We start from the raw sequence: 230686 nt of genomic DNA, 5'->3' as shown, positions 1-230686 counted from the left end.
GTATTTGTAAATACAGTCATAAACATACTTTCGCCTGTAACGAGACGTTTACCAGCGCCCATTAATTTTCCGAATAAACCTCCAGATGGGCCAGAACCATCACCGAAGATTGTTTCCATTTCTATGTAATCTTCCATCATCATCATTGCGCCAGCTTCTGCGATCACGCTCTCTTCTGGATCTAACTCAATTTCAACAAACTGCATATCATCGCCATATAACTTATACTCAATTTCGTGTGCTCTCATTTTTTTCACCTCGTATGTAATAGATACTTATATTGTACAGAATTTAATAGGATTAGAATACTTTAGTTTTGTTAATTTTCAAATAAAGTGGAACCAGCCAAAACTGATTATCAGCTCCCGCCAATCAAGCTGTCCACAAATGGCGGGATAATATATGAATATGGAAATTCAACATTATATTAAAATTATAAAAAAATGGTGGAATGAAAGTGTTCTCATTTGACGTTTTGGATATAGCGTGATATAGTGAAATCACTATTGAGCTACATAATGTGGTACGGAAATAAAGCACGTTGAATTAAAGGCTGTAAGCTTGTTATACATTCATGTCCTTTATATCCACCTTTTCATGTGGATTCATAGTTTCATTTTTATTTAGGAGGTACATGACATGCAAACAGGTAAAGTTAAATGGTTCAACAGCGAAAAAGGTTTCGGTTTCATCGAAGTTGAAGGTGGAGACGATGTATTCGTTCACTTCTCAGCTATCCAAGGTGACGGATTCAAAACTTTAGAAGAAGGTCAAGAAGTTTCTTTCGAAATCGTTGAAGGTAACCGTGGACCACAAGCTGCTAACGTTACAAAAAACTAATTAGCTAGCGATAAAAAGCATTCCGATTTTCGGAATGCTTTTTTTTATTCTTTGGAACTAGATTCATTTGAAGATAATTCACCTTTGAAGGTACGTTCTTCAAAATCATCAAGCATTTGTTCATATTCTTCATGCTCTTCTGTAGCGAAAACTTGTGGGTTTTTCCCGTACATATCCGTACCGATAAAGTTTTCAAAATCCTCCACGTAGCCTACGTTTTCTTCACTATTTACATACATGCCATTATAGTTTTTTGAATCTTGTCTTTCTAAATCAGACGGCGTTTCAGATGTTCCGTAATTTGCGACATCTTGCCACGCATCTTCCGCATCGTACTCAACAGAATTGTCCTCATCATGCTTGTGGAAAGAAGGAGACAACACTTCTTCTTCAACTGGTCGTGTATTCATATTTAACTTATTTGTCGCGTGCTGGATGCATGTTGTAGCAGTCGGCATTGCTTCCAATCTTTCAAATGGAATCTCTTCGCCAGACACTTCGCAAATGCCGTACGTACCCGCTTCTATTTTTTGCAAGGCATGTTTCGTGTCCTCAAGCTGTTTATGCCAAAGTTCAATAAGCCCGAAGTCTTTTTCCCGTTCATATAGCTCTGTAGCCATATCACCTGGATGGTTGTCATAGCTAGACAGTTCTCCTACTGAGTCACGTTCAGAAGCACGATCTGTATTTTCATGAGTTTGTATCGTTTGCTCTAGTTCTTGTTTTTGTTTTTCTAAAATGGATTTAAATTGACCTACTTGTTGTGGAGTTAACATAGTCGTCCACCTTCCTACAATTCAGTTTCTTTACATAGTATGAGCGTTGAGAGTAGGAATTATGAGATGAATTTTAGATATGAAAAAGGAGCCGCATAAGCAGCTCCTTTTATAGAAAGTATCCAAGTAATAATCCGATTCCCATTAGGAAACCGAAGATTGTATTTGTTTTTGCTGTTGCAATCATCGCAGGTACCATTTCCATCGGAATGCTTTTGCCGATAAAGCCTTTCGTCGCTTTAAATGCTTTCGGCGCACTTAAAAATACGATAAGCATCCATGGTGATACGATGCCCACGATAATTAAAGCAATTGTCCAAATGTAGGAAACAATGAACATCGAAGCAAGTACACCAACCGCTCGCTCGCGTCCAACGAGAATTGCTAACGTTTTACGACCGTTTTCTTTATCGCCATCCAAGTCACGAATATTATTGGCTAGTAAAATGGCACCAATTAAAATGGAGCTTGGAATAGATAGTAAAATGACTTCTGATGTTACAGTTCCAGTTTGAATAAAGAATGAAATCCCAATAATAATGACACCCATAAATAATCCGGCTGTCAACTCTCCAAATGGTGTATATGCAATTGGAAGTGGGCCACCTGTATAAAGGTAAGCAACGGCCATACAAACAAGACCGATTGCAGCAAGCCACCAGCTAGAATTTATACAAATATAAACACCTAATAGTATTGCGATGCCGAAAAATCCAAATGCTAAGTTAAGCACTGTTTTTGGCTGAATGCCATCGCGAACGATAGCGCCGCCGATACCAACTGAACCTTCGTGATCGAGTCCTCTTTTATAATCAAAGTATTCATTAAACATGTTTGTTGCTGCTTGAATGAGAAGACAAGCAAGAAGCATCATAAGGAAAAGAGGAAGATGTATTTGATTTATACCTCCGACCTGCATCGAATATGCTGTTCCGATGAAAACAGGTACGAAAGCGGCTGTTAATGTATGGGGACGTAGTAAACTCCACCAGATGCGCCAGCCGGTTTGCTTACTTGGCTTTGGCGCCGTAGGAGAGGAATTCGTTTTGACGTTCATTTCCATGTTGAATCCTCCTTTGGTCACATATTGTACACAACTAAGTGTAGAAAAAGCATCATTTAGTGTCAACGTTTATTTTCTAGGAAGAGAAGGTGAATTTCTCAGAAATGCTAAACGTTGACAGGCCTTTCGTTTGAGGTGTATCTTAAAATCAAGCGTAATTATGACTATTTTTCGCCCATAGGGGGGAGACAATTGTGATTCAAACGAAACAAAAAGGCTTGCAAGAAGTTCTTATTGCAGCTATCAAGCGTGCAACTAACGAAAAAACATTGGTTAGTTTTGTAAAACAAATAGACTGGGTGGATCCGCTTCTGTTCTATGCAGCAGGAAAAAGGATTTCATTCGAAAATAGATGTTATTTTGCAGACCCGGCTCAGCATGTAATATTTGCAGGAATTGGCTCTGTTTTCACTATAGCAAATTCTTCTCATAAGCGCTTTCAAACCGCTCGCGAGGAGTGGGAGAAAGTAAAAGAGAATGCATTTGTCCAAAGAGATGAATATGAATTTGGAACGGGTCCGCTTTTATTTGGTGGTTTTTCCTTTGATCCAGAAAAAGAGAAAACGGACCTATGGAAAGAGTTTAAAGATACGACATTTTCACTACCAGCATTTTTATTAACTGTAAAAAATGAAAAAGCATGGTTAACGATGAATACATTTGTTTCAGCAACAGATTGTGCAGAAACTCTTTCTAACGAAATGATTTCTTTAGAAGAGAAGATTTTGGGAGAGAGTAAATGTGCGCTAAACGGATCAAAATTAGCTGTTATTTCTAAAGTAGAAGTGGATCCGAAAGGCTGGATGAAAGCAATTGAAAAAGTACAAGATGAGATGAAGCAGGGTAACGTGCAGAAGGTTGTATTGGCGAGGGAACTAAAAGTAGAGATGAATCAGTCGATTGATTCTGCTCTTGTTTTAGAAGCACTTCGCATTGGTCAACCGGATTGTTACGTATTTTCTTTTGATTATAAAGGAGCATGCTTCTTAGGAGCGACGCCTGAGAGATTAATTCGCAAAGAAGATGAGAAATTTACATCGATGTGTCTTGCGGGTTCAATCGGTCATGGTCATTCTATAGAAGAAAGTAAGCGAAATAGTAATGCGCTTCTTCATGATGAAAAGAATTTAGCTGAACATGGGTATGTTGTTAACATGATCCGCTCGGTACTAAATGAACATTGCGAATACGTTAATATTCCGGAAAGCCCAGGTTTATTAACAACGAAAAACTTAATTCACTTATATACGCCTGTAGAAGCAAAAGGCGATGCGAGTCTTTTAACAATGGTAGAAGAATTACATCCAACACCAGCTCTTGGCGGGACACCTCGTTTGGAAGCGATGAAACTGATCCGTGATGTTGAATTGTTAGACAGAGGGTTGTATGGTGCACCGATTGGCTGGATAGATGATGAAGGAAATGGTGAATTTGCGGTTGCACTGCGCTGCGGATTATTAAACGGCGAGAAAGCATCCTTATTTGCCGGTTGTGGTATTGTAATTGATTCAATCCCGCAGCTTGAATATGAAGAAACAAGTTTGAAGTTTAGACCGATGCTTGGTGCTTTGGAGGAATTAATGAAATGAACAATCATATAGAAGCATTATCATATTATTTAGGCGCGTTCGTGGATGAACTGACGCGTCTAGATGTATGTGATGTTGTCATTAGTCCAGGCTCACGGTCAACGCCGATTGCTTTACTAATGGAACAACACGAAGGAATGAACACATATTTACATGTAGATGAAAGATCAGCAGGGTTTTTCGCGCTCGGTATTGCGAAAGCAAAAAAACGCCCAGTAGCATTATTATGTACGTCAGGAACAGCAGCAGCGAACTATTATCCAGCTGTATGTGAAGCTTTTCATTCAAGGATCCCACTTATCGTCTTAACAGCGGATAGACCGCATGAATTAAGAGATGTGGGTGCACCACAAGCAATGAATCAATTTAATTTATACGGTACTTTTGTGAAACAATTTACAGAGATGGCACTGCCAGAAGCAAGTGAAGCGATGTATCATTACGCTCGTATGACGACGCAGCGTATAGTAGCAAATGCTTGTTTAGCGCCGCAGGGTCCTGTTCATCTTAATTTTCCAGTTCGCGAGCCACTTATCCCTGATTTCTCACTAGAAAGCTTATGGGATAAAGGACGTAGTGAATATACAGGAGTAGTTCAGCAAGGAAACGCGGTGATGCCGAGTGAATATGTAGATTCTCTTGTAGGGCGCCTTTCACATATGGAAAAGGGGCTTATTATTTGTGGAGATGATAGTCATGCAGAAATTGCAATGTTTGCAACGCAACTAGCTGAAAAAACTGGCTATCCTATATTAGCAGACCCACTTTCTAATATTCGTAGCGGACACCACGATAAAACGATGGTAATTGACTGTTATGATACATTTTTACGAAATGAACAGTTAAAAGAAACATGGAAACCGGACGTTTTAATTCGCTTTGGTGGTATGCCTGTTTCTAAATCATTAACGCAGTTCATAAAAAAACAAACGAAAGCAGTTCATATCGTTGTCGATGAATCAGGACAATGGAGAGATCCAGCTCTTGTTGCGACAGAAGTTGTGCAAGCAAGTGACATTGAATTCTGCAAGACATTAATAGAAAAAATGCCAGTTATGAAAAAGAATGATTGGTCCCTAATGTGGCAACATATAAACGAAAAAACGAAGGAAACGCTTCGCGAAATGGAAGCATATGAAACTGCATTTGAAGGAAAGGTTATTACAGATATTGTGCGCGTATTACCAGAAGACGCAACGTTATTTGCGAGCAATAGTATGCCAATTCGTGATACAGATTCATTCTTCTTCACATCGGATAAAAACATCCATGTGATGGCAAACCGTGGTGTAAATGGTATTGATGGAATCATTTCGACAGCTCTAGGAGCAAGCGTTATTTGCGACCCACTTGTATTAGTGATTGGTGATTTATCATTTTATCACGATTTAAATGGACTGTTAGCAGCGAAATTACATGAATTAAATATAACAATTGTCGTTGTAAATAATGATGGTGGGGGTATTTTCTCATTCTTACCACAGTATGAGAAAAAGGAACATTTTGAATCATTATTTGGAACACCAATTGGACTTGATTATGAGCACGTTGTCAAAATGTACGGCGGTTCATTTAGCCGTGTAAATGGTTGGGAGCAATTCCGAGAAGAAGTTCGAAAAGGAACGACGACAGAAGGTTTACACGTTGTGGAAATTTGTACGAATCGTGATGAAAACTTAACATTGCACCGTACGTTATGGGCAAAAACACAGGACGTAATTACTACATCGTTGCAAGGTGAATCAAAATGAACGTAACGCTGCAAGGTGTATCGTATGAATATGAAGTAGTCGGAAGCGGGGAACCACTTCTACTTCTTCATGGTTTTACGGGAAGCATGGAAACGTGGCGTTCTTTTATCTCTTCATGGAGTGAGCAGTTTCAAGTTATTGTAGTGGATCTTGTTGGGCACGGAAAGACGGAGAGTCCTGAAGATGTTGCGCATTATGATATCCGAAATGTGGCATTGCAAATGAAAGAACTACTAGATTACCTTCATATTGAAAAAGCACATATACTTGGTTACTCAATGGGAGGAAGACTGGCGATTACGATGGCATGTCTATATCCAGATTATGTACACTCTCTTTTATTAGAAAATTGTACAGCTGGGCTCGAAGACGAAGCGGATAGAAAAGAACGTCGTGAAAAAGATGATCGACTTGCCGATAAAATTGAGCGAGAAGGCATAGAAATTTTTGTATCCATGTGGGAAAATATTCCGCTTTTTGAAACGCAAAAACGTTTAGCAAAAAACGTACAAGAAGCGGTGCGAAAAGAACGACTTGCTAACAACCCAAAAGGGCTCGCAAATAGCTTGCGCGGCATGGGAACTGGGGCTCAGCCTTCATGGTGGGATGAGCTGAAAAACTTAAAAATACCTGTTCTTTTAATGAACGGAGAATATGATGAAAAGTTCTTCCGCATATTAAAAAACATCGAAAAATGCGTGTCTGATGCGAAATTTGTCAAAATTCATGGTGCTGGCCATGCAATTCATGTGGAACAACCGGAAAAGTTTGATACAATAGTAAAGGGATTTCTAAAAACTATGCAGTGATACTTTTTTCAGCAAGAAGGAAGCCACTCTTATAGGTGAAATCAGAAATATACAAGGAGGTAGTTGTAATGGCTATTGAATGGGTAAAAGAAGGCAATTACGAAGATATTATTTATTCAACATACAATGGTATCGCAAAGATTTCGATTAACCGTCCTGAAGTACATAACGCATTCCGCCCAAAAACGGTAATGGAGTTAATCGATGCTTTTGCACAAGCTCGTGATGATGCAAATGTTGGCGTTATCATTTTAACAGGTGAAGGTGGACGTGCATTCTGTTCTGGCGGCGACCAAAAAGTTCGCGGTCATGGCGGATATGTAGGTGACGACCAAATCCCACGTCTAAACGTATTAGACTTACAACGTCTAATTCGCGCAATTCCTAAACCAGTTATCGCAATGGTAGCAGGTTATGCAATCGGTGGTGGACACGTACTTCATATCGTATGTGACTTAACAATCGCTGCAGACAACGCTGTATTCGGACAAACAGGTCCTAAAGTAGGAAGCTTTGACGGTGGATACGGAGCTGGTTACTTAGCTCGTATGGTAGGCCACAAGAAAGCTCGTGAAATTTGGTACCTATGCCGTCAATACAACGCTCAAGAAGCGCTTGATATGGGCTTAGTAAACACTGTAGTACCATTAGAAGAGCTTGAAGCAGAAACAGTACAATGGGCACAAGAAATTTTAGCAAACAGCCCAATGGCACTTCGTTTCCTAAAAGCTGCATTCAACGCAGACACAGACGGTCTAGCTGGTATTCAACAACTAGCTGGAGATGCAACGTTATTGTACTACACAACTGACGAAGCAAAAGAAGGTCGCGACGCATTCAAAGAAAAACGCAGTCCGGACTTCGGTCAATTCCCTCGTTTCCCTTGATCAAACCAAAAGCGGAAGCGGCTCGCCAATAAAGTGAGACGCAACGAAAAGGTCAAACCGGAAACAAAACAACTAAGAGACTTGATATCATATCAAGTCTCTTTCTTTCATGAAAGGAGAATGAATGATGGAGACGATGCCAAATTGGTTAATGCAACGTGCATTTTTAACACCAGATCGCACTGCAATTGAAATAGAGGAAGAGAAAGTTACTTTTATGGAGCTGCATGAAAAAGTAGTATCTGTTTGTGAACACCTCACGCATGTTGGAGTGGAGCGAGGGCAAAAGGTGGCTGTTCTGATGAAAAATGGTATGGAGATGATTACAGTTATTCACGCCCTATCTTATGTAGGTGCAGTAGCTGTGCTTTTAAATACGCGTCTTTCAAGAGAAGAGCTACTTTGGCAAATGGATGATGCTGAAGTTGTTTGTTTAGTAACGGATCAAGATTTTGATGCTAAAGATGTTCCTGTTTATTCATTCGCCGAAGTGATGAATGGACCAAAAGAGGAAGCCTCTATACAAGAAGAGTTTTCTTTAGAAGAAGCGATGACAATTATTTATACGTCTGGGACGACAGGCAAACCGAAAGGCGTTATTTTAACGTACGGCAATCATTGGGCAAGCGCAGTCGGTTCGTCGCTTAATTTAGGACTTCGTGATGATGATTGCTGGTTAGCTTGTATGCCGATGTTCCATGTTGGCGGGCTATCTCTTTTAATGAAAAACATTATGTACGGCATGCGCATTTTACTTGTTCCGAAATATGATGCTGATTTTATTCATAAAGCACTTCAAACGAGAGGTGTTACGATTATTTCTGTTGTATCCAAAATGTTAACAGATTTATTAGAGAGACTTGGAGAAGGGACATACCCAGCTTCTTTACGATGTATGTTACTTGGCGGAGGACCAGCGCCGAAACCGTTATTAGAAACATGTGTAGAAAAAGGAATCCCTGTGTATCAAACGTACGGTATGACAGAAACGTCTTCGCAAATTTGCACGTTATCAGCAGATTACATGTTAACGAAAGTAGGATCAGCTGGAAAACCACTACTTCAGTGCCAACTCCGTATTGAAAAAGATGGCGTAGTAGTGCCACCATTTGCGGAAGGTGAGATTGTAGTAAAAGGGCCGAACGTAACAGGCGGTTACTTTAACCGTGAAGATGCGACGCGAGAGACTATTCAAAACGGATGGCTTCATACTGGCGACCTCGGTTATTTAGACGAAGAAGGGTTTTTATACGTATTAGATCGCCGCAGTGATTTAATTATTTCTGGCGGAGAGAACATATATCCAGCTCAAATTGAAGAAGTGTTGCTTTCTCATCCGGCAGTAGCGGAAGCTGGTGTTGTCGGCATGGCTGACGATAAATGGGGACAAGTACCAGCTGCTTTTGTTGTGAAAAGCGGGGCGGTAACAGAAGAAGAAATTCTTCATTTTTGCGAGGAGAAATTAGCGAAATATAAAGTGCCGAAGAAAGCATGTTTCTTAGAGGAATTACCACGTAACGCTTCGAAAAAATTGTTAAGACGAGAGTTAAGACAATTAGTGGAGGAGATGTAGGTGGAAATAAAAAAAGCGACACTGTATATAACGGAAATGCCACTCGTAATCCCGTTTGCTACAAGCTACGGGACTTACGAAAAGCGTGAGAGTATCGTCATTGAATTAGAAGATACAGACGGGTGCATTGGTTTTGGCGAAGTCGTTGCGTTCTCTGAACCGTGGTATACGGAAGAAACGGTGAAGACGGCGCTGCATGTACTGCAAGACTTTTTATTACCGGATTTATTAAAGGCTGAAATTTCTCATCCGAATGAGGTACCGGGTCTATTTCAACATATAAAAAGAAACCGAATGGCAAAGGCCGGAATTGAAGGGGCTGTTTGGGATTTATATGCGAAGCGTCAAAAGAAATCGTTAGCGACATTGCTTGGGGGAACGAAGTCTGAAATTGAAGTCGGCGTTGTAATTGGGATCAATACAATTCCGGTTATGTTAAAACAAATCGAGAAGTACGCAGAAGAAGGATACGAGCGTTTTAAAGTAAAAATAAAACCGGGGTATGATTATGAGTTATTGAAAGAAATTCGTAAAGAGTTTCCGCATATCCCGCTAATGGCAGATGCAAATTCAGCATATACATTAGGGGATACGGAGAGGCTGAAACGACTAGATGAATTCCAATTAATGATGATTGAACAACCGTTAGCGGATTACGATTTTCTCGATCACGCGGAATTGCAAAAGAAAATTGAAACGCCGATTTGTTTAGATGAAAGTATTCATAGTTTAGAAGATGCACGCGTTGCGATTACGCTTGGTAGCTGCCAAATTGTGAACATTAAACCAGGGCGAGTGGGCGGACTAACAGAATCAATCCAAATCCATAATTATTGTATGGAACATAACGTACCCGTTTGGTGCGGTGGTATGGTAGAGATGGGGATTTCACGAGCGCAAAATGTTGCTCTTGCGTCATTGCCTAACTTTACGATTCCAGGAGATATATCTGCTTCTAGTAGGCACTGGGAGAGGGATATTATTTCGCCGGAAGTGGCGCTTGAGGGCGGAAAAGTGATTGTACCGCAAAGTGTTGATGCTGAGTATGAGGTAGATCGCGGAAGACTGGCGGAAATCACGAAGCAGCGGATTGTTTTGGAGCGGTAAGCTGAGTTTTTCAAATAGCGGGCGGATTTTGTCGTTAATTGTCGGTAAGTCGATATATTTCAATAATCGCTGATATAATTTGAGTTACGGTCGATATAATTGAAAAATCGCTGATATAATTCGAGTTACGGTCGATATAATTGAAAAATCGCTGATATAATTCAAGTTGTGATCGATATATTTCGAAAATCGCTGATATAATTTTATTTACCAAGGTTACTCTAACGAGTAGCCTTTTTGTATTGTACAAATTGGATAGACTAGTTTACAATCGAGCGTATAAAAATGGAATGAAAAAGGGGGAGTAAAATGAAGCGCATTTCAATTTTAATAGCGGATGATGAGGCAGAAATTGCTGATTTAATTGAGATACATTTAGAAAAAGAAGGGTACCACGTCGTGAAAGCAGCTGATGGAGAAGAGGCAATTCATATTATTGAAACGCAGCCAATCGACTTGGTAATTTTAGATATTATGATGCCGAAAATGGATGGGTATGAGGTGACGCGTCAAATTCGCACGAAACATCATATGCCGATTATTTTTTTAAGCGCGAAAACTTCGGACTTTGATAAGGTGACAGGTCTTGTACTAGGCGCGGATGATTATATGACGAAGCCTTTCACACCGATTGAATTAGTTGCACGTGTAAATGCACAACTGCGTAGGTTTTTTACGTTAAATCAACCGAAAGTAGCGGAGAGTAAATCTGCTTTAGAAATAGGCGGAGTCGTAATTAATCCCGAGCGTAGGACGGTTGATGTATATGGTGAGCAAATTGAATTAACGCCGAAAGAGTTTGATATTTTATATTTATTAGCGAGTCATCCGAAGAAAGTGTACAATGTAGAAAATATTTTTCAGCACGTATGGGCAGACGATTATTATGAAGGTGGAAATACAGTAATGGTACATATTCGTACGTTGCGGAAGAAGCTTGGAGAAGATAAAAGAAAGGATAAATTAATAAAAACAGTGTGGGGAGTAGGTTATACTTTTAATGGCTAATATGATGAAAAGTTTTCGATTTAAAATGATTGCCTTATTTGCGTTAAGTATGGTACTTGCAGCAACTGTAACTTATATAATTTATAAAGGATTGCAGCTGTATTATAAAACGATGGTTCGCTACGAAGAGCCTTTAGCACAATTTAGGTCAATGGTAAGGGAATTTGGAGACATTAATTTCTTTTTAATTTTCTTTATTCCGTTATCTATTATCTTTTTCTTCTTTTTGACAAAACCGTATTTAAAATACTTTGATGAAATTTCTAATGGGATTCATCATCTTGCGAACGGTAACTTTACGAATAAAGTTCAAGTTTCATCAAATGATGAGTTTGGAAATATCGCGCGTGAAATAAATGTTGCAAGTGAAAAGTTAAAAGAAGCTGTTGAAAGAGGAGACTTTGCTGAAAGTAGTAAAGATCAGCTTGTTGTGAATTTAGCTCATGATTTAAGAACACCATTAACATCCGTGTTAGGATATTTAGATTTAATTCTTAAAGATGAAAATTTAACAAAAGAACAAATTAAACATTTCTCCACAATTGCATATACAAAATCGCAAAGACTGGAAAGTTTAATTGATGAGCTATTTGAAATTACACGTATGAATTATGGCATGCTAAAGCTGGATAAAAAGCCGATTGATATAAGTGAGTTGCTTATACAGTTAGAGGAGGAATTGTATCCGTTATTAGAAAAACATCATTTAGAAGCTAGATTGAATGTGGCTCCTCATTTACCGATGCACGGTGATGGAAAATTGTTAGCTAGAGTATTTGAAAACTTGTTAACAAATGCCGTTCGTTACGGCTATGATGGACAATTTGTTGATATGAATGGGTATGTTGATAATGGAGAAGTTGTCGTACAAATTATGAATTACGGAGATAGCATCCCGGAAGAAGATTTACCGTATCTTTTTGATATGTTCTATACAGGTGATAAAGCAAGAACTGAGAACCGTGGCGGGACAGGCCTTGGACTATTTATTGCGAAAAATATTGTCGAGCAACATAACGGTACGATTTCTGCTGAGAGCAATGTAGTTAGAACGATATTTGAAGTACGATTGCCAAAAGACGAGAATGTAACAATTTAATAAAAATTTAAACTTTATCCCACTTTTTATTTTAATAGTTTTTTCTATTCTATACGTAAGTTACGTTAAGGAGGAACTAGAAATGAAAAAGTGGGTATTTATTTCTTTTTTTATAGTATGCACAGTATGTGTAGGCGTTTATATATCACCGTTATTTCAAAAGGAAATCGACGTTAAAATTGTCGGGAAAGATGAGCTAGTAAAGGCGGCAAACACCGATGGGAAAGAGATTACGAAGGAACAAATTTATAAGGGCGATTTATTATTAGTTAACAGGGATTACCCAGTAAAAAAAGATAGTATTAGGTCTGATATTATAAATGTAAATCATAATAGTGAATTAGTGAGAGGCTATGTAATATTTGATAGAAATCTTCGTTTATCAAAGGATGTTGTGAAAAAGTTTTTGAACGTTGTCGATGCGGCTGGAAAAGAAAGTGTTAACCATTTTTTGATTAGTAGTGGCTATAGAGATTTCCAAGAGCAAAAACAGCTATATGAAAAAATGGGATCTGATTATGCACTTCCAGCAGGATACAGTGAACATAACTTAGGATTATCACTGGACATTGGGTCTACTCAAAAGAAAATGGAGAAAGCGCCTGAAGGAAAATGGATTGAAGAGAACGTATGGAAGCATGGCTTTGTATTACGTTATCCGAAAAATAAAAGTAACATTACAGGCATTCAATATGAGCCATGGCATATACGTTATGTAGGCTTACCTCATAGCGCAATTATGCAAAAAAAGAATTTCACACTAGAGGAATATTTAGAGTTTTTAAAAGAGGAAAAAGAGATTTCAACTGAAGTCGAAGGTAAGAAATATACTGTTTCTTATTATAAAGTTTCTGAGAATATGAAAGTGAACGTTCCAGCAAACAAGCAGTATGAAATTTCCGGGAACAATATGGATGGGGTTATTGTGACGGTTCAGGAATAGAGAAAAAGGCTGTGCCATTTGGGACAGCCTTTTCTTATATAAGAAAGGAAGTGACGTTTTTTGTCGGTAAATCGATATTCTTTGTCGAATCGTTAATATATTATAAGTTATGATAGATATAATTGAAAAATCGTTGATATATTGTAAGTTATGATAGATATATTCAAAAAATCGTTGATATAATTTCCTATACTATTAGCATTTTGGAGGAGCATCTTTTTATTCGCTTTTAAACATTATAACGTTATATTTACTTCTCCCTTTTTTTGTGTTACGCTAAACGTGTGAAAGAGATATAAAAATGAAACTTTAATGTAAGCGTATTCTTATGGCTTCTTATAGAAAAGGATGGAAGTACAATGACAGAACGATTCGTACTACGTAATGTGAAACGTGTGAACGGGGAAGAGATTGACATTGTAATTGAAAATAATAAAATCGCACAGGTGACGAAAGCTGGTGCTGGTGAGGGTGGAAAGGTTCTTGATTGCTCTGGTACTTACGTATCGAGTGGCTGGATTGATTTACACGTTCATGCTTTTCCAGAGTTTGATCCGTATGGCGATGAAGTGGATGAAATTGGTGTTAAGCAAGGGGTAACGACAATTGTTGATGCGGGTAGCTGCGGTGCTGATCGCATTGCAGATTTAGTAAAAAGTAGAGAGCAGGCAAAAACGAATTTATTTGCCTTTTTGAATATTTCTCGCATCGGTTTGAAACGAATTGATGAATTATCCAATATGGAATGGATAGATAAAGAGAAAGTAATAGAAGCAGTAGAAAAGTATAAAGATGTAATCGTTGGGTTAAAAGCGAGAATGAGTAAAAGCGTCGTTTGTGATAGTGGAATTGAACCGCTTCATGTAGCGCGCTCTTTATCCCGTGAAACATCATTACCGATTATGGTACATATCGGTTCAGCGCCTCCTCGCATTGAGGAAGTTGTACCTCTTTTAGAAAAAGATGATGTTATTACACATTACTTAAACGGGAAAGAAAATAACTTATTTGATGAAGAAGGAAAACCGCTACCTGTGTTACTAGATGCAGTGAATCGCGGCGTACATTTAGATGTTGGTCATGGTAATGCTAGTTTTTCTTTTAAAGTAGCAGAGGCGGCGAAGCGTCACGGTATTGCCTTTCATACAATTAGTACAGATATTTACCGAAAGAATCGTATACACGGTCCAGTATATAGTATGGCTCACGTTCTTTCGAAATTCCTTTACTTAGGTTATCCGCTAGAAGAAGTAATTAATGCGGTTACGAAAAATGCGGCAGAGTGGCTGAAGAAACCAGAGCTTGGCCGTATTCAAGAAGGCCATATTGCAAACTTAACTTTATTTACGGTGAAAGATGAGAAGATTACGTTAATCGATTCAGAAGGGGACCAGCGCATTGCTAAAAAAAGAATTGATACAAAAGGGGTTGTAATTAATGGATCATTCATTGAATGCTAAGTACGGATTAAAAAGAGTAATTAATGCGAGCGGTAGAATGAGTATTTTAGGTGTATCTGCTCCTACAGATACGGTAATGGATGCGATGAAACATGGTGGACAAAATTATGTGGAAATTGCTGCTTTAGTAGATAAAGCAGGAGACCATATTGCGAGAATTCTAGATTCAGAGGCAGCGGTCGTTGTGAATTCAGCATCGAGCGGAATTGCGCTTTCTATCGCTGGTATCGTTACAGAAGGAAATCGCCGTAAAAGTGAAAGACTTCATCAAGAAGTAATCGCGAAAAACGAAGTGATTATGTTAAAAGGTCATAACGTTCAATACGGTGCTCCTGTTGAAACGATGATTTACTTAGGCGGCGGTAAACTTGTAGAAGTTGGCTATGCAAATGAAGGGAAAGCAGAGCATATTGAAGATGCAATTGGTGAAAATACAGCAGCGATTCTGTATGTGAAATCACATCATGCAGTGCAAAAAAATATGATTTCTGTTGAAGAAGCATGGGAAGTTGCGCAGCGAAATAAAGTACCGTTTATCGTGGATGCAGCAGCTGAAGAAGACATTCAAAAATATGTGAAGTATTCAGATCTTGCTATTTATAGCGGTTCAAAGGCAATTGAAGGACCTACTTCTGGTATTGTGGGCGGTAAAAGAAAGTATATTGAATGGCTGAAAGTGCAATTACATTGTATCGGAAGAAGCATGAAAGTTGGGAAAGAAACAACTTTTGGTTTACTTCAAGCACTTGATGAGTACGGAGTAAAAGAAGATAAGAGCGAGCAAGAAAAAGAATTGCTACAAGTACTTATGCCGCTAAAAGAATTAAATGGTGTAAATGTAACGATCGTTCAAGATGAAGCTGGAAGAGCAATCTTTAGAGCACGTATTCATATTAACGAAAAAGAGTTAAATAAATCGGCAAAAGACGTTGTGGCTGCATTACGCGACGGGGAAATTGCAATTTACACACGTGATTACGGAGTAAGACAAGGGTTCTTTGATATCGATCCACGTCCACTTCAAGGTGATGACATACATGTAATTGAAGAAAAAATGAGAGAAATTGTAGGGGGAAACTAAAATGACAAACATTCAAAAACGTTTTTATAAAGGCCGCGTAGCATTAAATGTATTGGCAAACAATATAGAAAATGCGAAAGATATTTTTGAAGCAGCAGAAGGTTATGTAGTAGTGGGAGTGTTATCAAAAGACTATCCAACAGTAGAAGAAGCTGTTACAGCTATGAAAGCATATGGAAAAGAAATTGATGACGCTGTATCAATCGGACTAGGCGCAGGAGATAATCGCCAAGCGGCAGTTGTGGCTGAAATTGCGAAGCATTATCCTGGTAGCCATATTAACCAAGTGTTTCCTTCAGTTGGAGCGACACGTGCAAATCTTGGCGAAAAAGATAGCTGGATTAATAGTTTAGTATCGCCAACAGGAAAAGTAGGTTACGTAAATATTTCTACTGGCCCAATTAGTGCGGCTGGAGAAGAAAAAGCAATCGTTCCAATTAAAACAGCGATTGCACTTGTACGTGATATGGGCGGAAATTCATTGAAGTACTTCCCGATGAAAGGGCTAGCCCATGAAGAAGAATATCGCGCAGTTGCGAAAGCTTGTGCGGAAGAAGGATTCGCATTAGAGCCAACAGGCGGAATTGATAAAGAAAACTTCGAAACAATTGTACGTATTGCGCTTGAGGCAAATGTAGAGCAAGTTATCCCGCACGTGTACTCTTCTATTATTGATAAAGAAACTGGTAACACGAAAGTAGAAGATGTGCGTGAATTATTAGCAGTCGTGAAGAAGCTAGTTGATCAATATGCGTAAGAAAATTGCAGCGTTCGGCGAAGTAATGATGCGCCTGCAAGTACCTGGATATGAATTGTTGTCGCAAGCTAACACGTTAAATTACTCATTTTCAGGTACAGGTGTGAACGTTGTAGCGGCACTTTCTCACTTAGGGCATGAAGGGCTTCTTATTTCAACTTTACCGGAAAATTCGGTTGGAGATGCAGCTGTATCTTACATTCAAAAGTTAGGAATTCAAACTTCTCTTGTTTCAAGAGGTGGTAAATATGTAGGTATGTATTTTTTAGAAAATGGATTCGGTGCACGTGCAAGCCGCGTTACGTATTCGAATCGACTAGAAAGTAGCTTCAATACGGCGTCTGAAGAGATATACCAATTTGAAGAAATTGCTAAGGAAATTGATATCGTTCATTTTTGCGGTATTACACTTGCGATGAATGATACGGTGCGCCATCATATGAAGTCTTTAGCGAGAGCAGTTAAAGAAAACGGAGGAACCGTCGTTTTTGATTGTAATTATCGTCCATCACTTTGGGGAGAAGACGGATATGAACAGGCAAAACCGCATTATGAAGAAATGCTGGGACTTGCTGATATCGTTATGATGAACGAAAAAGATGCAATGTTTGTTTTAGGAATAAAAACCGAAGAAACGGAGCGAGAGGCGCAACTTGTTGATCTTATTCCAAAGGTAGCTGAAACGTATCATATCGCTACAATCGCTGGTACTCATCGCTCTATTAACAGTGATAATACACATTCGCTTCGCGGGTTTATATGTAAAGATGGAACGTTCACTTTTGCAAAAACACTTACGTTTTCTGTATATGATAGAATAGGTGCTGGAGATGCTTATACGAGCGGAATTATTCATGGCGAGATAAAGGAGTTCGCACCAGAGAAAGCTGTTTCATTTGCGTCAGCAGCTGGAATGCTAGCACATACAATCGTCGGTGATACGCCAATGTCATCAGAGAAGGATATACTTCGGGCAATGACGGCATCAGTAGGTGATGTAGAAAGGTAGTGGGTGTAACGGTGAACGTAACGAGAAAAAAAGGACCATTATATTTGCAAATAAAAAATATTATTCGTGATCGAATATTGCATGGTGTATATGCGATTCATACGAATATCCCTTCCGAACCGCAGTTAGAAGAAGAGTTCAAAGTGAGTAAAATTACAGTGCGAAATGCGATTAAAGAACTCGCTCAAGAAGGATATTTGGAAAAGAAAAGCGGTAAAGGAACGAAAGTCATCCGCAATACTTCTGCGACAAAACTGTCAAAGGGTAAGAAATTTACTGAAGTGTTAGTGGAAGAAGGATATAAAGTACAGAAGAAATTGCTAAAAGCAGAAATTGTGCAGAATGAAGAAGGAACAGTGCCATTTCGATTATTCGGTAAGGAGAGTTTTCGTATTGAACGTTTATATACGTTAAATGATGCACCGTACATTCATTATACGCACTATTTCTCAGCAGGAATGGCAAGTTCAGATTTATCGGATTTTGACTTGCAATCGCTTTATGATTTAGTTGAAGACCGAGGTATTCATTTAGAAAACTTCAGAGATGAATTCGCTGTTGGACTCGCGCCTAGTTTCGTTGCAGAAGCGCTAGGTGAAAAAGAGGGGACAGCGCTATTAAAACGCATGCGTTATTCTTACGATGAAGTTGGCGAAGTAATTGAATATAGCGAAGGCTACTACAATACAGAAATGCAGCATTATGTAGTGAATTATGACGTATAAAAAAGAGGGGATTTTCCCTCTTTTTTTATAAAGTAAGGAGAATGGGAGATGGATATATACTTATTAATCGTCACGTTACTTGCAATTGCGATTGTTATTTTAGGGGTATCATGGTGGAAATGGCATGCATTTATTAGTTTAACAGTTGCGAGTTTGTTTTTAGCTATCATGTCTGGACTGAACTTAACAAAAATAGTGACTGCCTATGAAACTGGTGTTGGTAGTGTACTAGGGCATTTAGTTGGTATTTTAGCTCTCGGAACAATTTTAGGGAAAATGATGTCCGATTCAGGGGCCGGCATGCAAGTGGCAGATTTCTTTATTCGATTTTTCGGTGTAAAGAAACTACCTTGGGCTATGTTATTTGCAGGATTTGTTATAGGGATTCCAGTGTTTTTTGAAGTGGGGATCGTCATTTTATTACCACTTGTTATTTCCATTCGAAAAACGACGAAGCAAAATATATTATTAATTGCGTTACCTGTCATTGCAGGATTATCTATTGTTCACGGGCTCGTGCCTCCGCATCCAGGGGCGATGACAGCAATCGGTATTTATAACGCGAACTTAGGAAAGGTACTTTTATATTCATTAATTATCGCGTTACCAACAGCCATTATCGCAGGACCGATATTTGCAAAGTGGGTACATAAAAGGGTGATACCTGAAAATGAACCAGAGCTTATTCGGGTTACGACTGTCTCAACTGATTTGCCAAGTCGTAAAGTTTCATTCTTTATTATTTTACTACCAGTTGTATTGATGATTTTATCAGTAGTTGCACCATATATTTCATTACCGAAAAAAATGACTGAATTTTTCGTGTTTATAGGAAGTCCAGTAATCGCCTTACTTATTTCATGTTTCGCAGCATTTTATTTACTTGGTATCAAACAAGGTATTAATAAAAAGATGATTAAAAAATTAACAGATGAAAGTTTATTGCCTGTCGGTTCTATTATTTTAATAATTGGTGCAGGCGGTGGATTTAAACAAATATTAATTGAAAGCGGCGTTGGAACAGCTATTGCACAAATGGCAGAACATATTTCGTTATCACCAATCGTATTAGCTTTCATGGTAGCTGGTTTAATTCGAATTGCAACAGGTTCAGCTACAGTAGCATTAACGACAGCAGCAGGGATTGTTTCACCAGTTATTCAGCACATGTCTGGTGTGAATTTAGAGCTTCTCGTTATTGCAACCGGTGCAGGTTCATTAATGTTTTCTCACGTAAATGATGCAGGGTTCTGGCTTGTAAAAGAGTATTTAGGTTTGACGGTGAAGGAAACGTTTAAAACGTGGACGGTACTCGAGACATTGTTATCATTTATTGCATTTGGTTTTGCTCTTTTGTTGAATATGTTTCTTTAGGAGAGGAGATCAGATTTAAACGAATAAAACCTACAGAGGAAATGTAATTTCTCTGTAGGTTTTATTCGTTTTTTGTGCTTTCTATTACTTAATGGAACGGACATACTGATCTTCTCCATCGTCTTTGACAAAGACTCCTAGCTCATTCAAATCTTTGCGTAAATGCTTCTTTTTTTTAGAGTTTCCTTCTCGAAGGGCATTGCGTCTTTCATACAAAATAGTATTTATGCTTTTATTAAATCGCTCATCCTCTAATTTCCATAAGCTATACTCATGTTTATAAGGATCTTGTTCCACCCAGGGGAAGCCGTGCATTAAGAAAGTATCTTTAATTTTGCTTGGGGTAATGTCAGATGTTTCACGTAACCATTCTCGGTCTTCTTGATCAATGATAACCACTTGACGCTTATCTACAAAAACGGCTTTTACATTTAATCTGGTGATTTGTTTCTTTTGATCGTCCTTATTCACGTGAATGCTTTCCGAAGTAATGTTCATTTTTAAAGCTTCACTATAAATAATTAAAGAAAATAAAATTCCTGCAATAACACCAATTAGCATGAGGATAATAGGAAGCCAGAAGGGATTAATAAAATTTAAAAGTTCTATAATTTTTGAATCAGAAAAGAGAGGAATCTTTTTTATAATCTCTATTAATTTAGGTGAAAAATATCCAATAATTCCTAAAAGGATTGGGCTTACTATAGCAAGTAATTTTTCTAAAAAACCTAATCCAATGACAGATGCCTTTTTCATGTGTAGTTCATCCTTTCATATATATTTTTTTAATCAAGGCATGTTTTAAACAGTGAGTTTCTTCACCATTTTTATGAGCTCATCTGAGTAATTTTCTATGGATATAGATGAATTTGCCTTCAGCATTCTTTCTTCGATTGCTCCTAAAATAAATGAAGCTAATGTGTCGGTTTGGAAAGAATCGGAAAACACGCCATTTTGTTGACCAGTCTTCAAAATATCTAATAACATCGTTCTAAGAGCATCCTCCTCTTCGTCGTCTTCGATTCTGTAATAAGGAACGTTCTCTTCATTTCTTGCATTAAAGACAATCTCAATTAAGGCAATATTATTTTTGTAATGAGTTTCTTGATAAGCCAAATGCGCTTCAATAAAAGCCTCTAGTTTATTTATTTCAGATTGAGCTAATAGCACTCGATTACTAATAAATTCATGTTGCTTGGCAACTAAAAATTGTAATGTGCGATTCATAAGGTAAAGCTTATCATTAAAATGATAAGAAATAAGTCCGGTACTAATCTTAGCCTTTTTTGCTACCTTCGTTAAGCTTAAGTTGTTATATCCAACCTCTTCTAATGTATCAATACATGCAAGAATAATTTGTTCACGCCTAGCCTCTGCAATAAAAGAATCAGTCACGCTATTCAACTCCTAATTTATATGATTTGAATGTATAATCAAAAAATTGATTGGTCGTTCAATTAAATATTAGTAAGAAATTAAGAGTATGTCAAATGTTTTATGCTTACATCTGGATAAGGCTCATTCGCTTTTTAATAAAGCCCAATTCCTAAAACAAGCCCGTTTTTAGGTAAGCCAAGCTTCTTATTCGCCCTGAAAACATAATATAAATGGAATCCCCTCATTTAGAGCAAGGTGAACTTGTTATGAATGATACTAAAGGAGGAATAGGGTAATGAGCGAAAAGTGTGAACACAGACATGATGATTGTAACCGCAGACATGGTTGCGGAGGCGGTTTTGCGCTTCTAATCGTATTGTTTATTTTATTAATTATCATCGGTGCTAGCTGCTTCGGCGGAGGCGGCGGTTGTGGTTATGGTGGTTACGGCGGTTATGCTGGCGGCTACGGCGGATATTGCTGCTAATTATTAAAAACTATTGAAAATAGCCTTGTGCATATTGCACAAGGCTATTTTATTCATATTTTTATATGCTGTGATAATTTATTAATGTAAAGAGAACGGATTAAGAAGAAGAAAATGATCTCGATAATCCCGAAAAAGGTGAGTACGATACATGTCTCTTTTAATAAGGAGAAAGAAAACATGCTTTGTAAAAACTTAACTGCAAATAATGTGTGAACACCAGCAACGACATAAGGAACGAAAAATAAAATTCCTAATTGAATCGTTGCAGAGCGAAACATTTCTGATTCAGTTAAGCCAAGCTTTGTAATCGTAATATACTTTTGTCTTTCAGTTGTTAAGTCATTATACATACGGAAATATAAAACACTAGCTGCTCCGATAAAGAAAATAAAGCCGAGAAATGCCCAAATAAAGAATTGAGCGACTGCATTTCCTTTACTATGAACGAGTTCATCCGTAGCTGTATAAATATAAAATGGTTTAATGAAATCTTCTTCATTTTTATGTGCTTCATACAAGGTTTCTGCATCATGATTTAAGCTTTTTAATATATTTTTTGTTGGGACAATTGCATTTTCCCAATTTTCCACGAAGTAGTTATAGACTGTAATTGTTTCAATATGAGGAATCATATTTTCAATTACTTCATCTTGCATCACAATTAAGTGAGGTAATGCAAAGGGAGGCTCAATTCCTCTATTAATAAAACCTTTAATTTGAAATTCCTTTTTATTAGAGCCAAGTGTAATCGTGTTCTGCTTCGCAAATGGGTTAGACACGAGATTTAATAACACTGGTGAATAGCGAGAAATATTATAAACTTGTGAAGAATCGAGAGTGATTTTTGGTCTGTTTAATTGCTGTGCTATTGCGTTATAATCACTCATTTTCATAATGGCAATTGATTCTTTTGAAGCTGTATCTTTTAAAACGGTAAACTTATATTTGTCATATTGAAAATTAGCATTTGTAAGTTCAGTTTCAATCGTAGTAATATGCTTTTGTTCAAATGCATTAACACCTTCTGATGTATAGGTGAATGGTATTGGATATCGTTCTAGTATGGGTGCTTTCGTATTATTGTTTGCAGCAAATAACCCGATAATAATTGTAAATGCAAGTGCAGATAGCATAGAAACAATAAAGAGTACATTAATATTACTGCGTGTACGAGAAACTAAATCTGAAATCCATAACATATTTATTTGTTTTAAATAAAACTTTCTTCGTTTCTTTAAAATATAGATAAAGAGAAGAAATGTTTGTGAAAAAAATAAATACGTCCCAACTACTACAAGCGGTAAAATAGATAGCATAATTAAGAATACAGATCCATTTTGTGCATTTTTTTCCGTTATGTAGCCTTGCGGATAACCAGCAATATAATAGCATAGTCCTAAACAAGTTAAAGCAAATAGTGAAATCAGTATAGATGGTTTTTTTTCGCTCTTCTCTTTGTTAACGCCCTTAATAAGCTTCGTTGTTTTTCGAGTACGAATAAACATTGGTGTAAATGTAGAAACGATTAAAAATAAGATGATAAACGTTACGGTTGTAACGATAATCGCTTCTGTTGGCCAATATAAATAGAGACCTTTCGCGTTTGTTAATTTCGAAGTGACTAATAAGAAAAAGTTAGAAAATACAAGTCCACCTTGAATGCCGATAAAGATAGACAATATCCCGATTATCATATTTTCAGTAAATAACAGTCTCTTTAATTGTCTCTGTGAGATACCGAGAATGGTGAGTATCCCGAATTGCTGCTTCCGTACATTTAAAAATGTTCCAATTGAATATAAGAGAAAGAAGAACGAGAACATAACAATCACAAGCTGTGCTGTACTAGCTAAGTTCATTAGAGGATCACGTTCTTGGAAACTTTGTACACTTTGTAACCGCGGGTGATACGCGTATACAGTAAATGAAAAGAAAACCATGATAGAAAACGCACTACTTACAAAGTAGGCGAAATATGCTTTCGAATTACGTGAGACATTTTTAAATGCGAATTGCCAAAATGTCATCCACGTCTTCCTCCTAATAATGCTAAAACATCTAATATTTCTTGATAAAATTTCTCACGGTACAATCCGCGGTGTAGTTCATTGTAAAGCTCTCCATCTTTAATGAAAATAACACGGTTACAATAACTTGCTGCAAACGGATCATGGGTAACCATTAAAATCGTTGCATCTTCTTCTTTATTTAATTTCGTAAATAGCTCCATTACGTCAATTGCCGCTTTTGAATCTAAGTTTCCTGTCGGTTCATCGGCAAGTAGAAGTGAAGGATGATGAATGACAGCACGTGCTACTGCGGTACGCTGTGCTTGTCCCCCGGAAACTTCAAAAATACGCTTGTCCAAAATATGATCAATTCCAAGCTTTTTTGAAATGTTATCAAGCTTTTCATCCATTTCTTTTAATGGAACATTATCTAATGTTAAAGGTAGTACGATATTTTCACCGATTGTTAGTGTATCTAGTAGGTTAAAGTTTTGGAAAACAAATCCTAACTCTTGGCGGCGGAAAATAGCTAACTTCTCTCTACGAAATGTGTGCGGTTTTTTTCCGTTAATCACGACATCACCAGAAGTCGGAGAATCGATTGTAGAGATAACGTTTAAAAATGTAGATTTCCCGCTACCAGATGGTCCCATAATGGCAACGAATTCACCTTTATCCACGTGTAAATTTATATTTTTTAAAGCAGTATGAGGGACTTTTCCCTCATATACTTTTGAGACGTTTTTTATGTGTAATACTTCTTCCATAGTAATCACCTTTCTACTTTTTAAAACTTAATGTGTTGTGATAATTTTTGCATATAAAAGGAACGAATTAAAAGGAAAAATAAAATTTCAACTGTTCCAAAAATCATAAGTACGACTGTAATTTCAGCGAAGAACGAGAGATGTAATATTTCTTGTAGCATCTTTGTCGCAAACATCGTATGGATTGATGCCATAATGTAAGGCACGAAGAAAAGAATCGCAAGCTGAATTGTCGCTGAACGTTTCATTTCAGTCTCAGTTAAGCCAATTTTCGTAATCGTTATATATTTTTCTTGCTCATTTGTTAAATCTGTATACATTCGGAAGTAAAGAACACTACCAGCACCGATAAAGAAAATAACACCTAAGAAAGTACCAATTAAGAAGAATGAGGCAACATTTAGTTTTTTCTTATATAGAGAATCGCTCGCTTCACTTGCATGGAAAGGTGGGTGCTCTGCTTGAATAGCTGCATTATCGTTATGGATTTTTGTTATAAACGATGAACCGATATTATGTGCTTTTTCCCAATCTGTAACTTTGAAGTTATATACACTCATTTGTTTGGAAACTGTGGATAAGGCTTCTACATTTTCATCAGATAGTATGAGTAATTGGTATATTAAGCTGTTTGGGAATGGGCTATAACTTTTATATTCTTTCACTTGTAGTTGTAAATTGTTTTGAGTAAGTGTAAGAGTATTTTTCTTTTCTTCATTGTGAAGTGTTCCAATAACTTGATCATCTAAGTCTTTCATAAGAATATAAGATTCATTCTTATTTACCGTGAGTTTTTCCAAATTTAATGCTTTAGCAAGTACATTATAGTCACTTTGTTTAATTGCGTAATAGAGCTGCGTGTTATCTTCAGCTGAAGATACCTCATATATATCCGTTTTAAATTTTGTATAAGTAAAGTGCCCTTCATTAAATTTCTGCTCTAACCAGTTTAAATGTTCATCAGCTAATGTATTTTCAGTATGCGATAAATACGTAAACGGGAAAGGGTTTTGTCTAATTGCATCAAACTTTGTAAATTTCCCAAAACCGTATAAGAATGTAATCATTGTAAAAGCGAGTGTTGATAGCATCGCTACAATAAAGAGCATGTTAATGTTTGTCCGAATGCGCGCTGCTAAATCCGAAATCCAAAGCATATTAATTCGTTTCATATAAAACGTTCTTCGCGTTTTTAAAATACGAATAAGTAAAAAACTAATTTGTGAAAAGAAAAAGTATGTTCCAGCTGCAATAAGCGATGGGATGACAAATATACTAGAGACGGCGTATAAAAGCCCAATGATGTCACCTAGCGACATAAAATACAACGGATTTGCGGCTAACGCATATCCACATATTAAACACGTCGCACCAAATAGAGAGATGAGCACGGATGCTTTTCTTTCTTTTTGTTGTGTTCCTTCTTTTAAAAGACGTACGGCTTTTCTCGTACGAATGAGCATCGGTGTAAAAGATGATACGAGAATGAAGAGCCCAAGAAAGATGATGATAGTTAAAACGATAGCACTTGTAGGCGGATATAAATATAAACCAGGTACGTGTGTAATTTTGGCGGTAACTAATAAAAAGAACTGTGAAAAGACAACTCCAAGTTGAATGCCAAAAAATATAGAAAGAGCACCAATTAACATATTTTCTATAAATATGAGTCGCTTTAATTGTTTTTGAGATATGCCAAGTACTGTTAAAATCCCGAACTGTTTTTTTCGTACTTTTAAAAAGGTCCCGATTGAATACAGTAAAAAGAAAAATGAAAAGAACACAATGACAACTTCTGAAATTGTCATTAATATGTTCAGAGAATAATTCACGTCTGTCATATGCAATTTAGGATGAAATAAATAAACTGCAAATGAGAAAAAGATTGCGATGGAGAACGCACTGCTTACAAAATAGGCGAAATAAGCTCTGGCGTTCCGCGTCACGTTTTTAAATGCAAACTGCCAAAATGTCATTCACCTGAACCTCCTGATAGGGTGAAGATGAGAAGAGCATAAGAAATACTCTTTTCATCAAGTTTGTTTTAAATATTTTGTCCACTCGTGTATTGTGATAATTTTTGCATATAAAGTGAACGAATGAATATGAAAAATACGATTTCAACGAATCCAAAAATAATAAGAACGGCTGAAACCTCTTTGAACAGAGATAAACCAATTACATCTTGTAGCATTTTTGTTGCAAACATTGTATGAATGGATGCCATAATGTAAGGAATGAAAAATAAAATACTAAGTTGAATGGTTGCAGATCGTTTCATCTCTGTATCTGTTACACCGATTTTAGAAATCGTTATATATTTCTCTTGTTCGTTCGTCAAATCCGTATACATTCTAAAGTAAAGAACGCTACCAGCTCCAATGAAGAAAATAACTCCTAAAAATGTCCCAATTAGGAAAAATGCAGCACTGCCTGATGTTATTTTGTATAACGATCCTGCTGATTCAAAGGAACGAATAAGAGGTCCTTCATACTGGGATTTATTTCGATCTTTTTGCACTTTTTCTATAAAATTATCAGCAATTTCATATGTCTGTTCCCAGTTTTGAATTTTGTAATTGTATGCTGATATATGCTTTACGGTGCTAGGTAAGTTATTTACGATAACATCAGGCAAAACTATCGTTTGATATGAAAAGCCAGATGGAATTGCATTCACATGCTCATAGCCTTTCACTCGTAATTTCGTATTTGTACTAGAGAGTGTAATGTAATCTCTTTTGTAGCTTTGCTCAAATTCGTTGAATATGGTGTTATAAGATGTCCCTGTTAGCACATATGCTTCGTTATCATCCATAAATAGTTGTTTCATTCGTAAAGAATCTGCAAGTTTGTTATAGTCACTTTGCTTAATTGCGTATACGTCATTATAAATAGCTATATCTTTATCTTCTTTTAGTGGTGTTTCATATATATCAGCTTTTATTTTTTGATAGGGGAAATGCTCTTTTTGTAATTGTTGCTCAAGCCAATTTAAATGCTCTGTAACAAAAGGGTTCGCATCATAAGAAAAATAAGAAATTGGAAAAGGAGAAGTTCTATTCACCTCTAGCTTAATAAATTTCCCGAATCCATATAGAAACGTAATCATTGTGAAAGCAATTGTAGATAGCATCGCTACAATAAACAGCATATTAATATTCGTTCGAATACGGCTCGCTAAATCCGAAATCCAAAGCATATTAATCCGTTTCATATAAAACTTCCTTCTTTTCTTTAAAATATAAATAAGTAAGAAACTAATTTGTGAAAAGAAGAAATATGTTCCAATTGTAACAAGCGTTGGGATAACGAAAATACTTGAAACCATATATATAACACCGATTTGCGGGCTTACTGATACGAAATATTTAGGATTTCCAGCTAACGCATAACCACCAAATAAACAAATCGCACCAAATAATGAAACAAGTATGGATGGTTTTCTTTCTTTTTGTTTTCCACCATTTGTTTTTAAAAGGTGTACTGCTTTTTTTGTACGAATAAGCATTGGTGTGAATGCAGATACAATGATAAAAAGACTAAGGAAAACAATGGTTGTTAAAATAAACGCGTTAGTAGGCCCGTATAAATATATTCCTGGAACATGGGTAAGTTTGGCTGTTACTAATAAGAAAAATTGAGAAAAAACAACTCCAAACTGCATGCCGAAAAAGATAGATAAAATCCCGATTAACATATTCTCCATAAAAATAAGACGATGTAATTGTTTTCTCGATATTCCTAAAATGGTCAAAATACCAAATTGTTTTTTTCTAACTTTTAAAAAAGTACCAATGGAATATAGTAAAAAGAAGAAAGAGAAAAATACAATTACTACTTCTGAAAATATCATTAATCCTGAAATTTCAGAGGTCATGTCAAAGTTTTGTAATTTCGGATGGAATAAGTAAACAGCAAACGAAAAGAACACAGCAATGGAAAAGGAGCTACTTACAAAGTAAGCAAAATAAGCTCTTGAGTTGCGCGTGACGTTTTTAAATGCAAATTGCCAAAATGTCATAGATTATACCTCCGGCTAGAAGATATAGAAGTAGTTGTATTGCAAAAAATGTATGAGAGTGAGTTCTCATACATTTTGCTTGCATATGTTACGATCATGCTTCGGTCACCTTCTCCGTATGTTCTGCTTGATTATTTGCAGCGTTGTGGAAGATGATTTTAATCGTCGTTCCTTTACCAACTTCAGAATCTAGTTTGACAGAGTGACCTAAATAATCACAAATTTTACTTACAATATAAAGGCCCATACCAGTAGATTCTCCGAATGCGCGACCGTTTTTCCCAGTGTAAAATGGTTCAAATACTCTTCGAATATCTTCTTGCGGAATACCAACACCTTCATCGCGAACTTCTAAAATAATATCTTTTCCGTTTCGGTAAGCAGATAAGAATACCTTCTTTCCGCGTTCCCCAGAGTAACGAACAGCATTTGTCATTAACTGATAGATGATAAATTTTAGCCATTTCGCATCAGAAGCAACTTTTAAATCAGAATGGACTTCTAAAACAGGGAAGACACCATTACGAATGAATAGTTCTTTTAATCCGTTAATATTTTTTGTTACCGTATCTTTTAATGAAATCGTCTCGACATGGAAATCTTCATGGAAGTTATTTAACCTAGCCATGTATAAAGCCATATCAAGTCCTTGGTTTAGACGCTCTAATTCTTTTTTAAACTTTGGAATTAAATGCTCGTCTTCCATTTCTAGCACCATAAGCTGCATAACAGAAACAGGTGTCTTCATTTGATGTACCCAATGGTTAATGAATAATTGATGTTCTTGTTGTTTTACTTCATACGATTGTAGTTCTTTTTGGAATAGACGGTACTGCGTACGTACGAGTTCATTGACACCGTGAGGCATCGGAGCAGTTGCTCTTTCAATAAACGCATCTTCCATTTTTTCTGGTTGCTCACTTAATCTATGGTACATTCTACGATTGCGAACGTAACGATAAGCGAGGAAACAAATAAATAAGTATAAACTTAAAACGACGAAGTAAAATTTATTATTTTGAAATCCGTCTACTGCATCATAAAGAACGAAAATGATACCGAAGTTTAATACGTACAGTAGAAAAAATGCAAAATGATCACGTAAAAATAGCTTCATGCTTATTCACTCCAAGTTGCGTTAAAGCGATATCCAAGTCCACGTACTGTTTCAATAGAGTTCTCAATGCCAAGCTCATTAAACTTTTTACGAAGACGTGTAATGTTTACGTTTAATGTATTTTCCTCAACGAAACTTTCGTCATCCCAAAGCGCAGCTAATAAATCTTCACGGCTCGCTGTACGAGGGAATTTAGATAATAACATTTCTGCTAAAATTGCCTCTTTCTTCGTTAAAAGAACTTGTTCAGATCCAAAATGAATTTCTGGACGTTCAGGGAATAGTTTTAAACCTTCTACTTCAACGATACGTTCAGAAATATTTGGTGCATAATCACCGTAAATACGGCGTAATTGTCCTTTAATTTTTGCCATTACAACGTCGTAGTGGAATGGTTTTGTAATGTAATCATCCGCACCGCTTTCAATTGCCATAATTTGTTCCATCTCACCAGCACGCGCTGAAATGAAAATAATTGGACAAGTAGATTCATGACGAATTTGACGGCACCAGTAGAAACCATCGAATTTCGGTAAGTTTACATCAAGTAAAACAAGATGTGGTTTCACTGCGTTAAACGATTCCATAATATCATCGAAATTCTCCGCTACCACAGCCTCATAACCGTACTTCTGAATGTGAGATTGCAGTAATGATGAAATATTTGGATCGTCTTCAACGATTAAAATTTTATACATATGTATATTCCTCCTCAAAAAAACAATTGTAGCTATAGTGTATCATGTGTTTCAAGTCTTTTCATTATGTTGAAAGATAAGCTAGTAAACAGTATAGGTTAAAAGTGAGAAAAGTAAAAAGGGCGCTGGATGAAATTGACAAATAACGGTAATTGGTTTAATATTTAGATAAATATCTAAATGTCTAATTATCGAAAGGAAGAAAGACATTGAATCAAGCATTCAAAGCATTAGCAGATCCAACAAGGCGAAAAATTTTAGACTTATTAAAAGAAGGCGATCTAACCGCTGGTGAGATTGCTGAACATTTCAATATGACAAAACCAAGTATTTCACACCACTTAAATGCACTTAAAAATGCTGAACTTATTCAAGATGAAAAGAAAGGGCAATTCGTTATGTACTCTTTAAACACAACGGTCTTTCAAGATTTATTGACTTGGGTGTTTACATTTACGAATAAGGGGGAAGAGGGGAAATGAAAAAGCATCTTTTTGCAATCTTATTAATTGTTATAACTTGTTTAGCTTGGGCGTTTGCTTGGCCACATTTACCGGATACAATTGCAACGCATTGGAGCGGCGGTAAAGTAGATGGATATTCTTCTAAATTGTATGGAATGCTTTCTATGGTTGGAATTATGATTGTTTTATATATTTTTCTAAACGTGTTACCAAAGATTGATCCAAAGAAAGCGAACTACGAGAAGTTTTCTAAAGCTTTTATGATGATGAATAACGGGATACTACTGCTACTATTTGTAGGGAATATAGATATTATTACAAGTGGATTAGGATACAATTTATTCATTAATCGCGTGCCGGAATTATTAGTGGGTATTTTATTTATAGTCATCGGAAACTATTTACCACAATGTAAACCAAACTACTTTGTAGGTATAAAAACACCGTGGACATTAAGTAACGAAGAAGTGTGGAGAAAAACGCACCGTTTTAGCGGAAAGGTGTTTGTTGCATTGGGGATCATTATGATTTTAAGTGTTTTTGCACCAGTAACGTGGAAATCTTTCGTAATGGTTGGAATTATTATTGGTGCAGTAGGATTAACGATGGGATATTCATATATTGCTTATAAAAAAGAAATAGGGGCCTAATAAAAAATTATGGGGGAGAGAGGATGAAAAGACACGTATTACCATGGAGTTTAATTATTGGCATTGCAATTGGATGGTATATTGTATGGCCATATTTACCAGAACAAATTCCACGCCATTATAATGCAGCAGGAGTAGTAGATGGATATTTTTCTAAAATAGAAGCAAGTTCATTCTCGATAGGTAGTATGGTAGTGCTCTATATGATATGGCTAGTTTTTGGATTCATAAAAGATAAGTCTACACAGCAATCCAAAGTTCTTTCAGCGATTAATTATGCCATTCTCTTTATCGGATTTGGATGTAACATATTTGCACTATTAGCAGCGTCTAATTATATTGCATCGGGCTCAATTGCATTTAATTTTGGACTTGGAACATTGTTTCTTGTACTAGGTAATTGCATGCAACAAACGAAGCCGAACGGGTTAGTAGGCATCCGAATGGACTGGACATTAGAAAATCCTGTAGTTTGGAGAAAAACACATAGATTTGCTTCGAGGGTATTTGTAATAGGTTCACTTTGTATATATGCCGGGGCTTTGCTTCCAGATCCATTTAATATTTTTATGGGGATTGGAATCATATTAATATGTATTATCGTATCAACAATAAAGTCATATAGTATTTATAAAGAAGAGTTGAAAATGTAAATAAAGCTGCTTTTCCTTTTAGGGAAGAGCAGCTTTGTTTTTTTAATCACTTCTTCAAAACCGGTATCCAAATTTCACTTTTAAAGTTTGGAGAAGATATATCTTTCTGTTCATTCCACAATATTTCCGGTCCTTCCGCTAGTTCATAGTTCGAAGAAGGGAACCATTCAGAATAAATACGCCCCCACACATTTTGTAATGCATCAGGAAATAGACCGACAGCTTCAAATATAGCCCATGTTGAAGCTGCGACTTCAAGTTGCGCGAATTGCTCTGGACAATCCTTTGTTGTGGCTACTCCAATATAGTGATCAAGTTCTCCTTTTTCCTCCATTCTTCCTTCAGAAAAATTAGTAGAAGCACTAATAATTCCAGTAGGTTCAATGTTCGAAAGGGACTTTAATGTTTGAATAGACTCTGGGTTTAAACTTTTCCACATAGAAGCAATTTCTTCATTTACACCGTTAAAAACGATTGGTACTCGTTTTGTAATACCTATAATTCGAAATGGCTCTTTTTCTTCAATTCGATAGTTCATTTCATTTCCTCCTTGAATGGATAATTGGAAGGTCATTGGTGAATAAGCCTTCAAAGAATGGCTACTATTTCGGGCCTCTGAAGGTGTTATACCGTGCAAGTTTTGAAATGCACGAGCGAATGAATCTGGTGAGTTGTATCCATATTTTATAGCGATATCAATGACTTTTACATTGCTGTTTTTTAGTTCAAAGGCAGCGAGAGTAAGACGTCTACAGCGAATATATTCTGATAGTGATATGCCAGCTAAAAAAGAAAACATTCTCTTGAAATGATATTCGGAGCAGTAAGCTATTTTTGCGACTTCTTTAAAATCAATTTCATGTGTAAGGTTGTTTTCGATATACTGCATTGCAGCATTCATATTTTTAAGTGAATCCATATTATGACCTCCTCTGTACATAGAATAGCAGGAACGAAATAGCTCCATCCGACATTTCGTGCACAACTTTGTAGGTGCATTTTTTACCTTACAAAATTGTAATGTTCCTGTAAGGAGAATGAATGGATGGTATGATATCCCAATGTTATAGTAACAAAGTACTTTAATTCATTACGTTAACTTTTTGATTTCTTTACTTATGTGCCTTACATAACTGTCATGTTTGTGTAAGAAACATCGATAGTGGCAAGAGTAGAGAGTGTATATAGTTGAAAATAGAGAATAGAAGAAATGAGGGATGTCGAGATGAAAACAGTATTAGAAGCAAAAAATATTGAAAAAGTATATGACACGGGTGGTAATAAATTTGCAGCGTTAAAAGGTATTAACTTACAAGTAAAAGAAGGTGAGTTCGTTGGAATTATGGGACCTTCTGGTTCTGGTAAGACGACTTTACTAAATGTTCTTTCTACAATTGATAATGCGACGAACGGTGAAATTTTAATTGATGGAAAAGATATTGTGAAAATGAATGATGATAAGTTAGCGTTATTCCGCCGCGATCATTTAGGCTTCATTTTCCAAGATTATAACTTATTAGATACGTTAACAGTGAAAGAGAATATTGCTTTACCACTTGCGTTATCAAAGGTGAAAGCGAGTGAGATTGATCGCCGCGTTCTTGAAATCTCAAAGAAATTTGGTATTGATCATATTTTAAGTCAGTTCCCATATCAAGTATCTGGTGGACAGAAGCAGCGCTGCGCAGCATCACGTGCAATCGTTACGAATCCAAGTATGATTTTCGGAGACGAGCCAACTGGAGCGCTTGATTCTAAATCTGCAACAGATTTACTTGAAAGTATGAAGTCATTAAATGAATATGATAACTCAACAATTTTAATGGTAACGCATGATGCATTTGCAGCAAGTTATTGTAAACGAGTTATTTTCATTAAAGATGGTGAACTATATAAAGAATTGCACCGTGGTGAATCAACGCGTAAACAGTTCTTCCAAAAAATTGTTGACGTAATGTCTTCTATTTCTGGAGGTATGGCTGATGACCTTATCTAGCATTGCCCTCCGCAACATACAGCGGAACTTTAAAGACTACTTTGTATATTTCGCATCTATGATTTTTAGTATCGTTATTTATTTTACATTTAAAGCACTGCAATATAATTCACAAATGGAAAAAGCAGCAGAAGCTTCTAAAAAGATTAGCGGAGCGTTCCAAGTTTCCAGTGTGATGCTTATCATTTTCGTAGCAGTGTTCATTATATATTCGAACGGATTCTTTACACGTAAACGTAAAAAAGAAGTTGGCTTATATTCGTTATTAGGTATTCGTAAAAGACAAATTGGTAAAATGCTCTTTTATGAAAATATGTTAATGGGATTAATGTCATTAGTAATCGGGATTGCGATTGGTAGTGTCCTTTCGAAATTATTCCTTGAGTTATTAGTAAATATGATGGGATTAAATTTAAATGTTCATTTTGAAGTACCGATGGCTGCTATTATTGATACAGCAATTATTTTCTTTGTGATTATTTTATATACATCACTTCAAGGATATCGTTTAATTTATCGCTTTAAGTTAATTGAACTTTTCCGCGCAGAACGTGAAGGAGAAACAATGCCAAAAGGGTCTGTCATTATGGCATTAATTTCAGTTGTCTTAATCGGTTCAGGTTATTTTTTAGCGCTAATGTACATGAAAGCAGTTATGTATGCAGACTTTATGGTCGTTGCATTATATATTTTATTAGCGACAGTAGCAGGGACTTATTTACTGTTCATGTTCTTCACAGTATTTGTATTGAAACGTGCAAGAAATAATAAGTCAGCATTTTATAATGGTATGAATATGGTAACGACATCGCAGTTACTATATCGTATTAAAGGAAATGCGAAATCATTGGCGACAATCGCTATTTTAAGTGCAGTTACATTAACAGCGGTTGGTACGTCAGTTACGATGTATTACAATACATTTACGCAATCAAAAGTTGCTGCGCCGTATAGTTATTCCTATGAGAAAAAAGATGCAGCATTAGATAAAAAAGTAAATGAAATACTTGCTGGAGAGAAGAATAATCACCCAGTCACATATGAATCAGAAGTTGAAATGATTCCTGTGAAAGGAACATTTAAAGGTGAAAGAGCTGATCAAGTTCTGAACACACACTATAATGTTACGAATCAGTACCAGCTTATTTCTCAATCAAGCTTTAATAAACATGTGAAACACTTAGATGTAGAACCTGTAAATTTGAGTGCGAATGAAGCTTTCGTATATGATAGCTTATATATTGAGAAACTTGATTTTGGTCCTCTTTATACAGGAAATACAGCTGTATTCCCTGTTGGAAATGAGTCAAAAGAATTAAAAATTAAAGGTGTAAATAATAGAAGCCTTACAAATTTAAATGAACTATTTGTAATCGTTCCTGATAAAACATATGAGCAAGTGAAACAAGTAAACGAAACGCGTACTGTAAAAAATATTGATGTAAAAGGTGAGCGAAATAGTAAAGAGTTAACAGCAAAATTAGCAAGCATTATGCCAGCTGGAGAATCAGAAGTTTTAAAACCATTTAACGATTTCTATACAGGATTCCAAATGGGACTTGAAACGACAGGCTTAATGATGTTTATTGGGTTATTCTTAGGATTAGTATTCCTATTAGCAACAGGCTCAATCATTTACTTTAAACAATTAACAGAAGCAAGTGCTGACCGTGATCGTTACATTGTCCTTCATAAAGTTGGTGTAACGAAGCAAGAAATGAAGAAAGCTATCGCAAAACAAGTAAGCTTTATCTTCGCTATTCCGTTAGTAATCGGTATTTTACACAGTTTATTTGCACTAAAAGGTTTATCAAATATATTACCATTTGAAATTATGATGCCTCTTCTCATTAGTATTGGAGTATACGGTGTCATCTATATTGGATATTACTTCTTAACGGTTCGTTCTTATTATAAGATCGTGAGTGCGAAGTAATAAGGGGCAGCTATCGCTACACGCGATAGCTGTTTTTTTTATTCTTCATAAAATCTTAAGAAACTTCCTCAATTTTTATTAAGAAACGATAGTTATACTTAGACACAAGTTAAAAACTATCGAACGAATGAGGAGAGGTTTACATGCAGCTCATTACATTTTTACATGAATTTATAAAGCATCCAAAACATACTGGTGCAATTGCGCCAAGTTCAAAAATATTAGCAAAGAAAATGGTCGATGTAATTGATTTTAATAAAGCGAAATGTATTGTAGAGTTAGGGCCTGGCACAGGGGTTTTTACGAAAGAGATTATGAAGAGAAAAAAGAAGGAAACGATATTTCTTCTTATTGAAATTAATGAAGTATTTTTCAAAGAATTAAAAAGAAAGTTTAAAGATGAGCAGAATGTCATTGTTGTACACGGTTCAGCTGAAAATATAAAGAAGTATATGGAGGAGCTCAATATAGAAGGCATTGATTACGTTTTATCAGGGTTGCCTTTCACTTCTTTACCAGAAGAAGTTTCAAAGCGCATTTTAAATAATGCGATGGAAGCGATACATGAGAATGGTGAGTTCATTACATTTCAATATTCACTTGTGAAAAAAGGGTTTATACAGCATTTCTTCCCTGAAATTACACTAGAAAAAGTATGGCTCAATTTCCCGCCAGCCTACGTCTTTAGTTGCAAAAAAGAACTAAGGAGAGCATATGCATAATGGAATTACATGAATTATTATCTTATATTGAACAATACGGTTATTGGGCTTTATTTTTCTGTTTATGGTTAGGGATTATCGGTATGCCAATTCCAGATGAAATGATTGTTATGAGTGGTGGTTTCGTATCTTCAGTAGGTATATTAAGTGTTGTTCCTTCATTCGTATTAACATATTTAGGTGTTGTATCAGGGCTTTCTTTAGGATATATATTAGGGAAGGTTTTTGGAACGAAGGTACTCCATAAATTAATGAAAAAGAAAAAAGCGAAGTATTTGATGAAATCACAAGAAATGGTTGATAAATACGGACAGTACGCGTTAGTTACAAGCTATTTCATACCAGTTGTAAGACATATCGTACCATATTTAGTTGGGATGAATAACATGTCATTTCGGATATATGCTTTGTATTCCTATACGACAGGATTTGTTTGGACACTCGTTTATTTTTTGCTCGGTTCTTTATTTGGACAACATATTGAAAGGATTGTAGCAGCTGCGATAGAGTATGGTTTGTATTTTGGCGGGAGTATTGCATTGATTGTGAGTGTGTTTTATTTTTACAGACAAAAAAGAAATACAGTGATGAGTAAATAAAGGAGGCGGCAGCCTCCTTTTATTATTAATATGGCTTTATTTATCGAAGTGCTGATGCAAAGCCCTGTGACATTAAGAAAAAGTTAAGAAACCGCACGAGTTTTTATTAAGAAATGCTCTCTATACTTAGAAAGGTCTTATAGAAAAACATAATGAAAGGCGGAATATAGATGAAAAGATTTATTTTAGGATCATTACTTGTCATCATAGCAGGAGCGGCATATTTGTTAAATGGGAGTGCTACAGTAGATTCCATGAATCCGTTTCTTAAATTAGAATATCGTTATGCGGTAATTGATAACGATGGAAAAGATTTAGGTGGAAATAAAGGCCGTGCATACACAGTGAACACATATGATAAGGATGGAAACGAAAAAGAGATAACAATTGATGGAGTGGATACATTGCAAAAAGGTTCCTACTGGCATGTAATTACGAGAGGAAAGTCTGTGCACGATAAGGTACAAATAGAAGAAGAAATAATTCCTGATGGCGCGAAGGTGAAGTTAGGATTGTAAGTATAAACCCAGTTCTAGATGAGAGAATCGGGTTTGTTATTTTATGGTAAAATGATAAAGGGGGAGGGCGAGAGGTATGCTACTCATTGTTAGCCTTATATTAATTGGGATTATGTGCAGTATGAGAATAGTATCCTTACATATGATAGAGCGACAAATGATAGAAGAGCGATATGTATATTGCCCAAAATGTGATGCGAAAATTAGAAAAGGGAATTCGGCTCCTTTTTGTTCGAAATGTAATTTAATATTTTAACTATATTAAATCCAAAATCAATTCTTATGATTTTGGATTTTTCTTTTTAAGAAAATATTAAGAAACCCCATTACTATTTGTTAAGAAAATGTATCTATACTGAATTCTGTTGCTTAAAGAGAACACCACGAATTATAACAGGAGGTACAAATAGATGAAAACAATGTTAGAAGCGAAAGGGATTTCGAAAATATATGATACAGGCGGGAATACGTTTGAAGCGTTGAAAGATATTCAACTGCAAGTGAAAGAAGGAGAGTTTGTCGGTATTATGGGACCGTCTGGTTCTGGTAAGACGACACTTTTGAATGTTCTTTCTACTATTGATACGGCTTCAAAAGGTGAGATTTTAATTGATGGAAAAGATATTGTGAAGATGAATGATGATGAATTGGCACTTTTTCGCCGTAATCATTTAGGATTTATTTTTCAAGATTATAACTTATTAGATACGTTAACAGTGCGAGAAAATATTGCATTGCCACTTGCTTTATCAAAGGTGAAGGCGAGAGAAGTAGAATCTCGCGTTGAGGAGATTGCAAAGAAGTTTGGGATAGATCATATTTTAAATCAGTATCCGTATGAAGCTTCAGGCGGACAAAAACAACGCTGCGCGGCATCAAGAGCGATTGTAACAAATCCAAGTATGATTTTTGGAGATGAGCCAACTGGTGCGCTTGATTCGAAGTCAGCGACGGATTTATTAGAAAGTATGAAGACATTAAATGAAAAAGATCTTGTAACGATTTTAATGGTAACGCATGATGCGTTTGCGGCAAGTTATTGTAAACGAGTTGTATTTATTAAAGATGGAAAGTTATATAAAGAATTACATCGCAAAGAGATGACAAGAAAACAGTTCTTCCAACAAATTATTGATATGATGTCTTCAATCTCTGGGGGTGCGGCAAATGAGCTTATCTAGCATCGCCCTTCGTAATATAAAACGAAATTTTAAAGATTATTTTATATACTTTGCTTCCATGATTTTTAGCATCGTCATTTATTTTACGTTTAAGGCGTTGCAATACAATTCACAAATAAGTGAAGCTGGAGATAACATTGGACGAGGATTCCAGCTTGCGAGCGTAATGCTCATTATTTTCGTTGCAATATTTATTATATATTCGAATGGTTTCTTTACACGAAAGCGTAAGAAAGAAATAGGTCTTTATTCTTTACTCGGTATTCGAAAAAAAGAAATAGGTAAAATGCTGTTTTATGAAAATATGTTAATGGGTTTATTATCATTAGTAATCGGAATTGTAATTGGTAGTTTACTTTCAAAAGGATTCCTAAAGCTACTTTTAAATATGTTAGAGCTACATGTAAATGTTCATTTTGAAGTACCAGTTGGAGCGGTTATAGATACAACAGTTATTTTTTGTCTCATCATTTTATACACATCGTTTAAAGGATACCGCGTTATTTATCAATTTAAGTTAATCGAGCTATTCCGTGCAGATAACGAAGGCGAAGTCATGCCAAAAGGTTCGAAAATAATGGCTTTCATTTCTTTATTATTAATTGGATCAGGTTATTTCTTGTCAGTAACGGCTATTAAAAATGTGAGCGGTGATAACTTTATGCCCCTTGCACTTTACATTTTATTAGCGACAGTACTTGGAACGTATTTATTATTTATGTTCTTTACCGTTTTTGTATTAAAAAGAGTGCGAAATAAAAAATCCGCATTTTATAACGGAATGAAAATGGTTACGACGTCTCAGTTACTATACCGCATTAAAGGAAATGCAAAATCGTTAGCAACAATTGCCGTATTAAGCGCAGTAACGTTAACGGCGGTTGGAACTTCTGTAACGATGTATTACAACACATATATGCAGGCGAAGAAATATCATCCAGTTAGTTATTCTTATGAAAAGAAAGATATGGAATTAGATCGTAAAGTAAATGAGATTTTAAAAGAAGGACAGAATGAAGTCATTCATCAATATGAATTAGAGACGGTAAAAGTAGTAGGAGAATACGGTGATGGCACTTCATTACAATCAAGAACAACAGAACTTATCGCGCAATCATCATTTAATACAATCGCAAAATATTTAAATGAAGAAACTCTAGATTTAAAGAAGAACGAATTGTATGCATTTGATGGCATGTACAGTGAAGGTAAGAGAGATAGTGGCGTATATAAAAATCGAAAAGCTACATTCCCAATTGAAGAAGTAGCACCAGTACAAGTGAAAGATGTACAAGCAAAAAACATTACAAACTTATATGAACTTCTAGTTGTCGTTCCGGATGAAGTGTATGAGCAAGCAAAGAAGACAATTGGCTCTCATACTGTGAAAAATATTGATGTGAAAGACGAAAGAAATAGTAAAGTGTTAACGGAGAAATTAAAGAAAGTAATATCGGAAGAAGATGCAGAAGGAAGAGAGGAATTCAGTGACTTCTATACAATATTCCGCAGCGGTATTGAAACGTCAGGGTTAATGATGTTTAGTGGTATATTCTTAGGACTTGTATTTTTACTTGCAACAGGCTCTATTATTTATTTCAAACAATTAACAGAAGCACATGCAGATCGTGAACGTTACATCGTTCTTCGAAAACTCGGTGTCACGAAAAAAGAAATGAAAAAAGCCATTGCGAAGCAAATGAGATTTATCTTCTTTATTCCTTTAGTAGTTGGTATATTACACACTTTATTTGCGCTCAAAGGATTAGCGACAGTTATTCCGTATGAAATTGCAGTTCCGTTACTAATTAGCATCGGGGTGTATAGTGTTATTTATATTGGTTATTATTGCTTAACAGTTCGTTCTTATTTCAGGATTGTTAGTAAATGAAAATAAGGTATACAGTTTTTGAAAAAGCGAAAGAGAGCGTAGTGAAAATTATGTTCTCTTTCGCTTTTTTTAGTTAAAATGAGGTGTGCATGAAAATGGTATTTAAATGGAGTGTTATTTCTTTCTATGGGAATGGGTTGGCTTGAAATTGATTAAGGCCTATTAACAAAGATATTTCATCATGTTAGTGAAGTGGCTTGGAAGTTAAATCATAAAGTGCTACTGATGAATGATAAAGGAAAAACTGTATGGATGTTAACCTTTTTAGAGAAAGATATCCCAGCTAATTTAGTTTGGAAGATTGAAAGAATAGATTGAAAATAGATGAGAAGTGGAGTGCATATGATGGAGACACAAATCGTTATTGGAGTACCTGGTTTATGGAAAGATAGAACAGAATTAATACAAGAAGTTGTGAGTAAAAGTAACTATATATTAGCAGGAAATGTTATGTAACATAAGGAGAAAGAGATTGGCTTTGAAATTGATATATATGAACAAGACCCTTCTTTGAGAGAGGCTTTCTTCTATGCAGGTGGTGAGCGTTTTGATGAAGAATTGCTTCGAAAGTTAGAGAAGCATACTTATACAGTGTATGTTATTGCGAAAGTTGACGATACAGAGAGGTTACAAGAAGTGATTGATGTAGGAATGGAACTTTTAAATGCAGGTGGGCTTGCTTTAAAAGTTGAAACAGCAGGTGTAGCTTATTCGAAAGAGGAATGGCAAGAGCTTGCAGAGGATAAGGAAATCTTCCCTATGTATTCACATCTTGTAACTTTAGTCGGAGATGAAGAGGACGATTATTATTCATGTGGAATGCAGGCATTTAATCTACCAGACGTTGTTTTAGACGGAGGAATAGATCCGGAAGTAGCTGTAGATTTATTAAATGATTTTAACCTACATAATATATTGGAAAAACCTAATTTGAAAGATGGAGATACAATTAGTTTCACAGAAGGTGCTCCAGTGTATCGTGTATCTCATTATATAGATGAACGTTATGAGCAAGAGGATCCATTTTATAACCCGTGTGGGGTATGGAAGTTAGAGAGTGCTTCGGCAAAGAAATCTATCTTTCAAAAATTTGGGAGTGTGCTAAAAGGATGGAAAAATACATAAAAGAACAGATGAGTATATGTGATAAATATAAAGCAGAGTATGTAGAATCCACGAATGAATTGAAATTAGGAATAGCACAAAATGTGAAAGATAGTATCGCTCCGATTAATGGGTTACGAATGCCTATAGAAAACGGAACGACAGGTTGGTACATTTGGGCTGGTGAAGAAATGGGGACAGAGGAAGATTTCTTTCTTCCTTTACACGTTCAACATATTGATGAATGGGCACCTGAAATAAAGAAGTATTTAGGGTTACCACCTGGTTGGAGATTTTTAATTGCTGGAGATTACGAGGACGTGTGGTATGATTCGGATTTGTTTGATGAAGATTTAGAAGAGGATGCAGATGAATGGGAAGAAAATATGCTACAAGAGTATGGATGGTACATGCATAGCATATTAGCAGAAGATATTGATGGCATCCATGCTAATTATCATACGAATGGTCTAAGAGAGAACCTTAATCATCAAGATTTACAAATAACATTAAATATGGATCCTGAAGTCGCGCATAGTGTTTTTTGTTCCATAATAGAAGAAATAAAGAGCGGAAAAAAGTTTGAACAAGGGATTGAGTATACGAATATTATTGAAGGATATCCCATTATTATAAAGTCTTTCGCAGAGATGGATCGAGAAGTTTTGAGGGTTTTATTACCTGATGAAAGAGGGATTCTTCCTACGAGGCCAGAGTGTGATGAGTGTTATAAGACTCAATTGGATGATATTGAGGAGAGTTGATAAAAAAAGAGCTGAAACTATTCAAGCTCTTTTTTCATGGCTATTTATGTCCTAAAATATGCTCAATCTCATGCAAACTTAATTTACTTGCCTTAGCAATCGTTTCAAGTGGTATACCAAGATCATACATATTTTTAATCATTTGAATTTTCCCCTGTTGAATGCCTTTTTCAATGCCTTTTTCAAGCCCTTTTTCAAGTCCTTTTTTAATTCCTTGTTCCATTCCTCTTTTTATTCCTTCTGTCTCTGCATGGGCGAATTTTGCTGCTTCATCCATTAAAACTTTCTCCCTTGCGTCATAGGCTTGTCGGAAAGATGAATCTTGACTCATACGTTCCCATTTATTTATCGCTTTTTGTAAAATAGGGTCTTGGTTCATAGCAATATCCTCCAATAGTTTAGTTAAGTGCTCATCCTCATTTGCTGAAAGCAATAAAAGCCAACGAACAAATGGATCTTTCCACGGATTTACTTTTTCTTCATGCCATTGTTCAGTTAACTTTGGAATTTCTATAATGTGGATTTCTATGTCTTCACTCAGGATTTTTTTTTTGTTGTGTATTCCATAATACGCTCGTTGTATGGAAGGCTGGGTGTTCCGAAAACATTGCGAAGTTTAGTAAGTTTATGGTGATGGTTTTGTGAAGTGCACTGTAGGGCATCCCTTTTTGTAGTTGAGATGTGTATAGCCTTCCCCAATAATATAAACTGCGTTTAACCATATCGTGATTATTATTGAGTTGTATTTCTACATTAACTTTTGTTCCTGTGTCTAATGTCGCTGAAATGTCTAAAATAGATAACTTATCCTCTTCATATTCCCTGTGTAAATGTGGATCTTCTAGTTGTAGAGAAGCAATGGGCGACTCTAAAGACTCTTGTAACATAGCATTTAAAAATGCAATTAGAATATCTTCGCTACCATTCGTACCAAACAATTGTTTAAATGCAAAATCAATGCGTAAATTAACTAACTGTTGGTTGAACAAAGTTTGTCCTCTCCCTTATATGAAGGTACTTCTTTCCTTCATTGTACATAAAAAGAACTAGAGTATGCAAACAAGCCATTCTTCTATTTTTTAGTAGTTTTATTAGAATGTCACAGGTAAGTATGGTTATGTTATACTCTAGTGAAATTAAAAAAATATTTTTGTTTATATCGGGGTGAAGATGATACATATGCAAAAAGATATTTTAAAACTATTAGATAAAAAGCAAAGTAACTATGAATTTCCTGCCTTTGATAATGAATATATGGATATTTCGCAAGTGAAATTCTCTCTTTTCTTTAAAGATACTAAGGATTGGTTAATGGTGTTTCAACTTGTTGGTGTAGGTTCATTAGGTGTATGTAATGATATTCAAGTATATGGAGATAGAATTACTCATTCAATGGGTGATGATTGCATTTTACAATTAAATGATGGCAATTATGAGTTATTTAATGATGAAGGTGAATTTATGCCGAATATTTATAACGGCAGTTTAAAAATTCGTGAGCAGCATTTTGAATATGAATTTACAGAAGAGGATTATATAAATAATGGAATAGAAGTACAAACGACAGAGCATTATCCAACATACTTTATGCGTATGCTTGCTACTAATGAAGAAGTTAGAACATTATTATGGTGGAGTAAAGAAGAGATTTTAGAAGAGTTCGGTTTAGAAGGTAATTGGGAACTAGCGTATGAAACGGAAGAATGGAAACATGTTGAAGACGAAAAAGTAAGTGAAAATGAATTCTTCCAATCAGTAGCCGCTGCAATAGAGAAGAAAGATCCAAGTGTTATTGTGAATGAAAATGCTAATGCTAATACGCATTGGAGAAATTGGATAGAGTTTGATTGTGACTGAAAAGGATAGGAGAAAGAATAATAAATGAAAAGAAGAAGAAAATCCGGAGAAAAAGTACAAATGCATCGTTTTGCACTACCTCTATGCTACGGAAGTGAAGCACCATATTATTATTACGAGGTAGCGCCCCATGAAAGAGAGGAACGCTTCCATTTAACATCAGATCTTTGTGTAATGGATGATGAACATTATTTTATTAGAGGATGTTTAGAGATTCCTATCATTGATTACCACGAAAATTTCATATGGACTGTTTGGGTATCACTTAGTAAAGAAAGTTATGATGAAGTATTAGAAAAGTGGGATGAGAGAGGCCGAGAAAATAGTGATCCTTATTTTGGTTGGTTATCTGTAGAAATACCATTTTATCCAGAAACATTAAATTTAAAAACAAATGTACATATAAGAGAAGTTGGAACGGCACCGTATGTTGAATTAGAGCCAACCGAGCATCCTTTAGCGATCGAACAAAGGAATGGAATTACTTTAGAAAGAGTTAAAGAAATAGAAGAAATGATTCAACGACATAACTAGATTAGAAGAGAAAAAAACGAGTGCTAGCACTCGTTTTTTTCTTTACACAACCGCAGGATTATAAATCATCGTAAAGTGTCCTGGTAATAATTCAATGTGACAAGGTGTATGAAGCGAACTTTCTCCATCTGTATCTACTTCTTTTTCTTCTTTCGTTTCAATATGAATGGATTTCGCTTTTACGTGGAAGATGTCATTTTCATTTGAATCCTCGAATAGTTTCTTTCCGATGTAATCTTTAAATGCTTGAATACCTGTTGATTTGACTACGAAAATATCAAGTGTTCCGTCATCACATTTTACGTTTGGAATAAAGGATGGAATACCACCAAGATATTCACCATTTCCAACCATGACAAGGACAGCTTCGTCTTCATATACTTGTCCGTCATAAGTAATTTTTACTGGGAATGTTTCAGCATTTTTTACAGTTCGAATTGTACTTAAATAGTAACCGATTTTACCAAGCTTTGCTTTTTCATCTGCATCGATATTGTTTGATACTTCAGATACGAGACCAATCCCCCAGAAGTTTAAGAAATGTTGTCCATTTGCTTTTGCAACGTCAACTGGTTTTATATGTTCTTTTGTAATAAGTTTTGCCGCTTCTGCAATGTTTTGCGGAACACCAAGTGTGCGAGAGAAGTCGTTGCAAGTTCCACCTGGAATAATTGCAAGTGTAGGTCTAGTTTCGAGAGGTGCTAAGCCATTTGTGCATTCAAATACTGTTCCATCCCCACCAAAGACGATAATTAAATCTACTTTACTAGCAAACTCTTGGCAATATTTTGTTGCATCACCTTGTTTTTTCGTATGAAGGATATGTAGATCAGGAAAAGCTGCGGCAAGAGGTGGTACGATTTTTGTTAAATTTGTATGTAAGTCACCTTGACCAGCTTTCGGATTTACGATGAGGAGTACTTTTTCAAATTTTGTCTTTGTCATTTTTTTCTCTCCCTTTGTCTTTTACGAATTGTGATAGAAAATAAACTTCCACCAGTAATTGATGAAAGTTTATTTTATTATATTATTCCGTTACAACTGAAGCGATAAATGGTAAGTTACGATATTTTTCCGCACAGTCGATACCGTATCCAACGATGAATTCGTCTGGAATTTGGAAGCCAACATATTCAGCTTTTAAGTCCACTTTACGACGCTCAGGTTTATCAAGTAGCGTACAGAATTTTAACGCTTTTGGTTTATGCATAAAGAAGTGATCTTTTAAGAAGTGAAGTGTTAAACCAGAATCGATAATGTCTTCTACGACAATTACGTTTTTGCCAGTAATGTTTACGTCGATATCTTTTAATAGTTTTACTTTTCCAGTTGTTTCTGTTTGATTTCCATAGCTAGATGCAGAAATAAAGTCGATTGTTACATCGTTTTTAATGTGACGAATTAAATCAGCAGCGAATACGAAAGATCCTTTTAGTACAGCGATGACTACGATTTCTTCTCCTTCAAAGTCACGTTCGATTTGAAGTGCTAGTTCTTTTACTTTTTCTTGTAATTGTTCTTCAGAAATTAAAGTGTCTTTTATTTCAATATTCATTGTAATCCTCCTACAGTGTAAAACTTATGAACATTTCGACTGTAAAGGATAGAATAGAAAAAGTCAAAGGAGATAGTAATTTTTTACAAAGATAACGACAAAATCATCTGATGATATGATATACTAATTATATTAAGAAAACGCTTCCATAAAGGGTGAATATGATGAAGAAGAAACAGTACACAAGTGTAACATTTATAAAAGCATTACTTTTAACAATTGTTCTTGGCCTGTTGGCTTACGTAATTGATGTACCTGCGATTCGTATTTCATTAATTGGAATGACTTTAGTGTTAGGAGCAATTTCGCACGGTATGATGTCGCAGCTAAAAGAAGCTGGACTTGATGATATGAGAGATCATATAGATAACAAGTAAGAAACCTTCATTATATAGAGTGAAGGTTTTTTTGTTTCTTACAAAAATGTAAGGTAGTTGTAAGGCAAATCGATAGTTGCATAATAGCATTTTGGATAAACTATGGGTGTAAGGTAAAAGGCAAGCATATTTTAGGTAAATTAAGTTTTAGGCACTCTATATGTGAAAAAGGAGTAGGAGGGCATGGAGAAACGTTGGACGACCTTTTCTTTTTTAGCGACTAGTAACACCGTAATGCTAGATGGAAAAATGGATTTTTTGCACTTGTTTGATCGTGAAGATGATCATTCTTCTTCTAAATTTACAATGAAATGGAATAAATGGAGCGAAAGTTGTAGGTTTGAAGAAGAGGCCCCTAACGAAGAGCAAAAGATTATTTTAACAAACCCTATTAAAGCGTGGGTTGTTCAACGTCGTAAGTGTAACGTCAAAAATCACTTCAAGAAAACTGAGCCGAGACAATTAGTTATCGCTCCGGCCCGTTCTACTTCCAAATCACGCGAAAGTAACATGTAAATATTGAGACACACACCCGAAAAAACATCGTACATATTACGATGTTTTTTTCTTTTTCTACAATGAAATCTTTAAATGAAATATATTTCATCTGCATCTTATATTTATATCTCTTGCTTATTCTAGTAATACATCCGGTGCGAGTTGATGTGAATAAAATATAAGGAGAGAATGAAGATGAAAAAGAGACTATTACCAATTTGTGCAATGGCATTTTTAACAGTAGGATATTCTTCAGTAGCGAGTGCGGATACTGGAACAGTAACAAAGGAAGAAGAAGCGCAAGTGCAACAAGATAAAGCTAAAAAAGAAGAAGCAATTAAGGAACAGCAAAAAAATGAAGTAGAGAAAAAACAAGCGGCCCAAGTACAAGAAAAAAATGATATGGCTAAAAAAGAGGAAGCAATAAAAGCTGAGAAAAAGAGTGAAGAAGAGAAAAAGAGAATAGCGCAAGAACAGTTAAAAAATGATATGACAAAAAAAGAAGCAGCGATAAAAGTCGAGCAAAAGAATGAAGTAGCTAAAAAAGAAGTAGTAAAGCCAGTTGTACAAGGTGAAAAATTACCAAATACAGCATCAAATAATGTAGCAATGATAGGATTAAGTGCATGTCTTGTAGCGGTAGGTACATTATTTGGTTTGAATCGTCGCAATAAGATTAAAGCGTAAATAAAATATTTTCCTATAAAGAATGGGATAATTTCATATATTAAAAATGGTAGGTTACTCCTACCATTTTTGGCATGGAGGAATGAAGAATGAAGTTACTCAATTATATCGGTATCATATTGATGGCTATAGGGCTATTCATGGGATCCTATTATGCTGTGGAATGGTATAAAGGAAGAAGCTCTGCCGGGCAATTAACTGCAGAAGAAATAAAGAGTCTTAAAAATATACAAGATACTCAACTTTCTCGTGAAACACCTGTAACTTCTCAAGTGCCTTCTTCTCAAACAGAACATAAAGAAGGAGAAAAGGTAGCGATGTTAAACATACCGAAAATAAAGAAGAAGTTTTCTATATATTGGGGAGCAGATGATACGACTTTGAAAAAAGGAGTGGGTATGTTCGTTAGTGATTTAACGACAACTCCATCTGGAGGGGGACATACTGTACTGAGTGGACATCGAGATACTGTATTTACAGATTTAGAAGAGTTGAAAGAAAAGGATACCCTTGTTTTAGAGTATGATAATAAAACGTACACATATGAAATTCAAAAGACATGGATTACTCATGCGGATGATCGTACTGTTATTATAAAAAAAGAAGAACCGATATTAACAATGACAACTTGTTACCCATTTAATTATATAGGGAATGCACCAGATAGATATATTATCGAGGCGAAGTTAACTGGCAGTTATTCAAAGTGAAATTATAGTTTCTGAAAGCGGGAGGGGGATATATAAATTATGTCAAAAAATATTTTAATTGTTGAAGATGAAGACATATTACGTGAAATATTAAAAGATTATTTTTTAAGTGAGCAATATGTAGTGTTTGAAGCGAGGGACGGGAAAGAGGCTTTAGTTGTATTTGAAAAAGAAGAGGTTGATTTAGTTATTTTAGATATTATGTTGCCAGAACTTGATGGGTGGTCTGTTTGCCGAAGGATTAGGAAGACGTCGGAGGTGCCTATTATTATGCTGACGGCGCGCGTAGATGAAGACGATACGTTACTTGGTTTTGAACTTGGAGCAGATGACTATGTGACGAAGCCGTATAGTCCGCCAATTTTATTAGCAAGAGCGAAACGATTATTAGAAAGTAGAAAAGCATCGAAGAAACCTTTAGAGAACGAAGATGATACGTTATCGATTCATGGCATCCATGTCCATTTTCCATCGCGTACTGTTACTGTTGATGAGGCAGATGTTAGTTTAACGCATACGGAGTTTGAAATATTGGTGTATTTCATGAAAAATCAAGGAATCGTTTTAACGCGAGAGCAACTCATTTCAAGAATTTGGGGATATGAATTTGCTGGCGATGATCGAACGGTGAATAGCCATATTCGTAATTTAAGAAATAAATTAGGAGAGAAAGCAAAGTATATTACAACTGTAGTACGAACTGGTTATAAATTTGAGGGGAATATATGAGAAAAGGGATTGTTCTAAAATTATTTACTCTTACAACAGCATTATGCATGTTAATTTTAGCGACGATATTTATTGGACAAACGATATTTTTTAAACAATATTATGCGAATCGAAAAGTGGAAGATATTAAAGTGAATTTAAATTCCTTTGAGAAGAACTATTTAAATCATGCAGGAAATGCAGAAGAAATTCAGAAACTAGAGCAAGACTTTTTAAGAGAAAATAATACGTGGATTACGACATTAGATAAGAACGGGAATTTAAAACATGCAGATGATTTTTATTTTGAGGTAACGATAGATCGTAGGCAACAAAAGAGCTTTGGACAACAAATATTTAAAATTCCTTTAGGCAATCTCGTCAATATAGAGGAGATTGATAATAAATTATCGGAGCATTTTTTAGGGCAAGAAATTTATTTTTCTGGAGTGAGAAAAGAAGATAGTTTTATTCCATTCTCTTTTTCTTTATCTAAGCAGAATTTAAGCGGATCTAATAAACCGTTAGAAAAAGCATTTAATGAGAAAATGAGTAAATTAAATGAGGAGAAAAAGAAAGCAGCTGTGGAACAAGTTGGTAAGGAAAAGAAGCCGGCTGTTCGGGAGCAAGCTGCTCAAGAACCAGATGTTTACATAGGAGGGCGTGTTACGAAAGTACAGTTTCCAGATGTAAAAGGCCCCGTAAATCCAATTTATAAAAACACTTTATTTTTGGATAGTATAAAAGAATTTCAAACGGATGTGTTACTAAAAGAGAGTAATCAAATAGAGTATTCAACAAAGACAATGGACTACGAAAAGAATGATATAAAATATAAATTATTAATGAAACCAATAAAAGAAAAAGACGGATCGGTAACATATATTTATGCGATGGCTTCTTTACAGCCGGTAGATGAAGCTGTACAAATGGTGCAAGATTATTATATCTATATCATTGCATTTGTAGTCGTTCTTATTTTTCTAGCTTCGTTCTATTACTCAAAACAAATTGCAAAGCCATTATTGAAAATAAATGATACAACAAAGAAAATAGCGCATTTAGACTTCACAGAAAAAATACCGATTACTTCGAAAGATGAAATTGGAGATTTATCGAAAAATATTAATGTGCTATCAAATAAACTCCATTCGCATATTGGACAGTTAGAAGAAGATATTGAAAAGGAAAGAAAGTTAGAAAAGACGCGAAAAGAATTCATTTCTGGTGTTTCACATGAATTAAAAACACCGCTAAGTATTATGAAAAGCTGTATTTCTATTTTAAAAGATGGGGTAGCTGAACATAAAAAAGAGTATTATTTTCAGGCAATGGAGAGAGAAGTAGACAAAATGGATACGTTAATTTTGGATATGCTTGAGTTAGCTAAATTTGAATCTGGTACATATAAAATGAAAAAAGATTCGTTTTATATTGATACAGTAATTGAAGGTATATGTGAACATCTATCTGTGGAAATAGAGAAAAAAGAACTTCATATTCATAAAAATATAAGTTCATTTGAAGTGATTGCAAATCAAGGCCGGATTGAACAAGTCATCGTGAACTTCATTACGAATGCTATACGATATACACCAAATAAAGAGGATATTATTATTTCTACAATAGATGAGAAGAATCGTATAAAAGTGTGCATTGAAAATAAAGGTACTCATATTGAAGAAGAGCAATTAGATAAAATTTGGGATCGTTTTTATCGCGTGGATACAGCTCGTCAGCGTTCACAAGGTGGGACGGGGCTTGGGCTTGCTATTTCAAAGAATATTTTAGAACTACATGATGCTGAATATGGGGCAGAAAATACAGAAGATGGTGTATTATTTTATTTCTATTTACCGAAAAAAGCGTAGACAATATGATCTATGCTTTTTTAATTTATTTTCATATTATCTTTACCTAATCTTTATTTTTAATCAGTATAATTTGTTTAGAATATGAGGTTATGTAAGGAGTCGATGAACCGTGCATAGCAATTGGCTAAGTATAATGGTATTTATTTTCTTTTGCGCATTTATTGTATTTTTAATTGATATTACGATATGAAAAAAGAGCGCTCATTAAGCGCCCTTTTTTTGTGTATTCATTTGATAAGCACTGATGCTTTTGAATAATCGTGGTGAAGTGATAAATAAAAATATAAGTAAAACGGTACATAAAATAAAAGAACCAAGCATTGTACTTCCATTTACGATTAATGAATATAACACAGCTGATTGACCTTTCGGCGCATATTGTCCCCAGAAAATAATGCCGGCAATAAAGTGGCAGAAATAGCGAGCAAAGCTACCGATAAATGTAGCAAGGATAATATAAGCAAGGACTTTCTTACCCTGATTTTGTTTTGATGAATGTTTGTCTTTATGGTTACCTAAATTTGATTGTTCTAAGCTATTTTCATTGGATGTTAAAAGTGCTTTTTGAATTGGACGATAGAATAAGCCAGCAAATCCGATAAAAGCAAAGGCAATGAAGTACTCAATGAATGCTTGAACAGGTGTTAAAATATAAGCATCTCCCACGACAATTTGTAATAGTCCCCAAACTAAACCGCCTAAGAAAGCTGATTTAAAGCCCCAGCGGTAAGCAATAATAAAAATAGGAATCATAGCGAATGAGATAGAACCGCCTGTTGGAAGTTTAAGTGATAATGGTAAAATATCGATAATCATGGCGAAGGCTGCAAGAATAGCAGATTCGATCATCGCTTGTAAATTGGTGTTACGCATGTTGTCTCCCCCTAAATCCAAGTTGTACAAAAAAGAATAGATATCATAGGAGGATACGAAATACGTAAATAAAAATGAGGTATGTATTTCGGACGTTTGCACAATCCCTGCGTTAGCATTAACTAACAGGTTCGAAGGGTCGGAACGAAGTGTTCCCTCTCAGCGGCATGGCTCCCCCAGTGATAACGAAATTCTTTATTTGTTATTGTTTATTGTAAGCGAAATGGATGAGAATGGCAAACGAATACAGTATGACAATAATTGAAATAGAATTGTAGCGAAATGTTAATAAATATGAAGCAAAAGGGTATAGTACAAGAGAAATTGGGTGTGGTATAATTTTTTTGAAAATAATTATCATTCTCTTCTGAGGGGGAAGGTTATGAGCTTAGTAGATATTAAAATTGGAGAGAAAGTGTTAGTAAAAAGTATTCAGTCTTTAGATCAGCTATTAAAGCGTAGACTAGCTGCTTTCGGTCTTGCTGAAGGAAGCGAACTTCGCCTGAAACAGAAAGCGATGTTCAAAGGTCCTTGTACATTGGAGTGTCGTGGACAGTTAATTAGTATTCGTCATTGTGACGCGAAAATGATAAAGGTGGAATTAGCGTGAATAAGGTAGCTTTGCTAGGGAATCCGAATACAGGGAAGACATCATTATTTAATGCGCTTACTGGTTCTTATGAATACGTAGGAAACTGGAGCGGTGTAACAGTAGAAAAGAAGGTTGGTAAATTAAAAGATAGACAAGGAACATTAATTGATTTGCCAGGTGTGTATGATTTAAATCCAGTTTCACGTGATGAAGGTGTTGTAACAAACTTTCTATTAACAGAAGAATTTAATCATATGTTAAATATCGTAGATTCCTCGCAGTTTGAAAGAAATATGCATTTAACGTTGCAGTTACTTGAATTTGGTAAGCCAGTCTCAATTGGTTTAAACATGGTTGATGTGGCGAAGCAAAGAGGAATTGTCATTGATGTAAAACGATTATCAGAGCTATTAGGTGTAACAGTCGTTCCTGTTGTTGCAAGAAGTGGAAAAGGCTGTGAAGAACTGCTTACGACTCTTAAAGAAAATGACAAAAAAGAGAAAAAGCCATTCCTTATTTCATATGGTGTACAAATGGATGAAGGAATTGGAGAAGTAATTGCTCTTTTAGAGACAGCGAATTACGAGCATCCGAGATGGTTAGCACTTCAATTTTTAAGCAATAACGAAGTAGTAGAAAAAGAAATGAAAGCATTACCAATTTATAAGGAACTCATAGCCATTCGATCTCGCTTAGAAGGAAGACTTGATTGTACGTTAGAAGAGCACATTTACAAAACTCGTGAAGCGTATATTGAAAAGTTAAAAACAAATGTTATGAAGCATGAGAAAGAAGGAAAAATTCCTTTTTCAGAAAAAATTGATAGATTAATTACACATAAAATTTTAGGACTTCCAATCTTTTTAGCAGTTATGTTTTTTATTTTTCAGGTTACGTTTACGTGGATTGGTACACCTTTATCGGATATGTTAGATGAGTTTTTTGGTGGCCAGCTTACGGATTGGGTGACGGCTGGACTTACAAGTATTGGAGCTTCTGATTTTATTCAAGCACTAGTTACAGAAGGTATTATTGCCGGTGTTGGTGCTGTATTAGTATTCGTACCACAAATCTTTGCACTATTCTTTTTTATTTCATTATTAGAAGACTCAGGGTATATGGCGCGAATTGCAGTTGTTATGGATAGAATTATGGAGTTTTTCGGCTTAAACGGAAAAGCTTTTATTCCGATGATTATCGGTTTTGGATGTAACGTTCCAGGTATCATGGCTGCGAGAACGATTGAACAGGAAAAAGAACGTTTACTTACCATTTTAGTAACACCATTTATGTCTTGTTCAGCACGATTACCTGTATATGCATTATTTGCGGGCGTATTTTTCCCGCATAGTCAGGCGACTGTTGTATTTTCTTTATATGTTGCAGGGATTGTTCTTGCGTTATTAGTTACAAAAATTATGTCTCTTACAATTTTGAAAGCGGAAAAGTCTATTTTCGTAATTGAATTACCGCCTTACCGTGTGCCACAAGCAAAAACATTATGGCTAAGCACGTGGGAGAAAGGAAAGGGATTTGTTCGTAAAGCTGGTACATTCATCTTTGGTGGTTCGGTTGTTATTTGGTTATTAAACTATGCAGGTCCATCAGGATTCGGCGTTGATATGGGAGATAGCTACTTAGCGATGATTGGTGGATTTATCGCACCATTATTTGCACCGCTCGGCTTCGGAACGTGGCAAGCTGCAGCATCCCTTTTAACAGGATTTTTAGCGAAGGAAGTTGTCGTTTCTACAATGGCAATTATTTATGCAGTTAAAGAAGATGTGCTTGGAAATGTAATGGGAGCACATTATACAGCATTATCAGCTTATGCATTTATGTTCTTTATTTTATTATATGTTCCGTGTTTAGCGACGGTAGCTGTTATTAAACGTGAAACAGGATCAGCGAAGTGGACGATTTTTTCAGTCGTTTATCCACTCGTAGTTGCTTATGTATTAACGCTCATTATATACCGAGTTGGATCCTTACTCGGATTCTAGAAGGAGATGTATTGTGATGATGGTCAATATTATAATTGGAGCTATCATTTTTGGTTATGCAGCATATACGTTAGTTAATTTTGTAAAGAGAAGTAAAAAAGGAAAATGCGCGGCATGTTCTTTAAATAAGTCATGTCAGTCGCAAACTTGTAGCCCGGATATGGAGCAAATTGCTCATAATAAATAGAAAAAAGCTTTGCGAATTTCGCAAAGCTTTTTTGTTTTACTTTTTAATTTTTACAAGTTGAGAAGCTTCTACGCCTTTGTAACCAGGGAATTCTTTACTTGGGTCTTTATCAAATTTTAATACACCTACAGATTTTTCATCACCTTTTACATTGCTGTAAGTTGCGTCATCGACAATCGCATACATATCTGTATATGCACGACCACTTCCGATAATTGTGTTGCCTTCATATTTTAATTTTGCCCCATCAAGTGCAGCATTTTCTACTTTTTCTTTTGCAAATAATACACCTTGTTCTGTTGTTACAGCTGGTAATTTATCAAGTGGTTTCGTGTTGTCTTTTTCATCAACTTTGCTAAGTAACTCTTTTTTCACTAGTTCTTCACCAGTTTTCTTATCCATTACAAGAACTTTTTTACCATCTAATGTTGTCATTTTCATTTTATAGAAGTCTTTTTCTTTCACTTCTTTTTTGTTTTTATCTGTAATTTGCTGAACTTGTTCTTCTGATCCGTACAGTACAAAGCCGTTCGCTTTCTCTCCTAATAAAGAACAACCTGATAATGCTCCAAGTGAAATTGCTGCTGCTAATCCGATTCCTACTAATTTTTTCATGATGATTTCTCCTTTTATCTGTTTTATAGTAAATACAATTTTTGTATCGTTGCTTACATGCGAAGAAGCTTGTTTGTTGCTTCTGATATTAGTGTATAAGAAATATTGGAATGCAACTATCGAGTTAGCTTACAGTAACATTACACTTATGTAATTTAGTGAAATTGCACAAAAGTAAGTTAATTCCAAATAGATATAATTATAATATATTGTAAATACAATATTATATATAAAATGTCATATTATAATGGATGTATTTTGGAAATAACATGTAAGGACATATTAGTTTTGTTATAATAAACACATAGGCTGTAAAATGAATATTCTTTACTGTAAAGGGAGATTTTTCAGTTTTCCAAGTAGTGAATTTGAAATATGAGGTATATCATAGGAGGAATTTAGATGTCTGTATTTAAACGATTAAGAGATTTAACAATGTCGAATGTGTATTCGTTAATTGAAAAAGCGGAAGATCCAGTTAAGATGACTGATCAATATTTACGCGATATGCAAGCCGATGTACAAGAGGCTGAGAAAAGTGTAGCAGCTCAAATCGCACTTGAGAAGAAATTCAAAATATTATTTGAAGAGCAAGAAGCACTTGTGAAAAAACGTGAAGAGCAGGCTCATATGGCTGTTCAAGCTAATAACTTAGATCTTGCGCGTCGTGCATTAGAAGAAAAACAAAATGCAGAGCAAAAAATGAATGAGTATAAAGCAAGCTACGAGCAAAATAAAACTGCTGCTGATAACCTGCGCCTAAAGCTAGAAGAAATGCGTAAGCAATTAACAGAGCTGAAAAATAAACGTGAAACACTTGTAGCACGTGTAAATGCTGCGAAAGCACAGAAAAATATTAATCAGGCGATGTCTGGATTTGATTCAAATTCAGCAAAAGCTGGTTTAAGCCGTATGGAAGAGAAAGCCCTTCAATTAGAGGCTGAAGCGGAAGCAAGCGGTGAAGTTTATAAGAAAGAAAAATCATTAGATGATGAATTCGCAAGCTTAAACAAAAATTCTGCTGTTGACGATGAATTAGCTCGTATTATGAAGCAGTATGAGAAATAATATAGAATAAAGACAAATGAACCGACATGTCTAAATATATTCATGTCGGTTTTCTATTATATTTTAGAGGAGGTTTTGCAATGACATGGATGAATGTAGTTGCCATGCTTGTATGGACTGGAGCGAGTGCAGTACTTTTATTTGCAATTATGTGGGTTGATTCAATTTTTACAAAATACAATGATTTAAAAGAAATCAAAAATGGAAATACAGCTGTAACAACTCGTTTTATTATGAAATTATTTGCACAAGGGTACATTTTATCTCAATCGATAACGAAAGCAAATGATTTATGGCAAGCACTTCTTGCATCAGCAGTTTCTTTCGTTATTTTATTAGTGGTAGAAATGTTTATCGAATTCGTATTAAAGAAAATGTCTGGTCTTGATTTAGAAGAAGGTACGAAAGAAGGTAGCGTTGCACATGCGATGTTAGCCGGATCATTACATATTGTTGGTGCACTAATTTTAGGTGCTTGTTTATAAAGAGAAAAGGAGGGGTAGATCATGAGTTTATTTAAACGAATTAAAAATATAATGAAAAGCCCAGAGCCACCGAAGCCGGAAAAGAGTCTTTTAACGTTAGCTCCTGGCGATATGATTGAAGTTTCATTAGTTATGTATGAATTAATTGGGAAAACGAGTATGCATTCGCGTAAGGAAATTGTTTTGACATTGCAAGATGGAAAAGATATTCGTTATTTAAAAATTGAAGACCGAGAAAATACGTATTACAAATTATATACTCCAATTGATGGTCGCTTAGATTCAATTGATGAAATTCCGACGACAATTGAAATGGATGATATCGAGTACCATATGGAAGAACAATATAACGGACGTGTTGTTGTGATGGGAAAAACTCCATTCTCAGCTTCAGAAGAACAGTATATATGGGAATTCCAATCAGATAATCGAAAATTATTGCGTATTGAATGGCAAAATGGTCGCACAATGATGTATGAGGGAGAAGCAATCATTCCTGCTGATGTACAAATTATAAGAGCAACGTAAGGGGGCGTAATCATGTCAAACCGATTGTTTACCATGATTAAATCGTTTGTGATCCCTATACTTGCTATCGTTATATTACTTGTTGTTGCTGGTTATGCCTTATCAGGTTGTCAAGGCGGGCAGACAAAGTCGATTCAAGACCGTTATCCACTTGAATCTGTTGCCAAGGAAGGTAAACAAGAATCTTACGTGTATAGGGCCGCCAATCGGTCAGTTCCTGAAGTAGCGAAGGAACTCATTAACGAAAGAGAACCGAAGCAAGCATCTAAAGAAGACGAAAATCAAATGTTCCTCGTTTATTCTGATAAGATTTATAACCTGCAAAAGGATAAAGAGAAACCATCTGATACGTTAATTGAAATAAGTAATAAAGAATTTGTCCGTCAAAATTACCAACCGTCCTTCTTGCAAGGATATATTATGGGTAGCATATTAAACGATATATTCGGTTCACGAAAATCATCATACGGTGATTATCGAGGATATAATGACAGACAAAATCATAAACCAGTTATTCCAGAGAGACCACCTACGAAAGAAGAAAAGAAAACCCCACCTCCAATTACGAAGGAAGGGAAAGGGTCTATCATTAAGCGAGGCGATAATGTAGATTCGAAACCATCAGTAGGTGATAAGGGAAGTATTACTGAAAAAGGAAGTAATACTACGCCCCCACCTTCTACTGGAAGCAAGGGTAAGATTACAAAAACACCAGGCGGTTCAAGCGGATCAGATGTGAAGCCAAAATCATCTATTAAAACGCCGCCAAGGAATACATCTCCTCCGAAAACGAGGGTCGGTGGTTCAGGAAAAATTACGAAGAGAAGATAGTGTAGAGACCGAAAAGTGGAATTTGCTTTTTGGTCTTTTTTGTTATGGGAATTAATTCCTCTCATGTGGTACGATTTAGGCATAAGGGAGGAAGTAAAAATATATCAGCGATTTTTGAAATATATCGACTTACCGACAAAAACTGACAACGATAGCAACTTAATAATAAAAAGAGGGTGTGCCAAAATTTTGGCACACCCTCTTTTTCATAACGATTAATGAATATCACGTTTCTTAAAGTTACCGCCTTTTACTTCTGCTACGTCATAAACTGTAATAAAGGCGTGTGGATCGATTTCATTAATAAGTTCTTTCATTTTACTTTCTTCTAAACGGTTAATTACACATGAAATTTCTTTAAACTTCTCTCTTGAATAACCACCGTATACTTCGTTATATGTTGCACTTCGGCCTAAACGATCGCGAATTGTTTCTACCATTAATTCAGGCTCTTTTGTAATAATTTTAAATGCTTTTGAACCACTTAAACCAACTTCAACGATATGAATCACTTTCGAAGCGATAAAGTAAGCAATTGCCGAAAGGATAGCTCCTTGCAGGCCGAATACCGTTGATACGAAAATAAATACGAACATGTTTAAGAATAAAATAAGGTCACTCGTTCCAAATGGTAACTTACGAGAAAGCAATACAGCAAGCATATCGATTCCATCTAATGCCCCACCGTTACGTAATGCTAGTCCCATACCAAAACCGATGATAATACCACCAACAACTGTAACTAATAATGTATCGCCTTCAATAATAGCTGGTATTCCGTGCATGACAACGGTACCTACTGCTAATGAAGCAATTCCGATAATAGAATAAATCGCAAAGCTTTTACCGATTTGCTTATACCCTAACCAAACGAAAGGAATGTTAATAACTGCGATTAGAGCTCCTAATGGCAATCCAAATAATCTTGAACTAACGATACTTAAACCAGTTACACCACCGTCTGATACGTTATTTGGAATTAATACTGCTTCTAATCCGTACGCTGTGATAAATGCCCCAATAATAATCATCAAAGCTTTTGAAGCAATTCTTAGCTTATTGGGCTTGTTTTTGATAATTTTCTCCATGTAATTTCCTCGTTTCAAACTAGTTTCTTATTTGTTACGTAATTCACACCTAAATTTTATTTTAACATTTAATTTGAAAAAATTCTCCTTTAATGGATGTATGCAGGGAATATTATCACCATATTATCTTTAAAATATTTTTGAAATCAGTATAAGAAATCCCATCCTTTCAAAGGATGGGATGCTATTAAGAAAATATAAAACTAAGTACTGATACGAATAAAGCGAAACCTAAAATAGTTCCACATATTTTCATATGGCGCTTGCGTCCCATTACGACAATCGCAACATATTCACGGATCATTGCGTTAGGCCAGTAATAAAATGCAGTTTTTGATCCGATTCCTTGGCTATTAAGACCGGCTTGTCTTGCATATATACCAGCACGGAAAAGGTGGAAATTATTCGTTGTAAAAATACTTTTATATTTACCTTCTGGTTTTAAAGAATCCATAATTTCTTTAGAGAACAGCATATTTTGATATGTGTTTACAGAGCGACTTTCCTGGACTGTATGTTCAAGAGGAATTCCTTTTTCAACAGCGTAACTTTGCATCGCTTCCGCTTCTGGAAGACCTTCATCTGGACCTTGTCCACCAGAAAAAATAATTGTTGGTGGTGTATTAACAGCGGCTTGTTTCCAATAGAAGTCAATCGCTTTATTAATGCGGCTTGCAAGTAAAGGTGGTACTTTATCATTAATTAAGCCGCTACCAAGAACGATGATGAAATCTTGATTACGTCTTGGTCTGTTGAATTGGTATAAAAAATATGCACTTAAGAAGTTAGATAAGTGTATAAAGAAATATATGCTTATAAGAGAAATAGCTGCAAAAATAGGCTCTAAATGCGATGAAACCAAACTTGCTGGATTTATAATAGGGAGTAACATAAAGAATAACATCCCTAAAGCAGCAAGGAGTGTTAAACAGTTAGTGAACCGTCGTCCTTCTCGCTTCATTAAAATTCTAGCATTAAGAAATAGCCCAAACATTAAAGCAACAATACCGAAAGGAAGCATAATGAGAAGTGCTAAAAAAGGTAAAAATATAATGTAGCGTAGGACATCACTATCTGAGTTCAATGATACAATCACACAAAAAAGAAGGAAAAAACAGATAAAGGCATTAAATAAAAAGCCGTTTATTATTTTTCGCGGATCTTTTAAATATGAGATAAGAAAAATAATAAATAATATAAGAGGAATAATTCCGAAATACATCATAAATATAGTACACCTCAACTTGTATAAGAATTTGACATACCTTTTATATTACATGATTTTATAAGTGAAAATGAAAGAAAAAGGATTTTGAATTTTCTCAATAAAATATATAGATACGTATGTTACAATATATTCAAAGCGATATATTAAAAGTAAAATGGTTGAAAAGGCACTCAGTAGAGTGCTTTTTCTTTTTGTATGCAATTGTGCATATTATATTTTTTTTCAAATGAAGAGGATTACAATATAAGTTGTAGACAGACTTTATAAAGCAGAATTTCATACAAACATTTCCCTCTACTTTTTGTATCTAACAATCGTATAACAATAAATAATTCTGTTTTATAGTGTCTGTTTTTGAAAGGTGTCTTTTTTGAAGGCACCTTTTTTTATTAGTATAGATAGTTTACACTGTTAGCATAGTGTAAACTATCTATACTAAACATTAGCAATCTTCCGTATAAATATTATCAATTTACTATATATTCCAGTGGTGTTAACCTACATATGAAAGGCTTTCTTTTTCAAAATATTACCCCTAATAAAATTTTGAAGAAGTCAACTGTCTCCAAACTTGTCTTTATGCTTAAAGAAAAAGCACTCAAATTGAGTGCTTTTTCTTATTGAAACATGCTATTTTTCTAGGCGATTTTCATAAAATAAAAGTAAAGAAATGAAAGTGGGTGACAAAATGCCGGCAGTTGTGGAAGGTGTTATTATTGAAAACTGCAATGGAACAATTAATGTAGGTGACAAATATAACGTACAGCCGATTGAAAAGACGAAGGCTTATAATGGATCGGGATCATCAAATACAGGAATGAAAGTACAAACGTTTAGCGGGATTAGTACAGCTGATGTATGGGATAATGATGCGAATGATCAGGGGATACAGTTTACTTTATAGTACAGTATGTAAAATTGCATAAAATGATGAAGTTGCCCTATGATACAATCTAGCTGTGAGCTGTTAATGATTCTTCTGTAGTATAGTTGTTAGATTAGAAATATAACATCTTATCGAAAATCATACGTATAAAAAAGACACTTCAAATGAAGTGTCTTTTTTTACCTTAGTGATACCCTTTAGCAGAGTCTTTATGAATTTTATTTTTAAATATACTGTAGCTCCAAAGCTGATATCCAATAACGATTGGTACCATGACCATTGCAACGAAGAACATAATTTTTAAGTTTAATTGACTACCAGCTGCGTTGTATAACGTTGTACTGTATGCATCGTTAATACGAGATGGTAACATTCTTGGGAACATACCTGCAAAGCCAGTTGTCATAAACATTGCGATTGTTAGGCAAACGAATGTGAATGCAAGGCCAATTTTATGTTTGTACACCATAATTAGTGCGAGTACACTCATTAGCATTGCAAGTACTGGAAGAATGAATAGTACCGGATATTCCGTAAAGTTTTGGAATAAGTTTGTTCGATTAGCAGTCGCTACATAGAAAATAGCTAAAATGATAGCAGCTGCCATTGAAAACGGTCTTGCGATTTTATAAGCACGGTCGGATACTTCACCAGTCGTTTTAATCATGACCCAAAGGGCACCGGATACGACAAATATAGCAGTGAAGAAAAGACCACCTAATATACCGTAATGGTTTAGTAAGCTAAGTAAATTTCCTTCATAGCCATTTTTTCCGATTTGTAGTCCGTAATACAAGTTAGCAAATGTAACACCGAATAAAAAGGCGATTAAGAAACTGCCAATTGCAAATGCCCATTTACAAGTTTTTTGCCAAATTGGTGAATCATCTTTATGCATGAATTCCAGTCCAGCGGCACGAGCAAATAGTGCAAGTAATACTAAGAATAACGGTGTATATAAATAACTAAACATATTAGCATATGTGACTGGGAAGGCAGCAAATGTTGCGCCACCAGCTGTAATTAACCATACTTCATTACCGCCCCAGAACGGGCCAATTGCTTCTTGTAATTGATTTCGTTCTTGTCGATCTTTCGTAACGAAAGGAAAAATCATTCCGTTACCAAGTGCATACCCGTCAAGAATGAAGTAAACTGTCCAAATCACGCCCCATAAACCGAACCAGATGATTGCAAGCATATCATGAGACATGAGCCACACCTCCCTCAGTAGCAGGTTCTTCTAATGCGGCAGGTCCTTTTTTCGCGAACTTCAGCATTAAGTATACGTCTGCGATTAAAAGTAAAGTGTAGAATAAAATTAAACTAATTAATGAGAACCAAATTTGCGGGACAGATATAGGCGATACAGATTCTGCTGTACGCATTAGTTTATATACTGTCCATGGTTGGCGACCTACTTCAGCGACAATCCATCCTGCGTTAATCGCAATATAAGGAAGTAAGACAGACCATATTGTAATTTTTAAATAACGTTTTGAGTTTTCTAGTTTTCCTTTTCGGTTTAAATAGAAGCCATACCAAGTTAATGCCATAAAGAACATACCGAGTGCAACCATTAAGCGGAAGCTATAATACACGAGGTTAACATTTGGACGTTCATCTTTCGGAATATCTTTTAAACCAACAATTTCGCCATCAAATGAATTTGTGTAGAAGAAGCTTCCGAGTTTTGGAATCGTAAGGAATTCAAAGTTCTTCTCATTTTTTACATCAGGAATTTGAACAATTGAGAAGCCTTGTCCTTTTCCAGTTTCCCAAACTGCTTCCATCGCAGCTCCTTTTGCGGGTTGATATTTAGCTGCTGATACACCAGATTGATGTCCCATAAACGGTGTAATTGTTGCGGCGAATAAGCCTAACATTAAGCCGAACTTAAATGATTTTTTGAAGAATTCAACTTCATTTTTACGTAATAAGTGATAGGAACTAATTGCCATAACGAAGAAAGCACCAACAATATAACAACCAACTACAGTATGGAAGAACATATTCCAAGCGTATGGATTCGTAACGAGTGCCCAGAAATCATTTAATTCAGCGCGGCCGTTACGTACTACGTAGCCAACAGGGTTTTGCATAAAGCCGTTTGCTGTAATAATCCAAAGGGCAGAAATGTTTGTTCCAAGTGCAACCATCCACATGCAGAAGGCACGGAACTTTGGTGAAATTTTGTCTTTACCGAATAACCATATTCCCATGAAAGTAGATTCTAAGAAGAAGGCAACAAGTGCTTCGATTGCGAGAGGTGATCCGAAAATGTCTCCCATATATTTGGAGTACTCAGACCAGTTTGTTCCAAATTGGAATTCCATCGTAATCCCGGTTATAATCCCCATTACGAAGTTAATTGTAAATAATTTACCCCAGAAATTTGCCATTTTGCGGTATGTTGGATTCAATGTGCGGGCGTATTGAGTTTCCATACATGCTACTAAAATGACAAGTCCGATTGTCAAAGGTACAAATAAAAAGTGATAAAAAATAGTAATTGCAAATTGAAAACGACTCAGTAACAGAACGTCGGACATAATGAATATTCACTCCTTTTTTACATTATCTACAATCAGTTTATAGTGAAAATACGTTTAAAGTATGTGAAACTTGTTACAAAGCTGTGTGTATATTTTGAAAGAATTATGTCGATTATCTGAAAATATCTTATTTTTACTATAAAGCGATATCCTTTTTGAGTTTTTCATATTTTGGTACACTATTTATGTAGTGTAAATGAGAGAAAAGAGGGTTCCTTACTATGAAGTCATTAGAAGAGATTTTGCAGTACAATGAGAAATTTGTTGAAGAGAAAAAATATGAAGAGTTTGTAGCGGGGAAATTTCCAAACAAAAAGATGGTAATTATTTCTTGTATGGATACACGACTTGTTGAACTATTACCGAAAGCGATGAATATGCGTAACGGTGATGTGAAAATTATTAAGGTAGCAGGCGCTGTTATTTCACATCCATTTGGAAGTATTATGCGTAGTATTTTAGTCGCTGTATACGAACTTGGCGCTGATGAAGTTTGTGTAGTTGGTCACCATGATTGTGGTATGGCAAAAATTCAAGCAAGCAGTACGATTGAGAAAATGAAAGAACGCGGTATAACAGAAGAGAAATTAGATATGCTTCGTTATTCTGGAATCGATTTAGAACAATTCTTGCGCGGTTTCTCTAGTGTGGAAGAAAGTGTAGAACATAGCGTATCAGTACTTCGCAACCACCCATTACTTCCGGAAGAAGTACCTGTTCACGGTCTTGTTATAGATCCTGATACAGGAAAATTAGATTTAGTTGTAAATGGTTACGACAATTAAGAATTTACTTTGTCATCCTTTTTATCTGGGACAGGATCAAATCCTCCCGGGTGGAAAGGGTGACATTTTAATATACGCTTACAAGTAAGCCAAAAGCCTTTGAATGCACCATGTTTTTGAAACGCCTCTAATCCGTAATGAGAACAAGTCGGATAAAAACGGCATGTTGGTGGTGTCATCGGAGAAATGAATTTTTGATAAAAGCGTATAATCCCAATAAAAATCTGTTTCATAACGGTCTCCTTTTCAGCATATTCTTAAAGTATTATAGCACGACTGTACATAATACTTTACTAATGTGCATTTCCGTTATATCATATTGGATATAACGGAATTAAATTAAAAGCGGGAGAGATGTTGTATGCCATCAGTAGAAAGCTTTGAATTAGATCATACGATTGTAAAGGCACCTTATGTAAGACATTGCGGAGTTCACAATGTAGGTAGTGACGGTATTGTAAATAAATTCGATATTCGTTTCTGCCAACCGAATAAACAAGCAATGAAACCAGATGTTATTCATACGTTAGAACATTTATTAGCATTTAATTTACGTAAATATATTGATCGTTATCCGCACTTTGATATTATCGATATTTCACCGATGGGCTGCCAAACAGGATATTATCTTGTAGTAAGCGGAACACCGACAGTACGAGAAATTATTGATTTATTAGAACTAACATTAAAAGATGCGGTTCAAATTACAGAAATTCCAGCTGCAAATGAAACACAATGTGGTCAAGCGAAGCTTCACGATTTAGAAGGAGCACAACGCTTAATGAACTTCTGGTTAAGCCAAGATAAAGATGAACTTGAGAAAGTGTTTGGATAAAAAGGAAAACTGCCTGTGAAAGGGCAGTTTTTTTATTGTACTAAGAGCGAACATACTCTTCTTTTTTATGAAAATATATTAGATACTCCAACATATAAAACAAAGGCAGAACCGAGAAAATAAACAAATGCTTTTGCTTTTTCCCGTTTCTTCATTTCATCAATTCCAAAAAGGATAAACATAATACTTAAAAGGATAAACACGTAAGGTAAAAGAATAGTGAAGTTTGCAAAGAAGCTAAATAGGGCGAGAGAAAGAGCGATAGTGGCGATTATAATTTGAATGTTTTTTAACATGGAATCCCCCTTAAGTAGAAAGAAATAGTTACTGAGAGAAAATAATTATAAATGCTAAATTGATCGAAATTTTATTCTACATGTAGCGAAAGAGTTTGATATTAAAAAGAAGAATATGAGACTAGAAACGAAAAAATACGGGATACTCATTAATTCCTAGAAGAATAAAGGAACAACTGAGAATAAATTGTACGTATGGGAGAAGTGAAAAATTATCGGTAAAATGGACATAAGTGCTTAGAGTGAGTAAGAGAAGCATGAAAAATGCTAAAAAAATCCGTAATATAGTTAGAGTTAGCATCGTATAGCCCCCTTTAGACCATTTACTAGAATATTTCTGTGAAACCAATAAATAAAGCAGCGGCTCCTGCTAGTAGAGCGAGCACACTACCTCCTGTTTGCTGTTTTAATATTTCCTCTAAACTTATGGTGAGGGCCATACCTCCTAAAAAGATGAACATATAAGGGATTATTTCTCTATTACCAGTAAAAAATCCATAGATTGCTATAGATAAGGCAATAAGTGATAAAGTAATCCGTCCCCCTTTTAGCATAAAAGACCTCCTCTATTTTATGTAGGTAATAATGAGAACAATCCAAATGAAAGCACCGGCAATAATACAAATAAGTCCAGTTGCTGATTCCCTTTTCTTTATTTGTTCAAATGCGATGAGAAACATTAAAGCCCCTAATAGAAATTGTGAAAGAGGTAAAGAATTATTTTGACCTGTATATAATCCAATTGCCGACATAACGCTCACAGTGAGTGCTACTATGATGCGAAGTATACGAAGCATATTAGGAATTCTCCTTATTCTTTTTTGTATAAGGATTGTCTTCTAGTTTATCGACGGAATGTTTATAAGCATAGCCTTTATTAATTGTCATGACGGAGAGTACGAGGATGATTAGGACGATGATAATACCGATAATTAATATTTTGAACATAAAATCCCTCCTTTTCTTTATTTTACATAATTTTGTAATTGATGAAAACAATAGAAAATAAAAGGATGAAAGAAGGGTGTTACATGGAGACGAAAAAAACATATTATATATCAATAGGAAACGGTCAAATTTCACAAGTGAAGACGGCGGATACGTATAATTTTGAGATTTCCGCAAATGATGAGGAAATTACGGAATTAAGAGAGCACTTTGATCAAGCATATGTAGAAGATTTAGGGTCATTTGTACGCTCCCACGTTCCATTTGTTGAGTATCATCACGATTCAAATAATGACCGATATGATGAACAACTACAAAAAGCATATAAAATGATTTACGATTTAGGAAATCATGAGACGAAAGAATTAGTCGCACAAATGGGAATAATCAATGGATTGTAATTGGATAATATTATGCAGAAAAGCGAGAATATGCTACAATTTGTGGTAGGAAAAACTTGTAACCATCAATAGGGGAGTAATGGCATGTACAAATTTAAAGATTATTACCACAACACTGTACAATTATCGTTTGAACGTTATCCATTTTCTCCTGAGCCAAAGCATGTTTGGGTTGTATGCCGGTACGGGGATCAATGGTTATTAACGCATCATTTACGTCGCGGTCTTGAATTTCCAGGTGGTAAAGTAGAACTAGGGGAAACACCGGAAGAAGCGGCAGTTCGAGAGGTTCATGAAGAAACCGGCGGCATAGTTTCTGATTTAACTTACTTAGGACAATACAAAGTATCTGGAAAAGACAAAATAATCATTAAAAACATTTATTTTGCAACAATTAGTGCGGTAGAAGAACATACGCATTACGAAGAAACGAAAGGGTCTGTTTTATTAAAAGACATTCCTGACAACATTAAAACGAATAGAAAATTTAGCTTTATAATGCGCGATGACGTATTAGCGCGTACGATGAAACATATAGAAGAAATCGGCTGTTTTACGAAGTAAAGTAGCCGGTTTCTTTTTTTGTATGTAAGAATAAATGTAAATATATCTTTACATTATTTTGGGTATATTATACAATTTTGTAAAGATATATTTACATTTTAGGAGGGGGAAGATGGATAAAAGAAAAGAAACGACTGTTACTGTTTCGATGGTTAAATTAAACTTTTCTTTATTTTTTATAATAATTGCTTTGTCGTTTGGAATTGGTTATTTGCATATATTTCTTTCAGGTGGGGTTCAAGTTGAAGTTACATTATTAACGATGTTTCTTTTTATTATCGCAATGATTGTTCTCGTTTGTATTCATGAAGCGATACATTTAATTGGCTTTCGCTATATCGGAGGTGTTCCGTGGAGTGAACTAAAATGGGGCGTTAATTGGAAATTAGGTGTTGCATATGCTCATTCTAAACAGGCGGTTACAGTAAAGCAAATGAAGAAAGTGTTAATGCTTCCGTTTTTACCAACTGGAATTTTGCCAATTGTATTGGGAGTAGCTATGAATCTGGAGCCACTCTCATTTTTAGGAATTCTACTAACAGCAGGTTGTATCGGTGACATTGCCTTATATCAAAAAGTTTCAAAGTTTCCAGATGATGCGCTAGTAAAAGATCATCCGAGTAAACCGCAGTTTACAGTATATGAATAATAAGAGGAGGCGTTTTTGAACAACTGCCTCCTCTTATTATTTTTTGTCGGTAAATCAATATATTGTGAAAATTGTTGATATAATTTAATTACTATTATTGTATTTTTATCTCCACCTCTAAAAACGAAAGCACCTCCAACAAATCATCTACGATACGTGAATGCTTAAAATCACCCCAAAACGAATCTTTTTTCCAAACACCAAGAATCCTTACTTGTTCAGAACCAAGCACATCGTTTTCTGGATGATCTCCAACATAAAGACATTCTTCTGCCTTAACATCTAGTCTTTGCAAAGCACGTTCGAAAATTTCAGGATGAGGTTTTTTAATTCCTTCAGCTTCTGAAACGAGAATGGTGTTTGTATACGTATGTATATGTAGTGCTCGAAGGTTGCTCATCTGAAATTCAGTAAAACCGTTTGTGATAATACCAATTTTAATGTTTCGCTGTTTTAACTGTTGAAGTAGTTCATGCGTGTTTTTGAAAGGAATACAATGATGTTGGAAGTTTGTAATATAGTCGTGTAGTAGTTGCTCTTACGTTAAAGTAGTAATGTTGTATTCGGAAAGGAGAGTAGCATATACTTTATCCTTCCACGTATAGCCATTATTATCGAGTTCAAGAAATCGAGAACAATACTTTGATTTCTCTATACTCTTCAAATGTGAGGCGAAGCGATTATATTGCTCACAAATAAATTGTTCTAAAGATTGGCGCCGATCTAATAGTGTTCCATCTAAGTCGAATAAGATTGCACGAATCATGAGAAGCCTCCTTGCAGTTTTTATAATTAATTATCGCATATTCGCAAAAAAATGATTATGATATTTTGTAGAATGGAATAATGGGGGATTGTATGAAGAAACTGTATGGCAAGTTAGTGTGTTGTATTATAGCAAGCGGTTTAGTTGCAGGATGCGATAGTGCTATCGAGGTTACAAAAGAAAAAGAAATTTGTAAAACAGAAGAAGAGTGTACGCAAATAGGAGATAAAACATTACAAAAAGTATATAAAAAGATAGAGGGACTTTCAGAACTTGAAAAAGTAGAAGATTATGACATAGAAGAGTATGAAAGTGTGAATATGAAAGAGGCGGAACAGAAAAAAGAAGAGGATGACAATTATTTCTTTTTAGCTTCTTATTATATCGATGGTGATGAAATTGTAGATCCTTATTTTGAGAAATTGGATCGTAAGAGATTGAATAAAGCTTTTGCAGATGACGAAGTAGCAAAAGATGATTTGTTAAGCCAACGGCAAGATAGAGAGTATCATGAAACTTTATGGGACATGTATCGCACTCTCATTCCAGTGAAATATCGTGAGAATATAACAGGGTTTGATCTAATAACGGATGGTGATGATGGCGTTGTTGCTCATGTCATGCCAAGTATGGATGACCCGAGAGATTGGTTGCTTAGTTTAGACGTGCTCGATTCTGGGGTGAATATAGATGAAGTGATGAAAACATTAATTCATGAAACGGCTCACGTATTAACGATTGGGCATAAACAAGTACCAGTGGATAGGAAATATTTAGAGGCGTTTGATGAAGAGAAAGACATTTCATCATATCGAAATAAATGTAAAACGGTGTTCTTGAAAAATGGATGTGCGAGAAAAACTTCGTATATTAACCAATTTTATAATGAATTTTGGAAACCAATTGAGCAAGAGTGGACAGAAAAGAAAGTAGAAGAAAGTGAAGAGGCACAAATTAAATTTTATAAAGAAAAGCATGATGATTTTGTATCGCTATATGGAACAACAAATGTAACGGAAGATATCGCAGATACATTTACAGCGTTCATTTTACAAGATTCAAAAAAAGTGAAAGAAGGAACAGAGTTAAAATATAAGAAAATTGCTTTCTTCTATCAGTTCCCTGAGCTTGTAAAAATGAGAGCGGAAGTGCTGTCAGGATTATATGATGTTTCGAAAACGATAGAACAACAAAGTGGAGACTAATGTGAGTTATGCTTTCGATATAGTTTCGTTAAAGAAAAGCGTGAAGAATTTTTAATTCTTTGCGTTTTTTCTTATGTTGATAAAATTGAAAATTATGTATTTTTATCAAAAAGAAGAAGGAACTGGAGGCACAAAAGAGAATTAGTATAAAAATGTCACAATTTAGACACAATTATAATGCGCGTGTTGTAGGGACTATAAGTTTACTCTCGAGGAGGTAATGAAACGTATGAAAACGATTCTTGCTGTTGCTGGTCTCATTTGGGTAATGTCTCACGGTTTTCCGATTTTTGAAGGGGAGCAAATTCGTAGTGCTTTGAATGAAAAGTTTAATGATTATCATGTGATAGATCGAAAAGATAATGTCGTTACAGTACGTGTGAAAGACTGTTTCCATACAGTTACGGTTGCGGATGGAAACATTACAAATGAAACGAAAATGTGTGATAAAAGGTAAAAGAAAGAAGCTGACTATAGCGCACTGTTTTGAGTCAGCTTCTTTTTCTTTTTCCAATTAGAATTTTTTCAAATGCCTCAACAAATACATACATAAGAGTTGCAAGAACACATGTGAGTAGTACGCTAAGTAAGACGAGTGTGAAGTTAAAGACTTGGAATCCGTAGCTAATTAAGTAGCCAAGTCCTTGTTTGGAAACGAGAAGTTCTCCGAAAATAACACCAACCCAGGATAAACCAACATTTACTTTTAACGTTGAGATAATTGCTGGAAAGGATGCAGGGAGAACGACTTGCTTATAACATTGCCATTTATTTGCGCCAAATGTATCCATCACTTTTATATAGTTAGAATCGACTTCTTGAAATGCACTGTAAATAACGAGAATGGTAATGATGATGGAAATGATTACTCCCATTGCGATAGAAGATGAAATGTTTGGACCGAAAATAACGATGATGATTGGACCGAGTGCAACTTTTGGCATTGCATTTAGGACGACGAGGTAAGGATCAAGTACGCGGGCTAGAAGTGGCATCCACCAAAGAAACGTGGCAATAATAGCACCGAGTACCGTTCCGAGAATGAAGCCTACTCCTGTTTCCAGCAATGTCGTCCATATGTGGACCCAAAGTGAACCGTCGATCCATTTCGTTAAGAAGAGATCCCAAATACTCGAAGGAGAACTAAAGAGTAAAGGATCGATCCATTCTTTTTTGCTAGCTATTTCCCATAGTGCAAAGAAAAGAATAAGTAGTAAAAGCTGTAGTGAGCGAGCAATCCAAGCACGCCTGCGTTCTTTCTTTCGAAATTGTTCATGTAGTTGTTTTATATTATCCAAGTCGTTCCAGCTCCTTCCATATATCTTGAAAGAGGGCTGGGAAATCGTAGTGATGGCGTGCTTCTAACGGTGATAAAGAACGGATACTTTCCGGGACGATAAAGGTTTTCGCGATTTTTCCAGGATTTGCTTGCAGTAAATAAATACGATCACTCATCGCAATCGCCTCTTCAATATCGTGAGTAACAAGTAGTGATGTTTTCTTATATTTATTTAGTAAGTTGAAAACGAGTTCTTCTAGTTTTAATTTCGTTTGATAATCGAGTGCGGAGAATGGTTCATCTAGTAATAAAATTTTCGGATCAGTTGCTAACGTTCGAACGAGAGCAGCACGTTGACGCATACCGCCGGATAGTTCACGAGGATATTGTCCTTCTACCCCATGTAGACCGACTTGCTTTAAAAGGTTTAAAGTATGTTCTTTCATTTGTTCATCATAAATCCTTCGAATATGAAGTCCAAGCATAATATTTTCTTCAATCGTTTTCCACGGGAATAAGTAATCTTGCTGCAACATATATCCCATAGATGATGTTTTCGTTGTAATTGGTTCACCATCTAAAAAGACAATACCATCAATTGGATCAAGTAATCCAGCAATGATTGAGAGGAGCGTTGTTTTACCGCAACCACTTGGGCCGAGTATAGAAATAAATTCGCCTTCTTCCACTTGTAAGCTCATATCTTCAAGAATAAGTTTGGCATTCTCTTTTGCAAAAAAGCAGTGAGAAACGTTACGTATTTGTAAAAAACTCATACACTTCGCCTCTATTTCTTAATAACGCTTTCGGCAATTTTTGTATTGACGAGCGCTTCATGTGGGACTTCTTTTTGTAATTCACCAGCGTCTTTCATAATCGTTTGGAGCTGTTTCCATTCTTCCGCATCTAGTAGTGGATTTGTCGCATAAGAATGTTGCTTTTTATACCGTTCAATTACTTTTACTGTAATGTCTTTTGAAGTGTCTTTAAATAGCGGGGAAACAGCATCAGCAATCTCTTCTGGACTATGTGTATCAACCCATTGCTGTGCTTTATAGAGCGCACGTGTGAACTTTTCAGCAGCAGCTTTATCTTTCTTTAAGAAACTTTCTTTTGCCATGAATGTTGTATAAGGAACAGTACCAGATTCATTTCCGAATGAAGCGACGATATAACCTTTACCTTCTTTTTCGAATATGCTTGCAGTCGGTTCAAAGAGCTGGACAAACTCTCCAGTACCAGATGCGAAGGCATTTGCAATATTAGCAAATTCGATATTTTGAATTAAGTTCGTATCTTTACGAGGATCAATGCCATTTTTCTTTAAAACGTATTCCCCAACCATTTGCGGCATGCCGCCTTTACGCTGTCCTAAAAATGTAACACCTTTTACGTCATTCCAATTAAAAGAGTCTAGTTTTTTACGTGAAACTAAAAATGTCCCATCTGTTTGTGTAAGCTGTGCAAAGTTAATGACAGGGTCTTTCGCTCCTTGTTGATGAACGTAAATAGACGTTTCAGAACCGACGAGAGCAATATCAATTCCGCCAGATAATAGGGCGGTCATCGTTTTATCGCCACCAGCTGTTGTTTGTAGGTCAATATTTAGTCCTTCATCTTTAAAAAATCCTTTTTCAATCCCAACATATAATGGGGCATAGAAGAGAGAATGGGTAACTTCGCCGACGCGAATGTTTTGAGTTTGTTCTTTCGTACCTTCTTTTTTACTACTACAAGCAGCAAAAGTAAAAACAGCTAGTAACATGATGCAAAAAATCGCGATTAATTTTTTCACTATATAACACCTCCTAGAAGTCACTCTACAAGCATGATATGTAGGTAATCGCCCATATGTGAGTGTAGATAGCAGGAATTTTTTTGGTGGTAAAGAAGTACAAATATAAGGGGTGATAAAATGGAGTACGAATACGATGATAGCGTACATTTACATCTTGATTATTTCGGGACAGAATGTGATATGGAATCGATTGCTTATAAGAGAAAGAATGAAGACGTATGGGATGTGTATTTTAATTTTGGAGTATACGGTATTCAGAAAGACGATGTAGAGTTAGGTAGGTTTATGGATGAATATGCCGGTTATTACGTTTTTTCTGTACATGCTCGCGATCTTAGTTGGGAATTTGGAAGTGCCCAGTTTGAAGAGTGGGTTTTGAAAAATCGGATAGTAGAAAAAACGCTACAAAAATAGGAGGAATTTTGTGATTGGATTTCTCATCTTATTATTTATTTTTGTGGCCGGATTTTTTATTATGCAAATGCTTATTTACCGATTTGCAAAGAAAAACATCCATAAATATACAAAAATAAAATGGTTTCATATGTGGCTACATATGAATATGAAAAAAGGCCCGAGATTAGATTTTTTTGATTTTGTAGTTACAGTACTCGTATGTATCGTATGGAAAATATGGCTGCTTCCTTTTATATAATACACATGCTAATCATCTTCTCTTTTATCATAAAATAACGAAAAGAACCTGTCTTGTGGCGGGTTCTTTTCGTTATAGTAATAGTTGTTAAAAACTTGCATTTATACATAAAACAGTGAGTGGTGTTGTGAAAGATATTTTGACAAATACAGAAACACATACATACGGAATTAAAGTGTAATTACAGAATGGACAAATTGGCCGTGTGTAAAGTGTGGGGAATAAGAAAGAGGTCGTCCAACGGTGGACGACCTCTTTCTTATTATGCTTGGTTAGTGCGGAAGAATGGAAGTTTCTGCACAATGTGAATTAATCCGTATGCAAGAATTAAGCACATAAGAGGATTAATGAAAAATCCATAGCGATTAATTGCTAAGAATAAGTTTGAGAAGATAATGTAAATAATAGAACTTGCTACTAGCATCATAACGCGTTTATGTTTAAATGAATTTAGCATGAAGCAGAAGCTGCTCAAGAATGTACCGATGATAAACACTCTATGACATAGTTGCATAAAGTTGTGAATACGGTATTGGTCTACAGCAGGAGCTGTTTTGAATAATTCAATTGTTTTACCGACAGTGAACCAAGAGAACCAATAAGTGAAGTCCGTCTTAAATCCGTTCTTGATTAATTCTTTTGCGTATGCACCTTTGTCATCTAAGCCTTTAGCTCTCATTTCATTTACTATATTTTCATATCCAATTTTATTAAATGGATCTGCACCGGCAATTAGTGGATCTGCACCTTGGGTTGAGAATAAAATAAATTGGTTGAGTGCTAAGTAGTTACGAACAACCCATGCGCCAATAATAAAGAAAGGTCCGATAAACCATAACAATCCGATTCGAATGGAGTCTTTAAATCCATATGTAAATAAAACAACAAGAACAGGAATGAGCATCATTGGAGCTGGATTTGGACGGAACATAAGTAAAATTGAAACGACAATTCCAAACCATATATGGAATTTCACTTTATTGTATTTCCATGCGAGAACAAATACATATACACATAACGCCAATAAGAATATGGATGGAACTTCTGTTAGCAATGTACGGAAGTATGTATAGTTACTTGGATAAATAGCATATAAAATACTTGCAACAATTCCATAAATGTTTTTTTCGAACAATTCTTTTCCTATTAAGAATACTAATAGCACTGTGCAAAGGTTCATGATCATGTTAATAACAGTTGCTACGTAATAGTAAGGAATTGATGTAATATCAGAAATAATCATAGCGCCAGCTAATAGTAATGGCTGACCTGGTGTAATATATGCATTTTTTCCTGGAACTTCACTAGGTTCTAAATACACATAACCAAATACACCATGTTTTAATAGTTGTTCAGCTGTTAACGAATAGTTAAAGGCATCATTTGCACCATATGTTACTTTGACTAACTCTCCATCTAATCCTGGCTGTTTTACTAAACAAAAAACGTGCAACAGGAAAGAAAGCGCCAAAATTACATATACCGCTTTAGGCAAACTCTTAAACTTAGTAAGCAAAAATGAGCAACTCCTTTTTTATTAATTCTTTCGTATTTTTATGTGAAATCTTTAATAGTATTAAGGATTTCCAAAACATAGTTATTATATCATAAAGTGGAATGCTGAAATTAAGTTTTTCAAGAATGAGTAATTTGTATGCCACAATTTAACTGTTGATTAAGGGAATATTAAGACAATACATTTATGATAGAAACAAGTATGCAGACGAAATATGTAATATATGTTATTTTAATAGAAATAGTTCTTTCGATGCGGGGGAAATTAAGACATAGAAACGAGGGAATGAATTGAAGTATGGTTCTACACTTTTTCATCTTCCAAAAAGAAATATATTAATTTCTAGCATTATAAGTAGTATGGTGACTTTATTAGTAATAACTATGCTGTTTATGATTTTAAAGATTTTCAATTTAGACATGATGAAAGATCATTTAAATCAAAAGCTTGTTTTAAGTGTTATGATGATTTTCATATGGGGCATAACGTTTTATATTACGCATTTCAATAAAAAAGAGATGTCTATACTTAGAGCATCCCTACGAGTGCATTTTATATTATTTTTGCTAGCTCATACAGTAGCGTTATTTTATATTGTCATGCAAGTTAATATGAGTTTCATAGAGGCAATGAATTGGATTTACTTTTATAATATGCAGTTTATATTAAGTTTTGTAGTAATTTATGCAATATATATTCTTGTATATAATTTAATAGGTAAGGTTTTTCTAAGTATGGTTTTAACGAGCTGTACGTTAGTCATTTTATGTATTGTGAATTATTTGAAGCTTATTTTCAGAGGTGATCCGTTATATCCTTCTGATTTTACACAAATTACGCATATGCAATCTGTTATACCGATGGTGATGGACTATTTTAGTTGGAGTTATATTTTTGTCATTATCTTAAGTATCGTAGCTTGTATTGTAGCAGGGATATATATGAGAAGGTATATTCAAAATGTAAAGATTCATCTAGGAATAAGAGCCTTATTAGTAGTAGGGTCTATTTTTGTTCTATATGCGTATGGTAATTTTGCGAATACATTTATGAATAAAGTATTTCAAAAATCAGGTGTAGATTTTGTTTTGTGGAATCAAAATGAGAACTATGCTTCAAATGGTTTTGTACTTGGGTTTATTAGCAATTTAGATACAACAGTTATGGAAAAACCAAAAAATTATTCTAAAGAAAATATGCTTCAAATAGCAAACGATATAAAAAAACAATATAGTGGAAATATAGGGAGCCAAAAGAAAAAAGAGAAACCGAATATTATTTTTGTAATGAGTGAATCGTTTTGGGATCCGACGAAAGTAACTAACCTTTCTTTTAGTGAAGATCCTGTACCAAATTTACATCATTATATAGAAAACTTTCCTGGTGGACAAACTATTTCTCCTACATTTGGGGGAAATACGGCGAACGTTGAATTTGAGGCATTAACAAGCTATTCAATGAGTTTGTTAAAGCCAGGTTCTATACCATATCAGCAGGTTATTACAAATAAGAAAGAAATTCCATCAATCCCTACAGCGTTGAAAAAAGAAGGTTATTATACAAGTGCAATTCATTCATTTGGTCGCACATTCTTTAAACGTGATGATGTATATAAGGTGTTAGGGTTTGATAAGTTTAATGCAGAGGACACGATGGAAAATGTGGATATTGATGGAGATTATATTAGTGATTTAGCGATGAGTAAAGAGATAATTGCTGAGTTAGAGAAACAAAAACAACCTACATTTATTCATGCAGTTACGATGCAAAATCATTTTCCATTTACAGAGGGCCGATTTGGTGAAAAACTAATTGAAATTAGCGGTCTAGAAAATGAAGACTCAAAGGGAGAATTAGAGACGTATACAGAAGGATTAAGACGTTCAGATGAGGCTCTTCAATATTTAATAGAGCAACTAGATAATTTTGATAGACCTACATTATTAGTATTCTTTGGAGATCATCTTCCATCATTAGGAATAAATAAATCTTTTTATAAAGAAAATGGGTATATAACGAATGAAAAAACACCGAATGAACGTTTAGCCATGGCGCAAACGCCGTTATTAATGTATGCAAACTTTGATATGCCAAATGATAATTTAGGTTTAGTAAGCCCAATTCATTTTTCTAATCTTATTTTTGATTATGCAGGATTAAATAAATCCTTATTTTATCAATTTTTATCGGAATTTTACAAGGAAATACCAGTGCTTAGAGATGAATTAAAAGTTGATAAAAATGGAGAAGTAATCAATGATTTAACAAAGAAACAAAAAGAAATGTTAGAGCAATATAAAATGCTTCAATATGATTTACTCGTTGGAAATCAATATAGTAAAGATATCCTCTTTAAATAAAAGAAACAAAAAGAACTTGTATAACGATACAAGTTCTTTTTTCATAGTATTTAACGGGGTAACCAGACAAGCTGGGTTTAGGGAGTATTACCTGTACATTTAGTATATATGAAAATGTAATCGTTTTATTTGTGTATTTGTGAGAAATATGTGAATTTTATGTTTTGTGAAAAATCGATTATATTAACTTTCGTTCTTGTATTGCAGTTGTTATGCATGTAAAAATTTTATCAGTTCTTTATTTAATTCATCCGCTTGATCGATTGGTGAACCATGACCACTATTTGTAAGAGCATGTAACTGAGAATTTTTAATTCGTTGTTGCGTAAGCTCAGCACTTTTGTAAGGAATTAGTTGGTCGTGAACGCCGTGGAAGATTTTTGTTGGGACGTTAATTTTATTTAAATCTTTCGTTACATCTTCATTTGCAGCTGCTTGTAAAATTTTTATAAGGGCATAAGAAGCGGACTGCATACCGAGATAAGAAAACCATTCAAGGGTTGCAGCCCCTAAGTTTCTATTAAAAAAGGATAAAGATACATCATTTAAAAATTTTGGTAAATTAGCATACATTTGATTAATGAGAGCATCTGCTTGTTCTTTCGGTACACCGTAAGGGGACTCTTGATTTTTAACGAAAGAGGGGGAGACAGCGTCAATTAATGCGAGCTTAGAAATGCGGCGCCCATTATAGCGAGACATATAGCGAATAGAAAGAGCACCACCAACTGAGAAACCGACTAATGTAGCGTTCTCTACTTGAAGTGCTTCCAGAACAATTGCGATATCATCGGCTAATCGATCATACTTGTAACCAGTCCATGGCTTATCAGATTGTCCATTCCCTCGTATATCCATGGCGATACAGCGAAAGCCATGCTCAGGTAAAACATTGAGTTGATATTGGTACATTTGATGATTTAAAGGCCATCCGTGAACGAAGAAAACAGTCTTACTATCTGGACCAGGATTAACGTCTTGCACAAAAATATGCACATCTTTCTCGACAGTAACAAACATAAATGTCCCCCTATTTTATGAATATGCTCTATCCCAAAAGCGTTGTTTTGTCATAGCTTTAATAAATTCATTTGCTAGCCTCGTAGGGTCTTGTTCTATTAGAACACCAGGCTTTCCTTCGATATTTAAAGATTGAATAATAGAAGAGCCGTTTTGGAAGGAGCCAATCGGCTTAAAGTGATTATATGATTCTACGACAAATGAACTTGCTTTGTTAAGAAAATGATCATCCATCTCTCCGCCGATAAGAAGTAATCCATCATAAAGGAGTGGTGAGCCTGTTAAGAAAGTATCATTTACTTCCCACTGTCCATTTGGCGTTCCCTGCACTACCTAATCGTTCTGAAACGATCACTGGCAGTTTCATTGCTTGAAATTTTAACACCTGTATTTGTTGTCATCTCCTTTCCTTCATTTTCGTGCGTAAAAGATTGGAGTTGTTCGGTCTTTTTATTTTTTTTGCCATCCATAAAAAACACCTCCCATAATATACGTATTATTTTTTATGTTTTTTATGTTTTTTATGCTTGTATATAGCATGAAGATATTGCATAGTTGGCATGATTTTCCTCAAATGTTCGATTTATCTTTGTTTGTCTATGAAAATCATTTATTATAATAAATGGTATTCTTCGAGATATTATTTTGAAGGGGTGTTGAAGTGAAAGAAAGTTTTCTATCATATAAAGAAGAAGAAAGAAATGCAAAAATCCTTTTATGGGTGTTATATGTCATTGTTATTGTATATCAAATTTTCTATGCAATCGTATTAGAAGATAAATCAATAATGGATAAGGGATACAACATAATATGGCAAGTTATTTGCGGAATAGCAATACTGTGCGTGAATATATATTTAATGAAAAAAGAGAAGGCAAACCTTGTTAAATATGCATGGATATTTGCATACATAGGGATAGAACTCGCTAATATATTTTCGTATGTTTTTTATAATAAGGCGGCGTTTGATGCGACAAATATAATAGAAATTATTCTCATTTTCTTTGTACCTATATTTTTAAATAAAAAATTCTATGTGTTTTTACTTTCCTCTATTGTAGGAAAATATTTAATTTATTTATTTGTATTAGAGGAAGTAAAAGCATTTATGTTCCTTATTATGTATACACTTATGTTAATAGCTGTATATATCATTTTAAACCGATTTTTACAATATCTTTCAGCTGTAAAGGAAAGTATTGCGATTGCTAGTGAATCACAGAAATTAGCAGTAATCGGAAAAATGGCAGCGACGGTTGGACATGAAATTAAAAATCCACTTGCTTCATTAAAAGGATTTACGCAATTACAACGAGAGAAGCATGAAGAGGATCCTATTTATAAACGTATGATTTTTGAAATAGAAAATATGAATAATATGATAAGTGAGTTAATGGAAGTTGCTACATGCAAACCTTCTATTTATAAGAAACATGATGTAGGAAAAATTGTATTACAAGTAATAACAAGTCTTCGTGAAAAAATAGATGAATTAAACATTCAGTTTATTTCTAATGTGGAAGAAAAAACAATAGAAGTTGAATGTGATGAACGAAAAATAAGAGGAGTCTTTTTATATACGATAAAAAATGCTTTAGAGGCAATGGGACAAGGTGGTATATTACATTTACAATTAGAAAATAAAGGGAAAGAATATGTAATGATCAGTGTGATCGATAATGGTCATGGTATTAAGCAAGAAAACTTACCCCGTGTTACAGAGGCCTTTTATACAACGAAACAAGATAAAATTGGTCTGGGACTGACGGTAGCGAATCGAATTGTCGCCGAGCACCTTGGTGAGTTGCATATTTCAAGTGAAAAAGATACTGGAACGAGAATAGACATCATTCTCCCAAGGAAGTGTGGAAATACTGAAATCCAAGTGGAAGAAAAGCTAGGAGTTACCATATGAATAAAGGCTATATATTTAAAAATGAAGAAATAAAGGCGCTGAAAGCATTTTTAAGTTTATTTTTTATTATATTTTTCGTATATGATCTTGCCTATGAATTTATCGTACCGTTAATCGGTGGAGAGCAAGAAGGTGTAGGAGAGTTTGAAGATGGTTTAGGTTTATGGCTTTACTTTTTGATGGTGGTATTGTTTTGCATTGGAATATACTTTATGAAATGGAAGAATGCTTTTGCGGTAAAGTATATTATTCTAATTGGCTATAATGTATTAGATTGTATCCATAACATTATGATTTATTATGGTAGCGATGCAGAATTTGACGGTGGAAATATAGTAGAAGGATTTTTTATTTTGTTTGCACCAATCTTTGTGAATAAAAGATATTTCTGGTTAGTTCCAGCGATACTTATCGGAAAGTATGCTCTTACAGGAATCATTATTCAATCTTCTCTCGTTTTAATCCCAATGGCATTATATAGCGTATTTACTATCATATGTTGGATTATATTTTTAAGGGTTCAGTCTTACGTTCGTACGCTTGAGATGATGGACAAAGAAATAAAACAGACAGAAAAACTAGCAGCTGTTGGAAAGATGGCAACGGTTATTGGTTATAAGATTAGAAGACCTTTAGCAAACTTAAAAAAACTTGTGAATAAACAAGCAGACAAGCATCCAGAGGATAAAATTTATAGTGATATTATGAAACAAGAAGTAGATCGGATTCATATAATTGCTACAGAACTTAGTGGATTTGAGAAATCTAAATCACTAGAATCAGAAACTCATAACATACAAGAAATTATTTCTTATGTTATTCGAGTTATGGAAAAGCCAGCTTTAAAACAAGGAGTCTACATACAAGGTATTTACAGTAAAGACTTACCATCAATTATATGTGATGAAAAACGATTAAAACAGGTCTTTTTTAATTTAATCAAAAATGCAATTGAAGCAATGTCAGTTGGCGGAACAATTACGATTAAAGTTACTGTAAAAGATGGAATTATCGTTCAAGTGAAAGATGAGGGATGCGGCATTCCGAAAGATAAAATTCCAAAGTTAAATGAAGCCTTTTATACAACGAAAGAAACAGGAACTGGTCTAGGTTTAGTAGTTACAGAAAAAATTATTAAAGACCACAACGGTAAAATGAGTTTTGAAAGTGAAGTTGGGGTTGGAACGACGGTTGAAGTTATGTTACCACTGCATTAACTACAAAAAACATCACTTATTTGGAAGTGATGTTTTTGTGTTCTTCTTAGGTAGACGTTCTAAAAAAGAGGACGATAACGAAAAATAATATATTGATAGTGTAAAAAGAAAATAATGGATGTTTTACTATGAAAAATATATAATGGCTTTGTCTGTTATTTGTTGTAGTTCATTTATATTTCTATTTGTTGACCCGAATTTCGGGTCTTTTTTTATGAAATGAATTGCTATATATCGGTAATTAGAAAAATAGAATATACAGCACTTGCAGTAATTCCAGGGGTAATATAAAGGGATATAGCATCTCCTCTTGCAACTGGGTTTCCAGTTGTAATACTAGTCCAAGTTACAGTAGCGGGACCTACTGCCGGAGTAGGATTAAATACTTGAATTTGTCCTGCTCCGCTATCCGTTGGTTTAATGGAAAATACCATAGTTCCGGTAATTTTGTCAGTAGTAGTTAAGGTAATAGTAGATAGGATGTAGCTAGAAGAAGGGGTTGTGAGGTTTGTTGGGACATTTCTGCAAATATTAATCGTATAAATAGCAGCAGGTAAATTATTTATATTTATAGACGCAGAAAAGCCGACAATACTACCGGCTCCAGCAGTGACATATGGAATAACATTGGAGTCAATTCCAGGAGAACCCGCTATACGTTGAAAACCAGCATTTGTTCCTTGAAAAACAATACTTTTTGCTGAAGCACTATCGGCAGATCCCGTAGGTCCAGTAATGCCCGTAGGTCCAGTGTTCCCCGTAGGCCCAGTGATGCCAGTAGATCCAGTGTTCCCCGTAGGCCCAGTGATGCCGGTAGGCCCGGTACTACCGGTAGGTCCACTTTCTACTAATACGATATAATCTGGAGATATATTAGGAAACCCTTGAGGTGCATCTTTTTTTACAACATAGCCACTGCCCGTATAAGTGACAACTTGTCCTTTTTTATAGTTGGGAGCCGCTGCTAGACTAAAGGTGGTAGTACTTTGGAAACCAGCTCCGGAAGGTCCAGCATTACCCGTAGGTCCGGTGTTCCCCGTGGGTCCGGTGTTCCCCGTGGGTCCGGTGTTCCCCGTGGGTCCGGTGTTCCCCGTGGGTCCGGTGTTCCCCGTGGGTCCGGTGTTCCCCGTGGGTCCAGTGTTCCCCGTGGGTCCAGTGTTCCCCGTAGGTCCGGTGTTCCCCGTGGGTCCAGTATTTCCGTTAGAACCGCTGTTGCGTCTGCCATCGCAACTAAAAAAATTACGTGGGTACATATATGTTCTCCTTTCTATATTTTCAAAATCTAGTTTTTAAAATAGAACTAATATATATATATTATGAATTCTATAATTTTGTGTGGCAGATCGTCTTTTGTGTCTAGATTTCAAAAGATAGCGGGAGGAGAATTAAGTAGTGTTAGAGCCACCATTTTTCCTGAGGAAGTAAAATAACATCCACATCAAAATTCTCTTTAAACCAATCATACATCAATGTCTCTTTCACTAAATATTCAGAGGCAGAGTGTGACACACCAATCAGAGACATATTCGTTTCTTTTACATAATCCATAATGAGCGAGTATTTATGTCTGCCGTAATCATTATCGATATGGCAATGGATTTCTCCTGTAATATATGCTTCAGCACCTTTTTCTTCTGCTTCCTTCATTAAAGATACGACATCGCCACATCCAGCGATAATTGCGATTTTTTTGATGGAATCATGTCGTTTACCTTCGAAGTCTGTGTAAGGAATCTGGAAGAGTTGTTTTAGATGTTTTTGGAGTGCTTCTGTTGATGTTTCATCTATTTCACAAATAAGGCCAACTGGTTCTTGTTCTGGGCCTCCATATGCAAAGTCGTCCACTACAGTAGCGTTTAATGCTTTTGCAATTGAAATACTCGTTCCATGTGTTTGATGAAAATCCATTGGTACGTGACATGTATATATAGAAAGTTGTTTTTCTTTTATTCCTTGCAAATATTTTTCAGGAATTGGTATGAAACCGCGGCCTGATCTTCCAAGCGGATCACCGCACTCCATTACAAGGGGATGGTGCATAAAGAGTAAATCACCGGGTGTGGATTGTGAAATGAATGTTTCAAGAACGTCATCTGTAGGGAATACAGCTAAAAATACTTTGTTTACATTTTCAGATCCGTGCATCATAAGGCCGTTAAATAAATCTACAAAATTTGCTTCGAAAAATTGTTGCCAAGGAAATTTGATAGGATCATATACGGCTGGGATAAATCGACTAAAGGCACTATCTTTTCCGTATTTTTCAATTTGGAATAAGTGATCGAGTGATTGCTCTATTTTTTTTAAGGCTGGCATGTTTGATAATCCTCCTTAAGATGATTCTTGCTTTATGAGTTGTTTGTATTCTTCGTAGCAAAATAAGAAGCGGATAGGAAACAAATAAAACCTAGAATCCAGCTAATAGAAGGAGAATAGGGAAGTACATGCTGTAATAGCATTCCGCTAGAAATGAAGAAACTACTAAATACACCTAATAACATGGGATATCGTTGTAGTTTGAACACAGATAGTAAACATCCTTTCTCCTGCATGAACTACTCATAAAAGCTCGATTGCTGAAACTTTATCACATACATTGTATATTAGTCTTAATTTTCTGTATATAACTTTTAAGAAAAATGGTGATACAATATATGAATGATAAGAGAAGAGAGGATGAAGATTAACATATGTACGTTACTGTAACAGAAGCAGCATATAAAAAGATTATGGATACGATTCCAAGTGAAGCGAAATATATAAAGTTATTTTATGATAATGAAGGTTGCGGTTGTGTTATGAGCGGAATCATCGATTTAGTAGCTGTAGCAGAGAAAGATGAGCGCGATGTGGATATTGAATCAAGCACAATGAATTTTATCGCTGATCGTACAAAGCTTGTATTTATGGACGATAAGTTAACGGTTGATTGGCATGAAGGTGGAGGAACTTTTCAGTTGAAGAGCCCAAGCCAGTTTTATAATCCAAATATGAAATTACACGTTCGAGTATAGTAAAGGTGAGTCCAAAATGTATTTTGGACTCACTTTTTTTATTTTATAAGTCGCTATTATTGTCGATAAGTCGATATATTGAAAAAATCGCCCATATAATTTCATTTACCAAAACGTTTCATATAATAAAAAGATTTTTTCACATAATGAAATGTACATGTGATTGAATTTTCTGTATAATCTTCTTTGCGGAGGGGATACGCATGAGAAGATGGGGAATTGAGTTATTAATTTTAAGTGTTGTTATTATTTGGGGGATTAACTATACAATTGCGAAGTATGGACTTTTAGAATTTACAGCAATTGAGTTTACTGCACTTCGTATGATGGCGGCGGCACCGCTTCTGTTACTCCTTACCTTTTGTATTGAAAAGTCGGTTTATATGGAGCGAACGGATATACCTAGATTAATTATCGTTAGCGTTGTAGGTATTGTACTGTATCAAACGTTATTTATGGAAACTGTCAAATATACATCCGCTACAAATGCCTCTTTACTCATTTCTATTTCACCTATTTTTACAACTGCATTTGCGATTTTCTTGAAACAAGAAAAGTTTTCTTCTCGAAAGTTAATCGGTTCTATGACTGCCTTTGTTGGTGCAGCCTTAGTTTTAGTAGCAGGACATTCACTTACTAGTTCTTTTTATGGCAATGGAATTGGACTTATTACATCAATATGCTGGGGGCTTTATCCTGTTTTAGCAGGACCATTAATTAAAAAATATTCAGCATTACGTGTTACTGCATGGTCTGCATTAGTGGGTGCGATTCCGCTATTATTGTTAAGTGGTCCACATGTGTTTGTCATGCCATTTCACATTACTCACGGAATGACACTATTTGCTTTACTATATTCTATTTTCTTTGTAACAGTATTTGGTCTAGTAATGTGGTATGTTGGTGTTCAAAAAATTGGGGCGTCACATACGATGGTATATATGTATATAACGCCGCTTGTAGCGGTTCTATTTGCAGCTGTCTGGGCAAATGAATATGTATCGTTTCAACAAATCATCGGTGGAATTATCATTTTTGTCGGTCTATGGTTTGTGAAATCGGAGAAAGTAAAAGTTCATTCTATTGCAGGGGAACCTATATCAAAATAGGAAAACAGATCACCTATGATCTGCTTTCCTATTTTTTTATTTTTGGTAAGAAGATGAGAAACAAGATAGCAGTAATAAGTGGAATTAAGTTTAAAAATGGAATACGGAAGAGTGTAATAAGAATAATACCTGGAAGAAGAACACCGAGGACAGCGTAAAAAATGCTATGATTTTTCGTGTACCAATACAATGAAAGTCCAATAAGTGCAGGGATAATGAGGTGAATGAGAGCCATTAAAAAATAAATCATTAGACGCCCCCTTTATTTGTGTGCTTATTACATCATATCCGTATGTTCATAGATTGATATCATTTTTTTCATAAATGGACGAAAAAAGTTTGAAAAACCGTCACAAAATATGAGAATATGATGTTTGAAATCTTGTATAATATTATTTTCTAAAAACATTTAAACAACATAAACATACTGTTTATGTTGTTTTTAATTTGAATGAAATGAATGTAAGGAATATGAATTTGAAAGAAATTTTTTGTTGGATAGATAAGAACGAATGAAGAGAGGTACAGCATGATTAGTATGTCACTAAGATCATTTAAAATTCAATCGTATTATATACTAGGTATTCTTTTACTAGGCTGGATGATAACACCGTTTTCAGCACATTTTTTAGGTGCAGGAATTGGACTTATCGTAAGTATGTATTGCGTTTGGCTTTTAGGGAGAAGAATTGAGAAGCTTGGAGATAGTATCGTAAAGAAAACGAAAGCACCGACGCTTGGTATGTTTAATCGTTTTGCGGCTGCTATTTTGGGCGCTATTATTATGTACGAAATTGAGCACCATATGGTGATGTGGGCATTTGCAGTAGGGATTATGGGCGGTTATTTTTTAATCGTTGTGAACTTAGGTTACTATAGCATGAAAGATGAGAAAGAACTAACAAAGAGCTAAAAAGATAAAAGACTTCTTTTTAGATGGAATAGATGATCCAGTCACGAATAGAAGCGGTCAGGGCCTTTTTTAGCCCCATACGATGTGAAACCCGAGAGATGTAGTGAGTAGGGATATAATGTATATATTCGAAGCTGTAATTTTATAATCTAGGTCACAGATGAAGAGATTAGCGTTTCACTTTATATAAGATATAGAAAGAAGCTTACGTTTTCACGTAAGCTTCTTTTTTATGTAAGTGTGTGTAACCGTTAAGCCGCATTGGGTTTTGTCGGTGAGTACGCGAAACTTTACGGTTACACGACACTTATTCATATGAGTAAAGGGTTATTCCAACAGAAAGTTTTAATTTAAGCGATTGGACCGCCTAAGTTAATAATGTCTTCAGATACGCTGTCGAACTTTTTGAAGTTAGCTTTGAATTCATTTGCAAGTTCGATTGCTTTTGCTTTGTAAGCAGCTTTATCAGCCCAAGTTTGTTCAGGCATTAACACTTCGTCAGGTACACCTGGTACGTGAAGTGGAACTTCAAGACCGAAGATATCATGTTTAGCTGTTTCAGTTTTTGCAAGTTCACCGTTTAATGCAGCTTGAATCATTGCACGAGTGTAACCTAAGTTCATACGTTTACCAACGCCGTATTCGCCACCAGTCCAGCCAGTGTTTACTAAGAATACTTTCGCATCGTGTTTCTCGATTTTTTCACCAAGCATTTCAGCATAGCGAGATGCATCAAGTGGTAAGAATGGTGAACCGAAGCAAGTTGAGAATGTTGCTTGCGGAGAAGTAACGCCGCGCTCTGTTCCTGCTAGTTTACTAGTGTAACCACTTAAGAAATGATACATAGCTTGCTCTTTTGATAACTTACTGATTGGAGGCAATACGCCAGATGCATCAGCAGTTAAGAAAATAATTGTATTTGGGTGTCCAGCAACACTTGGCAGTACGATATTGTCGATCGCATGCATAGGGTATGCAGCACGAGTATTTTCTGTTAAAGTAGTATCGTTGTAGTCGGCGATACGTGTTTGGTCATTAATGATAACGTTTTCTAAAACAGATCCAAATGTGATTGCATCGAAAATTTGTGGTTCTTTCTCGTGAGAAAGGTTTACACATTTCGCGTAGCAACCGCCTTCAATATTGAATACACCGTTATCAGACCAACCGTGCTCATCATCACCGATTAATTTACGGTTTGGATCAGCAGATAATGTTGTTTTACCTGTTCCAGATAAACCGAAGAATAGTGCTACGTCGCCTTCTTCACCTACGTTTGCAGAGCAATGCATAGAAAGAATATCTTGTTCAGGTAATAAGAAGTTCATAATAGAGAAGATTGATTTTTTCATTTCTCCAGCGTATTCTGTACCACCAATTAGTACGATACGTTTTTCGAATGAAACCATAATGAATGCTTCAGAGTTTGTACCGTCAACAGCTGGATCAGCTTTGAAATTCGGTGCAGAAACAATTGTGAACTCTGATTCATGAGTTGTTAATTCTTCTTCAGTTGGACGAATGAATAATTGATGTACAAATAAATTGTGCCATGCATATTCGTTAATAACTTGAATTGGTAGGCGGTAATTGCGGTCAGCGCCTGCAAATCCTTTGAAGACGAATAACTCTTCTTTTTCTTTTAAGTATTCTAAAACTTTAGTATATAATTTATTAAAATGTTCTTCAGAAATCGGTTGGTTCACAGCTCCCCAAGCAATTTTGTCAGCAACCGATGCTTCTTTCACAATAAATTTATCTTTAGGAGAACGTCCTGTATATTTTCCAGTTGAAGCAGAAACGGCACCAGTCGAAGTTAATTTCCCTTCATTTCGCATTAATACTTTTTCCACTAATTGCGGAACACTTAGTTGAATCTGTGCATTGCTTCCGTTCAATAATTCGTGTAAACCAATTTGGACATTCACAGTACTCATATTTATATACCATCCTTTTCATTTAATGAAATATTTCTCGTAATCCCCAACAAGAGTATAACACAATTATATAAATAATGTATACTATTTATTTCTTTTTGTTTGTGTGAATGCATTATTTCCCTATTAATATTTCATTTCAGGCGTATTGAGAAAAACTTTCAGGAAAATGTGAATATTAATTGACAAATGAATATCATTTCTTTAGTATAGGTTGGGACGGATACTCTCTTATCCCGAGCTGGCGGAGGGACAGGCCCGATGAAGCCCAGCAACCTCACTTGTAGTGGTAAATACAGGTGAATAGGTGCTAAAACCTGTGCGAGGCTACAGGTCTCGAACGATAAGAGCGAAGGGCAAAAAGCAGTATGCAAGTAGCAAATTAAACCTTTCCTCTATGTAAAGTAGGAAAGGTTTTTCTGTATGCTTGTGTGGGAGAATAAATGTATGTCGCAGTTTGTGGCAAATTAAGGATGAGTTCCGTACAATATATACAATTACTGTAGGGAGGTTTACCACATGACAAAAAAACGTCATCTGTTCACATCTGAGTCTGTAACTGAAGGACATCCAGATAAAATTTGTGACCAAATTTCTGATTCAATTTTAGATGCGATCTTATCAAAAGACGCAAATGCACGTGTAGCTTGTGAAACAACTGTAACAACTGGTTTAGTATTGGTAGCGGGGGAAATTACGACTTCTACTTACGTAGATATTCCAAAAATCGTTCGTGAAACAATTCAAGGCATTGGTTACACACGCGCAAAATACGGATTCGATGCAGAAACTTGTGCAGTTTTAACATCTATCGATGAGCAATCTGCTGACATCGCTATGGGTGTTGACCAAGCGCTAGAAGCACGCGAAGGTCAAATGACTGACGCTGAGATTGAGGCAATTGGTGCAGGAGACCAAGGTTTAATGTTTGGTTTCGCATGTAATGAAACACAAGAGTTAATGCCACTTCCAATCTCGCTTGCTCACAAATTAGCTCGCCGTTTAACTGAAGTACGTAAAGATGATACATTATCATACTTACGTCCGGATGGAAAAACGCAAGTTACAGTTGAGTATGATGAAAATGGTAAACCAGTACGTGTTGATACTATCGTAATTTCTACACAACATCACCCAGATGTTACATGGGAAGAAATCGATCGCGACTTAAAAGAGCACGTAATTAAAGCTGTAGTACCAGCAGAATTAATGGATGGAGAAACGAAATTCTTCATTAACCCAACTGGCCGCTTCGTAATTGGTGGACCACAAGGTGATGCTGGTTTAACAGGACGTAAAATCATCGTTGATACTTACGGTGGATACGCTCGCCACGGTGGCGGTGCATTCTCTGGTAAAGATGCAACGAAAGTTGACCGTTCTGCAGCATATGCAGCTCGTTATGTTGCGAAAAACATCGTAGCAGCTGGTCTTGCTGAAAAAGCAGAAGTACAACTTGCATACGCAATCGGTGTAGCACAACCAGTATCAATTTCAGTTGATACATTCGGCACTGGTAAAGTATCTGAAGACGTACTAGTAGAGCTAGTTCGTAACAACTTCGATCTTCGCCCAGCTGGTATTATTAAAATGCTAGACTTACGTCGCCCAATTTACAAACAAACAGCAGCTTACGGCCACTTTGGACGTACTGATGTAGATCTATCATGGGAACGTACAGACAAAGCAGCAGCTTTAAAAGAGCAAGCTGGTCTATAATATATGAAAAAAAGCTTTGCGCGGTGAGCGCAAAGCTTTTTTATTTATAATTACGTTGGAATAAAGCGAAGAGTTCAATGTCATGCCAATTGCCATTGCGGAATATAGCTTCTTTACAAGTTCCTTCATGTTGAAAACCGAGTGATTTATATAATTTAATTGCTCTATCGTTAAAAGAAAATACTCGTAAAGAAAGGCGATGTAAATTTAATTCTAAAAATGCATAATCCAATAATAAGGTGAAAGCTTCCTTCCCATAACCTTGCCCCCAGTAATCCTTGTTACCAATATCAATAATACATTCAGCGTTTCGATTATACGAATCAATATGAATTAAAGAAGTAATACCAATTGAAAGATGCGTAGATTTTTCTTCAATGATATAGCTCTTAGAGTCCGAAGAATGAATAAATTGCTGGCAAAGTTTTTCTGTGTCTTGAAGGGAATATTTATCAAGAGTGAGAGTAGTTGAACTCATAACGTCTATATCATTATGCCATTTATAATATGTTAGAATATCATCTTCGGAAAACTTTCGTAACTGGATACGGTTTGATTCAAACAATGTAAGTCCTCCTTTTGTATTTCCTTTTCACATGATTTACAAAGGATTGATTTCTTCTGGAACATATGTAATCAACCTTTCATTTGACGTGCTTTACCTGCGCAAAATGCACTGCTTAGTAAAAATAGCGTTGCGAATATAATACTTACTAATGTAGCGTATGGAATTGCGCCTTTTAGAGAAAAACCGACAGTGATGGAAGCGACGAATAAGAGGATGAATGTTGTTGTTAATTTTTTGTATAGTTCCATAATAGGTAGACCTCCGATTTATTTTTTAGTACAAGTTTTAAAATTGAATTCTATTATGTAGAAAATATAAAGAGTAGCTAAAGATGTGTAGTCTAGGAGTATAAGAAAGGGCACTTTCCTTTTTGTGGGTTAGTATACTTATATTGTATCATGGCGCATTATTGGCTTCATACATAATTGTGTAAAGATATGTATGATAAAATGAAGAAAAGTTTTTAAGAAAGGAAAGATAAAAAATGAGTGTAACTGAACATAAAAAACAAGCTCCAAAAGAAGTGCGTTGCAAGATTGTTACGATTTCCGATACACGTACGGAAGAAACAGATAAGAGCGGACAACTATTACATGAATTGTTAAAAGAAGCGGGACATAAAGTAACTTCTTATGAAATTGTAAAAGATGATAAAGAAAGTATTCAGCAAGCAGTGTTAGCTGGTTATCATAAGGAAGATGTAGATGTTGTATTAACAAATGGCGGTACTGGTATTACGAAACGCGATGTCACAATTGAAGCAGTATCAGCGTTATTAGATAAAGAAATTGTTGGATTTGGTGAGCTGTTCCGTATGATTAGTTATTTAGAAGATATCGGAAGCAGCGCAATGTTAAGTAGAGCGATTGGTGGTACAATTGGGCGCAAAGTAGTCTTCTCGATGCCAGGGTCTAGCGGAGCGGTTCGCCTTGCGATGAATAAATTAATTTTACCGGAATTAGGTCATATTACATTTGAGCTGCATCGCCAATGAGTAAGTATGCTGGAATTGTATTAGCAGGTGGTATGTCGAGTAGATTCGGTGAGCCGAAAGCGTTAGCAATTTGGAAGGAAACTACTTTTGTTGAGCATATTGTGAAAGTGATGGGAAATACTTTGCAAGACATTGTAGTAATTAGCCATACTGATATAAAAGAGCGAGTAGAGCAATTCGTACAAGTACCTGTTATAGAAGACATTCCGCACTATAAAGGGAATGGACCGCTGGCCGGCATTGTATCAGGAATGGAATACATAGAAGCAGATTGGTACGCTATTATGCCTTGCGATGCACCAAACGTGTCGCATGAATGGTTTACCATTTTACTAGAGCAAACGAACAATGAATATGATGCGGTTGTACCTATTATTAATGGAAGAAAACAACCGCTACTTGCGGCGTATCATAACCGCGTGAAAGAAAAGATTTATGCTTTACTTCAGGAAGAAAAAAGAAGTATGGGGCAGCTTTTATCACAATGTAATGTGAAGTATGTTTCTGGAGAAGATGTACAAGCGAATGCGGATTGGTTTATAAATGTAAATACGAAAGAAGAATATGTGCAGGCTCAAAAAGACCTTTCAAATGAATGAAAGGTTTTTTTGATATACAGAATTGGGGAACAATTGCTGTATAAAGGTATGTGAGTGAGTTGATTTTAAGGGGAATTCTTAAAATCATTATACAGTTAAAACACTGTATAACCATATATTAATTTTTATGGGTTTTTATTACAAGTCTGTTTAGTTATGTTTATTTTTGATATAATTAATATAGAAATAAAACAATGCTTAACCTTATGTATCATTTATTAAACTAAAATTTATGACCATGTAATAAACTCCCTTCGTTTTTTGAAGGGAGTTTTTCTATTTAAGCAAGCAACTCTGATGCGTTATGCTGAAGGACTTCTTCATATTGGTTAAGCAAGCCACGAAAGACCTCATCCCAGCTCTTTGATTTCGCAAAAGAGGAAGATTCTATTCCCATCTGCTCAAGTTTTTCTTCATTTTGTAATAAAAAATAAATGGATGATAGAAATGCATCTTCATTTTTAGGCGGACAAAGAACTCCCGTTTTTCCATCTGTAATAATATTTTTAACCCCGCCACTATTTGCACCAATAACAGGTGTACCGCATGCGAGTGATTCAAGTACGACATTTCCGAATGTTTCAGTAGCTGATGGAAACACCATTATGTTAGAACAAGCATATGCTTCAGCTAAATCCCCGCCTTGTAAATAGCCAGTAAAAGTGATATTTGTTTTCGGAACAGCTTCACGTAAACTTGTTGCTAGAGGACCGTCTCCTGCGATGAGCCAATGAATATCGTTTCGAGTATGTGCTGTTTTAACGATAAGGTGTTGCAGCGTATCAATATCTTTTTCAGGAGCAATTCGTCCAACATAGGAAAGGACATACTTCGCTGTAATATTATATTTTTTTCGGAATAGGTCTGTATTGTAAGCTGGATGAAAGAGTGTGCAATCTACACCACGTCCCCATATAGAGAGGGTCTGAAAGCCTTTATTTTTTAATTGATGTAATGTTTCAAAGGAAGGTACAAAATTTTTTTGCATATGACTATGAAACCATTTTAAATAGTTCCAAAGCATATTGGAGAGGAATTCGATTTTGTAATAACGTAAATAGGCATCGAAATCAGTATGATAAGAACCGACAACTGGGATGTTTAACTTTTTTGCATAATACAATCCACAAAGTCCCATGTTGAAAGGTGTGGCAATGTGAATAATGTCAGGTTTAAAGGAAAGTAGTTCCCGTTTAATACGCGGAGTAGGAAAAGAAAAACGACATTCTGGATATAATATTGTTAACGGGATACTTCTCATCTTATTCACATTCGCTACAAAATTATCTTCAGCTGTATGCTGAGGGGCGAAAACAGAATAGGCGATCTGTTCTTTCTGAAAATATCGTGTTAATCGCTCTAACGTTTTCGCAACCCCGTTAACTTGTGGCGTAAAAGTATCGGTAAAAATGGCGACTCTCATCATATCACTCCTTTATGTGAAAAGTGGGATGAATTGATAAAAAGAGATGATGCCAGAGCAAGTGCCAAGGCACATACCGACGAATACATCTGACGGATAGTGAAGTCCTAAATAAATACGTGAAATACCGACGCATAATGCTAACGGTAATAGGAAAGCAAGTAAGCTTGGATTATAGCAAATAAATGGAATGAAGACAGAGAAAACGGCTGTTGTATGACCAGACGGGAAAGAGTGGTCTTTTAATGGATGGACTGGATATTTTGCATCCTGAATTGTTAAATAAGGACGTTTTCGTGGATACCATCTTTTTAATATTTGTACAGGAATATGGCTAATTGCTAAAGAAATAGCAGTTGCAATTGCTGCCTGATGTAAAGTACCTTTTGCAAAAATTAAAAAGAAAAGTGTGAGTGCGATGGAGAAAGTCGCGCCACCGATATGAGTAATATTGCTGAAAAAGATATTTAATGTTTTTTGATCAAAGTAGCGATTAATTCCTTTAAAAATGTAACATTCTATTTTATATAATCCACTGACCTTCATGAAAATTCTCCTCCCTCGTTTACATATATATGGAGATATTAGCTTTTATTTTAATAAGATTTTGTTGAGGGAGTAATAATGTTTTGTAAAGAAAAAGTTAGTTTTTATATAAAAAAAGCTGCCAATCTTATGGCAGCGGAAATTTACTTCTGTAATGATTTATAATATTGACCTTTTTCAACGTATTGCGTGCGAATACGCTCCATATCTTTATGGTCTTCTGCTGTTAATTCACGAATGACTTTCGCGGGACGACCGAAAGCTAACGTGTTTGGTGGAATTTTCTTTCCTTGTGAAACGAGGCTTCCAGCGCCGATAAAAGCTCCTTCGCCAATTTCAGCACCATCTAATATAATGGATCCCATTCCAATTAAAGCATCTTTTTTAATATGACAACTATGTAAAATAACTTGATGCCCAACTGTAACATCATCTTCTAAGATAAGAGGATACTGAGGGCTTTGGTGGAGTGTACATTGGTCTTGTACATTTACTCGGTCTCCAATGATCGTTGGTGACACATCACCACGGATGACTGTATTAAACCAAATACTTGATTCCTCGCCAACGTAAACATCGCCTGTAATCGTAACATAGTCAGCGATAAAAGCACTACTCGCAATTTTCGGTTTTTTTTCTTTGTAAGGATATATCATGTAAAGTCTTCCTTTCCTAGAGACTAGTTTTAGTGTATCAAATTATGAGAAAGAGTGAAATGGAGGAGAGCCGTATGTGGAATTATGAAGCGGAGGAAGCAAAGGCTGTCATTGTTATTGTGCACGGCGCAATGGAATATCACGGACGTTACGAAGCCGTTGCGGAAATGTGGAATCATATCGGCTATCACGTCGTGATGGGGGATCTTCCGTCACATGGAACGACTTCAAGAAATAGAGGACATATTGATTCATTTGATGAATACATAGAGGAAGTTAAATTATGGGTGAAAGAAGCAAGAAAGTATAGGTTACCTATTTTTCTATTCGGTCATAGTATGGGTGGTCTTATTGTCATTCGTATGATGCAAGAAACGAAGAGAGAAGATGTAGAGGGTATTATTTTGAGTTCGCCTTGTTTAGGGGTAGTGACTGGACCCTCTGCTCCGCTTCAATTTGCTTCAAAAATATTAAATGTTGTGGCTCCAAAATTGCAATTTGCAACGAATCTTACGGTGGAAATGTCAACACGTAACCACGAAGTGAGAGATGCAATGGAGAATGATTCTTTGTTCTTGCGCAAAGTATCAGTACGTTGGTATAGTGAATTGATTAAGTCTATCGAAATTGCTCATAAAAAAATAGATGATTTTCCAGATGTTCCGCTCTTGCTAATGCAAGCTTGTGAGGATAAACTTGTAGATAAAACACGTGTCCGCACTTGGTTTGATAATGTTAAAATAAGTGATAAGGCTTTTAAAGAATGGCCGAATTGTTATCACGAGTTATTAAATGAGTATGAGCGTGATGAAATTTTGAGTTATATTCAGTCATTTACTGAAATGCATGTCAATAATATAGTAAAAACAAACAAATAAATCATTATTTGTACATTTAATAGAGGAGATGAAGGAAGAAGTGAACGTACCGAGTAATCCCATAACGCTCATGGCGAAAGTATACCGTGATGTGTTTCCGGTTGTACACCATGAGCTAGCGATGTGGAAAGAGCGTGCCTACCATATTCCGAATGATGAGCTTCATAGTCAGGCAATCGCAAGTATTGAGCATAAAACGTTTCATTGTGAGGGCGGTGGCATTTTAGCTCTGCTAGCAAATGAACACCGAGAAGAATGTATTCGTTTTATCGTAGCGTATCAAACGATCAGCGACTATTTAGATAATTTATGTGATCGCAGTACATCACTTGATCCAAATGATTTTGCTGCACTGCATGAATCGATGTTAATGGCATTATCACCTGAAGTAGAAGGTGGCGGTAATTATTATCGTTATCGTGATGATCAAGATGATGGTGGTTATTTAGATGAACTTGTTGAAACATGCCAAGATGTTTTAAAGAAAACGAAGCACTATGACAAAATTGCTCCTGTTCTTCATGAACTTGCTTGTTATTATTGTGATTTGCAAATTCATAAACACGTGAAATTAGAAGAAAGAGAGCCGCGCCTGAAAAATTGGTTTGAAGCACATAAAGAAAACTTACCTGAGATGAGTTGGTTTGAATTTTCAGCATGTGCCGGTTCTACACTTGGAATTTTCTGTCTTGTAGCATATGCATTTCATGATGAGTTACATGATGAAGATATTGCGAAAATTAGACAAGGGTACTTCCCTTACGTACAAGGACTTCATATCTTACTTGATTATTTCATTGATCAAGAAGAAGACCGTATAGGCGGAGATTTGAATTTCTGTAGTTATTATGAAAACGAGCAAGCGATATTAGATCGGATGAAACACTTTGTAGAAGAAGCGGAGAAGAGCATTGGTGATTTGCCTCATGCGAAGTTTCATCGCCTTATAAGCCGAGGGTTACTTGGTATTTATTTATCAGATCAAAAAGTATCAGCACAAAAGAATATGCACAAAATGGCACGGCGCATTGTAAAGTACGGAGGCCTCACTTCACGATTCTTCTATTGGAACGGGAAGATGTACCGAAAGAAAACAGCGCAGTGATGAAGAAAACCACTCATGTAGAGTGGTTTTTTTGTTATAATATGGTAAAGGTGGTGGTGGAAATGAAGCGATTGTTTCAAAAGCTATATGACAATATTGAAGTAACATTACTTGTGCTACTTTCCATTTCATTTGTAACTGGAATGTATATGATGATGAATAAAACCGGCGGTCCTACAACGATGGATTATGTAGCTCAAATTATCATTGCATTGATTATTATAGTAGATATTGTTTTTTTAATAAGTGGTAGAAAAAAAGAGAATAGTAAATAAAAAGCATTTGTACACGATGGTACAAATGCTTTTTCATTATGATCGTATTTTTAAAAATACATATATAAGAAGTTCAATTGCAAAAATAACTAAAACAGATAGTCCAAATAAAGGCATGACAGCGCCTAGTATCACCATCATGATAAAGAAAACGAATATACTTTTCTTATCTCTTTGTTTTGGAGGTGCTGCTAATTTTCCTTTCGGCTTTCTTGCTAACCACATTTTTATTCCGTAATAAATGAGAAGTAGTAGAGATAATGTCGTTAGTAAGCATAATATTTTATTTGGCCATCCGAATAAATGTCCTTCATGAAGTGGGATACCGTAAGTGAACCATTGTGCAAGTAATCCATAATCACGATAGTCCGTTTTGGAAATGAGTTCCCCGCTATATTGGTCAAAGTAAGCTGTTATCTCTTCATTTGGTGCAACATGCATACCTGTAATACCAGAACCGCTCGATTTCGAAACAGTGAATACACCTTTTGGATCAGCTGGTAGTGAAATAACATATGGCTTCTTTATTTCAATTCCTTTTTGTAATTCATGGACAGAAATTGCTTTCGGTTCATTTGAATTCGATTCAGGAGGAGCTTCTTTTCTTGTTGCCCACGGCAATTCTTTTACCTTTGATTCAGGCGGTGCCATGTACAATTTTGGATATCCGAGTGATTCATTTGACGATGCAATTTTATAAATTTGGTTCCCCATAAATCCTGACCATGGCAATCCAGATGCGACTAGCAGAAAGAGAGGAATTGTAAATATAATACCGATAATAGAATGACGTCTTTTTGCTTTTTCTCGCTTATTGGATGATGGTGTGTTTTTGAATTGGCGTATACTCATGTACAATCCGGTTATGATTAAAAAGATTGTCCAGCATGCCGCAAGCTCCACAGTATAGTTAACGATAGTGCCGCCAACTAAAAGAGAACTATGTAATTCCCTCATGATATTGGCAAACGTTTCACTTGCATTTTGATCTCCAACAATTTGATTATTATTATCTAAATACACATATTTTTGTTGTCCAGTATACTCATTTGCAATCGTAAGTCTCGTATTATAATCCCCATTAAACTCACTAATTTTCGCCACGCTATAATGTGGATATTTTTTCTCTGTTAAGGAAATAGAATCAGACATCGAAATAGATTCTGTTTGAGCACTCTTCCCAAAATATAAATCTTTATAGATGAAATCTTCAACTTCCTCCCGAAATAAATACCCAATTCCGCTCAGTGACAACGTAATAAGAAGTGGCGTAATAAAAAGCCCAGCATAAAAATGCCAACGCCAAAAAATGTAATGAAGCGAACGATTTACTTTCATACTTTCAGTTCCCCTAACCTTCCCTATATGAATAACTACTTATTTAATATAGCGAGATTAAGTGTGATTACTTTGAAAGAATTGTGAAGAAAGTTAAAAGTTTGTGGGATTTTTATTAAACATAAAACACATTTTAGAAGGAGTGTTTTCTATGTTTATGAAGATCTCTTTATATTTGATAAGTACATCCTAACAACCGCTTTCGCAAGACATTGAGAAGAATCAACAAAATTCTCACTAGCCACAACATTCAAATCAGTACATGCGATAATTGCGGTATCTACTTCATCCTTCAACTGCACAACGAGCGCGCTCCATAATTTGCGAGCTTTTTCAACTTCCCCGCTTTTAATATACGTAATAATTTGATTAATCATCGTTTGCCATTTTTCATAATGAATGTATTCTATATTCCGTTTTGCAATCCCGTCTTGATAAATACCGGCTTGAACAGTTGCTTCTGTTGCGAGAAGAGCGACTCTTTTTGTATTTTCAGGAATTGATTGTAACGTTTCATCGACTATATTTAAAATCGGGATAGAAAGCGAACGCTGTAATTCTTCAAAATAAAGATGCGCCGTATTGCACGGCATAGCGATAAAGCTTACGCCAGTACTTTCAAGTTTTTGTGCTCCTTCAATAATTGCTTTTTTCATCGCTTCGTGATCAATAGGGCGATCCATGTAAAACGGTGTTGGGCACGAATAGATCATCATATGAGGAAAGTCCATATCATACTTTGCTCCGTATATTGTTTGGCACCTTGCTACAACTGTATCGACGAATGGCCCAGTTGATTTTGGTCCCATTCCTGCTAGTATTCCGATCATTGTTTCGTCTCCTTTAAGAATGTTTACATCCATTATATAGGAGAATAACAAAAAGACGTGCAGTGAGTGCACGTCTTTTTTTGTTATGTTTTGTCGAACAATCGATATATCCGAGAAATCGTTGATATATTGTAAGTTATGATAGATATATCGAAAAAATCGTTGATATATCCCGAGTTACGATAGATATAATTGAAAAATCGTTAATATATTATCGCTTCTCAATCGCCACAATAAATGGCGGGTTATTTTGTTGATTAATGAAGCCATATCGCAGTACGTGTGCTTGTTTTTGGTCTAGTTCTTCGGCAAATGTAAGTACAGCGTCGCGTTCTACTTGTCCTTCTGGGTGTCCGTGGTAAATAACAAGGACGATGATACCTTCAGGTGCCATTACTTCTAATAATTGTTCGATCGCTGAGATTGTTGAGTTCGGTTTTGTAACGATATGCTTGTCTCCGCCTGGAAGGTAACCTAAGTTGAAAATTGCGCCTGTTACTTTTCCTTTTGCATCTTCTGGTAATACGGATAGAAGTGTATCGTGACTATCGTGAACTAAAACAGTACGTTCGAAAAGTTCTTTTTCTTTTAGACGAGTTGTTGAGCTTTCAATTGCCTCTTTTTGAATATCAAATCCAAATACTTTTCCGTTATCTCCAACGATTTCAGCTAGGAAGCAAGTGTCATGGCCGTTTCCTAAAGTTGCATCTACAGCGTAATCGCCTTCTTTTACTGCCGTTTGCAGAAGCGAGCGAGCAAACGGTAATACACGTTCTAATTTCATTTTTGTTTCTCCTCATTTGCATATTTTCCTTGCCAGCTTCCGCGGCGTACAAATTCTGCATCAATGGAATTTAATACTTCCCATTTATTTAAGCTCCACATTGGACCAATCATTAAATCAGGCGGACCGTCACCTGTGATGCGGTGCACAATTACGTCTTCTGGAATCATTTCAAGTTGGTCAACAACGAGACTTACGTAATCCTCAAGAGAAAGGAACTCGAGTTGTCCTTTTTCATATTGCTTCACCATTGGCGTTCCTTTTAATAAGTGAAGTAAGTGGATTTTAATTCCTTGTACATCAAGCTTCGCTACTTCACGAGCTGTTTCCATCATCATGTCGTAATCTTCAAGTGGAAGGCCGTTAATAATATGAGAACAAACTTTAATGCCGTGCTTACGTAATTTATTTACACCTTCAACGTAAGAAGGATAATCGTGAGCACGATTAATAAGATTTGCAGTACGTTCATGGACGGTTTGTAGTCCGAGTTCAACCCAAAGGTAAGTGCGTTTATTTAAGTCCGCTAAATATTCAACAACATCGTCCGGTAAACAATCTGGACGAGTCGCAATAGAAAGACCGACAACGTCTTTTTCTGCTAGAAGCGGTTCGAATTTTTCTTTTAACACTTCAAGTGGTGCATGTGTATTTGTGTACGCCTGGAAATAAGCGATACATTTTCCATCTTTCCACTTTGAGCGCATTTTTTCTTTCATTTCATGATATTGCGTTATAACATCATCGCGGCGATCGCCAGCGAAGTCACCAGATCCAGCAGCACTGCAAAATGTACAACCGCCATAAGCAACTGTACCGTCACGGTTCGGGCAATCGAAGCCAGCATCTAATGAAACTTTAAAGATTTTTTCACCAAATTCATTTCGTAAATGATAATTCCATGTATGATAACGTTTATTGTCGTTTGTATATGGAAAAGGGTTTTGAACCTTCATTACTTTCCCTCCTAAGCCGAGTCAAAATGAAACAAAATCCATTATAACATACTCATAAGGTTCAGATGGAAGGGACACACTAAAGGGGAATTGAAGCAAGGAGGGACAATTATGGCAGAGCGTCAATCACTTGAATCTTATATTACACAAGCGGAACAAGCGGTGGAATATGCGAAAGAACAATTAGATCTTGGTATGAGACAAGAGCATTATAATACGATGGAGTATTCAGATGCGCAGTTACAATTAGAACAAGCGTATAACGATTTACAAACGATGCAACAACATGCGAATGATGAGCAACGTGAGCAGTTAAATAGAGCACGTATGGCAATTCGCCAATTGCAACATCAAATGATTATTACACCGCACTAATAAGGAGTGAATGTAATGGCGAAACGTTCAGATCAAAATAACCCAGAACAAAAAACGCAAAATGGACATAACGCTGAGTTTTCGAATGAACTTGATCCGATTGTTCAAGTAAAACAGCGTAATAGTAAAAAAGGACAACCTCAAAAATCGAAACAATCAGAGTAGACCAGGTCGCAATATGACCTGGTTTTATTTTGCTATATGACAATAATGTAAGATTTATGTAAGGTTTGTCGATAGTTGTGAGCAGCTTTCTCCAGTAGAGTAAGAAAGGATTAAGTTTTATACAAGGAGTTGCTTTATGGGGAACAATATTATAAACAAGCGAATTGATGAGTTAGATTACATTCGTGGCTTTGCACTACTAGGGATTATTTTAGTAAATATTTTAGCACTACTTAATATTAAAACTCCAGATCCTAATACAGTAGATGCTAGCTATCAAAGGTTTCTATACTTATTTGTAGAAGGTCGTTTCTTCTCGATTTTCTCATTCTTATTTGGAGTGGGATTCTATATCTTCATTACAAGAGCGATTGCGAAAGGGAAAAATGGATATGTTCTATTTTTCCGCCGCGTAGTTGCATTATTTATTTTTGGTTTGATTCATTACATGTTTCAGCCTGGAGAAGCGTTAACGTTATATGCAATTTGCGGATTAATCGTTTTACCGTTTTATAAAGCGAAAAAACAAGTGAACTTAGTAATTGGTCTTATTTTGACAATAGCCTTTAGTGTAATGGGTGTTAAAGAACTATTACCACTTGGTTTAATTTTATTAGGTCTTGCTGCAGGACAATATCGTGTATTTGAAAATCTTTCGCAAAATATAAAGAAAGTCGCTATTTTTACAGGCATTATGTTTGTTTTAAGTGTCATAGCTGTATGGTATCAATATGGACACGTGCCTGCTGGCCCATTTGTAAATATGATATTGATGAATGAAGACGGAACAATGGATGCTGCAAGCCAGTTTCTAAAAATTGGTATTACTGTTGGACCAATTATTTCAGCTTTCTATGTAGGAGCATTAATTTTATTACTTCAGTTAAAACCAGTTCAAACATTATTAGCACCATTGAAATACTATGGTCGTATGGCTTTAACAAATTATATCGGACAAACGGCAATGATTTTAATTGCCGGTAGTGTATTTAACTTTGCAGGTAACTTAACTTACATGCAGACTTTATATGTATGTATTGCAATTTATGCAATTCAAATTGTATTTAGCGTAATTTGGATGAAAATCTTTAAAATGGGTCCATTAGAATGGATTTGGCGAGTTGTTACGTATTGGACGGTAACACCTTTAAAGAAATAAAGAGAGAAGTGGGCTGTTCCTTTTTTGTGGAGCAGCCTATTTTTATTTTCAGCTTTTGTAGTTGCGCCGATATATTTGAAAAATCGCCGATATAATTTCATTTACCGATTCAATATGTCACTAATATTCAAAGTAGTAAAAGCCCAACTTACACGCCCACCTTCTTTATATTACAAAAGTGTAAGGTAAATGTAATGTTAACAAATAGCAGTTCGCCTCTAAAAAGCGCAAAATAGGTAATGGAAAAACAAGCGTAGGAGGATATATATGACGAAACCAGTTGTAGACGTAAAAAACGTTCAAAAAGTGTACGGTAAAAAAGGTGAGAACCAATCACACGCGTTAAAAGGTGTGTCATTCTCAATTCAAGAGGGCGAGTTTGTTGGAATTATGGGACCATCTGGTTCTGGTAAAACGACATTATTAAATGTAATTTCAACGTTAGATAAAGCAACGGGCGGCGTTGTTGAAATTGCAGGAACGGATATTACAAAAATGAAGCAAGGTGAGCTTTCAGATTTCCGTTCACAAAAGTTAGGATTTATCTTCCAAGATTTTAATTTGTTAGAAAACTTATCTATTTATGAAAACATTGCACTTCCACTTTCCTTGCAAGGTGTTCCATCACGTAACATTGGACCAAAAGTCGAGAAAGTAGCGGATATGTTAGGAATTACAGAAATACTTCAAAAGTACCCATCTGAAGTATCTGGTGGGCAAAAGCAACGTTCGGCAGCAGCGCGTGCTTTAGTGCATGAGCCTGCAATTATTTTAGGGGACGAGCCAACAGGAGCGCTTGATTCTAAAAATGCAACGAGTTTACTTGATGCGATGACAAACTTAAATAAAGATCAAGGCGTATCTATTATGATGGTTACACATGATCCGTACAGTGCAAGTTACTGTCAGCGTATTTTATTCATTCAAGATGGTGAGCTATATAAAGAAATTCACCGCGGCGGTACACGTGAAGAGTTTTATAAAGAAATTTTAGATGTGCTTGCGGACTTAGGCACACAAAAAGCGTAAGAAAGGAGGTTCTAGAGCATGTTATTCAAACTTTCCATGTCAGGACTAAAGAGTAAGCTAAAAGATTACATCGTCTTACTTGTTGGTCTTGTCATGTCGATCTCAATTTTTTATATGTTTCAAACGTTAGCACTAAATGAATCATTTCTTGAATCTAATTCAGTGATTAAATCAATCGGATTTGTATTCCAAGCAGGTTCATTTTTATTAGCAATCATAACGTTCTTCTATATTTTATATGCGAACTCTTTCTTACTATCTCTTCGTCAAAAAGAGTTTGGTATGTATATGATGTTAGGAGCAAAAAAGCATAAAGTTACATTACTTATGTTTATTGAGACAATTGTATTAGGCGCCGCGTCTCTTGCAATTGGAATTGCAGTTGGTGTAGGACTTGCAGAAGGTATCGGTCAATTATTAATGAAACAATTAGAATTTGCTGGTGAAGGCTATAAAGCATTTTATCTGCCATCTATGACTGTTACTTGTATCTTCTTCTTTGCACTATTTGTACTATCAGCAATTATGAACAGTATTAAGTTATCACGTATTTCTGTATTGCAACTTGTACATGCAGATGCACAAACAGAACGTGTTGCGGTAAAAGGAAAAATGACAGGCTTAGTTGCATTCCTTGCGGTTATTTTATTAGGCATTGGCTATGCATCAATGATTTACATGGAAAAACTAAGAGAAATGGGAATCCTTATTGCATTAATTACAACGACAGCTGGTACTTATATGCTATTTGGATCACTTCTTCCAGTTATTATTAAAAAGTTAAAAAGTAATAAAAAGCGTAGTGAAAAAGGACTTAACGCTTTTACATTTGCACAATTAAATTTCCGTATTAATAGCTTAACGAAAGTACTTGCAACAGTAGCGATGTTAGTTGCTCTTGGAGCTGGTGCGATTTCAGGTGGTATGGCGTTTAAAAATAACGTTATAAAAATGGTTGATGGTTTAGTAATCTATGATTCAGTAGTTCATAATCCGACAGCTGAAGAAAAGAAAATTTTAGACGGTATTACATTTAAAGAGAAAAGCGAATATCGTTACAAAGTAGATGATAAATACGTTTACTATGTAAAAGAAGATTTAGAGAAAAATCGTCCTTTAGTAAAAGATATGGAAAATATGAAGTCGATGAAGGATTTAGTAAATACGAAGAAGGCTTCACAGGAATTACCAGTAGGCGCAGTTTCTAGAGAAATGAATGAAAAAGATGCGAACGCTAAAGAACTTCCAGAAGAATGGGTCGATGCTTTTAGCACAATTCATCCATATTATATATATGAAGATCATGCAATTAAAATTGTAGATCAAAAAATGTACGATGGGATAAGTGGTAAAGAAGGTATAGCATTTATCGGAAAAGCAGATGATTTCTTAACATATACAAAAGAATGGAAAAAACTTGACGAGTTGCAATTAGATAAATATAAAAATGTAACAGCTGAAAGAATGAACAGTAAATATCAATCTTACGACATGTTCTACGGTCTTGCGAGCGGAACAGTATTTATGGGCTTCTTCCTTGGAATTGCTTTCTTAGCAATGATGGCAAGTTGTTTAATGTTCAAAATTCTTTCTGGTGCATCAAAAGATATTACGCGTTATCAAATGCTTCGTAAAATCGGGGTGCGCCGTGAATTATTAACAAAATCAATTTATAAAGAGTTATTCTTAGTATTCCTATTCCCAGCAATTGTAGGTATTGCTCACGTATTAGTTGGTATGAATATTTTCGGATTTATTTTACTTGATCCGTACTTCCGTATTTGGGTACCAATCGTAATTTTCGTAGTTATTTATGCGATTTATTACTTCATTACAGTTCAATTGTATAAAGGAATTGTTCTTCCGAAAGAAGATTAATAATAAAAACCGAGCAAAAACGCTCGGTTTTTATTATTTTCAGAAAAAACGCTTTAATGTTACTGAAATGTATAATATAATGTAAGTAAGTAACGTAATATAAAAGTAGAAGTAGCTGTATAAGGAAAGGAGGAATCAAATCTGTAGAAAGAAGCTAAGCTTTTATCCCCACATTTTTTACCGCAACGTATTTATACAATCGTAAGTTTCCACATTGAAAGTTTTCAGAACCACCTGAGTATATTGTGAAAATAATGGATAACACATGGAAATCTCATAGCATGATAAGGTAAAATGGACAACATAATGAGAAAATTACCGTTCATAAGATGAGGAGAATACATGTATGGAAGTTGTAGAGGCATTAAAAGATATAAGCCAAATTGAGGCTATGAAAAAATATTTAAAAGAGCACTCCCAGCGAGATTATCTTTTATTTGTTATTGGAATTAACACAGGATTAAAAATTACAGAATTACTTAGCATGAAATTTGAAGATGTATTAAATGAAGATGGGACTGTTAAAGAGTTTTATACTCTTCCTGTGAAAGATGAAAAATTCAAACAAGATATTTATTTAAATACAAAAGTAAAAGAAGCGCTTTTAGATTACGTACAATCTATTGGCGTTAAAAGAGAAAATTACGTATTTCAATCTAATAAAACGCCAAATTCAATTACGCGCCAACAAGCGTATCGTGTAATTCATAATGCTGCAGAAGCAGTTGGAGTTGTTGGTAAGATCGGAACGAATTCAATGCGAAAAACGTTCGGATTTCATGCGTACAAAAGAGGGATAGCGATTGCGCTGTTGCAAAAACATTTTCATCACGCGACTCCATCAGAGACGCTAAAGTATTTAGGTATTTCAAAGGATGAGACCTTTAAAACGGAGATTGATGTCGATTTATAAAAGCCGTAACTAAAAGAATTAGGAGGCGGAAAATATGAATATTAGAGAGAGTGAACTGCCGGGTATTGGATGTAAGTTTGAAGTGATTACAAAAGGTAATGAAAAGATGGTTATCGTTATTCATGATGATGGCCGAAGAGAAATGTACCATTTTGATGCTGATCATGAGGAGAGTATTTCAAGCGTCTCTCTTCGTGATTCCGAAGCGAGACAAATTGCAGCTATATTGGGCGGAATGGTATATAGACCACAAGCTTTAGATACGATTGAAATGGCCTTTGAAGGATTATCAATTGAGTGGTTTAAGGTGGAAAATAATGCACCAGTCGTACAAAAAACAATTGGTAGTTTACATGTCCGAAACACATATAACGTAACGATTATTGCCATTTTGAAAAAGAATATGAAGAAGTTCTTTAATCCAGGCCCAGATTCTATCATTGAAGCTGGCGATATGCTCGTACTATCAGGTGAAAGACATGAAGTAAAAAGAATTATTAATGAGTTGCTTTCAGTAGGAGGGGATTCATAATCGATGGATACTTTAATCTTTGAAGTTGGGACTGCGTTAGTATTAGTCGCTTTTGCAGCTATTCTCGCTGCAAAGTTAAAGTTCTCGATTATTCCGTTTCTCATTATACTCGGTATGCTAGTGGGGCCACATGCGCCAGATTTAGGGCTTATCGATTTAAGATTTATTGAAAGCGGAGAAGTTATTTCCTTCCTCGGCCGTGTTGGCGTTATATTCCTCTTATTCTATTTAGGCTTAGAATTCTCAATTAAAAAATTAATTAAATCAGGAAAATCAATTGCTTTTGGGGGAACTGTTCATATATCGCTTAATTTTATATTAGGTTTACTTTACGGATATATAATGGGTTTCCCCTTATTAGAAACATTAATTATTGCTGGGATTATAACAATTTCATCGAGTGCAATTGTTGCGAAAGTAATTGTTGATTTAAGAAGATCTGGTAATAAAGAGACGGAGCTAATTTTAGGAATCATTATGTTTGATGATATCTTTTTAGCCGTATATTTATCAGTCATTTCAGGATTAGTACTCGGAGGGGCAACGTCACTTGTAGGGGCTCTTACATCTATTTTAATCGCAGTAGGGTATATGCTACTATTCTTTGTAGTTGCTAGAAAAGCTACACGATTTTTAAATAAAATGTTAGATATTTCGTCCAATGAAATTTTTATTATCGTAATATTCGCTATTTTGTTCTTTGTAGCAGGATTTTCAGAAACGATTCATGTCGCGGAGGCGATTGGAGCATTATTATTGGGGCTCGTCTTTTCTGAAACAGAGCATAGTGATCGAATTGAACAGCTCGTTGTTCCGTTTCGTGATTTCTTTGGAGCTATATTTTTTTTCAGCTTCGGTTTAAGTATAGATCCATTTTCACTTGGAGGAGCAGTGTGGTTGGCATTAGGAGCAGTTTTCATTACTCTTATCGGTAATTTTACTGCTGGAATGGTTGCGGGGCGTAAAGCTGGGTTATCGCATAAGGCTTCTACGAATATCGGTTTAACACTTGTATCACGCGGAGAATTTTCCATTATCGTCGCGAATATTGGAATTGCGGGCGGCTTAATGGCAACTATTAAACCATTCTCTGCTTTGTATGTTTTAATATTAGCATCGTTAGGACCTTTGTTAACGAAAGAATCTGGGAGAATATATTCCTTATTAGATAAAATATTTAAATGGAGCGCTAAAGAAAGTGCGAAGCGAGAAAAGGAAGTTGGATAGTATAAAGAGGCTGCATGAAGTTCATGCAGCCTCTTTATACATTGTTACTGTTGTCATTTTTTGTCGGTAAGTCGATATATTTTAATAATCGCTGAGATAATCCAAGAAGCAATCAGTATAATTTCATTTACCGTCGAACCATTATCTGAATTTCATCAACTATTAATCAGTTGCCTTCCTATTTAAAAACGACTACAATTTTACTGTTATATATATGAACGAAAAAAATAGAATAGGAGGGGAAACTATGCCAAGGAAAGTATGGCTATTAGTAGCTGGGATGATTATTAATGTCACGGGTGCTTCTTTTTTATGGCCTTTTAATACAATTTATTTGCATGATCACCTAGGAAAATCTTTATCTGTGGCCGGAATGGTATTAATGATCAATTCGCTTACTGGTGTAATCGGAAACTTGCTCGGCGGTGTTTTATTTGATAAATGGGGCGGTTATAAATCAACTTTAGTAGGGATTGTGATTACACTTGTATCGATTTTAGGTCTTGTGTTCTTCCACGGTTGGCCGTTATATGTTGTGTGGCTAGCGTTAATCGGCTTCGGTTCTGGAATGGTCTTCCCATCGATGTATGCGATGGTTGGTACGGTTTGGCCAGAAGGCGGAAGACGGGCATTTAATGCGATGTACGTTGGACAAAATGTTGGTATTGCGATCGGAACAGCATGTGGTGGATTAGTTGCATCGTATCGTTTTGATTATATTTTCTTAGCGAATTTTATTTTATACTTTGTTTTCTTTTTAATTGCTTTTATTGGATTCCGCGGTATGGAAGACAAGAAAGAGCCAGGAGTGCAAAAAGAAGTCGAAACGAAAAAAGGGTGGTCACTTACACCTGGATTTAAAGCACTTCTTATCGTGTGTGTAGCATATGCTTTATGCTGGGTTACATACGTACAGTGGCAAGGAGCGATTGCAACACATATGCAAGAATTGAATATTAGCCTTCGTCACTATAGTTTACTATGGACGATAAACGGAGCGATGATTGTTTGTGCGCAACCACTTGTTAGTATGCTAATTCGTTGGATGAAGCGTTCTTTAAAACAGCAAATTATGATTGGAATTTTCATTTTTGCGGCGTCATTCATTGTGTTAAGTCAAGCGCAGCAATTTACGATGTTCCTCGTTGCGATGGTAACATTAACAATTGGTGAGTTATTTGTATGGCCTGCGGTTCCAACGATTGCAAATATACTTGCACCAAAAGATAAATTAGGATTTTATCAAGGTGTCGTAAATAGTGCGGCTACTGTAGGGAAAATGTTCGGGCCGGTCGTTGGCGGAGCAATTGTGGATTTATACAATATGGAAGTATTGTTTATAGCAATCATGGTAATGCTTGTAGTAGCGCTTATAGCAACGAGCATTTATGATAAACGAGTAAAAGTAGAAGAAACAGTTGAAGAAAAAATTGCAGTTTAGTTTGACGGAACATGTAACATGTTTTAGAATATATTTAAATAAAACAACCTTTAGAACAAGGGAGATAGCTCGGCTGTCTTAAGATGAATTCGTTAGTTATTAAGAGTAACGATTAACCGAGAAGTCCTCGCTTTAAGTAAGCTCTTAAGAGATACTAGGTGAAGGATAGTTCACTTAACTTATATGTGTAATAACAGTGAGAAGGAGTAGTAGTAATAGAAGCTGGTTTAGAGAGTTGACGGTCGGTGCAAGTCAATCCACGTTTCGTTATGAACTCGCCTTTGAGTTGCAGTTGTGAAACTAATAGTAGCAATTGCCGTTAATCCACGTTACGGATCTAAGCGAATGTATATTTGTACATTAATTTAGGGTGGTACCGCGGGAATCTATAACCTCTCGTCCCTTTCTAGGGATGAGAGGTTTTTTGTATTTTGGGCGGTGAAAATAAATAGAATTTCAAGGAGGGTATCTCATGAGCTTTAATCATCAAGAAATTGAGAAGAAGTGGCAAGGGTACTGGGAAGAGAATAAAACATTCCGTACGCCAGATGAGACAGAAAAACCAAAATTTTATGCACTAGATATGTTCCCATATCCATCAGGTGCAGGCTTACACGTAGGACATCCAGAAGGTTATACAGCGACAGATATTTTATCTCGTATGAAGCGTATGCAAGGATATAACGTTCTGCATCCAATGGGATGGGATGCATTTGGTCTTCCAGCAGAGCAATATGCACTTGATACTGGAAACAGCCCAGCTGAATTTACAGAGCATAATATTAATACGTTCCGTAACCAAATTAAATCATTAGGTTTCTCTTACGATTGGGACCGTGAAGTAAATACAACAGATCCAAACTACTATAAGTGGACGCAATGGATCTTCCTAAAACTATTTGAAAAAGGCTTAGCTTACGTTGATGAAGTACCTGTAAACTGGTGCCCAGCACTTGGTACAGTACTTGCAAACGAAGAAATCATTGACGGTAAGAGTGAGCGTGGTGGACATCCAGTTGAGCGTCGTCCGATGAGACAGTGGATGTTAAAAATTACAGCTTACGGAGATCGTCTATTAGAAGATCTAGATGAGCTTGATTGGCCTGAAAGCTTAAAAGATATGCAACGTAACTGGATCGGTCGTTCTGAAGGTGCAGAAGTACACTTCAACATCGATGGTACAGACGAGAAATTCACAGTTTTCACAACGCGCCCTGATACATTATTTGGTGCAACATACTGTGTACTAGCTCCAGAACATGCACTTGTTGCAGAAATTACAACAGCAGAACAAAAAGAAGCGGTAGAAGCTTACATTAACGCTGTAAAAATGAAGAGTGACCTAGAGCGTACAGAACTTGCGAAAGAGAAAACTGGTGTATTCACTGGTGCTTACGCAGTTAACCCAGTAAACGGTGAGAAATTACCAATCTGGATCGCTGACTATGTTCTTGCAACTTACGGAACAGGTGCTGTAATGGCAGTTCCAGCTCACGATGAGCGTGACTATGAATTCGCATCAGTATTTAATCTTCCAATGAAGGAAGTTGTAAAAGGCGGAGATATTACGAAAGAAGTGTACACAGGTGATGGTGCACACGTAAACTCAGCATTCCTTGATGGATTAAATAAAGAAGAAGCAATCGCAAAAATGATTGAATGGCTTGAAGCAACGAGCGCAGGAAATCAAAAAGTAACGTACCGTCTACGTGACTGGTTATTCAGCCGTCAACGTTACTGGGGTGAACCAATTCCAGTAATTCACTGGGAAGATGGTACAATGACAGCTGTGAAAGAGGAGGAATTACCATTAGTTCTTCCGAAAACAGAAAACATCCGTCCTTCAGGTACAGGTGAATCACCACTTGCTAACATTGACGAGTGGGTAAATGTTGTTGATCCTGAGACTGGTAAAAAAGGTCGTCGTGAAACGAACACAATGCCGCAATGGGCTGGTAGCTGCTGGTACTACCTACGTTACATCGATCCAAACAATAGCGAAGCACTTGTAGATCCTGAAAAAGTAAAACAATGGCTTCCAGTTGATATTTATATCGGTGGTGCAGAACATGCCGTACTTCACTTACTATATGCTCGTTTCTGGCATAAAGTATTATACGATATCGGTGTAGTTCCAACGAAAGAGCCATTCCAACAATTATTCAACCAAGGTATGATTCTAGGTGAAAACAACGAGAAAATGAGTAAATCAAAAGGTAACGTTGTAAATCCTGATGATATCGTAGCAAGCCACGGTGCAGATACACTTCGTCTATACGAAATGTTCATGGGACCATTAGATGCTTCAATTGCTTGGTCTGAAAATGGTCTTGACGGAGCTCGTCGTTTCCTAGACCGCGTATGGCGTCTATTCGTTCAAGATAACGGTGAATTAAGTGAGAAAATTACTGACGCACCAAATAAAGAGCTTGAAAAAGCTTACCATCAAACAGTGAAGAAAGTAACAGAAGACTATGCAGAGCTTCGCTTCAACACAGCGATTTCTCAAATGATGGTATTCATCAACGATGCATACAAAGCTGAAACACTTCCGAGAGAATATGTAGAAGGTTTCGTAAAAATGATTGCACCAGTTGCACCTCATATCGGGGAAGAGCTATGGAGCAAACTTGGATACAATGAAACAATCACATATGCAAGCTGGCCAACATTTGATGAGTCTAAACTTGTAGAAGATGAAGTTGAAATTGTTGTTCAAGTTATGGGTAAAGTTCGCGCAAAACTAACAATGAGTAAAGACGCATCAAAAGAAGAAATGGAACAACTTGCACTTGAAGCAATTCAAGACCAAATTGAAGGGAAAACAGTTCGTAAAGTAATTGTTGTTCCTGGAAAACTTGTTAATGTTGTTGCAAATTAATTTATTCTAAATAAAAGCTCAGAGTATGTATACTCTGAGCTTTTTTGTGTAGAAAATAATCTCTGGATCACCCTAGTCTAAGTTTTCAATTATTCCAATACGTACAAATAAAAGAGCGGAATTCCAATACAGACAAACACCTATTTTTCTATAGGAAATATGATAAAAAAGGTAGGCTAAATTGAGTAGAAGAGGTGAAAGGAATGAAAGGGATGGACAATAATGCACCACATGGCTTTTTCGGAGGTGGATCGGATAGTTATGAACAAATGATGTTAATGGGAGGCGGACAACAAGGATATGGCGGAATTCCGAGCTGGATGGGTGGAACACCTGGAGGATTTTCCACATCAGTAGCTGGAGCACAAACTGGAATTCCAACATTAACAGGAGGATTTCCATCATCAGTAGCTGGATCACAAACAGGAATCCCAACATTTGTAGGCGGAGCAGCCGGAGGAGTACCAGTAGGCGTACCAACTACATTCCCATCTTTCGTTGGAGGAGTACAAACAGGATTTCCGGTACCGGGAGTAGGTGTTGTGGCAGGCGGAGTAGGTGGTTATCCACAAGGTTTTTACGGTCACCATGGCCACCACGACGGTCACCATGGCCACCACGACGGTCATCATGGCCACCATCATCAAGGTCACCATGGCCATCATGGACATCATCACCACCAAGGTCACCATGGCCATCATGGACACCATCACCACCAAGGTCACCATGGCCATCATGGACATCATCAACAACAAGTACATCACCACGGCCACCATCATATACATCCGCAGGCTGTTCTTTATCAAACTCACCAAGGCCAACATGGTCACCATGGACATCACCACCAAGGCCAACATCATGGACACCAAGGTCAACAGCACCAACAGCACCAACAATATCAGCAATATCAACAACAACAACAATCTTCTCCTTGGACAGGTGGAATTGGAGCAGGAGGAGCGGGGGCAGCAGCAGGAGCGGCTAGCATTAGTGGAGCTGCAGGACATGCGGGACACGTGGGTCATTAATGATTGCCAGAAAAAAAGACATAATAAAAAACTGCTAGGAAATCCTAGCAGTTTTTTTCAGCTTCTTGACGCTGACGTTCAATTTCAGCACGAAGTTGTGGTTCCGGTGCTTGCCAGCCTTCTGGCTTTAGAATCTTACCGTCGCCTTCACGGAATCGAGGCTTCCCATCAGGGAATAGTTTTGCCATGTTGGCGTTGTTTACAATTTCGAATCCTTTATCTGGACGTACGCCCATTTCTGCAAACGTTCCGAATGCAAAGTAAATAAGGTCAATCAGTGCATCGTATTGATCTTCAACAGTCGTTGCCTCTAGAAATTCTTCTAGTTCTTCCTGCATAAAACTTGCACGGATTTTTGCACGCTCTTCTGTTAATTTTGTTGGAGTATTTGTCACAGGATGTCCGAATACTTCATGCATTTTCGCAACAAGTTCGTATCCTTTATCTAAACCTTTTTCGTTTGTCATGTTGTTTCATCCTTTCTTACGTTATGCCGAAGTTTATTGTAACATAAGGTGATTATGAAATGAAAAGAACATCTTATCGAAATAAGATGTTCGCTCGTTATTCTTCTTTTTTTATTAAAAGGGATGAAATAAGATCGATGCCAAAAATACCGACCAGTAACATTGGTATAACGACAAGCAAGTAACGTGTGAAGGAAACATTTTTTAAGTATGTATGAGCAAATAAAAAGACGCCGAGAAATAAAATACCATTTAAAATAGGCTTTACTAATTTTTTAGACATAAGCTCCCCCATAAATATCTTCTCTCTCTATTTGATAATAAAAAAACTCCTCTCTCCGTTGTATCATGCTGGGGAGAGGAGTTCAATCATTTCTCATTCAATGACACCAGAATTTGTAATATTTACGGTGTATTTTATATGAACCGGAACATCTTTATACATTTGTCTCCATTCTTCTAATTTGAATGGGCGATAATGTTGCTTATACTTTGCACCTAGCCCGAGAGGGTCGACGCCTAAAGATTTAAGTTGCTTAATTAACTTAGCAGCTTGTTTATCTAATTGTTTTTGGACATCTTTTTCAATGTTTTTTGTGTTCTTGTTATTTTCTAAGTTAATTTGTTTTGATAGTTCTTGAATACGTGCATCAAGACGAACGTTAATGAAAAAAGAAGGCTTTCCATTTTTAATTTTTATATCGTAAGTTGGAACAGAACGAATATTATTAATCATTACGTACGCAGAATCTGTTTTAAATTCATGTGAATCTAATTTATGTTTCTCTAATAGTCCTTTAAATATGAACATATCTTTTTCCGCAATTTTACCGATATATTTATCTTTTTTAAAAAGGCCAATTCCGGTAATTTTTATTTTATCACCATGCTTCTTTAGAATGGGAATATAGTAGTCTTTTCCTTCTTGATAATAGCGAAATGCTCCTATATGTAGATTATCCGCTGGTAAAGGTCCGGTCTCCATGTTATGTTCTAGCAATTTTTTTATATAAATTGCAACGTTGTATGAAGTCGAATATTTGCCCTTTAAAAGTTCAGTACCATTCCCATCTAATAAAGCAGCATATAAAGCGTTCCCTATATTCACATCTCGAAGTAATGTATCGAATGAAGTAGACATTCCTGTTTTGGCAAGCCTTATTGTATATAGAGCGACACGCATTTGTCCGCTAGCAAATGGTTGAGAAGACTCTAAAGATGTGTCTGCTTTTACTTGTTTTACTGCATTTGCACTGCCTTCAAAAACTTGAACTTTATTTCCTTTTTTCTGAATGGGACAAACGAATGTCACTTTTACTTTATTATCTTTTGCGACATCAAAAACGCTTCCTTGAATAAGTTGTACATCATCGATAATATTTTTTTGTAAACATCCAATTAGACTGAAGAATGTTATACAAGAAATAAGTATTAATTTGCTTGTGCTTTTGATTTTTTCCATTTTCTTTTCACCCACACAATAATAAATAGGATTGGGATGTATACATAAATGAGCCAAAAACTAACTTTTGATACATTACTAATAAAGTTATTAATATCGTGTCTGTTGGTTAAAAGTTGCGAAACAATGAGAGTGATAAAGATAAAAGCAATTAAAATACCCCTTTGTTTTACACGGAATATTTCATGTGTTCCTCTCATTGACGCCCATAAAGGGAGGATGAAACTTGAAATAATAACGAGTGCATAGCCTGAAATTGCAATATATTCGAGTCTTTCTATAAATGGTAATTGAATGACTTGGGTCATAGAAAGTTGGGCCCATATCGTTTTTAACAATTGTTTTTCACTAAAAAATGCAAAGGCTAAAAGGGTGCTAAATAAATATAGAAGATTTGAAAATAGTGCTCCAAACTGAGCGTATTTATGAGATTGCATAGGCTTTTTCACAAATGGATACACCATGAGGTAAATTTCAAAACCGGTCATACTGTAGATTGACAGTTGAGCGGATTTTAAAATGTCTGAAAAAGAATGTGTGAATATAGGTAGTAAATTATCCCAATGTGAATATTTCAAAACGAATAAGCTTAGAAATAAGTATCCTAATGTACCACCAACAGAGATGACGCAAATACCGGTAATTACACGAAATCCAGAAGAGATAATGTAATAGCTAACTAAGCATAAAAAGAGTGTTAACATAAAGGTGGAAGCGGTAGGAAACATCCATACTTGAATAATTTCAACATATGTTCGGATGACCGAAATACTAACGATTAAAAAATAAGCCATAAAGATGATGCTAATGCCATTTCCTAGCCATTTTCCAAATGTTTGCCGATGTAAATCAACTAAATTCCCATTTGTTTCTTTTAATAAGACATACATCATCCATATAAGAATATGGATGAAAATTCCTGTGATTATAACTCCCATCCATCCGTCGTATCCAGCGGCCTTTGCGATGATTCGAGCGAATCCGAGAACTCCAGCACCAAACTGTGCACCGTGAATTAAGAAGAAAACAAAGATAGGAGATATTTGATATTTTTCTTGAACTTTACTCATCAATGCACCTCATTTCTCAATCATCAAAATCTGATCTATGTTTTGTTGAAATTCCTTTCGCTGCTTTTTTTACATGTTGTGGTCTTGCTTGCACATCTCTCGTATCAATCATTGTTAATGGAAAACGAATCCAAGAATCTTTAACTGATTGTTGCCTTGTCGGATAAAACAAAGCGTACGGCTTACGTAAGGAAGTAAGTCTAAAGAGATGAGTAAATAAAAAGATAAATCCAAGAGAAATCCCGAACAATCCGCCTATTTCTGCAAACATAAGAAAAGGAAAGCGTAGTAATCGAACAGCGTTCCCCATTTTATAAATAGGTGTAATAAAGGAAGCGAGTGCCGATAGTGCAACGATAATTAATAAAATGTTACTCGTTAACCCAGCTTGTACAGATGCTTGCCCGATTACGATACCGCCTACAATACCGAGTGTTTGCCCAACTTTCATCGGTAACCTTGCGCCGGCTTCTCTTAATAAATCAATTGCAAGTTCTAAAAAGAGCGCTTCAATTAAAGGTGGGAATGGTACTTGTGCCCTTGATAAAATTAAAGTTTCAAGTAAATCACTTGGAATAAGTTCATAATGATAATTTAAAACTGCAACGTATAACGGTGTAGCGCAAATTGAAAATAGAACGGCAATTAATCTTAAAATCCTTGAAAATGTAGCGTACATCCAGGAGACGTTATAGTCTTCTGGTGAAATGAAAAAATCGAAATAGGATACAGGTGTTAGTAAAACACTTGGAGAACCATCAACGAAAATAGCGATTTTTCCATCAATTAGTGCTTTTGTAACTCTATCAGTGCGTTCTGTATTGATATAGAGAGGGAAAATCGATTTTTCACCCATCAATTCTTGTATATAAGCACTATCATTAATTTGATCATATTCAAGAGCGCGTAATGATTCCTCGAGAAAATCTACATTATCTTTTTCAGCGAGATTGTCTAAATACATCATGACAACTTTTGTTTTGGAAAACTCGCCGATAATCATTTCTTTTGTTTGTAAATCTAAAACAGGAAGACGTTTTCGAACTAAATTAATGTTTGTATCAATATCTTCTACGAAACCTTCTTGCGGACCAATAACAGTTGATTCGTTTAAAGGAGGGGTTGGTGCACGATAATTATCAATTGCAATGTTTGCAAGCATACATTTTTGATCTTGCTGATTCAATTGAATAATCGCATGCCCCTTTAAAACCATATCCTCAATTTTTTGTAAGTCGTTCGTAATTGTAATGCCGCTCATTGGAATATGTTCTTTCAGCTCTTCTAGTGAAGCATTAGGTCGTTCCAAAAGAGTAGGCATTAAATATTTTTGTAATTTCTCTCCATCAAGCGAAGGACGATAGTAAGAAATCCAATAAGGCATCGTTTCATCGTCGGATGTATGATAATTCACAAAATCACTAGATTTTTTCAGCTTCTCTATTAAATTTTGTAAAGAATGGATACGGTCTTTTTCTGGTTTCGTAAAATCATAAATACTATTACCTTTAGAGTGTTGTTGCTTACTTTGAGAAGGTTCATCTTGCTTAGCGTTTTGTTGTTTATCTTGAGACGAATCACCTTGTTTAGCACCTTGTTGTTTATCTTGAGAGGAATCCTCTTGTTTAGTACTTTGTTGCTTATCTTGAGAGGAATCATCCTGTTTAGAGTTTTGTTGCTTATCCTGAGAAGAGTCATCTTGTTTAGAGTTTTGTTGCTTATCCTGAGAAGAGTCATCTTGTTTAGAGTTTTGTTGCTTATCCTGAGAGGAATCCTCTTGTTTAGCACTTTGTTGCTTATCTTGAGAGGAATCATCCTGTTTAGAGTTTTGTTGCTTATCCTGAGAGGAATCCTCTTGTTTAGGACTTTGTTGCTTATCCTGAGAAGAATTTTTTTGTTTAGTACTTTGTTGCTTATCCTGAGAGGAATCCTCTTGTTTAGTACTTTGTTGCTTATCCTGAGAGGAATCCTCTTGTTTAGTACTTTGTTGCTTATCCTGAGAAGAATCTTTTTGTTTAGTACTTTGTTGCTTATCCTGAGAAGAATCTTTTTGTTCGTGATTTTTACCTTTATTATGTTTCATACTTCTAGTCTGTTCTTTGTTATCATCCTCTTCATTGTTAGAATGCTGCTCCTGATTATCTGTTTCGTTTGCTTCTGGTTTATTTGATTTTTTTTTCTTACGTAACCAATTCCAAATCATGTGTATACCCTCTTTAATCTTGTAATATAGTGCTATTTTGTGGCTAATTTTGTATATTATTCATTTATTTATGAAAAGAAGAAGGAGATTAGTTTGCATGGAAAAAAATCTTTAGTAAGCAGTTCATACTATAACGAGAAGAGGGAGAATCTGTGCAAATTGTAAAAAAGGAGAAGTTTGTTTTAAAAGGGTTTACGTTTGAAAATGGCAGGGAAATTCCTGTTCAAATGGGATACGAGACATATGGTACGTTAAATAGAGAAAGGTCAAATGTGATTTTGGTTTGTCATTATTTTAGTGCAACAAGTCATGCGGCAGGAAAATATACAGTGCATGATGAGGAGTCTGGTTGGTGGGATGGGCTCATTGGACCTGGAAAAGCAATTGATACAAATAAGTATTTTGTTATATGTACAGATAATCTTTGTAATGTGCAGGTGAGAAATCCATATGTGATTACAACAGGACCGAAATCGATTAATCCAGAAACTGGAGAAGAATATGCTATGGATTTTCCGGTTTTTACATTTCTTGATGTAGCTCGTATGCAATATGAGTTAATAAAAGGTATGGGAATTTCAAGGTTACACGCTGTAATTGGACCGTCGGCAGGGGGAATGATTGCACAACAATGGGCGGTTCACTATCCACATATGGTAGAGCGGATGATTGGCGTTATTACGAACCCACAAAATCCAATTATTACGTCAGTAAACGTAGCGCAAAATGCGATTGAAGCAATTCAACTGGATCCAAGTTGGAAAGGTGGAAAATATGGAGAAGAGCAGCCGATAAAGGGGCTTCATTTAGCAAATAGAATGATGTTTATGAACGCGTTTGATGAGCATTTTTATGAAATGGCATTTCCTCGTAATAGTATAGAGATAGAACCTTATGAAAAGTTTTCTACACTAACATCATTTGAAAAAGAGATAAATAAAGCGACATATAGAAGTATAGAGTTAGTAGATGCAAATTCATGGATGTATACTGCAAAGGCAGTTTTATTGCATGATATTGCACATGGTTTTTCTTCATTAGAAGAATCTCTTTCTAACATAGAAGCGAATGTACTTATGATTCCATGTAAACAAGATTTGCTTCAGCCGTCTCGTTACAACTATAAAATGGTAGATATTTTGCAAAAACAAGGGAAGTATGCGGAAGTGTATGAGATAGAAAGTATAAATGGGCATATGGCGGGAGCATTTGATATTCATTTATTTGAAAAGAAAGTTTATGAATTTTTAAATCGGAAAGTATCTAGTTTTGTTTAGAAGACAAATGATGGGGAAAAGGTGCAATGTTTGTAGTAAGCACCTTTTTTTACATGATTTGTAGACGGAAAATATATGTGGCAATTGCTATACCGAAGAATGCGATACTAAGCAATAGAAATAAGAATGACATTTCTTGGGGGGATTTTATTTTTTTAGTATTTTTCATACTAAGAGTAATAATTGCAGCGATTAAGAAAATGATGCCCATTATGAAAAGGGAAAGTGTCATTTTCATTGGCTCCTTTCATAAGACAAGTATATTGAGGATACAATGCAAGAGTTATGTTTGTAAAGAATAAGTTTTGCGAGAAAATTGAGAAATAGTTTTTCGATTCTTTGCGTTCTTTCTTTTGCGTGCTAAAATTGGTAGAGAATGTTTGTGAAAAAGAAACTAAAGGTTTTATTGTATATAAGGAGGAACTACATATGACAGAAGTTAAAACAATTACTACAGAAGAGGTACAAGAGCGTTTAGAAAATGGAGAAACGTTATTTTTAGTAGACGTAAGAGAAGATGAAGAAGTAGCGGCAGGAAAGATTCCAGAAGCTGTACATATTAAAATGGGCGATATCCCACATAAAGTAGATTTCTTTAATAAAGAGAATGAATATATCTTTATTTGTCGTTCAGGAATGCGCAGTGAAAATGTATGTCATTATTTAAATGAGCAAGGATTTAAAACAGTGAATATGGTTGGCGGTATGCTTCAATATGAAGGTGAAACGAAATAGTTAATAGTTAAAAACTTGAAACGAGTCTGTTTCAAGTTTTTTTCTTTTGCATACAGTATAAAAAGGAGGAGGGGTAAATGGGGATTAATTTGCGTAAAGTAAAAATTATGAATAATACAGGAGCTGTTAATGTCGGCGACTGTTATGATATCTCGCCTTTAGCTGTAGCAAAAGTATATGCAGGTGCTGGAGGGTCGAGTGCGGCTATTTTTTTAAATGGGAAAAGACAGCCAGAAGCAGTCATTAGAACATCAGTGTTTCTTCCGCCGTTAGCAACAAGTACACGTACATTAGGTTCATAGAGGAAAGGTAGAGTGTAATTATGCCTGCTCATATAAAAGAATTTGTTATTGTGAATAACACTGGGAATATATTTACCGGTGATAATTTGAGTGATACTTCATTTACTGCTTCGAAATCATATAGTGGTTCAATGGGGTGCACTTGGATTGATGTTGTTACAGTAATAGGGACGGAGACGAAGCTTTGTTTACAGCCAGGTGATTCGGTGACGACAACATATACAAGAGGCACTCCTGCTGGTACTGTAACAGGAACAAATATGGGGCAAAGTGTAAATACATCGGGTATAGCACAAGCTGTCCCTAATACAGATAATATGGATTCAATTGCAGGACTCCCTTAAGGAATTAAGGGAGTTTTTATTATTTAAAATAAAAATAGTCTTGGAAATTATTTTTGTAAATAGATTAAGAAGAGGCTTATTTATTATGAAAAAGACGGTTTGTAGGTGGTGAAAGTGTGAAGAATCGTGATAATAATCGGAAGCAAAATTCGTTAAGCTCTAATTTTAGAATTCCACCAGAACTTATTGGGCCTACTTTCCCCCCTGTTCCAACTGGATTTACAGGTATAGGGATTACTGGTCCAACCGGTCCACAAGGCCCAACAGGACCTCAAGGACCAAGAGGATTACAAGGTCCGATGGGGGAGATGGGCTCGACAGGACCTCAAGGTGTGCAAGGGATACAAGGATCAGTTGGTCCAATAGGTGCAACTGGACCAGAAGGACAGCAGGGGCCACAAGGATTGAGAGGACCACAAGGAGAAACTGGAGCGACAGGACCGGGGGGTGTGCAAGGGCTACAAGGTCCGATTGGTCCAACGGGAGCGACTGGGGCACAAGGTATACAAGGGATACAGGGATTACAGGGGCCAATTGGAGCGACGGGACCTGAGGGATCTCAAGGAATTCAAGGCGTCCAAGGGTTACCGGGTGCAACTGGTCCACAAGGAATACAAGGAGCACAAGGGATACAAGGAACACCAGGACCGAGTGGAAATACAGGTGCAACCGGAGCGACTGGAGCAACTGGTCAGGGGATAACAGGCCCGACTGGAATAACAGGTCCAACTGGAATAACTGGACCATCTGGAGGACCTCCTGGTCCGACGGGGCCGACTGGTGCGACAGGTCCAGGTGGTGGACCGAGTGGAAGTACAGGTGCGACTGGAGCAACGGGGAATACTGGGGCTACAGGAAGTACAGGGGTAACAGGAGCAACGGGAAGTACAGGTCCGACTGGAAGTACGGGAGCACAGGGCTTGCAAGGAATCCAAGGGATTCAAGGACCAATTGGGCCAACAGGTCCAGAAGGTTCGCAGGGTATTCAAGGTATTCCTGGTCCGACGGGAGTAACTGGTGAACAAGGAATACAAGGAGTTCAAGGTATTCAAGGGGCAACGGGAGCAACAGGAGATCAAGGTCCACAAGGTATACAGGGGGTTATAGGGCCACAAGGGGTAACAGGGGCCACAGGAGATCAAGGTCCACAAGGTATACAAGGAGTACCAGGGTCATCAGGAGAAACAGGGCCACAGGGAGTTCAAGGGATACAAGGTCCGATGGGTGATATAGGACCAACAGGTCCAGAAGGCCCAGAGGGACTGCAGGGCCCGCAAGGAATACAAGGTGTGCCAGGGCCAGTTGGAGCGACGGGTCCAGAGGGTCCACAGGGGATACAAGGCATTCAAGGACCGGTAGGAGCAACAGGCCCACAAGGCCCACAAGGAATTCAGGGAATACAAGGTGTGCAAGGGATAACGGGAGCAACAGGAGTACAAGGAGCAACTGGAATTCAAGGGATACAAGGGGAAATAGGAGCAACGGGTCCAGAGGGGCCACAAGGAGTGCAAGGTGCTCAAGGGGCGATTGGTCCAACCGGTCCGATGGGGCCACAAGGAGTGCAAGGAGTACAAGGAATTCAAGGAGCGACGGGTGCACAAGGAGTGCAAGGTCCACAAGGAATTCAAGGAATCCAAGGTCCGACGGGGGCAACAGGAGATATGGGAGCAACTGGGGCGACAGGGGAAGGCACTACAGGCCCAACAGGAGTAACTGGTCCAACAGGGGTAACAGGCCCGTCTGGAGGACCAGCAGGACCGACCGGCCCAACGGGGCCATCAGGTCCGGCGGGAGTAACTGGTCCATCTGGTGGACCACCTGGCCCGACAGGAGCAACCGGGGCGACAGGAGTAACAGGAGATACTGGGGCGACAGGCTCAACTGGAGTGACAGGAGCGACAGGAGAAACGGGAGCAACCGGAGTGACGGGTTTACAGGGTCCGCAAGGAATCCAAGGTGTGCAGGGAGAGATAGGTCCAACAGGGCCACAAGGTGTTCAAGGTCCCCAAGGAATTCAAGGAGTAACGGGGGCCACCGGAGATCAAGGTCCGCAAGGGATTCAAGGCCCACAAGGCGACATAGGTCCAACTGGCCCACAAGGAATTCAAGGCCCACAAGGTTCTCAAGGAATCCAAGGAGCGACAGGGGGAACAGGAGCACAAGGCCCACAGGGAATCCAAGGTCCGCAAGGTGACATAGGTCCGACTGGGTCACAAGGTCCAACTGGAATCCAAGGGATACAAGGAGAGATAGGTCCAACCGGCCCAGAAGGCCCAGAGGGACTGCAGGGCCCGCAAGGAATACAAGGTGTTCAAGGGCCAGTTGGAGCAACGGGTCCAGAGGGTCCTCAGGGAATACAAGGCATTCAAGGAGTGCAAGGAGCAACCGGCCCACAAGGTCCACAAGGAATACAGGGAATACAAGGTGTGCAAGGGATAACGGGAGCAACTGGAGCACAAGGAGCAACTGGAATTCAAGGGATACAAGGGGAAATAGGAGCAACCGGTCCAGAGGGGCCCCAAGGAGTGCAAGGAATACAAGGGGTGATTGGTCCAACAGGTCCGATGGGCGCACAAGGAGTGCAGGGAATACAAGGGATTCAAGGAGCAACAGGTGCACAAGGAGTGCAAGGACCACAAGGAATTCAAGGAGTGCAAGGTCCGACGGGAGCAACAGGAGATACGGGGGCAACCGGAGCGACGGGAGAAGGAACTACCGGTCCAACAGGGGTGACTGGCCCGTCAGGAGGACCAGCAGGACCGACCGGCCCAACGGGGCCATCAGGTCCGGCAGGAGTGACAGGTCCATCAGGTGGACCACCTGGCCCGACAGGAGCAACAGGTGCGACAGGAGTAACAGGAGATACCGGGGCGACAGGCTCAACTGGAGTGACAGGAGCAACAGGAGCAACGGGAGCAACCGGAGTGACGGGTTTACAGGGCCCGCAAGGAATCCAAGGTGTTCAAGGAGAGATAGGTCCAACCGGTCCACAGGGTATTCAAGGTCCCCAAGGAATCCAAGGAGTAACGGGGGCAACCGGAGCACAAGGTCCCCAAGGAATTCAAGGCCCACAAGGCGACATAGGTCCAACCGGCTCCCAAGGAATTCAAGGTCCACAAGGTCCTCAAGGAATCCAAGGAGCGACAGGGGCAACCGGGGCACAAGGCCCACAGGGAATCCAAGGTCCGCAAGGAGAGATAGGTCCGACCGGCCCACAAGGCCCACAAGGAATTCAAGGCCCGCAAGGAATTCAAGGTCCAACGGGAGCTACAGGAGCAACTGGAGCGACAGGTCCACAAGGGATTCAAGGTCCCCAAGGAATTCAAGGCCCGCAAGGAATTCAAGGTCCAACGGGAGTTACAGGAGCAACCGGAGCGACAGGTCCCCAAGGAATTCAAGGCCCACAAGGAATTCAAGGTCCAACGGGAGCTACAGGAGCAACCGGAGCGACAGGTCCACAAGGGATTCAAGGTCCCCAAGGAATTCAAGGCCCGCAAGGAATCCAAGGTCCAACGGGGGCTACAGGAGCAACCGGTTCACAAGGTCCAACTGGAGATACAGGTCCAACCGGAGCTGGAGCCACTGGAGCGACCGGGGCGACTGGAGTTAGTACAACTGCAACGTATGCGTTTGCGAATAATACATCAGGAACCGCTATTTCCGTTTTATTAGGGGGTACGAACGTACCGTTACCGAACAATCAAAATATTGGCCCAGGAATAACCGTTAGTGGTGGAAATACTGTATTTACAGTTGCGAATGCAGGAAACTATTATATAGCCTATACAATTAATTTAACGGCAGGTTTACTTGTAAGTTCTCGTATAACTGTAAATGGCAGTCCGCTTGCGGGAACGATAAATGCCCCGACAGTGGCTACTGGTTCATTTAGTGCAACAATAATCGCTAACTTGCCTGCTGGAGCCGCTGTTAGCTTACAGTTATTTGGAGTAGTTGCAGTAGCTACATTATCTACAGCAACGCCAGGGGCTACCCTAACTATTATTAGATTAAGTTAATAAGCAGAAAACCTTGAAACTTTTATGTTTCAAGGTTTTTTTATCTTTGTATTTGTAAGTAAACCTCGTTAACCAGGGGAGTGGATCCCCTCTAATTATTTAAAGTTTCACATTATTCTCTTGAGCAAAAACATCGCAGTTCGAAAATATATTATAATAGAATGAAAAGAAAGAAATTTGGCAGAAAGGGAGGGTGGCGATGCAGGAGATGGTTAAAGATTTTTTTGGACGCCCACTTCAAGATTTACGTATATCTGTCATTGATCGTTGCAATTTTAGATGTACATATTGTATGCCAGCGGAAATATTTGGGTCAGATTATGCTTTTTTGAAAGATGAGTTTTTACTAACTTTTGATGAAATTGAGCGTTTGGCAAAATTATTTGTTAACATTGGTGTACGAAAAATTAGAATTACTGGCGGTGAGCCACTACTTCGTAAAGATTTAACAAAACTTATTGCACGTCTTGTGAAAATTGATGGGCTAATAGATATAGGGTTAACGACAAATGCCGTACATTTAACGAAACAAGCGAAGGCATTAAAAGAAGCTGGATTACATAGAGTGAATGTTAGTTTAGATGCAATAGATGACGACATATTTAAGAATATTAATGGTCGAAATATTAATACGAAACCGGTAATTAAGGGAATTATAGCAGCTAAAGAGGCGGGGCTGGAAGTAAAGGTAAATATGGTTGTGAAAAAAGGGATGAACGATCATCAAGTACTTCCGATGGCTGCGTATTTTAAAGAGCAAGGAATCAAGCTTCGGTTTATTGAGTTTATGGATGTTGGTAGTACAAATGGGTGGAATTTTGATCAAGTCGTTACAAAACGAGAATTGATTGAGATGATTCATAAGATGGATCCACTTGAGCCAGCTGAAGCGCATTACTTTGGTGAAGTTGCGAAGCGATATCGGTACGTTGGAACAAATGTTGAAGTTGGTTTTATTACATCTGTTTCTGAGTCATTTTGTGTCTCTTGTACGAGGGCGAGAATTTCGGCAGATGGAAAGTTTTATACGTGCTTATTTGCGACAGAGGGTTTGGATGTAAGAGAACTTCTTAGAGGAAATCTTTCGGATGAGGAGTTATTAAGTGTTATACAAGATGTATGGATGAATAGAAAAGATAGGTATTCGGATGAACGAACAGAAGAAAGTGCAAAAAATCGTCCGAAAATCGAAATGTCTTATATAGGAGGATAAGAAAGGGGGCTATCGCATGCAGGAGCGATATTCAAGACAAATATTATTTTCTGGTGTTGGAGAAGAAGGACAGAGAAAAATAAGAGAGAAGCATGTGCTTATTATTGGTGCTGGTGCTCTCGGTGCGGCAAATGCAGAAGCGATTGTTAGAGCAGGTGTTGGAAAAGTAACGATTGCTGACCGTGATTATGTAGAATGGAGTAATTTACAAAGACAACAACTATATACAGAAGAAGATGCAAAGCAGTATAAACCGAAGGCGATAGCGGCTGCAGAACATTTAAAAGCGATTAATTCTGAGGTGGAAATAAATCCGGTTGTGACGGATGTAACGGTGCAAGAAATGGAAGAATTAGTGAATGATGTAGATTTAATATTAGATGCGACAGATAATTTTGAAACGCGTCTTCTTATTAATGATATTTCACAAAAGTATAATATTCCGTGGATATATGGTGGGTGTGTCGGAAGCTACGGAGTAACGTATACAATTTTACCAGGGAAAACACCGTGTTTTCGCTGTTTAATGGAGCATCCAGCGAGCGGTGCAACATGTGACACAGCTGGTATTATACAACCGGCAGTACAATTAGTAGTTGCGCATCAAATTACGGAAGCGCTGAAAATATTAGTAGAAGACTTTGGTGCGCTTCGTGAAACGATGTTATCGTTTGATCTTTGGAATAATCAACAGATGGCATTTAAAGTGAATAGGCAGAAAAAAGATACTTGTTTATCTTGCGGAAGGTTACGTACATATCCGAGTTTAACATTTGAAGGACAAACGAAAACAGAAGTGTTATGTGGGCGGAATACAGTACAAATTCGCCCGGGTGTGCGGAAGAATTTTAATTTAGAAGAAATTAAAAAACGCTTACAAAGAAGCGTAGAGATAAAGGCGACACCTTATTTATTATCATTTCCGGTAGAAGAATATCGTTTTGTTTTATTTACAGATGGCAGGGCGTTCATTCATGGGACGAATGATATGAATGTAGCGAAAAGTTTATATGCAAGATATATAGGTTGAACCTAAAGGAAACCCTTTAGGCTCAACGGAGAGAGGATTATGAATTTCTCGTATAATCTCCACTTTTTCCACCTGTTTTTTCAAGTAAGTACGTTTCACCGATAATCATACCTTTATCGACAGCTTTACACATATCATACACAGTAAGAGCGGTAGCGGAAGCAGCTGTTAAAGCTTCCATTTCAACACCGGTGCTACCTTCTGTTTTAACTTTTACTTCAATGAGTAAACGATATTGTTCTTCTGATTGTTTCCAATCGAAAGAAACGTCAACACCTTTTAATAATAAAGGGTGGCACATTGGGATAATATCAGAAGTACGTTTCGCAGCCATAATGCCTGCGATTTGCGCAACTGCTAATACGTCACCTTTCCCAATTTCATTGTGAGAGATTTTATCGTAAATTTCTTTCGTAACGACAATGCTAGAGCACGCAATTGCTGTTCGAACGGTTGCTTTTTTGTCGCTTATATCAACCATTTTTGCGCGTCCTTGGTCATTGAAATGTGTAAATGAAGACATGGAATTCCTCCTTGAAGTAATTTCTATTGAATATATAAAGTTTAATCGAGATAAAAAAAATTGCAAATATGAGGTGAGAAACGATGGTAGAAAAACGAATTCCAATTCAAGTTGCTGAGGCAGTAGAACGGGTAATGAAATATGCGAAGCATGGTGAAGTAGAAGAAATTTCTATTACGGAAAGTTACGGGAGAATTCTCGGGGAAGATGTTGTCTCAGATCATGACGTTCCTCATTTTGATCGTTCCCCTTACGATGGTTTCGCCATTCGAGCAGAAGATACGAAAGAAGCAACTCAAGAGAATCCAGTTGAATTTGAAGTAATAGGAGAAATCGGGGCGGGTTCCGTTTTTTTAGAGGAAGTAGGAGCTTTTGAAGCAATTCGCATTATGACAGGAGCAGCTATTCCAGAAGATTGCAATGCAGTCGTAATGCTAGAGCTGACAGAAGGGTTTGAGAAGAACGGGAAAACATATATGAAGTTAAAACGCCCTTTTAATAACGGTGACAATGTGTCGTTTAAAGGAGAAGATATAAAACAAAATCAAGTTCTCGTTAAGAAAGGTGTTGCAATTAATCCAGGTGTTGCGGCCTTACTAGCAACGTTTGGATATAGCACGGTGAAAGTTGTAAAACAGCCTGTTGTCGGTATTGTAACGACAGGAAGTGAATTATTAGAAGTACATGAGCCGTTAGAACCGGGGAAAATTAGAAATAGTAACTCGTATATGATCGCAGCTCAAATTATGAAAGCTGGCGGGAAAGTTCGTTATTATGGTCAACTCGCGGATGAGTTAGATGCATGTTTTACAGCTGTTCAATCAGCGATGGATGAGGTCGACATTTTAATTACAACAGGCGGTGTATCAGTAGGAGATTATGACTACTTACCAGCTATTTATGAAAGATTACAGGCAAATGTACTCTTTAATAAGATAGCCATGAGGCCCGGAAGTGTAACGACAGTAGCTGAAGTTGATGGAAAGTTACTCTTTGGTTTATCAGGAAATCCGTCTGCTTGTTATGTAGGCTTTGAATTATTTGTGCATCCAATTATAAAAACGTATTTGTATGCGAAGGAACCTCACGTATATAGAGCGGATGCTATTTTACAAAAAGATTTTCCGAAGCCAAATCCATTTACTCGTTTCGTAAGAGCGAACGTAACAATTGTGGATGGGGCGTTACAAGCGATGCCGGTTGGTTTAGATAAATCGAGTGCGGTATCTTCACTTGCAGATGCGAATGCTTTTATCGTGTTACCCGGAGGAACGAGAGGATTTGAGACCGGAATGAAAGTATCCGTATTATTGTTAGAGCACTCTGAGGGATGTGAGTGGCCATGGGCGAAGCCCCTTCAATCTTACAAATAGTAGGGTATCAAAATAGCGGAAAAACGACACTTGTAGAGAAAATTGTGCATGCATTAGCCGAAAGCGAAATGAAAGTTGCTACAATTAAACATCACGGGCACGGAGGTTTTCCAGAAGTAGCGCAAAAAGATAGCGAAAGACACCGTAAAGCTGGTGCTGTCGTAAGTAGTGTAGAAGGTGCTGGATTACTTTCACTTTCTTCACTAAGAAAGAAATGGTCCTTGCAAGAAATTATTCGCTTATATGAGTTTTTTAAAGTGGATACAATTTTAATAGAGGGCTATAAAAAAGAGAACTACCCGAAAGTAGTGTTACTTCGTTCTGCGGAAGATGCTGAGCTTTTACATAAAGTAGAAAATATAGTGGCGGTTATTACGTGGTATGATGTCCCAGTAAATATACGAGAAGAATATAAAGTATTTCATATAACAGAAGAAGAGTTGTACATAGACTGGTTTTTACAAACGGTTAGGAGTGCGAAATGACAAATACATATTATGAAGTAATTGATACAGAAATCTCGATTGAAGAGGTAACGAAGAAAGTAATTCGACGTGAATGCGGTGCTGTTACAACATTTATTGGAACGGTTAGAGAGTTTACGAAAGGGCGTCGTACATTATACTTAGAATATGTCGCTTATAAAACGATGGCAGAAAAGATGCTAGAGAAAATCGGATTAGAAGTGAAAGAGAAATGGCCAGGTACACACGTTGCGATTACACATCGCATCGGTACGTTGCAAATTTCTGATATAGCGGTTGTTGTTGCTGTTTCAACACCACACCGTAAAGCGGCTTATGAAGCGAACGAATATATTATGGAACGCATAAAACAAATTGTTCCGATTTGGAAAAAGGAGTTTTGGGAAGATGGTGACTCATGGATTGGTGATCAATTAGAAAAAACACCATATCCGGCGGGAGAGCCTGGGAAGGAGCTATAAGTATGATTCGAGTATTGTTATTTGCGCACTTGCAAGAAGAAGCAGGGACAAGTGAATTACAAATAGAGAAAGAAAATATTACGGTTGCACAGTTAAAAGATGTTGTTGCGAACGAATATAATGTACCAGTTTCAGAGCCAATTATGGTTGCGATTAATGAAGAATATGCAAATGAAGATGACAGGGTCCAATCTGGTGATGTTGTTGCACTAATCCCACCAGTGAGCGGTGGTTAATATTGGATTCATTAAAACGACTTTCCTATATAGGGAAAGTCGTTTTTTTATGGCAGTTTTGAGAACACTAATCTATAGAACAAGGAGGGAATTATGAAAAAAATATGTGTAGTTATGACAATGCTATGTGCGTCTTTTTTCTCTTCTCCAAGTGATTCTTTCGCGAAAGAATCAAGAGAACAGCTTTTAGAGAGTGCATTATCAAATAGGTACTATTCAGTTATTAGACAAGTGACAGAAGATCAATATGAATGTGCTTCAGTTATAAATATAAAGCGTCTCGGCAAGAAAGATGAATTTGTTCCTAGGTATGAAGTGAAGCTACAATTTCTTACATTTCAAGGAGCGCATAATCCCCCGAACGATAAAGTTACGCTTACTTTGGAAGACCATTTAGATCACGTAAAGATAAAGAAAGTGGAGCGAGAAAAGAATGTTTCTGACGCTATTGCAGAAAAAGTTTGTCAACGGGAAAAAGAAAAAATAAAAGCTCACTCTAATGACTTAGAGTGATAACCTATGCATTTAGTAAAGAAAGGTAATGAGTGATGGATATATTTTTAGCGATTTTACCAGCTATATTTTGGGGAAGTATTGTGCTATTTAACGTAAAACTGGGCGGGGGACCGTATAGTCAAACGCTCGGAACAACGTTTGGAGCACTTATTTTCTCAATTGTTGTTTATATTTTTATGAAGCCAGTATTAACACCTACCGTTATCGGAGTTGGAGTTGTGTCAGGTTTATTTTGGGCGCTTGGTCAGGCAAATCAATTGAAAAGTATTGATTTAATGGGTGTTTCGAGGACGATGCCAATTTCAACAGGACTTCAATTAGTCGCGACGACTTTATTTGGCGTTATCGTATTTCATGAATGGTCCACGACAATATCGGTCGTCCTTGGGATTTTAGCGCTCGTTTGTATTATTATCGGTGTTATTTTAACATCGCTTCAAAGTGAAGAAGAAAAGAATGCAGAGCAAGCAGCAAACTTTAAAAGAGGTATCGTAATTTTATTAATTTCAACAGTCGGCTATTTAGTTTACGTAGTAGTGATTAGACTATTTAACGTAGATGGTTGGTCAGCTTTGTTGCCACAAGCAGTTGGTATGGTGTTAGGTGGGATTTTGCTTACCTTTAAACATCATCCATTTAATAAATATGCAATCCGAAATATTATTCCAGGATTAATTTGGGCAGCTGGAAATATGTTTTTATTCATTTCGCAGCCGCGTGTTGGAGTCGCAACAAGTTTCTCGCTATCGCAAATGGGAATTATTATTTCCACGCTTGGTGGGATCCTTATATTAGGGGAAAAGAAAACGAAACGTCAATTAACGGGTATCGTTGTCGGTATCGTTTTTATTATCGCAGCCGGAATTATGTTAGGTATAGCCAAAAGTTAAAGGAGGTATGGAAATGTATAGTGATTTAGCAGGGAAAGTTGTCGTTATTACAGGATCAGCAACTGGTCTTGGAAGAGCGATGGGAGTGAGGTTTGCTAAGGAAAAAGCGAAAGTGGTTATTAATTATCGCTCACGAGAATCAGAAGCGAATGATGTGTTAGAAGAAATTAAAAAGGTAGGCGGCGAAGCGATTGCTGTAAAAGGTGATGTAACCGTCGAATCAGATGTTGTGAATCTCATTCAATCTGCTGTGAAAGAGTTTGGTACGCTTGACGTTATGATTAATAATGCAGGGATAGAAAACGCGGTACCGTCGCATGAAATGCCGCTTGAAGATTGGAATAGGGTAATTAATACAAATTTAACAGGTGCTTTTTTAGGGAGTCGTGAAGCGATTAAATATTTTGTAGAACATGATATTAAAGGTTCTGTCATTAATATGTCTAGTGTTCATGAGAAAATTCCGTGGCCACTATTTGTGCACTATGCAGCGAGTAAGGGTGGTATTAAACTGATGACAGAAACGTTAGCGCTAGAATATGCGCCAAAAGGTATTCGAGTAAATAATATTGGACCAGGTGCAATTAATACGCCGATTAATGCAGAAAAGTTTGCTGATCCTAAAAAACGTGCTGACGTAGAAAGTATGATACCGATGGGCTATATTGGAAACCCTGAAGAAATTGCAGCAGTAGCAACTTGGCTCGCTTCTTCAGAGGCGAGTTATGTAACGGGCATTACGCTATTTGCAGATGGTGGAATGACGTTATATCCATCGTTTCAAGCTGGGCGTGGGTAATAAAAAAGGACGAAGAGATAAAACTCTTCGTCCTTTTTTTACAAAAAAAAATAGCGGCCAGCTATTTTAAATTTAGTGATTAATTGTATCTTGAAGAAATTCTGTTGCTTGATGTTCAGAAACATTTTGTACGAGTGCAACTTCACTGATCATCATTTTTCGGGCGTTATCTAGCATTTGTTTTTCACTCGCATTTAAAGTTCGCTCTTTATTGCGGCGAAGTAAATCCCGAACAACTTCTGCGCTATCTTGTAAATTGCCGTTTTTCATTTTTTCCATATTCATTGTATATCTTTGTTTCCATGAGAGTGATGGGTCTGACTCCCCGTTTTGAAATTCAAGAAGTATATCATCTAACGTACCTCGATCAACGATATAACGAATACCTGATTTTTTTAATTGATCCATCGGAAGCATTACTTGCATATCTTTACTAATGATGCGTATCACACAATATTGACGTGAAGTACCTAATATTTCTTTCTCTTCAATTGCTTCGATGATTCCTGCACCGTGCATTGGATAAACGATTTTATCACCAATTTGAAACAAATCATCCACCTCCATATGTGGTAACCACTTTTAATGATAGCATACGTATGTAAAAATGTCAAATTTTATATAATAACATAATATTTATATTCGAGTCAATAAGATAAAGTGCTTTTTTATGTTTTTTTTTGGACCTTATTTATCGTGATTTTTTTAGAAAAATAGTACAGGTGAAGAAAGAAGGCATATCCACTTATTTTTAAGCATAAAATGTAAAAGCGCTAATACAATATACCTAAATCCGTTCTTTGCAAAGGAGGGAGAGAAGGTGGGGCGCACAATAAAAATTGATATTACAAATAAAGTTGTAGCTAAATTTAGACAAAATTATTTGGAATTATATACGAGTAAATTTATGATAGGTAAGTTTTATGTCTATACTGAAGATAAAGAATATGTGTTAGAAGACGGATATATATATGAGAATGGAAAGTTTTATCGCATCATAGATACGCACCGTGGCAATAATCAAGCGGCCGAGGGCTGCGATCTAGGACGGTGTTAACATGATTCGTGTGAAAGTATTTGATGAAAGTCACGAAAAAGACTTAGAAGACGCTGTGAATGTGTTTTTGAAAAAGATTGATGATAGCAACTTTGTAGATATTAAGTATCAAGTTGGTGTTTCTATTAACGACGATGAAAACCAAATTTATTGTTTTTCAGCAATGATCGTTTATAAAGCATAAAAAAGAGCTGGCTCACCCAGCTCTTTTTTATGTTTTATGTTGGGACAACATGTGTCGGTAATACGTTCATAATAGATTGGGTTGTGCCTAATTTCTTTGTCGTTAAAAGAGGCTCCCCTGTTTCATGGTTTTGGGCATCTTTACACATACCAAGGTGATAACGATCACCTAAAAATGGATCAATATAAAAACCGTTTTTGAATACTTTATCATTTGGATGTTTTTCATGGTGAATATCAGAGCAGTTAATACAATAGAACATAGCTTTCATCCCCTTTTTATTTTGTTTGAAAAAAGTGAGTCGGTAGTCATTTCGCTCCTAAGGAAATGTTGGGGAGAAGAGAAATAACTACCTACTCAAATGGTGGGCATATTCCTTCTGATTTGTCATATCTCGCGTATTGTCCCTGAGGGAAGGAGGAGAGACGAAGTACGCATGATATAAGTAAGGCGCTTCTTTCAATATGAATGATGGAGTTTCATGTTGAGAGAAGTTTTTATTTTGTATTGCCTTTGTGAGTATATTATGAGGAAATGCTAAGAGGGTGTTTGTCCTGTTGAAAAAATGTTGAGAATTTCTCAACAGTAAAAGAATTAGCGTTGACATGAAACTAAAAGGTGTTATATTATCAAAGTATAACCAAAAGGTGTTATGTTGTAACGCCGAGTAAAGGAGAATGAAAATGGAACAACAAAATACATTAAATGATATTAAACAAACAATCGTTTTTAACGCGTCTATTCAAAAGGTATGGAGTGTAGTATCAACTGCAGAAGGGATTGCGTCATGGTTTATGCCAAATGATTTTGTATTAGAGGTAGGACATGAATTTCATGTGCAATCACCATTTGGGCCATCACCATGTAAAGTATTAGAAATTGATGAACCAAACCATTTATCTTTCTCATGGGATACAGATGGCTGGGTTGTTTCATTTGATTTGAAAGACTTAGGAGATAACAAAACAGAATTTACGTTAATTCACGGCGGCTGGAAACATCCTGATGAAATTCTTCCGAAAGCAAATGCGAAGAGCTCTATTATTCGCGATAGAATGAGCGGTGGTTGGGTAGCGATTGTAAATGAAAAACTGAAAAAGGTTGTCGAAGGCTAAGTGTCCTCGTCAGCAGCGAAATATGATGTATTTCAAGCAATTGCTGATCCAACCCGCCGAGAAGTAATACGGTTATTAAGTGACAAAGAGTTACCGATTTCCAAAATAACGGATCATTTTCCGATAAGTCGTACTGCGGTTGTAAAGCACCTTCATATTCTTTCGGAAGCGAATTTAGTAAGTGGAAGAAAAAGCGGAAGAGAGAAGATATATCGTTTGCATCCAGAACCATTAGAAGAATTACAACAATGGCTCTCGTATTATGAACGTTTTTGGGATAATAAATTATCCATGCTGAAACATATTGTGGAGAATGAAGAATAAAAAGGATGACCAAAATGGTCATCCTTTTTATTGTTGCTCACTTGTTTGTGTAGCTGGTTTTAATAAGAGCCAAGCGATAATTAATGTAAATACTGCTAATACGAAAGTGCTCATATAAATGACGTGTACGCTTGATGCTAATGCAGATTGCGATTCGGTTACTACGTTTGCTGTAGTACCGCCATGTCCACCAGATACAAGATCAAGATTTTTAATACCACGTGCGTGAATCATCGTATTGAAGATTGTACCGAATATTGCAGCACCTAACGTTTGACTAAATGTATTAATAAATGTGTTTAAACCAACAGCTGTTCCGCGTGTATGAGCTGGTACGGCTGCTTGAATTGTTACCATGTAAATCGGTGTCACAAGCCCCATTCCTAAGCCGAATAATCCGACTGCTACATAAATAAGGAACGATGGTGAATTTGTTGATAGTGTAAATAATAAGAACGTAGCGACTGATAAAATGCTAGCTCCAAGTAAAATGATTTGTTTCGTTTTTAATTTGCCTACTAAGTTACCAGAGAAAATAGCGCCAAATGTCCACATAACAGGAATTGGCATTAAAATAAGTCCAGCTTCTGTAGCGTTTTTCCCTAATACACCTTGGCTCCAAATTGGAAGGTACATTGTAATACTAATAATCATTGCGCCAGCAATAAGAGTTAATATATTTATCGTAGATAATGTACGGTTAGAGAAAAGTGCTAGCGGAATTAATGGTTCCGGAGATTTCTTCTCGATGAATAAGAAAATAATAAATGAAATAGCGGCAAAGATTAATAGGCCGATAATTGTCATGTCTCCCCAGTTTTGCTTACTGCTACCTGTTAATAATGCATATAGTAGAGCGATTGTACTTAATGAGAAGACTGTTGCACCAAGATAATCGATATGATGCTTAGCAGGTTTAATAGATTCTTTGTAGTAAATTGCAATCATTAAGCAAGCGATAATTCCGAATGGAACGTTTAGGAAGAAAATATAACGCCAAGAAAGGGAATCAACTAAAAATCCACCTACTAACGGTCCGATAACACCGGATACACCCCAAACGGCACTCATCCAACCTTGTGCTTTCGCGCGGTCTTTCGCTTCGCTATATAAGTCTCCAATAATCGTCATTGTGATTGGCATAACAGCACCAGCACCGATACCTTGAAGCGCGCGGAAGAAGATTAATTGTTCCATCGATGTAACGACTCCGCAAAGTGCAGAACCGACTAAAAAGATTGTAGCTCCGATCAGTAAAACTTTTTTACGGCCAAATAAATCAGCGAGCTTTCCGTATATTGGAGTCGAAACAGCTGTTGCAAGCATATAAATTGCATATACCCAACTAACAAGTTCGACGCCTGACAAATCACTCGTTATACGAGGGATTGCTGTACTAACAATCGTTCCTTCTACCGCAGAAAGAAACGTCATTAACATTAAAGACATCATGACTTTTTTTCTCATTTGTTTTCCCCTTACCCTTTTTAAATATTCAACAATATAAAATATAAAGGTACTAAGGTATATAAAGCAACAAAAAAGCAATGGAAAGTTACATGGAGCAGATGTTTGTCGCTTCTTGTCGGTAAGTCGATATATTTGAGAAATCGCCGATAATGATTTCATGGCAATATTAAAAAAGAAACAGGAATCCCTGTTTCTTTTTTTAATATTGCATTTTCGCGTTTTCTCCAGCAGTCGTTCCAGCAATTCTACCAGTAACAAGGGCTGATGTAATATTATAGCCACCAGTATAACCATGAATATCAAGAACTTCTCCGCAGAAATATAAGCCGTTCGTAAATTTAGAAGACATTTCTTTCGGATTAATTTCTTTCACGGATACACCTCCGCCAGTAACGAATGCTTTTTCAATTGACTGCGTACCATTTACATTCACAGTAAACTCTTTAAAGTCTTTCACAAGTGCACGAATCTTTTCGTGAGAAACTTGTCCAGCTTGTTCGCTGCCGTCAATTTCATTTTTTTCTAATAAGAATAGGAAGTAACGTTCAGGAACATAACCTTTTAAAACGTTTTTAATTCCTTTTTTCGGATCTTCTTTCATTTGTTTCAGCATGCGCTGAAATAGTTGTTCACTATTTTCCTCTGGCAATGCATCAATACTCATTTGTATTGTATTCGTTTTAAACTTTTTCAGTGCTTTCACGACGAATTGGCTACAGCGAAGAGCAGCAGGTCCAGATAGGCCGAAATGAGTGAAGAGCATGTCCATTTTGTGAGAAATGATAGCTTTTCCTTTCGGATTTAATACACTTAAGTTTATATCACGTAAAGCAAGACCTTGTAATGAGCGGTCACGTATAAACGGCTCGTTTGAAAGGATAGGTACTTCTGTTGGGAATAATTCTGTGATTGTATGACCCGCTTTTTCAGCCCAAGCATATCCGTCTCCAGTAGATCCAGTTTGAGGAACTGATTTTCCGCCAACAGCGATAACGACGTGATTTGTTTCTAACACTTCGCCTGTTTGCAGTATAACTGCTTTTGTTTGACCATTTTCATATTCAATCGTTTCAACAGGCGTATTTGTACGAATTTTTACACCTAAGTCTTTTAATCGTGTTAAAAGTGCGTCTACAACAGATTGTGCTTTGTTTGACACAGGGAACATGCGACCGTGGTCTTCTTCTTTCAATTTAACACCGAGATTTTCGAAGAATGTAATAATATCTTCATTATTAAAAATAGAAAAAGCGCTGTATAAGAAGCGACCGTTTCCTGGTATATGTTTAACAATTTCATCAAGTGGTAGACGGTTCGTTACGTTACAGCGTCCGCCACCAGAAATTGCAAGTTTACGCCCAAGTTTATTTCCTTTATCAAGAAGTAAGACATTTGCGCCTTCTTCTGCAGCACCAATTGCAGCCATTAGCCCAGAAGGACCGCCGCCGATGACAATAACATCATAATGCATAATATATCGACCTCATTTTCTACATTTCCTGCCTAAAAGAATAGCATGTTTTCCCTTAAAAGAAAAATAGAGTGAAGTACTGCTTAATGAGAGAATTGTGGTACAATACAAAAGTTAGAGTTCAGCACTATCCTGCCATTTGTAGGTGATAAGACTAAAACCTCAAGATTTAGGAGAAGTAAATAGGGAGTCTGTTAGCCTGTAAATGCTCGAATGGTTCAACTAATAAGGAGTAGGAGAGAAGTCTCCAACTAATTATAGTTTCACTTTATGTAGATGTAGGAGGATTTTTGTATGTCCGATTCGAAATTTCTGCGCGGAACGCTTATTGTTACGCTAGGGACATTTTTAGTAAAGTTCTTAGGCATGATTTACGTCTTTCCGTTTCATGCATTAGTAGGAACAGAAGGCGGAACGCTCTATACATATGGATACATTCCATATACGATCTTTTTAAGTATCGCAACGGCAGGTGTGCCACTTGCTGTTTCAAAATTTGTTTCCAAATATAATGCGCTTGGCGATTATAAAACGAGCCGGAGAATGTTCCGCTCGGGAATGGTTATGATGATAGTAACAGGAGTTCTTTCGTTCCTAGTACTGTACATGACGGCGCCATTGTTTGCAGAAGCGATGCTTGGTAAACAAAGTATACACAATAATGTAGGAGAAGTTACGACGATCATTCGTCTTGTAAGCTTCGCGCTTATTGTTGTACCAGCAGCGAGTTTAATTCGTGGTTATTTCCAAGGTCACCAGTCTATGGGACCAACTACCGTTTCACAAATTATTGAACAAATTATTCGTATCGTCTTTTTATTAGCAGGTAGTTTTATCGTTATTAAAGTACTTGGCGGTACAGTTGCAACAGCAGTTGGAGTAGCGACATTTGCTGCGTTCGTTTCAGCGGTTGGAGCACTCGGTGTGTTAATTTGGTACTGGCTAAAACGTAAAAAATATTTGGATCAATATTTAATTGAACAAACTGTACCAGAATCAACAGTAAGCACCGTTCAATTGTTTAAAGAGTTATTTGCATATGCGATTCCTTACGTTGTAATTGGGTTAACAATTCCTTTATATCAACAAATTGATACATTGACATTTAACTCAATTATGCAGGCGATTGGTCAAGGTGATATCGCAGAGCGAGCTCTCGGTATTTTCACAATGTGGACGCATAAGTTAATTATGATTCCTGTATCACTTGCAACAGCGTTTAGTTTAACGCTTGTACCAGCAATCACAAAATCATTTACTGAAAAACAATACCGCTATTTGAAATTACAAATTACACAAACATTCCAGGCAAATATGTTTTTAACATTGCCAGCAGTTGTCGGTATTTCTTCACTTGCATATCCAATTTATACTGCGTTTTACGATTCAGATCCACTAGGTGGACAAGTATTAATGTGGTATGCACCAGTTGCGTTGTTATTCGCTTTATTTACAGTAACAGCAGCAATCCTGCAAGGTATTAACCAGCAGAAGCATGCGATTATTGCGCTTATAATGGGCGTCATTTTGAAATTTGTATGTAACGTAATCTTTATTCGTTATTTCGGTACAGTAGGAGCAATTCTAGCGACAGCAGTTGGTTTCTTAGCTTCTGTTTGGTACACAAATCAACAAATTAAAAAATACGCACACTATTCATTCGGTGTTGTATATAAAAGAACATTCCAAATTGCAGTACTGACACTTATAATGGTCGTTGCTGTAAAACTATCACAATGGATTCTATCCTTCATGATTTCGCCTGATGGCCGTATTGGTGCTCTTATAACAGTTGCGATTTGTGCAGGTATTGGCGGTCTTGTTTACGGATTGTTAGCAATTCGCACAGGAGTACTTGAAAGAGTATTTGGTGGAGAAGCATTAGATAAAATTCAACGTAAACTTGGTAGTAGATTTAAAATAAAGTTGAAATCAAGAGGGGCGTAATTACGTCCCCTTTTCTATGATAAATAAAGAAGGTGAAAAACGTGAGATTAGATAAATTATTAGCAAATATGGGATATGGAAGTAGAAAAGAAGTAAAGAAATTATTGAAAGATGGCGTTGTGAAAATTGATGGAACGCCAGTAAAAGATGCGAAAGTTCATGTAAATGTAGAAGAGCAAGAAGTTATGATTCACGGTGAAGTTGTGGAATACAAAGAATTTGTTTACTTAATGATGCATAAACCACAAGGTGTTATTTCAGCGACGGAAGATGATAATCATGAAACAGTAATAGATTTATTAGAATTAGAAGATGCAATCTTTGATCCGTTCCCAGTTGGACGACTTGATATCGATACGGAAGGCTTCTTATTGATAACAAATGATGGGAAGTTATCACATCAATTATTATCTCCGAAAAAGCATGTGCCGAAAAAATATTATGCACACGTTGCAGGAGTAGTAACAGAAGAGGATGTAAAAGAATTTGCTAAAGGTGTTATTTTAGACGATGGCTATGAAACAAAGCCAGGTGCACTTACAATATTGAAAAGCGATGATATTTCTGAAATTGAGCTTGTGATTACGGAAGGGAAATTCCATCAAGTGAAGCGTATGTTTGAAGCGGTAGGAAAAAAAGTAGTCTACCTAAAGAGAACAGAGATGGGTCCGTTAGTATTAGATGAAGAACTAGAACTTGGACAATACCGAGAGCTAACAGATGAAGAAGTAGAAATGTTAAAAACATATCAAGTAGATACTGAAAAGTAGTACCTTTATAGGCGCAGAAAAGACCCCTTTCTAATTATTAGAAAGGGGTATGTATTTATTTACCATACAATTATTTTTCGTTATGAGGTCATTCTCACTTTCTTTCCTGTTGTTGTCCACTTACCGCGGCAAGGGCTATACACGAGTTCATTAAACTGCAACACATTTAGATCACGTTGTATCGTTCGCGGTGTGATCCCGAACTCATCTACAAGGTCTTTCGTCGTTACCGTTCCGTTTTCATTGATGTACATATAAATTGATTTAATGCGTGTTAGCATACGAGTAGTTGTAGGTTTCAAGAGAAAACCACTCCTCTACTAGTTTTTTTGACCCCATTCAGGAAAGAAGGTCGTTACTACCATTGTACTCTACATGATAAAATTCATGCTTTAATCTACTTAAATTTTACAGAAATTTAACAAATATTCATATAGAAAAATATTGGTAGTTGACATTGTATATATGGTCAGTCAACTAACACATAAAATTCTACGTAAAACGCCAAATTCCTGCAAATTTTTTTGGAAAAACAAAAGAAAAACTAATAAGAAATATCTGAAATATTACAATTGTTCGGTATTTAGTTTTCGTGTATGGCATAAGAGATTTCTGTTTGTTATGATGAAAGAAACAATATAGTGAAGGATGGATGCGTGATGTCAGCGATTAATTGGACAGAAGAAGTTGCAAAACGAAAAGATGATTTAATTCGTGATACACAACAATTTTTACAAATTAAAAGTGTATGGGAAGAAGAATCTGCGAAAGAGGGCGCACCATTCGGTGAAGGTGTAGAAAAAGCTCTATCTTTCATGTTACATAAAGGAGAAGCTGAAGGTTTTGCTTCTAAAAATTTAGAAGGATATGCAGGTCATCTTGAAATGGGACAAGGAGAAGAATTAGTAGGTATTCTTTGTCACGTTGACGTTGTACCAGAAGGAGATGGCTGGACGACTCCCGCATATAGTGCGAATATTCGCGATGGAAAGATTTTTGCACGTGGTGCAATTGACGATAAAGGCCCAACGATGGCAGCATATTATGCAATGAAAATTGTGAAAGAATTAGGCTTACCTCTTTCAAAACGTGTTCGTATGATTATAGGAACAGATGAGGAAAGCAATTGGAAATGTGTAGATCACTACTTTAAAAATGAAGAAATGCCAACAATTGGTTTTGCACCGGATGCAGACTTTCCAATTATTAATGCAGAAAAAGGAATTTCTGATATACAAGTTGTGCAAAATGGTAGTGAAGAGAAAAAAGGTACATATGAACTTGTTTCATTTGATTCAGGGCGCCGTTTAAATATGGTTCCTGATTTTGCAGAAGCAGTTATCACAGGAGAAGATGTAAATGCACTTACAGTAGCATATGAAGAGTATTTACAAACTGCTAAAAAAATAGGGAAATCGACTATAGAAGGAAATACAGTGACGTTGCAAATAGAAGGAATTTCAGCGCACGGATCTACTCCTGAAAAAGGAGAAAATGCAGGTTTATTATTAGCAAACTTCTTAACTACAGTTTCACTTGATGGAAAAGCAACTGCATTTGCGACATTTGCAACAGAAACATTTACTGGTGATATTTTTGGTGAAAAAGCTACTATTGCTTACAAAGATGAAATTAGCGGTCCGTTAACAGTGAATGTCGGTCGCATTTCTTATACGAAAGAAAACGGTGGTAACTTAGGGCTAAACGTACGTTACCCAGTTACAACTAACTTTGAAGAAACAATTGTGAAGTTGAAAGAATATGTTGGTACGCATGGTTTTGAAGTGGCTGACTATTCTAATTCTCGCCCACATCACGTCGATAAAGATCACGTATTAATCCGTACGTTACAACGTGTGTATGAAGAACAAACAGGTGAAAAAGCAGAACTATTAGCAATCGGCGGCGGTACTTATGCTCGTTCATTAAAAGCTGGTGTGGCATTTGGCCCGCTATTCCCTGGAAAAGAAGAACTTGCGCATCAAAAAGATGAGTATATCGAAATTGAAGACTTATTGAAAGCAACAGCAATTTACGCGCAAGCAATTCATGAATTAGCGAAGTAATGGATATATAAATAATGTCCGCTCTCTATTTTGGAGAGCGGCTTCTTTTTACCTGAATGAGATAAGAAAGAAAAGCAACAATAGAAAAGAAGGAGAAGATGTACATGGAACTGCATTATTTTGTCGCAATTACGTTACCGAATCATATAAAAGAAATGCTGTCTAACTATAAAGAGGATATGCAAGAGGAATTACAATTTCGTTCATGGGTACATAAAGAAGACTATCATATTACCCTTTCATTTTTAGGGAGTGCAACGGGGGAACAATTAGAGGGAATAAAGAATGGATTAAAAACAATTGCAGAAACAAAAGAACTATCGTTCACATTACAAGGTTTTTCAACGTTTGGTAGGGAAGATCAGCCTCGTATTTTTTGGGCGAAGGTAAGTGAGAATCACGATTTGTTTCAGTTGCAAAAGCAAATACATGCCATTTGTGAAGAAAATGGATTTTCTCTAGAAACACGCCCATATCACCCGCATATTACCGTTGCTCGTAAATGGATAGGAGAAGAAAAGTTTCGTTTAGAAAGTATAAAAGAAGTGCCTGAAATATCATTTCAAGCAGATACAATTACTTTATACGAATCCCACGTGAAAGAAACCCCGAAGTATAAATCGATTGCTGAAATAAAATTACAAAAATAGAATGTTGAAAACGTTTTTTATGCAGGTGAATATACTATAGAGAAGAATGGAGTTACTGTATAGAGTCTTGTTGATAAGAAAAGCCTTATCATTTGCAGCTCATTTTATCTCGCCTAATTGGTGAAGGCTAATAATAAGTGAGGATGGAGAAATTTTCTCGCTCATTAAAGTTTCACTTTATTTTAACTTTGAGAATGATGGTGATTTTTTTATGTTGAAAGTAAAACGTCCATTTGATGCCTATTTAGATGAAATGAATAAAATTACAATTTTGCTCCCACATGCGTATGGAACAAGTCGGACATTTCGTTTGCAAGAAGGAAGTAATGTGAAAGATTTACCGATTGCTCATACGATTGCGCTTCCAGATGCAACGAAGTATGAGTGCTTTATAGAAGAGCCGCTAGATGTGGGGAAGTATTATACAGTACGAGATGAACGGAATGAAGAAACTGATTTACAAATAGGTGCTGTTATTCGAACAAAAAGTTTCGATGAAAAGTATTATTACGAAGGTACAGATTTAGGTGCTGTTTATCAAAAAGAAGAAACGACATTTAAAGTATGGGCCCCAACTGCAAGGCTTGCGAAAGTAAGAATTTATAAGAGCGATAAAGAATATACCGATCATGAAATGTACAGGGGAGAAAACGGAGTTTGGATTCAAACATTACAAGGTGATTTAGACGGAGCACGCTATACATTTCTTGTTTGTATTAATTTAATATGGAACGAAGCTGTGGATCCTTATGCAAAGTCGGTGACGGTAAATGGAAAACATGGTGTTGTTATCAATTTAGAAAAAACGAATGTAACAAGACGAGAGGGATTACCAACATTACAATCAATGACAGATGCCATATTGTATGAACTGCATATTCGTGATGCGACTATACATCCAAATAGTGGAGTAATTCAAAAGGGAACATATAAAGGATTGATGGAAGAGGGAACAACAGGACGGAATGGGACATTAACAGGGTTGTCCCATATAAAAGATTTAGGTGTTACACATGTTGAACTATTACCTTTATATTGTTTCGGTGGTGTAGATGAGGCGAATCCTTCGTCCGCCTATAATTGGGGATATAATCCATTATATTACAATGCACCAACAGGATATTATGCTACAAACCCCTCTGATCCGTATAACAGGATAGTTGAGTGCAAACAACTAATTGAAACATTTCATGAACAAGGTATTAGGGTGATTATAGATGTTGTCTATAATCATGTTTATGAAAGAGAGCTATCATCATTTGAAAAGCTTGTTCCAGGATACTATTTTCGTCATGGTGAAGATGGTATGCCTTCTAATGGGACGGGAGTCGGAAATGATATAGCGTCTGAACGGAAAATGATGAGGAAATTCATTGTAGAGTCTATTTTATATTGGCTTACTGAATACAATGTCGATGGATTCCGATTCGACTTAATGGGAATTTTAGATGTTGATACAATGAATATGATAGAAAAAGAAGTGCGAAACATAAAACGAGATGCTTTGTTATTAGGAGAAGGATGGGATTTACAAACACCGCTTCCTGCCAAAGAAAAAGCAACGTTAAATAATGCGAAGAAAATGCCACATATCGCGCAGTTTAATGATCAATTTCGTGATGGGATAAAAGGGAGTACATTTCATATAAATAAGCGTGGTTTTGCATTTGGTGGGCATGTAGACTGTAATCATTTGCAGTATATTGCAGCAGGAAGTCTTTTAAGTATGAAAGAAACAGGGCTGTTTCTAGAGCCAGCGCAAAGCATTAACTATGTAGAATGTCATGATAATATGACGATGTGGGATAAACTAGTGCGCAGTAATGAAGAATCAGAAACGATTTTGAAAAAACGTCACCTGTTAGCGAGCGCAATGGTTATTCTTTCACAAGGCATCCCTTTCTTACACGCAGGGCAAGAGTTTTATCGTACGAAGAAAGGAAATGAAAATAGTTATAATGCAAATGATGAGATCAATCAATTAGATTGGGATCAAAAAGAGAAAGAGATAGAGACCGTTAACTATATAAAAGGTTTAATTGCGATTCGTAAAGAGCATGGGGCATTCCGATTACAAAGCGCAGACCTTATAAAAAAACATATGACTTTTTTACAAACATCTACAGAAGTACTTGCATATCACCTAGAGCATGCAGAAACGTTTGGGCCATGGAAAGAGATTATCATCTTATTTAATAGCGGTTTAGAAGCTAAAACTGTGCAACTTCCGAAAGAAGCAACGTGGCATGTGTTAGTAAACGAAAACGAAGCGAAAATAGAGCCAATTTCTTCATTTAGAGGAAAGGAACTTAAGCTCGCTCCAATTAGCACGTATATATTGACGATAATGTGACAAATCGCTACTTGACGATGAGAATGTAATAAATGTAGAATTGACAAAGGTGACGATTTTGATAAGTTGTCATTCTATGACAGGTTTTGTAAAATAAAATAGAGGATTTTTGGCTTAGGCTAATTTTTCTTTTCATTTACAGTAAAATATATGAATCCACAACATGTGTAGAAATGTTGCGGTTTTTCTTTTCATAACTATAAAAGATAAGGATTTGTTAACGGGTAATGAATATGGAATGGTTGGAACAATTATTAGGAAAAGAGTGGAGTCTTGTACCGGCTGGTGGAGTAACGGGCGATGCATATATTGCGCAAAACGGACAACAGAAGTTATTTTTAAAGCGGAATACATCGCCCTTTTTAGCGGTATTGTCAGCAGAAGGAATTGTTCCAAAATTACTTTGGACAAGAAGGGTAACGAATGGTGATGTAATTTCTGCTCAAAAATGGCTTCCGGGACAGAAGCTAGAGCCAGAGGATATGAAACTAGAACGTGTTGCGAAACTGTTGAAGAAAATACACTCCTCTAAAGCGCTTGTACAGATGATTCAAAGACTTGGGAAGCAGCCGCTTCACGCACAAGAGTTATTACAACAACTGCAACTCGTTTTAAGAGGAGATATAAGGGATGATGAAACAATTCAGCAAGGCCTTCAATATTTAATGGATTCATTAAAAGCTATTGAATACAATGAATTCGTTGTATGCCATTGTGATGTAAATCATAACAACTGGCTATTGTCGGATGAAGATGAATTGTTTTTAATTGATTGGGATGGAGCTGTAATTGCTGACCCAGCTCTAGACCTCGGTATGTTATTATATTGGTACATTCCGCGCCAGGAATGGAGTGAGTGGCTCGGTTACTATGATATTGAAATGGATGAATCGCTGCTTAGGCGTATGAGATGGTATGTGATAGCACAAACGATTTTGTCTATTCAATGGCATACAACAAAAAAACAGCAAGCAGAAGCTGAATATTGGCATCAATATTTACAGCAACTACTTGCTTCAGAATGATACTTAAGAAAAATTGTCCATTCCAGCAATCCACTGAGTAAGTTGTTCTTGATTATTGGAAATATGGTTGTCCAAATTAGAGGAAGATTTACCCGATTGACTATAAGAATATACATCGTTTAGCATTGTTTTAGCGTCACTACTTATATTATCGTTTGCGAGTAACGATTGAATGAGGCGCTCTAATTGCTCGCATTCTGAAACTGTCCCGCAGCAATCACTTTGGTGGTTGACTAAAATATCTTTCAGCACTTCTAATTGATGTTGTTGATTAATTGGCATGAACGGATCATCCTTTCGATTGTTTTTCTCTTCAAATGTAAGAGAAAAAGCTGTTTCGTCATGGAATGTTTAATGCTGTATGTAGTTTTTATCAAAATGGTACATCTTATACTTGAAAGAAACGGACCGAGTGCTCGTACGTACTTGGTTTTTTGTTTGGTAGATTGATTAAAAAAGAAAGAAGGAATTATTCCTTTAAAATAGCTATGTAAAGAGAGGGAAACATCTATGCGTTTAAGACATAAACCGTATGCAATGGATCGAATTAATGAATATTCACATATCGTAATCGGAAACCCAGAGGAGCGCGCTGGTAGCTGGAAAGAAGTATTTGGAAACGAACAACCAATTCACATTGAAGTAGGTACAGGTCGTGGCCGCTTCATGTATGATATGGCGAAAGCGAATCCACATATTAATTATATTGGAATTGAAAAATTCACAAGTGTTGTTGTAGATGCACTTGATAAATTAATTGAAGAAGAATTACCAAACTTAAAGTTAATTAATAAAGATGCTGAAGATTTAACAGTTTTCTTTGCGAAAGGTGAAATTGATCGCGTTTATTTAAACTTCTCAGATCCATGGCCAAAGAAACGTCATACGAAGCGTCGTTTAACGTATAAAACATTTTTACGTAATTACGAAGAAGTGTTAGTAGAAGGTGGAGAAATTCATTTCAAAACAGATAACCAAGGTTTATTTGAATATTCTCTTATGAGTATGGCTGAGTATGGTATGTTACTAACGTACTTAAGCTTAGATCTTCATAACAGCGACTTTGAAGGTAACATCATGACTGAATACGAAGAGAAATTCTCTAGTAAAGGTCATCGTATTTACCGAGTTGAAGCAAAATATCGTACAGAGCCTATGCAGTAATGCGTAGGTTTTTTTACACCTAAAATAATCAGAATTTTATGTTAAGATTAATTAAAAAGGGGGATGTGTAATGGAACAGTTACAAATTGGAGATATAAAAGTAACGTGGTTAAAAGGCGGGAATACACATTTAGATGGAGGAGCAATGTTTGGAGTCGTGCCGAAAGTACTTTGGTCACGTAAATATAAACATAATGATACAAATCATATTTATTTACGAACAGATCCGTTACTTTTGCAAACAAAAGATGGAAATATGCTCATTGATTCCGGGATAGGAAACGGTAAGTTGAATGAGAAGATGAAACGCAATCAAGGTGTAACAGAAGAATCATCGGTTTATGAATCATTAGAAAAATTAGGATTAAAGCCTGAAGATATCGACTACGTCTTGATGACACATCTTCATTTTGATCATGCATCTGGTCTAACAAAATGGGAAGATGATCACCTTGTACCGGCATTTCCAAATGCGAAAGTTTACGTAAGTGAAACAGAATGGAATGAAATGAGGAATCCAAACATTAGATCACGTAATACATATTGGAAGGAAAATTGGGAGCCAATTGTAGATCAAGTTGTTACGTTCCAGCAAGAAATAGAAATTACAGATGAAATCAAGATGGCACATACGGGTGGGCATAGTGATGGACATGCAGTCATCATTTTGGAGAGTCAAGGGGAAACGATGCTACATTTAGCAGATCTCTTGCCGACGCACGCGCATCAAAATGTATTATGGGTAATGGCATACGATGATTATCCGATGACCTCGATTGAAAATAAGCAAAAGTGGATGAAGTATGGTGCTGAAAAAGAGGCATGGTTTACGTTTTACCATGACGCATATTATCGAGCTGTGAAGTGGAATGAGGAAGGTCATATCGTAGAAAAAATAGAACGGAAAACGAGTATAGAAGCATAAAAATAGGAGGTTGTTCCATCATATTTATTGGAGCAGCTTCTTTTTTATTGTCGGGTTTTGTCGGTAAGTCGATATATTTAAAAAATCGCTGATATACTTTTAATCAATACCCGCAATTTCAAAAAAATAAGAGGTTCACCTAATGGGAACCCTCCGTTTTATGCTGCTATAACCTCTAAAACAGTACCTGTTTTAGCATCAACTAAAAATTCAAATCGTTCTTGTATATCATTTAACATCGTTGTAAGACCGCCGCGATAAACTTCATATGCGACATCATATTTTTCAAATGTCTCTGGAACCATATGTACCCAAGAGCCAGTAATTTCACCTTTATGACTTAATGCTTGTTTCACCATTTTCAATGCTTTTTCTGAAGAAATATGGGATTGTTCTTGTACTTTGTTTGCAACGAGATAACCAGCTGCGAACCCAACGCCAAGACCTGCTACTAAACCTTTCCAGCTCATATATTCACCTCAATTCTATAAAATAAAAATAGTGTACCGATAATAATTATAAAGCAAATACAGCTAAAAAAGAAGAAACTAGAAACATTTCGAAAATTTCGTTACAATAAAAGAGGTATTCTACTAAGGTTTGAAAGAAGGGGACTTCGTGAATAAAGAGACATTACAATTATTTCGTACGTTAACAGAATTACAAGGTGCATCAGGTTTTGAACATGATGTACGCCGTTTTATGAAACAAGAATTAAGCAAATATGCGGATGAAATTGTACAAGACGGTTTAGGTAGCGTATTTGGTCTGAAAAAAGGGGACGAAACTGGCCCACGTGTTCTTGTAGCAGGTCATATGGATGAAGTAGGTTTCATGGTTACGCAAATTACGAAAAACGGAATGCTTCGTTTTCAAACGTTAGGCGGCTGGTGGAGCCAAGTTTTATTAGCACAGCGTGTACAAGTTATGACGAAGAATGGTCCTGTTATTGGGGTTGTTGGTTCTATTCCTCCTCATTTATTAAGTGACGCGCAACGTGCAAAACCGATGGATATAAAAAATATGTTAATTGATATAGGTGCAGATAGTTATGAAGATGCGATTGAAATTGGTGTAAAACCAGGACAACAAATCGTGCCGATCTGCCCGTTTACACCGATGGCAAATGAGAAGAAAATTATGGCGAAAGCTTGGGACAACCGTTACGGATGTGGTCTTGCAATCGAATTGTTAAAAGAATTAAAAGACGAAACATTACCAAATACATTATATTCTGGTGCTACTGTACAAGAAGAAGTAGGTCTTCGCGGAGCGCAAACCGCTGCAAATATGATTCAACCAGACATTTTCTATGCGCTTGATGCAAGTCCAGCAAACGATGCATCTGGTGACAAAACACAGTTCGGTCAATTAGGAAAAGGTGCTCTTCTTCGTATTTACGATCGCACGATGGTAACACATAGAGGAATACGCGAATTCATTTTAGATACAGCAGAAACAAACAACATTCCGTACCAATACTTTATTTCACAAGGTGGTACAGATGCGGGCCGTGTACATACAAGTAACTCTGGTATCCCATCAGCAGTAATTGGTGTTTGTGCGCGCTACGTTCATACACATGCTTCAATTTTACATGTTGATGATTATGCAGCGGCGAAAGAATTAATTACGAAGCTTGTGAGAACAACAGATAAAACGACGTTAGAGACAATTAAGAATAACGCGTAGAGAGGAAGAAGGGCTGAAGAGGCCTTTCTTTTTTTTGCTTGAATAGATGACCCAGCGATGAGTGGGAGCGGTTAGTGCCTGATTGGTGCTCGAATGGTGTATTAAGACCCTGGATAGGAAAAGAGAGGAAGGCTGTTTTTGTTTTTGAAGACGGTAATGTTGTTAGAAAAAACCTTCTTTTTTTAGATTGAATAGATGACCCATCCATGAGTGGGAATGGTCAGTGCTTAATTGGTGTTCGAATGATGTATGAAGACCCCAAGTAGGAAGTGAGAGGAAGGCTGTTTGTGTTTTTGAAGACGGTAATGTTGCTAGAAAAAACCTTCTTTTTTAGGCTGAATAGATGACTTGGTGATATGTGGTAGTGGTTGATGCTTAATTCGTATCTGATAGGGATATTAGAATAGAATGATGAATTTTTATAGAGGTGAACGAAATGAAAGTAGTAGTAGGATCAAAGAATAAAACGAAGGTTGGCGCTGTGGAGAAGGTTTGGAAAGATGCTGAAATTACATCTCTTTCTGTTCCGTCAGGAGTATCAGCTCAGCCTTTCTCAGATGAAGAGACGATGCAAGGAGCGATTAATAGAGCGAAGCGAGCGCTAGAGGAAGGAGAAGCTCCAATTGGTATTGGGCTAGAAGGCGGCGTAATGAAAACGGAGCACGGTTTATTTATGTGTAACTGGGGCGCGCTAGCAACAATGGATGGGAAAGTATTTGTGGCCGGAGGAGCGCGTATTACGTTACCAGACGATTTTTTAGCACCTCTTGAAGATGGTAAGGAATTAAGCGAAGTGATGGAAGAGTTTGTGCAGCGAAAAGATATTCGTAGTCACGAAGGTGCTATCGGTATTTTTACAGATGATTATGTCGACCGCACGGAATTATTTGTACACGTTGTTAAGTTGTTAGTTGGGCAATATAAGTATGACAAAAAGCAAGCATAAACCTTGCACCGTGCGCGATGTATGGTAGTATAAAAGAAAGATTATAACATGAAAAATGCACCCGTTAGAGGAGGAAATATAGATGAAGTCATTAGAAAGCATGGAGCAATTCCAACAGTTAAAAAATGAAGAGAATGTAGTCTTTATGTTCTCAGCAGAATGGTGCCCAGACTGCCGCTTTGTAGATCCATTTATGCCAGAAGTAGAAGAGAAATATAGTGATTTCTCATTTTACTATGTAGATCGTGATGAGTTTATGGATCTATGTGTAAAATTAGACGTATTTGGCATTCCGAGCTTTGTAGCGTACAATAAAGGTGAAGAAACTGGTCGCTATGTAAACAAAGATCGTAAAACACAAGAACAAATCGAAGAGTTCATTGAAGGTTTAAAATAAGGCAATTTGCCAATTGAATTGTAAAACAACCTCTACCTTCGCGGGGGAGGTTATTTTTTTGGAAGGGAGGAAAAAAGAGATGAAGATGACAAGTAAAAAGATGAAAGATGAGTTAATAAAGAAATTATCTCGCCCAGAATGGGACTTTCAGTATGATAGTGAGAAAGAAGTTTTACGTATTGAACAAAAAGACTCCAAAAAAGGTATTAACGTATCGCTTCCAGGAGTTGTGGCAAAATGGGAAGTGAACAAGGAAAAGGCAATTGAAGAAGTTGCTTATTACGTACAAGAAGCGCTAATTGCGATGCATAAAGAAGAAAATAGCGGAGCGAAAATTTTACCTGTTATTCGCTCTACTTCTTTCCCGAAACAAGCAGAAGAAGGAAATCCGTTTATTATGACGGATCATACGGCGGAAACACGTATTTACTACGCGCTAGATTCGAATAAAACGTATCGACTAATTGATGAGCGTCTATTACAAAAATTAGAACTTACAGAACAGCAAGTGCGTGAAATGGCATTATTCAACGCACGCTCATTAGGTTATGAATTTAAACAAGACACAGTAGCGGGTAATACATTCTACTTTTTAAACACAAATGATGGGTATGACGCGACTCGTATTTTAAACGAATCGTTACTACAATCGATGCGTGAAAAGATTTCTGGTGACATGGTTGTTGCTGTTCCTCACCAAGATGTATTAATTATTGCTGATATCGTCAACGAAATCGGTTATGATATTATTGCACAAATGACAATGAAATTTTTTGCCGAAGGGCATGTTCCGATTACATCACTTTCATTCGTATATGAAGATGGAGAATTTGAACCAATCTTTATTTTAGCGAAAAATCGGAAGAAGACAGATGGAAAAGAGAAAGGATGAACGAAGTGAACGTTTTTTACAACCTTGAAGGAATTGGTGACACTTTAATTGTTGCCTTACAAGATATTACTTTAGAGAACCGTACTTTTGATCGCAAAGGAGATGTTGCACGCGTATATGATCGTGAAAGCAATGTAACAGCAGGATTCAACATCTTTAATGCATCTTCTTACTTAGAAGTAAAAGAAACAGGCAACCTTACATTAACGAAAGAGCTTGTAGAGAAAATCAACGAAATTTTAGCGAAGAATGGCTTTGAAGAAACAGTAGAAGCAGATCTTTCTCCGAAATTTGTTGTAGGCTATGTAGCTGAAAAAGAAAAGCATCCAAATGCTGACAAGCTAAACATCTGTAAAGTAGAAATCGGTACAGAAACATTACAAATCGTATGTGGCGCACCAAACGTTGATGCAGGACAAAAAGTTGTCGTTGCAAAAATTGGTGCTGTAATGCCAAGTGGTATGTTAATTAAACCAGCAGAACTTCGCGGTGTTCCTTCTTCTGGAATGATCTGCTCTGCACGTGAATTAGAGCTTCCAGATGCTCCACAAGAAAAAGGTATTCTTGTATTAGAAGATAGCTTTGAAGTTGGACAAGAGTTTAAATTTTAATTGATATAAGAAAAGAGAGGTTGTCCTTTTGGGCAGCCTCTCTTTTTGTTTTGTCATTTTTTGTTGGTAAGTCGATATTCCGTGTCGAATCGTTGATATATGTAGAGTTACGATAGATATATTTGAAAAATCGTTGATATATTGAGAATTGTGATAGATATATTTAAAAAATCGTTGATATATGTAGAGTTACGATAGATATATTTGAAAAATCGTTGATATATGTAGAGTTGTGACAGATATATTCAAAAAATCATTCATATTATAAGGATGTCACCTTTTTTCTTAAAATCTATATTGTATTTTATAAACAAACTAGTTAAAATTTAGAAAAATAGAAGGGGATAGACGTATGAAACAACAAATAAAAATCGCAGAACTTCTAAAACGAATTGAAACTTCAAAACAGCAAGATATTGAGCTAGGTACTTATGAAATATATGTGTTTAGTGAAAGTGAATTAGAAAAAGGACAAATCGGTTACCGATACGATAAACATAAAAATTCATTAATAAGTGAAGAAAACGGAAAGTGGCAAGAAGGATGGATTACAATTGGATATGAAACGGATATGGGCGATCCAGTTTTCGTAAATATAGATGATGACGCTTATCCGGTTTATACTGCAGAACGTGGTACAGAAAAATGGCAGCCAGTTTATATTGGAAATATGGATGAGATTATAGGGCAATTATAAGAAAAACTTTGAATCCGGTGCAAAGTGATGGGAGAGAAGTATGAAGTATATAAAAATAATGAGCATGATTGCATTCATTGGAATATATATGGCCGGTTGTTCACAAGAGCAGCCGAAAAAAGAAACTACATCTTCTATACAAGAGAAAAACAAAGATACCAAAGAAGACGCACCGGTAGAAAAACAGCAAGAACAAGAAATAAACGAAGAATTGCAAGCAATTCAAACGAATGAGCAAGTAGAACATAAGCAAGAGGAAGTATCATCTGAGGAAAAGAAAGAAGAAACTACGCCAGTACAGCCAACTGAGCAACCAGTGCAAAATAATGAACAAAAAGTAGGGAGTAATGAAAAACAAGAGAAGTTTCTCGTCGTTATTGATCCAGGGCATCAACAAAAAGCGAATTTAAATTTAGAGCCAATTGGACCAGGGGCAACAACGCAAAAATATAAAGTGACAGACGGTACAACAGGTGTTGTGACGAAAAAGAGAGAGGCTGTACTTGTATTAGAAATGGCTTTTTTATTAAAAGAAAAGCTTGAAGCAAAAGGGATACAAGTATTAATGACGAGAACATCACAAGACGTTGATATAAGTAATAAAGAACGGGCGACATTCGCAAATAATCATAAGGCGAATTTATTTTTACGTCTTCATGCAGATGGTTCTGAAAATCCAAACGAAAGTGGATTTGCTGTATTGACGCCGGCAGAAGGAAGTCCGTATACGAAAGAGATTTATGCGGAAAGTCTTCAAATCTCTCAAATGATTATAAATAAAATGAGGGAGAACCAGCAAGTAAAAGTAAATGGAATTAAATTTCGGGATGATCTTTCTGGATTTAATTGGGCAAAGGTTCCTGGTGTGTTATTAGAACTTGGGTTTATGTCAAACCATGAAGAAGATAAAAAATTATCTGACCCGCAGTATGTAAATTCTTTATTGCAAAGTGTAACGGATAGTATAGATGCATATCGGAAGAGTAAAGCTTAAGCGCAGTCTTACATGAAAGGCTGCGTTTTTCCATATGAAACACTCGTAAATTAGAATATTGTGGATAAATATGACATGCTTAATTTTACCTGCACTTTTTGCCGAATGCTGATACAATAAAGGATGTTACTATTTAGTAGAAAGAGTGGTAAGCATGTTAGATTGGATGAAAAAGCTGTTTAACAAAGAGGAAGAACAAACAGCGATGAATAAAGAAGTACCAAAGCAAATTGAAAGTCAGCCGAAAATTCCTCGTGTAAACCACTACACTGAAGCAAGAGAAGCACAAATGGCAAGTAGGAATGCAGGTAAATGCCGTTTTCCTTTAGTACCGGATAATGGGTTCGATGAAGAGGATGAAAGCGAAGTAAATCGCTTCGAAGAACAACCTGTTCAAGGAGTAACATATGAAGAACCTACTGCCCAAAGAGGAATAAAGGTGGAAAGAAGCAGACGACCGTATGTGGAAAAGGTAGTTTCTACATATGAAGAGCCGGAAGTGCAATATGAACCGGTGCGGGAGTCTGTCGTTAAAAAGGTATCTGCACCTTCGCAAGAGAGTAACCGTAGACCATTTCGTCCAACAGAAATGATTTCGCCAATTTATGGATATAATCGTCCTTCAGTAGAGAAAAAGGAAGAAAAGCAGGAGGAAGTAAAGGAAAGAGAAGACCTTGAAATATCTGTAGAGGGTAAATCAGTCGTTGATGCATGGTTAGAGAAAAAAGGATATAAATTATCTGATTTCTCAGAAGGACAAGCACCAACTTCTTCTAGTCATAGAGCTGCTAACCAGCAAGGAGAGCAACAATATGAAGAGAATAAAAAGGAAGAAAAGTCAGTAGTTGATCAATGGCTAGAGAAAAACGGTTATGAAATCGAACGCCAAGTGCCTTTAGTAGAAGAAAAAGAAGTGATTCAAGAAATGAGTACACCGCAGGAAGTTTCAGCGGATGAATTACTTCATAAAACAGTAGCTGAGCAGATGGAAAGTGCTAAGCTAGAAAAAGATGTAGTGGTGTTAAACGAAAACAATCTACAAGAAGAATTAGTAGCTTCTAAAGTAGAGCACGAGGATACAATATTATCAGAAGAAATTAAACGTAACACAGAAATAAAACAACCTACTATTGAAGTAGAAAAGCAAGCTCCAGAAGAATCAGTGATTGTCAAAGCAGAAGAAAAACTTGAAGAAACAATCATTGTGGAAATACCAGAAGAAGTGTCAAAAGTAGAAGTAATTGCAGAAACGGAAGAGCTTGAAGAAGTAGTTATGGAAACAGAGGCACCTGAAGAAGTGGAAGTAATTGCGGAAGCAAAAGAGCTAGAAGAAGTGGAAGTAATTGCAGAAACGGAAGAGTCAGAAGAAGTGGAAGTAATTGCGGAAGCAGAAGAGTCAGAAGAAGCTGAAGTAATTGCAGAAACAGAAGAGTCAGAAGAAGTGGAAGTAATTGCGGAAGCAGAAGAGTCAGAAGAAGCTGAAGTAATTGCGAAAGCAGAAGAGTTAGAAGAAGTGGAAGTAATTGCGGAAGCAGAAGAAGTAGAAGTGATTGCAGAAACAGAAGAGTCAGAAGAAGTGGAAGTAATTGCGGAAGCGAAAGAGTCAGAAGAAGTGGAAGTAATTGCAGAAACGGAAGAGTCAGAAGAAGTGGAAGTAATTGCGGAAGCAGAAGAGTCAGAAGAAGCTGAAGTAATTACAGAAACAGAAGAGTCAGAAGAAGCTGAAGTAATTACAGAAACAGAAGAGTCAGAAGAAGTGGAAGTAATTGCGGAAGCAGAAGAGTCAGAAGAAGTGGAAGTAATTGCGGAAGCAGAAGAGTCAGAAGAAGCTGAAGTAATTGCGGAAGCAGAAGAGTTAGAAGAAGTGGAAGTAATTGCGGAAGCAGAAGAAACAGAAGTGATTGCAGAAACAAAAGCGTCTGTAGTAGAGACATTTGTAGCACTTGAGGAAATTCAGCAAGAAGATGAAGCAATTGAACAAAAGAGTGAATTCATACATGTTGCTGAGGCTGATGAACAAACGAAGAAAGATGTTCAAAGCTTTGCGAATGTTTTAATTGCAGAAACAGAGGAAAATAGACGAGTTGTAGAAGAAGCACAGGTCGCAGAAGAGCAACGAGTTGTAGAAGAAACACCAATCGCAGAAGAGCAACCAGTTGTACAAAAAGAAGAACCAAAACGTGAGAAAAAGCGCCATGTACCATTTAATGTTGTTATGTTGAAACAAGATAGAACACGATTAATGGAAAGACATGCAGCTAGAGCAAATGCAATGCAGCCTCCTGCTAATGTACGAGTAGAGAATAAGCCAGTACAACAAGAGGTAGCAGAACCACAAGTGGAAGAACGCCCAGTGCAGCAAGTAGTAGCAGAACCACAAGTGGAAGAACGCCCAGTGCAGCAAGTAGTAGCAGAACCACAAGTGGAAGAAAACCCAATGCAGCAGGTGGTAGTAGAACCACAAGTGGAAGAACGTCCAGTGCAGCAGGTGGTAGTAGAACCACAAGTGGAAGAGCGCCCAGTGCAGCAGGTGGTAGTAGAACCACAAGTGGAAGAGCGCCCAGTGCAGCAAGTAGCAGAACCACAAGTGGAAGAACGCCCAGTGCAGCAAGTAGTAGCAGAACCACAAGTGGAAGAGCAACCAATGCAGCAAGTAGTGGTAGAGCAAGTACAAAAGCCAATTTCAAGTACGGAAGTACAAGAGAAAGCATATGTTGTAAATCAAAGAGAGAACGATATGCGAAATGTATTGCATACACCACCGACATATACTGTTCCACCATTAGCGCTGTTGTCGATTCCACAGCAATCAGCGTTAGATAATACAGAATGGTTAGAGGAGCAGAAAGAATTATTAGATACAACGTTTAATAATTTTCACGTTGGCGCACATGTTATTAATGTATCGCAAGGGCCAGCGGTAACTCGTTTTGAAGTACAGCCAGACCCAGGTGTGAAAGTAAATAAAATTACAAACTTAAGTGATGATATTAAGTTAAGTTTAGCTGCGAAAGATATTCGTATTGAAGCGCCGATTCCAGGGAAGAGTGCAATTGGAATTGAAGTTCCAAATAAAGAAAGCAAGCCAGTATTTCTTCGCGAAATTTTAAGAAGTCCTGTATTCACAAAGAGTGAATCACCGCTTACTGTTGCGCTTGGACTTGATATTTCAGGGGATCCAATTGTAACGGATATTCGAAAAATGCCGCACGGACTTATTGCGGGTGCAACGGGTTCAGGTAAAAGTGTGTGTATTAACGCCATTTTAACGAGTATTTTATATAAAGCGAAACCACATGAAGTGAAGTTAATGTTAATTGATCCGAAGATGGTTGAGCTTGCACCATATAATTCTGTTCCGCATCTTGTAGCACCTGTTATTACGGATGTAAAAGCAGCTACAGCTGCATTAAAATGGGCAGTTGAGGAAATGGAACGCCGTTATGAATTGTTTGCGCATGCTGGTGCTCGTGATTTAACTCGCTACAATACGATTGTAAGTGAGCGAGAAATTCCAGGAGAGACATTACCTTATATCGTTATTGTCATTGACGAGTTAGCCGATTTAATGATGGTAGCACCTGGTGATGTTGAGGAAGCGATTTGTCGTATTGCGCAAAAAGCACGTGCTTGTGGTATTCATTTATTAGTAGCGACGCAGCGTCCATCTGTAGATGTTATTACAGGTTTAATTAAGTCAAACATTCCAACGCGTATTGCGTTTACTGTATCATCTCAAGTTGATTCGCGTACGATTATTGATATTGGGGGCGCGGAGAAATTACTTGGCCGTGGTGATATGTTATTCTTAGGGAACGGTACATCTAAACCAGTTCGTGTACAAGGTGTATACGTATCGGATGATGAGATTGAAAAAACAGTTGATCATGTGAAAAAGCAAATGAAGCCGAATTACTTATTTAAGCAAGAGGATTTATTAGCGAAAACAGAACAAGCTGAGTCGGAAGACGAATTGTTCCTTGATGCATGTCAATTTGTTGTAGAACAAGGGGGAGCGTCTACATCTTCTGTACAGCGAAAATTCCGCATCGGTTATAATCGCGCGGCACGTCTCATTGAAGAGATGGAATCGCAAGGAATTATTTCTGAAGGTAGAGGAACGAAACCGAGAGATGTCCTTATTTCTGAGGATGAATTTGCCGCTATGCAGGAAACAAATGTATAGTAAACGGTTTTGCTGTATACTAAGAGAAAATGTTGGATAGTAAAGTAGGGAGTAAAGCGACATGAAAGAAATTGAATTAAAATTAAAAGGTGAAATAAATAGACTAACAAATAAAACATTTAAATTTGACGAACGTGTTGGAGAAGGTTGGTTCTCTGCCGTTTACTTTTTAAAAACTAGAGAAATCATCGAAGAATTTCGCCCGAAAAGTGTTGTAACGATGCAATTTTTCCAAAAGGAAAATGCAGTTCTTTGCGGAACGGATGAAGTAATTGCATTGCTACAAACATTCGCTAAAAATCCTGAGGAACTTGAAATTAACTCTTTAAAAGATGGCGATAAAATTAGTCCATTTGAAACAGTGTTAACAATTCATGGTCCTTATGAAAATTTCGGATTTTTAGAAGGTGTCATTGATGGGATTTTAGCTCGTCGTACATCGGTTGCGACAAACGTATATAACGTTGTCCAAGCTGCGCGTAGCGTAGATAAAGAAAAACCAGTTATTTTCATGGGAGACCGTGATGATCATTATACACAACAAGCTGGTGACGGTTATGCAGCATACATCGGAGGTATGAGCGCACAAGCGACGCATGCGATGAATGAATGGTGGGGCAAAAGTGGTATGGGGACGATGCCTCACGCATTAATTCAAATGTTTAATGGTGATGTTGTGGAAGCGGCAAAAGCATATCATAAGAAATTCCCAGAAGATGAATTAGTTGTACTAATTGATTACAATAATGATGTTATTACAGATGCACTTCGTGTAGCGCGTGAATTTGGATCAACATTAAAAGGTGTACGTGTAGATACGTCCCGCACGATGATTGATCAATACTTTATTCGCCACCCAGAAGTACTTGGAACATTCGATCCACGTGGTGTAAACCCATCGCTTGTATTCGCACTTCGTAAAGCACTTGATGAAGAAGGATTCCAGCATGTAGACATCGTTGTAACTGGTGGATTTGATGAGAAGCGTATTCGTGAATTTGAAGCTCAAAACGTACCTGTTGACATATACGGGGTAGGAAGTAGCTTATTAAAAATGAATATTGGCTTTACTGGTGATAATGTAGAACTAAATGGGAAACCAGAAGCAAAAGCTGGTCGTAAATATCGTCCAAACCCACGTTTAGAGCGTGTTCAATTAGAAAAAAGAGAAGAGATGTAAAAGAGAGAAAAACTGATAGGTGATTGACCCTATCAGTTTTTCTGTTATCATAGTATAGCGGCTTCTTTTTTGCTATAATGGACTTATTATGGACATATAAAGAAGTACGTACGAGTTTATCCTGATAAGTGAAGGGAAAGAATAACTTCACTACATCAAAAATGTATGATGATTACCAAAATAAGAAAAGATTCATATACTGTCTTATAGATAGGCCGTTGTATTAGTTCGAAATGTTGGAGGTTCTTTAAGATGACAGTTTACCATTTTGTAGGAATTAAAGGAACAGGAATGAGTTCATTAGCGCAAATTCTTCATGATATGAAGCATACTGTTCAAGGGTCTGATTATGAAAAGCGTTTCTTTACACAAACAGCGTTGGAAAAGCGTAGTATCTCGATCCTTCCTTTTGATAAGAATAATGTAGAAGAAGGACAAGTGATTATTGCAGGAAATGCATTTCCTGATACGCATGAAGAAATCGTAGCAGCAAAAGAATTAAACATCCCAGTCCATCGTTACCATCATTTCTTAGGTGACCTGATGAGCCAATACACAAGTGTTGCTGTAACTGGTGCACACGGAAAAACATCAACAACAGGTTTGTTAGCCCATGTAATGCAAGGTGCACACCCAACATCTTATCTTATTGGAGATGGAACAGGGCATGGGGTAGAAAATAGTAAGTATTTTGTATTTGAAGCTTGTGAGTATCGTCGTCATTTCTTGTCTTATAATCCAGACTATGCAATTATGACGAATATTGATTTTGATCATCCAGATTATTTTGCAGACATCAATGATGTATTCAGTGCATTCCAAGAGATGGCATTGCAAGTGAAAAAAGGCATTATTGCATGTGGAGATGATGAAGAACTTCAAAAAATTCAAGCGAAAGTACCTGTTATTTTCTATGGATTTGGAGAAGATAATGATTTCCAAGCACGCAACATTCAAAAGAGAACAGATGGTACGATATTTGATGTATTCGTTCGTAACACGTACTATGATACGTTCAAAATTACAGGATACGGCAATCACAGCGTATTAAATGCGTTAGCAGTAATCGCGCTTTGCCATTATGAAAATGTTGATGTAGAAGCAGTAAAACATCAATTAACAACTTTTGAAGGCGTAAAACGTCGCTTTAATGAAAAGCCGATGGGAGAGCAAGTAATCATCGATGACTACGCACACCATCCGACAGAGATTAATGCAACGATTGAAGCTGCTCGTCAAAAACATCCAGAGCGTGAAATTGTCGCTGTATTCCAGCCACATACATTCTCACGTACAGAAAAGTTCTTAGATGAGTTCGCAGAAAGCCTAAGCAAAGCTGACCAAGTATACTTATGTGATATTTTCGGATCAGCACGTGAAAACAAAGGTGAATTAACAATCGAAGATCTGCAAAAGCGTATTGACGGTGCAGAATTAATTACAGATACAACAACGGATGTATTAAAGAAACATAAAAACGGCGTTCTAATTTTCATGGGCGCAGGTGACATCCAAAAATTCGAAGCGGCTTACGTAAAAGAAGTTCAAGTTGCAGAGAAATAATAGAAAAGACGCATAGCTTGGCTGTGCGTCTTTTTTGTGTTGTCGTGGTTGTGCATTAATGTTGAAACGTCGATATATATGGAGTTGTGTTCGATATATTTCAAAAATCGTTGATATATTGGTACGCGTTTTGAAATATAAATGTTAGAATAATAAGAAAACTAAAAAGGGGACTAAAAAACATGTTCACACTCCGAGTAGATGACGAAATCGAACTACAATTACTAGAAAAACATCATAAAGAGGAATTATATCAATTATTAGATCAAAACCGTAATCATTTACGGAAATGGCTCCCTTGGGTAGATGGGACAAAATCTGCTGATGCTTATGATGAAATTTTTCCGATGTGGTTAAAGAAGTTTGCAGAGGGAGACGGTTTTGAAAGTGGTATACGTTACAAAGGAAAGCTCGTTGGGATGGTAGGCATTCATCCAGTGAGCTGGGGGAAGAAAGCGACGAGTCTTGGGTATTATCTTGCAGAAGATGCTGGCGGGAAAGGTATTATGACGCGTAGCGTAAAGGCTGTACTTCACTATGCATTTGAAAATTTAAAGCTGAATAAAATTGAAATTCGGTGCGGTGTTGGAAATGCGAAAAGCCGCGCAATTCCAGAACGTTTAGGATTTAAGTTAGATGGTATTTTACGAGATGAAGAATGGCTATATGATCATTTTCATGATATCGCTGTATATAGTTTACTAGCTTCAGAATGGAAAGAGATTCGATGAACGAGAAGATTCGTATTGTTCCATATGAAAGTACGTTTCAAGAGGAAGTAGTAGATCTTATCGTTCATATTCAGCAAAAAGAGTATAATGTTTCAATTACGAAAGAAGAGCAACCTGATTTACTTGAAATAGAAACATTCTATCAAAAGGATCACGGAAACTTTTGGGTAGCAATTTATGATGGTAAAGTAGTTGGAACAGTAGCTTTATTAGATATTGAGAATCATCAAGTAGCGCTAAGAAAAATGTTCGTACAAAAAGAGTTTCGCGGAAAAGAATGGGGCGCATCACATATGTTGCTTCAAACAGCAATTTCATGGGCTGAGGATAAAAAATTGAAAGATATTTACTTAGGAACAACAGTAAAATTTTTAGCGGCACATCGTTTTTATGAAAAGAATGGTTTTCAAAGTGTGAGTATAGACGAGTTGCCGAAAAACTTTCCGGTGCTACAGGTAGATAAGAAATTTTATAGGTACATTGTGTAAAAGGTCATTTAGAAATGGCCTTTTTCTATGAACTAAAATGGAAATAGTGGTATAATTTGGATTAGGGGGGTGTAGGTATGAACTTTCCAATTCAAAGAAGTAAGTCAGTAGTCATTTTCGTTTGCCTTACGTTAGTTTTTATGTTTATATATCCAATTGTCATGCTTTTCACTAATAAAGCGCATTGGATGTCAGCGTTGATTGGGATGGGTTTATGCTTCATTGTAAATGTACCACTCGTTTGGGAAGTATTTATTAAAAAACATAAAGTAGAAAATGGCGTATTAAAGTACGGTATTTTAAATGATGATATTGTATTAAAAGATGTGAGAATTATACGTCAGGTCGGAAAGTCTCTTGAAATTACGACGAATGCATATAAAGTACATATGGTTGCGATGCCGCAAAATATGGATGAATTCTTGGCGCTTATAGAGAAAGAAAATCCACATGTGAAAATAGAAATGGTAGGGAAGAAATGAAATATATAAAACCTTTTTTTTGCTTGGAAATTATGCTGGTGTTTGCTATCTGCACTAGGATAAATATGAAATGGAACCTGCCTTTATATGTACCAATATTAATAGGTACTATCGCAGTGGCACTTTTATATTATTTTCATTTTCAGCAAACAAAAAGTAAGAACAGTAGCTCGATATAGAGTGAGGATAATAAAAAAACGCTCGGATATAATTCTAACGGGTTCGGATTAGGAGTACAATAACTTAAATAGGGTAATAATTTTGGGTTCAAATCGTATATGATTTGAACCTTTTGTTTTTGTTGATTTAATAAGGTTTATTGGTAATTAACGTATTGACAATAGCCAATATCATATGTTTGGAAATCATGCTAAAATAGATTCCGATATTGTTGCTACACCTGCTCAGAGGCTTCGTATAAGTAGAAAAAAATATGAGTTAAATGATATTATCTATTTAAGAAAATCATTTCTTTCAAAAAGAAGGGGGATTGAGATGAACACAATGAAAAAAATAATAAAAAAACTATTTTTTAGCGATTTGGAAAAGTTTAGCCAAAGTCTTGGATATTCTACTTGGAATGAGTTAATGGACAATTCCTTTCACATATTCATTATCCCTCCCGATGCAGAATGGTTTGCAACCCAATTACCTAATAAAAATTGGGCAGTATGGAATGATGAAGGACAACCTCCTTTCGAATATAAAGAGTTCGTGAAATGGGCAGAAGCTATACGGTATTTAAGAGATATTTTTGAAAAGAATGGCTACCCAGAGGAGAATTGGGAACCAGAAGGTTTTGAACAAAATGACGACTGTTATTCTCAAGGACCTGATAAAAACAAACGTATAGAGGATTAAAAAGACATCTTGTTATGTTGTCTTGAAAACAGAAAAAAGCATCTGAAATTGATGCTTTTTTCTATGCTATTAAATGTATTAGTTTAGGTACAAAATTCAAGCTAAATCAGTTGTTTTTTGCATTGCTTTTTCTGATTTTGTACCTCAAAACCGAACCCGTTAACATAATTCCGGGCGTTTTTCATTATTTTAAGTTCTCTGGATTTAAAGCTTCTAATTCAGCTACAACGAAGCGTCCGTCTTTACGGATGAGTACGTCGTCGAAGTAAATTTCGCCGCCGCCGTATTCAGGGCGTTGGATGCATACTAAATCCCAGTGAATGTTCGAGTTGTTACCGTTCCATGCATCGTCGTAAGCTTGTCCAGGAGTGAAGTGGAAGCTGCCATCGATTTTTTCATCGAATAGGATGTCTCCCATTGGATGTAAGATGTATGGGTTTACGCCGATTGCGAACTCACCAACGTAGCGTGCGCCTTCGTCTGTATCGAAGATTTTGTTAATGCGTTCTGAATCGTTTGCAGTTGCTTCAACGATTTGGCCGTTCTCGAACTTAAGTTGTACATTTTCAAATGTATAACCGTTGTAAGGAGATGGTGTGTTGTAAGAAACTGTACCGTTAACAGAATCACGAACTGGTGCAGAGTATACTTCACCGTCTGGAATGTTTAAATGACCGGAGCATTTAATTGCTGGAATGTCTTTAATAGAGAATGTTAAGTCAGTTCCAGGACCAGTTAAACGAACTTTATCTGTTTTATTCATTAATGTAACAAGGCTGTCCATCGCCTTATCCATTTTACCGTAGTCTAAGTTACATACTTCAAAGTAGAAGTCTTCGAAAGCTTCTGTACTCATTTTAGCAAGCTGTGCCATAGAAGCATTTGGGTAGCGAAGAACAACCCAGCGTGTTTTTGGAACGCGAATGTCTCTATGAACTTTTTTACCAACTGTTTGGCCATGAACTTTCATACGCTCACTTGGAACGTCAGCTTGTTCATTAATATTATCGCCAGAGCGAAGGCCGATATAAGCGTCCATGTCTTTCATTACGCTTGCTTCATATGCAGCGATTTGTTCGAAATGTTCTTCAGTAGCACCCATTAATAAAGAGCGATCTACTTGATGATCTTTTAAAGAGACGAATGGGAAACCACCAGCTGCATATGCTTCTTTTACAAGTGCAGTTACAAGTTCTTTTTGTAAGCCAAAGTTTTCAATTAATACTTTTTCACCTTTTTGTAAGCGGATAGAGTAGTTAATTAAATTGTATGCTAACTTTTCAATACGTGGATCTTTCATATGTAAAGCCTCCCTACTAATTATGTATCCTCTCCTATTGTAACCTACTTAGTGGAATTTGTTGAATGATTTATGTTACAGTTAACGAATAAGTATGAAAATTCTAATGATGAGATAGGGATTAGAATGAAACGGAAAATGATTGTATAATAGGGGAAAGTATGAAAAAGATAAAGGAAGTGATGAAATGCAAGTTCTTTTATATGTAAGTGCGGCTATTATCGCGGTTGCTTTCGCAGTATTAGTAGTGTATGTATGTAGAACGTTGTTATCGGTTCAGAAGACGTTAGAAAACGTTGCAAGCACGTTAGAAGGTTTAGAAAAACAAATGCAAGGAATTAGCGTAGAGACAGAGCAATTATTACATAAAACGAATGCGTTAGCTGATGATATTCAACAGAAGTCACAGTCATTAAATAAAGTGGTAGCGGGTGTAGATGGGATTGGAACGACAATCCAATCTTTAAATACGAAGCTTCGTAATGTATCAGACTCTGTAACGGACGAAATTGAAAATAACGCTGATAAAGTAGCGCAAGTTGTACAGTGGAGCAGTGCGGCGATTGAAGTATACAATCATTACCGTGCGTCGAGACAAGAGAAGAAGGTTGAAAAAGAAGAGCGTAAATTAGAAAGAATTGAGAAAAAAGCTGAAAAGAAAGAGAAACGCTCTAGATTTCGTATGAGAGGTGAATCGTGATGAATATGACAAAACTTGAAACAATTGAAGAGCTTGAAGTCTTAGTAGAAAAGAACGAGCCGTATGTTCTTTTTAAACACAGTACGACATGCCCAATTAGTCACGGTGCATACACAGAATTTCAAGCGTATTGCAGCGAAGAAAGAGAAGTACCAGCGTATTACTTATACGTACAAGATGCGAGAGATGTGTCAAATCGTGTTGCAGAACAATACAGTATTAGACATGAATCACCGCAAGTGTTATACATAAAAGATGGGATGGTAGTATGGAATACATCTCATTGGAATATTAAAAAAGATGCTTTAGAAGAGAATATAAAGTAAAAAGAAGCAAGCTAAAGGTGCTTGCTTCTTTTTTTTGTTTTTGTTGAAATATATTTAGTGGTACACTATTAATAGTTCAAACTAAATAACTAGATTGTTGAAAGTAGGTTTTAAGTAATGAAGAAAATGGCATTATCCTTCGCAGTCGTAAGTTTATTACTGGGAGCTTGTAGTAACAATAGTAATACGATTAGTAAGAAGGATGAAGTTATACAAAAAGATACAAAAGAAAAAAGTATGATTCCGAGAACTGCTGTTTCTAAAGATTATTATAGAACTGTTATTCCTTTAAAAGAACAAAAGGTTATTAATACAGCTAATATAAAAACAAATTCTAAATTAGATTTAGCAGAGTATGAAAATGGTTTAATAAATATTGCAACGCAGCAATTTGATACAGAGAGTCACGTACTGCAATTAAACCAGTATATTCCAGAGAAACTAATTGATGAACTAGTTGCGAAAGTAGAAGCGCCAGTTTTGACAAATATTATAGAACAAGATTATTTCGGAAAACAGAATTCAAATGAATTAAGTTTATCTGGTGTTATGATTGGCTTAGCTATGTCTTCAAGTGTATCGAATGAAGAGGCTATGTCTAAAGGGACTGAAGTTGCTAAACAACTTATTGAAGCTATTAACAAAAATGATAAATATAACAAATCTCCAATTACGTTTGCTATCTTTAAGCAAGAAAGTACAAGTTCTTTAAAAAATGGTACGTATATTGCTAGTGCTACTGTTCAAAAGAATGATACGAACCTTGGAAATTGGAGTACGATCGATGAAAAGTCGTATTCATATCCTTCTGATGAATTTACACAAGCACATGGAGAAGATAATACAAAAATAAATAACTTTGCTAAGGAAATAAAAGGTTTTTCTAATGGAGATTTTATTCCAGTCAACGCTAAAGTTTCTTATAAGAAAGATCAAATGGATACATTAAATATGAATATTGTTATTAAATATAACGGTAAAACAGAATTAATGGCTCTTACCCAATTGGCTGCTCAAGGCATGTTAGACAAATTGCCTAAAGATGCGAAAGTACAATTACAGATCAAGTCCGAGAGTAAAATTGAGGCCGTTATTATAAAAGAGAAAAACAGTGATAAACCGTTTGTTTCCTTCTTGTAAAAAAAGACAGTATGTAAACTGTCTTTTTTTTATTTTAAATGAAAATATATAATGTTTTTTGATAGTAATTCCTTGCTGTATATCGTGTGACAATCGTATATGTATCAGCTATAATAAATTATCTTAAAAAAGTAACATATAGGAATTTGAAAGAGGTGGCTTTCTTATGGCATCACAACAATTAGGTCGTTTACGTTCTGAAATTGATCAACTTAATTTACAAATATTAGAGTTACTAAACGAAAGAGGTCGTCTCGTACAAGAAGTTGGTAATTTAAAAGAAGTACAAGGTGTGAAACGTTTTGATCCTGTACGTGAAAGAAATATGCTGGATTTAATTGCAGAGAATAATAATGGTCCATTTGAAACTTCGACTTTACAACATATTTTCAAACAAATTTTTCAAGCTGGTTTAGAATTACAAGAAGACGATCATCGTAAAGCATTACTTGTTTCTCGTAAGAAAAAAACAGAAGATACGATTGTTGAAATTAATGGTGAAAAAATTGGTGACGGAAATCAGCATTTTATTATGGGACCGTGTGCAGTGGAAAGTTATGAACAAGTACGTCAAGTTGCTGAAGCAATGAAAGGGCAAGGTCTGAAATTAATGCGTGGTGGTGCGTTTAAACCACGTACTTCACCGTATGATTTTCAAGGTCTTGGATTAGAGGGATTACAAATTTTGCGCCAGGTAGCAGATGAATATGATTTGGCTGTTATTAGTGAAATTTTAAATCCGAATGATATTGAGATGTCATTAGATTACGTTGATGTTATTCAAATTGGCGCTCGCAATATGCAAAACTTTGATTTGCTAAGGGCAGCTGGTGCTGTGAATAAACCAGTATTATTAAAACGTGGTCTATCAGCAACGATTGAAGAATTCATTAATGCGGCAGAATATATTATGGCAAAGGGAAATGGGAACATTATTTTATGTGAACGAGGTATTCGCACGTATGAAAGAGCGACGCGTAATACGCTTGATATTTCCGCTGTGCCGATTTTAAAGAAAGAAACACATTTACCTGTCGTTGTCGATGTAACGCATTCTACAGGGCGACGTGACCTTCTCTTACCAACTGCAAAAGCAGCGATGGCAATTGGTGCAGACGCAATTATGGCTGAAGTACATCCCGATCCAGCTGTAGCTTTATCTGATGCAGCGCAACAAATGAATATACCGCAGTTCAATGATTTTATGAATGAATTAAAATCATTTGGAAGTAAATTATAAAAACTTTTAATGAGCTGTTCCAAAAAGGCATTTTGGAACAGCTTTCTCCTATTGTATAGCGACTGTCATTGTCGATTTTTGTTGGTAAGTTGATATATTTAAAAAATCGCTGATATAATTAGAGTTGCGGTCGATATATTTGGAAAATCGCTGATATATTTCGAGTTACAGTCGATATATTCGAAAAATCGCCGATATAAATTTCATTTACTATCGTACTGCTTAAAATAAGATTTCTACTAAGGAAACATCTATTTTTTTACAAAAAATGCCCTTTTTTCATAAAAAATACGAAAATACGAGAAAAGAAGCGAATTTTTTCGAAACTTTTGCGGGAAAATATTGTATGAGCCTGCGTTTTTATCGTATCATTAGTAAAAGGAAGAACTCGGGACGATTGGTGGCATCTGCAAATAGAGTTGATGTCTTTTTTTCATTCAAGTAACCGATACATAAAAATAGATAACAAAAATAGAAGGAGTGTGCGATGAGATGAACGTAACAATATATGATGTAGCGCGTGAAGCGAACGTTTCAATGGCTACCGTATCACGCGTTGTGAACGGTAACCCAAATGTAAAGCCTACAACAAGAAAGAAAGTATTAGAAGCAATTGATCGTTTAGGATACCGCCCAAATGCGGTAGCACGTGGACTAGCAAGTAAGAAGACAACTACAGTAGGTGTTATTATTCCTGATATCTCAAATACGTTTTATGCAGAACTAGCTCGTGGAATTGAAGATATCGCAACAATGTACAAATATAACATCATTTTAAGTAACTCTGACCAAAACAAAGAGAAAGAGTTCCATTTATTAAATACGATGCTTGGAAAACAAGTGGACGGAATTGTTTTCATGGGTGAAGATATTACAGACATTCACATTGAAGAATTTAAAAAATCTCCAGTACCAATTGTATTAGCAGCATCATTTGATGAGCAAAATGAAACGCCATCAGTAAATATTGATTATACACAAGCAGCTTATGATGCAATGAAGCACTTTATCGAGCAAGGACATAAACGTATCGGTTTCGTCTCTGGTCCTTTCATTGATAAAGCGGGAAGCGCGAAGAAGTTACAAGGTTATAAAAAAGCTTTAGAAGAAGCAGGTATTTCATATGATGAAAATCTTGTAATCGATGGAGATTACACATATGACTCAGGTATCGAAGCATTCGAAAAGCTTTGGAGCAATGATGAAAAGCCAACAGCAATCTTCGTATCTTCTGATGAAATGGCACTAGGTGTAATCCATGCAGCACAAGACGCTGGATTAAACGTACCAACTGACGTAGAAGTACTTGGTTTCGATAATACACGCCTTGCATTAATGGTTCGTCCGCAGCTTTCAACAGTTGTTCAACCGATGTATGATATCGGTGCAGTAGCAATGCGTCTATTAACAAAGTATATGAACAAAGAAAAAGTGGAAGATCACACTGTTATCTTACCTCACCGTATCCAATTTAGAGATTCAACGAAGTAAGTATAAAAAAGCTCACAGCGATTGCTGTGAGCTTTTATTCGTATTCAGGATAGTATTTTTGTACGACTGCATTTACCATTTCGTCTTTCTTAACGTGTAAAAATCTTGCATACAATTCTTTTCCAGTTTCAAATGGGGTATCGTCTAATTCAAACACATGCAATAGTTTTCGAAACGTCCATGTTATTTGCTGGCCGTACTTATTATCGTACGTATGCTCAGACTGTATAGCGATTTGTTCGCCTAGTGCATGAGCTTCTTCCAAACTGTTTGCTTTAACAAGAATAATACTTTCTTCAAAAAGTGTATCGTGATTCTCTTCATAATACTCATCAATTTTCGTAGAATCAGGCTCACTAGAATGAACAGACTCAAACAATAATTTTACAGCGTACATATTATGCTGCATGGTTCACTTTATAAATAATACTTGCGACAAGCGAAGCAGGTATTATAAATACGTTACTTTGATAATGGTAATGTACTTGGGATTCTTCATAAGACATGTTGTCATATAGTTCGTTTTGTGAGACACTCATTTTTTTCTGTTTTTCTTTGAGCATTTTAATGTAGTTGTACTGTATTGGGACGAGAATGATGAAATAAGCTAATACGATTAGTGAAATCCAAATCATTATGAACACTCCCTTATAAAGAATATTTCTATATAACAATTATATCAATAAAAAGAAAAAATAACCATTTTTTTGTTGGAGCTAATTTTCTTCTAAAAATGCAAACAGTTCCTTTTGGTTTTTTAAATTGTGATCAATACATGTTCGAGCAACATATTTCAATCCTTGTAATAATGCATCTACGTGAAAAGTATCATAATGAATTATATTTCCCTCTACCATCGTTTCGTCTTTTTGCAAGTTAATTGATATTTTTAGTACAGTTATATTACTTTGTAAATTTACAACTTCGATGTAAAAAAACTGTTTGTCTAAGTCAATCGTAACATAATCGAATCGTTCGGATAGCTCTAATTTATATGTAGTAGTATATTCCAAATGAAAGCCTCCTTATTGTATAAGTGTATGTTATAATGCCTTCGCTATAGATGGGGCTATTCCTTGTTATATGTCACATAAGTGCAAATTTAACTATTATAGGGCAATGTCATGTATAATAGAAAGAAAAGGCTTGTGAGGGGGGAAAAGAGATGATCGTTCTTTGGATAATTACGCTTTGTATGACTGCTATTTTTGCATATATGACGTTAAAACAAAATGGTTTAAAGCGATTTGTTCCAGGAAGTATTCTTGCAGGAATTGCCCTTATCACGTATGTAATTTCTATTTTTATTGAAAGTGTATCAGTAGATATGAGCACAAGTTTAATGTTTATTGGTATTACACTATTTGCAGGTAGCATTATGGTACTTATGGTTGCTGGTATTATTTTATTTATTCATATGAATTCGGAAACGTTATAGCATATAGAAAAGGCATGTCCCGAGGGGACATGCCTTTTTATCCGTTCAATTATGCTCTATCTTTAGAAGAGTTTTGCTGTTTTAGTAAGTCGCGAATTTCGCCAAGAAGTTCTTCTTCTTTTGTTGGTTCTGGAATTTCTTCCTCTTTTTCTTCTTCTTTTTTAGATGTTAGTTTGTTGAAAACTTTAACAAACATAAAGATAGAAGCTGCGATAATTAAGAAGTCAAAAATTGTTTGGATGAAGTTACCATACATAACAGCAGATTTACCGTATCCAAAGTGTAAACTTGTAAAGTCAACGCCACCTAATACCATACCAAGTAATGGTGTGATGATATCTTTTACTAAAGAACTAACGATTTTACCGAATGCAGCACCGATTACAACCCCGACAGCTAAATCAACGACATTCCCTTTGAAAGCGAATTTTTTAAACTCGTTCCACATGTGTTAATCCCATCCTTTCCACGATTCATTATGAAATTTATAATTCCTATCAACATATTCTATAGAAATTTACGAGAGAAATAAAGAGGGAATGGGAATGAAAGTAAATTCTGAAAAATGTATCCGTTTTAATTTTTGTTTACATCATCTAGTAAAGATTGTAGCATTTGCTGCGTTTTTAATCCTTCTAATCCATCTACAACAGGCTTTGTATCGCCTTGTACACACTCAATAAAATGATGAACAGCATCTTCAAAACCACGTTGTTTTAACGTCGTATCCCATGATGGGGAACCACTTTGTGAAACTGAGTTTTCCTGTTCAATTTCAAATGTATTCATATTTTTTACGCGAATGATTTTCCCTGGCGTTACAAGTTCAATTTGTTCTAAATTTGTACCGGCATGGCGATGCATTGCAGTAGAAAGTAACAGTCCACTTGGAGTTGTATATGTATGATGTCCGTAAAGAAGTTCATTCTTTTCATTGATTTGCATCATATTGTGAACGGCGTTAAGGTCATCATTAGCTAACCAGCGAGCGGTATCTACAATGTGTAAATAATCATCTAACATAGTGAAGTCGTACGTATATGGCCCGACTTTATTTGTACGATGCTTTTCAATTCGAATCCATGAAATATCATTAGCCTGTTCTTTGGCAGCGACATACATAGGAACGAATCTGCGATTAAATCCGACCATTAATTTTCGGTTATACTTCTCGCTTAACTCGACTAGTTGCTCAGCTTGTTCCACTGTAGCTGCTAGCGGTTTATCAACATAAACGTCGATCCCTTTTTTTAGAAGTTCAGAAACGATTTCATAATGCGATGCAGTTGAACTATGAACGAAGATTGCATCGCATTCCGAAGCTAACATTTCAATAGAATGAAAGTCTTGAATTCGGTATTGCTGGCAAACTTGTTTTCTTTTCTCTGCGTTAGGTGTAAACGCCCCTACAAAATTCCAATCAGTTTCTTTTGTAAGTGTTGGAAGATAGGCCTTTTGCGCAATACTTCCAAGTCCAATCATCCCAATTTTAGGTTTGTTCATGTTTATTCCCACCCTATTAATATTAATGTAACGGCTTAAATGTAGCATAGGGTGGGGGAGGAAGGCAAAAATTAGCTTTTTACTTACGGCCTTCTAACAAAATCTTCTCTATCTCCTCAAAGTGATGAGCGCGAGCATGCTCTAGCGGGGTAACACCATCATTGTCTGGAATATTTACATCTGCACCGTGCTCAATAAGAAGGCGAATGACTTGTTGCTGTGTTTCGTTTCCGTTACTTAGTACGATGGCTTCCATTAAAGCTGTCCATCCCAGATTATTTACATGATTTACATCAATATTTGTTCGAGTGAGGAGTTCTTTTATGACGTCAATATAGCCATGTTCTGAAGCTGGGATAAGAGCTGTTCCGCCGTAACGATTTGTAATCGTAGGATCTGCACCAGCATCAATTGTTAGTTTTAAAATGTCTAAGTAACCTTCCGCACCGGCGTATAGAAAGGGATTATTTTTCATGTCATCTTGAATATTTACGTCAGCACCGGCTTTGATAAGCGCCTTTGCGGTTTTTACATCATTTTTGTATGTAGCAATCATAAGCGGAGTGCGTCCTTGACTATCCGTCGCATTTATATTTGCGCCTTGTTTTAGTAAAGATATAACAGTATTCGTTTCATTTTTTTCAGTAGCTGCTAGTAGTGCAGTCTCCATGTTTGCCATCTCCTTTTTTACTTCTTGTTCTTGCGAGCATCCTTGTAAAAAAATTACGCAACATATCATACTGAATGTTTTTTTGAACATGGAATTTCAACCTCCTAATTTCAACTGTAAAATAGGAACATTAAATTTTTATAAACTGACGCTAAAATTACTATAAAATCGCTTGAGTAATTGAACATATATTTTTATGCTTATAAATAATAAGGTTTGATAAAGTGAGGATTTAAGATATGTCTATTAAAACAAGGTTTTTATTTTCTTATATTGCTGTTATCCTCGTTTCCATTACGCTTATATTAGTCGCGGGATTTTTAATCGTTTTTTCGATAACAGGTGACTTGGAAGCAGTGAAAAATTTCTATAAAAGTTCTTATATTCAAAAGCCGCTTACACCAGAAGAAGAGAATGCCTATCTTGAGTTGAAGTCAGCAGCTAAACAGCATCAATCTCAATTGTTAGATGAGTCGTTTGTCTCAGCAATAGAAAAAGAGGGTGTGAAAATAGTAGTAAGAAAAGGAGAAACACTTTCATATGCTTCAAACGTATTTGAAAGTGTATCTTTAAAAGAAGCCCTTCCGAAATTTGAATCAGCAAATATTAATAGTCGTGGTACAACGGAACTAGGCGATACATTTTATCGATATGTAAAGTTTGATTTTTATTTTCCTCAGGAAGAAGAGGGAAGTATATTTGTATTAAAAAAGCAAAGTTCATTTGTAGATCTTACACAAAAATTATTTCCAATCTTATTTGTATCTCTCTTACTACTAGCCATTTTACTCATTGGATTATTAAGTTACCTCGTTTCAAGAAGTGTAATAAAACCAATTTTTGTATTGAAAGGCGCAACGGAGAAAATTAAAGAAGGAAATTTAGATTTTCAAATACCAGTTACATCACACGATGAAATAGGGCAATTAAATCAAGGATTTGAGGAAATGAGGAAGAGATTAAAAGAATCGATAGAGATGCAAACACAGTATGAAGAAAATAGAAAAGAGCTTATTTCAAACATCTCTCATGACTTAAAAACACCGATTACATCAATTATCGGATATGTAGAAGGAATAAAGGACGGGGTAGCAAATACGCCAGAAAAAATGGATAAGTATTTAACAACTATCCATACGAAAGCAAGACATATGGATACACTTATTGATGAATTATTTTTATTCTCAAAGCTCGATTTGAATCGAGTTCCCTTTCAGTTTGAAACGGTTGAATTGAATACGTTTATGCAAGAGTTAATCGAAGAGATGCAAATGGATTTAAGTAAAGAAGGTATAGAAGTTAACTTTCAATTACATGCATCACCAATATATGTAACGGCTGATTGCGAAAAAATCAATAGAGTTATATCAAATTTAATTCATAATAGTGTGAAATACATGGATAAAGAAGAGAAGAAAATTACTGTAATAGTATCGAGTGATAATAATAAAGTTATTGTGAAAGTGATGGACAATGGATCAGGTATAGAATCTGATACGCTACCTTATATCTTTGAACGTTTTTATCGTGCAGAACAATCGCGGAATTCTAGCACAGGTGGAAGTGGACTTGGTTTAGCAATAGCGAAGCAAATTGTTGAAGAACATGGCGGGAAAATTTGGGCGGAAAGCGAGCTTGGTAAAGGCACAAGCATTTTCTTCTCATTGGAAAAAGTAGAGGAATGTGGTGAGTAAATTGAAAAGAATTTTACTAATAGAAGATGAAGTAAGTATTGCAGAATTACAGCGAGATTATTTAGAAATTAATGATTTCCAAGTTGATGTAGAGCATTCAGGAGAAATAGGTTTACAAACAGCCTTGCAAGAAGACTATGATTTAATTATTTTAGATATTATGCTTCCGAAAATGAACGGATTCGAAATTTGTAAACAAATACGTGCTGTAAAAGATATTCCGATTCTACTTGTTTCAGCAAAAAAAGAAGATATAGATAAAATTCGCGGACTCGGATTAGGAGCGGATGATTATATAACGAAACCGTTTAGTCCGAGTGAATTAGTCGCAAGAGTAAAAGCGCATATTGCCCGTTATGAAAGATTATTAGGAAATGTAAGTAAGCAACGTGATACGTTATATATTCACGGAATTTCTATCGATCAACGAGCGAGAAAAGTTTTTATAAACAATGAAGAAGTGGCATTTACAACGAAGGAATTTGATTTATTAACATTCTTTGTAACACATCCAAACCAAGTATTAAATAAAGAACAGTTATTTGAACGCATTTGGGGACTAGACTCAGCTGGTGATTTAGCTACTGTTGTTGTTCACATTAGAAAACTACGTGAAAAAATTGAAAGAGATCCTGCTCACCCGCAATATATTGAAACAGTATGGGGAGCTGGCTATCGTTTTAATGTGTAGGGAACCTGCCGAGTAATTGGCAGGTTTTTTGTATGTTATTCGAATGAAAAGGAAGGAATAGGTAATTTATGTTAAAATGTAAAGAGAAACAAAACAGAGGAGAGCATGAGGAGTGAGCTATATGTTGGGGGATATATTAAAAGATAATAAATCAAATAAGACTTTAAAGATTGGAACTAATATCGTACTTATCTTATTGATTATTGGTGCAATACAAATGTTTTATGATGAAGATTCTACGAATGATCATTTCGGTTGGTTCTTTTTTGCGGTCTTTTGGGTAATTAAAAGCATTTCTAGCTCTAAGGTAAGTTTAAAAGATAGAGATAAAAAGTCGGTATTACTTGATGTGGGTTTAGTTGTTATTTCTTTTGTTTTTTTAGTTGTTTTTAGTGTGAAATATTTCATTTGAAAAAAGCTCATAGTCGTATAGAGGCTATGAGCTTTTTGTCAGTGTTTAGTTTTTCTTAATAATAATGGTAATAACGATTTATAAAATGTTTGAGTAGTAGAAGTAAACTGAGCAGCTTCTTCTAAAAAAGGATAATGGTTGCTGTTTTCGAATGGAATGAAGATAGAATTACGTATCCCATCATGTATCTCGATAGAATATTGAATTGGGCACTGTACATCATATCTTCCGCATATAATAAGTGTCTTTGTTTGGATGGAAGGTAAATTCTCTCTTAAATCAAATGAAGGATATTCATTGGCGAAAGCATTCATCCGGCTAATGGACATTGTTTTATTGATTGGTTTACAAAAATAAGAGTTGTAGTTTTCTGGTTTATACAATGATAATTTTGTTCTCTTAGTAGATAGTTCTTTCCGTTCTTCATTTGTAAGGTGAGGGCTTTTTAAGTTTTCGATGAGTCTTTGCATATAATGAAACTGTGGATGTGCTGGGTGATAAATGCAGAATGGTGTTTCGGTATAGTTACTTGCTGCAGCTCCTGCTACGACTAATGATTGTAAGGAATGTGGATATGTAATTGCATATAAAAGTCCAAGCATACCACCTGTTGAATGGCCAGCGAAATGCCATGTTGGAAGTTGTAATGCTTCTCGTATGGCTTCCAAGTCGTGGATTGTTTCAATCATGCTTAATTCTTTTTCTGAATTGGCTTTTAACGAGTTACCAGCGTCTCGTAAATTAATGAGAAATACACGATGCGTAGCAGTAAAAACATCCGCAAAGTAATCACCAGTTTCATTAAATTGTGAATAGTGATGTGTAATACAAAGCGATTCGCCATCTCCTTTTGTAAAGAGTTCAAATGTACCACGTTTCGTATGGATCATTTGTCGTTTCCACATAATATCACTACCTTTTCTCATAAAAGTTGGGCCAGGCTGTTATGAAATGAAAATATATCGGCGCATTTCGAAATATATCAGCGATTATTAAAATATATCGACTTACCGACAGAAACCGACAATAAATAAAAGGAGGCTATTCAAAAACGAGCCTCCTTTTCGTTTAGTACAAAGATTTTGTCATATTATTCCGAATGATTTCAAGGGATTTCGCTACAGTTAATGCGTTTTTTTCTTCAATTTCTGGTTTACGGGGGATAGGTTTATACATGTTGTCTGGATCTTCCCATGTGAGGGGAAGTTCTGTTTCTGCTTGTCCTTTCCAAGCTTCAATCCATTCTGGAGGGAGATAACCTGAGATGTTTTGGATGTTGTTCATTTCGAGCCAAATGAGTGCCCAAGCTCTTGGAACGACGCGCCAGTGATCATAGCCACCGCCACCGACAGCGATCCAGCGACCGTCGCAATATTCATTTGCAATTTCACGAGCGAGCTTCGGTATTTCACGGTAAATATTCATTGTCGCACAAAGATGTGTAAGTGGGTCATAATAATGTGCGTCAGCACCATTTTGCGTTAAAATAATATCCGGTTTAAAGTACGCTGCAACTTCTTTTACAACAGTTCGATATGATTTTAAGAACGATTCATCTTCTGTAAAAGCATCGAGTGGAACGTTAAAAGAATAACTATAGCCATTACCTTGTCCGCGTTCATTTACAGCGCCAGTTCCAGGAAATAAATAGCGACCAGTTTCATGTAATGAAATTGTGCATACGTTAGGGTCATCATAAAACGACCACTGTACGCCATCACCGTGATGAGCATCTGTATCAATATATAAGACGCGTAAACCGTATTTCTTTTGAATATATTTCATTGCGATAGAACTGTCGTTATAAATACAAAAGCCAGATGCTTTGCCGCGAAAGCCGTGATGTAAGCCGCCGCCCAAATTAAGTGCGTGTTTTACTTTTCCGGAAAGAACAGCATCGACAGCTGTTAACGTACCACCAACGAGCAATGCGCTTGCTTCGTGCATATTTGGGAACATCGGTGTATCTTCTGTTCCGAGTCCATATGTCATCGCAATTGATTTTTCTAACTTTCCTTCTCCAGCACGTTTTACCGCATTTATGTACTCCTCTGTATGAACGTAGGCGATCTCTTCATCTGTAGCCATCCGTGGTGAGATGATTTGAGAGGGAGAGATGAAACCGCCCTTTTGTAATAAATCATACGTAAGTGTGACGCGCAGTTGGTTAAAAGGATGATCAGGGCTAAATGAATAGCCCCGAAAGTCATCCGAATAAATAAACGCGCTACTCATGCTTGCATCCCCATGATGTTTGGCCATAATACGCGGTAGCCTTCTGCTTCAAGTGCATCAATCACTTTTAGAGGATTCATCGTTTGAATGCGGAAAACGAGTACTTTATCATTCTCGTCTTTTGCTGGATAGACGAGAACGCTCACGATATTTATTTGTAAATCACTAAAAATAGCAACGACTTTTCCAAGAATACCAGGTTCGTTTTTTACTTGAATTTCAATTTGCGAACTTGGTTGATGTGCTCCTGTTAATTTTACTAACGTGTGTAATACTGTAGATTCAGAAATGATTCCAACTAACTTCCCGGCCTTTGTAACAGGAAGACAGCCAATTTTATTTTCAAAAAATAAAGTAGCAATTTCCTCAACAAAATCGAGAGGATGGCAAGTCATAACAGGATGTTTCATAATAAGTTCGAGCGGTTGCTGTAGCATATCGAGTGAAACTTGTTCATCTAGAATAGACGGACTTGCATCTCTTACATCCCGATCAGAAATAATGCCTACGACGTGATTATTTTGATCGACAATTGGAATGTGCCGAATGCCTTTCGTGCGTATCGTTCGGATTGCTGTTTCGATTGTATCGTTTGGATGTAATGTAACTACATTTTGATTCATAATTTCTTCTACAATCATTCCAGTTGCCCCCTTTATTAATACATAAAACGATTGTGAAAACGTAGACGATCAAAAGCTTGAATAGAATCCGTATCAACGCGTTTACCGATGCGGACCATTAAACAGTTGGCAGGATGTGAACAAATTTCAGGATCGTCTGTAGCCATCCATTGTAACCCGCCAGCATTCATCATCTTCTCCATTACTTTTCGGTATTCCCACACATTCAATCCTGTTTGTTTCAAATCCCAGTGCCAATAATATTCAGTCGTCAATATAATGTAATCTTCCATATAATCGTCCATCATAGAAACCTCTAGTAAGTTCTTTCCGACAGAACTCCCACGGAAGGCTGGGACTACTTCAATTGCCCCAAGCTCAATTAAGTTTTCCATTTTTCCTTCTGACCATCGTTCAAGTGGATCAGGATACAAGTATGTAACATATCCAACAATTGTTTGGTCATGTCTAGCAATAATGAGACGAGCTTCTGGTAATTTAGAAATTTCGACAATTGCTTTATATTGTTGCTCGGCAGGACGAAACGCAATTAAGTCTGGATGAAACTCATACATTTCTAAGTTATGTGTAGAGACAGGACCTTCAATAATTAAAGTGCCTTTCGCTGTTTTTAAGTTTCTAGCATTATATATTTTTTTATGAATCAATGTATTGCTCACCACCTTGAGGGTTTGTGAATCTATTAATATCGTACTTTATAATATATGCGATGTGAATCGAAATTTGTCATTAAAAATTTGTCTAAAAATCAACAAATATACTGAAAATTTTAAATAATGTCATTATAATAGATAATAGAATACATAGGAGGGGGATGTAAAGTATGAAAGTAGAAACGCTTCCTGTCATTAAAGGAGAAAATAATTTGCCGAATTATGATGAGGCATACGCGAATTTTAACTGGGAAGAGGTTAATAAAAACTTTACTTGGAATGAAACAGGCCGAGTAAATATGGCGTATGAGGCAATTGATAAGCATGCGAAATCCGATCGAAAGAATAAAGTAGCTCTTTATTATCAAGATGGATCGCGAAAAGAGAAATATACATTTAAGGAAATGAAGGATTTTTCTAATAAAGCAGGAAACGTCCTTAAGAATTATGGCGATGTAGAAAAAGGCGATCGCGTTTTTATTTTTATGCCACGTTCTCCAGAGTTATATTTCGCACTTTTAGGTACAGTGAAATTAGGAGCAATTGTTGGACCGCTATTTGAAGCATTTATGGAAGGCGCAGTTCGCGATCGCTTAGAAGATAGCGAAGCAAAGGTGTTAATTACAACGCCTGAATTATTAGAGCGCGTACCATTAAATGATTTACCGGCTTTAAAAACAGTTTTCCTTGTTGGAGATAATGTAGAAGAAGGCGGTAAAACGGTAGCGTTCAATCCGTTATTTGAACAAGCTTCAAAAGAATTACATATTGAATGGTTAGGCCGTGAAGACGGTTTGATTCTACATTACACGTCTGGTTCTACTGGTAAGCCAAAAGGTGTGCTTCATGCGCAAAACGCAATGGTTCAGCACTATCAAACGGCGAAGTGGGTATTAGATTTAAAAGAAGACGATGTATATTGGTGTACTGCTGACCCGGGCTGGGTAACTGGAACAGCTTACGGTATTTTCGCACCGTGGTTAGTTGGAGCGTCAAACGTTATTTTAGGTGGACGCTTTAGTCCAGAAGCTTGGTATGAAGCACTGCAAGATTACGGTGTGACGGTTTGGTACAGCGCACCAACAGCATTCCGTATGTTAATGGGAGCTGGACAAGACGCAATTAAAAAATATGACTTATCACAAGTTCGTCACGTATTAAGCGTTGGTGAGCCGTTAAATCCAGAAGTAATTCGCTGGGGTATGAATGCATTTGGACTTCGTATTCATGATACGTGGTGGATGACAGAAACAGGTGGACAAGTAATTTGTAACTACCCTTGTATGGAAATCCGTCCAGGTTCAATGGGGAAACCAATTCCAGGTGTGAAAGCAGCGATTGTTGATAATGAAGGAAATGAAGTACCTCCTTACACAATGGGTAACTTAGCAATTGCGAAAGGTTGGCCATCTATGATGCGCGGGATCTGGAATAACCAGCAAAAATATGAATCTTATTTCATGCCGGGAGATTGGTACGTATCAGGTGACTCTGCTTATATGGATGAAGATGGATACTTCTGGTTCCAAGGACGTATTGACGATGTAATTATGACGTCAGGTGAGCGCGTTGGTCCGTTTGAAGTAGAAAGTAAATTAATCGAGCATGCTGCTGTTGCAGAAGCTGGTGTAATTGGTATTCCTGATCCGGTGCGCGGCGAAATTATTAAAGCATTTATCGCACTTCGAGCAGGATACGAACCATCTGATGAATTAAAAGAAGAAATTCGTCAATTTGTAAAGAAAGGCCTAGCAGCTCATGCAGCGCCACGACAAATTGAATTTAGAGATAAATTACCGAAAACGAGAAGTGGTAAAATTATGCGCCGCGTATTAAAAGCGTGGGAGCTGAATTTACCAACAGGTGACTTATCAACGATGGAAGATTAAGAGAGAAAGGTCTGAACGAAAAATGTTCAGGCCTTTCTTTTTTATGATATCATGAACTCATATATATAAGTTAAAGGGGATAGTATGATGAAAACAGAAAAGGAAAAGATGATACTAGGAGAAATGTACATACCGGCTGATCCAGTTTTAGTACAAGAAAGAGAGCAAGCACGTATATTAACGAGAAAATTAAATGATACGCCAGAAGAGCAATTGAAAGAGCGTAGCGAAATCGTAAAAGAATTATTCGGAACGACAGGAGATAATATTCATCTTGAATCTTCTTTTAGATGTGATTACGGCTATAACATTCATGTCGGTGAAAATTTTTACGCGAACTTTGACTGTACAATTTTAGACGTATGCCCGGTAACAATCGGAGTGAACTGTATGTTAGCTCCAGGTGTTCACATTTATACAGCAACGCACCCGCTTGATCCGGTAGAGCGTATAAGCGGATCAGAATACGGAAAACCAGTTACAATTGGCGATAACGTATGGATTGGCGGGAGAGCAATTATTAATCCAGGTGTAACAATTGGAGACAATGCGGTGATCGCATCTGGTGCTGTCGTAACGAAAGATGTACCTAATAATGTAGTAGTTGGCGGGAATCCTGCAAAGATTATAAAAAAACTAAAATAATATTTGAACGAAGTGCCTTCCTCGTCTGTATACATTTATGAAAGAATAGATGAGGGAGGCTTTTTTATGTCTAATAAATTACTTCTTGCTTTTGCTTTACTTGGAATTATAGTCGTATTTTCTTGTGGTCTTTTCTTACCGATACCAATTGGATATAGAGTATCAATGCTTACAGCTGGAGTTATAATGAGTGTTGTGTTTTCAATCATTATTCCATTTGATAGAAAACATATAGTACGGAAAAATGGATATAAAATTGATTTTACAAAAACAAAAGTGTATTTTCGCTGGAATGTATTTGACACTATTTCTGTCTGCCTTGCGTTGTATGCATGCATATGTGTGCAAGCGTTAAATACTTTAGTTGCAATGGGATTTACGATTCAAAACCCATATGTGCAATTTTTTACAAATCAATCACAATTGTGGATTTTTATTGCGATTGCATATTTAATTTCCCGTATTTCATTAACGTTAAAAGGAATAAAGGAGATCAAAAATCATGGCGCAGATTGGGATTGAGGAGGAGCTCATGCTTGCGTATCAAAGTGGAGATAAACAAGCGGGAGAAAGACTATATGTTTTAATCAAACCAGCGCTATACACATTTTTATATCGATTTAACCGAGATGAACAATTAAGTATCGATCTTGTGCAAGATACGTTTTTGACGCTAGAGCGTAAGAAACATATGTATGAACTTGAAAAAGGTAAAATAAAAACGTATTTATTTCAAATTGGTTATCGTCTTATGATTAATAAATTAAATAGGAGAAAAAAGTGGCGTACGCTTTTGCCATTTTTAGTGCCGATTCCGGAAAAAGAATTTTCTCACGAAGATCGGCTCACAGTAAGAGAAGCAATTTTGAAAGTTCCAGAAGAGCAAAGAGCGGTCCTAATCCTTTCTTATTATCATGACATGCAGCAAAAAGAAATTGCAGAGATATTAAACATTCCGATTGGAACGGTGAAATCGAGACTTCATAACGGGATAAAGAAATTGAAACAATTGCTGGAGGTGGACGAAATTGAGCGAAAATCCCTTTAAGAGTGAATATAAGTTAAAGCAACATTTAGATAGTGATCATGTAGAAATACCAGACTTTCCAAAAACGGTAAGTCGATTCGATCGATTAATCGGGTTTCTTGGTTCCCCAACGAAAGATCCTGTGGAGGCGACCATTGGGAATGATTTATCGATTGTGTTTCATGTATCGTTATTAGTTGGGGTTCCAATTCTTTCTCTTATTACGATACTCTTTATGGTGTTGTAAAGGATTGACAAGAAGGGAAACCTGACCTCTATTTGACATGCCTATATAAATGATGGTATAAAGAAAAGTATATGAATAATTGAGCGTGGAAAGGGAGAAGTAGTGATCATTTCCCTGTTTTAGAGAGCTGATGGCCGGTGAAAATCAGCACATAGATGATCGCGAATTACGCCCCTAGAGCATCTTTTTTCGATTGAATTGTATTCAAAAGGGAAAAGACGGTGCTAAGCCGTTATGTAAATAAGGTGGTAGGCTTTTTTTTGCCTGCAACTAGGGTGGTAACGCGATAATCAAAATCGTCCCTTATTTGAAGGGGCGATTTTTTTATGTTTTCAACCTTCACGCCAGTAATGAACTTAAAGGAGAGTATGTAGGATATGGGTATTTTACAAGATCTTGAATTTCGCGGTCTAATTAATCAGCAAACAGATGCTGAGGGACTTGAGCAATTATTAGAAAAAGAAAGCGTTAAATTATACTGTGGTTTCGACCCGACAGCAGATAGCTTACACATCGGTCATATGTTACCAGTATTAATGTTACGTCGTTTCCAATTAGCTGGTCATCAACCAATCGCACTTGTTGGCGGTGGTACTGGTATGATCGGTGACCCAAGTGGTAAAAAAGCAGAGCGTACATTAAATACGAAAGATACAGTTGCTTACTACACAGAAAGCATTAAAAACCAACTTTCAAACTTCTTAGAGTTTGAAAACGTGGACAACCCAGCAACGATGGCTAATAACTATGACTGGCTTGGTAATTTAGATGTCATTTCATTCTTACGCGATATCGGTAAAAACTTCGGTTTAAACTATATGTTAGCAAAAGATACGGTAGCATCTCGTTTAGAAACTGGTATTTCATTCACTGAGTTCAGTTACATGATTTTACAATCATACGACTTCTTAAACTTATACCAACAACATAATTGCCGTCTGCAAATCGGTGGTAGTGACCAATGGGGTAACATTACAGCTGGTCTTGAATTAATCCGTAAATCAGAAGAAGATGCGAAAGCATTCGGTTTAACAATTCCACTAGTTACTAAATCTGACGGTACGAAGTTTGGTAAAACAGAAGGCGGCGCAATTTGGTTAGACCCAGAGAAAACAACTCCTTATGAATTCTACCAATTCTGGATTAACACAGATGACCGTGATGTTGTTAAATACTTAAAATACTTCACATTCTTATCTCATGAAGAAATTCTTGAGCTTGAAAAGCAAGTAGCTGAAGCGCCAGAAAAACGTGCAGCACAAAAAGCATTAGGTGCAGAAATGACAAAACTTGTTCACGGCGAAGAAGCATTAGAACAAGCGATTAAAATTTCAGCTGCATTATTCAGCGGTTCTGTAGCAGAACTAACTGCAAGCGAAATCGAACAAGGATTCAAAGACGTACCATCTGTAGAACGTACTGCAGAAGATACAGTATTAATCGACTTACTTGTAGAAAGCAAAATCTCTCCATCAAAACGTCAAGCACGTGAAGATGTAACGAACGGCGCAATCTACGTAAACGGTGAGCGTACACAAGCATTAGACTACGTTGTAACAGAAAACGACCGCATCGAAGGTAAATTCACAATCATTCGCCGCGGTAAGAAGAAATATTTCTTAATTCGTTACTAATAAATAAAAAGCTTTGAGGAAATTCCTCAAAGCTTTTTTGTTTTAATCTCCTTTTCGAGTTCATACGGAAATCACATGTAAGCGGTATGATAAACGTATAACAATTAGAAAGGAGTGGTAAAACGAAATGTCACTAGAAGCTTTGATTATTTTTTCTTTGCTAAACGCGGGTCAACTTGCAGAGAATTCGAAGGTTGATATACATAAAGAGCAGAAAGATGCTTATGTATATGTTCAAAAAGAGGAAAATAAATAAATTTATTTTATATATAAACTTCAAAAGCCAATCCATTGGATTGGCTTTTTGTCAGGTTGTTGGAAAAAGAGTGTATATTTTTCTCTTTTAAACATTAACTAAAATTTGTTCATAGCATGAAATAATAAGTGCTTCCAGATCTTTCAAGTCATTAACGTTATCAATAAAAATTCTACTCACTCCCTGTGATTTTGGGGCTTGTTCAACCACAAAATTAGGGCATAGCTGTTTAGTAGCTTCTAAATCGAGTCTTACAACTAAGGATTTTGCATCTCCATCAAGGAAGAGACGTATAAACCATTTTGTGATTACACGATTCATGATACAAAAATAACTAATGGTATCTTTATATTTGAGGTTACTGATATCTCTTTGATGCTCAGTTAAAATCTCTTTAACAATGTTAAATGCGGTTAGTTCATTTTCTGTAGTGAAAACTCTATCTGTTTTGTCTTCTTTGTTAATGTCTTCAATTATTTCGGTAGAAGCAGCTGCAACTAGGCTTGTTTCTATTTTCCCCGATGTTTTTGTTTCTTTTGATGTTAAACCATCACTAATTATTTCTAATAGTGTTCGATTAATTGCTTTTTTAACGATTGGTCGGAATCGCTCTAAAACGTTATTTGTAATTCTAGTTGAGCTAAAGTCTCTAATTAGAAACCGAAGGAAGTCATCTGAAGGATTTTTAAATAATTCTTTAATTGTAGAGTTTAAATTGGTCATATAAATAAGCTCTTCGGCATATTTTACGATTTCTTCAGCTTCAAAATTTTCTTTTGTAAAAGTTTCAATCGTTTCAATATCTAAATTAGTTAAATTATCCATACTGAATGTGAAGAAAGGTTTTTCATCCATCACATTGTCATTTGTTAAATCAGTATAAAACTTGTATTCTACACCATTAGTTAGTACCCCTACTTTGATATCAGGTAAGGCATTGAAATATCTAGATAGTTGCGCATCGTGTTTAAGGAGATTTTCTGTTACAGATTTTGCCTCGATTAAAATAATTGGAACCCCATTTTTAAAAACCGCATAATCGACTTTTTCTCCCTTCTTAGTTCCGAAGTCTGCAATATACTCAGGTCTAACTTCTAAAGGGTTAAAAACGTCATAACCTAGCTTTTGAAGAAAAGGGATAATTAATGATTGCTTGGTCATTTCTTCATTAGTTATGTACTCTTTTCGTTCTAAAATTTGGTTAGCTATTTTGTTTATGTCATTTCTAAATTCCATATTAATGTCTCCTCGTTATAAAGTTTAAAAATCTTTAATATTATTGTTATTCCGTGAAAATTCATAATATAACAGAGTTCTTTATGGAAATAGGGAGGTTATTCCTTTTGTTTTAGATGCGAGTATAGGTTATTGGAATTTTTATGTTACGTGGGATATAAAAATATGGTGAGAATTGAAAAAAGCCAATCCACAGGATTGGCTTTTTGTCATTAACGAGAGTAGAACTCGATAGTATTATAAAGTCTTATTATATCAGTGTTTGAAGCGTATTTCTTATTAACTGGCCCCAAATTTGGCCCCACTTTCTGCTAAACTCTGACTAAATAACTCTACTGACATGGACTCCATTTCCTTCAATACATGGCCATAAATTTCATAAATCATTTGTGGAGTATTCCCTAAACGTTCTGCAATCACTTTTACATTTAAACCTTGGTTTAATAGTATGGTACAGTGTGTATGGCGTAAGCCATGTATTGTTATTGAGGGAAGATTTGTTTTATTTAATACCCTTCTAAATGCATACAGTACACTACTATCTGTTATAGGTTTCCCGGTTTGGTATGATGTAAATACAAATGATTCATCTTGTAGTTTGTATCCAAAAGATAGCATTACTTCCATGCACCACTTACGATATGTTTTTAGTTGGCTTACAAGTACATCATCTATTAGAATTGTTCTATAGCTGTTTTTTGTCTTGGGTGATCTTATCCCTTTATTATCTCTGGTACGTTCAATAGTAATTGTTTTATTATCAAAATCGATGTTTTTCCATTGTAAACCACAGGCTTCTCCTCTACGAATTCCTGTGTATGCAACGGTTAATAAAAATGTGTAATTTGTGGTGTTTTCTTCACGATTAGCTACTTTCAAAAATTTAACTAATTGCTCAGGGGTGAAGTAATTAGTGTTTTCTTCTTTAACAGTTTCTTGGCTTGAAAGTTTAATTTTTGTGAAACGATTACGAGATAATATTTCATCTTCTACAGCTGCATTAATGGCAATTTTGAAAAGAGTGTGGAATAAATGAACTGTACTTGGCTTGTACTTCTTTTCAAGTACATTCAAAAATTCCCTCTTATATGTGGTTCTATCTAATGTTTGCAACTTGTAATGGCCAAGTAATGGTTTCATTTGTAAACGAATAGCCATTTCACGTTGAGCCCGAGATGTTGGTTTCCAACTATTTTTATGAGTGCTATACCAAGTATCCAACCATTCTCCAACGGTCATTTGATCGTGTTCTACTTGTTTAGCTTCACCACGTATTGTTGCAACTTTTACCTCTAAAAGGGATTTGAGGGCTTCTTTTTCTGATTTAAATCCCCTTTTCTTTTTCTCTTTCCTTTTACCTGTACTGTCGTAATACTTGTGGCGGTACATCCACACTTTTTCATTACTTGCATTGAAATAATAGTATATTTCCGGATCTTTTGCCGATTTATGCAATTTCAATATTACCATTCCTTTCATTGCTTTGGCTGGCGTATGCATAGGAATGGATAAGTGTTGAATTGATACTATTTACCTTTGGTACGATCAGATGATTCTTTCTTTAAAAAGGCAAACATATTTTCAAAGTTATTATATTCTTTCTCGATTTTTTCCTCTGAAGGATAGTTTACTTCAAGTTTTTCAAATAACACATCTAACATTTTTATAGCTAGCTCTCTGTTTTCTTTACTCAATGATTTACCGTTAAAGTAAACATTACGTTGCTCTAGAAAATCTTTTATATCTGGATATTCACGTCTACGGTAATCTTCCACTTCATAAGCTTTATTTTGTTTTTCAAAATATGCGTCCTCTTCCTCCGGAGTCATTAAATCAAAAGGATTTATATATCTTCTTTGTTGTATTTCAGTTAAGCGAAGCTTTAATTTTGCTATGCGTTTTTCTAAGCGGATTTTCCTAGCATTTAACTCCTTTTTTTCCTCTTCGGAATCACATTGTTTTAGTTTATTTTCAATTTCCTTTAATTCATTAACATTCATTAAATATGATGTCTCGTCAGATGCTGCTTTTTCTTCTGGAGTTAAATTTACATCTTCTTCATTTATGAATCCTGCTTTTATCATTAAATCGGTGTATCCGACATTTAATACTTTAGACAATTCAGCTATTGTTTTTGCGTTAGGAGTATTTGTACCAAGCTCCCACATTCGTATTGTACTTTCAGCTTTGCCAAGTTTTTCAGCGAGTTGTTTTTGCGTAAATTTGTTACTTTTACGTAACTCTTTTATTTCTTCTCCAAATGTAGATATTTTCATTTTTTTCACCTCTCATATAGTACATATTCTTATTAAAGCATCCTATAAGGTGATTAGCAAGAAAAAAACAGCATAATAAATGCTTGACAGCATTTTTGGTGCTGTGGTAAATTATAAGCATAATAAATGCGGAAAGGTGGTGTGAGTGAAAATGGCTGTACGACTTAAAGTATTTAGACAAGAAATTAAGCTAACTCAGCAGCAAATGGCTAATTCTATAGGCGTATCGTTGTCAATGTATGAGAAAGTTGAGCGTGGAAGTATCAAGGCATCGAGGAATTTTATAGATGCTTTTAAACACAAATATCCTCACATTGATATCAATTATATTTTTTTTGGGTTTTAACAGCATTTTAGATGCTGTTCCGAAAGGAGAAGATTAGAAAAAGGGGAGGGAATAATATGATTCCTGCAAATGTGCAAGTCAATATTGATGAAAAAGCCATTAAGGAGTACATACAGCAGCAGATAGATCAGCAGATTCACGAAACCTTGTTAATGGTTGATATTGAAAGATTGGTAGTAATGACATCAATGTCACGGAGATTTCTAGAAGATGAGATTTTGTCAGACCCTCGTATGAGATTAATAGAGCGACGACGTAATCGAAAGCGTTGGTGGTTTTATAAGCAGGCGCTTGAAGTAATAGAAGAAATTGTGAACGATTGGTAGACGACAACGCTTTGGCTGGCGTATGCATAGGAAAACCAAATGTATTATACCTTTGTTGGTCAGATGGTCTATTGCGGGCCGAAAATAAATGCAATGTTGGGACTTATAGCTAATACAAGGGTAGCAACCTTAATTGAAAAGGGTGAGGTGAAAATATATGAACGGAGTATTGTCCGCAACGAGGATGATGAAAGGACATGAAATTGTAAAACGATGTGCTGTAGCAAGAAAAAATCCTGAGATTTTAGAAGCTATGGAGTTTGAAGCTAAGAAAAGATTATACGAAATTAACAATAGTAAATAAGGAGCGTTAGAAATATGGATCAATTAGTAGCAGTCAATGAACAACCAAATTTAAAAAATTTCACAAGTGAACTTGATGGTGAATTAGGATCGCTGGGAGTAAGCGTTGCGACTTTAACAGATGTAGAAGTTCTTTTAGCGCACTTAGTAGAGGATATGGATGCAGCGGTATACAAAGGTGAGGAAATTTATTGTTTTCGTGGATTTCATAGAAAGCTAAGAGTGTATTGGCGCCTGCTCAATTATACGATGAATGAATTAAATAAAGAATATGAAAGAGTAGATGAAATTAAAGACGGATTATTTAAAGAGGTAGTGAAGAATAGTGGTAAAAACCAATAAAAAAAGATATATGAACGGCGAATTCATATATCTTCAAGACCAATTATTTATCTACTTATATTTTAACATCAAGTTAATTAGACAGCAATAGGAGGTGATGTATATGCTTGATAATTTTAATAATATACCAACAGAATTGAAAAACACTCCTAATTGGGTCTTGTGGAAATCGCAAGTTAGATCGGGGAAAACAACAAAGGTACCATATCAACTTAATGGATCTATGGCTCAATCAAATAACCGTAATACTTGGTCTACTTTTGAGGAAGTTTTGGAAGAGTATCAACAGGGAGATTATAGCGGTATTGGTTTTATGTTTTCTAAGGAAGATGCGTTCATAGGGATTGATATAGATCATTGTGTCCAGGAAGGGGAATTTACAGATTTAGCAAAGGACATTATGACGATTGTTCCAAGTTATACAGAATACTCGCCCAGTGGTCAGGGGATTCATATTATTGCAAAGGGAAAATTACCGTTAAGAGGGCCGGGCACAGGAAAGAAAAGTCCTGCCCTAGGTCTTGAGATATATAGGCACGGAAGATACTTCACATTCACGGCTAACAGTATAAATAACCTCCCTGTGGAGGAATCAACTGAAAACTTAAAAGTTCTTTTTCAGAAGTATATAGAGAAGAAGGAAGTACCTGCAGCACCAAAAACACCTTATGTTTCAAGGAAAAGTAATATAAGTATTCTATCTGATGCAGAACTATGGGAGCGAATGTTTGACAGTAAAAGCGGTGTAGCCATTAAAGATTTATTCCAAGGCATTTTGATAAATGGTGACCATTCTTCAACGGATATGGCTTTATGTAATCATCTAGCATTTTGGACGGATAAGGATTCAGCAAAGATGGATTCAATGTTTAGAGAATCAGCTTTAATTCGTGATAAATGGGATAAACCACATTCAAGTGATGGACGTACATATGGGGAAATGACAATTGAAAAAGCAATTGAATCTACCCACAGTTCTGTTTCGGATTATAACCGTAGTTCTGATTACAACCGAAAAAATGATGTTCATTATTTGGTAAATGAACAAGTTGAAACAAATGGTATAAAAAAAGGCTCATGGTGGAGCGAAAATAACGGAAGGACTAGTTTTTTACATCATATCATGGTCGAGTACATTTTACAGGAAAATAAAATTGTACGTTTTCCAAATGAAGATGGTGATATCTATGTTTACAACAAAGCTACTGGAATATATGAACTTGATAAAACATGTAGGAAGTTACGTTCACTCGTTCGTGATGCAGAGATATTAAAAAGAAATCAAGTGCGTGAAGTACAAGAATACATTATGGATATGTCACCAGTAGTAAATGAAGAATCCAAGAATTATATAGCAGTAGAAAATGGTTTATTGCATCTTGATAGTATGGAATTTAAAGAGTTTACACCAGAGGTATTTGTAACCAAAAAGATACCTACAAAATATAATTCAAATGCTTTTGATTCATTTGTTGAAAGAACGCTGATGAAAGTATCTGATGGACATTTACCTACTATCAAAAATATTCATGAAATGTTTGGAGCGGTTTTGTATCCCACCTTGTTAGTTCCGAAAATGTTTTATCTGTATGGACGTAGCGCCCATAACGGGAAATCTACGGTTTTATATATGATACAGAAGACGTTTAATTCTGGGGAGAACATATCAGCGATAAGTCCGCAGAAATTGGCGGAAAATGCCTTTGCGGGTAGTAGCATTTATGGGAAATTGGCAAATATCGTAGATGATCAACCCGATGAGGTAATACGTGATAGTGGAACATTAAAAACTATCATTACAGGTGGGTATGTCGATATCGAATTTAAGGGAAAGAGCAGTCAAACAGTACAAATGAACACGGTATGTATTACAGCTAGTAATCATTATCCTAATTTCAGGGAATACGGCAATCAGATTAATAAACGACTGCATATTTTACCGTTTGATCATAATTTTATGAACGACTCAGAACGTATATCAGAAATGGAAAGCATGAAACAACTTGAAACAGTAAGTGCAAGGGAATATGTCTTGAAATTGGCGGTAGATGCTATAAAAGAAATGAAAAAACGCACGGTTGATATTTTAACATACAACGAGAAGGCGGAGGAAGCGAAACAGAACTTTATGGAATACAATGATCCACTTGCCGACTTCTTTTTTGAATACGATAAGCAATTTTTTGAAGAAGTCAGGGGTACGGATGCTTTGAAGGCATATGACGAGTGGTGCAAAGATAACCACGTTCAGCATCCGTTAGGGCAAAAACAATTCAAAGATTCAGTATGTACTAAGTATGAAATGGAATGGAAAGATAAGATGACAAAAATTAATGGTTCATGGAAAACAGTTAAAGGGTTTAAGTCAAAACCAGCAATAAAATAGCAATAAGCAAAAACATTAGAGGTGCAAGGCTTTAGAGTGTTTGTATTGCGGAGTCAGCAATAAAGCGGCAATAAGTACAAGCCTTAGAGCTGTAAGGGTTTATGGTGTTCGTATTGCTAGTTTCTATTAATGAGTTATTAAAAATGTATTTATGTTTATAACAAATATACGTATTAATTATTTGTGAGATAAATGCACGAATGAGATATGACGGCCAGCAATAAGCAATAAAATAAGTACAAGCCTTAGAGTGACAAGGAATTGGAATTATTGCCTGCTTGTTGCTTTGTTGCCGAAAAAGTAGCAATAAACCAATTTTTATTAAAGAGGTGTGTAGAAATGGCAATTAAAAAAGTTCCAAGTGTATTAGCAATTGAACGTGATGAAAAAGGAAATCTCAGCACATGGTGTCAATACTGTAGAAAGTTCCATCATCACGGAAGAGGTGAAGGACACAGAGATGCACATTGTTTTGAGGAAGATAGTCCTTATATTCGTACAGGCTATGTTCTTAAAAAGATGAAACTATCTGGTAAAGAAATTGTGATCAAAGAGTAAACCTAAGTAGGTGATATGTAATTGGTTTGCCTAAAAGATTATCAAAGGTTAGTAGAAGATATTGCTTATTTAGAATACAAGTTAAATAGAATGAATGCTGAATTAAAACGTCAGAGGGATTGGGGTAAAGATATAGTATCCTTTGATCCAGGCGATGAGGAAATAGAAAAGAGACTGGACCAACTTAAGGAGGATCTCACATATAAGAAAGAACAATTGCAACAGCTTGTTGACTTAGTGAGTAAGTTCAAAAGCTTAGAACAACAGATACTTAAGATGAAATATATCGATGGAATGGCGTTAGAGAGCATAGGAAGCAAATTAAAGTATAGTCCAAGCTATATTAAACAAAAACACGCTGAGATTATGAGAAGAATCAAGTTTGCAGAGAGATTAAGGGCAGGAGGATGAGAACTGTGGAAGGTATTGAACAAAATGTAAGCATAGATCTGATTGGACATGTAAAAAGTATTCGATTTAAAGATAATAAGTTGATTTTATTCTCATTTATGGATGATATACGTGGAGAATTGCTCTGTGCAGCTTATAAGGATGAAAGTATCCTTTATTACCATATTGAAAGAGATAAAAGATACCATTTACAGGTGAATTTGAAGGGATTTATGAAAGAAGCTGAAAATGGAGAAACGTATCTAAACAATGGTTTGTACGTTAAAAAAGTTTATGTTGAAAAAGAGTGAATTTATAACCCCCCTGTCCAAATTTTATTTATCGACCATCCGGGGGGATAGGGAGTGGGGGTGCAAACGCGCACCTCAAAATGATTTTTTGAAAAAAATTTGTTTTTTTTGTTGTACTACGACACTAATAAACTATCTAGAAAACGTTGATATGGCAGGTTTTATTGAGGGAATCCGTTTTGTCACACTTGTTGTCACGTGACAAATAAAAAAGGCCTATAGATCCATTCATATCAATACTTAGAGGTTTGTTGTACGTGTTTTGTTGTACTACAAACATTATCGGAAAAAGTGGGGATGTTATACCTTTATTTTGTCGATAATTGCTGAATTTAACTTAAAGGAAGGTGAATAAAGTGATAGAGAAGTGTCTGCAATCTATACTTGATAAATTAAATAAAGATGAACAATCCAAATTAGATATGCTTATTCAAAAATATAATAAGGCAGTTGAAGAGGGAGATCCTGTGCATCATCAACTGTGTATGGAACTAGTCGAAGCATATCAAAATATCAAATTGGAGCATGAGAAATGCTAGTTTTACAGCAAAAGTAATAGATTATCAAATTTATTGAGAGGAGGTGTAAAAAAATGATTAGACATTATGAAAGTGCATCTAAATTCCACGAATCTAGAGATATGACGGAATTAAAGAATCTAATAAAAAGAAGAAAAGGCCAGGTTTGGGAAAGACGAAACGGAGTATGGAGACAGCTAGGCAAACGGGAGCAACTACTTAAGCGAATCGATAATATGTTAATGAAATTTAAATAAGTACAAAAAAGCATAGGTTGTTCTGGACCAACAGCCTATGCTCAATCAAAAAACAAAATACAAGGAGAATTATATCATGACTACAACAATTAAAAATAATAAAGAAATTTGTTCAGCTTTTGCAAAATATGTGACGGGTAATATAAGTGAGAAAGAAGCTCGTTCATTAGGCCTATCCGTTTCAAATAGTGGAAAAGCATTTATTCCAAAATCTATTGCTAATGAAATTATTAGTTACGTTGAAGAGGAAAATTTACTAAGAAAATATGGGAAAGTAGTTACAGTTGATGGAAATCTAGGGTATCCAGTTTTGACTGAGGAATCAAATCTCAAAGTCGAAGCTCATTCAGAAGAACGTGATAGCGAAAATGAAATTGAAGTGAATAGCATCGGGTTAAATGCAGATGTTTTATCTCCTGTGGAATTTGATTCTATTTCAAGGGTTAAAAGAAAATTATTGAAGATGAGTGGTGGAGAAGTTAGTTTAGCGGATTTAATTGTAGAGTTAATGAAGAAAGAGTATCTAAAAAAAGAAATTGATTACATGTTTAATGGGAATAGTCAAAAGGCTTTTAATCCAGGAGCATTATTAAATAAAGCTAAGGTATTTACACCAACTCAAACAGATCCAGTAGCAATTATTAAAGAACTAAAAAATAAACCATCTACTAATGTGACCAATAAGGCAAGATGGATTGTAAATAAAGCTGCCCTTGAATACGTTGAAGATTTAAAGTTACCGAATGGGGAACCGGCTTTAAAAACAATTGATCGTGTGGATGGTGGAGTAAGTTACATGTTACTGGGATTCCTACTTGATTGCACAGATGCAGTAAAAGGCTCGGTAGATACAGCAGCAGTATTTTACTTTGGTGACTTTTCATCCTTCGTTATTCAAGAAAATTCAGATGGGTTGGAAATTGAAGTTATGAAGGAAATGTATACGAATGTTAATGAAGTAGGATTGAAATTATACAACCTTCTTGATGGGAAGCTAATCTATTCAGAGGTAGAACCAACGGTGTATCGTTTGGAGATTTAACATGTAAGCCGTTTTGTTGACGGCTTTTTTATAAGATAAAAAATACACTCACTTTTCAGCGTGAGTGTATTTTAATGTTTATTTACTTTCACATTGGATTATGCTTTTTTTATTTCTTTAAAATAATTAATTTGATCAAGAATTTTTTGTTTTTCTTTTTCTCTACAATAAATTGTCTCCTTAATATTATCAATGTTAGATTCTAACTTAATCAATAAGTTATCTTTAAATTTATATATATATTCTGCTTCAGTATGATCTTCTAAAAAACAAAAAACGTGAGCCTCAAGTATTCCATGAACTTTCTCGAAATTAATTTTTGTATAGTTATCTAATGTTAAATTAGATACTAATAGTTCAGGTGTCAGCTTAGGAGAATATGTCTCCTCATATAACTTTTTAACAATTTTTATCATTTTTTCATTTCTCCTTAAAATGATGTTTTAATGTTTGAACAACATATTCAGAGTAAGTATCGACTTGTTTAATTGCACGTTCGTAATCATCAAGTTCCCATTCCTTACGATTTTTTCTATTGAAATTCCTTAATGACATATTAAGGTACTTTGCTAAGGTAGCTCCATTATTATCTTTATTATCATAAGGCTTTTGATTAGGATTAGCAATAAATTCATGACGTAGTTCTGTAATTTCAGTCCCAGCTAGATCGAGTTTGAAATATGTAATAATGTCAGGTACAATTTCTTCTCTAATTTTTGAATCAAGCATGGATCGGAGATTCTTTTGATATAAGTCTGGTCTTAGTAATCGTTCAGTTTTTGCATTATCCTCAACATTCATCTGTCTACTTAAATTAATTGCTAATTCTTCATTGATTCCGAATTCGTTCATTAATTTTTGTATTCGTTCTTGTTCTTCTTTTAATTTCGTCTCTCTTAGTTTTAACAGTTCAGTATCCATAAAAGCATCCGCATCGGTTAAGTACTCATTTGATTCTTCGGTATTACCAAAATCTAAATCTTCAAGTGGGGTGGTTGGTTTTAACGCTTTTTCTTTTCTTGCTAATTTTTTTATTTCTTTGATAACATCACTTTTACGGATCTCATTTTTATAGTTATCCCACAATGCATCTAAATTTAATTCTTGATGATGTACAACTTGGGCAATATTATCTTCCTCGTTAATATTATATCCATCACTTATTGAAATTGTTCTTAAAACTCTTCCGATAAATTGCTGATAAGGTAGATCAGATTTAAAAGGTCTAAAAATAGCAGCAATAGATAAAAATTTATGGTCATATCCCTCACCTAATAATGCTACGTTTACGACTACATCTACTTCATGCCTTTCAATTTTATCAAATTCGTCATTTAATGAACTCTTGTCCATTTTACTGTGAACAATCGCTACTCTCATACTTCTTTTTTCATAAATATCTTTTAACTGTAATGCGTGTTCAATACTACATGCAACAGCGACGATTTTATGAGGATTATTATTGGTTTTCTCTTTTTTCTGTTTTAGCATTTCAATTGATCTATCAACAACACTGATATTACTTTTTGGCGATAAAGCGACACTCCGTGTAATCCAGTCATCTTTTTTAATTTTTAAGATTTCTTCTAAGGAATAAAATTCATCATCTTTTTTATCCAAAGTAAAATACATTTTTTCTGGAACGTATTTAAATCTCTCAAGAGATTTTACATATCCATTTGCCATAGCCTGTCCGAGGTTATATCTATATATTTCTTTTCCTTCAATTTGTACACCATCACTCCTAAATGGAGTACCAGTAACCTTCAATACTTTAGCATCTGAAAAATATTCTATAGCTTTTTTCCAGGTATGTGCTTCTGAATGATGGGCTTCATCAATTATTATGAAATCGAAGAATGTAGAATCAACTTTATTTAATAAAGAACTTTCTAGTCTTTCCTGTAACTTATGGACGTTTAAAATAACTATATCTGCACTCTCTAAAATACCATTGCTTATCTCTTTGGAATATTCTATTACGGTTGGAAGCTGAGGTTTCCCAGTAAAAACTTTGGTTGATAACCAAAAATTCTTTGGATACATTGGATCTAATGAACCTAAAACAGTATCTTTCACAATTGTCTGAGGGGTAATTATTAATACTCTTTTTTTAGCTATTCCATATGGGGCAATTGCCATTAAGCCTGTTTTTCCTGTACCTGTTGGTAATACTACTAAGGACATTCTGTCATTTTCTTGGTTAGAGTAATGTTGTAATAAACTTTCGTAGGCAAAAACTTGAGGATCTCTTAGATTTACATTACTTCTAATATGTGGATTTGCAAGTGAAAAATGATTCATAGGTAATTTTCCTTTCCTAGTTAAGACAATATAACTCTATTAGTTTTTTTATTAGTTGCATGGTGTAATATGTATTTATTTCCATCATACCATATTCTATATTTTAAAATAACAGTAGAATAATAGATTCACTTAAATGAAAAATGCATCACACTAGAAAAGGATATATTTGTGTATTAACCTTATAAAGTTATTCAATGTTAAAAGAGTAATTCCTTTATTCCGGAAGCCCCCCTATCAAAAATTAAAATTCTCTCTCTGGGGAGGATAGGTAGCGTAGGGGGCAAAGCTATCGTTAGATAAAATTTTTAAAAAATAAAGGGGGTGAATTAAAACGAAATAATTTTTATTTTAAAGTTAAATAAAAAAGCATCCATAATGGATGCTCTTTCCGACATGTTGATTTTATTTTGAAGAGTTTTTTCGTGTTTTCATTTTTGAGTATTTTAAATATACATTTGATGAAAAGTCACATACATAAAAAGTGTCATCTTCCTGTTTATTTTTTTCATGGAATACACTTCTTTTATCATCGATAATAAAATTATGTATGAGTTGTAACTCTGATATTTTTTCTTCACTTATGATTTCCATAAGGTATTGCGGTTGAGAAGTTTTATTGAATCGTTTGCTTAAATATAGATAAAAAAAGCTCATAAATAAAGGAATAATGATAGCAATTAGTATGAAATTGTATTTATTACTTTGAGGGATGTTTACATGGAAAAAGCACCAATAAAAAAACATAAAACTAAACATATGAATTATAGAAAGCCATTTTATAGATCGATTGAACCAATTAGCTTTAAGGAGTTTTTTAGGTAAAAGACTTATTGGTATAAGAATTAAAAAGAGTAGAGTAACTAATATATAACTTAGTTTATACAATGGTTCTAAAATAAATGCATAGTTGGTTATTAGATTAGGCATAAAGAACTTGAAATAGGATGCAGGTACAATGAATATAGACAGTGCAATAATAAGAATGTCCTGGCAAAAGGAAAAGATATTTATTTGTTTCCGTGTAACTTTGTCCTTAAATAATTGATCGAATTCATTGGCAGTGGAAGACTCCATGTAGAATGAACCTAATCCTTTTACAATCCCCCAAACCCCTACAGCTGCCCCTGCGATTTTAGCCATATCAGCAATTTCGGTAAATGACATGTAACTTATATATCCTCCTTTAATGATTTTGGTTTAATATTCCAATTTGATTATTATAACATAATTTAATTGTTTTATTGATGCTTGTTGCACATTAAAATATTTATCCAACTAACGGTTGTCCGTTAAATTGTGTATAATTCCATTTATGTAATCCATGAGACTGTTTATTTGTGTAAAGGTATTAATCTAACTCAAAGCGAATTTATCCATATTCCAACTGAAAGGATGATTTGTTATTATGAATAAACAATAACGATAATAATTGGGGGGATTCTGATGCCTTACATTAATACACCTGTTGGAAAAAGAGAAGTATCACAAATAATTTACGATTTGATTGATAAGTATGGAACACCATGTGAAAGTAGTGAACCGTGCCCGAGTAGATACATAAAAGATGGTTATGAATACCATTGGTTTGTGGGGGAAGATGGGAAACTTAGAACAATAATAGAAAAAGTTGAAAGTATAAAAACTAAAAAGAAAAAATGATGGGCGCCCTTACTATGGCATCACGAAAAAGGTTGTGAACATTATTCATACCCTTTTTTATATTCACTTATAAAATATTTGAAGGTATTTTTTATATTAAATCAAATTTATCCCTATTCAAAATTGAAAGGGTGGTTCGATGATTATTAGAGAAGGTATTGAAGTCACTAAAATAACTTTAGATGGTTATGAATTACCGATTCCAGAAGGATATTCTGAATTTCTGCTTCGTGCTGGATATTGGAGGTACGGTGAAAAGGTAGAAAAAATCAATCATGAGGAAATTCTAGCGGATTATGACAGAAAAGTAGTAATAGAGGATGGTAAGTTGTGTACGATCCTCACTTATAAAGGGGATAAAAAGAAAAGAGGTAAAAAATCATGAATGAAAGAGAGAAACTTATGGGAAGAAAAGAACGTACTGTATTAGATAACTCACCAAGTAAAAAAGTGAACGCATAAGGGAAATGTTGGTTCACTTTTATTTTATTCTTTACGTTAAATGCAGTTCATAATCCCCGTCAATACTGCTTGGGTCTCCGAATGTTTCCTCGTATAGGTTACTCACTTTTGTAAACTTATTTTTTAATGCAAAGTGATAACCCTCGTCAGTAATAACTTCTTGTAATACTAAACGCTCGAAGCCCTTCTCTTTCGCAAATGTTTTAAACCATTCAAGAATAATGCTTCCTTTTCCTTGATTACTTGGTGTAACGCTTATAGCAGCAATTGCTAAGTATGGTTTTGGAAAAAACTCACTTCTAAGGTTAATAGTGACCTTAGATTCTTTAGAAGAAATATGAAAAGTATATTTAGAAAATCCTTCAAAAAATTCTATTTCGTCTTGTACTAATTCTTCTAATAACAATTTTAATTTTTGAAAGTCATGTAAATAAAGAGGGATTTTGATGAATTTTTCTTTCAAAATAAGTAACTCCTTTTATCATCTGTTTTTGCACTTACCCATTTCTATACACACGCCAGCCTTTTTTATTATGGCCCCAAACTGGCCCCAATTACATTCTTTTTTATACTTTATCTTGCATTGTTAAATAAAATAAAAAAAGCCCAGAAACCTTGATTTAACAAGATTTCTAAGACTTTTAATACGACTCTTTGCAGAGTACCGAGATTAACGAGAGTAGAACTCTACGATTAATGCTTCGTTGATTTCAGCTGGTAACTCAGCACGCTCAGCGTGACGAGTGTAAGTAGCTTCTAATTTGTCAGCATCGAAAGTTAAGTATTCTGGTACGAAGTTGTTAACTTCGATCGCTTCTTTAACAACAACAAGGCTGTTAGATTTTTCGCGAACGCTGATAGTTTGACCAGGTTTTACACGGTAAGATGGGATATCTACGCGAGCGCCATCAACCATGATGTGACCGTGGTTTACTAATTGGCGAGCTGCACGACGAGTGCGAGCTAAGCCCATACGGTAAACTAAGTTGTCAAGACGAGCTTCAAGAAGGATCATGAAGTTTTCGCCGTGCTTACCAGGCATTTTACCTGCTTGGTCAAATGTGCGACGGAATTGACGCTCAGTCATGCCGTACATGTGACGAAGTTTTTGTTTCTCTTGTAATTGTAAACCGTATTCTGAAAGTTTCTTACGTTGGTTAGGACCGTGAGGACCTGGTGCGTAAGGGCGTTTTTCTAATTCTTTTCCTGTGCCGCTTAGAGAGATTCCAAGACGACGAGACAGTTTCCAAGCTGGACCTGTATAACGAGCCATAGTTGACTCCTCCTTTAAAAATGTTTTTATTTACGTAAAATAAAAACAGACGTAATCGATATTTACGGGCATTTTGTTTTCATGTACCTTCGCTCCAGCAGCAGGGAGTTACGAGATACACCTCCGTAGAGGAACAAAATACAAACGATAAACTCACATTACAAGGCTGCCTTTTTATTTTACACAAACGCTATTATATCTTTTACCCAGAGTTTCGTCAAGCGAGTACGTTTTTGTTTTATGCATATAAATTTTGGAAATTAATATAAGAAGGAATTTAAAACAATATAGAAGAAGAGATAGAAACACAAATAAAACGCTTACATAAAATGAAGTAAAACGTTCATCAAATTTTTATGGATGAATATGCGGCAATAAAAACATAAGGGGGATGTTTTTATGAAAAAGAAGCATATGGAGACAGCGTTAATTCATCACGGTTATACACCTGAGGAACATAAAGGAAGTTTAACACCACCTTTATTTCAAACTTCTACATTTACATTTGAGACTGCGCAGCAAGGAGAGGCGAGTTTTGCGGGAGTGGATCCATCTTATATTTACTCACGGCTTGGAAATCCAACTGTGAAATTATTTGAAGAACGTATGGCGGTGTTAGAAGAAGGAGAAGAGGCACTTGCCTTCGGATCTGGTATGGCAGCTATTTCAGCGACTTTAATCGGTTTTTTAAAGGCTGGAGATCATATTATTTGTTCAAATGGATTATACGGATGCACGTACGGTTTTTTAGAAGTGTTAGAAGAAAAATTTATGATTACGCATTCGTTTTGTGATATGGAAACAGAGGTTGATATTGAAAATAAAATTCGCCCAAATACAAAGCTTATTTTCGTTGAAACACCAATTAATCCGACAATGAAATTAATTGATTTAAAACAAGTGATTCGGGTTGCAAAGCGAAATGGCTTACTTGTTATTGTTGATAATACATTTTGTTCACCTTATTTACAAAAACCGCTTGAGCTTGGCTGTGACGCTGTTGTGCATAGTGCGACAAAATATATTGGTGGTCACGGTGACGTTGTAGCGGGCGTAACAATTTGTAAAACGAAAGCATTAGCTGAAAAGATTCGCCTGATGCGAAAGGATATTGGCGGTATTATGGCACCGTTTGATGCGTGGTTATTATTACGCGGGTTAAAGACGTTAGCAGTAAGAATGGATCGTCATTGTGATAATGCAGAAAAAATTGTATCGTTCCTAAGAAAACATGATGCGGTAGAAGGTGTTTGGTATCCAGAAGGGGAGTTAGCATCTCGTCAAATGAAACGCGGGGGCGGTGTTATTTCTTTTTCAGTAAAAGGCGGAAAAGAAGAGACGCAAGCGTTTATTAATGATCTTCACTTTATTACAATTGCGGTGAGTTTAGGAGATACAGAAACGTTAATTCAGCATCCAGCAACGATGACGCACGCTGCGATTCCAGCTGAACTAAGAAAAGAAATGGGCATTTTCGATAATTTAATACGCTTATCAGTCGGTTTAGAATCGTGGGAGGATATCGTTTCTGATTTAGAGCAGGCATTAAAGAAAATATCTACTGTAAATCAATGAAAAAAGAGTGAGCTATCGGTTTTGTACAGGGCGTACTAAATCGATAACTCGCTCTTTTCTTTTTACATATGTTTTAGGAGTGTTTCCACAAACTTTTCTAAATAGCGCTGATCTACTTCATCAAAACGATTCTTTTCAGGACTATCAATGTCAAGTACACCAATGACAGCTCCTTCTTTCACAATCGGTACAACGATTTCTGAATTAGAAGCACTATCGCAAGCGATGTGACCTGGGAATTGGTGAACGTCTGCTACAAGCTGTGTTGTTTTCGTTTCAGCTGCTACGCCGCAAACGCCTCGTCCAAATGGAATGCGTACGCAAGCAGGCATTCCTTGGAACGGTCCAAGGACAAGCTGATTTCCTTCTGTTACGTAAAAGCCAACCCAATTAACGCGATCTAAAAATTGGTTTAATAATGCGGACGCATTTGATAAGTTTGCGACTACGTTTGATTCGCCAGTTAATAACGCATCCAGTTGTTTAATTACTGTCTCATATTGCTGCACGCGAGATCCTGCATAACTTTCTTTAGTAAACATGGAAACAGCTCCTTTTTTATCGAGATGTGTAAAATATTAGCAAAATACGATGTATTTCACATGACTTTGTCGATAGAAAATTAAAGGAATTTGTCTTAAAAGTCAAGAAATTTAAACTATAGCTGTTCAGTGAGGGGAAGTGAGCGCATGAAGCAGACGAAACAAAAAGTAATTGATGCGGCAATATCGTTGTTTAATACGAAAGGGTATGATGGAACATCGGTGCGAGACATTGCAAAGCGAGCGGATGTGAATGTAGCGAATATTTCATATTATTTTGCTGGGAAGCAAGGTTTATTAGAACAGCTTATTACTGATTTTTTAGAAGGATATATTCATGTGATTGAAATGTCGTTTGAACAGAGAGAGTATTTGTCGGCTAAAGATGTGATGGTGCAAATGGTGCGCGGGATTTTACGATATCAATTTGAAAATAGAGAACTAACACGTTTCTTCTACCGAGAGCTTTCGCTTGATACGACATTAATTCGTGAAGTGATGACCGTTTATTTTTCTAAAGAAAGATATTATATAGAACAAATGATTAGACAAGGACAAATGAAAAAAGAATTTCAGAAAGTATCATTTACAATGTTTATGACGCAATTAAAAGGTATGATAAATATGCCGTTTTTATATCCACAATATATATCAGAAGTACTGCATTCTTTCCCGTCTGAGACATTTTTCATAGAAATGTACACGAAAGAGATTGAGCAATGGATGGAACAAGCATTATGTAAGGCGAATATGTACCATGAATGGCCAAGAGCTGTTCATATGTGAAGAATCCCCACCTAACGAACTGAGGTGGGGATTTTTATGTTTACTTTTCTTTGCCATAAATTGTTACATAATAGCGCTATAATTGTTAATGCAGCTCCAGCGATTTCAATTTTATCGACTGTATAACCTCGAAAGATAGAACCGATCAGTGCAAGGATAGGAACTAAATTCATAAATAATATGCCGTTAATAGATGAAATATAGCGATTTCCCATATTCCAGCAAAATACAGCGATAACGCCTGCGATAATCGACATATAAAAGAGCTCAAAACGAACGCTCACAACTGTACGCAGTGACGGCATAGTAACTATATTTGTGTACGTTAAGAAAGTAACAATAACGATGAGTGAAATGGAGCCAAATAAACAAGTTAATGTCGTGTACCTAAGTGGTGACCAAGATTGAAAACGAGCACCCCCGTTTGTATAAATGACCCAGCAAGTAACGCCGCATAGCATCAATATGTTTGTTGATAAGTGGCTTACAGCTCCAAATAATAAGTGAATATTTCCTTTTGAAATGACAAGCATAACACCAAGTAATGCAACAAACATACAAAGGAATGTATAGTTTTGTGGGCGGCGATTTTTCGTTATCCATTGCAGTGATAAGGCAATCAGTGGCATAAGGGATTGAATCATAGCTGCATGGATTGCTCCGGAAGGTCCGGCAAGTTGTTGTCCGTAGAAAACGAGAAAACCATACCCCGCGAAACCGACTGTCCCGTAAAAGAATAGAGAAAGTGTTCTTTTTTCTAAGCGGAGTGAAGTCTTTCCTTCAGTAATTAATAGCAAAATAAGAAAAATAATAGCTGCTGATCCATAGCGAATCGTTGTGAAGAAGAATGGATCGATAAATTGCAGAGCATTTGCCATTACAGGAAACATAAATCCCCAGGCAGTGACAGCGAGTAAGCATAGAAAGGATCCGAGTAGCATTTGTTTTTTGTTCAAGAGTATCTTTCCCCTTTACATTTCGTTATAGTAAGTTGATGAAATAAGTATAAAGAGTAATTGTTTATAGGAGGAAATATCGATTTCTTATAACGGTTATAACTTTTTGTTAGAGGTGTGCACGATGGATTTGGAGGCAGTACGATCGTTTATTGAAGTGAAGCATACGCGAAGTTTATCAAAGGCAAGTAAGATTTTACATATATCGCAACCAGCGCTTAGTAAACAAATTCAAAAGTTAGAAGCGGATTTAGAGGTTACGTTACTTAAGCGTTCTGCGCAAGGAGTAGAGTTAACGGAGGCAGGAGAGTTATTTATAAAAAGAATGTTACCGATTTTGGAGCAAATAAATGAAGTGAAAACAGAAATGAGGGGGTATCAAGAGAACCGGAAGTTTTCAATTGGTATACTACCGAGTTTAGCGGAGCATTACATATCAGAATGTAAAGATATATTAGGTGGTGAGTTCGAAGTGGAATGGCAAATCGGGCATACGGAAGTATTAAGAGATTTATTTAAAGCGCGGGAGATTGACGCGATGTTCATCGATTCAGTAGTAGAAGGTGCTACGTATATAAAAGAAGTGCAACAAGAGAAAATTGTTTGTGCCGTTTCAAATAATCATCCGTACAAAGAGAAGATAGTCATTCAAATAGAAGAGCTACACAATGAAAAATTAATTGTATATCCAGAAATATGTGATGTAAGGAAAATGATTATGAACATGTTTCATGAAATAGGTGTAAAACCAACTATAGCTGTGGAAACATCTTACGCAGAACCGATGCTTGCAATGGTAAAAGCTGGCCTTGGTATCACGTTACTTCCAGAAAGGGCAGTGGAGCAGTCTGTAAGGCAAGGAAATGTACATGTAATTTCTGTTGAACCACCACTCATGCGGAAAATTTATTTCGTATCCCATACGAAAGATTGTTTGTTATTACAATCATTTGAGGATAGGTAGTGAGGTAGGCGGAATATTGAGAAAGATTACAATCACATTGAAAGAAACATGAAATTTTAAAAAAAACTAGGTCAAAAACAAACCATTACATGGTATGATTAGTACATTGTTAGTTGTTAAATATAGGGGAATTCCCTTTTTATACATAATGCCTTCCATTTCATAAACGGAACGGACAAAAAAAGAGATATAACTAGGAGGCTTTTTTGCATGGATTCTATCCTGACGATCGTTATCATTGTAGTAAGCTCTATTCTAGTGCTGCTCATGATAGAGCTTGTGATAAGAAATCGTTCATATAAAGATATTGAAGCACTGGAGCAGTGGAAACAAGAGATAAAAGATAAACCTGTGGCAGATGAACTAAAACGGGTAAAAGATTTAAACATGACGGGTCAAACAGAAGAACTGTTTGGTAAATGGCGTGAAGAATGGGATGAAATTGTATCAACAACCCTTCCGAAAGCTGACAAAGATTTAGCGCAAGCGCGAAAATTCGCCTCGCAATTCTCCTTCCGAAAAGCAAAGCATGCGATGAACGAATCCATAAGTGGTTTAGATGACGCTGATAATCGTATTACTGACATTTTAAATGAATTACAGCAATTGTTAGAAAGCCATGAGAAAAATAGCTCGGAAATTGAAGGGTTACGTGATACATATCGTAGTATGAAAAAGAGTGTTCTTGCTCATAGACATATGTATGGAGCAGCAGAGCAGAAAATCGAAGAGATGCTAGACGCTGAATCTGAGAAATTTAAAACCTTTGAAGAAGCAACAAACAATGGCGACTATTTAAAAGCGAGAGAAATTGTTATTAGTTTGGAAGAAGGTTTAGCAGATTTAGAAATCATTATTCACCAAATTCCAGATTTATTGGTAGAGTGTCAAGCGACGTTACCAGTTCAGCTGGAAGATTTATTACACGGACATAATGATATGGTAAGACAAGGTTATGTATTAGATTATTTGGAAGTCCCTAAAGAAGTTCGCGATATGACGAAACAACTACAAACATGTTTAATGGATATACAGGAGCTTCATATAACAGAAGCGGCTGAAAAAGTAGAAAATTTAAAAACACGTTTAGATGGCTTCTACGATCAATTGGAACAAGAAGTACATGCGAGACATTATGTGGAGCAAAAAACACTTTCTGTTTACGATGACTTAGAAGAAATGCGTATCGAAACGATTGAAACGAAAACAGAAACACAACTTGTAAAACAAAGCTATCAGTTACAAGATAAAGACATTGAGTCTCAAAAAGTAATTGAAAAGCAAATGCACATTTTAACGAAACGTTTTGAAATGCTACAATTACGCGTTGCAGAACAAGATATTGCCTTCTCTATTATTCGTGAGGAACTAGAAGAGGTTTATGAGCAATGTGAAACGTTAAAAGTACTTCATGCAGAATATAAAGAAATGCTGCAAGCGATGCGCAAAGAAGAATTTGAAGCACGTGAGAAGTTACAAGAAATGCGAAATACTATTTTCGAAACGAAACGCTTTATGCAAAAGTCGAATTTGCCAGGTCTTCCAGAGAGTATTATGGAAGATTTAAAAAGAGGGCAAATGGCAATGCAAGCTGTATATGAACAATTAGAAGTGAAGCCGTTAAATATGAACGCTGTAAATAGCAGTTTAGAAGAAGCATACACAACTGTGAACGGTGTGGCTGAAATGACAGAAGAGTTAATTGGACAAGCATATTTAGTGGAAAAATTAATTCAGTACGGTAACCGTTACCGTAGTCATGATGAAAACCTAGCAGAAAGTTTAAATTATGCTGAGAAATTATTCCGTGAATATCAATATGATGCAGCTTTAGAACAAGCGGCTTCAGTATTAGAGCAACTTGAACCTGGCGTTGTTCAAAAAATAGCTGAATATGTAGACAATGAACAAACCCTTTCATAAAAGGGTTTGTTTTTTTGTGTAATTTTGCAGACGATGTTGCTATAATGAATAGCGGAATACAGCAAGGTTATTCGTTTCAAAATAAAGTGAAACTGTAATCAGTAGGAGGATTCATCCCCATTGATTACTAGCCTTCACCAATCGGGCATTTACGGACAGCCCGACTCCTACCTAACTTCTTTGCTCTAACTGGATTTTGAGGTGAGAGTCTTATTGCCCGTTCATGCGGGATAAAGTGAAACTGTAATAGGAGGGCATCCTCGACAATTATTAGCCTTCACCAATCGAGATAAAACGGAACCTTTGCGTAGTCTTAGCGTAATGACACGTATTTATGATATGATTATACGATGTGATAGCGCTGAAAGGGGAAGAACGATGATCTATTTTGATAATAGTGCGACGACGAAGCCATATCCAGAAGCTCTTCAATCGTACGTGACGGTTGCTGGGAAATATTTTGGTAATCCTTCTTCTATTCATTCGCTTGGAGGAGAGGCAGAGCGTCTATTAACACAATCAAGAACGATTGCAGCGCAGCTTCTTCGTGTTAAACCTTCTGAAATTATTTTCACATCAGGTGGAACAGAAGGGAATAACCTTGCGATTAAAGGGATAGCGATGAGGAATCGTTCGCGCGGCAAACATATCATTACAACAAATATTGAACACGCGTCTGTGTTTGAGGCATATAAGCAATTAGAAGAACTCGGGTTTGATGTAACATATTTACCGGTTAACGAGCATGGTGTTGTGTCGGTAGAAGATGTGAAACGAGCACTTCGTGAAGATACGATTCTTGTGTCAATTATTCATGTGAACAACGAAACTGGAGCAATTCAGCCCGTTGCTGAAATTGGAACGTTATTATCGAATCATCCGAAAATAAGATTCCATGTAGATCATGTACAAGGGATAGGGAAAGTACCGCTTGATTTATATGCGTCTCATATTGATCTTTGCTCAATATCTGGACATAAATTCCACAGTGTAAAAGGAACGGGTCTTCTATATGTACGCGATGGCGTAAGATTAGATCCGATTTTATCAGGTGGTCAACAAGAGCTTAAGTATCGCTCTGGTACAGAGAATTTACCTGGCATTGTAGCGATGGTGAAAGCACTTCGCATGACAATGGAACAAGTGAAAGAAAAGGTAGCTCATTTGCAAAGTTTACAAGCAGAGCTTGTTCGTTTCTTTAAAGAGATGGAAGATGTAACGATTAACACGTCGCTTGCATATGCAGCACCGCACATTTTAAATGTATCATTTGTTGGTTTAAAACCAGAAGTAGTCGTTCATGCTTTAGAAGAACACGGTGTATATGTGTCAACGAAATCTGCTTGTTCTTCAAAAGCAAATGAAGTGAGCAGAGTGTTAGTGTCAATGGGAGTACCGCATGCAGCAGCTGCAAGCGCTATTCGTATTAGTTTGGCACCAGAAAACACAATGGAAGAAGTAAAACAATTTGAAGGTATTGTAAAAGAGACGATGCCAAAATTATATGAAGTGATGAGGTAAAGAAATTATGTTGAAATATGAATATATTTTAGTGCGTTACGGAGAAATGACGACAAAAGGTAAGAACCGTTCTAAGTTTGTAAGCACATTAAAAGATAACGTGAAGTTCAAACTGAAAAAATTCCCAAATATTAAAATCGATGCAACACACGATCGTATGTACATCCAGTTAAATGGTGAAGATCATGAAGCAGTCTCTGAAAGATTGAAGGATGTATTTGGTATTCATAAGTTTAACTTAGCGATGAAAGTACCATCAGAATTAGAAGACATTAAAGAAGGTGCATTAGCAGCTTTCTTACAAGTAAAAGGTGATGTGAAAACATTTAAAATTACTGTACACCGTTCTTATAAGCATTTCCCAATGAGAACGATGGAATTATTACCTGAGATTGGCGGACACATTCTAGAAAATACAGAAGATATTACAGTAGATGTTCATAATCCAGATGTAAATGTACGTGTAGAGATCCGCAGTGGCTATAGCTATATCATGTGCGATGAGCGTATGGGAGCTGGCGGTTTACCAGTTGGCGTTGGCGGAAAAGTAATGGTACTTCTTTCTGGTGGTATTGATAGCCCAGTAGCAGCTTACTTAACGATGAAACGCGGCGTATCTGTGGAAGCAGTTCACTTCCATAGTCCACCTTTCACAAGTGAGCGTGCAAAACAAAAAGTAATCGATTTAGCGCAAGAGTTAACGAAGTATTGTAAACGAGTAACGCTTCACCTTGTTCCGTTTACAGAAGTGCAAAAAACGATTAATAAAGAAATCCCATCTAGCTATTCAATGACGGTTATGCGCCGTATGATGATGCGTATTACAGAACGTATTGCTGAGGAGCGTAACGCACTTGCAATTACGACTGGTGAAAGTCTTGGACAAGTAGCAAGCCAAACGTTAGACAGTATGCATACGATTAACGAAGTAACAAACTACCCAGTTATTCGTCCGCTTATTACGATGGATAAATTAGAGATTATTAAAATCGCTGAAGAAATCGGCACGTATGATATTTCAATTCGTCCATATGAAGATTGCTGTACTGTATTCACACCAGCAAGCCCAGCGACGAAGCCAAAACGTGAAAAAGCAAATCGTTTTGAAGCGAAATACGATTTCACACCATTGATCGATGAAGCTGTAGCGAACAAAGAAACAATGGTGTTACAAACGGTAGAAGTAGTGGCGGAAGAAGAAAAATTTGAAGAACTTTTCTAAAACCATAAATTACCATATCTAAAACGTGTATGAAGTCATGTTATTTATCACACTCTATACTCACAAGGAGGTGATATAACATGTCACGTAGCACAAATAAATTAGCGGTTCCTGGTGCTGAATCAGCATTAGACCAAATGAAATACGAAATCGCTCAAGAGTTTGGTGTTCAACTTGGAGCTGATGCAACAGCTCGCGCTAACGGTTCTGTTGGTGGTGAAATCACTAAACGTCTAGTTTCACTAGCTGAGCAACAATTAGGCGGTTACCAAAAATAATCCCATATGATGGCTTAGAAAGAGCGGGTTCTCCCGCTCTTTCTTTTTTTGTGTTGTGTCGCTATTTGTCGGTAAGTCGATGTAATTTCGTTTACTAATTCGACAGAACTGAAAAATTTGTCAAAAGAAGAGGGTTCAAAATTAACTGAAAATTCTTTATTATATAAAGGAGGCATAAAGAAAAGGGAGGATATTTTATGAAGCGAGAAGAATTGTTGGCGCCACCGTCTTATAATTTAGTTTCTGAAATAGAGAAATATACAGGTGATAAAGGGAAGTTAGCTTTAATTTGGCAAGATGATAAAGGGAATCGAAGGGAAGTTACATACGCTGAATTAATGCAAGGTGCGAATAAAATTGGAAACGCTTTTATAAAAAGTGGTTTGCAAAAAGGGGACAAGCTTCTCATTATGATGCCGCGTTTAATTGAAGCGTACATGACGTATATTGCTGCTATTAAAGCAGGATTTGTCGTAATTCCAAGCTCGGAAATGTTACGTAAAAAAGATATAGAATATCGAATTGGACATGGAGAAGTAAAAGCGATAGTAAGCTATGAGCCGTATATTAGGCAGTTTGATGATATAGAAGCGATGGAATCTCTTCGAAAATTTGTCCTGAGCGAGCAGTCAGTAGATGGATGGGTTAATTTAAAAACAGCGTTAGAAACAGAGAGTGACATGTTAGAAATGGCGAAGACAGATAAAGAAGATATGGTCTTTTTATCTTACACGTCAGGAACGACAGGAAATCCAAAAGGTGTCGTTCATACACATGCGTGGGCATACGCTCATTTACGTACGAGCGCTCCAAATTGGCTCGGAATTGAAGAGAATGATATTGTATGGGCAACAGCTAGTCCAGGCTGGCAAAAGTGGATTTGGAGCCCGTTTTTAGCAACTTTAGGATCAGGGGCAACAGGGTTTGTATATCACGGTAAGTTTGAACCGAAAACGTACCTAAACTTATTAGACGATAATAAGGTGAATGTACTTTGTTGTACACCGACTGAGTATAGATTAATGGCAAAGGTAGAAGATTTAAGCCAGTACAATTTAGAGGCACTACATAGCGCTGTATCGGCAGGTGAGCCGTTAAATAGAGAAGTCATTGAAACGTTCAAAAAGCACTTTCATATTACAGTGAGAGACGGCTATGGGCAAACGGAAAATACATTACTTGTTGGTGTAATGAAAGGGATGGATATTAGACCAGGATCAATGGGGAAACCAACGCCAGGTAACCACGTCGATATCGTAAATGAGGAAGGTACCCCAGTTAAAGTAGGCGAAGTTGGTGATATTGCAGTTCACATTGAAACGCCGGCCCTCTTTAAACAATATTACAAAGACGATGAGCGTACAGCGATGCAATTTCGCGGTGATTATTATATTACAGGTGATAAAGCGAAGAAAGATGAAGACGGCTACTTCTGGTTTGAAGGGCGCGGCGATGATATCATTATTAGCTCTGGTTATACAATCGGGCCGTTTGAAGTAGAGGATGCACTTGTAAAACATCCTTACGTAAGAGAATGTGCAGTTGTCGCAAGTCCTGATGAAATTCGTGGAAGTGTCGTGAAGGCATTTATCGTATTAAGAGAGAATATAGAAAAGAACGAAGAAACATTAATTCCAACACTCCAACAACACGTCAAAGAACTCACTGCACCATATAAATACCCTCGCAAAATTGAATTTGTAGATGAACTACCAAAAACGATTTCTGGGAAAATTCGCCGTATTGAACTTAGAAAACAAGAGATGGAGATTCCGTCAAAATAATTTTGAAAACAGTGAAGTAAATAGTTGAATGAAATGTAAATCAATGATAAAATAAAAACGAACACAAGTTCGATTTTATAAATTTAAAAAAGAGGTGTCCGTATGATTTTAGGTATTAATCCGTACTTAGTTTTAGATGGTGGTGGGCAAGAAGCTGTACAGTTTTATAAAGAGGCCTTAGATGCAAAAGTAGAAGTCATGCAAACTTTTGGTGACATGCCTGAAAATCCAGAATACCCGATTCCAGCTGAAGCGAAAGAGCGCGTTTTACACGCTACTTTAAAAGTTGGTAATACGGATCTTATGATTTCTGATACATTCCCAGGTCAAGGGCATGCAATCGGATCTCAAGTAACAATCGCAATTCAAATTAGTAATGCAGAAAAAGCAAAAGAAGTATTCGATAAGTTACAAGAAGGTGGAGAAGTTATCATGCCACTTCAAGAAACATTCTGGAGCCCAGCATACGGACAAGTAAAAGATAAATTTAATATTGAATGGCAAGTTACAACGTCTACTACTGAACAAAAGTAATTTTTAGAAAAGCACCATGTTTTGAAATGGTGCTTTTTTTTATACAATAAAAAATAAAGGAGATGGGATATATGGGAGAAATTTGGTATGGCGGCACCATTTACACAATGAGAGAAGAAAATGAAAAAGTGGGCGCTGTTTACGTTGAAAACGGTACGATCGTTGATGTTGGAAGTAAAGAAGAGTTAGAAAACCAATATGCCGCGGTTACATTGTACGATTTAAAAGGCAAAACAATGATCCCAGGTCTCGTTGATAGTCATATGCATCTTATTGGGCATGGAGAGAGATTACTCCGTCTAGATTTATCAAATTGTACATCTTATGGCGAAGTGCTTACTCTTGTTCAGAAGCGAGTGGAAGAAGCTCCAAAGGGCTCTTGGATTATTGGAGAAGGATGGAATGAAAATAACTTTACAGATACGAAAGATGTTCATGCGCGTGATTTAGATGAAATTTCGAAAGAACATCCCATTTTACTAAAGAGAGTTTGTCGTCACGTTACATGGGTGAATGCATACATACTACAAGAAGCGAATATAACAGCAGCGACAGAAGATCCAAAAGGCGGGAAAATTGGTAGGGATTCATCAAATAAGTTAACAGGGCTTTTATATGAACAAGGGCAAGAATTAATTAAACATGTTCAGCCAGAAATTGATGAAGCTTATTTACAAAGAGCTCTGCAAACAGCGATTAAAGATTGCTGGAAATACGGACTTGTTGGCGGGCATACGGAAGATTTAAATTATTATGGTGGTTTTAGAAAAACATATAATGCGTTTTCTCACGTTATAAAAGAAATGCCATTTAAAGCCCATTTGCTCGTTCACCATGAAGTAGCACATGAACGAAAAGAATATGAAAATGAACATTATATTGAATTTGGAGCAATGAAAATTTTCTCTGACGGTTCTTTTGGCGGAAGAACAGCATTATTAAGTGAACCGTATGAAGATGCGAAGGAAACAAATGGAGTTGCGATTTTCTCACGTGAAGAACTTGCGGAATTAGTAAAGAAAGCACGAGATCTACATATGCCAGTTGCGATTCATACTATCGGTGACTTATCGCTTGAATATGTCATTGATGCACTCGAATTATATCCACCAGCAGAAGGGGTGCGTGACCGCATTATTCATTGTCAGCTTGCTCGTGAAGAGTTGATAGAAAGAATGAAAAACTTGCAAGCCATTATCGATATACAGCCAGTCTTTCTTTCATCAGATTTTCCGTCAGTCATTGAAAAACTAGGCGAGCACCGTCTTCGTTATGCGTACGCTTGGAAGACGTTACTGGAGGCAGGATTACACTGCAACGGTGGCTCAGATGCTCCTATTGAACAAGTGAATCCGTTTCTAGGCATATATAGCGCTGTTACACGTAGAAGTTTTATTGACGGTATATGCTATATGCCTGAGGAAAGATTAACGGTTTATGAGGCTGTTTCTTTATTTACAACAGGAAGTGCCTATGCAATCGGAAAAGAAGCGAAGCGAGGGCAAATTGCAAAAGGATATGAAGCAGATTTTACAATATTAGACCGCAATATTTTTGAAATTGAGGCAGAAGAAATAAAAGAAGTACAAGCAGAAATGACCGTAATAGATGGCCAAGTTGTCTATAGAAAAGATGCGTAAAAATATATGAGCGGTTTTCGGAATATATCGAATTACCGACAAAAACTGACAAGAATAACGGCCGGATAGTAAGAGAGTATTGTTCGCGTCAATCGGGGGAAATAAATAACCGCAGAATTATGGAATTTCATAATTCTGCGGTTATTTTAATCTTATAAAAACGTTCTCTGTACTTTTTCCCAGAAAGAATTGTTTTTTAATTTAACTGTTTTAATTTGTTTATCGCTTAAGCGTACAACAGCTTTTTCCACTTGTTTAATGCTAAGCGCTTCGTTATCCATGCCGATAACAGGATAATCGTTACCGTCTGGTCTTAGTTTTAAAGTTAATGTACGTTCGTGATTTAAAATGAAAGGTGAACCGAGCGTACGGTAAGTGTTGTTGTTTAAAGATGCTAGTTCGCTTACTTGGAAACATGGGATAAGCGGGTCAACAACTGCACCATGCAATGATTTATTGTAAGCAGTACTTCCTGTTGGGGTAGAAACCACTAAACCGTCCCCTCTAAATGTTTCGAAATATAAATCATCAACATGAACATCTACAACGAATGTTTTAATAATGCTAGAACGTAATGAGAACTCATTTAAACAATGGAAAGATGTACTGCCATCTACATCTACTTGAATTGTTGGATATTTTCGCACTTCAATTTCATTTTTTGTAATTTCTTGAAGGGCTGTATCAACGTGATCAATATGGAAATCGCAGTAGAAAGAAATTTCATCTTTCGTAGAAATCCCTGCGTATAAGCAATCTTCTCTAAAACCAGTTTTACGAACGGCTTGTAAGAAGGTTGCATCATCTCCAACACTGACGATAGCGTTTGCATTTTTTGGATGATCTAATATGGTAAATCCATTCTCTTCTAAAATACGATAGATTGGTTTCATTTTTTCAACGAGCGTTGCTTTGTCATCACCATAAAAGAAAAATAAATTGCGACGATCTGCCATTATGTATCCCTCCACTGCAGTTAAATTTTCTGTTTTTCGTGCTACATATCATTAGAGTCCGTTCCCTGATGATATGTTCAAATAATATATTTCGATATAAATTGTCAAAATACCTTTTTATTTTTAGAAAAATTTTTATATTCAATCTTATAAAACTCTGTTTAACGATGAATAAACTTGTCGATAATGGGTACGGAGTGAAAGGATGATACGTATGAAGTGGCTCGTAATTGGAATAATAATTCTTCTTCTTTTTATTTTGTTTATACTATTGTCGAAAATAAAGCTTAAGGTGACATTTTTATATTCAGAAATGGAAAAGCAATGTTTGCTTCAAGTGAAAATATGGATGATTCGATATACATTTGATGTGTTGGAAAGAATTGAAAAACAGCAGAAAAAGACAGGACAGAAAATCGAAAAAGCTGAAGAGGACGGCGGACTCGATAATAAAATTATGGCGCAACTTGACAGCATTGGTGAACTGATAAAAAAGCTTCAAGAAGTTCATACTATTGTTAAAGATTTTCTCAAACGAGTGAAAATCAATGGTTGGAAATGGCATACACAAATTGGAGCAGGCGATGCAGCTAGTACTGGAATTGTCACTGGATATGCATGGGGGACAAAAGGTATGGCTGCTGGAGTTGTCGGACAATATATGCATATTGTCGACGTACCAGAATTTGAAATTACCCCAGTTTTTCAAGGGAAAGGATTTGCATCAAGATGCGAGTTAACAGCATCTTTTCGTATATTCCGCGCTATAAAAACTGGCGTCAAATTACTCGTATTTATGAGAAGACAAAGATCTGGTATGACAGAAAAATCTGTTCAAGCATAGGGGGGATATAGAATGGACCATCCAATTCAAGGTTTAATGACAACAGCAATGCAGCATTTAAAACAAATGACTGATGTAAATACAATTGTTGGTGACCCAATTAAAGCGGCAGATGGAAGCGTAATTCTTACAGTTTCGAAAGTGAGTTTCGGATTTGCTGCTGGTGGAAGTGAATTTGGTAAAGTAGAACATTCAGGCCGTCATCCATTTGGCGGGGGAAGTGGTGGAGGAGTTTCTATTAATCCTGTTGCCTTTCTTGTTATAAATGGAGATGGTGTGAAAGTATTGCACTTAGATAAACAAACACACGTCATCGATAAAATAATTGAATTAGCGCCACAAGCTGTTGATAAAGTGAAAGAAATGATGGATAAACGAAAAGAAGATGATCCTGAATTTCAAATTTAACGAATAAAGAAGCTAATCAATAGGTTAGCTTCTTTAATTTTTTTGTAAATAAAGCGATTTTATTTGCATTATCGATAGGGACAAACTATCATTTACATTGTACATATTTTGTTTAAATAAGGGAGGATTTTCAAGTGGCAAACGTAACTTTTAAAGGTAATCCAATGACTTTAGTTGGAACAGAAGTTAAAGTTGGCGATCAAGCGCCAAACTTCCAAGTATTAGCAAACGACTTATCTCCAGTAAGTTTAGAAACATACAAAGGTGAAGTGAAATTAATTAGTGTTGTACCTTCAATCGACACAGGTGTGTGTGATGCACAAACACGTCGTTTTAACCAAGATGCAGCAGGTATTGAAAACGCGAAAGTATTAACAATTAGCGCTGATTTACCATTCGCTCAAAAACGCTGGTGTGCAGCAAACGGTTTAGAAAATGTTGTTACACTTTCTGACCACCGCGACCTTTCATTCGGTGAAGCTTATGGCTTAGTAATGAAAGAGCTTCGTTTACTTGCTCGTGCAGTATTCGTAGTAGATAGCAATGACAAAGTAGTTTACGCAGAATACGTAAGCGAAGGTACAAGCCATCCAAACTATGAAGCAGCATTAGAAGCAGCTAAATCTGCGAAGTAATGTGATGAAAATGACCTCTTATAAAGAGGTCGTTTTTTCTCATATATTGCTCTGTAACAGCATCGATATATGAGAAAAAACGTTATATCATATATAACTAAAGGGGAGCTCTTGATAGGAGGTCGCTTTTTCTTTTTGGAAAAAATCACTTTGTGGTATGATATAAGTTATGTGTAAAAAAGAGAAGGAGGAATGTACGTGAGTCAGACAGTAGAAACATTATTTTCTATTTTTGATTCTTCTGCGGTAGTTTTACGTAAAGAATTAGATGTAACATATTTAGAGGCGCTTGTAGAGACAGGTGATAACTTGTTTGAGGGAGCGATTTTACAAGAGGAATTATCCGAATCAGCAATTGAAAGGCTGAATCGTGAATATAGTACGTTTAATGAAGAAACATATAAAGGTGAAGAAATTCGTAAAGCATTTCAGTTAGCCATCTTAAAAGGAATGAAAGAAGGCGTACAAGCGAATCACGAAATGACACCTGATGCAGTTGGAATGTTCATGAGTTACTTATTCCATAAATTTATGCAAGGTCAAAACGAGATCACAGTTTTAGATCCTGCAATTGGAACAGGTAACTTAATGACTACAGTGTTTAATAGCGCCAAAGAAGGACTAACAATGAGTGGATTTGGTGTAGAAGTGGATGAAGTGCTAATTAAACTTGCTTTAGTAAATGCAAATTTACAAAAGCATGCAATCGAATTCTTCCATCAAGATGGACTAGCACCACTTTATATCGATCCAGTTGATGCAGTCGTTTCAGACTTACCGGTTGGTTATTATCCAAACGAAATCGGTGCAAGTGAATATAAATTAAAAGCAGATGAAGGAATGTCGTATGCCCATCACTTATTTATTGAACAAAGTGTGAAACATACGAAAGAGGGCGGTTACTTATTCTTCTTAGTACCAAACTTCATTTTTGAAAGTGACCAGGCACCAAAATTACATGCATTTATTAAAGAAACATGCTTTATTCAAGGGTTATTACAGCTTCCTGTTTCCATGTTTAAAAACGAGAAAAATGCAAAAAGTATATTTGTTCTCCAAAAGAAAGGCGCTAATGTAACAATGCCAAAACAGGCGTTATTAGTGGAGTTGCCTAAATTCTCTAACATGAAGGCGATGGAAGACATTATGGATCAATTAAATACTTGGTTTGCAACACATAAATAAAGCTGGGTATATGTAACAGCATTAGTGATTCATGTAGTACAGTTTTATATAATATGTCATATTTTTAAATATATACAAGATTTAACTGAATTTTTTTGAAATCTGTAATATATATTTTTTCTTGGTGTTACAATTTTTTCACTTGAAATATATGTCGGACGATGTTTAAATTAAAATCGTGAGTATAAAATTTGCTAATGATGAAACGTTTTCATATTTGGTGAATTTGATCAGATAAAATCGAGCGGTTTGTGGAAACATCCACACAACTACCAAGAGAAAAAGGGGCGAAAGACTAGATGTCAAAAATCATCGCGATTAACGCAGGAAGCTCTTCCTTAAAGTTCCAATTATTTGAAATGCCAAGTGAAACAGTATTAACAAAAGGTTTAGTAGAACGTATCGGTTTAGAAGATAGTATCTTCACTATTACTGTAGATGGCGAAAAACAAAAAGAAATTACAAACATTCCAGATCACGCAGTAGCAGTTAATATGCTTCTTAAAAAGTTAACTGAAAACGGAATCGTTAAATCTCTAGATGAGATTGGCGGTATCGGTCACCGTGTTGTTCACGGCGGCGAAAAATTTGCTGACTCTGTTTTAATTACTGATGAAGTATTAGCTGATATCGAAGAATTAAGCGATTTAGCACCACTTCATAACCCAGCAAACGTTGTTGGTATTAAAGCATTCCAAGAAGTATTACCAAACGTACCAGCAGTAGCAGTATTCGATACAGCATTCCACCAAACAATGCCGGAATCTGCATTCCTATACAGCTTACCATATGAGTACTATGAAAAATTCGGCATCCGTAAATACGGTTTCCACGGAACTTCTCATAAATATGTAACTGAGCGTGCGGCTGAATTATTAGGTCGTCCAATTGAAAGCTTAAGCTTACTTTCTTGTCACTTAGGTAACGGTGCAAGTATCGCAGCAGTAGAAGGCGGTAAATCTATCGATACTTCTATGGGCTTCACACCACTTGCTGGTGTAACAATGGGTACACGTTCTGGTAACCTTGACCCTGCGTTAATTCCATACATCATGGAAAAAACAGGCCAAACAGTAGAAGAAGTAGTTAACGTATTAAACAAGAAGAGTGGTATGTTAGGTCTTACTGGTTACTCTAGTGACCTACGTGACATCATTGCGAAAGAAGAAGAAGGCGACCACCGTGCGAAAGTAGCACTTGATGTATTCGTAAGCCGTATCCACAAATACATCGGTTCTTACACTGCTCGTATGAAAGGTGTAGACGCAATCATCTTCACAGCTGGTGTAGGTGAAAACAGTGCGATTATTCGTGAGCGCGTATTAGAAGGCCTTGAGTACATGGGCGTATACTTCGATGCAAAACGTAATAACGTATTCGGTGAAGAAGCATTCATCAACTTCCCACACTCTCCAGTAAAAATTATCGTAATTCCAACTGACGAAGAAGTTATGATTGCTCGTGACGTACTACGTCTTGGTGATATTGGTTAATATATGAAAAGAAAGACGAGATCCTATAGGATTTCGTCTTTTTTCTTTTGGATGTATTTTAAAACTCCATCTGGATATAATATTTTTTCTTTCTGAATGAATGCCGTAATAGGAATCCATTTCGCATACGCTACTGTTTCTTCATCTTGTATATTTAATATTTTCATTTCATATAGTGACGTGTCTAATAAACGCAAAGAATATAGTTGAATGATTTCATGACCAATGTCTCCATCGAGATGAAAGACATTTTCTAAACACCCTAAATAATTGGTGATTTCTATCTCCGTATGAAGCTCTTCTTTAAACTCCCGAATAACAGTATGTGCTGATTTTTCACCAAGTTCAATTGAACCGCCAAGAGGACGATAATATATTTCGCCTTCTGTATAATATTCTTGTACGAGAAGGCGATCTTGATGTACAGCAAGACCGAAAGCTTTTGCACGTGGATACATATAGAATCACTCCTTATTTGTTTTGTATAAGGACGATTATAATGTATGGTGTGATAAAAGTATCGTGTATTTAAGTGTGCGGTCTAATTGTAATTCCATCAAATAAGTCTTTCCAAAATGCTTCATTGTATTGGTATACATCCATAATAGGACATTTCATAACGCAAATACGTTGTAATCCCCAATCTTCTTGGGTGATAGTTGGTATATCGGCAGGAATTAGTAACAGGACAGAGAATGTATGTGTAACGATTTGAGATAAAATTTGTTCTAGGGAACATGCTTCTTCATATGTTCCTCCAGTTCGAATAAATAATATGGATTCTGCCGTTTCAATTGTAGCTAGAAAACGATTAATACGATGTTCATAGTTTAACTTAATTTCTGTATAAGAAGGCCAAGAAGTTGGTGTATTTACATCTGTTTTAAAGTCATGACAGGAGTCAATTTCATAAAGGTTGTCCCTTAATCTTAATTTTGCATCATCATCCCAAAATGAGATGAAGGATAAATTTTCTGAATTTAAAAAGCGGTCAAATCGATTTTGTAATAATACATTCACTTTTTCTAATGAGGGACTTAGCATAAAATCAATAACGCCAAAAAATGGTGATAATTCTAATTGATATAATGCCCAAGCGGGCCAGCAGTTTTGTCCTAAGCTGAATACCGCATTATATTCTTTTTTTATATCGGATAGATTCATGTGATTTATCTCATCCTTTTTGTTAATATTTTATGCCATTCAAAAATGGTATGTGAATAAAGATAGACAAGCATATTTGCAAAGAATAAGCAGAAATATGTTACAATAGAAAAAAATCGAACGAGGTGGTTGTTACGATGCGATCGAAGCGAGAACAAGCCATTTTAGACAATATAAAAGAATGGGAAGCGCAATTAGTTGAGCAAGAAGCGACCGATTTTCAAAAAGTGTTTGATAAATGGTTACATGCTACAGTTGCGAGATTACCTGAGAAAAAGCGAAAAGAATTCTTCACGAAAGCAGATGGATGGCTCTTTCATTTGCATGCATTTATTCAAAGTTCACAAGCACAGTTAGATGCACGTAATCGGATTTTAGGAACATCAAGGTTATTTGATGAATCGATTGAACAGCTTGAAGATTTGAAAGCATTATCTATTGATCAATTAACATACATAGCAGAGCAGCAAACAGCACGTCATCGTCTATATTCATTTGTACAAGGTGGGGCAACAGGTGCTGGAGGTGTATTATTATTAACGGCGGATTTTCCGGTTATGATCGCGTTAAATGTGAAGGCAGTCCAACTTATTGCAACATCATTTGGACATGATGTGAACAAGCCGTATGAAATGATGCTTGCGTTAAAGGTGTTTCATGCGTCATTACTACCAGGAAGACTTCAGCAATATGCATGGTACAATTTATTGCAAGAGCTGGAGCAAGAAGATTCGTTCTTTTACGAAGGAGACGAAGCAGTGCTACAAACAGCTTCTACTGAGGTTGTGTTAAAACAAATTTTGAAGACATTTTCGATTTATGCTCTTCGTCGTAAATTATTCCAAGGTATACCGGTAATTGGAATGGCAATTGGATCTACAGTGAATTATCGTTTAACAAGAAACGTTACTGAATTTGCAAATAGATTTTATCAAGTGCGCCATATAGTCGAGAAAGAAAAAAGAGCATAAAAAAAGCGAGAGGCCGAAGCCTTTCGCTTTTTTAATTCGTTGCATGTTTTTTGGACATTGGAACAGATACTGGCTGCTTTTCTGCTGTTTTTTCTGTTTTTGGATAATAAATTAAATCCAATGTTTTTGCCTGTACGGCAATCGAAAGAATAGTAAAAGCAATTTCTGTCCAATTTAAATAATATAATGAAAGCGCAAGAACAATCGCGTCAAAAACGAAGAAAATTTGCCCAATTGTAAAACGAGTTCGTTTACTTAATACAATTGTTAAAATATCGTCTCCACCGGTTGCACCGCCAAATCGTAATATAAAACCGAGTCCAATACCAGCTAACGCACCGCCAACTACTGCAGCTATAAATAAGTTATTTGATAAATCTACCGTAAATGGAGAATAATTTTCCATAAAGGAATAAAATACTCCGAATGAAATTGAACCTAGGAATGAATAACCAACCATTTTTCTACCTAAAAATGAAGCGCACAGTAAAATAATTGGGATATCCATTAATACAGTTGAAATAGATGGTGAAATATCATAAAAGTTTTGAATGAATAGTGCAATTCCTACAAATCCACCTTCTGTTAAGTGGTTTTGGAAGTGAATGTGATATAGCGCTGCTGCTAAAATAAATGAACCGATTAAAACCATAAAAATTTCTTTAATAATTTGCCGACTTTGGATGTTCCTCATCGTTATTCCTTCTTTCCGTAGTTAGTAGTCCTTTTTGTGTTGTAAACTAACTACGAGCTCACATGTAGCTTTCAGTTAGTTTACGAAAAAACTAACTACGCTATATGTCGCTGAAGAAATAACGAATAATCCTCTCGTCCATCAATTCTCCCTACCTTCGTTTTAGTTTAAGTCTTAAAACGACTAAACAAAACGTGGAGTAGGATTCGTCATTTAGCAATCCTGCTCTTCTTTGTTTTGTTTAGTTAGTAACAATTAAGTCCTAAACAAAACGCTATGTGTAAGAAGAGTCTTTTTTTTGCCAAATTATCCTTCGGGCAATCATAATTTCCCCACTCTCGTATTTTTTTCGCTAGACTAAAGTATCTGAGCTGAAAAATACGCTACGTGTATGATTCGTCAATACGATGCCACATGCTCCTTCGAGCGATCATGATATCAAAATCCCTTCCTTCAAGATTTATACTATTATATCATACTTTTAAAAAATGTATGCGGATGGAAACCGACAATAAACGGAGGGAATCTACAAAAAATGTTATGTTTAAATATTTTTGTAGAAAAGCCTAAGTTATTTCGGAGGATTGGACAGTTTATAACGGTTTGTCCAATAAGTAAGAAAAAAGGGTTTTATTCCGTTGTGTTCTTTTCATCACTTTTATCTTTAAAAAACGCATCCCAACTAATCACACTTAAAAAAGTTAAAGTGATAATAACGAAAGCACGCATAATTTTTAAACCTCCTTTTGTACATAGTATATGAATCATTCGATTCAGAATGTGTCATTTTTTTACAAGTCTTAACTATTATGAGAGTATATTAATATAGATAGATGAAGGGGAGAGTGAAGGTATGCTAAAAGACATGTTCAAAAGAAAAGAATTAATATGCATTTCATGTCAGAAAAAAATTCAATATGAAGAAGAGCTTGTTGCTTTTGTAAAGTTGCCGAAAGAAAGAAGTATATTAGTTGGTCCATTCGATGTATGTTTGGCGAAAACAGCACAAGAAATATATTGTAAATCATGTTATGACAAAAAAAGCATGACCCAAAGTTATTGAGGGGCATGCTTTTTTCATTGGTGTGCTTTCCCCTCAGATACATTTTGAGTGAGTCGATACCAAAGCCAAAGGTCATTAATGATGGAAGCAAGATCGGCAATTTCTGAATTTAGTTTACAAGAAACTTCGAAGTCTTCTTCGTTATTTAAATAATGTTGTTTTGTATTAATATAGTGCTCAAGTTCTTTTATACGATCAGGAATTTTCCCGCGAACTTGTTCCCATTTTAGTAAAATAGCATGTTGCATTTTTTCGGGGATTTCTTCCCAGTCTTCTTGTAAATGTGGAATTTCAATTCCTAGATGTTCATCGTATAAGAAATACTTTTCCATAAGTTCACCCCCGTTTTCCTGCTTATATTGTACATAAAAACAGAAAGAAGTTCGACGAAATTGTTTGAAAAAATTTGAAAATGACTCTTGATACATTTTGTGAAAGGTGGTAAAGTGTGAATTATTATAAAAGAAAATGAATATTTATTCTTTAGGGGGATGCAAAATGGAGAAGAAAAAAGTTGTATTAGCATATTCCGGAGGTCTTGATACTTCCGTTGCAATTAAATGGTTACAAGAGAAGAATTATGATATTATCGCGCTTTGTTTAGACTTAGGGGAAGGTAAAGACTTAGCATTTGTAAAAGAAAAGGCACTTTCAGTAGGTGCAATTAAATCATATATGATTGATGTTCAAGAAGAATTTGCAAACGAATATGCATTGATGGCGATGCAAGCACACACATTATACGAAGGGAAATACCCTCTTGTCTCTGCATTATCTCGTCCGCTTATTGCGAAGAAATTAGTAGAAATCGCAGAACAAGAAGGCGCAACTGCAGTTGCACACGGATGTACAGGGAAAGGAAATGATCAAGTTCGTTTTGAAGTTTCTATTCAAGCATTAAATCCTTACTTAGAAGTGATTGCACCTGTACGTGAATGGAAGTGGTCACGTGAAGAAGAAATTGCATATGCAAAAGAAAACGATGTACCAATTCCGATTAATTTAGATAGCCCGTTTTCAATCGATCAAAACTTATGGGGACGCAGCAACGAATGTGGAATTTTAGAAGATCCATGGGCAGCGCCGCCAGAAGATGCATATGAGATGACATTGGCATTAGAAGATACACCGAATAAACCAGAGTTTGTAGAAATCGGATTTGAAGCAGGCGTACCGACTACTTTAAATGGCACTGCATATTCACTTGCAGAATTAATTAAAACGTTAAATGCGCTTGCTGGAAAACACGGCGTTGGACGTATTGATCACGTAGAAAATCGTCTTGTCGGTATTAAATCTCGTGAAGTATACGAATGCCCAGCAGCAATGACGTTAATCACTGCGCATAAAGAGTTGGAAGATTTAACACACGTAAAAGAAGTAGCACATTTTAAACCAGTGATTGAACAGAAAATAACAGAACTTATTTATAATGGTTTATGGTTCTCACCTTTAAAACAAGCGCTTCATGCATTTTTACAAGAAACGCAAAAGAATGTAACAGGTACAGTGCGTGTGAAATTATTTAAAGGTCATGCGATTGTAGAAGGACGTAAATCTGAATACTCTTTATACGATGAAAAATTAGCAACATATACTGCTCAAGATGAATTTAATCATGATGCAGCAGTTGGATTCATTTCATTATTCGGTTTACCGACGAAAGTATACAGCCAAGTGAATCAAAAGAAGGTGGAAGCGTGAGCAAACTTTGGGGCGGACGTTTTACAGAAGAAGCGGAAGCATGGGTTGAAGAGTTCGGAGCATCCATCTCCTTCGATCAACAATTAGTAAATCAAGATATAAAAGGAAGTATTGCGCACGTCACGATGCTAGCAAAGCAGGGCATCGTGACGAAAGAAGAAGCAGAGAAAATAAAGATAGGTCTTCAATATTTATTGAAAGAAGCAAAAGAGAATAAGCTACAATTTTCAGTAGAAGCAGAAGATATTCATTTAAACATCGAAAAAATGTTAATTGAACAAATTGGCGAAGTAGGAGGAAAACTTCACACTGGCCGAAGTCGTAATGATCAAGTAGCGACAGATATGCATTTGTATTTAAAAGAAAAGGTAGAACATATTATAAAAGCTACAAAACAATTGCAAACTGTTCTTGTTCAACAAGCAGAAAATAATATTGAAACCATTATGCCGGGCTATACGCACTTGCAGCGTGCCCAGCCGATTTCATTTGCTCATCATATTCTCGCTTACTTTTGGATGTTAGAGCGTGATGTGAATCGTTATGAAGATTCGTTAAAACGTATTAACATTTCGCCATTAGGAGCAGGAGCGTTAGCTGGAACGACATTCCCCATTGACCGAGAGTATAGTGCGGAGCTTCTTGGATTTAATGGAATCTATGAAAATAGTTTAGATGCAGTAAGCGATCGTGATTTCATACTGGAGTTCCTAAGTAACTCCTCTATGCTTATGATGCACTTATCACGCTTTTGCGAAGAACTTATTTTATGGAGTAGCCAAGAGTTTCAATTTATTGAAATGAGCGATCAATATGCAACGGGAAGCAGCATTATGCCGCAAAAGAAAAACCCGGATATGGCGGAACTAATCCGTGGTAAAACAGGCAGAGTATACGGTAATTTATTCAGTTTACTCACAGTAATGAAAGGATTACCGCTCGCTTACAATAAAGACTTACAAGAAGATAAAGAAGGAATGTTTGATACAGTTAAAACAGTAGAAGGATGCCTTCATATTATGGCGGGCATGCTTGAAACGATGACTGTAAACAAAGAAAAAATGGGGCAAGCTGTGACGCAAGATTTCTCCAACGCAACAGAAATTGCTGACTATTTAGCGAACAAAGGACTACCATTCCGTCAAGCTCATGAAATTGTTGGAAAGTTAGTGCTATATTGCACACAAAAAGGAATTTATTTATTAGATGTCTCTCTTGAAACATATAAAGAAATGAGCTCCTTATTTGAAGAAGATTTGTATGAAGTGCTGTCACCATATGCAGCTGTAAAGCGTCGTAACAGTGCTGGCGGGACTGGGTTTGAACAAATCAAAAACGCT

Annotated in this window: 249 protein-coding genes, 5 pseudogenes, 2 riboswitches and 2 other annotated features (2 of these 258 running past the window's edge); of the genes and pseudogenes, 168 read left to right on the top strand and 86 right to left on the bottom strand. The window is 36.2% G+C overall.

The genetic code is table 11. The features are described from left to right. Window positions 1–248: the 5' portion of a TIGR00266 family protein gene (locus ACUN13_RS05785; protein ID WP_001201257.1), read on the bottom strand. The gene continues 535 nt to the left of window position 1, outside the view; the window shows 248 of its 783 coding nt (coding positions 1–248); the start codon lies at window positions 246–248; its stop codon lies beyond the left edge, outside the window. Window positions 249–639: 391 nt separating this feature from the next. Here ACUN13_RS05785 and cspD point away from each other — a divergent pair, with 391 nt between their 5' ends. Further along, window positions 640–840: a cold-shock protein CspD gene (gene cspD, locus ACUN13_RS05780; RefSeq protein WP_001193054.1), complete on the top strand. Its 201-nt coding sequence runs from the start codon at window positions 640–642 to the stop codon at window positions 838–840. 44 nt (window positions 841–884) lie between these two features. Here cspD and ACUN13_RS05775 read toward each other — a convergent pair whose 3' ends face one another. Both ACUN13_RS05775 and ACUN13_RS05770 read right to left on the bottom strand, forming a co-directional pair. Continuing rightward, the gene (locus ACUN13_RS05775; protein WP_000957396.1) at window positions 885–1616 is read right to left on the bottom strand and encodes a yteA family sporulation protein; all 732 of its coding nucleotides are present in this window, start codon (window positions 1614–1616) and stop codon (window positions 885–887) included. A gap of 109 nt (window positions 1617–1725) precedes the next feature. After that, window positions 1726–2679 (bottom strand): 1,4-dihydroxy-2-naphthoate polyprenyltransferase, encoded by a 954-nt coding sequence (locus tag ACUN13_RS05770; RefSeq protein ID WP_000425766.1) that lies wholly within the window; start codon window positions 2677–2679, stop codon window positions 1726–1728. A 194-nt stretch (window positions 2680–2873) separates the two neighbouring features. Here ACUN13_RS05770 and ACUN13_RS05765 point away from each other — a divergent pair, with 194 nt between their 5' ends. The 15 genes from ACUN13_RS05765 (at window position 2874) to gntP (ending at window position 19851) form a co-directional block, all read left to right on the top strand. Further along, window positions 2874–4268: an isochorismate synthase gene (locus ACUN13_RS05765; protein WP_025686772.1), complete on the top strand. Its 1395-nt coding sequence runs from the start codon at window positions 2874–2876 to the stop codon at window positions 4266–4268. Then, window positions 4265–6019 carry a 2-succinyl-5-enolpyruvyl-6-hydroxy-3-cyclohexene-1-carboxylic-acid synthase gene (menD, locus tag ACUN13_RS05760; RefSeq protein WP_088344288.1) on the top strand — a complete coding sequence of 585 codons (1755 nt, stop codon included), beginning with the start codon at window positions 4265–4267 and terminating at the stop codon, window positions 6017–6019. Before ACUN13_RS05765 ends, menD begins: the two co-directional genes overlap by 4 nt. Continuing rightward, window positions 6016–6828: a 2-succinyl-6-hydroxy-2,4-cyclohexadiene-1-carboxylate synthase gene (menH, locus tag ACUN13_RS05755; RefSeq protein ID WP_444877369.1), complete on the top strand. Its 813-nt coding sequence runs from the start codon at window positions 6016–6018 to the stop codon at window positions 6826–6828. Before menD ends, menH begins: the two co-directional genes overlap by 4 nt. A gap of 68 nt (window positions 6829–6896) precedes the next feature. Then, window positions 6897–7715 carry a 1,4-dihydroxy-2-naphthoyl-CoA synthase gene (menB, locus tag ACUN13_RS05750; RefSeq protein ID WP_000963881.1) on the top strand — a complete coding sequence of 273 codons (819 nt, stop codon included), beginning with the start codon at window positions 6897–6899 and terminating at the stop codon, window positions 7713–7715. A 127-nt stretch (window positions 7716–7842) separates the two neighbouring features. Further along, a complete protein-coding gene (locus tag ACUN13_RS05745) occupies window positions 7843–9288 on the top strand; it encodes an o-succinylbenzoate--CoA ligase (protein ID WP_142292892.1) in 1446 nt (481 codons plus the stop codon). Further along, complete coding sequence (gene menC / locus ACUN13_RS05740; RefSeq protein WP_025686767.1) at window positions 9289–10395, top strand: o-succinylbenzoate synthase; 1107 nt, start codon at window positions 9289–9291, stop codon at window positions 10393–10395. It abuts the gene before it with no gap. A 309-nt stretch (window positions 10396–10704) separates the two neighbouring features. Beyond that, window positions 10705–11403 carry a response regulator transcription factor gene (locus ACUN13_RS05735; protein WP_000822487.1) on the top strand — a complete coding sequence of 233 codons (699 nt, stop codon included), beginning with the start codon at window positions 10705–10707 and terminating at the stop codon, window positions 11401–11403. Next, complete coding sequence (locus ACUN13_RS05730) at window positions 11396–12502, top strand: sensor histidine kinase (protein ID WP_000002598.1); 1107 nt, start codon at window positions 11396–11398, stop codon at window positions 12500–12502. Before ACUN13_RS05735 ends, ACUN13_RS05730 begins: the two co-directional genes overlap by 8 nt. Window positions 12503–12584: 82 nt before the next feature. Next, window positions 12585–13445, top strand: coding sequence for a D-Ala-D-Ala carboxypeptidase VanY (locus tag ACUN13_RS05725; protein ID WP_000759406.1), 861 nt, complete (start codon window positions 12585–12587; stop codon window positions 13443–13445). Between the two features lie 359 nt (window positions 13446–13804). Next, on the top strand, window positions 13805–14905 hold the full coding sequence (locus ACUN13_RS05720; RefSeq protein WP_025686766.1) for an amidohydrolase/deacetylase family metallohydrolase: 1101 nt from the start codon (window positions 13805–13807) through the stop codon (window positions 14903–14905). Continuing rightward, window positions 14883–15986, top strand: a complete 1104-nt coding sequence (locus tag ACUN13_RS05715; RefSeq protein ID WP_445423714.1) for a DgaE family pyridoxal phosphate-dependent ammonia lyase — start codon at window positions 14883–14885, stop codon at window positions 15984–15986. The genes ACUN13_RS05720 and ACUN13_RS05715 overlap by 23 nt, the downstream gene beginning before the upstream one ends. A 1-nt stretch (window position 15987) precedes the next feature. After that, entirely contained in the window at window positions 15988–16743 is a 756-nt protein-coding gene (gene dagF / locus ACUN13_RS05710) for a 2-dehydro-3-deoxy-phosphogluconate aldolase (RefSeq protein ID WP_000181907.1), read from the top strand. Further along, window positions 16736–17752 (top strand): sugar kinase, encoded by a 1017-nt coding sequence (locus ACUN13_RS05705; protein ID WP_001227516.1) that lies wholly within the window; start codon window positions 16736–16738, stop codon window positions 17750–17752. Before dagF ends, ACUN13_RS05705 begins: the two co-directional genes overlap by 8 nt. Continuing rightward, a complete protein-coding gene (locus ACUN13_RS05700; protein WP_000539278.1) occupies window positions 17752–18477 on the top strand; it encodes a GntR family transcriptional regulator in 726 nt (241 codons plus the stop codon). The genes ACUN13_RS05705 and ACUN13_RS05700 overlap by 1 nt, the downstream gene beginning before the upstream one ends. 48 nt (window positions 18478–18525) lie before the next feature. Further along, window positions 18526–19851 carry a gluconate permease GntP gene (gene gntP / locus ACUN13_RS05695; RefSeq protein ID WP_025686764.1) on the top strand — a complete coding sequence of 442 codons (1326 nt, stop codon included), beginning with the start codon at window positions 18526–18528 and terminating at the stop codon, window positions 19849–19851. Window positions 19852–19935: 84 nt separating this feature from the next. Here gntP and ACUN13_RS05690 read toward each other — a convergent pair whose 3' ends face one another. Together ACUN13_RS05690 and ACUN13_RS05685 are read right to left on the bottom strand one after the other, a co-directional pair. Then, window positions 19936–20607 carry a YqeB family protein gene (locus ACUN13_RS05690; protein WP_000710350.1) on the bottom strand — a complete coding sequence of 224 codons (672 nt, stop codon included), beginning with the start codon at window positions 20605–20607 and terminating at the stop codon, window positions 19936–19938. A gap of 45 nt (window positions 20608–20652) precedes the next feature. After that, window positions 20653–21246: a TetR/AcrR family transcriptional regulator gene (locus tag ACUN13_RS05685; protein WP_000132248.1), complete on the bottom strand. Its 594-nt coding sequence runs from the start codon at window positions 21244–21246 to the stop codon at window positions 20653–20655. A gap of 277 nt (window positions 21247–21523) precedes the next feature. On the opposite strand from ACUN13_RS05685, the gene ACUN13_RS05680 reads away from it, so the two are divergent. Next, window positions 21524–21715 (top strand): YjcZ family sporulation protein, encoded by a 192-nt coding sequence (locus ACUN13_RS05680; RefSeq protein WP_001290392.1) that lies wholly within the window; start codon window positions 21524–21526, stop codon window positions 21713–21715. A gap of 53 nt (window positions 21716–21768) precedes the next feature. On the opposite strand, the gene ACUN13_RS05675 is transcribed toward ACUN13_RS05680, so the two are convergent. From ACUN13_RS05675 to ACUN13_RS05650, 6 genes are all read right to left on the bottom strand, one after another. Then, entirely contained in the window at window positions 21769–23745 is a 1977-nt protein-coding gene (locus ACUN13_RS05675) for an FtsX-like permease family protein (RefSeq protein WP_000144951.1), read from the bottom strand. Beyond that, complete coding sequence (locus tag ACUN13_RS05670) at window positions 23742–24494, bottom strand: ABC transporter ATP-binding protein (protein ID WP_000393250.1); 753 nt, start codon at window positions 24492–24494, stop codon at window positions 23742–23744. The genes ACUN13_RS05675 and ACUN13_RS05670 overlap by 4 nt, the downstream gene beginning before the upstream one ends. Before the next feature lie 20 nt (window positions 24495–24514). Further along, window positions 24515–26470 carry an ABC transporter permease gene (locus tag ACUN13_RS05665; protein WP_000145009.1) on the bottom strand — a complete coding sequence of 652 codons (1956 nt, stop codon included), beginning with the start codon at window positions 26468–26470 and terminating at the stop codon, window positions 24515–24517. Between the two features lie 68 nt (window positions 26471–26538). Beyond that, window positions 26539–28518 (bottom strand): ABC transporter permease, encoded by a 1980-nt coding sequence (locus ACUN13_RS05660; RefSeq protein ID WP_000145051.1) that lies wholly within the window; start codon window positions 28516–28518, stop codon window positions 26539–26541. Between the two features lie 94 nt (window positions 28519–28612). Continuing rightward, window positions 28613–29635: a sensor histidine kinase gene (locus ACUN13_RS05655; RefSeq protein ID WP_000765341.1), complete on the bottom strand. Its 1023-nt coding sequence runs from the start codon at window positions 29633–29635 to the stop codon at window positions 28613–28615. A gap of 2 nt (window positions 29636–29637) precedes the next feature. Then, window positions 29638–30333, bottom strand: a complete 696-nt coding sequence (locus tag ACUN13_RS05650; RefSeq protein WP_000276738.1) for a response regulator transcription factor — start codon at window positions 30331–30333, stop codon at window positions 29638–29640. 209 nt (window positions 30334–30542) lie between these two features. On the opposite strand from ACUN13_RS05650, the gene ACUN13_RS05645 reads away from it, so the two are divergent. Genes ACUN13_RS05645 through ACUN13_RS05635 form a run of 3 tightly spaced genes read left to right on the top strand, consistent with a single transcriptional unit; the run spans window position 30543 to window position 32100 of the window. After that, on the top strand, window positions 30543–30815 hold the full coding sequence (locus ACUN13_RS05645) for an autorepressor SdpR family transcription factor (protein WP_001070523.1): 273 nt from the start codon (window positions 30543–30545) through the stop codon (window positions 30813–30815). Continuing rightward, window positions 30812–31447 carry an SdpI family protein gene (locus ACUN13_RS05640; RefSeq protein ID WP_000716357.1) on the top strand — a complete coding sequence of 212 codons (636 nt, stop codon included), beginning with the start codon at window positions 30812–30814 and terminating at the stop codon, window positions 31445–31447. The genes ACUN13_RS05645 and ACUN13_RS05640 overlap by 4 nt, the downstream gene beginning before the upstream one ends. A 23-nt stretch (window positions 31448–31470) precedes the next feature. Next, a complete protein-coding gene (locus tag ACUN13_RS05635; protein ID WP_000820671.1) occupies window positions 31471–32100 on the top strand; it encodes an SdpI family protein in 630 nt (209 codons plus the stop codon). 46 nt (window positions 32101–32146) lie between these two features. Here the strand turns inward: ACUN13_RS05635 and ACUN13_RS05630 are convergent, their stop codons facing one another. After that, window positions 32147–33019 (bottom strand): AraC family transcriptional regulator, encoded by an 873-nt coding sequence (locus ACUN13_RS05630; RefSeq protein WP_025686761.1) that lies wholly within the window; start codon window positions 33017–33019, stop codon window positions 32147–32149. 306 nt (window positions 33020–33325) lie between these two features. On the opposite strand from ACUN13_RS05630, the gene ACUN13_RS05625 reads away from it, so the two are divergent. The 10 genes and pseudogenes from ACUN13_RS05625 to ACUN13_RS05580 all read left to right on the top strand — a co-directional run bounded on the left by ACUN13_RS05625 (window position 33326) and on the right by ACUN13_RS05580 (window position 42811). Continuing rightward, window positions 33326–34096, top strand: coding sequence for an ABC transporter ATP-binding protein (locus ACUN13_RS05625; RefSeq protein ID WP_000859655.1), 771 nt, complete (start codon window positions 33326–33328; stop codon window positions 34094–34096). Next, on the top strand, window positions 34083–36032 hold the full coding sequence (locus ACUN13_RS05620) for an FtsX-like permease family protein (protein WP_088344270.1): 1950 nt from the start codon (window positions 34083–34085) through the stop codon (window positions 36030–36032). Before ACUN13_RS05625 ends, ACUN13_RS05620 begins: the two co-directional genes overlap by 14 nt. Before the next feature lie 143 nt (window positions 36033–36175). Continuing rightward, window positions 36176–36754, top strand: a complete 579-nt coding sequence (locus ACUN13_RS05615) for a class I SAM-dependent methyltransferase (protein WP_025686759.1) — start codon at window positions 36176–36178, stop codon at window positions 36752–36754. Continuing rightward, window positions 36754–37353, top strand: coding sequence for a DedA family protein (locus ACUN13_RS05610; RefSeq protein ID WP_088344268.1), 600 nt, complete (start codon window positions 36754–36756; stop codon window positions 37351–37353). The genes ACUN13_RS05615 and ACUN13_RS05610 overlap by 1 nt, the downstream gene beginning before the upstream one ends. Window positions 37354–37523: 170 nt before the next feature. Beyond that, window positions 37524–37871 carry a YxeA family protein gene (locus ACUN13_RS05605; RefSeq protein WP_000819387.1) on the top strand — a complete coding sequence of 116 codons (348 nt, stop codon included), beginning with the start codon at window positions 37524–37526 and terminating at the stop codon, window positions 37869–37871. A 76-nt stretch (window positions 37872–37947) separates the two neighbouring features. Beyond that, entirely contained in the window at window positions 37948–38127 is a 180-nt protein-coding gene (locus ACUN13_RS05600; RefSeq protein ID WP_000924676.1) for a hypothetical protein, read from the top strand. Between the two features lie 154 nt (window positions 38128–38281). After that, window positions 38282–39052: an ABC transporter ATP-binding protein gene (locus ACUN13_RS05595; RefSeq protein ID WP_000855633.1), complete on the top strand. Its 771-nt coding sequence runs from the start codon at window positions 38282–38284 to the stop codon at window positions 39050–39052. Next, complete coding sequence (locus tag ACUN13_RS05590; protein WP_025686757.1) at window positions 39039–40943, top strand: ABC transporter permease; 1905 nt, start codon at window positions 39039–39041, stop codon at window positions 40941–40943. The genes ACUN13_RS05595 and ACUN13_RS05590 overlap by 14 nt, the downstream gene beginning before the upstream one ends. A gap of 345 nt (window positions 40944–41288) precedes the next feature. Next, window positions 41289–42068 (top strand): annotated as a pseudogene (locus ACUN13_RS05585) (DUF4261 domain-containing protein). After that, the gene (locus ACUN13_RS05580; RefSeq protein ID WP_088344266.1) at window positions 42053–42811 is read left to right on the top strand and encodes a DUF4262 domain-containing protein; all 759 of its coding nucleotides are present in this window, start codon (window positions 42053–42055) and stop codon (window positions 42809–42811) included. The pseudogene ACUN13_RS05585 and the gene ACUN13_RS05580 overlap by 16 nt, the downstream one beginning before the upstream one ends. Window positions 42812–42851: 40 nt before the next feature. Here ACUN13_RS05580 and ACUN13_RS05575 read toward each other — a convergent pair. Beyond that, window positions 42852–43800: pseudogene (locus ACUN13_RS05575) on the bottom strand (Rpn family recombination-promoting nuclease/putative transposase). A 190-nt stretch (window positions 43801–43990) separates the two neighbouring features. Here ACUN13_RS05575 and ACUN13_RS05570 point away from each other — a divergent pair. Together ACUN13_RS05570 and ACUN13_RS05565 are read left to right on the top strand one after the other, a co-directional pair. Beyond that, a complete protein-coding gene (locus ACUN13_RS05570) occupies window positions 43991–44668 on the top strand; it encodes a DUF7003 family protein (RefSeq protein ID WP_088344262.1) in 678 nt (225 codons plus the stop codon). Between the two features lie 24 nt (window positions 44669–44692). After that, on the top strand, window positions 44693–45202 hold the full coding sequence (locus tag ACUN13_RS05565; protein ID WP_088344260.1) for a DUF2199 domain-containing protein: 510 nt from the start codon (window positions 44693–44695) through the stop codon (window positions 45200–45202). A 42-nt stretch (window positions 45203–45244) separates the two neighbouring features. Here ACUN13_RS05565 and ACUN13_RS05560 read toward each other — a convergent pair whose 3' ends face one another. Further along, entirely contained in the window at window positions 45245–46147 is a 903-nt protein-coding gene (locus ACUN13_RS05560) for a diacylglycerol/lipid kinase family protein (protein ID WP_000167897.1), read from the bottom strand. An 82-nt stretch (window positions 46148–46229) separates the two neighbouring features. After that, window positions 46230–46757, bottom strand: a complete 528-nt coding sequence (hpt, locus tag ACUN13_RS05555; RefSeq protein WP_001019304.1) for a hypoxanthine phosphoribosyltransferase — start codon at window positions 46755–46757, stop codon at window positions 46230–46232. A gap of 161 nt (window positions 46758–46918) precedes the next feature. On the opposite strand from hpt, the gene ACUN13_RS05550 reads away from it, so the two are divergent. The 6 genes from ACUN13_RS05550 to ACUN13_RS05525 all read left to right on the top strand — a co-directional run bounded on the left by ACUN13_RS05550 (window position 46919) and on the right by ACUN13_RS05525 (window position 51608). Continuing rightward, window positions 46919–47134 (top strand): hypothetical protein, encoded by a 216-nt coding sequence (locus ACUN13_RS05550; protein ID WP_002041936.1) that lies wholly within the window; start codon window positions 46919–46921, stop codon window positions 47132–47134. Between the two features lie 183 nt (window positions 47135–47317). Further along, the gene (locus tag ACUN13_RS05545) at window positions 47318–47650 is read left to right on the top strand and encodes a hypothetical protein (RefSeq protein ID WP_000415613.1); all 333 of its coding nucleotides are present in this window, start codon (window positions 47318–47320) and stop codon (window positions 47648–47650) included. 177 nt (window positions 47651–47827) lie between these two features. Continuing rightward, window positions 47828–48319, top strand: coding sequence for an LPXTG cell wall anchor domain-containing protein (locus tag ACUN13_RS05540; RefSeq protein ID WP_088344258.1), 492 nt, complete (start codon window positions 47828–47830; stop codon window positions 48317–48319). Window positions 48320–48408: 89 nt separating this feature from the next. Then, window positions 48409–49029, top strand: a complete 621-nt coding sequence (locus ACUN13_RS05535; protein WP_025686753.1) for a class D sortase — start codon at window positions 48409–48411, stop codon at window positions 49027–49029. Between the two features lie 39 nt (window positions 49030–49068). Further along, a complete protein-coding gene (locus ACUN13_RS05530; RefSeq protein ID WP_025686752.1) occupies window positions 49069–49758 on the top strand; it encodes a response regulator transcription factor in 690 nt (229 codons plus the stop codon). Further along, window positions 49755–51608 carry a sensor histidine kinase gene (locus tag ACUN13_RS05525; protein WP_001225339.1) on the top strand — a complete coding sequence of 618 codons (1854 nt, stop codon included), beginning with the start codon at window positions 49755–49757 and terminating at the stop codon, window positions 51606–51608. The genes ACUN13_RS05530 and ACUN13_RS05525 overlap by 4 nt, the downstream gene beginning before the upstream one ends. Window positions 51609–51815: 207 nt before the next feature. Here the strand turns inward: ACUN13_RS05525 and thiT are convergent, their stop codons facing one another. Then, window positions 51816–52484, bottom strand: coding sequence for an energy-coupled thiamine transporter ThiT (gene thiT, locus ACUN13_RS05520; protein ID WP_025686750.1), 669 nt, complete (start codon window positions 52482–52484; stop codon window positions 51816–51818). A gap of 86 nt (window positions 52485–52570) precedes the next feature. Then, a riboswitch (TPP riboswitch) is annotated at window positions 52571–52672 on the bottom strand. 194 nt (window positions 52673–52866) lie between these two features. On the opposite strand from thiT, the gene ACUN13_RS05515 reads away from it, so the two are divergent. Genes ACUN13_RS05515 through ACUN13_RS05505 form a run of 3 tightly spaced genes read left to right on the top strand, consistent with a single transcriptional unit; the run spans window position 52867 to window position 55266 of the window. Beyond that, a complete protein-coding gene (locus ACUN13_RS05515) occupies window positions 52867–53094 on the top strand; it encodes a FeoA family protein (protein WP_000060512.1) in 228 nt (75 codons plus the stop codon). Beyond that, a complete protein-coding gene (gene feoB / locus ACUN13_RS05510) occupies window positions 53091–55079 on the top strand; it encodes a ferrous iron transport protein B (RefSeq protein ID WP_445423713.1) in 1989 nt (662 codons plus the stop codon). The genes ACUN13_RS05515 and feoB overlap by 4 nt, the downstream gene beginning before the upstream one ends. Window positions 55080–55095: 16 nt before the next feature. Beyond that, window positions 55096–55266: a FeoB-associated Cys-rich membrane protein gene (locus tag ACUN13_RS05505; protein ID WP_000989598.1), complete on the top strand. Its 171-nt coding sequence runs from the start codon at window positions 55096–55098 to the stop codon at window positions 55264–55266. 36 nt (window positions 55267–55302) lie between these two features. Here the strand turns inward: ACUN13_RS05505 and ACUN13_RS05500 are convergent, their stop codons facing one another. After that, window positions 55303–55881, bottom strand: a complete 579-nt coding sequence (locus ACUN13_RS05500; RefSeq protein ID WP_000737501.1) for a lipoprotein BA_5634 family protein — start codon at window positions 55879–55881, stop codon at window positions 55303–55305. Window positions 55882–56283: 402 nt separating this feature from the next. Between ACUN13_RS05500 and ACUN13_RS05495 the strand changes: the two genes are divergently transcribed. The 4 genes from ACUN13_RS05495 to ACUN13_RS05480 all read left to right on the top strand — a co-directional run bounded on the left by ACUN13_RS05495 (window position 56284) and on the right by ACUN13_RS05480 (window position 58793). After that, the gene (locus tag ACUN13_RS05495; protein ID WP_025687310.1) at window positions 56284–56949 is read left to right on the top strand and encodes a PspA/IM30 family protein; all 666 of its coding nucleotides are present in this window, start codon (window positions 56284–56286) and stop codon (window positions 56947–56949) included. A gap of 80 nt (window positions 56950–57029) precedes the next feature. After that, window positions 57030–57434, top strand: a complete 405-nt coding sequence (locus tag ACUN13_RS05490; RefSeq protein WP_000220087.1) for a DUF350 domain-containing protein — start codon at window positions 57030–57032, stop codon at window positions 57432–57434. Between the two features lie 21 nt (window positions 57435–57455). Further along, on the top strand, window positions 57456–57962 hold the full coding sequence (locus tag ACUN13_RS05485; protein WP_000051743.1) for a DUF4178 domain-containing protein: 507 nt from the start codon (window positions 57456–57458) through the stop codon (window positions 57960–57962). 12 nt (window positions 57963–57974) lie between these two features. Beyond that, window positions 57975–58793 (top strand): DUF4247 domain-containing protein, encoded by an 819-nt coding sequence (locus tag ACUN13_RS05480; protein WP_000071190.1) that lies wholly within the window; start codon window positions 57975–57977, stop codon window positions 58791–58793. A gap of 215 nt (window positions 58794–59008) precedes the next feature. Here the strand turns inward: ACUN13_RS05480 and ACUN13_RS05475 are convergent, their stop codons facing one another. Then, window positions 59009–59881, bottom strand: a complete 873-nt coding sequence (locus ACUN13_RS05475) for a YitT family protein (protein WP_000411246.1) — start codon at window positions 59879–59881, stop codon at window positions 59009–59011. A 187-nt stretch (window positions 59882–60068) separates the two neighbouring features. Further along, on the bottom strand, window positions 60069–61106 hold the full coding sequence (locus ACUN13_RS05470; protein ID WP_445423712.1) for a YdcF family protein: 1038 nt from the start codon (window positions 61104–61106) through the stop codon (window positions 60069–60071). A gap of 673 nt (window positions 61107–61779) precedes the next feature. Between ACUN13_RS05470 and ACUN13_RS05465 the strand changes: the two genes are divergently transcribed. Next, complete coding sequence (locus ACUN13_RS05465; protein ID WP_002001299.1) at window positions 61780–62013, top strand: spore germination protein; 234 nt, start codon at window positions 61780–61782, stop codon at window positions 62011–62013. A gap of 166 nt (window positions 62014–62179) precedes the next feature. Here the strand turns inward: ACUN13_RS05465 and cydB are convergent, their stop codons facing one another. Further along, window positions 62180–63208, bottom strand: coding sequence for a cytochrome d ubiquinol oxidase subunit II (gene cydB / locus ACUN13_RS05460; protein ID WP_000017662.1), 1029 nt, complete (start codon window positions 63206–63208; stop codon window positions 62180–62182). Continuing rightward, complete coding sequence (gene cydA, locus ACUN13_RS05455) at window positions 63198–64547, bottom strand: cytochrome ubiquinol oxidase subunit I (RefSeq protein WP_445423711.1); 1350 nt, start codon at window positions 64545–64547, stop codon at window positions 63198–63200. The genes cydB and cydA overlap by 11 nt, the downstream gene beginning before the upstream one ends. Before the next feature lie 224 nt (window positions 64548–64771). On the opposite strand from cydA, the gene ACUN13_RS05450 reads away from it, so the two are divergent. After that, window positions 64772–65335 (top strand): beta-class carbonic anhydrase, encoded by a 564-nt coding sequence (locus tag ACUN13_RS05450; protein WP_000838159.1) that lies wholly within the window; start codon window positions 64772–64774, stop codon window positions 65333–65335. Here the strand turns inward: ACUN13_RS05450 and yidD are convergent. Then, the gene (gene yidD, locus ACUN13_RS05445; protein WP_000809330.1) at window positions 65332–65568 is read right to left on the bottom strand and encodes a membrane protein insertion efficiency factor YidD; all 237 of its coding nucleotides are present in this window, start codon (window positions 65566–65568) and stop codon (window positions 65332–65334) included. The two genes, ACUN13_RS05450 and yidD, sit on opposite strands and share 4 nt — an antisense overlap. A 128-nt stretch (window positions 65569–65696) precedes the next feature. Here yidD and luxS point away from each other — a divergent pair, with 128 nt between their 5' ends. Then, complete coding sequence (luxS, locus tag ACUN13_RS05440; protein ID WP_001141371.1) at window positions 65697–66170, top strand: S-ribosylhomocysteine lyase LuxS; 474 nt, start codon at window positions 65697–65699, stop codon at window positions 66168–66170. Window positions 66171–66235: 65 nt separating this feature from the next. Here luxS and ACUN13_RS05435 read toward each other — a convergent pair whose 3' ends face one another. From ACUN13_RS05435 to ytzI, 4 genes are all read right to left on the bottom strand, one after another. After that, entirely contained in the window at window positions 66236–66466 is a 231-nt protein-coding gene (locus ACUN13_RS05435; protein ID WP_000916668.1) for a YczI family protein, read from the bottom strand. A 326-nt stretch (window positions 66467–66792) separates the two neighbouring features. After that, complete coding sequence (locus tag ACUN13_RS05430) at window positions 66793–67020, bottom strand: DUF3953 domain-containing protein (protein ID WP_000911650.1); 228 nt, start codon at window positions 67018–67020, stop codon at window positions 66793–66795. Window positions 67021–67032: 12 nt separating this feature from the next. Continuing rightward, window positions 67033–67263, bottom strand: coding sequence for a DUF3953 domain-containing protein (locus ACUN13_RS05425; protein WP_088346549.1), 231 nt, complete (start codon window positions 67261–67263; stop codon window positions 67033–67035). Between the two features lies 1 nt (window position 67264). After that, entirely contained in the window at window positions 67265–67414 is a 150-nt protein-coding gene (gene ytzI / locus ACUN13_RS05420; protein WP_000472794.1) for a YtzI protein, read from the bottom strand. Window positions 67415–67497: 83 nt separating this feature from the next. Here ytzI and ACUN13_RS05415 point away from each other — a divergent pair, with 83 nt between their 5' ends. From ACUN13_RS05415 to ACUN13_RS05405, 3 genes are all read left to right on the top strand, one after another. Continuing rightward, window positions 67498–67815 carry a hypothetical protein gene (locus tag ACUN13_RS05415; RefSeq protein WP_000448409.1) on the top strand — a complete coding sequence of 106 codons (318 nt, stop codon included), beginning with the start codon at window positions 67498–67500 and terminating at the stop codon, window positions 67813–67815. An 84-nt stretch (window positions 67816–67899) separates the two neighbouring features. Beyond that, window positions 67900–68379, top strand: coding sequence for an antimutator 8-oxo-(dGTP/GTP)ase (gene mutTA, locus ACUN13_RS05410; protein WP_000276385.1), 480 nt, complete (start codon window positions 67900–67902; stop codon window positions 68377–68379). Between the two features lie 112 nt (window positions 68380–68491). Further along, a complete protein-coding gene (locus tag ACUN13_RS05405) occupies window positions 68492–69028 on the top strand; it encodes a DUF3267 domain-containing protein (protein WP_025687315.1) in 537 nt (178 codons plus the stop codon). Window positions 69029–69122: 94 nt separating this feature from the next. Here ACUN13_RS05405 and ACUN13_RS05400 read toward each other — a convergent pair. Beyond that, a pseudogene (locus ACUN13_RS05400) lies at window positions 69123–69794 on the bottom strand (HAD family hydrolase). 92 nt (window positions 69795–69886) lie between these two features. On the opposite strand from ACUN13_RS05400, the gene ACUN13_RS05395 reads away from it, so the two are divergent. Together ACUN13_RS05395 and ACUN13_RS05390 are read left to right on the top strand one after the other, a co-directional pair. After that, window positions 69887–70999 carry a recombinase family protein gene (locus ACUN13_RS05395; RefSeq protein ID WP_445423710.1) on the top strand — a complete coding sequence of 371 codons (1113 nt, stop codon included), beginning with the start codon at window positions 69887–69889 and terminating at the stop codon, window positions 70997–70999. Between the two features lie 229 nt (window positions 71000–71228). After that, on the top strand, window positions 71229–71456 hold the full coding sequence (locus tag ACUN13_RS05390; RefSeq protein WP_000849112.1) for a hypothetical protein: 228 nt from the start codon (window positions 71229–71231) through the stop codon (window positions 71454–71456). Between the two features lie 34 nt (window positions 71457–71490). On the opposite strand, the gene ACUN13_RS05385 is transcribed toward ACUN13_RS05390, so the two are convergent. From ACUN13_RS05385 to ACUN13_RS05375, 3 genes are read right to left on the bottom strand one after another with little or no spacing between them, the layout of a single operon-like run. Further along, window positions 71491–72297, bottom strand: a complete 807-nt coding sequence (locus ACUN13_RS05385) for an ABC transporter permease (protein ID WP_000368771.1) — start codon at window positions 72295–72297, stop codon at window positions 71491–71493. Continuing rightward, window positions 72290–73054 (bottom strand): ABC transporter ATP-binding protein, encoded by a 765-nt coding sequence (locus ACUN13_RS05380; protein WP_000009035.1) that lies wholly within the window; start codon window positions 73052–73054, stop codon window positions 72290–72292. The genes ACUN13_RS05385 and ACUN13_RS05380 overlap by 8 nt, the downstream gene beginning before the upstream one ends. An 11-nt stretch (window positions 73055–73065) precedes the next feature. Then, window positions 73066–74073 (bottom strand): ABC transporter substrate-binding protein, encoded by a 1008-nt coding sequence (locus tag ACUN13_RS05375; protein ID WP_000733143.1) that lies wholly within the window; start codon window positions 74071–74073, stop codon window positions 73066–73068. A gap of 120 nt (window positions 74074–74193) precedes the next feature. On the opposite strand from ACUN13_RS05375, the gene ACUN13_RS05370 reads away from it, so the two are divergent. The 3 genes and pseudogenes from ACUN13_RS05370 to ACUN13_RS05360 all read left to right on the top strand — a co-directional run. Beyond that, entirely contained in the window at window positions 74194–74490 is a 297-nt protein-coding gene (locus tag ACUN13_RS05370; protein ID WP_000455580.1) for a DUF3986 family protein, read from the top strand. Between the two features lie 10 nt (window positions 74491–74500). Then, complete coding sequence (locus tag ACUN13_RS05365) at window positions 74501–74731, top strand: hypothetical protein (protein WP_000578982.1); 231 nt, start codon at window positions 74501–74503, stop codon at window positions 74729–74731. 109 nt (window positions 74732–74840) lie between these two features. Then, window positions 74841–74912, top strand: a pseudogene (locus ACUN13_RS05360) (DUF2196 domain-containing protein); the annotation flags it as partial. Window positions 74913–74993: 81 nt separating this feature from the next. Here the strand turns inward: ACUN13_RS05360 and ACUN13_RS05355 are convergent. Then, window positions 74994–76247, bottom strand: coding sequence for a glycosyltransferase family 39 protein (locus ACUN13_RS05355; protein WP_000956221.1), 1254 nt, complete (start codon window positions 76245–76247; stop codon window positions 74994–74996). Window positions 76248–76537: 290 nt separating this feature from the next. Between ACUN13_RS05355 and ACUN13_RS05350 the strand changes: the two genes are divergently transcribed. Then, window positions 76538–78607: an LTA synthase family protein gene (locus ACUN13_RS05350; RefSeq protein WP_445423709.1), complete on the top strand. Its 2070-nt coding sequence runs from the start codon at window positions 76538–76540 to the stop codon at window positions 78605–78607. Window positions 78608–78817: 210 nt separating this feature from the next. Here the strand turns inward: ACUN13_RS05350 and ACUN13_RS05345 are convergent, their stop codons facing one another. Both ACUN13_RS05345 and ACUN13_RS05340 read right to left on the bottom strand, forming a co-directional pair. Next, window positions 78818–79627 (bottom strand): alpha/beta fold hydrolase, encoded by an 810-nt coding sequence (locus ACUN13_RS05345; RefSeq protein WP_445423708.1) that lies wholly within the window; start codon window positions 79625–79627, stop codon window positions 78818–78820. Window positions 79628–79642: 15 nt separating this feature from the next. Further along, window positions 79643–80000, bottom strand: a pseudogene (locus ACUN13_RS05340) (catalase); the annotation flags it as partial. 288 nt (window positions 80001–80288) lie between these two features. Between ACUN13_RS05340 and ACUN13_RS05335 the strand changes: the two are divergent. Continuing rightward, entirely contained in the window at window positions 80289–81542 is a 1254-nt protein-coding gene (locus ACUN13_RS05335; protein WP_025687319.1) for an ATP-binding protein, read from the top strand. Further along, the gene (locus ACUN13_RS05330; RefSeq protein ID WP_001032627.1) at window positions 81539–82759 is read left to right on the top strand and encodes an ATP-binding protein; all 1221 of its coding nucleotides are present in this window, start codon (window positions 81539–81541) and stop codon (window positions 82757–82759) included. The genes ACUN13_RS05335 and ACUN13_RS05330 overlap by 4 nt, the downstream gene beginning before the upstream one ends. A gap of 227 nt (window positions 82760–82986) precedes the next feature. Here ACUN13_RS05330 and ACUN13_RS05325 read toward each other — a convergent pair whose 3' ends face one another. Both ACUN13_RS05325 and ACUN13_RS05320 read right to left on the bottom strand, forming a co-directional pair. Beyond that, window positions 82987–84012 carry a collagen-like protein gene (locus ACUN13_RS05325; RefSeq protein WP_445423707.1) on the bottom strand — a complete coding sequence of 342 codons (1026 nt, stop codon included), beginning with the start codon at window positions 84010–84012 and terminating at the stop codon, window positions 82987–82989. A 142-nt stretch (window positions 84013–84154) separates the two neighbouring features. After that, on the bottom strand, window positions 84155–85075 hold the full coding sequence (locus ACUN13_RS05320) for a Nif3-like dinuclear metal center hexameric protein (RefSeq protein ID WP_001111122.1): 921 nt from the start codon (window positions 85073–85075) through the stop codon (window positions 84155–84157). A gap of 374 nt (window positions 85076–85449) precedes the next feature. On the opposite strand from ACUN13_RS05320, the gene ACUN13_RS05315 reads away from it, so the two are divergent. Continuing rightward, window positions 85450–85773 carry an iron-sulfur cluster biosynthesis family protein gene (locus tag ACUN13_RS05315; protein WP_000289570.1) on the top strand — a complete coding sequence of 108 codons (324 nt, stop codon included), beginning with the start codon at window positions 85450–85452 and terminating at the stop codon, window positions 85771–85773. Window positions 85774–85976: 203 nt separating this feature from the next. Then, window positions 85977–86882 carry a DMT family transporter gene (locus ACUN13_RS05310; RefSeq protein WP_001255411.1) on the top strand — a complete coding sequence of 302 codons (906 nt, stop codon included), beginning with the start codon at window positions 85977–85979 and terminating at the stop codon, window positions 86880–86882. A 28-nt stretch (window positions 86883–86910) separates the two neighbouring features. Here ACUN13_RS05310 and ACUN13_RS05305 read toward each other — a convergent pair whose 3' ends face one another. Continuing rightward, window positions 86911–87132 carry a hypothetical protein gene (locus ACUN13_RS05305; RefSeq protein ID WP_000639042.1) on the bottom strand — a complete coding sequence of 74 codons (222 nt, stop codon included), beginning with the start codon at window positions 87130–87132 and terminating at the stop codon, window positions 86911–86913. Between the two features lie 279 nt (window positions 87133–87411). Between ACUN13_RS05305 and ACUN13_RS05300 the strand changes: the two genes are divergently transcribed. Next, window positions 87412–87795 (top strand): ATP synthase subunit I, encoded by a 384-nt coding sequence (locus ACUN13_RS05300; protein ID WP_000624922.1) that lies wholly within the window; start codon window positions 87412–87414, stop codon window positions 87793–87795. A gap of 350 nt (window positions 87796–88145) precedes the next feature. Here the strand turns inward: ACUN13_RS05300 and pckA are convergent, their stop codons facing one another. Further along, window positions 88146–89732: a phosphoenolpyruvate carboxykinase (ATP) gene (gene pckA, locus ACUN13_RS05295; RefSeq protein WP_000108802.1), complete on the bottom strand. Its 1587-nt coding sequence runs from the start codon at window positions 89730–89732 to the stop codon at window positions 88146–88148. Between the two features lie 228 nt (window positions 89733–89960). Beyond that, window positions 89961–90082: riboswitch (SAM riboswitch) on the top strand. A 169-nt stretch (window positions 90083–90251) separates the two neighbouring features. Here pckA and metK point away from each other — a divergent pair. Further along, window positions 90252–91451, top strand: a complete 1200-nt coding sequence (gene metK / locus ACUN13_RS05290; RefSeq protein ID WP_000163123.1) for a methionine adenosyltransferase — start codon at window positions 90252–90254, stop codon at window positions 91449–91451. A gap of 40 nt (window positions 91452–91491) precedes the next feature. Here the strand turns inward: metK and ACUN13_RS05285 are convergent, their stop codons facing one another. Together ACUN13_RS05285 and ACUN13_RS05280 are read right to left on the bottom strand one after the other, a co-directional pair. Next, window positions 91492–92016: a GNAT family N-acetyltransferase gene (locus tag ACUN13_RS05285; protein ID WP_000464126.1), complete on the bottom strand. Its 525-nt coding sequence runs from the start codon at window positions 92014–92016 to the stop codon at window positions 91492–91494. Window positions 92017–92087: 71 nt separating this feature from the next. Further along, window positions 92088–92267, bottom strand: a complete 180-nt coding sequence (locus ACUN13_RS05280; protein WP_000424805.1) for a hypothetical protein — start codon at window positions 92265–92267, stop codon at window positions 92088–92090. A 236-nt stretch (window positions 92268–92503) separates the two neighbouring features. Between ACUN13_RS05280 and ACUN13_RS05275 the strand changes: the two genes are divergently transcribed. Next, the gene (locus ACUN13_RS05275; RefSeq protein WP_000117124.1) at window positions 92504–93013 is read left to right on the top strand and encodes a MogA/MoaB family molybdenum cofactor biosynthesis protein; all 510 of its coding nucleotides are present in this window, start codon (window positions 92504–92506) and stop codon (window positions 93011–93013) included. Further along, window positions 93010–93612, top strand: coding sequence for a molybdenum cofactor guanylyltransferase (locus ACUN13_RS05270; protein ID WP_000049593.1), 603 nt, complete (start codon window positions 93010–93012; stop codon window positions 93610–93612). Before ACUN13_RS05275 ends, ACUN13_RS05270 begins: the two co-directional genes overlap by 4 nt. A gap of 280 nt (window positions 93613–93892) precedes the next feature. Here ACUN13_RS05270 and ACUN13_RS05265 read toward each other — a convergent pair whose 3' ends face one another. The 3 genes from ACUN13_RS05265 to ACUN13_RS05255 form a co-directional block, all read right to left on the bottom strand. Further along, a complete protein-coding gene (locus ACUN13_RS05265; protein WP_001261642.1) occupies window positions 93893–95035 on the bottom strand; it encodes a glycosyltransferase family 4 protein in 1143 nt (380 codons plus the stop codon). A 12-nt stretch (window positions 95036–95047) separates the two neighbouring features. Next, window positions 95048–95581 carry a phosphatase PAP2 family protein gene (locus ACUN13_RS05260; RefSeq protein WP_000868582.1) on the bottom strand — a complete coding sequence of 178 codons (534 nt, stop codon included), beginning with the start codon at window positions 95579–95581 and terminating at the stop codon, window positions 95048–95050. A 143-nt stretch (window positions 95582–95724) separates the two neighbouring features. Then, window positions 95725–96237, bottom strand: a complete 513-nt coding sequence (locus ACUN13_RS05255) for a gamma carbonic anhydrase (RefSeq protein ID WP_025687322.1) — start codon at window positions 96235–96237, stop codon at window positions 95725–95727. A 74-nt stretch (window positions 96238–96311) separates the two neighbouring features. Here ACUN13_RS05255 and ACUN13_RS05250 point away from each other — a divergent pair, with 74 nt between their 5' ends. Genes ACUN13_RS05250 through ACUN13_RS05240 form a run of 3 tightly spaced genes read left to right on the top strand, consistent with a single transcriptional unit; the run spans window position 96312 to window position 98495 of the window. Continuing rightward, on the top strand, window positions 96312–97115 hold the full coding sequence (locus ACUN13_RS05250; RefSeq protein WP_000267421.1) for an alpha/beta hydrolase: 804 nt from the start codon (window positions 96312–96314) through the stop codon (window positions 97113–97115). Window positions 97116–97155: 40 nt separating this feature from the next. Next, window positions 97156–98220, top strand: a complete 1065-nt coding sequence (locus tag ACUN13_RS05245) for a tetraprenyl-beta-curcumene synthase family protein (RefSeq protein WP_001102461.1) — start codon at window positions 97156–97158, stop codon at window positions 98218–98220. A 41-nt stretch (window positions 98221–98261) separates the two neighbouring features. Further along, window positions 98262–98495, top strand: a complete 234-nt coding sequence (locus ACUN13_RS05240) for a hypothetical protein (RefSeq protein ID WP_118961730.1) — start codon at window positions 98262–98264, stop codon at window positions 98493–98495. Between the two features lie 36 nt (window positions 98496–98531). On the opposite strand, the gene ACUN13_RS05235 is transcribed toward ACUN13_RS05240, so the two are convergent. The 4 genes from ACUN13_RS05235 to ACUN13_RS05220 form a co-directional block, all read right to left on the bottom strand. Beyond that, entirely contained in the window at window positions 98532–99833 is a 1302-nt protein-coding gene (locus tag ACUN13_RS05235) for a PepSY domain-containing protein (RefSeq protein WP_025687325.1), read from the bottom strand. 155 nt (window positions 99834–99988) lie between these two features. Then, window positions 99989–100663, bottom strand: a complete 675-nt coding sequence (locus tag ACUN13_RS05230) for an aspartate/glutamate racemase family protein (protein ID WP_000579356.1) — start codon at window positions 100661–100663, stop codon at window positions 99989–99991. 211 nt (window positions 100664–100874) lie between these two features. Beyond that, complete coding sequence (locus ACUN13_RS05225) at window positions 100875–101447, bottom strand: class I SAM-dependent methyltransferase (RefSeq protein WP_000764473.1); 573 nt, start codon at window positions 101445–101447, stop codon at window positions 100875–100877. Beyond that, a complete protein-coding gene (locus tag ACUN13_RS05220; protein ID WP_000868031.1) occupies window positions 101444–102403 on the bottom strand; it encodes a TIGR01212 family radical SAM protein in 960 nt (319 codons plus the stop codon). Before ACUN13_RS05220 ends, ACUN13_RS05225 begins: the two co-directional genes overlap by 4 nt. A gap of 111 nt (window positions 102404–102514) precedes the next feature. Here ACUN13_RS05220 and ACUN13_RS05215 point away from each other — a divergent pair, with 111 nt between their 5' ends. The 11 genes from ACUN13_RS05215 (at window position 102515) to ACUN13_RS05165 (ending at window position 115031) form a co-directional block, all read left to right on the top strand. Continuing rightward, entirely contained in the window at window positions 102515–102778 is a 264-nt protein-coding gene (locus ACUN13_RS05215; protein ID WP_000840865.1) for a YtzC family protein, read from the top strand. Between the two features lie 15 nt (window positions 102779–102793). Beyond that, a complete protein-coding gene (locus ACUN13_RS05210; protein WP_001129340.1) occupies window positions 102794–102943 on the top strand; it encodes a hypothetical protein in 150 nt (49 codons plus the stop codon). 136 nt (window positions 102944–103079) lie between these two features. Next, window positions 103080–104102, top strand: coding sequence for a DUF418 domain-containing protein (locus ACUN13_RS05205; protein WP_025687326.1), 1023 nt, complete (start codon window positions 103080–103082; stop codon window positions 104100–104102). A 267-nt stretch (window positions 104103–104369) separates the two neighbouring features. Beyond that, a complete protein-coding gene (locus ACUN13_RS05200) occupies window positions 104370–105131 on the top strand; it encodes an ABC transporter ATP-binding protein (protein ID WP_000165844.1) in 762 nt (253 codons plus the stop codon). Between the two features lie 18 nt (window positions 105132–105149). After that, complete coding sequence (locus tag ACUN13_RS05195) at window positions 105150–107009, top strand: FtsX-like permease family protein (protein ID WP_025687327.1); 1860 nt, start codon at window positions 105150–105152, stop codon at window positions 107007–107009. A gap of 346 nt (window positions 107010–107355) precedes the next feature. Then, entirely contained in the window at window positions 107356–107922 is a 567-nt protein-coding gene (locus ACUN13_RS05190) for a tyrosine-type recombinase/integrase (RefSeq protein ID WP_000454210.1), read from the top strand. A gap of 34 nt (window positions 107923–107956) precedes the next feature. Beyond that, entirely contained in the window at window positions 107957–108454 is a 498-nt protein-coding gene (locus ACUN13_RS05185; RefSeq protein ID WP_001026053.1) for a cation:proton antiporter regulatory subunit, read from the top strand. Between the two features lie 3 nt (window positions 108455–108457). Next, window positions 108458–109681 carry a cation:proton antiporter domain-containing protein gene (locus tag ACUN13_RS05180; RefSeq protein ID WP_025687328.1) on the top strand — a complete coding sequence of 408 codons (1224 nt, stop codon included), beginning with the start codon at window positions 108458–108460 and terminating at the stop codon, window positions 109679–109681. A 247-nt stretch (window positions 109682–109928) separates the two neighbouring features. After that, complete coding sequence (locus ACUN13_RS05175; RefSeq protein ID WP_001137561.1) at window positions 109929–111122, top strand: MDR family MFS transporter; 1194 nt, start codon at window positions 109929–109931, stop codon at window positions 111120–111122. Window positions 111123–111309: 187 nt separating this feature from the next. Then, window positions 111310–111529, top strand: a binding site (T-box leader). A 65-nt stretch (window positions 111530–111594) separates the two neighbouring features. Next, a complete protein-coding gene (leuS, locus tag ACUN13_RS05170; protein WP_000009461.1) occupies window positions 111595–114003 on the top strand; it encodes a leucine--tRNA ligase in 2409 nt (802 codons plus the stop codon). A 203-nt stretch (window positions 114004–114206) separates the two neighbouring features. Then, window positions 114207–115031, top strand: coding sequence for a hypothetical protein (locus tag ACUN13_RS05165; protein ID WP_445423706.1), 825 nt, complete (start codon window positions 114207–114209; stop codon window positions 115029–115031). Between the two features lie 44 nt (window positions 115032–115075). Here the strand turns inward: ACUN13_RS05165 and ACUN13_RS05160 are convergent, their stop codons facing one another. From ACUN13_RS05160 to ACUN13_RS05140, 5 genes are all read right to left on the bottom strand, one after another. Further along, entirely contained in the window at window positions 115076–115498 is a 423-nt protein-coding gene (locus ACUN13_RS05160) for a hypothetical protein (protein WP_000180554.1), read from the bottom strand. A gap of 97 nt (window positions 115499–115595) precedes the next feature. Then, entirely contained in the window at window positions 115596–115781 is a 186-nt protein-coding gene (locus tag ACUN13_RS05155) for a hypothetical protein (RefSeq protein WP_000038781.1), read from the bottom strand. A gap of 93 nt (window positions 115782–115874) precedes the next feature. Further along, the gene (gerHC, locus tag ACUN13_RS05150) at window positions 115875–116960 is read right to left on the bottom strand and encodes a spore germination protein GerHC (protein WP_000411389.1); all 1086 of its coding nucleotides are present in this window, start codon (window positions 116958–116960) and stop codon (window positions 115875–115877) included. Next, window positions 116930–118030, bottom strand: a complete 1101-nt coding sequence (locus tag ACUN13_RS05145) for a spore germination protein (RefSeq protein ID WP_000049053.1) — start codon at window positions 118028–118030, stop codon at window positions 116930–116932. Before ACUN13_RS05145 ends, gerHC begins: the two co-directional genes overlap by 31 nt. A gap of 16 nt (window positions 118031–118046) precedes the next feature. After that, on the bottom strand, window positions 118047–120233 hold the full coding sequence (locus tag ACUN13_RS05140; protein ID WP_445423705.1) for a spore germination protein: 2187 nt from the start codon (window positions 120231–120233) through the stop codon (window positions 118047–118049). Window positions 120234–120385: 152 nt separating this feature from the next. Between ACUN13_RS05140 and ACUN13_RS05135 the strand changes: the two genes are divergently transcribed. Beyond that, window positions 120386–121510 carry an alpha/beta fold hydrolase gene (locus tag ACUN13_RS05135; RefSeq protein ID WP_001167639.1) on the top strand — a complete coding sequence of 375 codons (1125 nt, stop codon included), beginning with the start codon at window positions 120386–120388 and terminating at the stop codon, window positions 121508–121510. A gap of 49 nt (window positions 121511–121559) precedes the next feature. Here the strand turns inward: ACUN13_RS05135 and ACUN13_RS05130 are convergent, their stop codons facing one another. Next, entirely contained in the window at window positions 121560–121742 is a 183-nt protein-coding gene (locus ACUN13_RS05130; protein WP_000175905.1) for a hypothetical protein, read from the bottom strand. Between the two features lie 197 nt (window positions 121743–121939). On the opposite strand from ACUN13_RS05130, the gene ACUN13_RS05125 reads away from it, so the two are divergent. The 6 genes from ACUN13_RS05125 to ACUN13_RS05100 all read left to right on the top strand — a co-directional run bounded on the left by ACUN13_RS05125 (window position 121940) and on the right by ACUN13_RS05100 (window position 129153). Further along, on the top strand, window positions 121940–122245 hold the full coding sequence (locus tag ACUN13_RS05125; protein ID WP_000141207.1) for a rhodanese-like domain-containing protein: 306 nt from the start codon (window positions 121940–121942) through the stop codon (window positions 122243–122245). Between the two features lie 77 nt (window positions 122246–122322). Then, window positions 122323–122547, top strand: coding sequence for a spore germination protein (locus ACUN13_RS05120; RefSeq protein ID WP_000512468.1), 225 nt, complete (start codon window positions 122323–122325; stop codon window positions 122545–122547). A gap of 20 nt (window positions 122548–122567) precedes the next feature. Then, the gene (locus ACUN13_RS05115; protein WP_001110855.1) at window positions 122568–122891 is read left to right on the top strand and encodes a hypothetical protein; all 324 of its coding nucleotides are present in this window, start codon (window positions 122568–122570) and stop codon (window positions 122889–122891) included. Between the two features lie 116 nt (window positions 122892–123007). Further along, entirely contained in the window at window positions 123008–126910 is a 3903-nt protein-coding gene (locus ACUN13_RS05110; protein ID WP_445423704.1) for a BclA-related collagen-like exosporium protein, read from the top strand. Between the two features lie 199 nt (window positions 126911–127109). Then, on the top strand, window positions 127110–128123 hold the full coding sequence (gene moaA, locus ACUN13_RS05105; RefSeq protein WP_025689933.1) for a GTP 3',8-cyclase MoaA: 1014 nt from the start codon (window positions 127110–127112) through the stop codon (window positions 128121–128123). Between the two features lie 16 nt (window positions 128124–128139). Further along, window positions 128140–129153, top strand: coding sequence for a molybdopterin-synthase adenylyltransferase MoeB (locus ACUN13_RS05100; protein ID WP_001158098.1), 1014 nt, complete (start codon window positions 128140–128142; stop codon window positions 129151–129153). A 37-nt stretch (window positions 129154–129190) separates the two neighbouring features. Here the strand turns inward: ACUN13_RS05100 and moaC are convergent, their stop codons facing one another. Beyond that, window positions 129191–129676 carry a cyclic pyranopterin monophosphate synthase MoaC gene (gene moaC / locus ACUN13_RS05095; protein WP_000094146.1) on the bottom strand — a complete coding sequence of 162 codons (486 nt, stop codon included), beginning with the start codon at window positions 129674–129676 and terminating at the stop codon, window positions 129191–129193. 83 nt (window positions 129677–129759) lie between these two features. On the opposite strand from moaC, the gene moeA reads away from it, so the two are divergent. From moeA to ACUN13_RS05060, 7 genes are all read left to right on the top strand, one after another. Continuing rightward, window positions 129760–131049 carry a molybdopterin molybdotransferase MoeA gene (moeA, locus tag ACUN13_RS05090; RefSeq protein ID WP_000229690.1) on the top strand — a complete coding sequence of 430 codons (1290 nt, stop codon included), beginning with the start codon at window positions 129760–129762 and terminating at the stop codon, window positions 131047–131049. Continuing rightward, the gene (mobB, locus tag ACUN13_RS05085; RefSeq protein WP_000503325.1) at window positions 131019–131534 is read left to right on the top strand and encodes a molybdopterin-guanine dinucleotide biosynthesis protein B; all 516 of its coding nucleotides are present in this window, start codon (window positions 131019–131021) and stop codon (window positions 131532–131534) included. The genes moeA and mobB overlap by 31 nt, the downstream gene beginning before the upstream one ends. After that, window positions 131531–131995, top strand: a complete 465-nt coding sequence (moaE, locus tag ACUN13_RS05080) for a molybdopterin synthase catalytic subunit MoaE (protein ID WP_000185942.1) — start codon at window positions 131531–131533, stop codon at window positions 131993–131995. Before mobB ends, moaE begins: the two co-directional genes overlap by 4 nt. Window positions 131996–131997: 2 nt before the next feature. After that, entirely contained in the window at window positions 131998–132231 is a 234-nt protein-coding gene (gene moaD, locus ACUN13_RS05075) for a molybdopterin converting factor subunit 1 (protein ID WP_000621778.1), read from the top strand. Window positions 132232–132324: 93 nt separating this feature from the next. Further along, complete coding sequence (locus ACUN13_RS05070; protein ID WP_000717685.1) at window positions 132325–132744, top strand: DUF3888 domain-containing protein; 420 nt, start codon at window positions 132325–132327, stop codon at window positions 132742–132744. Window positions 132745–132779: 35 nt separating this feature from the next. Then, a complete protein-coding gene (gene glcU, locus ACUN13_RS05065; RefSeq protein ID WP_000350861.1) occupies window positions 132780–133637 on the top strand; it encodes a glucose uptake protein GlcU in 858 nt (285 codons plus the stop codon). Window positions 133638–133650: 13 nt separating this feature from the next. Next, window positions 133651–134436, top strand: coding sequence for a glucose 1-dehydrogenase (locus ACUN13_RS05060; protein ID WP_000286674.1), 786 nt, complete (start codon window positions 133651–133653; stop codon window positions 134434–134436). Between the two features lie 72 nt (window positions 134437–134508). Here ACUN13_RS05060 and ACUN13_RS05055 read toward each other — a convergent pair whose 3' ends face one another. After that, complete coding sequence (locus ACUN13_RS05055) at window positions 134509–135003, bottom strand: CarD family transcriptional regulator (protein ID WP_000451443.1); 495 nt, start codon at window positions 135001–135003, stop codon at window positions 134509–134511. Between the two features lie 253 nt (window positions 135004–135256). Here ACUN13_RS05055 and ACUN13_RS05050 point away from each other — a divergent pair, with 253 nt between their 5' ends. Together ACUN13_RS05050 and ACUN13_RS05045 are read left to right on the top strand one after the other, a co-directional pair. Next, complete coding sequence (locus ACUN13_RS05050) at window positions 135257–135493, top strand: DUF2553 family protein (RefSeq protein WP_000533806.1); 237 nt, start codon at window positions 135257–135259, stop codon at window positions 135491–135493. A 1-nt stretch (window position 135494) separates the two neighbouring features. Next, complete coding sequence (locus ACUN13_RS05045) at window positions 135495–135677, top strand: sporulation protein Cse60 (RefSeq protein ID WP_000621751.1); 183 nt, start codon at window positions 135495–135497, stop codon at window positions 135675–135677. Window positions 135678–135711: 34 nt separating this feature from the next. Here the strand turns inward: ACUN13_RS05045 and ACUN13_RS05040 are convergent, their stop codons facing one another. Beyond that, on the bottom strand, window positions 135712–135939 hold the full coding sequence (locus tag ACUN13_RS05040; RefSeq protein WP_000498989.1) for a DUF3973 domain-containing protein: 228 nt from the start codon (window positions 135937–135939) through the stop codon (window positions 135712–135714). A 421-nt stretch (window positions 135940–136360) separates the two neighbouring features. On the opposite strand from ACUN13_RS05040, the gene ACUN13_RS05035 reads away from it, so the two are divergent. Continuing rightward, entirely contained in the window at window positions 136361–136792 is a 432-nt protein-coding gene (locus ACUN13_RS05035) for an SRPBCC family protein (protein ID WP_000437765.1), read from the top strand. Next, a complete protein-coding gene (locus tag ACUN13_RS05030; protein ID WP_445423703.1) occupies window positions 136793–137116 on the top strand; it encodes an ArsR/SmtB family transcription factor in 324 nt (107 codons plus the stop codon). It begins immediately after the preceding gene. 27 nt (window positions 137117–137143) lie between these two features. On the opposite strand, the gene ACUN13_RS05025 is transcribed toward ACUN13_RS05030, so the two are convergent. Both ACUN13_RS05025 and ACUN13_RS05020 read right to left on the bottom strand, forming a co-directional pair. Continuing rightward, complete coding sequence (locus tag ACUN13_RS05025) at window positions 137144–138583, bottom strand: MDR family MFS transporter (protein WP_001228021.1); 1440 nt, start codon at window positions 138581–138583, stop codon at window positions 137144–137146. A 202-nt stretch (window positions 138584–138785) separates the two neighbouring features. Continuing rightward, window positions 138786–140057 (bottom strand): BaiN/RdsA family NAD(P)/FAD-dependent oxidoreductase, encoded by a 1272-nt coding sequence (locus tag ACUN13_RS05020; RefSeq protein WP_000558859.1) that lies wholly within the window; start codon window positions 140055–140057, stop codon window positions 138786–138788. A 294-nt stretch (window positions 140058–140351) separates the two neighbouring features. Here ACUN13_RS05020 and ACUN13_RS05015 point away from each other — a divergent pair, with 294 nt between their 5' ends. Together ACUN13_RS05015 and ACUN13_RS05010 are read left to right on the top strand one after the other, a co-directional pair. Further along, complete coding sequence (locus ACUN13_RS05015; protein ID WP_001284028.1) at window positions 140352–142004, top strand: putative polysaccharide biosynthesis protein; 1653 nt, start codon at window positions 140352–140354, stop codon at window positions 142002–142004. Between the two features lie 41 nt (window positions 142005–142045). Next, window positions 142046–142774, top strand: a complete 729-nt coding sequence (locus ACUN13_RS05010; RefSeq protein WP_001234947.1) for a pseudouridine synthase — start codon at window positions 142046–142048, stop codon at window positions 142772–142774. Between the two features lie 80 nt (window positions 142775–142854). Here the strand turns inward: ACUN13_RS05010 and ACUN13_RS05005 are convergent, their stop codons facing one another. Then, window positions 142855–143076, bottom strand: a complete 222-nt coding sequence (locus tag ACUN13_RS05005; protein WP_000805512.1) for a DeoR family transcriptional regulator — start codon at window positions 143074–143076, stop codon at window positions 142855–142857. Between the two features lie 357 nt (window positions 143077–143433). On the opposite strand from ACUN13_RS05005, the gene pepV reads away from it, so the two are divergent. From pepV to ACUN13_RS04985, 4 genes are all read left to right on the top strand, one after another. After that, window positions 143434–144840, top strand: a complete 1407-nt coding sequence (pepV, locus tag ACUN13_RS05000; protein ID WP_017656274.1) for a dipeptidase PepV — start codon at window positions 143434–143436, stop codon at window positions 144838–144840. Between the two features lie 104 nt (window positions 144841–144944). After that, window positions 144945–145490 (top strand): RNA 2',3'-cyclic phosphodiesterase, encoded by a 546-nt coding sequence (gene thpR / locus ACUN13_RS04995; protein WP_000418986.1) that lies wholly within the window; start codon window positions 144945–144947, stop codon window positions 145488–145490. A 211-nt stretch (window positions 145491–145701) separates the two neighbouring features. Next, window positions 145702–147843 (top strand): type I pullulanase, encoded by a 2142-nt coding sequence (gene pulA / locus ACUN13_RS04990; protein WP_025689958.1) that lies wholly within the window; start codon window positions 145702–145704, stop codon window positions 147841–147843. Between the two features lie 227 nt (window positions 147844–148070). After that, window positions 148071–148868, top strand: coding sequence for a phosphotransferase family protein (locus ACUN13_RS04985; protein ID WP_001986674.1), 798 nt, complete (start codon window positions 148071–148073; stop codon window positions 148866–148868). A gap of 3 nt (window positions 148869–148871) precedes the next feature. Here ACUN13_RS04985 and ACUN13_RS04980 read toward each other — a convergent pair whose 3' ends face one another. Next, the gene (locus ACUN13_RS04980) at window positions 148872–149150 is read right to left on the bottom strand and encodes a YtzH-like family protein (protein ID WP_001122235.1); all 279 of its coding nucleotides are present in this window, start codon (window positions 149148–149150) and stop codon (window positions 148872–148874) included. Between the two features lie 228 nt (window positions 149151–149378). Here ACUN13_RS04980 and trmB point away from each other — a divergent pair, with 228 nt between their 5' ends. Further along, window positions 149379–150032: a tRNA (guanosine(46)-N7)-methyltransferase TrmB gene (gene trmB / locus ACUN13_RS04975; protein ID WP_001239385.1), complete on the top strand. Its 654-nt coding sequence runs from the start codon at window positions 149379–149381 to the stop codon at window positions 150030–150032. Between the two features lie 70 nt (window positions 150033–150102). Continuing rightward, complete coding sequence (locus ACUN13_RS04970; protein ID WP_000436849.1) at window positions 150103–150957, top strand: YtnP family quorum-quenching lactonase; 855 nt, start codon at window positions 150103–150105, stop codon at window positions 150955–150957. A 158-nt stretch (window positions 150958–151115) separates the two neighbouring features. Here ACUN13_RS04970 and ACUN13_RS04965 read toward each other — a convergent pair whose 3' ends face one another. Next, complete coding sequence (locus ACUN13_RS04965; protein WP_000118543.1) at window positions 151116–151427, bottom strand: PepSY domain-containing protein; 312 nt, start codon at window positions 151425–151427, stop codon at window positions 151116–151118. A gap of 148 nt (window positions 151428–151575) precedes the next feature. Here ACUN13_RS04965 and ACUN13_RS04960 point away from each other — a divergent pair, with 148 nt between their 5' ends. The 15 genes from ACUN13_RS04960 to ACUN13_RS04890 all read left to right on the top strand — a co-directional run bounded on the left by ACUN13_RS04960 (window position 151576) and on the right by ACUN13_RS04890 (window position 166677). Continuing rightward, entirely contained in the window at window positions 151576–152649 is a 1074-nt protein-coding gene (locus tag ACUN13_RS04960; protein WP_001031514.1) for a M42 family metallopeptidase, read from the top strand. 436 nt (window positions 152650–153085) lie between these two features. After that, on the top strand, window positions 153086–153595 hold the full coding sequence (locus ACUN13_RS04955) for a DUF84 family protein (protein ID WP_000869940.1): 510 nt from the start codon (window positions 153086–153088) through the stop codon (window positions 153593–153595). Window positions 153596–153677: 82 nt separating this feature from the next. Next, window positions 153678–153992, top strand: a complete 315-nt coding sequence (locus ACUN13_RS04950; RefSeq protein WP_088344504.1) for a thioredoxin family protein — start codon at window positions 153678–153680, stop codon at window positions 153990–153992. Window positions 153993–154071: 79 nt separating this feature from the next. Next, entirely contained in the window at window positions 154072–154884 is an 813-nt protein-coding gene (locus ACUN13_RS04945; RefSeq protein ID WP_000784588.1) for a DUF1444 domain-containing protein, read from the top strand. Then, entirely contained in the window at window positions 154881–155495 is a 615-nt protein-coding gene (gene ytpR / locus ACUN13_RS04940) for a YtpR family tRNA-binding protein (RefSeq protein ID WP_001006770.1), read from the top strand. The genes ACUN13_RS04945 and ytpR overlap by 4 nt, the downstream gene beginning before the upstream one ends. A gap of 352 nt (window positions 155496–155847) precedes the next feature. Further along, window positions 155848–156192: a hypothetical protein gene (locus ACUN13_RS04935; protein WP_000813166.1), complete on the top strand. Its 345-nt coding sequence runs from the start codon at window positions 155848–155850 to the stop codon at window positions 156190–156192. Window positions 156193–156232: 40 nt separating this feature from the next. Then, window positions 156233–157186: an N-acetylmuramoyl-L-alanine amidase gene (locus ACUN13_RS04930; RefSeq protein WP_025689970.1), complete on the top strand. Its 954-nt coding sequence runs from the start codon at window positions 156233–156235 to the stop codon at window positions 157184–157186. A gap of 154 nt (window positions 157187–157340) precedes the next feature. Then, a complete protein-coding gene (locus tag ACUN13_RS04925) occupies window positions 157341–161372 on the top strand; it encodes a DNA translocase FtsK (RefSeq protein ID WP_445423702.1) in 4032 nt (1343 codons plus the stop codon). A 61-nt stretch (window positions 161373–161433) separates the two neighbouring features. Beyond that, window positions 161434–162552, top strand: coding sequence for a nicotinate phosphoribosyltransferase (locus tag ACUN13_RS04920; protein WP_000658370.1), 1119 nt, complete (start codon window positions 161434–161436; stop codon window positions 162550–162552). 252 nt (window positions 162553–162804) lie between these two features. Further along, a complete protein-coding gene (gene murC, locus ACUN13_RS04915; protein ID WP_000219468.1) occupies window positions 162805–164115 on the top strand; it encodes a UDP-N-acetylmuramate--L-alanine ligase in 1311 nt (436 codons plus the stop codon). 182 nt (window positions 164116–164297) lie between these two features. Then, the gene (locus ACUN13_RS04910) at window positions 164298–164846 is read left to right on the top strand and encodes a GNAT family N-acetyltransferase (RefSeq protein WP_000494681.1); all 549 of its coding nucleotides are present in this window, start codon (window positions 164298–164300) and stop codon (window positions 164844–164846) included. After that, window positions 164843–165334: a GNAT family N-acetyltransferase gene (locus ACUN13_RS04905; RefSeq protein WP_001003163.1), complete on the top strand. Its 492-nt coding sequence runs from the start codon at window positions 164843–164845 to the stop codon at window positions 165332–165334. Before ACUN13_RS04910 ends, ACUN13_RS04905 begins: the two co-directional genes overlap by 4 nt. A gap of 77 nt (window positions 165335–165411) precedes the next feature. Next, window positions 165412–165816, top strand: coding sequence for a PH domain-containing protein (locus ACUN13_RS04900; RefSeq protein WP_001010643.1), 405 nt, complete (start codon window positions 165412–165414; stop codon window positions 165814–165816). Continuing rightward, window positions 165813–165995, top strand: coding sequence for a hypothetical protein (locus ACUN13_RS04895; RefSeq protein ID WP_088344510.1), 183 nt, complete (start codon window positions 165813–165815; stop codon window positions 165993–165995). Before ACUN13_RS04900 ends, ACUN13_RS04895 begins: the two co-directional genes overlap by 4 nt. A gap of 316 nt (window positions 165996–166311) precedes the next feature. Next, the gene (locus tag ACUN13_RS04890) at window positions 166312–166677 is read left to right on the top strand and encodes a hypothetical protein (RefSeq protein ID WP_025689105.1); all 366 of its coding nucleotides are present in this window, start codon (window positions 166312–166314) and stop codon (window positions 166675–166677) included. A gap of 184 nt (window positions 166678–166861) precedes the next feature. Here ACUN13_RS04890 and ACUN13_RS04885 read toward each other — a convergent pair whose 3' ends face one another. Next, window positions 166862–167977, bottom strand: coding sequence for an aminopeptidase (locus tag ACUN13_RS04885; protein ID WP_000654727.1), 1116 nt, complete (start codon window positions 167975–167977; stop codon window positions 166862–166864). Window positions 167978–168164: 187 nt separating this feature from the next. Between ACUN13_RS04885 and ACUN13_RS04880 the strand changes: the two genes are divergently transcribed. The 5 genes from ACUN13_RS04880 (at window position 168165) to ccpA (ending at window position 172874) form a co-directional block, all read left to right on the top strand. After that, a complete protein-coding gene (locus tag ACUN13_RS04880) occupies window positions 168165–168677 on the top strand; it encodes a DUF948 domain-containing protein (protein WP_001197720.1) in 513 nt (170 codons plus the stop codon). Further along, the gene (gene ytxJ / locus ACUN13_RS04875; RefSeq protein WP_001057469.1) at window positions 168677–169003 is read left to right on the top strand and encodes a bacillithiol system redox-active protein YtxJ; all 327 of its coding nucleotides are present in this window, start codon (window positions 168677–168679) and stop codon (window positions 169001–169003) included. Before ACUN13_RS04880 ends, ytxJ begins: the two co-directional genes overlap by 1 nt. A gap of 117 nt (window positions 169004–169120) precedes the next feature. Further along, a complete protein-coding gene (locus ACUN13_RS04870; RefSeq protein WP_000738025.1) occupies window positions 169121–170143 on the top strand; it encodes a CamS family sex pheromone protein in 1023 nt (340 codons plus the stop codon). A gap of 166 nt (window positions 170144–170309) precedes the next feature. After that, window positions 170310–171383 carry a bifunctional 3-deoxy-7-phosphoheptulonate synthase/chorismate mutase gene (locus ACUN13_RS04865; RefSeq protein ID WP_000168209.1) on the top strand — a complete coding sequence of 358 codons (1074 nt, stop codon included), beginning with the start codon at window positions 170310–170312 and terminating at the stop codon, window positions 171381–171383. A 492-nt stretch (window positions 171384–171875) separates the two neighbouring features. Next, window positions 171876–172874: a catabolite control protein A gene (gene ccpA / locus ACUN13_RS04860; protein ID WP_001103297.1), complete on the top strand. Its 999-nt coding sequence runs from the start codon at window positions 171876–171878 to the stop codon at window positions 172872–172874. A gap of 34 nt (window positions 172875–172908) precedes the next feature. On the opposite strand, the gene ACUN13_RS04855 is transcribed toward ccpA, so the two are convergent. From ACUN13_RS04855 to dhp61, 3 genes are all read right to left on the bottom strand, one after another. Continuing rightward, window positions 172909–173271: a DUF4288 domain-containing protein gene (locus ACUN13_RS04855; protein WP_002164415.1), complete on the bottom strand. Its 363-nt coding sequence runs from the start codon at window positions 173269–173271 to the stop codon at window positions 172909–172911. 1 nt (window position 173272) lies between these two features. Beyond that, window positions 173273–173509: a DUF3949 domain-containing protein gene (locus ACUN13_RS04850; protein WP_445423701.1), complete on the bottom strand. Its 237-nt coding sequence runs from the start codon at window positions 173507–173509 to the stop codon at window positions 173273–173275. An 81-nt stretch (window positions 173510–173590) separates the two neighbouring features. Next, window positions 173591–173887, bottom strand: a complete 297-nt coding sequence (dhp61, locus tag ACUN13_RS04845; protein WP_000456864.1) for a protein Dhp61 — start codon at window positions 173885–173887, stop codon at window positions 173591–173593. 152 nt (window positions 173888–174039) lie between these two features. Between dhp61 and ACUN13_RS04840 the strand changes: the two genes are divergently transcribed. Further along, window positions 174040–174312 carry a DUF3917 domain-containing protein gene (locus ACUN13_RS04840; RefSeq protein ID WP_000636589.1) on the top strand — a complete coding sequence of 91 codons (273 nt, stop codon included), beginning with the start codon at window positions 174040–174042 and terminating at the stop codon, window positions 174310–174312. Window positions 174313–174361: 49 nt separating this feature from the next. On the opposite strand, the gene mscL is transcribed toward ACUN13_RS04840, so the two are convergent. From mscL to ACUN13_RS04825, 3 genes are all read right to left on the bottom strand, one after another. Next, the gene (mscL, locus tag ACUN13_RS04835) at window positions 174362–174760 is read right to left on the bottom strand and encodes a large conductance mechanosensitive channel protein MscL (protein WP_000267011.1); all 399 of its coding nucleotides are present in this window, start codon (window positions 174758–174760) and stop codon (window positions 174362–174364) included. 128 nt (window positions 174761–174888) lie between these two features. After that, window positions 174889–175815 carry a Gfo/Idh/MocA family protein gene (locus ACUN13_RS04830; protein ID WP_001039693.1) on the bottom strand — a complete coding sequence of 309 codons (927 nt, stop codon included), beginning with the start codon at window positions 175813–175815 and terminating at the stop codon, window positions 174889–174891. Window positions 175816–175894: 79 nt separating this feature from the next. Beyond that, window positions 175895–176575, bottom strand: a complete 681-nt coding sequence (locus ACUN13_RS04825; RefSeq protein WP_000474105.1) for an ankyrin repeat domain-containing protein — start codon at window positions 176573–176575, stop codon at window positions 175895–175897. Window positions 176576–176724: 149 nt separating this feature from the next. On the opposite strand from ACUN13_RS04825, the gene ACUN13_RS04820 reads away from it, so the two are divergent. From ACUN13_RS04820 to ACUN13_RS04810, 3 genes are all read left to right on the top strand, one after another. Next, window positions 176725–178179 (top strand): ATP-binding protein, encoded by a 1455-nt coding sequence (locus ACUN13_RS04820; RefSeq protein ID WP_445423700.1) that lies wholly within the window; start codon window positions 176725–176727, stop codon window positions 178177–178179. A gap of 1 nt (window position 178180) precedes the next feature. Continuing rightward, window positions 178181–178870 carry a response regulator transcription factor gene (locus ACUN13_RS04815; RefSeq protein WP_001986686.1) on the top strand — a complete coding sequence of 230 codons (690 nt, stop codon included), beginning with the start codon at window positions 178181–178183 and terminating at the stop codon, window positions 178868–178870. A gap of 121 nt (window positions 178871–178991) precedes the next feature. Further along, the gene (locus ACUN13_RS04810) at window positions 178992–179282 is read left to right on the top strand and encodes a hypothetical protein (protein ID WP_061457768.1); all 291 of its coding nucleotides are present in this window, start codon (window positions 178992–178994) and stop codon (window positions 179280–179282) included. Window positions 179283–179320: 38 nt separating this feature from the next. Here the strand turns inward: ACUN13_RS04810 and ACUN13_RS04805 are convergent, their stop codons facing one another. From ACUN13_RS04805 to acuA, 4 genes are all read right to left on the bottom strand, one after another. Continuing rightward, on the bottom strand, window positions 179321–180208 hold the full coding sequence (locus tag ACUN13_RS04805) for an alpha/beta fold hydrolase (protein ID WP_025689087.1): 888 nt from the start codon (window positions 180206–180208) through the stop codon (window positions 179321–179323). 142 nt (window positions 180209–180350) lie between these two features. Next, window positions 180351–181517, bottom strand: a complete 1167-nt coding sequence (gene acuC / locus ACUN13_RS04800) for an acetoin utilization protein AcuC (RefSeq protein WP_000092826.1) — start codon at window positions 181515–181517, stop codon at window positions 180351–180353. Then, window positions 181514–182158, bottom strand: coding sequence for an acetoin utilization AcuB family protein (locus ACUN13_RS04795; protein WP_000634583.1), 645 nt, complete (start codon window positions 182156–182158; stop codon window positions 181514–181516). Before ACUN13_RS04795 ends, acuC begins: the two co-directional genes overlap by 4 nt. 17 nt (window positions 182159–182175) lie before the next feature. Further along, window positions 182176–182808, bottom strand: a complete 633-nt coding sequence (gene acuA / locus ACUN13_RS04790; protein ID WP_000581388.1) for an acetoin utilization protein acetyltransferase AcuA — start codon at window positions 182806–182808, stop codon at window positions 182176–182178. A 176-nt stretch (window positions 182809–182984) separates the two neighbouring features. Here acuA and acsA point away from each other — a divergent pair, with 176 nt between their 5' ends. The 7 genes from acsA to ACUN13_RS04755 all read left to right on the top strand — a co-directional run bounded on the left by acsA (window position 182985) and on the right by ACUN13_RS04755 (window position 188512). Beyond that, window positions 182985–184703 carry an acetate--CoA ligase gene (gene acsA, locus ACUN13_RS04785; RefSeq protein ID WP_445423699.1) on the top strand — a complete coding sequence of 573 codons (1719 nt, stop codon included), beginning with the start codon at window positions 182985–182987 and terminating at the stop codon, window positions 184701–184703. Window positions 184704–184787: 84 nt separating this feature from the next. Next, window positions 184788–185348 (top strand): maltose acetyltransferase domain-containing protein, encoded by a 561-nt coding sequence (locus ACUN13_RS04780; RefSeq protein ID WP_002026426.1) that lies wholly within the window; start codon window positions 184788–184790, stop codon window positions 185346–185348. 66 nt (window positions 185349–185414) lie between these two features. Continuing rightward, the gene (locus tag ACUN13_RS04775) at window positions 185415–185870 is read left to right on the top strand and encodes a hypothetical protein (protein WP_000066434.1); all 456 of its coding nucleotides are present in this window, start codon (window positions 185415–185417) and stop codon (window positions 185868–185870) included. Further along, complete coding sequence (locus ACUN13_RS04770; RefSeq protein ID WP_000057201.1) at window positions 185851–186396, top strand: RNA polymerase sigma factor; 546 nt, start codon at window positions 185851–185853, stop codon at window positions 186394–186396. Before ACUN13_RS04775 ends, ACUN13_RS04770 begins: the two co-directional genes overlap by 20 nt. Beyond that, entirely contained in the window at window positions 186377–186622 is a 246-nt protein-coding gene (locus ACUN13_RS04765; protein ID WP_001293787.1) for a hypothetical protein, read from the top strand. The genes ACUN13_RS04770 and ACUN13_RS04765 overlap by 20 nt, the downstream gene beginning before the upstream one ends. Before the next feature lie 77 nt (window positions 186623–186699). Continuing rightward, window positions 186700–186929, top strand: a binding site (T-box leader). 70 nt (window positions 186930–186999) lie between these two features. Next, the gene (tyrS, locus tag ACUN13_RS04760) at window positions 187000–188256 is read left to right on the top strand and encodes a tyrosine--tRNA ligase (RefSeq protein WP_025689079.1); all 1257 of its coding nucleotides are present in this window, start codon (window positions 187000–187002) and stop codon (window positions 188254–188256) included. Between the two features lie 127 nt (window positions 188257–188383). Next, the gene (locus tag ACUN13_RS04755; RefSeq protein ID WP_000050940.1) at window positions 188384–188512 is read left to right on the top strand and encodes a hypothetical protein; all 129 of its coding nucleotides are present in this window, start codon (window positions 188384–188386) and stop codon (window positions 188510–188512) included. Window positions 188513–188599: 87 nt separating this feature from the next. On the opposite strand, the gene ACUN13_RS04750 is transcribed toward ACUN13_RS04755, so the two are convergent. From ACUN13_RS04750 to ACUN13_RS04740, 3 genes are all read right to left on the bottom strand, one after another. Then, entirely contained in the window at window positions 188600–189748 is a 1149-nt protein-coding gene (locus ACUN13_RS04750; RefSeq protein ID WP_025689075.1) for a type I restriction endonuclease, read from the bottom strand. Between the two features lie 279 nt (window positions 189749–190027). Then, window positions 190028–191248 carry a tyrosine-type recombinase/integrase gene (locus tag ACUN13_RS04745; protein ID WP_445423698.1) on the bottom strand — a complete coding sequence of 407 codons (1221 nt, stop codon included), beginning with the start codon at window positions 191246–191248 and terminating at the stop codon, window positions 190028–190030. Window positions 191249–191274: 26 nt separating this feature from the next. After that, entirely contained in the window at window positions 191275–192024 is a 750-nt protein-coding gene (locus ACUN13_RS04740; protein ID WP_089607675.1) for a helix-turn-helix domain-containing protein, read from the bottom strand. A gap of 151 nt (window positions 192025–192175) precedes the next feature. Between ACUN13_RS04740 and ACUN13_RS04735 the strand changes: the two genes are divergently transcribed. From ACUN13_RS04735 to ACUN13_RS04685, 11 genes are all read left to right on the top strand, one after another. Next, on the top strand, window positions 192176–192370 hold the full coding sequence (locus tag ACUN13_RS04735) for a helix-turn-helix domain-containing protein (RefSeq protein ID WP_087948508.1): 195 nt from the start codon (window positions 192176–192178) through the stop codon (window positions 192368–192370). Between the two features lie 56 nt (window positions 192371–192426). Further along, entirely contained in the window at window positions 192427–192696 is a 270-nt protein-coding gene (locus ACUN13_RS04730) for a hypothetical protein (RefSeq protein ID WP_049113484.1), read from the top strand. A gap of 157 nt (window positions 192697–192853) precedes the next feature. Next, on the top strand, window positions 192854–193000 hold the full coding sequence (locus ACUN13_RS04725; protein ID WP_001014689.1) for a hypothetical protein: 147 nt from the start codon (window positions 192854–192856) through the stop codon (window positions 192998–193000). Between the two features lie 14 nt (window positions 193001–193014). Next, window positions 193015–193341, top strand: a complete 327-nt coding sequence (locus ACUN13_RS04720; RefSeq protein WP_445423697.1) for a hypothetical protein — start codon at window positions 193015–193017, stop codon at window positions 193339–193341. A 103-nt stretch (window positions 193342–193444) separates the two neighbouring features. After that, window positions 193445–195727 (top strand): phage/plasmid primase, P4 family, encoded by a 2283-nt coding sequence (locus ACUN13_RS04715; protein WP_445423696.1) that lies wholly within the window; start codon window positions 193445–193447, stop codon window positions 195725–195727. Window positions 195728–196066: 339 nt separating this feature from the next. Beyond that, a complete protein-coding gene (locus ACUN13_RS04710; protein WP_445423695.1) occupies window positions 196067–196285 on the top strand; it encodes a hypothetical protein in 219 nt (72 codons plus the stop codon). Window positions 196286–196306: 21 nt separating this feature from the next. Continuing rightward, on the top strand, window positions 196307–196696 hold the full coding sequence (locus ACUN13_RS04705) for a sigma-70 family RNA polymerase sigma factor (protein WP_445423694.1): 390 nt from the start codon (window positions 196307–196309) through the stop codon (window positions 196694–196696). Window positions 196697–196701: 5 nt separating this feature from the next. Continuing rightward, the gene (locus ACUN13_RS04700; protein WP_445423693.1) at window positions 196702–196986 is read left to right on the top strand and encodes a hypothetical protein; all 285 of its coding nucleotides are present in this window, start codon (window positions 196702–196704) and stop codon (window positions 196984–196986) included. A 356-nt stretch (window positions 196987–197342) separates the two neighbouring features. Further along, window positions 197343–197525: a hypothetical protein gene (locus ACUN13_RS04695; protein ID WP_445423692.1), complete on the top strand. Its 183-nt coding sequence runs from the start codon at window positions 197343–197345 to the stop codon at window positions 197523–197525. Window positions 197526–197578: 53 nt separating this feature from the next. Then, window positions 197579–197761, top strand: coding sequence for a hypothetical protein (locus ACUN13_RS04690; protein WP_445423691.1), 183 nt, complete (start codon window positions 197579–197581; stop codon window positions 197759–197761). A gap of 76 nt (window positions 197762–197837) precedes the next feature. Then, window positions 197838–198803: a phage major capsid protein gene (locus ACUN13_RS04685; RefSeq protein ID WP_445423690.1), complete on the top strand. Its 966-nt coding sequence runs from the start codon at window positions 197838–197840 to the stop codon at window positions 198801–198803. A gap of 98 nt (window positions 198804–198901) precedes the next feature. Here ACUN13_RS04685 and ACUN13_RS04680 read toward each other — a convergent pair whose 3' ends face one another. From ACUN13_RS04680 to ACUN13_RS04670, 3 genes are all read right to left on the bottom strand, one after another. Then, window positions 198902–199219, bottom strand: a complete 318-nt coding sequence (locus ACUN13_RS04680) for a hypothetical protein (RefSeq protein WP_000591078.1) — start codon at window positions 199217–199219, stop codon at window positions 198902–198904. A 4-nt stretch (window positions 199220–199223) separates the two neighbouring features. Beyond that, entirely contained in the window at window positions 199224–201107 is a 1884-nt protein-coding gene (locus tag ACUN13_RS04675; RefSeq protein ID WP_149884911.1) for a DEAD/DEAH box helicase, read from the bottom strand. Window positions 201108–201512: 405 nt separating this feature from the next. Further along, complete coding sequence (locus ACUN13_RS04670; RefSeq protein WP_087948518.1) at window positions 201513–202274, bottom strand: hypothetical protein; 762 nt, start codon at window positions 202272–202274, stop codon at window positions 201513–201515. A 279-nt stretch (window positions 202275–202553) separates the two neighbouring features. Between ACUN13_RS04670 and ACUN13_RS04665 the strand changes: the two genes are divergently transcribed. Together ACUN13_RS04665 and ACUN13_RS04660 are read left to right on the top strand one after the other, a co-directional pair. Next, a complete protein-coding gene (locus ACUN13_RS04665) occupies window positions 202554–202769 on the top strand; it encodes a hypothetical protein (protein ID WP_445423689.1) in 216 nt (71 codons plus the stop codon). Between the two features lie 139 nt (window positions 202770–202908). Beyond that, window positions 202909–203154, top strand: a complete 246-nt coding sequence (locus ACUN13_RS04660) for a hypothetical protein (RefSeq protein ID WP_445423688.1) — start codon at window positions 202909–202911, stop codon at window positions 203152–203154. Window positions 203155–203262: 108 nt separating this feature from the next. Here ACUN13_RS04660 and ACUN13_RS04655 read toward each other — a convergent pair whose 3' ends face one another. Continuing rightward, on the bottom strand, window positions 203263–203694 hold the full coding sequence (locus ACUN13_RS04655; RefSeq protein WP_445423687.1) for a GNAT family N-acetyltransferase: 432 nt from the start codon (window positions 203692–203694) through the stop codon (window positions 203263–203265). 207 nt (window positions 203695–203901) lie between these two features. Further along, window positions 203902–204504 carry a 30S ribosomal protein S4 gene (gene rpsD / locus ACUN13_RS04650; RefSeq protein ID WP_000135315.1) on the bottom strand — a complete coding sequence of 201 codons (603 nt, stop codon included), beginning with the start codon at window positions 204502–204504 and terminating at the stop codon, window positions 203902–203904. A gap of 399 nt (window positions 204505–204903) precedes the next feature. On the opposite strand from rpsD, the gene megL reads away from it, so the two are divergent. Next, the gene (gene megL / locus ACUN13_RS04645) at window positions 204904–206079 is read left to right on the top strand and encodes a methionine gamma-lyase (RefSeq protein ID WP_025689072.1); all 1176 of its coding nucleotides are present in this window, start codon (window positions 204904–204906) and stop codon (window positions 206077–206079) included. Between the two features lie 62 nt (window positions 206080–206141). Here the strand turns inward: megL and ACUN13_RS04640 are convergent, their stop codons facing one another. Next, on the bottom strand, window positions 206142–206621 hold the full coding sequence (locus ACUN13_RS04640) for a GAF domain-containing protein (RefSeq protein ID WP_000494340.1): 480 nt from the start codon (window positions 206619–206621) through the stop codon (window positions 206142–206144). A 147-nt stretch (window positions 206622–206768) separates the two neighbouring features. On the opposite strand from ACUN13_RS04640, the gene refZ reads away from it, so the two are divergent. Continuing rightward, window positions 206769–207407, top strand: coding sequence for a forespore capture DNA-binding protein RefZ (refZ, locus tag ACUN13_RS04635; RefSeq protein ID WP_000814918.1), 639 nt, complete (start codon window positions 206769–206771; stop codon window positions 207405–207407). An 11-nt stretch (window positions 207408–207418) separates the two neighbouring features. Here refZ and ACUN13_RS04630 read toward each other — a convergent pair whose 3' ends face one another. Then, window positions 207419–208363: a DMT family transporter gene (locus tag ACUN13_RS04630; RefSeq protein ID WP_025689070.1), complete on the bottom strand. Its 945-nt coding sequence runs from the start codon at window positions 208361–208363 to the stop codon at window positions 207419–207421. 124 nt (window positions 208364–208487) lie between these two features. On the opposite strand from ACUN13_RS04630, the gene ACUN13_RS04625 reads away from it, so the two are divergent. From ACUN13_RS04625 to ACUN13_RS04590, 8 genes are all read left to right on the top strand, one after another. After that, window positions 208488–209327, top strand: a complete 840-nt coding sequence (locus tag ACUN13_RS04625; protein WP_000362534.1) for a LysR family transcriptional regulator — start codon at window positions 208488–208490, stop codon at window positions 209325–209327. A gap of 210 nt (window positions 209328–209537) precedes the next feature. Beyond that, window positions 209538–211250 (top strand): septation ring formation regulator EzrA, encoded by a 1713-nt coding sequence (gene ezrA / locus ACUN13_RS04620; protein ID WP_000377303.1) that lies wholly within the window; start codon window positions 209538–209540, stop codon window positions 211248–211250. A gap of 378 nt (window positions 211251–211628) precedes the next feature. Beyond that, window positions 211629–212771, top strand: a complete 1143-nt coding sequence (locus ACUN13_RS04615; RefSeq protein ID WP_000638992.1) for a cysteine desulfurase family protein — start codon at window positions 211629–211631, stop codon at window positions 212769–212771. 7 nt (window positions 212772–212778) lie between these two features. Continuing rightward, window positions 212779–213993, top strand: coding sequence for a tRNA uracil 4-sulfurtransferase ThiI (gene thiI, locus ACUN13_RS04610; RefSeq protein ID WP_000922337.1), 1215 nt, complete (start codon window positions 212779–212781; stop codon window positions 213991–213993). A gap of 80 nt (window positions 213994–214073) precedes the next feature. Further along, on the top strand, window positions 214074–214271 hold the full coding sequence (locus ACUN13_RS04605; RefSeq protein ID WP_000091640.1) for an alpha/beta-type small acid-soluble spore protein: 198 nt from the start codon (window positions 214074–214076) through the stop codon (window positions 214269–214271). 197 nt (window positions 214272–214468) lie between these two features. Beyond that, window positions 214469–216055, top strand: a complete 1587-nt coding sequence (gene mbcS / locus ACUN13_RS04600; protein WP_000817773.1) for an acyl-CoA synthetase MbcS — start codon at window positions 214469–214471, stop codon at window positions 216053–216055. 102 nt (window positions 216056–216157) lie between these two features. Further along, window positions 216158–216589, top strand: coding sequence for a VOC family protein (locus tag ACUN13_RS04595; protein ID WP_025689065.1), 432 nt, complete (start codon window positions 216158–216160; stop codon window positions 216587–216589). Window positions 216590–216660: 71 nt separating this feature from the next. Next, complete coding sequence (locus tag ACUN13_RS04590) at window positions 216661–218229, top strand: amidohydrolase (protein ID WP_025689064.1); 1569 nt, start codon at window positions 216661–216663, stop codon at window positions 218227–218229. 152 nt (window positions 218230–218381) lie between these two features. Here the strand turns inward: ACUN13_RS04590 and ACUN13_RS04585 are convergent, their stop codons facing one another. Next, a complete protein-coding gene (locus ACUN13_RS04585; RefSeq protein WP_000785177.1) occupies window positions 218382–219185 on the bottom strand; it encodes an NAD kinase in 804 nt (267 codons plus the stop codon). Window positions 219186–219390: 205 nt separating this feature from the next. Between ACUN13_RS04585 and ACUN13_RS04580 the strand changes: the two genes are divergently transcribed. From ACUN13_RS04580 to ackA, 5 genes are all read left to right on the top strand, one after another. Continuing rightward, window positions 219391–220029 carry a DUF2953 domain-containing protein gene (locus ACUN13_RS04580; protein WP_002164419.1) on the top strand — a complete coding sequence of 213 codons (639 nt, stop codon included), beginning with the start codon at window positions 219391–219393 and terminating at the stop codon, window positions 220027–220029. 12 nt (window positions 220030–220041) lie between these two features. Further along, window positions 220042–220437, top strand: a complete 396-nt coding sequence (gene ytfJ, locus ACUN13_RS04575; RefSeq protein WP_000350003.1) for a GerW family sporulation protein — start codon at window positions 220042–220044, stop codon at window positions 220435–220437. A gap of 134 nt (window positions 220438–220571) precedes the next feature. After that, complete coding sequence (gene tpx / locus ACUN13_RS04570; protein ID WP_000024525.1) at window positions 220572–221072, top strand: thiol peroxidase; 501 nt, start codon at window positions 220572–220574, stop codon at window positions 221070–221072. Window positions 221073–221270: 198 nt separating this feature from the next. Continuing rightward, window positions 221271–222257 carry a class I SAM-dependent methyltransferase gene (locus tag ACUN13_RS04565; RefSeq protein ID WP_000084367.1) on the top strand — a complete coding sequence of 329 codons (987 nt, stop codon included), beginning with the start codon at window positions 221271–221273 and terminating at the stop codon, window positions 222255–222257. 299 nt (window positions 222258–222556) lie between these two features. Continuing rightward, on the top strand, window positions 222557–223750 hold the full coding sequence (ackA, locus tag ACUN13_RS04560) for an acetate kinase (protein ID WP_000034574.1): 1194 nt from the start codon (window positions 222557–222559) through the stop codon (window positions 223748–223750). 23 nt (window positions 223751–223773) lie between these two features. Here ackA and ACUN13_RS04555 read toward each other — a convergent pair whose 3' ends face one another. Further along, window positions 223774–224208, bottom strand: a complete 435-nt coding sequence (locus tag ACUN13_RS04555; protein WP_000283500.1) for an NUDIX hydrolase — start codon at window positions 224206–224208, stop codon at window positions 223774–223776. A 70-nt stretch (window positions 224209–224278) separates the two neighbouring features. Next, window positions 224279–224914 (bottom strand): DUF1796 family putative cysteine peptidase, encoded by a 636-nt coding sequence (locus ACUN13_RS04550; RefSeq protein WP_342761500.1) that lies wholly within the window; start codon window positions 224912–224914, stop codon window positions 224279–224281. A 137-nt stretch (window positions 224915–225051) separates the two neighbouring features. On the opposite strand from ACUN13_RS04550, the gene ACUN13_RS04545 reads away from it, so the two are divergent. Next, on the top strand, window positions 225052–225885 hold the full coding sequence (locus tag ACUN13_RS04545) for an EcsC family protein (protein ID WP_445423686.1): 834 nt from the start codon (window positions 225052–225054) through the stop codon (window positions 225883–225885). 31 nt (window positions 225886–225916) lie between these two features. On the opposite strand, the gene ACUN13_RS04540 is transcribed toward ACUN13_RS04545, so the two are convergent. After that, entirely contained in the window at window positions 225917–226579 is a 663-nt protein-coding gene (locus tag ACUN13_RS04540; protein ID WP_001244515.1) for a YitT family protein, read from the bottom strand. Between the two features lie 853 nt (window positions 226580–227432). Between ACUN13_RS04540 and ACUN13_RS04535 the strand changes: the two genes are divergently transcribed. Further along, window positions 227433–227642, top strand: a complete 210-nt coding sequence (locus tag ACUN13_RS04535) for a hypothetical protein (protein ID WP_000910274.1) — start codon at window positions 227433–227435, stop codon at window positions 227640–227642. A 14-nt stretch (window positions 227643–227656) separates the two neighbouring features. Here the strand turns inward: ACUN13_RS04535 and ACUN13_RS04530 are convergent, their stop codons facing one another. Continuing rightward, complete coding sequence (locus ACUN13_RS04530) at window positions 227657–227974, bottom strand: hypothetical protein (RefSeq protein WP_000417218.1); 318 nt, start codon at window positions 227972–227974, stop codon at window positions 227657–227659. Window positions 227975–228140: 166 nt separating this feature from the next. On the opposite strand from ACUN13_RS04530, the gene ACUN13_RS04525 reads away from it, so the two are divergent. Together ACUN13_RS04525 and argH are read left to right on the top strand one after the other, a co-directional pair. After that, window positions 228141–229346: an argininosuccinate synthase gene (locus ACUN13_RS04525; RefSeq protein ID WP_000412315.1), complete on the top strand. Its 1206-nt coding sequence runs from the start codon at window positions 228141–228143 to the stop codon at window positions 229344–229346. Continuing rightward, a protein-coding gene (argH, locus tag ACUN13_RS04520) for an argininosuccinate lyase (RefSeq protein WP_000041246.1) crosses the window boundary here: on the top strand, window positions 229343–230686 show its 5' portion. It continues 45 nt past the right edge of the window; only the first 1344 of its 1389 coding nucleotides appear in the window; its start codon is at window positions 229343–229345; its stop codon lies beyond the right edge, outside the window. Before ACUN13_RS04525 ends, argH begins: the two co-directional genes overlap by 4 nt.

Source organism: Bacillus cereus group sp. Bce041 (genome assembly GCF_052646455.1).
Note: the sequence above shows the minus strand (reverse complement) of the source record. Positions and strands in the feature narration are given on the sequence as shown.

What these genes read in the sequence shown, in the direction of transcription:
- ACUN13_RS05220 (WP_000868031.1), bottom strand. Translation starts at nt 102,403, where the DNA reads ATGAAGGTTCAAAACCCTTTTCCATATACAAACGACAATAAACGTTAT.
- ACUN13_RS04935 (WP_000813166.1), top strand. Translation starts at nt 155,848, where the DNA reads ATGAAACAACAAATAAAAATCGCAGAACTTCTAAAACGAATTGAAACT.
- ACUN13_RS05250 (WP_000267421.1), top strand. Translation starts at nt 96,312, where the DNA reads ATGTGGAATTATGAAGCGGAGGAAGCAAAGGCTGTCATTGTTATTGTG.
- moaC (WP_000094146.1), bottom strand. Translation starts at nt 129,676, where the DNA reads ATGTCTTCATTTACACATTTCAATGACCAAGGACGCGCAAAAATGGTT.
- gntP (WP_025686764.1), top strand. Translation starts at nt 18,526, where the DNA reads ATGGATATATACTTATTAATCGTCACGTTACTTGCAATTGCGATTGTT.
- ACUN13_RS05305 (WP_000639042.1), bottom strand. Translation starts at nt 87,132, where the DNA reads ATGATTTATTTTTTAATGGCTCTCATTCACCTCATTATCCCTGCACTT.
- ACUN13_RS05115 (WP_001110855.1), top strand. Translation starts at nt 122,568, where the DNA reads ATGCCTGCTCATATAAAAGAATTTGTTATTGTGAATAACACTGGGAAT.
- ACUN13_RS04810 (WP_061457768.1), top strand. Translation starts at nt 178,992, where the DNA reads ATGTTGGGGGATATATTAAAAGATAATAAATCAAATAAGACTTTAAAG.
- ACUN13_RS05650 (WP_000276738.1), bottom strand. Translation starts at nt 30,333, where the DNA reads ATGTATAAAATTTTAATCGTTGAAGACGATCCAAATATTTCATCATTA.
- ccpA (WP_001103297.1), top strand. Translation starts at nt 171,876, where the DNA reads ATGAACGTAACAATATATGATGTAGCGCGTGAAGCGAACGTTTCAATG.
- ACUN13_RS04930 (WP_025689970.1), top strand. Translation starts at nt 156,233, where the DNA reads ATGAAGTATATAAAAATAATGAGCATGATTGCATTCATTGGAATATAT.
- ACUN13_RS05430 (WP_000911650.1), bottom strand. Translation starts at nt 67,020, where the DNA reads ATGCTAAAAGGGGGACGGATTACTTTATCACTTATTGCCTTATCTATA.
- ACUN13_RS04725 (WP_001014689.1), top strand. Translation starts at nt 192,854, where the DNA reads ATGAACGGAGTATTGTCCGCAACGAGGATGATGAAAGGACATGAAATT.
- ACUN13_RS05730 (WP_000002598.1), top strand. Translation starts at nt 11,396, where the DNA reads ATGGCTAATATGATGAAAAGTTTTCGATTTAAAATGATTGCCTTATTT.
- yidD (WP_000809330.1), bottom strand. Translation starts at nt 65,568, where the DNA reads ATGAAACAGATTTTTATTGGGATTATACGCTTTTATCAAAAATTCATT.
- ACUN13_RS05165 (WP_445423706.1), top strand. Translation starts at nt 114,207, where the DNA reads ATGAAAGGGATGGACAATAATGCACCACATGGCTTTTTCGGAGGTGGA.
- ACUN13_RS05480 (WP_000071190.1), top strand. Translation starts at nt 57,975, where the DNA reads ATGTCAAACCGATTGTTTACCATGATTAAATCGTTTGTGATCCCTATA.
- ACUN13_RS05370 (WP_000455580.1), top strand. Translation starts at nt 74,194, where the DNA reads ATGGAGTACGAATACGATGATAGCGTACATTTACATCTTGATTATTTC.
- ACUN13_RS04850 (WP_445423701.1), bottom strand. Translation starts at nt 173,509, where the DNA reads ATGATTTGGATTTCACTAATCGTATTAGCTTATTTCATCATTCTCGTC.
- moeA (WP_000229690.1), top strand. Translation starts at nt 129,760, where the DNA reads ATGGTAGAAAAACGAATTCCAATTCAAGTTGCTGAGGCAGTAGAACGG.
- menB (WP_000963881.1), top strand. Translation starts at nt 6,897, where the DNA reads ATGGCTATTGAATGGGTAAAAGAAGGCAATTACGAAGATATTATTTAT.
- ACUN13_RS05225 (WP_000764473.1), bottom strand. Translation starts at nt 101,447, where the DNA reads ATGAAATTAGAACGTGTATTACCGTTTGCTCGCTCGCTTCTGCAAACG.
- ACUN13_RS04595 (WP_025689065.1), top strand. Translation starts at nt 216,158, where the DNA reads ATGATTTTAGGTATTAATCCGTACTTAGTTTTAGATGGTGGTGGGCAA.
- ACUN13_RS04970 (WP_000436849.1), top strand. Translation starts at nt 150,103, where the DNA reads ATGGAACAGTTACAAATTGGAGATATAAAAGTAACGTGGTTAAAAGGC.
- ACUN13_RS05495 (WP_025687310.1), top strand. Translation starts at nt 56,284, where the DNA reads ATGTCTGTATTTAAACGATTAAGAGATTTAACAATGTCGAATGTGTAT.
- ACUN13_RS04805 (WP_025689087.1), bottom strand. Translation starts at nt 180,208, where the DNA reads ATGAGAAAAGGTAGTGATATTATGTGGAAACGACAAATGATCCATACG.
- ACUN13_RS05610 (WP_088344268.1), top strand. Translation starts at nt 36,754, where the DNA reads ATGGAATTACATGAATTATTATCTTATATTGAACAATACGGTTATTGG.
- ACUN13_RS05530 (WP_025686752.1), top strand. Translation starts at nt 49,069, where the DNA reads ATGTCAAAAAATATTTTAATTGTTGAAGATGAAGACATATTACGTGAA.
- ACUN13_RS05395 (WP_445423710.1), top strand. Translation starts at nt 69,887, where the DNA reads ATGAAGAAACTGTATGGCAAGTTAGTGTGTTGTATTATAGCAAGCGGT.
- ACUN13_RS04780 (WP_002026426.1), top strand. Translation starts at nt 184,788, where the DNA reads ATGATGAAAACAGAAAAGGAAAAGATGATACTAGGAGAAATGTACATA.
- ACUN13_RS05560 (WP_000167897.1), bottom strand. Translation starts at nt 46,147, where the DNA reads ATGACAAAGACAAAATTTGAAAAAGTACTCCTCATCGTAAATCCGAAA.
- ACUN13_RS05665 (WP_000145009.1), bottom strand. Translation starts at nt 26,470, where the DNA reads ATGACATTTTGGCAGTTTGCATTTAAAAACGTGACGCGGAACGCCAGA.
- ACUN13_RS04955 (WP_000869940.1), top strand. Translation starts at nt 153,086, where the DNA reads ATGAAAGTAGTAGTAGGATCAAAGAATAAAACGAAGGTTGGCGCTGTG.
- ACUN13_RS05205 (WP_025687326.1), top strand. Translation starts at nt 103,080, where the DNA reads ATGGGGAACAATATTATAAACAAGCGAATTGATGAGTTAGATTACATT.
- ACUN13_RS05235 (WP_025687325.1), bottom strand. Translation starts at nt 99,833, where the DNA reads ATGAAAGTAAATCGTTCGCTTCATTACATTTTTTGGCGTTGGCATTTT.
- mutTA (WP_000276385.1), top strand. Translation starts at nt 67,900, where the DNA reads ATGTACAAATTTAAAGATTATTACCACAACACTGTACAATTATCGTTT.
- ACUN13_RS05570 (WP_088344262.1), top strand. Translation starts at nt 43,991, where the DNA reads ATGCAAAAAGATATTTTAAAACTATTAGATAAAAAGCAAAGTAACTAT.
- gerHC (WP_000411389.1), bottom strand. Translation starts at nt 116,960, where the DNA reads ATGGAAAAAATCAAAAGCACAAGCAAATTAATACTTATTTCTTGTATA.
- ACUN13_RS05425 (WP_088346549.1), bottom strand. Translation starts at nt 67,263, where the DNA reads ATGCTTCGTATACTTCGCATCATAGTAGCACTCACTGTGAGCGTTATG.
- ACUN13_RS05125 (WP_000141207.1), top strand. Translation starts at nt 121,940, where the DNA reads ATGACAGAAGTTAAAACAATTACTACAGAAGAGGTACAAGAGCGTTTA.
- ACUN13_RS05390 (WP_000849112.1), top strand. Translation starts at nt 71,229, where the DNA reads ATGAAAACGATTCTTGCTGTTGCTGGTCTCATTTGGGTAATGTCTCAC.
- ACUN13_RS05055 (WP_000451443.1), bottom strand. Translation starts at nt 135,003, where the DNA reads ATGGAGGTGGATGATTTGTTTCAAATTGGTGATAAAATCGTTTATCCA.
- glcU (WP_000350861.1), top strand. Translation starts at nt 132,780, where the DNA reads ATGGATATATTTTTAGCGATTTTACCAGCTATATTTTGGGGAAGTATT.
- ACUN13_RS05635 (WP_000820671.1), top strand. Translation starts at nt 31,471, where the DNA reads ATGAAAAGACACGTATTACCATGGAGTTTAATTATTGGCATTGCAATT.
- refZ (WP_000814918.1), top strand. Translation starts at nt 206,769, where the DNA reads ATGAAGCAGACGAAACAAAAAGTAATTGATGCGGCAATATCGTTGTTT.
- ACUN13_RS05475 (WP_000411246.1), bottom strand. Translation starts at nt 59,881, where the DNA reads ATGGAGAAAATTATCAAAAACAAGCCCAATAAGCTAAGAATTGCTTCA.
- ACUN13_RS05330 (WP_001032627.1), top strand. Translation starts at nt 81,539, where the DNA reads ATGAATAAAGGCTATATATTTAAAAATGAAGAAATAAAGGCGCTGAAA.
- cspD (WP_001193054.1), top strand. Translation starts at nt 640, where the DNA reads ATGCAAACAGGTAAAGTTAAATGGTTCAACAGCGAAAAAGGTTTCGGT.
- thiT (WP_025686750.1), bottom strand. Translation starts at nt 52,484, where the DNA reads ATGCGTAACACCAATTTACAAGCGATGATCGAATCTGCTATTCTTGCA.
- ACUN13_RS04775 (WP_000066434.1), top strand. Translation starts at nt 185,415, where the DNA reads ATGTCTAATAAATTACTTCTTGCTTTTGCTTTACTTGGAATTATAGTC.
- ACUN13_RS05185 (WP_001026053.1), top strand. Translation starts at nt 107,957, where the DNA reads ATGAATATTAGAGAGAGTGAACTGCCGGGTATTGGATGTAAGTTTGAA.
- ACUN13_RS04885 (WP_000654727.1), bottom strand. Translation starts at nt 167,977, where the DNA reads ATGAAAGATCCACGTATTGAAAAGTTAGCATACAATTTAATTAACTAC.
- ACUN13_RS05720 (WP_025686766.1), top strand. Translation starts at nt 13,805, where the DNA reads ATGACAGAACGATTCGTACTACGTAATGTGAAACGTGTGAACGGGGAA.
- pckA (WP_000108802.1), bottom strand. Translation starts at nt 89,732, where the DNA reads ATGAGTACTGTGAATGTCCAAATTGGTTTACACGAATTATTGAACGGA.
- ACUN13_RS05280 (WP_000424805.1), bottom strand. Translation starts at nt 92,267, where the DNA reads ATGGAACTATACAAAAAATTAACAACAACATTCATCCTCTTATTCGTC.
- ACUN13_RS04660 (WP_445423688.1), top strand. Translation starts at nt 202,909, where the DNA reads ATGATTATTAGAGAAGGTATTGAAGTCACTAAAATAACTTTAGATGGT.
- acuC (WP_000092826.1), bottom strand. Translation starts at nt 181,517, where the DNA reads ATGAGTAGCGCGTTTATTTATTCGGATGACTTTCGGGGCTATTCATTT.
- moaA (WP_025689933.1), top strand. Translation starts at nt 127,110, where the DNA reads ATGCAGGAGATGGTTAAAGATTTTTTTGGACGCCCACTTCAAGATTTA.
- ACUN13_RS05310 (WP_001255411.1), top strand. Translation starts at nt 85,977, where the DNA reads ATGAGAAGATGGGGAATTGAGTTATTAATTTTAAGTGTTGTTATTATT.
- ACUN13_RS05545 (WP_000415613.1), top strand. Translation starts at nt 47,318, where the DNA reads ATGGAGAAACGTTGGACGACCTTTTCTTTTTTAGCGACTAGTAACACC.
- ACUN13_RS04890 (WP_025689105.1), top strand. Translation starts at nt 166,312, where the DNA reads ATGAACACAATGAAAAAAATAATAAAAAAACTATTTTTTAGCGATTTG.
- ACUN13_RS04820 (WP_445423700.1), top strand. Translation starts at nt 176,725, where the DNA reads ATGTCTATTAAAACAAGGTTTTTATTTTCTTATATTGCTGTTATCCTC.
- ACUN13_RS05595 (WP_000855633.1), top strand. Translation starts at nt 38,282, where the DNA reads ATGAAAACAATGTTAGAAGCGAAAGGGATTTCGAAAATATATGATACA.
- hpt (WP_001019304.1), bottom strand. Translation starts at nt 46,757, where the DNA reads ATGAATATTGAAATAAAAGACACTTTAATTTCTGAAGAACAATTACAA.
- ACUN13_RS04735 (WP_087948508.1), top strand. Translation starts at nt 192,176, where the DNA reads ATGGCTGTACGACTTAAAGTATTTAGACAAGAAATTAAGCTAACTCAG.
- ACUN13_RS05210 (WP_001129340.1), top strand. Translation starts at nt 102,794, where the DNA reads ATGGCGAAACGTTCAGATCAAAATAACCCAGAACAAAAAACGCAAAAT.
- ACUN13_RS05490 (WP_000220087.1), top strand. Translation starts at nt 57,030, where the DNA reads ATGACATGGATGAATGTAGTTGCCATGCTTGTATGGACTGGAGCGAGT.
- ACUN13_RS04555 (WP_000283500.1), bottom strand. Translation starts at nt 224,208, where the DNA reads ATGTATCCACGTGCAAAAGCTTTCGGTCTTGCTGTACATCAAGATCGC.
- rpsD (WP_000135315.1), bottom strand. Translation starts at nt 204,504, where the DNA reads ATGGCTCGTTATACAGGTCCAGCTTGGAAACTGTCTCGTCGTCTTGGA.
- ACUN13_RS05600 (WP_000924676.1), top strand. Translation starts at nt 37,948, where the DNA reads ATGCTACTCATTGTTAGCCTTATATTAATTGGGATTATGTGCAGTATG.
- ACUN13_RS05775 (WP_000957396.1), bottom strand. Translation starts at nt 1,616, where the DNA reads ATGTTAACTCCACAACAAGTAGGTCAATTTAAATCCATTTTAGAAAAA.
- ACUN13_RS04540 (WP_001244515.1), bottom strand. Translation starts at nt 226,579, where the DNA reads ATGAGGAACATCCAAAGTCGGCAAATTATTAAAGAAATTTTTATGGTT.
- ACUN13_RS04625 (WP_000362534.1), top strand. Translation starts at nt 208,488, where the DNA reads ATGGATTTGGAGGCAGTACGATCGTTTATTGAAGTGAAGCATACGCGA.
- ACUN13_RS05275 (WP_000117124.1), top strand. Translation starts at nt 92,504, where the DNA reads ATGAGTGTAACTGAACATAAAAAACAAGCTCCAAAAGAAGTGCGTTGC.
- ACUN13_RS05515 (WP_000060512.1), top strand. Translation starts at nt 52,867, where the DNA reads ATGAGCTTAGTAGATATTAAAATTGGAGAGAAAGTGTTAGTAAAAAGT.
- ACUN13_RS04640 (WP_000494340.1), bottom strand. Translation starts at nt 206,621, where the DNA reads ATGTTTACTAAAGAAAGTTATGCAGGATCTCGCGTGCAGCAATATGAG.
- menD (WP_088344288.1), top strand. Translation starts at nt 4,265, where the DNA reads ATGAACAATCATATAGAAGCATTATCATATTATTTAGGCGCGTTCGTG.
- thpR (WP_000418986.1), top strand. Translation starts at nt 144,945, where the DNA reads ATGGAACTGCATTATTTTGTCGCAATTACGTTACCGAATCATATAAAA.
- ACUN13_RS04615 (WP_000638992.1), top strand. Translation starts at nt 211,629, where the DNA reads ATGATCTATTTTGATAATAGTGCGACGACGAAGCCATATCCAGAAGCT.
- ACUN13_RS04715 (WP_445423696.1), top strand. Translation starts at nt 193,445, where the DNA reads ATGCTTGATAATTTTAATAATATACCAACAGAATTGAAAAACACTCCT.
- ACUN13_RS05505 (WP_000989598.1), top strand. Translation starts at nt 55,096, where the DNA reads ATGATGGTCAATATTATAATTGGAGCTATCATTTTTGGTTATGCAGCA.
- ACUN13_RS05550 (WP_002041936.1), top strand. Translation starts at nt 46,919, where the DNA reads ATGATGAAGAAGAAACAGTACACAAGTGTAACATTTATAAAAGCATTA.
- ACUN13_RS05015 (WP_001284028.1), top strand. Translation starts at nt 140,352, where the DNA reads ATGTCCGATTCGAAATTTCTGCGCGGAACGCTTATTGTTACGCTAGGG.
- ACUN13_RS05035 (WP_000437765.1), top strand. Translation starts at nt 136,361, where the DNA reads ATGGAACAACAAAATACATTAAATGATATTAAACAAACAATCGTTTTT.
- cydB (WP_000017662.1), bottom strand. Translation starts at nt 63,208, where the DNA reads ATGTCTCATGATATGCTTGCAATCATCTGGTTCGGTTTATGGGGCGTG.
- ACUN13_RS05715 (WP_445423714.1), top strand. Translation starts at nt 14,883, where the DNA reads ATGGATCATTCATTGAATGCTAAGTACGGATTAAAAAGAGTAATTAAT.
- ACUN13_RS04675 (WP_149884911.1), bottom strand. Translation starts at nt 201,107, where the DNA reads ATGAATCATTTTTCACTTGCAAATCCACATATTAGAAGTAATGTAAAT.
- ACUN13_RS05735 (WP_000822487.1), top strand. Translation starts at nt 10,705, where the DNA reads ATGAAGCGCATTTCAATTTTAATAGCGGATGATGAGGCAGAAATTGCT.
- ACUN13_RS05435 (WP_000916668.1), bottom strand. Translation starts at nt 66,466, where the DNA reads ATGTTAAAAAACATTCAAATTATAATCGCCACTATCGCTCTTTCTCTC.
- ACUN13_RS05040 (WP_000498989.1), bottom strand. Translation starts at nt 135,939, where the DNA reads ATGTTCTATTGTATTAACTGCTCTGATATTCACCATGAAAAACATCCA.
- ACUN13_RS05770 (WP_000425766.1), bottom strand. Translation starts at nt 2,679, where the DNA reads ATGGAAATGAACGTCAAAACGAATTCCTCTCCTACGGCGCCAAAGCCA.
- ACUN13_RS05265 (WP_001261642.1), bottom strand. Translation starts at nt 95,035, where the DNA reads ATGAGAGTCGCCATTTTTACCGATACTTTTACGCCACAAGTTAACGGG.
- ACUN13_RS05670 (WP_000393250.1), bottom strand. Translation starts at nt 24,494, where the DNA reads ATGGAAGAAGTATTACACATAAAAAACGTCTCAAAAGTATATGAGGGA.
- ACUN13_RS05180 (WP_025687328.1), top strand. Translation starts at nt 108,458, where the DNA reads ATGGATACTTTAATCTTTGAAGTTGGGACTGCGTTAGTATTAGTCGCT.
- ACUN13_RS04865 (WP_000168209.1), top strand. Translation starts at nt 170,310, where the DNA reads ATGGCATCACAACAATTAGGTCGTTTACGTTCTGAAATTGATCAACTT.
- metK (WP_000163123.1), top strand. Translation starts at nt 90,252, where the DNA reads ATGACAAAAAAACGTCATCTGTTCACATCTGAGTCTGTAACTGAAGGA.
- ACUN13_RS05485 (WP_000051743.1), top strand. Translation starts at nt 57,456, where the DNA reads ATGAGTTTATTTAAACGAATTAAAAATATAATGAAAAGCCCAGAGCCA.
- ACUN13_RS05315 (WP_000289570.1), top strand. Translation starts at nt 85,450, where the DNA reads ATGTACGTTACTGTAACAGAAGCAGCATATAAAAAGATTATGGATACG.
- ACUN13_RS04770 (WP_000057201.1), top strand. Translation starts at nt 185,851, where the DNA reads ATGGCGCAGATTGGGATTGAGGAGGAGCTCATGCTTGCGTATCAAAGT.
- ACUN13_RS05725 (WP_000759406.1), top strand. Translation starts at nt 12,585, where the DNA reads ATGAAAAAGTGGGTATTTATTTCTTTTTTTATAGTATGCACAGTATGT.
- ACUN13_RS05145 (WP_000049053.1), bottom strand. Translation starts at nt 118,030, where the DNA reads ATGAGTAAAGTTCAAGAAAAATATCAAATATCTCCTATCTTTGTTTTC.
- ACUN13_RS05470 (WP_445423712.1), bottom strand. Translation starts at nt 61,106, where the DNA reads ATGATGTATTTCGGAATTATTCCTCTTATATTATTTATTATTTTTCTT.
- ACUN13_RS04900 (WP_001010643.1), top strand. Translation starts at nt 165,412, where the DNA reads ATGAACTTTCCAATTCAAAGAAGTAAGTCAGTAGTCATTTTCGTTTGC.
- menH (WP_444877369.1), top strand. Translation starts at nt 6,016, where the DNA reads ATGAACGTAACGCTGCAAGGTGTATCGTATGAATATGAAGTAGTCGGA.
- ACUN13_RS04755 (WP_000050940.1), top strand. Translation starts at nt 188,384, where the DNA reads ATGTCACTAGAAGCTTTGATTATTTTTTCTTTGCTAAACGCGGGTCAA.
- ACUN13_RS05300 (WP_000624922.1), top strand. Translation starts at nt 87,412, where the DNA reads ATGATTAGTATGTCACTAAGATCATTTAAAATTCAATCGTATTATATA.
- ACUN13_RS05640 (WP_000716357.1), top strand. Translation starts at nt 30,812, where the DNA reads ATGAAAAAGCATCTTTTTGCAATCTTATTAATTGTTATAACTTGTTTA.
- ACUN13_RS05215 (WP_000840865.1), top strand. Translation starts at nt 102,515, where the DNA reads ATGGCAGAGCGTCAATCACTTGAATCTTATATTACACAAGCGGAACAA.
- ACUN13_RS04585 (WP_000785177.1), bottom strand. Translation starts at nt 219,185, where the DNA reads ATGGCAGATCGTCGCAATTTATTTTTCTTTTATGGTGATGACAAAGCA.
- ACUN13_RS05625 (WP_000859655.1), top strand. Translation starts at nt 33,326, where the DNA reads ATGAAAACAGTATTAGAAGCAAAAAATATTGAAAAAGTATATGACACG.
- ACUN13_RS05345 (WP_445423708.1), bottom strand. Translation starts at nt 79,627, where the DNA reads ATGTTTGTTACTGTCGAGAAAGATGTGCATATTTTTGTGCAAGACGTT.
- ACUN13_RS05070 (WP_000717685.1), top strand. Translation starts at nt 132,325, where the DNA reads ATGAAAAAAATATGTGTAGTTATGACAATGCTATGTGCGTCTTTTTTC.
- ACUN13_RS04920 (WP_000658370.1), top strand. Translation starts at nt 161,434, where the DNA reads ATGAAAGAAATTGAATTAAAATTAAAAGGTGAAATAAATAGACTAACA.
- ACUN13_RS04870 (WP_000738025.1), top strand. Translation starts at nt 169,121, where the DNA reads ATGAAGAAAATGGCATTATCCTTCGCAGTCGTAAGTTTATTACTGGGA.
- mscL (WP_000267011.1), bottom strand. Translation starts at nt 174,760, where the DNA reads ATGTGGAACGAGTTTAAAAAATTCGCTTTCAAAGGGAATGTCGTTGAT.
- ACUN13_RS05565 (WP_088344260.1), top strand. Translation starts at nt 44,693, where the DNA reads ATGAAAAGAAGAAGAAAATCCGGAGAAAAAGTACAAATGCATCGTTTT.
- ACUN13_RS04795 (WP_000634583.1), bottom strand. Translation starts at nt 182,158, where the DNA reads ATGATTGTAGAAGAAATTATGAATCAAAATGTAGTTACATTACATCCA.
- ACUN13_RS04825 (WP_000474105.1), bottom strand. Translation starts at nt 176,575, where the DNA reads ATGTTCAAAAAAACATTCAGTATGATATGTTGCGTAATTTTTTTACAA.
- ACUN13_RS04925 (WP_445423702.1), top strand. Translation starts at nt 157,341, where the DNA reads ATGTTAGATTGGATGAAAAAGCTGTTTAACAAAGAGGAAGAACAAACA.
- ACUN13_RS04740 (WP_089607675.1), bottom strand. Translation starts at nt 192,024, where the DNA reads ATGAAAATATCTACATTTGGAGAAGAAATAAAAGAGTTACGTAAAAGT.
- murC (WP_000219468.1), top strand. Translation starts at nt 162,805, where the DNA reads ATGACAGTTTACCATTTTGTAGGAATTAAAGGAACAGGAATGAGTTCA.
- ACUN13_RS05100 (WP_001158098.1), top strand. Translation starts at nt 128,140, where the DNA reads ATGCAGGAGCGATATTCAAGACAAATATTATTTTCTGGTGTTGGAGAA.
- ACUN13_RS04690 (WP_445423691.1), top strand. Translation starts at nt 197,579, where the DNA reads ATGATTAGACATTATGAAAGTGCATCTAAATTCCACGAATCTAGAGAT.
- ACUN13_RS05465 (WP_002001299.1), top strand. Translation starts at nt 61,780, where the DNA reads ATGAAAGTGGGTGACAAAATGCCGGCAGTTGTGGAAGGTGTTATTATT.
- ACUN13_RS05405 (WP_025687315.1), top strand. Translation starts at nt 68,492, where the DNA reads ATGGATAAAAGAAAAGAAACGACTGTTACTGTTTCGATGGTTAAATTA.
- ACUN13_RS05680 (WP_001290392.1), top strand. Translation starts at nt 21,524, where the DNA reads ATGAGCGAAAAGTGTGAACACAGACATGATGATTGTAACCGCAGACAT.
- tyrS (WP_025689079.1), top strand. Translation starts at nt 187,000, where the DNA reads ATGGGTATTTTACAAGATCTTGAATTTCGCGGTCTAATTAATCAGCAA.
- ACUN13_RS05745 (WP_142292892.1), top strand. Translation starts at nt 7,843, where the DNA reads ATGGAGACGATGCCAAATTGGTTAATGCAACGTGCATTTTTAACACCA.
- thiI (WP_000922337.1), top strand. Translation starts at nt 212,779, where the DNA reads ATGTTGAAATATGAATATATTTTAGTGCGTTACGGAGAAATGACGACA.
- ACUN13_RS05605 (WP_000819387.1), top strand. Translation starts at nt 37,524, where the DNA reads ATGAAAAGATTTATTTTAGGATCATTACTTGTCATCATAGCAGGAGCG.
- ACUN13_RS05675 (WP_000144951.1), bottom strand. Translation starts at nt 23,745, where the DNA reads ATGACATTTTGGCAATTCGCATTTAAAAATGTCTCACGTAATTCGAAA.
- ACUN13_RS04720 (WP_445423697.1), top strand. Translation starts at nt 193,015, where the DNA reads ATGGATCAATTAGTAGCAGTCAATGAACAACCAAATTTAAAAAATTTC.
- ACUN13_RS04680 (WP_000591078.1), bottom strand. Translation starts at nt 199,219, where the DNA reads ATGATAAAAATTGTTAAAAAGTTATATGAGGAGACATATTCTCCTAAG.
- ACUN13_RS04905 (WP_001003163.1), top strand. Translation starts at nt 164,843, where the DNA reads ATGAACGAGAAGATTCGTATTGTTCCATATGAAAGTACGTTTCAAGAG.
- moaD (WP_000621778.1), top strand. Translation starts at nt 131,998, where the DNA reads ATGATTCGAGTATTGTTATTTGCGCACTTGCAAGAAGAAGCAGGGACA.
- ACUN13_RS05705 (WP_001227516.1), top strand. Translation starts at nt 16,736, where the DNA reads ATGCGTAAGAAAATTGCAGCGTTCGGCGAAGTAATGATGCGCCTGCAA.
- ACUN13_RS04530 (WP_000417218.1), bottom strand. Translation starts at nt 227,974, where the DNA reads ATGGAAAAGTATTTCTTATACGATGAACATCTAGGAATTGAAATTCCA.
- ACUN13_RS04950 (WP_088344504.1), top strand. Translation starts at nt 153,678, where the DNA reads ATGAAGTCATTAGAAAGCATGGAGCAATTCCAACAGTTAAAAAATGAA.
- ACUN13_RS05020 (WP_000558859.1), bottom strand. Translation starts at nt 140,057, where the DNA reads ATGCATTATGATGTTATTGTCATCGGCGGCGGTCCTTCTGGGCTAATG.
- ACUN13_RS05690 (WP_000710350.1), bottom strand. Translation starts at nt 20,607, where the DNA reads ATGAAAAAGGCATCTGTCATTGGATTAGGTTTTTTAGAAAAATTACTT.
- ACUN13_RS05025 (WP_001228021.1), bottom strand. Translation starts at nt 138,583, where the DNA reads ATGAGAAAAAAAGTCATGATGTCTTTAATGTTAATGACGTTTCTTTCT.
- ACUN13_RS04730 (WP_049113484.1), top strand. Translation starts at nt 192,427, where the DNA reads ATGATTCCTGCAAATGTGCAAGTCAATATTGATGAAAAAGCCATTAAG.
- ACUN13_RS05320 (WP_001111122.1), bottom strand. Translation starts at nt 85,075, where the DNA reads ATGCCAGCCTTAAAAAAAATAGAGCAATCACTCGATCACTTATTCCAA.
- ACUN13_RS04670 (WP_087948518.1), bottom strand. Translation starts at nt 202,274, where the DNA reads ATGTCATTTACCGAAATTGCTGATATGGCTAAAATCGCAGGGGCAGCT.
- ACUN13_RS04580 (WP_002164419.1), top strand. Translation starts at nt 219,391, where the DNA reads ATGATACGTATGAAGTGGCTCGTAATTGGAATAATAATTCTTCTTCTT.
- ACUN13_RS04750 (WP_025689075.1), bottom strand. Translation starts at nt 189,748, where the DNA reads ATGGAATTTAGAAATGACATAAACAAAATAGCTAACCAAATTTTAGAA.
- mobB (WP_000503325.1), top strand. Translation starts at nt 131,019, where the DNA reads ATGGGCGAAGCCCCTTCAATCTTACAAATAGTAGGGTATCAAAATAGC.
- ACUN13_RS04605 (WP_000091640.1), top strand. Translation starts at nt 214,074, where the DNA reads ATGTCACGTAGCACAAATAAATTAGCGGTTCCTGGTGCTGAATCAGCA.
- ACUN13_RS05380 (WP_000009035.1), bottom strand. Translation starts at nt 73,054, where the DNA reads ATGAGTTTTTTACAAATACGTAACGTTTCTCACTGCTTTTTTGCAAAA.
- dagF (WP_000181907.1), top strand. Translation starts at nt 15,988, where the DNA reads ATGACAAACATTCAAAAACGTTTTTATAAAGGCCGCGTAGCATTAAAT.
- ACUN13_RS05270 (WP_000049593.1), top strand. Translation starts at nt 93,010, where the DNA reads ATGAGTAAGTATGCTGGAATTGTATTAGCAGGTGGTATGTCGAGTAGA.
- ACUN13_RS04710 (WP_445423695.1), top strand. Translation starts at nt 196,067, where the DNA reads ATGGCAATTAAAAAAGTTCCAAGTGTATTAGCAATTGAACGTGATGAA.
- ACUN13_RS05580 (WP_088344266.1), top strand. Translation starts at nt 42,053, where the DNA reads ATGGAAAAATACATAAAAGAACAGATGAGTATATGTGATAAATATAAA.
- ytxJ (WP_001057469.1), top strand. Translation starts at nt 168,677, where the DNA reads ATGAATATGACAAAACTTGAAACAATTGAAGAGCTTGAAGTCTTAGTA.
- leuS (WP_000009461.1), top strand. Translation starts at nt 111,595, where the DNA reads ATGAGCTTTAATCATCAAGAAATTGAGAAGAAGTGGCAAGGGTACTGG.
- ACUN13_RS05240 (WP_118961730.1), top strand. Translation starts at nt 98,262, where the DNA reads ATGGTAAAGGTGGTGGTGGAAATGAAGCGATTGTTTCAAAAGCTATAT.
- ACUN13_RS05590 (WP_025686757.1), top strand. Translation starts at nt 39,039, where the DNA reads ATGAGCTTATCTAGCATCGCCCTTCGTAATATAAAACGAAATTTTAAA.
- ACUN13_RS05045 (WP_000621751.1), top strand. Translation starts at nt 135,495, where the DNA reads ATGATTCGTGTGAAAGTATTTGATGAAAGTCACGAAAAAGACTTAGAA.
- ACUN13_RS04855 (WP_002164415.1), bottom strand. Translation starts at nt 173,271, where the DNA reads ATGTACGCTGTAAAATTATTGTTTGAGTCTGTTCATTCTAGTGAGCCT.
- ACUN13_RS05655 (WP_000765341.1), bottom strand. Translation starts at nt 29,635, where the DNA reads ATGAAGCTATTTTTACGTGATCATTTTGCATTTTTTCTACTGTACGTA.
- ACUN13_RS04545 (WP_445423686.1), top strand. Translation starts at nt 225,052, where the DNA reads ATGCGATCGAAGCGAGAACAAGCCATTTTAGACAATATAAAAGAATGG.
- ACUN13_RS05230 (WP_000579356.1), bottom strand. Translation starts at nt 100,663, where the DNA reads ATGATCGGAATACTAGCAGGAATGGGACCAAAATCAACTGGGCCATTC.
- ACUN13_RS05450 (WP_000838159.1), top strand. Translation starts at nt 64,772, where the DNA reads ATGAAGTCATTAGAAGAGATTTTGCAGTACAATGAGAAATTTGTTGAA.
- ACUN13_RS05615 (WP_025686759.1), top strand. Translation starts at nt 36,176, where the DNA reads ATGCAGCTCATTACATTTTTACATGAATTTATAAAGCATCCAAAACAT.
- ACUN13_RS05500 (WP_000737501.1), bottom strand. Translation starts at nt 55,881, where the DNA reads ATGAAAAAATTAGTAGGAATCGGATTAGCAGCAGCAATTTCACTTGGA.
- ACUN13_RS05160 (WP_000180554.1), bottom strand. Translation starts at nt 115,498, where the DNA reads ATGACAAACGAAAAAGGTTTAGATAAAGGATACGAACTTGTTGCGAAA.
- ACUN13_RS04965 (WP_000118543.1), bottom strand. Translation starts at nt 151,427, where the DNA reads ATGAGCTGGAAAGGTTTAGTAGCAGGTCTTGGCGTTGGGTTCGCAGCT.
- ytfJ (WP_000350003.1), top strand. Translation starts at nt 220,042, where the DNA reads ATGGACCATCCAATTCAAGGTTTAATGACAACAGCAATGCAGCATTTA.
- ACUN13_RS04745 (WP_445423698.1), bottom strand. Translation starts at nt 191,248, where the DNA reads ATGCATACGCCAGCCAAAGCAATGAAAGGAATGGTAATATTGAAATTG.
- ezrA (WP_000377303.1), top strand. Translation starts at nt 209,538, where the DNA reads ATGGATTCTATCCTGACGATCGTTATCATTGTAGTAAGCTCTATTCTA.
- ACUN13_RS05620 (WP_088344270.1), top strand. Translation starts at nt 34,083, where the DNA reads ATGACCTTATCTAGCATTGCCCTCCGCAACATACAGCGGAACTTTAAA.
- ACUN13_RS04880 (WP_001197720.1), top strand. Translation starts at nt 168,165, where the DNA reads ATGCAAGTTCTTTTATATGTAAGTGCGGCTATTATCGCGGTTGCTTTC.
- ACUN13_RS04895 (WP_088344510.1), top strand. Translation starts at nt 165,813, where the DNA reads ATGAAATATATAAAACCTTTTTTTTGCTTGGAAATTATGCTGGTGTTT.
- ACUN13_RS05540 (WP_088344258.1), top strand. Translation starts at nt 47,828, where the DNA reads ATGAAAAAGAGACTATTACCAATTTGTGCAATGGCATTTTTAACAGTA.
- ACUN13_RS05120 (WP_000512468.1), top strand. Translation starts at nt 122,323, where the DNA reads ATGGGGATTAATTTGCGTAAAGTAAAAATTATGAATAATACAGGAGCT.
- ACUN13_RS04945 (WP_000784588.1), top strand. Translation starts at nt 154,072, where the DNA reads ATGAAGATGACAAGTAAAAAGATGAAAGATGAGTTAATAAAGAAATTA.
- mbcS (WP_000817773.1), top strand. Translation starts at nt 214,469, where the DNA reads ATGAAGCGAGAAGAATTGTTGGCGCCACCGTCTTATAATTTAGTTTCT.
- ACUN13_RS04830 (WP_001039693.1), bottom strand. Translation starts at nt 175,815, where the DNA reads ATGAACAAACCTAAAATTGGGATGATTGGACTTGGAAGTATTGCGCAA.
- ACUN13_RS05195 (WP_025687327.1), top strand. Translation starts at nt 105,150, where the DNA reads ATGTTATTCAAACTTTCCATGTCAGGACTAAAGAGTAAGCTAAAAGAT.
- pulA (WP_025689958.1), top strand. Translation starts at nt 145,702, where the DNA reads ATGTTGAAAGTAAAACGTCCATTTGATGCCTATTTAGATGAAATGAAT.
- ACUN13_RS05325 (WP_445423707.1), bottom strand. Translation starts at nt 84,012, where the DNA reads ATGTACCCACGTAATTTTTTTAGTTGCGATGGCAGACGCAACAGCGGT.
- ACUN13_RS05415 (WP_000448409.1), top strand. Translation starts at nt 67,498, where the DNA reads ATGGAGACGAAAAAAACATATTATATATCAATAGGAAACGGTCAAATT.
- ACUN13_RS05130 (WP_000175905.1), bottom strand. Translation starts at nt 121,742, where the DNA reads ATGACACTTTCCCTTTTCATAATGGGCATCATTTTCTTAATCGCTGCA.
- ACUN13_RS05140 (WP_445423705.1), bottom strand. Translation starts at nt 120,233, where the DNA reads ATGATTTGGAATTGGTTACGTAAGAAAAAAAAATCAAATAAACCAGAA.
- acsA (WP_445423699.1), top strand. Translation starts at nt 182,985, where the DNA reads ATGAAAGTAGAAACGCTTCCTGTCATTAAAGGAGAAAATAATTTGCCG.
- pepV (WP_017656274.1), top strand. Translation starts at nt 143,434, where the DNA reads ATGTCAGCGATTAATTGGACAGAAGAAGTTGCAAAACGAAAAGATGAT.
- ACUN13_RS05535 (WP_025686753.1), top strand. Translation starts at nt 48,409, where the DNA reads ATGAAGTTACTCAATTATATCGGTATCATATTGATGGCTATAGGGCTA.
- moaE (WP_000185942.1), top strand. Translation starts at nt 131,531, where the DNA reads ATGACAAATACATATTATGAAGTAATTGATACAGAAATCTCGATTGAA.
- ytpR (WP_001006770.1), top strand. Translation starts at nt 154,881, where the DNA reads ATGAACGAAGTGAACGTTTTTTACAACCTTGAAGGAATTGGTGACACT.
- ACUN13_RS04685 (WP_445423690.1), top strand. Translation starts at nt 197,838, where the DNA reads ATGACTACAACAATTAAAAATAATAAAGAAATTTGTTCAGCTTTTGCA.
- ACUN13_RS05630 (WP_025686761.1), bottom strand. Translation starts at nt 33,019, where the DNA reads ATGGATTCACTTAAAAATATGAATGCTGCAATGCAGTATATCGAAAAC.
- ACUN13_RS04535 (WP_000910274.1), top strand. Translation starts at nt 227,433, where the DNA reads ATGCTAAAAGACATGTTCAAAAGAAAAGAATTAATATGCATTTCATGT.
- ytzI (WP_000472794.1), bottom strand. Translation starts at nt 67,414, where the DNA reads ATGTTCAAAATATTAATTATCGGTATTATCATCGTCCTAATCATCCTC.
- ACUN13_RS05155 (WP_000038781.1), bottom strand. Translation starts at nt 115,781, where the DNA reads ATGTCTAAAAAATTAGTAAAGCCTATTTTAAATGGTATTTTATTTCTC.
- ACUN13_RS05525 (WP_001225339.1), top strand. Translation starts at nt 49,755, where the DNA reads ATGAGAAAAGGGATTGTTCTAAAATTATTTACTCTTACAACAGCATTA.
- luxS (WP_001141371.1), top strand. Translation starts at nt 65,697, where the DNA reads ATGCCATCAGTAGAAAGCTTTGAATTAGATCATACGATTGTAAAGGCA.
- ACUN13_RS04665 (WP_445423689.1), top strand. Translation starts at nt 202,554, where the DNA reads ATGCCTTACATTAATACACCTGTTGGAAAAAGAGAAGTATCACAAATA.
- ACUN13_RS05255 (WP_025687322.1), bottom strand. Translation starts at nt 96,237, where the DNA reads ATGATATATCCTTACAAAGAAAAAAAACCGAAAATTGCGAGTAGTGCT.
- cydA (WP_445423711.1), bottom strand. Translation starts at nt 64,547, where the DNA reads ATGTCCGACGTTCTGTTACTGAGTCGTTTTCAATTTGCAATTACTATT.
- ACUN13_RS04910 (WP_000494681.1), top strand. Translation starts at nt 164,298, where the DNA reads ATGTTCACACTCCGAGTAGATGACGAAATCGAACTACAATTACTAGAA.
- ACUN13_RS04985 (WP_001986674.1), top strand. Translation starts at nt 148,071, where the DNA reads ATGAATATGGAATGGTTGGAACAATTATTAGGAAAAGAGTGGAGTCTT.
- ACUN13_RS05200 (WP_000165844.1), top strand. Translation starts at nt 104,370, where the DNA reads ATGACGAAACCAGTTGTAGACGTAAAAAACGTTCAAAAAGTGTACGGT.
- ACUN13_RS04525 (WP_000412315.1), top strand. Translation starts at nt 228,141, where the DNA reads ATGGAGAAGAAAAAAGTTGTATTAGCATATTCCGGAGGTCTTGATACT.
- ACUN13_RS05660 (WP_000145051.1), bottom strand. Translation starts at nt 28,518, where the DNA reads ATGACATTTTGGCAATTTGCATTTAAAAACGTCACGCGCAACTCAAGA.
- ACUN13_RS05260 (WP_000868582.1), bottom strand. Translation starts at nt 95,581, where the DNA reads ATGAAGGTCAGTGGATTATATAAAATAGAATGTTACATTTTTAAAGGA.
- ACUN13_RS05175 (WP_001137561.1), top strand. Translation starts at nt 109,929, where the DNA reads ATGCCAAGGAAAGTATGGCTATTAGTAGCTGGGATGATTATTAATGTC.
- ackA (WP_000034574.1), top strand. Translation starts at nt 222,557, where the DNA reads ATGTCAAAAATCATCGCGATTAACGCAGGAAGCTCTTCCTTAAAGTTC.
- ACUN13_RS04980 (WP_001122235.1), bottom strand. Translation starts at nt 149,150, where the DNA reads ATGCCAATTAATCAACAACATCAATTAGAAGTGCTGAAAGATATTTTA.
- trmB (WP_001239385.1), top strand. Translation starts at nt 149,379, where the DNA reads ATGCGTTTAAGACATAAACCGTATGCAATGGATCGAATTAATGAATAT.
- ACUN13_RS04550 (WP_342761500.1), bottom strand. Translation starts at nt 224,914, where the DNA reads ATGAATCTATCCGATATAAAAAAAGAATATAATGCGGTATTCAGCTTA.
- ACUN13_RS05190 (WP_000454210.1), top strand. Translation starts at nt 107,356, where the DNA reads ATGGAAGTTGTAGAGGCATTAAAAGATATAAGCCAAATTGAGGCTATG.
- ACUN13_RS05060 (WP_000286674.1), top strand. Translation starts at nt 133,651, where the DNA reads ATGTATAGTGATTTAGCAGGGAAAGTTGTCGTTATTACAGGATCAGCA.
- megL (WP_025689072.1), top strand. Translation starts at nt 204,904, where the DNA reads ATGAAAAAGAAGCATATGGAGACAGCGTTAATTCATCACGGTTATACA.
- ACUN13_RS04590 (WP_025689064.1), top strand. Translation starts at nt 216,661, where the DNA reads ATGGGAGAAATTTGGTATGGCGGCACCATTTACACAATGAGAGAAGAA.
- ACUN13_RS04840 (WP_000636589.1), top strand. Translation starts at nt 174,040, where the DNA reads ATGATCGTTCTTTGGATAATTACGCTTTGTATGACTGCTATTTTTGCA.